227 protein-coding genes, 4 tRNA genes and 1 riboswitch (2 of these 232 cut by a window edge) are annotated in these 225288 nt (G+C 64.0%); of the genes, 99 read left to right on the forward strand and 132 right to left on the reverse strand.

All coding sequences use genetic code 11. From position 1 onward, the window contains the following. The 4 genes from ggt to V6B08_RS18495 all read right to left on the reverse strand — a co-directional run. Positions 1–310, reverse strand: the start of a protein-coding gene (gene ggt, locus V6B08_RS18480) for a gamma-glutamyltransferase (protein WP_341983649.1). The gene continues 1406 nt to the left of window position 1, outside the view; 310 of the gene's 1716 nt are visible here — the first part of the coding sequence; the start codon lies at positions 308–310; its stop codon lies beyond the left edge, outside the window. After that, positions 310–978, reverse strand: a complete 669-nt coding sequence (locus V6B08_RS18485; RefSeq protein WP_341983650.1) for a haloacid dehalogenase type II — start codon at positions 976–978, stop codon at positions 310–312. Before V6B08_RS18485 ends, ggt begins: the two co-directional genes overlap by 1 nt. A 4-nt stretch (positions 979–982) precedes the next feature. Next, the gene (locus tag V6B08_RS18490; RefSeq protein ID WP_341983651.1) at positions 983–3214 is read right to left on the reverse strand and encodes a lytic transglycosylase domain-containing protein; all 2232 of its coding nucleotides are present in this window, start codon (positions 3212–3214) and stop codon (positions 983–985) included. Positions 3215–3278: 64 nt separating this feature from the next. Further along, positions 3279–3929 (reverse strand): LysE family translocator, encoded by a 651-nt coding sequence (locus V6B08_RS18495; RefSeq protein ID WP_341983653.1) that lies wholly within the window; start codon positions 3927–3929, stop codon positions 3279–3281. A 145-nt stretch (positions 3930–4074) separates the two neighbouring features. On the opposite strand from V6B08_RS18495, the gene dapA reads away from it, so the two are divergent. From dapA to V6B08_RS18515, 4 genes are all read left to right on the forward strand, one after another. Beyond that, complete coding sequence (gene dapA, locus V6B08_RS18500; RefSeq protein WP_341983655.1) at positions 4075–4965, forward strand: 4-hydroxy-tetrahydrodipicolinate synthase; 891 nt, start codon at positions 4075–4077, stop codon at positions 4963–4965. A 6-nt stretch (positions 4966–4971) separates the two neighbouring features. Further along, positions 4972–5448 carry an SsrA-binding protein SmpB gene (gene smpB / locus V6B08_RS18505; protein ID WP_341983657.1) on the forward strand — a complete coding sequence of 159 codons (477 nt, stop codon included), beginning with the start codon at positions 4972–4974 and terminating at the stop codon, positions 5446–5448. A 22-nt stretch (positions 5449–5470) separates the two neighbouring features. Beyond that, a complete protein-coding gene (locus V6B08_RS18510) occupies positions 5471–6148 on the forward strand; it encodes a sulfite oxidase-like oxidoreductase (RefSeq protein WP_341983659.1) in 678 nt (225 codons plus the stop codon). 70 nt (positions 6149–6218) lie between these two features. Further along, on the forward strand, positions 6219–7514 hold the full coding sequence (locus V6B08_RS18515) for a peptidoglycan DD-metalloendopeptidase family protein (protein ID WP_341983661.1): 1296 nt from the start codon (positions 6219–6221) through the stop codon (positions 7512–7514). Between the two features lie 795 nt (positions 7515–8309). Here the strand turns inward: V6B08_RS18515 and V6B08_RS18520 are convergent. Next, positions 8310–9194 (reverse strand): ATP-binding protein, encoded by an 885-nt coding sequence (locus tag V6B08_RS18520; RefSeq protein ID WP_341983663.1) that lies wholly within the window; start codon positions 9192–9194, stop codon positions 8310–8312. A gap of 217 nt (positions 9195–9411) precedes the next feature. On the opposite strand from V6B08_RS18520, the gene V6B08_RS18525 reads away from it, so the two are divergent. The 6 genes from V6B08_RS18525 to V6B08_RS18550 all read left to right on the forward strand — a co-directional run bounded on the left by V6B08_RS18525 (position 9412) and on the right by V6B08_RS18550 (position 15997). Further along, positions 9412–10845 carry an NAD-dependent succinate-semialdehyde dehydrogenase gene (locus tag V6B08_RS18525; RefSeq protein ID WP_341983666.1) on the forward strand — a complete coding sequence of 478 codons (1434 nt, stop codon included), beginning with the start codon at positions 9412–9414 and terminating at the stop codon, positions 10843–10845. A 277-nt stretch (positions 10846–11122) separates the two neighbouring features. Continuing rightward, positions 11123–13342: a TonB-dependent receptor gene (locus V6B08_RS18530; RefSeq protein WP_341983668.1), complete on the forward strand. Its 2220-nt coding sequence runs from the start codon at positions 11123–11125 to the stop codon at positions 13340–13342. 26 nt (positions 13343–13368) lie between these two features. Continuing rightward, a complete protein-coding gene (locus V6B08_RS18535; RefSeq protein ID WP_341983671.1) occupies positions 13369–14052 on the forward strand; it encodes a Fe2+-dependent dioxygenase in 684 nt (227 codons plus the stop codon). Between the two features lie 24 nt (positions 14053–14076). Then, positions 14077–14781 (forward strand): MotA/TolQ/ExbB proton channel family protein, encoded by a 705-nt coding sequence (locus tag V6B08_RS18540; RefSeq protein WP_341983673.1) that lies wholly within the window; start codon positions 14077–14079, stop codon positions 14779–14781. 5 nt (positions 14782–14786) lie between these two features. Next, positions 14787–15251 (forward strand): ExbD/TolR family protein, encoded by a 465-nt coding sequence (locus tag V6B08_RS18545; protein ID WP_341983675.1) that lies wholly within the window; start codon positions 14787–14789, stop codon positions 15249–15251. Positions 15252–15253: 2 nt separating this feature from the next. Next, complete coding sequence (locus tag V6B08_RS18550) at positions 15254–15997, forward strand: energy transducer TonB (RefSeq protein ID WP_341983678.1); 744 nt, start codon at positions 15254–15256, stop codon at positions 15995–15997. Positions 15998–16024: 27 nt separating this feature from the next. On the opposite strand, the gene chrA is transcribed toward V6B08_RS18550, so the two are convergent. From chrA to V6B08_RS18580, 6 genes are all read right to left on the reverse strand, one after another. Next, positions 16025–17311: a chromate efflux transporter gene (chrA, locus tag V6B08_RS18555; RefSeq protein WP_341983680.1), complete on the reverse strand. Its 1287-nt coding sequence runs from the start codon at positions 17309–17311 to the stop codon at positions 16025–16027. 8 nt (positions 17312–17319) lie between these two features. Continuing rightward, a complete protein-coding gene (locus V6B08_RS18560) occupies positions 17320–18120 on the reverse strand; it encodes a chromate resistance protein ChrB domain-containing protein (RefSeq protein WP_341983682.1) in 801 nt (266 codons plus the stop codon). A gap of 142 nt (positions 18121–18262) precedes the next feature. After that, positions 18263–19378, reverse strand: coding sequence for a DNA-processing protein DprA (dprA, locus tag V6B08_RS18565; RefSeq protein ID WP_341983685.1), 1116 nt, complete (start codon positions 19376–19378; stop codon positions 18263–18265). After that, positions 19365–19994, reverse strand: a complete 630-nt coding sequence (gene plsY, locus V6B08_RS18570) for a glycerol-3-phosphate 1-O-acyltransferase PlsY (RefSeq protein ID WP_341983687.1) — start codon at positions 19992–19994, stop codon at positions 19365–19367. The genes dprA and plsY overlap by 14 nt, the downstream gene beginning before the upstream one ends. Continuing rightward, positions 19991–21298: a dihydroorotase gene (pyrC, locus tag V6B08_RS18575; protein ID WP_341983689.1), complete on the reverse strand. Its 1308-nt coding sequence runs from the start codon at positions 21296–21298 to the stop codon at positions 19991–19993. Before pyrC ends, plsY begins: the two co-directional genes overlap by 4 nt. A 6-nt stretch (positions 21299–21304) precedes the next feature. Beyond that, positions 21305–22303, reverse strand: coding sequence for an aspartate carbamoyltransferase catalytic subunit (locus tag V6B08_RS18580; RefSeq protein ID WP_341983691.1), 999 nt, complete (start codon positions 22301–22303; stop codon positions 21305–21307). 74 nt (positions 22304–22377) lie between these two features. Here V6B08_RS18580 and V6B08_RS18585 point away from each other — a divergent pair, with 74 nt between their 5' ends. The 6 genes from V6B08_RS18585 to V6B08_RS18610 are packed head-to-tail and all read left to right on the forward strand — an operon-like array spanning position 22378 to position 28399. Then, entirely contained in the window at positions 22378–22926 is a 549-nt protein-coding gene (locus V6B08_RS18585; protein WP_341983693.1) for a hypothetical protein, read from the forward strand. A gap of 45 nt (positions 22927–22971) precedes the next feature. Continuing rightward, the gene (gene metG / locus V6B08_RS18590) at positions 22972–24519 is read left to right on the forward strand and encodes a methionine--tRNA ligase (protein ID WP_341983695.1); all 1548 of its coding nucleotides are present in this window, start codon (positions 22972–22974) and stop codon (positions 24517–24519) included. Between the two features lie 23 nt (positions 24520–24542). Next, positions 24543–25346: a TatD family hydrolase gene (locus V6B08_RS18595; protein WP_341983698.1), complete on the forward strand. Its 804-nt coding sequence runs from the start codon at positions 24543–24545 to the stop codon at positions 25344–25346. Positions 25347–25359: 13 nt separating this feature from the next. Next, a complete protein-coding gene (locus V6B08_RS18600) occupies positions 25360–26115 on the forward strand; it encodes an MBL fold metallo-hydrolase (protein ID WP_341983701.1) in 756 nt (251 codons plus the stop codon). After that, entirely contained in the window at positions 26109–27110 is a 1002-nt protein-coding gene (locus V6B08_RS18605; RefSeq protein WP_341983703.1) for a mitochondrial fission ELM1 family protein, read from the forward strand. Before V6B08_RS18600 ends, V6B08_RS18605 begins: the two co-directional genes overlap by 7 nt. Next, positions 27110–28399 (forward strand): hypothetical protein, encoded by a 1290-nt coding sequence (locus V6B08_RS18610; protein ID WP_341983706.1) that lies wholly within the window; start codon positions 27110–27112, stop codon positions 28397–28399. Before V6B08_RS18605 ends, V6B08_RS18610 begins: the two co-directional genes overlap by 1 nt. 10 nt (positions 28400–28409) lie before the next feature. Here the strand turns inward: V6B08_RS18610 and V6B08_RS18615 are convergent, their stop codons facing one another. Next, complete coding sequence (locus tag V6B08_RS18615) at positions 28410–28682, reverse strand: hypothetical protein (RefSeq protein ID WP_341983709.1); 273 nt, start codon at positions 28680–28682, stop codon at positions 28410–28412. A gap of 341 nt (positions 28683–29023) precedes the next feature. Here V6B08_RS18615 and V6B08_RS18620 point away from each other — a divergent pair, with 341 nt between their 5' ends. The 6 genes from V6B08_RS18620 (at position 29024) to V6B08_RS18645 (ending at position 31902) form a co-directional block, all read left to right on the forward strand. Further along, a complete protein-coding gene (locus tag V6B08_RS18620) occupies positions 29024–29416 on the forward strand; it encodes a DUF6455 family protein (RefSeq protein ID WP_341983711.1) in 393 nt (130 codons plus the stop codon). A gap of 131 nt (positions 29417–29547) precedes the next feature. Further along, positions 29548–30366, forward strand: a complete 819-nt coding sequence (gene mazG / locus V6B08_RS18625; RefSeq protein WP_341983714.1) for a nucleoside triphosphate pyrophosphohydrolase — start codon at positions 29548–29550, stop codon at positions 30364–30366. A gap of 146 nt (positions 30367–30512) precedes the next feature. Then, positions 30513–30836 carry a CsbD family protein gene (locus V6B08_RS18630; RefSeq protein WP_440588827.1) on the forward strand — a complete coding sequence of 108 codons (324 nt, stop codon included), beginning with the start codon at positions 30513–30515 and terminating at the stop codon, positions 30834–30836. A gap of 54 nt (positions 30837–30890) precedes the next feature. Then, entirely contained in the window at positions 30891–31184 is a 294-nt protein-coding gene (locus tag V6B08_RS18635) for a CsbD family protein (RefSeq protein ID WP_341983716.1), read from the forward strand. Between the two features lie 11 nt (positions 31185–31195). Then, positions 31196–31498, forward strand: a complete 303-nt coding sequence (locus V6B08_RS18640; protein ID WP_341983718.1) for a hypothetical protein — start codon at positions 31196–31198, stop codon at positions 31496–31498. Further along, complete coding sequence (locus V6B08_RS18645) at positions 31495–31902, forward strand: hypothetical protein (protein ID WP_341983721.1); 408 nt, start codon at positions 31495–31497, stop codon at positions 31900–31902. The genes V6B08_RS18640 and V6B08_RS18645 overlap by 4 nt, the downstream gene beginning before the upstream one ends. On the opposite strand, the gene V6B08_RS18650 is transcribed toward V6B08_RS18645, so the two are convergent. Beyond that, complete coding sequence (locus V6B08_RS18650; RefSeq protein WP_341983722.1) at positions 31903–32811, reverse strand: LysR family transcriptional regulator; 909 nt, start codon at positions 32809–32811, stop codon at positions 31903–31905. Positions 32812–32946: 135 nt separating this feature from the next. Between V6B08_RS18650 and V6B08_RS18655 the strand changes: the two genes are divergently transcribed. Next, entirely contained in the window at positions 32947–33711 is a 765-nt protein-coding gene (locus tag V6B08_RS18655; RefSeq protein WP_341983724.1) for an SDR family oxidoreductase, read from the forward strand. A 72-nt stretch (positions 33712–33783) separates the two neighbouring features. On the opposite strand, the gene ssb is transcribed toward V6B08_RS18655, so the two are convergent. Continuing rightward, positions 33784–34314, reverse strand: coding sequence for a single-stranded DNA-binding protein (gene ssb / locus V6B08_RS18660; protein WP_341983726.1), 531 nt, complete (start codon positions 34312–34314; stop codon positions 33784–33786). Between the two features lie 131 nt (positions 34315–34445). Between ssb and uvrA the strand changes: the two genes are divergently transcribed. Genes uvrA through trmFO form a run of 4 tightly spaced genes read left to right on the forward strand, consistent with a single transcriptional unit; the run spans position 34446 to position 39736 of the window. Then, the gene (gene uvrA / locus V6B08_RS18665) at positions 34446–37379 is read left to right on the forward strand and encodes an excinuclease ABC subunit UvrA (RefSeq protein ID WP_341983730.1); all 2934 of its coding nucleotides are present in this window, start codon (positions 34446–34448) and stop codon (positions 37377–37379) included. Positions 37380–37398: 19 nt separating this feature from the next. Beyond that, positions 37399–37806, forward strand: coding sequence for a GlcG/HbpS family heme-binding protein (locus V6B08_RS18670; protein WP_341983732.1), 408 nt, complete (start codon positions 37399–37401; stop codon positions 37804–37806). 3 nt (positions 37807–37809) lie between these two features. Beyond that, complete coding sequence (locus V6B08_RS18675; RefSeq protein WP_341983734.1) at positions 37810–38394, forward strand: regulatory protein RecX; 585 nt, start codon at positions 37810–37812, stop codon at positions 38392–38394. Next, positions 38387–39736 (forward strand): methylenetetrahydrofolate--tRNA-(uracil(54)-C(5))-methyltransferase (FADH(2)-oxidizing) TrmFO, encoded by a 1350-nt coding sequence (gene trmFO / locus V6B08_RS18680; protein WP_341983736.1) that lies wholly within the window; start codon positions 38387–38389, stop codon positions 39734–39736. Before V6B08_RS18675 ends, trmFO begins: the two co-directional genes overlap by 8 nt. On the opposite strand, the gene V6B08_RS18685 is transcribed toward trmFO, so the two are convergent. Next, positions 39733–40569, reverse strand: a complete 837-nt coding sequence (locus V6B08_RS18685; RefSeq protein WP_341983739.1) for a phytoene/squalene synthase family protein — start codon at positions 40567–40569, stop codon at positions 39733–39735. The genes trmFO and V6B08_RS18685 overlap by 4 nt on opposite strands. Before the next feature lie 97 nt (positions 40570–40666). On the opposite strand from V6B08_RS18685, the gene V6B08_RS18690 reads away from it, so the two are divergent. Then, positions 40667–41239 carry a urate hydroxylase PuuD gene (locus V6B08_RS18690; protein ID WP_341983741.1) on the forward strand — a complete coding sequence of 191 codons (573 nt, stop codon included), beginning with the start codon at positions 40667–40669 and terminating at the stop codon, positions 41237–41239. A 67-nt stretch (positions 41240–41306) separates the two neighbouring features. On the opposite strand, the gene V6B08_RS18695 is transcribed toward V6B08_RS18690, so the two are convergent. The 6 genes from V6B08_RS18695 to V6B08_RS18720 form a co-directional block, all read right to left on the reverse strand. Beyond that, positions 41307–41687, reverse strand: a complete 381-nt coding sequence (locus V6B08_RS18695; RefSeq protein WP_341983743.1) for an Mth938-like domain-containing protein — start codon at positions 41685–41687, stop codon at positions 41307–41309. A gap of 6 nt (positions 41688–41693) precedes the next feature. Next, positions 41694–42656, reverse strand: a complete 963-nt coding sequence (gene secF, locus V6B08_RS18700; RefSeq protein WP_341983745.1) for a protein translocase subunit SecF — start codon at positions 42654–42656, stop codon at positions 41694–41696. Positions 42657–42668: 12 nt separating this feature from the next. Next, positions 42669–44291, reverse strand: coding sequence for a protein translocase subunit SecD (gene secD / locus V6B08_RS18705; RefSeq protein WP_341983747.1), 1623 nt, complete (start codon positions 44289–44291; stop codon positions 42669–42671). Positions 44292–44371: 80 nt separating this feature from the next. Further along, on the reverse strand, positions 44372–44710 hold the full coding sequence (gene yajC, locus V6B08_RS18710) for a preprotein translocase subunit YajC (RefSeq protein WP_341983750.1): 339 nt from the start codon (positions 44708–44710) through the stop codon (positions 44372–44374). 142 nt (positions 44711–44852) lie between these two features. Further along, entirely contained in the window at positions 44853–46163 is a 1311-nt protein-coding gene (locus V6B08_RS18715; RefSeq protein ID WP_341983752.1) for an MFS transporter, read from the reverse strand. A gap of 100 nt (positions 46164–46263) precedes the next feature. Further along, a complete protein-coding gene (locus tag V6B08_RS18720; RefSeq protein ID WP_341983754.1) occupies positions 46264–46677 on the reverse strand; it encodes a response regulator in 414 nt (137 codons plus the stop codon). A gap of 286 nt (positions 46678–46963) precedes the next feature. Here V6B08_RS18720 and V6B08_RS18725 point away from each other — a divergent pair, with 286 nt between their 5' ends. From V6B08_RS18725 to V6B08_RS18735, 3 genes are all read left to right on the forward strand, one after another. Then, positions 46964–48283, forward strand: a complete 1320-nt coding sequence (locus V6B08_RS18725) for an ABC transporter substrate-binding protein (RefSeq protein ID WP_341983755.1) — start codon at positions 46964–46966, stop codon at positions 48281–48283. 78 nt (positions 48284–48361) lie between these two features. Then, positions 48362–49282, forward strand: a complete 921-nt coding sequence (locus V6B08_RS18730; RefSeq protein ID WP_341983757.1) for a carbohydrate ABC transporter permease — start codon at positions 48362–48364, stop codon at positions 49280–49282. 4 nt (positions 49283–49286) lie between these two features. Further along, positions 49287–50183 carry a carbohydrate ABC transporter permease gene (locus V6B08_RS18735; protein ID WP_341983759.1) on the forward strand — a complete coding sequence of 299 codons (897 nt, stop codon included), beginning with the start codon at positions 49287–49289 and terminating at the stop codon, positions 50181–50183. A gap of 161 nt (positions 50184–50344) precedes the next feature. Here the strand turns inward: V6B08_RS18735 and V6B08_RS18740 are convergent, their stop codons facing one another. From V6B08_RS18740 to V6B08_RS18750, 3 genes are read right to left on the reverse strand one after another with little or no spacing between them, the layout of a single operon-like run. Further along, entirely contained in the window at positions 50345–51487 is a 1143-nt protein-coding gene (locus tag V6B08_RS18740; protein ID WP_341983761.1) for a cytochrome-c peroxidase, read from the reverse strand. Next, on the reverse strand, positions 51484–51867 hold the full coding sequence (locus tag V6B08_RS18745; protein WP_341983763.1) for a hypothetical protein: 384 nt from the start codon (positions 51865–51867) through the stop codon (positions 51484–51486). The genes V6B08_RS18740 and V6B08_RS18745 overlap by 4 nt, the downstream gene beginning before the upstream one ends. Then, entirely contained in the window at positions 51864–52697 is an 834-nt protein-coding gene (locus V6B08_RS18750) for an amidohydrolase family protein (protein WP_341983765.1), read from the reverse strand. The genes V6B08_RS18745 and V6B08_RS18750 overlap by 4 nt, the downstream gene beginning before the upstream one ends. 138 nt (positions 52698–52835) lie before the next feature. On the opposite strand from V6B08_RS18750, the gene V6B08_RS18755 reads away from it, so the two are divergent. Further along, positions 52836–53333 carry a PAS domain-containing protein gene (locus V6B08_RS18755; protein WP_341983766.1) on the forward strand — a complete coding sequence of 166 codons (498 nt, stop codon included), beginning with the start codon at positions 52836–52838 and terminating at the stop codon, positions 53331–53333. 20 nt (positions 53334–53353) lie between these two features. Here V6B08_RS18755 and V6B08_RS18760 read toward each other — a convergent pair. From V6B08_RS18760 to V6B08_RS18795, 8 genes are all read right to left on the reverse strand, one after another. Continuing rightward, positions 53354–53430 (reverse strand) — tRNA-Pro (locus V6B08_RS18760). Between the two features lie 126 nt (positions 53431–53556). After that, a complete protein-coding gene (locus V6B08_RS18765; RefSeq protein ID WP_341983767.1) occupies positions 53557–54084 on the reverse strand; it encodes a MerR family transcriptional regulator in 528 nt (175 codons plus the stop codon). 35 nt (positions 54085–54119) lie between these two features. Next, a complete protein-coding gene (locus V6B08_RS18770) occupies positions 54120–54452 on the reverse strand; it encodes an integration host factor subunit alpha (protein WP_341983770.1) in 333 nt (110 codons plus the stop codon). Positions 54453–54585: 133 nt separating this feature from the next. After that, complete coding sequence (locus V6B08_RS18775) at positions 54586–55557, reverse strand: beta-ketoacyl-ACP synthase III (protein WP_341983772.1); 972 nt, start codon at positions 55555–55557, stop codon at positions 54586–54588. Then, a complete protein-coding gene (gene plsX, locus V6B08_RS18780; RefSeq protein WP_341983774.1) occupies positions 55554–56660 on the reverse strand; it encodes a phosphate acyltransferase PlsX in 1107 nt (368 codons plus the stop codon). Before plsX ends, V6B08_RS18775 begins: the two co-directional genes overlap by 4 nt. A gap of 29 nt (positions 56661–56689) precedes the next feature. Continuing rightward, positions 56690–56875, reverse strand: coding sequence for a 50S ribosomal protein L32 (gene rpmF, locus V6B08_RS18785; RefSeq protein ID WP_341983776.1), 186 nt, complete (start codon positions 56873–56875; stop codon positions 56690–56692). Positions 56876–56980: 105 nt separating this feature from the next. Further along, on the reverse strand, positions 56981–57559 hold the full coding sequence (locus tag V6B08_RS18790; protein WP_341983777.1) for a YceD family protein: 579 nt from the start codon (positions 57557–57559) through the stop codon (positions 56981–56983). An 88-nt stretch (positions 57560–57647) separates the two neighbouring features. After that, positions 57648–58196, reverse strand: coding sequence for a ubiquinol-cytochrome C chaperone family protein (locus tag V6B08_RS18795; protein WP_341983780.1), 549 nt, complete (start codon positions 58194–58196; stop codon positions 57648–57650). A gap of 99 nt (positions 58197–58295) precedes the next feature. Between V6B08_RS18795 and V6B08_RS18800 the strand changes: the two genes are divergently transcribed. From V6B08_RS18800 to V6B08_RS18810, 3 genes are all read left to right on the forward strand, one after another. Further along, positions 58296–58760 (forward strand): outer membrane protein assembly factor BamE, encoded by a 465-nt coding sequence (locus V6B08_RS18800; RefSeq protein ID WP_341983782.1) that lies wholly within the window; start codon positions 58296–58298, stop codon positions 58758–58760. A gap of 92 nt (positions 58761–58852) precedes the next feature. Further along, positions 58853–59677 carry an adenosylcobinamide-GDP ribazoletransferase gene (locus V6B08_RS18805; RefSeq protein WP_341983784.1) on the forward strand — a complete coding sequence of 275 codons (825 nt, stop codon included), beginning with the start codon at positions 58853–58855 and terminating at the stop codon, positions 59675–59677. Continuing rightward, a complete protein-coding gene (locus V6B08_RS18810) occupies positions 59677–60018 on the forward strand; it encodes a hypothetical protein (protein WP_341983786.1) in 342 nt (113 codons plus the stop codon). Before V6B08_RS18805 ends, V6B08_RS18810 begins: the two co-directional genes overlap by 1 nt. 106 nt (positions 60019–60124) lie before the next feature. Here V6B08_RS18810 and V6B08_RS18815 read toward each other — a convergent pair whose 3' ends face one another. From V6B08_RS18815 to V6B08_RS18910, 20 genes are all read right to left on the reverse strand, one after another. Continuing rightward, positions 60125–61255: a sialate O-acetylesterase gene (locus tag V6B08_RS18815; protein WP_341983788.1), complete on the reverse strand. Its 1131-nt coding sequence runs from the start codon at positions 61253–61255 to the stop codon at positions 60125–60127. A 402-nt stretch (positions 61256–61657) separates the two neighbouring features. Further along, positions 61658–63742 (reverse strand): sodium-translocating pyrophosphatase, encoded by a 2085-nt coding sequence (locus tag V6B08_RS18820; RefSeq protein WP_341983790.1) that lies wholly within the window; start codon positions 63740–63742, stop codon positions 61658–61660. 200 nt (positions 63743–63942) lie between these two features. Further along, positions 63943–65145, reverse strand: a complete 1203-nt coding sequence (locus V6B08_RS18825; RefSeq protein WP_341983791.1) for an MFS transporter — start codon at positions 65143–65145, stop codon at positions 63943–63945. Positions 65146–65184: 39 nt separating this feature from the next. Beyond that, positions 65185–65643: a flagellar basal body-associated FliL family protein gene (locus V6B08_RS18830; RefSeq protein WP_341983793.1), complete on the reverse strand. Its 459-nt coding sequence runs from the start codon at positions 65641–65643 to the stop codon at positions 65185–65187. Positions 65644–65682: 39 nt separating this feature from the next. Continuing rightward, positions 65683–66669: a thiamine-phosphate kinase gene (gene thiL, locus V6B08_RS18835; RefSeq protein WP_341983795.1), complete on the reverse strand. Its 987-nt coding sequence runs from the start codon at positions 66667–66669 to the stop codon at positions 65683–65685. Positions 66670–66684: 15 nt separating this feature from the next. Continuing rightward, on the reverse strand, positions 66685–67206 hold the full coding sequence (gene nusB, locus V6B08_RS18840) for a transcription antitermination factor NusB (protein WP_341983797.1): 522 nt from the start codon (positions 67204–67206) through the stop codon (positions 66685–66687). Then, entirely contained in the window at positions 67203–67745 is a 543-nt protein-coding gene (locus tag V6B08_RS18845; RefSeq protein ID WP_341983799.1) for a 6,7-dimethyl-8-ribityllumazine synthase, read from the reverse strand. The genes nusB and V6B08_RS18845 overlap by 4 nt, the downstream gene beginning before the upstream one ends. Positions 67746–67748: 3 nt before the next feature. Beyond that, a complete protein-coding gene (ribB, locus tag V6B08_RS18850; RefSeq protein WP_341983801.1) occupies positions 67749–68885 on the reverse strand; it encodes a 3,4-dihydroxy-2-butanone-4-phosphate synthase in 1137 nt (378 codons plus the stop codon). Next, entirely contained in the window at positions 68882–69475 is a 594-nt protein-coding gene (locus V6B08_RS18855) for a riboflavin synthase (protein WP_341983803.1), read from the reverse strand. Before V6B08_RS18855 ends, ribB begins: the two co-directional genes overlap by 4 nt. Before the next feature lie 10 nt (positions 69476–69485). Then, entirely contained in the window at positions 69486–70604 is a 1119-nt protein-coding gene (ribD, locus tag V6B08_RS18860; protein ID WP_341983805.1) for a bifunctional diaminohydroxyphosphoribosylaminopyrimidine deaminase/5-amino-6-(5-phosphoribosylamino)uracil reductase RibD, read from the reverse strand. Further along, positions 70597–71070 (reverse strand): transcriptional regulator NrdR, encoded by a 474-nt coding sequence (gene nrdR, locus V6B08_RS18865; RefSeq protein WP_341983807.1) that lies wholly within the window; start codon positions 71068–71070, stop codon positions 70597–70599. The genes ribD and nrdR overlap by 8 nt, the downstream gene beginning before the upstream one ends. Positions 71071–71100: 30 nt before the next feature. After that, a complete protein-coding gene (glyA, locus tag V6B08_RS18870) occupies positions 71101–72393 on the reverse strand; it encodes a serine hydroxymethyltransferase (protein ID WP_341983810.1) in 1293 nt (430 codons plus the stop codon). Between the two features lie 13 nt (positions 72394–72406). Further along, a complete protein-coding gene (rpiB, locus tag V6B08_RS18875; protein WP_341983813.1) occupies positions 72407–72841 on the reverse strand; it encodes a ribose 5-phosphate isomerase B in 435 nt (144 codons plus the stop codon). Between the two features lie 358 nt (positions 72842–73199). Beyond that, the gene (locus tag V6B08_RS18880) at positions 73200–74300 is read right to left on the reverse strand and encodes a branched-chain amino acid ABC transporter substrate-binding protein (protein WP_341983815.1); all 1101 of its coding nucleotides are present in this window, start codon (positions 74298–74300) and stop codon (positions 73200–73202) included. Positions 74301–74377: 77 nt separating this feature from the next. After that, a complete protein-coding gene (locus V6B08_RS18885; RefSeq protein WP_341983817.1) occupies positions 74378–74722 on the reverse strand; it encodes a DUF6867 family protein in 345 nt (114 codons plus the stop codon). Then, a complete protein-coding gene (locus V6B08_RS18890) occupies positions 74719–75432 on the reverse strand; it encodes an ABC transporter ATP-binding protein (RefSeq protein WP_341983819.1) in 714 nt (237 codons plus the stop codon). The genes V6B08_RS18885 and V6B08_RS18890 overlap by 4 nt, the downstream gene beginning before the upstream one ends. Continuing rightward, on the reverse strand, positions 75432–76247 hold the full coding sequence (locus V6B08_RS18895) for an ABC transporter ATP-binding protein (RefSeq protein ID WP_341983822.1): 816 nt from the start codon (positions 76245–76247) through the stop codon (positions 75432–75434). Before V6B08_RS18895 ends, V6B08_RS18890 begins: the two co-directional genes overlap by 1 nt. Continuing rightward, entirely contained in the window at positions 76244–77527 is a 1284-nt protein-coding gene (gene livM / locus V6B08_RS18900) for a high-affinity branched-chain amino acid ABC transporter permease LivM (protein WP_341983823.1), read from the reverse strand. The genes V6B08_RS18895 and livM overlap by 4 nt, the downstream gene beginning before the upstream one ends. Continuing rightward, the gene (locus V6B08_RS18905) at positions 77527–78441 is read right to left on the reverse strand and encodes an ABC transporter permease subunit (RefSeq protein WP_341983825.1); all 915 of its coding nucleotides are present in this window, start codon (positions 78439–78441) and stop codon (positions 77527–77529) included. Before V6B08_RS18905 ends, livM begins: the two co-directional genes overlap by 1 nt. A 23-nt stretch (positions 78442–78464) precedes the next feature. Continuing rightward, entirely contained in the window at positions 78465–78674 is a 210-nt protein-coding gene (locus V6B08_RS18910) for a DUF6898 family protein (protein WP_341983827.1), read from the reverse strand. A gap of 212 nt (positions 78675–78886) precedes the next feature. Here V6B08_RS18910 and V6B08_RS18915 point away from each other — a divergent pair, with 212 nt between their 5' ends. Continuing rightward, on the forward strand, positions 78887–80068 hold the full coding sequence (locus V6B08_RS18915) for an acyl-CoA dehydrogenase (RefSeq protein ID WP_341983829.1): 1182 nt from the start codon (positions 78887–78889) through the stop codon (positions 80066–80068). A 200-nt stretch (positions 80069–80268) separates the two neighbouring features. Continuing rightward, positions 80269–80553, forward strand: a complete 285-nt coding sequence (locus V6B08_RS18920) for a GIY-YIG nuclease family protein (RefSeq protein ID WP_341983831.1) — start codon at positions 80269–80271, stop codon at positions 80551–80553. A gap of 99 nt (positions 80554–80652) precedes the next feature. On the opposite strand, the gene V6B08_RS18925 is transcribed toward V6B08_RS18920, so the two are convergent. The 13 genes from V6B08_RS18925 to argS form a co-directional block, all read right to left on the reverse strand. Beyond that, positions 80653–81270: a protein-L-isoaspartate(D-aspartate) O-methyltransferase gene (locus tag V6B08_RS18925; RefSeq protein ID WP_440588829.1), complete on the reverse strand. Its 618-nt coding sequence runs from the start codon at positions 81268–81270 to the stop codon at positions 80653–80655. 46 nt (positions 81271–81316) lie between these two features. Next, positions 81317–82075: a 5'/3'-nucleotidase SurE gene (gene surE, locus V6B08_RS18930; RefSeq protein WP_341983835.1), complete on the reverse strand. Its 759-nt coding sequence runs from the start codon at positions 82073–82075 to the stop codon at positions 81317–81319. Then, positions 82072–83472 carry a serine--tRNA ligase gene (serS, locus tag V6B08_RS18935; RefSeq protein WP_341983837.1) on the reverse strand — a complete coding sequence of 467 codons (1401 nt, stop codon included), beginning with the start codon at positions 83470–83472 and terminating at the stop codon, positions 82072–82074. Before serS ends, surE begins: the two co-directional genes overlap by 4 nt. Positions 83473–83487: 15 nt before the next feature. Continuing rightward, positions 83488–84357 carry a twin-arginine translocase subunit TatC gene (gene tatC, locus V6B08_RS18940; RefSeq protein WP_341983839.1) on the reverse strand — a complete coding sequence of 290 codons (870 nt, stop codon included), beginning with the start codon at positions 84355–84357 and terminating at the stop codon, positions 83488–83490. Continuing rightward, a complete protein-coding gene (gene tatB / locus V6B08_RS18945; RefSeq protein WP_341983841.1) occupies positions 84354–84851 on the reverse strand; it encodes a Sec-independent protein translocase protein TatB in 498 nt (165 codons plus the stop codon). Before tatB ends, tatC begins: the two co-directional genes overlap by 4 nt. 73 nt (positions 84852–84924) lie before the next feature. Further along, positions 84925–85179, reverse strand: a complete 255-nt coding sequence (locus tag V6B08_RS18950; RefSeq protein WP_341983843.1) for a twin-arginine translocase TatA/TatE family subunit — start codon at positions 85177–85179, stop codon at positions 84925–84927. 121 nt (positions 85180–85300) lie between these two features. Beyond that, positions 85301–86353, reverse strand: coding sequence for an ABC transporter ATP-binding protein (locus V6B08_RS18955; RefSeq protein WP_341983844.1), 1053 nt, complete (start codon positions 86351–86353; stop codon positions 85301–85303). 166 nt (positions 86354–86519) lie between these two features. Beyond that, the gene (gene scpB / locus V6B08_RS18960; protein WP_341983846.1) at positions 86520–87404 is read right to left on the reverse strand and encodes an SMC-Scp complex subunit ScpB; all 885 of its coding nucleotides are present in this window, start codon (positions 87402–87404) and stop codon (positions 86520–86522) included. A 3-nt stretch (positions 87405–87407) separates the two neighbouring features. Then, complete coding sequence (locus V6B08_RS18965; protein WP_341983848.1) at positions 87408–88277, reverse strand: segregation and condensation protein A; 870 nt, start codon at positions 88275–88277, stop codon at positions 87408–87410. A 53-nt stretch (positions 88278–88330) separates the two neighbouring features. Further along, the gene (locus V6B08_RS18970; protein ID WP_341983850.1) at positions 88331–89023 is read right to left on the reverse strand and encodes a site-2 protease family protein; all 693 of its coding nucleotides are present in this window, start codon (positions 89021–89023) and stop codon (positions 88331–88333) included. Positions 89024–89033: 10 nt separating this feature from the next. Beyond that, positions 89034–90017: a beta-N-acetylhexosaminidase gene (gene nagZ / locus V6B08_RS18975; protein WP_341983853.1), complete on the reverse strand. Its 984-nt coding sequence runs from the start codon at positions 90015–90017 to the stop codon at positions 89034–89036. A 4-nt stretch (positions 90018–90021) separates the two neighbouring features. Beyond that, on the reverse strand, positions 90022–90879 hold the full coding sequence (locus V6B08_RS18980; protein WP_341983855.1) for an SPOR domain-containing protein: 858 nt from the start codon (positions 90877–90879) through the stop codon (positions 90022–90024). Positions 90880–90882: 3 nt separating this feature from the next. Continuing rightward, entirely contained in the window at positions 90883–92634 is a 1752-nt protein-coding gene (argS, locus tag V6B08_RS18985; RefSeq protein WP_341983857.1) for an arginine--tRNA ligase, read from the reverse strand. A gap of 171 nt (positions 92635–92805) precedes the next feature. Here argS and erpA point away from each other — a divergent pair, with 171 nt between their 5' ends. From erpA to xth, 3 genes are read left to right on the forward strand one after another with little or no spacing between them, the layout of a single operon-like run. Beyond that, on the forward strand, positions 92806–93195 hold the full coding sequence (gene erpA, locus V6B08_RS18990; protein ID WP_341983859.1) for an iron-sulfur cluster insertion protein ErpA: 390 nt from the start codon (positions 92806–92808) through the stop codon (positions 93193–93195). A 7-nt stretch (positions 93196–93202) separates the two neighbouring features. Next, a complete protein-coding gene (locus V6B08_RS18995) occupies positions 93203–93763 on the forward strand; it encodes a cysteine hydrolase family protein (RefSeq protein WP_341983861.1) in 561 nt (186 codons plus the stop codon). 15 nt (positions 93764–93778) lie between these two features. Further along, the gene (gene xth, locus V6B08_RS19000; RefSeq protein ID WP_341983863.1) at positions 93779–94546 is read left to right on the forward strand and encodes an exodeoxyribonuclease III; all 768 of its coding nucleotides are present in this window, start codon (positions 93779–93781) and stop codon (positions 94544–94546) included. A 135-nt stretch (positions 94547–94681) separates the two neighbouring features. Here the strand turns inward: xth and V6B08_RS19005 are convergent, their stop codons facing one another. Beyond that, positions 94682–96523: a methyl-accepting chemotaxis protein gene (locus tag V6B08_RS19005; RefSeq protein WP_341983865.1), complete on the reverse strand. Its 1842-nt coding sequence runs from the start codon at positions 96521–96523 to the stop codon at positions 94682–94684. A 338-nt stretch (positions 96524–96861) separates the two neighbouring features. Here V6B08_RS19005 and V6B08_RS19010 point away from each other — a divergent pair, with 338 nt between their 5' ends. From V6B08_RS19010 to V6B08_RS19020, 3 genes are all read left to right on the forward strand, one after another. Continuing rightward, positions 96862–98913 carry a PhoX family protein gene (locus V6B08_RS19010; protein ID WP_341983867.1) on the forward strand — a complete coding sequence of 684 codons (2052 nt, stop codon included), beginning with the start codon at positions 96862–96864 and terminating at the stop codon, positions 98911–98913. 182 nt (positions 98914–99095) lie between these two features. Further along, positions 99096–99608: a hypothetical protein gene (locus V6B08_RS19015; protein ID WP_341983869.1), complete on the forward strand. Its 513-nt coding sequence runs from the start codon at positions 99096–99098 to the stop codon at positions 99606–99608. Between the two features lie 80 nt (positions 99609–99688). Then, a complete protein-coding gene (locus V6B08_RS19020; RefSeq protein ID WP_341983871.1) occupies positions 99689–99925 on the forward strand; it encodes a hypothetical protein in 237 nt (78 codons plus the stop codon). Positions 99926–99946: 21 nt separating this feature from the next. On the opposite strand, the gene V6B08_RS19025 is transcribed toward V6B08_RS19020, so the two are convergent. The 8 genes from V6B08_RS19025 to V6B08_RS19060 form a co-directional block, all read right to left on the reverse strand. Next, positions 99947–100909 (reverse strand): pentapeptide repeat-containing protein, encoded by a 963-nt coding sequence (locus V6B08_RS19025; RefSeq protein ID WP_341983873.1) that lies wholly within the window; start codon positions 100907–100909, stop codon positions 99947–99949. A 70-nt stretch (positions 100910–100979) separates the two neighbouring features. Next, positions 100980–101519 carry a gamma carbonic anhydrase family protein gene (locus V6B08_RS19030; protein ID WP_341983876.1) on the reverse strand — a complete coding sequence of 180 codons (540 nt, stop codon included), beginning with the start codon at positions 101517–101519 and terminating at the stop codon, positions 100980–100982. Between the two features lie 10 nt (positions 101520–101529). After that, positions 101530–102570 (reverse strand): N-acetyl-gamma-glutamyl-phosphate reductase, encoded by a 1041-nt coding sequence (argC, locus tag V6B08_RS19035; protein WP_341983878.1) that lies wholly within the window; start codon positions 102568–102570, stop codon positions 101530–101532. 99 nt (positions 102571–102669) lie between these two features. Beyond that, positions 102670–103731, reverse strand: coding sequence for an ABC transporter substrate-binding protein (locus tag V6B08_RS19040; protein WP_341983880.1), 1062 nt, complete (start codon positions 103729–103731; stop codon positions 102670–102672). Between the two features lie 157 nt (positions 103732–103888). Further along, the gene (locus tag V6B08_RS19045) at positions 103889–104296 is read right to left on the reverse strand and encodes a hypothetical protein (RefSeq protein WP_341983882.1); all 408 of its coding nucleotides are present in this window, start codon (positions 104294–104296) and stop codon (positions 103889–103891) included. 85 nt (positions 104297–104381) lie between these two features. After that, complete coding sequence (locus V6B08_RS19050) at positions 104382–105704, reverse strand: TRAP transporter large permease (RefSeq protein ID WP_341983884.1); 1323 nt, start codon at positions 105702–105704, stop codon at positions 104382–104384. Then, a complete protein-coding gene (locus V6B08_RS19055) occupies positions 105701–106204 on the reverse strand; it encodes a TRAP transporter small permease (protein ID WP_341983886.1) in 504 nt (167 codons plus the stop codon). The genes V6B08_RS19050 and V6B08_RS19055 overlap by 4 nt, the downstream gene beginning before the upstream one ends. A gap of 154 nt (positions 106205–106358) precedes the next feature. Beyond that, a complete protein-coding gene (locus V6B08_RS19060; RefSeq protein WP_341983888.1) occupies positions 106359–107423 on the reverse strand; it encodes a TRAP transporter substrate-binding protein in 1065 nt (354 codons plus the stop codon). A 221-nt stretch (positions 107424–107644) separates the two neighbouring features. On the opposite strand from V6B08_RS19060, the gene V6B08_RS19065 reads away from it, so the two are divergent. Genes V6B08_RS19065 through V6B08_RS19090 form a run of 6 tightly spaced genes read left to right on the forward strand, consistent with a single transcriptional unit; the run spans position 107645 to position 112710 of the window. Beyond that, positions 107645–108280 carry an anthranilate synthase component II gene (locus V6B08_RS19065; protein WP_341983890.1) on the forward strand — a complete coding sequence of 212 codons (636 nt, stop codon included), beginning with the start codon at positions 107645–107647 and terminating at the stop codon, positions 108278–108280. Continuing rightward, positions 108277–109326, forward strand: coding sequence for an anthranilate phosphoribosyltransferase (gene trpD, locus V6B08_RS19070; RefSeq protein ID WP_341983892.1), 1050 nt, complete (start codon positions 108277–108279; stop codon positions 109324–109326). The genes V6B08_RS19065 and trpD overlap by 4 nt, the downstream gene beginning before the upstream one ends. Continuing rightward, positions 109319–110119: an indole-3-glycerol phosphate synthase TrpC gene (trpC, locus tag V6B08_RS19075; RefSeq protein WP_341983894.1), complete on the forward strand. Its 801-nt coding sequence runs from the start codon at positions 109319–109321 to the stop codon at positions 110117–110119. Before trpD ends, trpC begins: the two co-directional genes overlap by 8 nt. A 2-nt stretch (positions 110120–110121) precedes the next feature. Continuing rightward, a complete protein-coding gene (gene moaC, locus V6B08_RS19080) occupies positions 110122–110610 on the forward strand; it encodes a cyclic pyranopterin monophosphate synthase MoaC (RefSeq protein WP_341984476.1) in 489 nt (162 codons plus the stop codon). 13 nt (positions 110611–110623) lie between these two features. Next, complete coding sequence (locus V6B08_RS19085) at positions 110624–111838, forward strand: molybdopterin molybdotransferase MoeA (protein WP_341983896.1); 1215 nt, start codon at positions 110624–110626, stop codon at positions 111836–111838. Positions 111839–111840: 2 nt separating this feature from the next. Beyond that, positions 111841–112710: an MBL fold metallo-hydrolase gene (locus tag V6B08_RS19090; RefSeq protein ID WP_341983898.1), complete on the forward strand. Its 870-nt coding sequence runs from the start codon at positions 111841–111843 to the stop codon at positions 112708–112710. A 215-nt stretch (positions 112711–112925) separates the two neighbouring features. Here V6B08_RS19090 and V6B08_RS19095 read toward each other — a convergent pair whose 3' ends face one another. Beyond that, on the reverse strand, positions 112926–113834 hold the full coding sequence (locus V6B08_RS19095) for a LysR family transcriptional regulator (RefSeq protein WP_341983899.1): 909 nt from the start codon (positions 113832–113834) through the stop codon (positions 112926–112928). Positions 113835–113994: 160 nt separating this feature from the next. Here V6B08_RS19095 and V6B08_RS19100 point away from each other — a divergent pair, with 160 nt between their 5' ends. After that, positions 113995–114972 carry a tripartite tricarboxylate transporter substrate-binding protein gene (locus tag V6B08_RS19100; RefSeq protein ID WP_341983901.1) on the forward strand — a complete coding sequence of 326 codons (978 nt, stop codon included), beginning with the start codon at positions 113995–113997 and terminating at the stop codon, positions 114970–114972. A gap of 53 nt (positions 114973–115025) precedes the next feature. Beyond that, positions 115026–116090: a tartrate dehydrogenase gene (locus V6B08_RS19105; RefSeq protein WP_341983904.1), complete on the forward strand. Its 1065-nt coding sequence runs from the start codon at positions 115026–115028 to the stop codon at positions 116088–116090. A gap of 279 nt (positions 116091–116369) precedes the next feature. Here the strand turns inward: V6B08_RS19105 and V6B08_RS19110 are convergent, their stop codons facing one another. Both V6B08_RS19110 and V6B08_RS19115 read right to left on the reverse strand, forming a co-directional pair. After that, a complete protein-coding gene (locus V6B08_RS19110) occupies positions 116370–117554 on the reverse strand; it encodes a rhomboid family intramembrane serine protease (RefSeq protein WP_341983906.1) in 1185 nt (394 codons plus the stop codon). Beyond that, positions 117545–117922 carry a Rap1a/Tai family immunity protein gene (locus tag V6B08_RS19115; RefSeq protein ID WP_341983908.1) on the reverse strand — a complete coding sequence of 126 codons (378 nt, stop codon included), beginning with the start codon at positions 117920–117922 and terminating at the stop codon, positions 117545–117547. Before V6B08_RS19115 ends, V6B08_RS19110 begins: the two co-directional genes overlap by 10 nt. Here V6B08_RS19115 and V6B08_RS19120 point away from each other — a divergent pair. Together V6B08_RS19120 and V6B08_RS19125 are read left to right on the forward strand one after the other, a co-directional pair. Then, complete coding sequence (locus tag V6B08_RS19120) at positions 117921–118436, forward strand: GNAT family N-acetyltransferase (RefSeq protein WP_341983910.1); 516 nt, start codon at positions 117921–117923, stop codon at positions 118434–118436. The two genes, V6B08_RS19115 and V6B08_RS19120, sit on opposite strands and share 2 nt — an antisense overlap. 8 nt (positions 118437–118444) lie before the next feature. Beyond that, entirely contained in the window at positions 118445–120181 is a 1737-nt protein-coding gene (locus V6B08_RS19125; protein ID WP_341983912.1) for a RimK family ATP-grasp domain-containing protein, read from the forward strand. A gap of 2 nt (positions 120182–120183) precedes the next feature. Here the strand turns inward: V6B08_RS19125 and V6B08_RS19130 are convergent, their stop codons facing one another. After that, complete coding sequence (locus V6B08_RS19130; protein WP_341983914.1) at positions 120184–120801, reverse strand: TetR/AcrR family transcriptional regulator; 618 nt, start codon at positions 120799–120801, stop codon at positions 120184–120186. 142 nt (positions 120802–120943) lie between these two features. Between V6B08_RS19130 and V6B08_RS19135 the strand changes: the two genes are divergently transcribed. Both V6B08_RS19135 and V6B08_RS19140 read left to right on the forward strand, forming a co-directional pair. Then, positions 120944–122065 (forward strand): efflux RND transporter periplasmic adaptor subunit, encoded by a 1122-nt coding sequence (locus V6B08_RS19135; protein WP_341983916.1) that lies wholly within the window; start codon positions 120944–120946, stop codon positions 122063–122065. Between the two features lie 2 nt (positions 122066–122067). Continuing rightward, positions 122068–125172 carry an efflux RND transporter permease subunit gene (locus V6B08_RS19140; protein ID WP_341983919.1) on the forward strand — a complete coding sequence of 1035 codons (3105 nt, stop codon included), beginning with the start codon at positions 122068–122070 and terminating at the stop codon, positions 125170–125172. A gap of 3 nt (positions 125173–125175) precedes the next feature. On the opposite strand, the gene V6B08_RS19145 is transcribed toward V6B08_RS19140, so the two are convergent. Beyond that, a complete protein-coding gene (locus V6B08_RS19145; RefSeq protein WP_341983921.1) occupies positions 125176–126369 on the reverse strand; it encodes an MFS transporter in 1194 nt (397 codons plus the stop codon). 91 nt (positions 126370–126460) lie between these two features. On the opposite strand from V6B08_RS19145, the gene V6B08_RS19150 reads away from it, so the two are divergent. The 4 genes from V6B08_RS19150 (at position 126461) to V6B08_RS19165 (ending at position 131135) form a co-directional block, all read left to right on the forward strand. Next, a complete protein-coding gene (locus V6B08_RS19150) occupies positions 126461–127249 on the forward strand; it encodes an AraC family transcriptional regulator (RefSeq protein WP_341983923.1) in 789 nt (262 codons plus the stop codon). 58 nt (positions 127250–127307) lie between these two features. Next, complete coding sequence (locus V6B08_RS19155; protein WP_341983924.1) at positions 127308–128306, forward strand: Bug family tripartite tricarboxylate transporter substrate binding protein; 999 nt, start codon at positions 127308–127310, stop codon at positions 128304–128306. An 82-nt stretch (positions 128307–128388) separates the two neighbouring features. After that, entirely contained in the window at positions 128389–129621 is a 1233-nt protein-coding gene (locus tag V6B08_RS19160) for an MFS transporter (RefSeq protein ID WP_341983926.1), read from the forward strand. Further along, positions 129618–131135: an acetate--CoA ligase gene (locus V6B08_RS19165; protein WP_341983928.1), complete on the forward strand. Its 1518-nt coding sequence runs from the start codon at positions 129618–129620 to the stop codon at positions 131133–131135. Before V6B08_RS19160 ends, V6B08_RS19165 begins: the two co-directional genes overlap by 4 nt. A 3-nt stretch (positions 131136–131138) precedes the next feature. On the opposite strand, the gene kefC is transcribed toward V6B08_RS19165, so the two are convergent. The 3 genes from kefC to V6B08_RS19180 are packed head-to-tail and all read right to left on the reverse strand — an operon-like array spanning position 131139 to position 134336. Then, positions 131139–132956 (reverse strand): glutathione-regulated potassium-efflux system protein KefC, encoded by a 1818-nt coding sequence (gene kefC, locus V6B08_RS19170; RefSeq protein WP_341983930.1) that lies wholly within the window; start codon positions 132954–132956, stop codon positions 131139–131141. A gap of 3 nt (positions 132957–132959) precedes the next feature. Then, a complete protein-coding gene (gene kefF / locus V6B08_RS19175; RefSeq protein ID WP_341983932.1) occupies positions 132960–133568 on the reverse strand; it encodes a glutathione-regulated potassium-efflux system oxidoreductase KefF in 609 nt (202 codons plus the stop codon). Positions 133569–133583: 15 nt separating this feature from the next. Further along, positions 133584–134336 (reverse strand): SDR family oxidoreductase, encoded by a 753-nt coding sequence (locus V6B08_RS19180; RefSeq protein ID WP_341983934.1) that lies wholly within the window; start codon positions 134334–134336, stop codon positions 133584–133586. A gap of 116 nt (positions 134337–134452) precedes the next feature. On the opposite strand from V6B08_RS19180, the gene V6B08_RS19185 reads away from it, so the two are divergent. Further along, positions 134453–135094: a DsbA family oxidoreductase gene (locus tag V6B08_RS19185; RefSeq protein WP_341983936.1), complete on the forward strand. Its 642-nt coding sequence runs from the start codon at positions 134453–134455 to the stop codon at positions 135092–135094. Next, positions 135081–135593, forward strand: coding sequence for a PAS domain-containing protein (locus V6B08_RS19190; protein ID WP_341983939.1), 513 nt, complete (start codon positions 135081–135083; stop codon positions 135591–135593). The genes V6B08_RS19185 and V6B08_RS19190 overlap by 14 nt, the downstream gene beginning before the upstream one ends. On the opposite strand, the gene mfd is transcribed toward V6B08_RS19190, so the two are convergent. Both mfd and V6B08_RS19200 read right to left on the reverse strand, forming a co-directional pair. After that, positions 135594–139136, reverse strand: coding sequence for a transcription-repair coupling factor (gene mfd / locus V6B08_RS19195; RefSeq protein WP_341983941.1), 3543 nt, complete (start codon positions 139134–139136; stop codon positions 135594–135596). 2 nt (positions 139137–139138) lie between these two features. Then, on the reverse strand, positions 139139–139405 hold the full coding sequence (locus tag V6B08_RS19200) for an FAD assembly factor SdhE (protein ID WP_341983943.1): 267 nt from the start codon (positions 139403–139405) through the stop codon (positions 139139–139141). 75 nt (positions 139406–139480) lie between these two features. Between V6B08_RS19200 and recG the strand changes: the two genes are divergently transcribed. Next, on the forward strand, positions 139481–141577 hold the full coding sequence (gene recG, locus V6B08_RS19205; RefSeq protein WP_341983944.1) for an ATP-dependent DNA helicase RecG: 2097 nt from the start codon (positions 139481–139483) through the stop codon (positions 141575–141577). 101 nt (positions 141578–141678) lie between these two features. On the opposite strand, the gene V6B08_RS19210 is transcribed toward recG, so the two are convergent. From V6B08_RS19210 to V6B08_RS19250, 9 genes are all read right to left on the reverse strand, one after another. After that, on the reverse strand, positions 141679–142263 hold the full coding sequence (locus V6B08_RS19210; RefSeq protein ID WP_341983945.1) for a biotin transporter BioY: 585 nt from the start codon (positions 142261–142263) through the stop codon (positions 141679–141681). 13 nt (positions 142264–142276) lie between these two features. After that, positions 142277–144265, reverse strand: a complete 1989-nt coding sequence (locus V6B08_RS19215) for an acetyl-CoA carboxylase biotin carboxylase subunit (RefSeq protein WP_341984478.1) — start codon at positions 144263–144265, stop codon at positions 142277–142279. 71 nt (positions 144266–144336) lie between these two features. Beyond that, entirely contained in the window at positions 144337–145869 is a 1533-nt protein-coding gene (locus tag V6B08_RS19220; RefSeq protein WP_341983950.1) for an acyl-CoA carboxylase subunit beta, read from the reverse strand. Positions 145870–146029: 160 nt separating this feature from the next. Next, positions 146030–147229 carry a pentapeptide repeat-containing protein gene (locus V6B08_RS19225; RefSeq protein WP_341983952.1) on the reverse strand — a complete coding sequence of 400 codons (1200 nt, stop codon included), beginning with the start codon at positions 147227–147229 and terminating at the stop codon, positions 146030–146032. A gap of 242 nt (positions 147230–147471) precedes the next feature. Further along, positions 147472–148257 carry an enoyl-CoA hydratase/isomerase family protein gene (locus tag V6B08_RS19230; RefSeq protein WP_341983954.1) on the reverse strand — a complete coding sequence of 262 codons (786 nt, stop codon included), beginning with the start codon at positions 148255–148257 and terminating at the stop codon, positions 147472–147474. Further along, positions 148257–149150: a 3-hydroxyisobutyrate dehydrogenase gene (gene mmsB, locus V6B08_RS19235; RefSeq protein ID WP_341983957.1), complete on the reverse strand. Its 894-nt coding sequence runs from the start codon at positions 149148–149150 to the stop codon at positions 148257–148259. The genes V6B08_RS19230 and mmsB overlap by 1 nt, the downstream gene beginning before the upstream one ends. 31 nt (positions 149151–149181) lie before the next feature. Next, positions 149182–150228: an enoyl-CoA hydratase/isomerase family protein gene (locus tag V6B08_RS19240; protein ID WP_341983959.1), complete on the reverse strand. Its 1047-nt coding sequence runs from the start codon at positions 150226–150228 to the stop codon at positions 149182–149184. Between the two features lie 10 nt (positions 150229–150238). Continuing rightward, entirely contained in the window at positions 150239–151390 is a 1152-nt protein-coding gene (locus tag V6B08_RS19245; protein WP_341983961.1) for an acyl-CoA dehydrogenase family protein, read from the reverse strand. A gap of 4 nt (positions 151391–151394) precedes the next feature. Continuing rightward, a complete protein-coding gene (locus V6B08_RS19250; RefSeq protein WP_341983963.1) occupies positions 151395–152894 on the reverse strand; it encodes a CoA-acylating methylmalonate-semialdehyde dehydrogenase in 1500 nt (499 codons plus the stop codon). A gap of 265 nt (positions 152895–153159) precedes the next feature. Here V6B08_RS19250 and V6B08_RS19255 point away from each other — a divergent pair, with 265 nt between their 5' ends. The 3 genes from V6B08_RS19255 (at position 153160) to hemB (ending at position 157275) form a co-directional block, all read left to right on the forward strand. Next, complete coding sequence (locus tag V6B08_RS19255) at positions 153160–155916, forward strand: PAS domain-containing hybrid sensor histidine kinase/response regulator (protein ID WP_341983965.1); 2757 nt, start codon at positions 153160–153162, stop codon at positions 155914–155916. A gap of 99 nt (positions 155917–156015) precedes the next feature. Further along, positions 156016–156258 (forward strand): helix-turn-helix transcriptional regulator, encoded by a 243-nt coding sequence (locus V6B08_RS19260; protein ID WP_341983967.1) that lies wholly within the window; start codon positions 156016–156018, stop codon positions 156256–156258. Further along, the gene (gene hemB / locus V6B08_RS19265) at positions 156259–157275 is read left to right on the forward strand and encodes a porphobilinogen synthase (protein WP_341983969.1); all 1017 of its coding nucleotides are present in this window, start codon (positions 156259–156261) and stop codon (positions 157273–157275) included. A 24-nt stretch (positions 157276–157299) separates the two neighbouring features. Here the strand turns inward: hemB and V6B08_RS19270 are convergent, their stop codons facing one another. Next, positions 157300–158628: a sulfatase family protein gene (locus tag V6B08_RS19270; RefSeq protein ID WP_341983971.1), complete on the reverse strand. Its 1329-nt coding sequence runs from the start codon at positions 158626–158628 to the stop codon at positions 157300–157302. Positions 158629–158644: 16 nt separating this feature from the next. Further along, positions 158645–159616, reverse strand: a complete 972-nt coding sequence (locus V6B08_RS19275) for a Bug family tripartite tricarboxylate transporter substrate binding protein (protein WP_341983973.1) — start codon at positions 159614–159616, stop codon at positions 158645–158647. A gap of 118 nt (positions 159617–159734) precedes the next feature. Between V6B08_RS19275 and V6B08_RS19280 the strand changes: the two genes are divergently transcribed. Beyond that, on the forward strand, positions 159735–160226 hold the full coding sequence (locus V6B08_RS19280; RefSeq protein ID WP_341983975.1) for a MarR family winged helix-turn-helix transcriptional regulator: 492 nt from the start codon (positions 159735–159737) through the stop codon (positions 160224–160226). A gap of 5 nt (positions 160227–160231) precedes the next feature. Here V6B08_RS19280 and V6B08_RS19285 read toward each other — a convergent pair whose 3' ends face one another. Further along, positions 160232–161113 (reverse strand): NAD(P)-dependent oxidoreductase, encoded by an 882-nt coding sequence (locus tag V6B08_RS19285; RefSeq protein WP_341983977.1) that lies wholly within the window; start codon positions 161111–161113, stop codon positions 160232–160234. A gap of 326 nt (positions 161114–161439) precedes the next feature. Between V6B08_RS19285 and V6B08_RS19290 the strand changes: the two genes are divergently transcribed. From V6B08_RS19290 to V6B08_RS19325, 8 genes are all read left to right on the forward strand, one after another. Beyond that, positions 161440–161892, forward strand: coding sequence for a hypothetical protein (locus V6B08_RS19290; RefSeq protein ID WP_341983979.1), 453 nt, complete (start codon positions 161440–161442; stop codon positions 161890–161892). A gap of 176 nt (positions 161893–162068) precedes the next feature. Further along, positions 162069–164513, forward strand: a complete 2445-nt coding sequence (locus V6B08_RS19295; RefSeq protein ID WP_341983981.1) for a penicillin acylase family protein — start codon at positions 162069–162071, stop codon at positions 164511–164513. 119 nt (positions 164514–164632) lie between these two features. Next, positions 164633–165493, forward strand: coding sequence for a flagellar motor stator protein MotA (motA, locus tag V6B08_RS19300; RefSeq protein WP_341983983.1), 861 nt, complete (start codon positions 164633–164635; stop codon positions 165491–165493). A gap of 18 nt (positions 165494–165511) precedes the next feature. Continuing rightward, a complete protein-coding gene (locus tag V6B08_RS19305; RefSeq protein ID WP_341983985.1) occupies positions 165512–166651 on the forward strand; it encodes a flagellar motor protein MotB in 1140 nt (379 codons plus the stop codon). Between the two features lie 13 nt (positions 166652–166664). Next, complete coding sequence (locus tag V6B08_RS19310) at positions 166665–167156, forward strand: RDD family protein (protein ID WP_341983987.1); 492 nt, start codon at positions 166665–166667, stop codon at positions 167154–167156. Between the two features lie 132 nt (positions 167157–167288). After that, positions 167289–168035: an arginyltransferase gene (locus tag V6B08_RS19315; RefSeq protein ID WP_341983989.1), complete on the forward strand. Its 747-nt coding sequence runs from the start codon at positions 167289–167291 to the stop codon at positions 168033–168035. Positions 168036–168206: 171 nt separating this feature from the next. Beyond that, entirely contained in the window at positions 168207–169328 is a 1122-nt protein-coding gene (locus V6B08_RS19320; RefSeq protein ID WP_341983991.1) for a TRAP transporter substrate-binding protein, read from the forward strand. A 260-nt stretch (positions 169329–169588) separates the two neighbouring features. Continuing rightward, positions 169589–170710 (forward strand): TRAP transporter substrate-binding protein, encoded by a 1122-nt coding sequence (locus V6B08_RS19325; protein ID WP_341983993.1) that lies wholly within the window; start codon positions 169589–169591, stop codon positions 170708–170710. An 88-nt stretch (positions 170711–170798) separates the two neighbouring features. Here the strand turns inward: V6B08_RS19325 and V6B08_RS19330 are convergent, their stop codons facing one another. Beyond that, a complete protein-coding gene (locus V6B08_RS19330) occupies positions 170799–172352 on the reverse strand; it encodes a TRAP transporter large permease (protein ID WP_341983995.1) in 1554 nt (517 codons plus the stop codon). A gap of 19 nt (positions 172353–172371) precedes the next feature. After that, positions 172372–172962 carry a TRAP transporter small permease subunit gene (locus tag V6B08_RS19335; RefSeq protein WP_341983997.1) on the reverse strand — a complete coding sequence of 197 codons (591 nt, stop codon included), beginning with the start codon at positions 172960–172962 and terminating at the stop codon, positions 172372–172374. Positions 172963–173279: 317 nt separating this feature from the next. Here V6B08_RS19335 and V6B08_RS19340 point away from each other — a divergent pair, with 317 nt between their 5' ends. The 5 genes from V6B08_RS19340 (at position 173280) to V6B08_RS19360 (ending at position 178469) form a co-directional block, all read left to right on the forward strand. Continuing rightward, positions 173280–175601 (forward strand): ATP-binding protein, encoded by a 2322-nt coding sequence (locus V6B08_RS19340; protein ID WP_341983999.1) that lies wholly within the window; start codon positions 173280–173282, stop codon positions 175599–175601. A gap of 21 nt (positions 175602–175622) precedes the next feature. Further along, positions 175623–176033, forward strand: a complete 411-nt coding sequence (locus V6B08_RS19345; protein WP_341984001.1) for a response regulator — start codon at positions 175623–175625, stop codon at positions 176031–176033. A gap of 41 nt (positions 176034–176074) precedes the next feature. Beyond that, positions 176075–176518, forward strand: coding sequence for a hypothetical protein (locus V6B08_RS19350; RefSeq protein WP_341984004.1), 444 nt, complete (start codon positions 176075–176077; stop codon positions 176516–176518). A 124-nt stretch (positions 176519–176642) separates the two neighbouring features. Further along, positions 176643–177824, forward strand: coding sequence for a hypothetical protein (locus V6B08_RS19355; RefSeq protein WP_341984006.1), 1182 nt, complete (start codon positions 176643–176645; stop codon positions 177822–177824). Between the two features lie 6 nt (positions 177825–177830). Next, entirely contained in the window at positions 177831–178469 is a 639-nt protein-coding gene (locus V6B08_RS19360; RefSeq protein ID WP_341984008.1) for a glutathione S-transferase family protein, read from the forward strand. A 116-nt stretch (positions 178470–178585) separates the two neighbouring features. Here V6B08_RS19360 and V6B08_RS19365 read toward each other — a convergent pair whose 3' ends face one another. Next, a complete protein-coding gene (locus V6B08_RS19365; RefSeq protein WP_341984010.1) occupies positions 178586–179851 on the reverse strand; it encodes a pentapeptide repeat-containing protein in 1266 nt (421 codons plus the stop codon). A 372-nt stretch (positions 179852–180223) separates the two neighbouring features. On the opposite strand from V6B08_RS19365, the gene V6B08_RS19370 reads away from it, so the two are divergent. After that, on the forward strand, positions 180224–181498 hold the full coding sequence (locus V6B08_RS19370) for a solute carrier family 23 protein (RefSeq protein ID WP_341984012.1): 1275 nt from the start codon (positions 180224–180226) through the stop codon (positions 181496–181498). A gap of 23 nt (positions 181499–181521) precedes the next feature. On the opposite strand, the gene V6B08_RS19375 is transcribed toward V6B08_RS19370, so the two are convergent. From V6B08_RS19375 to V6B08_RS19400, 6 genes are all read right to left on the reverse strand, one after another. Then, positions 181522–181953 carry an SRPBCC family protein gene (locus V6B08_RS19375; RefSeq protein WP_341984015.1) on the reverse strand — a complete coding sequence of 144 codons (432 nt, stop codon included), beginning with the start codon at positions 181951–181953 and terminating at the stop codon, positions 181522–181524. Between the two features lie 23 nt (positions 181954–181976). Next, positions 181977–182053: transfer RNA gene (locus V6B08_RS19380), tRNA-Arg, on the reverse strand. Between the two features lie 33 nt (positions 182054–182086). Then, entirely contained in the window at positions 182087–182380 is a 294-nt protein-coding gene (locus tag V6B08_RS19385; RefSeq protein WP_341984017.1) for an ETC complex I subunit, read from the reverse strand. A gap of 42 nt (positions 182381–182422) precedes the next feature. Further along, positions 182423–182499: transfer RNA gene (locus V6B08_RS19390), tRNA-Pro, on the reverse strand. Positions 182500–182565: 66 nt separating this feature from the next. After that, positions 182566–183048 (reverse strand): DUF192 domain-containing protein, encoded by a 483-nt coding sequence (locus V6B08_RS19395; RefSeq protein WP_341984018.1) that lies wholly within the window; start codon positions 183046–183048, stop codon positions 182566–182568. Between the two features lie 7 nt (positions 183049–183055). Next, positions 183056–184183: an acetoin utilization protein AcuC gene (locus V6B08_RS19400; RefSeq protein ID WP_341984020.1), complete on the reverse strand. Its 1128-nt coding sequence runs from the start codon at positions 184181–184183 to the stop codon at positions 183056–183058. Positions 184184–184244: 61 nt separating this feature from the next. Continuing rightward, a riboswitch (TPP riboswitch) is annotated at positions 184245–184353 on the forward strand. Between V6B08_RS19400 and V6B08_RS19405 the strand changes: the two genes are divergently transcribed. The 4 genes from V6B08_RS19405 to V6B08_RS19420 all read left to right on the forward strand — a co-directional run bounded on the left by V6B08_RS19405 (position 184345) and on the right by V6B08_RS19420 (position 187489). Next, complete coding sequence (locus V6B08_RS19405) at positions 184345–185064, forward strand: ABC transporter ATP-binding protein (RefSeq protein ID WP_341984021.1); 720 nt, start codon at positions 184345–184347, stop codon at positions 185062–185064. Its footprint overlaps the riboswitch before it by 9 nt. Beyond that, entirely contained in the window at positions 185061–185834 is a 774-nt protein-coding gene (locus tag V6B08_RS19410) for an ABC transporter permease (RefSeq protein ID WP_341984023.1), read from the forward strand. Before V6B08_RS19405 ends, V6B08_RS19410 begins: the two co-directional genes overlap by 4 nt. Before the next feature lie 2 nt (positions 185835–185836). Then, positions 185837–186778, forward strand: a complete 942-nt coding sequence (locus V6B08_RS19415) for an ABC transporter substrate-binding protein (RefSeq protein ID WP_341984025.1) — start codon at positions 185837–185839, stop codon at positions 186776–186778. Positions 186779–187021: 243 nt separating this feature from the next. Then, positions 187022–187489, forward strand: coding sequence for a PAS domain-containing protein (locus V6B08_RS19420; protein WP_341984027.1), 468 nt, complete (start codon positions 187022–187024; stop codon positions 187487–187489). 117 nt (positions 187490–187606) lie between these two features. On the opposite strand, the gene V6B08_RS19425 is transcribed toward V6B08_RS19420, so the two are convergent. Together V6B08_RS19425 and V6B08_RS19430 are read right to left on the reverse strand one after the other, a co-directional pair. After that, positions 187607–188302 carry a cold-shock protein gene (locus tag V6B08_RS19425; protein ID WP_341984030.1) on the reverse strand — a complete coding sequence of 232 codons (696 nt, stop codon included), beginning with the start codon at positions 188300–188302 and terminating at the stop codon, positions 187607–187609. Between the two features lie 229 nt (positions 188303–188531). Next, entirely contained in the window at positions 188532–189299 is a 768-nt protein-coding gene (locus V6B08_RS19430; RefSeq protein ID WP_341984032.1) for a hypothetical protein, read from the reverse strand. Between the two features lie 164 nt (positions 189300–189463). Here V6B08_RS19430 and V6B08_RS19435 point away from each other — a divergent pair, with 164 nt between their 5' ends. The 12 genes from V6B08_RS19435 to V6B08_RS19490 all read left to right on the forward strand — a co-directional run bounded on the left by V6B08_RS19435 (position 189464) and on the right by V6B08_RS19490 (position 200363). Further along, positions 189464–190111, forward strand: a complete 648-nt coding sequence (locus tag V6B08_RS19435; RefSeq protein WP_341984035.1) for an SRPBCC family protein — start codon at positions 189464–189466, stop codon at positions 190109–190111. 163 nt (positions 190112–190274) lie between these two features. Then, entirely contained in the window at positions 190275–190742 is a 468-nt protein-coding gene (locus V6B08_RS19440) for a (2Fe-2S)-binding protein (protein WP_341984037.1), read from the forward strand. A gap of 4 nt (positions 190743–190746) precedes the next feature. Beyond that, positions 190747–193122: a xanthine dehydrogenase family protein molybdopterin-binding subunit gene (locus tag V6B08_RS19445; protein WP_341984039.1), complete on the forward strand. Its 2376-nt coding sequence runs from the start codon at positions 190747–190749 to the stop codon at positions 193120–193122. Between the two features lie 14 nt (positions 193123–193136). Further along, on the forward strand, positions 193137–193934 hold the full coding sequence (locus tag V6B08_RS19450; protein ID WP_341984043.1) for an FAD binding domain-containing protein: 798 nt from the start codon (positions 193137–193139) through the stop codon (positions 193932–193934). A 133-nt stretch (positions 193935–194067) separates the two neighbouring features. Next, positions 194068–194859 (forward strand): glucose-1-phosphate cytidylyltransferase, encoded by a 792-nt coding sequence (gene rfbF / locus V6B08_RS19455; protein ID WP_341984046.1) that lies wholly within the window; start codon positions 194068–194070, stop codon positions 194857–194859. Between the two features lie 15 nt (positions 194860–194874). Beyond that, positions 194875–195948, forward strand: coding sequence for a CDP-glucose 4,6-dehydratase (gene rfbG / locus V6B08_RS19460; RefSeq protein ID WP_341984048.1), 1074 nt, complete (start codon positions 194875–194877; stop codon positions 195946–195948). Then, positions 195945–196502, forward strand: coding sequence for a dTDP-4-dehydrorhamnose 3,5-epimerase (gene rfbC / locus V6B08_RS19465; RefSeq protein WP_341984050.1), 558 nt, complete (start codon positions 195945–195947; stop codon positions 196500–196502). Before rfbG ends, rfbC begins: the two co-directional genes overlap by 4 nt. Beyond that, positions 196499–196999: an acyltransferase gene (locus tag V6B08_RS19470; protein WP_341984059.1), complete on the forward strand. Its 501-nt coding sequence runs from the start codon at positions 196499–196501 to the stop codon at positions 196997–196999. Before rfbC ends, V6B08_RS19470 begins: the two co-directional genes overlap by 4 nt. Before the next feature lie 5 nt (positions 197000–197004). Next, entirely contained in the window at positions 197005–197874 is an 870-nt protein-coding gene (locus tag V6B08_RS19475; RefSeq protein WP_341984062.1) for an NAD-dependent epimerase/dehydratase family protein, read from the forward strand. Positions 197875–197893: 19 nt separating this feature from the next. Beyond that, positions 197894–198754, forward strand: a complete 861-nt coding sequence (locus V6B08_RS19480) for a CmcI family methyltransferase (RefSeq protein ID WP_341984064.1) — start codon at positions 197894–197896, stop codon at positions 198752–198754. Further along, positions 198751–199242: a hypothetical protein gene (locus V6B08_RS19485; protein ID WP_341984066.1), complete on the forward strand. Its 492-nt coding sequence runs from the start codon at positions 198751–198753 to the stop codon at positions 199240–199242. The genes V6B08_RS19480 and V6B08_RS19485 overlap by 4 nt, the downstream gene beginning before the upstream one ends. Further along, complete coding sequence (locus tag V6B08_RS19490) at positions 199239–200363, forward strand: Ldh family oxidoreductase (protein ID WP_341984068.1); 1125 nt, start codon at positions 199239–199241, stop codon at positions 200361–200363. Before V6B08_RS19485 ends, V6B08_RS19490 begins: the two co-directional genes overlap by 4 nt. Here the strand turns inward: V6B08_RS19490 and V6B08_RS19495 are convergent. After that, complete coding sequence (locus V6B08_RS19495) at positions 200360–201313, reverse strand: VOC family protein (protein WP_341984070.1); 954 nt, start codon at positions 201311–201313, stop codon at positions 200360–200362. The genes V6B08_RS19490 and V6B08_RS19495 overlap by 4 nt on opposite strands. Before the next feature lie 35 nt (positions 201314–201348). Between V6B08_RS19495 and V6B08_RS19500 the strand changes: the two genes are divergently transcribed. Further along, positions 201349–201987, forward strand: a complete 639-nt coding sequence (locus tag V6B08_RS19500; RefSeq protein WP_341984072.1) for a TetR/AcrR family transcriptional regulator — start codon at positions 201349–201351, stop codon at positions 201985–201987. 25 nt (positions 201988–202012) lie between these two features. On the opposite strand, the gene V6B08_RS19505 is transcribed toward V6B08_RS19500, so the two are convergent. The 15 genes from V6B08_RS19505 to V6B08_RS19575 all read right to left on the reverse strand — a co-directional run bounded on the left by V6B08_RS19505 (position 202013) and on the right by V6B08_RS19575 (position 214997). After that, entirely contained in the window at positions 202013–202864 is an 852-nt protein-coding gene (locus V6B08_RS19505; RefSeq protein WP_341984074.1) for a hypothetical protein, read from the reverse strand. A gap of 14 nt (positions 202865–202878) precedes the next feature. Further along, positions 202879–203706 (reverse strand): citryl-CoA lyase, encoded by an 828-nt coding sequence (locus tag V6B08_RS19510; protein ID WP_341984076.1) that lies wholly within the window; start codon positions 203704–203706, stop codon positions 202879–202881. 71 nt (positions 203707–203777) lie between these two features. Beyond that, positions 203778–205889 (reverse strand): M10 family metallopeptidase C-terminal domain-containing protein, encoded by a 2112-nt coding sequence (locus V6B08_RS19515; RefSeq protein WP_341984078.1) that lies wholly within the window; start codon positions 205887–205889, stop codon positions 203778–203780. 99 nt (positions 205890–205988) lie between these two features. Next, on the reverse strand, positions 205989–206603 hold the full coding sequence (locus V6B08_RS19520) for a DNA-3-methyladenine glycosylase I (protein ID WP_341984080.1): 615 nt from the start codon (positions 206601–206603) through the stop codon (positions 205989–205991). A 3-nt stretch (positions 206604–206606) separates the two neighbouring features. Continuing rightward, positions 206607–206894, reverse strand: a complete 288-nt coding sequence (locus V6B08_RS19525; RefSeq protein ID WP_341984082.1) for a YciI family protein — start codon at positions 206892–206894, stop codon at positions 206607–206609. A 22-nt stretch (positions 206895–206916) separates the two neighbouring features. Then, positions 206917–207498: a TetR/AcrR family transcriptional regulator gene (locus V6B08_RS19530; RefSeq protein ID WP_341984084.1), complete on the reverse strand. Its 582-nt coding sequence runs from the start codon at positions 207496–207498 to the stop codon at positions 206917–206919. A gap of 80 nt (positions 207499–207578) precedes the next feature. Further along, on the reverse strand, positions 207579–208256 hold the full coding sequence (locus tag V6B08_RS19535; protein ID WP_341984087.1) for a DUF4136 domain-containing protein: 678 nt from the start codon (positions 208254–208256) through the stop codon (positions 207579–207581). 309 nt (positions 208257–208565) lie between these two features. Next, on the reverse strand, positions 208566–209282 hold the full coding sequence (locus tag V6B08_RS19540) for a hypothetical protein (protein WP_341984089.1): 717 nt from the start codon (positions 209280–209282) through the stop codon (positions 208566–208568). Positions 209283–209463: 181 nt separating this feature from the next. Next, positions 209464–209556: transfer RNA gene (locus V6B08_RS19545), tRNA-Ser, on the reverse strand. A gap of 96 nt (positions 209557–209652) precedes the next feature. Then, positions 209653–210162, reverse strand: coding sequence for a YbaK/EbsC family protein (locus V6B08_RS19550; RefSeq protein ID WP_341984090.1), 510 nt, complete (start codon positions 210160–210162; stop codon positions 209653–209655). Further along, on the reverse strand, positions 210153–210800 hold the full coding sequence (locus V6B08_RS19555; RefSeq protein WP_341984092.1) for a 2-hydroxychromene-2-carboxylate isomerase: 648 nt from the start codon (positions 210798–210800) through the stop codon (positions 210153–210155). Before V6B08_RS19555 ends, V6B08_RS19550 begins: the two co-directional genes overlap by 10 nt. Before the next feature lie 18 nt (positions 210801–210818). Further along, positions 210819–211460, reverse strand: coding sequence for a glutathione binding-like protein (locus V6B08_RS19560; protein ID WP_341984093.1), 642 nt, complete (start codon positions 211458–211460; stop codon positions 210819–210821). 10 nt (positions 211461–211470) lie between these two features. After that, positions 211471–211899, reverse strand: coding sequence for a GNAT family N-acetyltransferase (locus tag V6B08_RS19565; protein WP_341984094.1), 429 nt, complete (start codon positions 211897–211899; stop codon positions 211471–211473). Between the two features lie 12 nt (positions 211900–211911). Next, positions 211912–212616, reverse strand: coding sequence for a glutathione binding-like protein (locus V6B08_RS19570; RefSeq protein ID WP_341984095.1), 705 nt, complete (start codon positions 212614–212616; stop codon positions 211912–211914). 119 nt (positions 212617–212735) lie between these two features. Further along, on the reverse strand, positions 212736–214997 hold the full coding sequence (locus tag V6B08_RS19575; protein ID WP_341984098.1) for a PAS-domain containing protein: 2262 nt from the start codon (positions 214995–214997) through the stop codon (positions 212736–212738). A gap of 208 nt (positions 214998–215205) precedes the next feature. Between V6B08_RS19575 and V6B08_RS19580 the strand changes: the two genes are divergently transcribed. Further along, positions 215206–216582, forward strand: coding sequence for a flagellar hook-basal body complex protein (locus V6B08_RS19580; RefSeq protein WP_341984100.1), 1377 nt, complete (start codon positions 215206–215208; stop codon positions 216580–216582). 7 nt (positions 216583–216589) lie between these two features. On the opposite strand, the gene V6B08_RS19585 is transcribed toward V6B08_RS19580, so the two are convergent. The 8 genes from V6B08_RS19585 to gatC form a co-directional block, all read right to left on the reverse strand. After that, entirely contained in the window at positions 216590–216958 is a 369-nt protein-coding gene (locus tag V6B08_RS19585) for a hypothetical protein (RefSeq protein ID WP_341984102.1), read from the reverse strand. Between the two features lie 85 nt (positions 216959–217043). Beyond that, on the reverse strand, positions 217044–217241 hold the full coding sequence (locus tag V6B08_RS19590) for a heavy-metal-associated domain-containing protein (protein WP_341984104.1): 198 nt from the start codon (positions 217239–217241) through the stop codon (positions 217044–217046). Positions 217242–217303: 62 nt separating this feature from the next. Beyond that, the gene (locus V6B08_RS19595) at positions 217304–217906 is read right to left on the reverse strand and encodes a DUF6655 family protein (RefSeq protein WP_341984106.1); all 603 of its coding nucleotides are present in this window, start codon (positions 217904–217906) and stop codon (positions 217304–217306) included. Positions 217907–217988: 82 nt separating this feature from the next. Next, a complete protein-coding gene (locus V6B08_RS19600; RefSeq protein WP_341984108.1) occupies positions 217989–218630 on the reverse strand; it encodes a redoxin domain-containing protein in 642 nt (213 codons plus the stop codon). Between the two features lie 33 nt (positions 218631–218663). Then, the gene (locus V6B08_RS19605) at positions 218664–220766 is read right to left on the reverse strand and encodes a protein-disulfide reductase DsbD family protein (protein ID WP_341984110.1); all 2103 of its coding nucleotides are present in this window, start codon (positions 220764–220766) and stop codon (positions 218664–218666) included. Positions 220767–220852: 86 nt separating this feature from the next. Continuing rightward, entirely contained in the window at positions 220853–222322 is a 1470-nt protein-coding gene (gatB, locus tag V6B08_RS19610; protein ID WP_341984112.1) for an Asp-tRNA(Asn)/Glu-tRNA(Gln) amidotransferase subunit GatB, read from the reverse strand. A 1-nt stretch (position 222323) separates the two neighbouring features. Further along, on the reverse strand, positions 222324–223802 hold the full coding sequence (gatA, locus tag V6B08_RS19615; RefSeq protein ID WP_341984114.1) for an Asp-tRNA(Asn)/Glu-tRNA(Gln) amidotransferase subunit GatA: 1479 nt from the start codon (positions 223800–223802) through the stop codon (positions 222324–222326). Continuing rightward, a complete protein-coding gene (gene gatC, locus V6B08_RS19620; protein ID WP_341984116.1) occupies positions 223802–224089 on the reverse strand; it encodes an Asp-tRNA(Asn)/Glu-tRNA(Gln) amidotransferase subunit GatC in 288 nt (95 codons plus the stop codon). Before gatC ends, gatA begins: the two co-directional genes overlap by 1 nt. A 168-nt stretch (positions 224090–224257) precedes the next feature. On the opposite strand from gatC, the gene ruvX reads away from it, so the two are divergent. Then, positions 224258–224698: a Holliday junction resolvase RuvX gene (ruvX, locus tag V6B08_RS19625; RefSeq protein WP_341984480.1), complete on the forward strand. Its 441-nt coding sequence runs from the start codon at positions 224258–224260 to the stop codon at positions 224696–224698. Here the strand turns inward: ruvX and V6B08_RS19630 are convergent. Further along, positions 224680–225288: the 3' portion of a substrate-binding periplasmic protein gene (locus tag V6B08_RS19630; RefSeq protein WP_341984118.1), read on the reverse strand. The gene runs 126 nt beyond the window's last position; 609 of the gene's 735 nt are visible here — the last part of the coding sequence; the start codon falls outside the window, past its right edge; its stop codon occupies positions 224680–224682. The genes ruvX and V6B08_RS19630 overlap by 19 nt on opposite strands.

A 225288-nucleotide genomic window follows, 5' to 3' on the forward strand; every position in this document is an offset into this window, starting at 1 on the left:
CAAAGGCATGCAGTTGCTTGTTGGTGTTATCCCAGTAGAGGATCAGCGCGCCGCCGCCGATGCCTGAGGATTGCGGCTCGACGAGGTTGAGCATCATCTGCACGGCGACTGCCGCGTCGATGGCGCTGCCGCCCTGGCGCAGCATGGCAAGGCCGGCCTCGGCGGCCAGCGGATGCGCCGCCGCCACCATCTGGCGCTGCGCGGTGGCTTCGGCTTTTTCAGCACGGCCCGTGGCGGCTTCCGGCGCCGGCTGCGCCAGGGCAGGGGCAGCGAATAGCAGCAGCAGCAGCAGGGCCACCAGCCAGCGCATCAGGCGATCCCCAGAATGGCTGGCACATCGTCCAGGCTTTTCAGTTCATGGTCGGGGGCATGCGGCAGGCCCTCTTTCGGCTGGCCGGCGCGGTTGATCCACAGCACGCGAAAGCCGAAGCATTTCGCGCCATGGGCATCCCAGCCATTCGAGGAATGGAACGCGACTTCATCGGGGCTCAGCCCAAGCCGGTCGGTGACGAGCTTGTACACCCGCATATCCGGCTTGTAGATGCCGGCTTCCTCGATCGAGATGACATGATCCAACAAGTTATCGATGCCGGCGCTGGTGCAGGCGGCTTCCAGCATGGACGGCGAGCCGTTCGAGAGAATGCCGGTGGTCAGCCCGGCGGTTTTCAGCCGGTGCAACAGGCCGGGCGCTTCGGGGAATGCTTCCAGCTTCACATAAAGCTGCATCAGGCGCTGGCGCAGGCCGGGATTGCGGATGCCTTGCGCGGCCAGGGCGAAATCCAGGGCTTCGCCGGTCACCTGCTCGAAATCGGCATGCTGGCCCATCAGGCTGCGCAGCCAGGTGTAGTTGAGCTGCTTGGCGCGCCAGGTCTCGGCAAGCTGCGCCCAGCCGGGGCCGATCTCGGCGCTCAATTGCCGCGCGGCAGCGTTGACATCGAACAGCGTGCCATAGGCGTCGAAGATGCACGCCTTTATCATGGCGTCAGCAGGTCGCGGCGGCGCAGGCCTTGCGCGGCAGGCCGCGCAGATCGGCTTGCAGGCGGTCGGCAGTGGGTGCCGCGCCGCGCAGCAGGGCGCGATAGACCTGCACGCCTTCCAGCACGCGCTGCACATAGTTGCGCGTCTCGGAGAACGGGATCAGTTCGATCCAGTCGACCGCATCGATGCTTTCATAGCGCGGGTCGCCCCAATCCTTGATCCATTTCCGTGCCCGCGCCTCGCCGGCATTGTAGCTCACCAGCGCCAGGATGTAGTTGTGGTCCCAGTTGCGCAGCAGGCCATCGAGATAATGGCTGCCGAGCCGCACGTTGTAATGCGCGTCGTCGGTCAGCTTGGCCGGGGAATAGGGTTGCTTCACTTCCTTGGCCACGCCCTTGGCGGTGGCGGGCATGAGCTGCATCAGACCGCGGGCGCCGACCGGCGACACGGCATGCTGGTTGAACTCGCTTTCCTGCCGCGCCACGGCCAGCACCAGGGCGGTTTCCGGCGTCGCGGTCTGCGCCATCGGCTCGACCAGCGGGAAGGCTTCGCGCACCAGGCTCAGGCCGGCATAGCGCGCGGAGCGCTTGGTGGCGGCAACGGCAAGGTCGACGCGGTTGAGCATGCGGGCCAGGCGGGCGGCAAGCTGGTGTTCTTCCAGCGTGTCGGCGGTATGGGCGAGGCGGAGAATGAAGGGCCGCAGCCGGTCCTCCTGGCCGAGTTCGACCAGTATCTTGGCGGCGCGCACCACTTCGCGCTTGTCGAATTGCGCAATCGCCGCCGCACTCGGTTCGGGATCATCGGGCAATTGCAGCCGTGCCTTGGGGTCCAGCGCGAAGGTGGCAAGCTGGCCGTAGAATGTGGTGGCGTGCTTGGAGGCTTGTGCATACCAGTGCCGCGCCTGGGCCTGGTCGCCGGTGATGGTGTAGGTGCGGCCAAGCCAGTAGCCGGCGCGCGACTGGCTTACCGGCGTGCGCACATTGCTCTGCAAGGCGGCGAAATGCTTCACCGCGATCTGCGGTTCCTGCAGCAGGCGCAGCGCGATCCAGCCGGCCAGCCATTCCGCTTCGGCATAGCTCGCGCCGCCGGAAAGGCCATGGTTGGAGGCAAGGCGGTAGGCTTCCGAGATGCGGCCGTCGATCAGCGCCTTGCGGGCGCGGAAATGCCGCTCCACCCACCATTTCTCGGCGCGGCCGAGTTCATCGGGCGCGTTGTAGAGCAGGCTCTCGACGATATCGTCCTTGCCCTCGCGGCGGTTCCAGCGCATCTGCTCATAGGCCAGGCCGCCATCCTCGCGCAGCTTCTGTGGCAGCATGGCGGCGATCTTGTCGGCAGCGGGTGTGCGCAAAGCCAGGGCCAGGCGAGCTTCGCCGAGAATCTTTGCCTCGCCATCAACACGCGGCAGCATGCGGCGGGCGGCATCGTATTGCGCATCCCACAGCAGGCGGTCGAGGCGGGCGGCATTTTCCGCCGGGGTCAGCCGGTTACCGAATTCGCGCCACACGTCGTTCTCGTCGCGCAGCGACAGGTTGCCGTCTGTCCAGGCCTTGCGCACCGCCACCAGGGCTTCGGCGCTGCGGCTCTGGCGATCCAGGGCCTCGGCATAGCGCAGCCAGCCGAGCCCGCTTTCCGGCGGCCGCTGGGTGTACCATTGGATGATCCGCGTATCGCCCACGGCTTCGTTGATGCTTTCGTCGGCCCGGCGCAGCAGGGCTTCGCGCGCCGGCCAGTCGGGCGACTTCTCGATGAATTCGGCGATGGCCTCGAAGGGGGCGCCGGAATTCGGCGTCTGCAGCCACAGCCAATGCACCAGGCGACCGACCAGCGGGTCTTTCGCCTTAGCCGCCGCCTCGCGCGCCTTGTCGAACTTGCCGGCCTTGGCTTCCCGCATCGCCTCGCGGCCCCAGGACTGGTCGGCCTGGCTGAGCAGGATGGCAGGCGCCAGGGCGGCGCCGGCCACAGCCGCACCGGCGGCGGCTTTGGCGGCTGGCTTGGCGGCGCTGTCCTTTTTGGGTTCGGTTTTCTTCGCGGCTTCCTTGTTGGTCTTGCCCGGTGCCGCCGGCTTGGCGGTAGCGGGCTTGGGGGCTGGCTTTACCGCTGCGGTGGGCTTGGCTGCCGGTTTAGGCGCCGTGGTGCTGACCGGCACCGGCTCGGCGGCGCGCGCCGGTGTTGCCGCAATACCGGCCAAGGCCAGCAGGGCAATCAGGGCGGGTGCGTGGTTGAATCGGCTAAGCATCTTGCGCAGCCTAGCATTTCAGGCGCCGGGGGCCAAACCCGTTCTGCCCCTAAATCACCCCAGACTAGGGCAGGCGCAAGGCCAGTTCGCGCCGCACTTCATCGCCCAGCTTGAGGCCCAGCCCCAGCATGGCGAGGCCGGCCAGGCCATCCAGCCAGCGTGCGATGCGGGCATAGCCCTGGCGCGCGATGCCGGTGGAGAGCAGCAGCGCCACAAGTCCGTACCAGAAGGCCGACTGCACCGCGATCACCGCGATCACGGCGGCATAGAACCAGGCCGGCGGCGTGGCGGGCAGGGCGATGGCGAAAACGCTGGTCCAGAACACCGCCGATTTCGGGTTGCTGAGCGTGGTGACGAGGCCAGCGGCAAAGGGCCGCTGGCCGAGCCAGCCGAGTGCCGGCGGCGCGGTCGCCGCGTCCTGCCGCCGTAAGGCGCTGCGCAGCAGGCGGAAGGCGACATAGAGCAGGTAGGCGGCGCCGAGCAGCCGCAGCAGGCGGTAGAGCGCCCCGGCCTCCAGCAGCAGCAGGCCGATGCCGGCGAGGCTTAAGGCCACCCAGAGCAGCGAGGCCAGCACCACGCCGGCCATCGCCGCCAGTCCATCGCGCCGCGACCGGGCGGCGGAAAAGTGGCTTACCACAACGGTGTTCGGACCCGGCACCATGGCCATCAGCAGATGCATGCCGGCGAGCGCGACGAGGTGAGGCAGCAAATCCATGTATGTTCCTGATGTAAGGGTGCAATTTCGCAGCAGTATCGGCCCGCCGACGGTGCGCTGCAACAGCGGCAGGGCGCTTGCCGTTGCCCGGTTCGGCGTTTATGTTCGCCGCTCCGTGACTGTTTTATTTTCGAGGAACTCGCTCATGTTCAAGGGCTCTTTTGTCGCGCTGATCACCCCGTTCAAGAACGGCAAGGTGGACGAGCGCGCCTTCGGTGATCTGGTCGAATGGCAGATCACGGAGGGGACCCATGGCCTGGTGCCCTGCGGCACCACCGGTGAATCGCCGACGCTCAGCCATGACGAACACAAGCGTGTGATCGAACTCTGCATCGAAGTGGCGCGTGGCCGCGTGCCGGTGATGGCCGGCGCGGGCTCGAATTCCACCGCCGAGGCGATCGAACTGACCAAGCATGCCAAGAAGGCCGGCGCTGATGCCGTGCTGGTGGTGACGCCGTATTACAACAAGCCGAACCAGGCTGGCCTCTATGCGCATTACAAGGCGCTGCATGATGCCACCCGCATTCCGATCTTCATCTACAACATCCCGCCGCGCTGCGTGATCGACATGAGCGTCGAAACCATGGCGGCTCTGGCCAAGCTGCCGCGCATTGCCGGCGTGAAGGATGCCACTGGCGACATCCTGCGCCCGCTGCGCATGCGTGCGGCTGCTGGCGAGAAGTTCTGCCAGCTCGATGGCGACGATGCCACGGCGCTGGCCTTCAACGCCCATGGCGGCGTCGGCTGCATCTCGGTGACGGCGAATATCGCGCCGGGACCGGTGGCGCGGATGCAGGAAGCCAGCCTGGCCGGCGATCACGCCAAGGCGCAGGCGATCATGGAAAAGCTGCTGCCGCTGCACACCGCCCTGTTCGTCGAGCCGAACCCGGCGCCGGTGAAGTATGCCGCCCAGCTTCTCGGCATCTGCCAGGCCGATGTGCGCCTGCCGCTGGCGCCGATCACCAAGGACACCCAGGCCAAGGTGAAGGCGGCCCTGGCGGCAGCCGGCATCAAGAAGCCGCGCAAGAAGAAGTAAGCAGCCATGGCAGCCGCTCCGCGCGCCGGCCAATCCAAGACGGTGGCCGACAACCGGCGCGCGCGCTACGACTATCACCTCGACGAGACGTTTGATGCCGGTATCGTGCTGGTTGGTTCGGAGGTAAAAAGCCTGCGCACCGGCCGCGCCAATATCCAGGATTCCTACGCCGAGGAAGTCGATGGCGAGATCATCCTGGTGAACGCCTATATCCCGGAATATGCCGGCGCCAACCGCTTCAACCATGAGCCGCGCCGGGGGCGCAAGCTGCTGTTGAAGCGCAAGGAGATCAGTAAACTTATCGGGAGCCTGAAGCGGGGCGGCGTGACCTTGGTGCCGCTGTCCCTATATTTCAACGAGCGCGGTCTGGCCAAGGTGAAACTGGCCCTGGCGCGCGGCAAGAAGCTCCACGACAAGCGCGATTCCGAGAAGGAGCGCGACTGGAACCGCGAGAAGCAGAGGCTGCTGCGCGCGCGGGACTGAGGCGAAGCGAGGCGAGGCAGGCATGAGCGGCAACGACTACAAGCCCACCCTGGTCGGCAAGATCAAGGACAAGCTGATTGCCAGCAAGCAGCAATGGGCCAAGGATGGCCGTTTGTTGACGGGTGAGAAGGACGCGCCGCAACTGACCCGCCGGCTGCCGCCGGGCCAGCGCCAGGTGCGCGACTGGCCGGTGCTCGATCTCGGCGTGCAGCCGAATATCCTGCTAGACAAGTGGCAGCTCAGCGTAGGCGGCCTGGTGGCCAATCCGGTGAAGCTGGACTGGAATGCCTTTCTCGACCTGCCGCAGACCGAGACGCTCTCGGATATCCACTGCGTCACCGCCTGGTCACGCTATGACAACCACTGGGCCGGCGTGCGCACTGTCGATCTGCTGAAACTGGTGAAGCCGCGCCCGGAAGCGAAGTTTGTCGTTTTCCAGAGCTATGACGGTTATGCGACGAATGTGACGCTGGAGCATTTCAGCGCGCCGGACGTGCTGCTAGCCCATAGCTGGGAAGGGGCGCCGATCACCCGCGAGCATGGCGGCCCGGTGCGGGTGGTGATGCCGCGCTGGTATTTCTGGAAATCCGCGAAATGGGTGAAGCATATCGCCTTCCTCGACCGCGACGCGCCGGGCTATTGGGAAGTGCGCGGCTATCACAATGAAGGCGATCCCTGGAAGGAAGACCGCTACGGTTAACGCGGGTTAACGGTTCCGCAACCAACCCCGGGCTATAAGCACGAGTCGATTCCTGCAAGAGGGTGCTCCGGTGGTCATTGGTTCGAACCTCAAGAGCCTGCGTTTCGTTGTCCCGGCCGTCGCCCTATTGCTTGGCGCCTGCGGCCAGCAGCCGCCGGCCCCCGTCACCTTCAATCACCGCCTCGGCCCGGCCCAGGAGCAGCAGCCGGCCTATGCCAGCCGCCGTACCGCACCGGCACCCGTGGCCATGGCTGCGGCCGATAGTGCCGGCGGCGATATCACCGTGCAGCGCGGCGATACGCTTTATGGCCTGGCGCGCCAGCACAATATTTCGGCCCGCGCCCTGATCGACGCCAACGGCCTGCAGGAACCCTACAATCTGCAAATCGGCCAGCGCCTGCATCTGCCGGGCGGTGCCGTAAGCAATGACCGCGTGCATGTCGTGCAGCGCGAGGCGCCGGCTGTCGTCGCGGCTGCGCCTGCACCGGCGGCCCGGAGTTCCAGCGGCTTGGCCCAGTCTTCCTACGCCTTGTCACCGGCCCCGGTGGCGCCGGCCCTCAGCGGCACCGGCGTGATGGTGGAGGAATTGCCGTCGCCGACGGCCCAGCCGGCCGCGCGCCAGACTGCTGCCGCCAAGTCCGCCCCGGTAGCTACTGCCGTCGCTGCGCCGGTGGTTGCCGCCGCGCCGAAGGCCGCGCCGGCCAGCGAACCGGTGCGCGAGGAGGCTGTTGCCCAGGCCCAAGCCCAGGCCGAGCCGGAACCGCAGCCGGTTGCACAGGCGCCCGTTGCTCAAGCCCCGGCTCCTGCCGTTGCCCAGGCCTCAGTTACGGCTCCGGTTGCTGCTCCGTCGATGCCCGCCGCGCCGGTGATGGCCCCGACCCCGGCTGCTGTCGCCATGCCGCCGCAGACTTTCCCCGGCGCGCCCCGTGCCGATGACGAGCCGCCGCCGCGCGCCGGCCGCACCTTTGCCTGGCCAGTGCGTGGCCGCATCCTCTCGACCTTTGGCCAGAAGCCGGACGGCATGCACAATGACGGCATCAACATCGCCGCCCGTGCCGGTTCCGCCGTAATATCGGCGGAGAATGGCGTGGTGGTCTATTCCGGCAGCGAAGTGCGCGGCTTCGGCAATCTGGTGCTGGTGCGCCATGCCGATGGCTGGATCACCGCCTATGCCCATCTCGACCGCGTGCTGGTGCAGAAGGGTCAGAAGGTAACGCGTGGCCAGGCCATTGCCACCGTCGGTTCGTCCGGCGGTGTCGACCAGCCGCAGCTTCACTTTGAAATCCGCCGTGGCACCCAGGCCGTCGATCCGGCCAAGTTCCTCACCGTCGCGATGCTTGATCGCCGCGAGACGGCATTGGGCTGATTAGCCCGGCTGTCATCCCCGCGAAGGCGGGGATCCCATTTGGATTCATAAAAATGGGACCCTGTAAGCGCGCGAACGCCGAACGGCGTTCGCGGACGCACAGGCCCGAAGGGCTGGCGCGAGGGTGACGGACAAGGCTTACTTCGCCTTCGGGCTGTCGAGCTTGGCGCCGAGGTTCTGGGTGAATTGCCTTGGTACTTTTTCAAGGCGCAATTTCCTTCAGGATGCAAACCTACGTATATTGCACAGCAGAGCTGCAAATATTTGCAATGCAAAAGACGAGTCGGACTCAAGAACTAAAAAAGCACAAGATTGTTTCATACGAAATGTTGACTTAAAAAGTTAGGTTCGGAACCACATATTGTGTGGGCTTGCGAGTCGTTCCAGGATGTGTATAATGGAACGCAGAAGGGGTGAGGTCTACGAAACCTCACCCCCTCCAGGTTACCATCGCCATGCGGCAAAGGTGGAACCTTGGTACGCCACAGGGACGTCCCGCAAGACAATCCTACTCTGTGTCGGCCCAAAACTCAACCGCCGCACCACTTGAGCCCCCCAGATTGGGCTTGATTAGGAGTATGGATCATGACCCGAGTTCCGCTTGGCACTAAAGCTCGCACAGGTGAAATTTGCCCTGAGAGTGGCGTATGGAAAGTGGACGGTAATCCGTCTACGACCGCGCCAATCGCAAAGGGCGACCGCATGCCGCCGTATAATGGTAGCGCAGTTGTTTGGATTCTCACGCAGTACGCGTAAGTATCAGGACGATTTGCATGAATAGGGGGGGAGACCCCCCTATTTTTTTTCTAATTTAGCGCCCAGCCGGCCGGCGAGGTCCTGGATGAACTGCCAGGCGACGCGGCCGGAGCGCGAACCACGCGTCATCGACCATTCCACGGCTTCGGCGCGCAGGCGCTTCTGATCGATCTTCAGGCCATAGGCGGCGACATAGGCGTCGAGCATGGCGAAATAGTCTTCCTGGCTGCAGCTATGGAAGCCGAGCCAGAGGCCGAAGCGGTCGGACAGCGACACCTTCTCTTCCACCGCTTCGCCGGGATTGATCGCCGTCGAACGCTCGTTATCCACCATGTCGCGCGGCAGCAGGTGGCGGCGGTTCGAGGTGGCGTAGAAGATCACATTGTCGGGCCGGCCCTCGATGCCGCCTTCCAGCACCGCCTTCAGCGACTTGTAATGCTGGTCCTCGGCATCAAAAGAGAGATCGTCGCAGAACAGGATGAAGCGGCGCTTCGAGTTGCGGAGCTGCTTCAGCAATTCGGGCAGGGTGGGGATGTCCTCGCGGTGGATTTCCACCAGCGCCACCGTGCCCGGCTTCTCGGCATTCACGGCACCGAGCGCGGCCTTCACCAGCGAACTCTTGCCCATGCCGCGCGCACCCCAGAGCAGGGCATTGTTGGCCGGCAGGCCGCGCGCGAAGCGGCGGGTGTTGTCGAGCAGGATGTCGCTCACGCGCTCGATGCCGCGCAGCAGCTTGAACGGCACGGCGTTGATCTTGTTGACCGGCTCCAGCCAGCCCGGAAGCGGTTCGGCATGCCAGACATAGGCATCGGCGGCGCGGTCGTCGAAAGCCGGCGCCTGCGGCGGCACCAGGCGCTCCAGCGCAGCGGCGATGCGCGCGAGATTCGTGGCGACGTCAGCAGCATCGGGGGCAGGCGGGGTCATGGGGGTTTTGACGGGCTTTTTCATGGTTTTTATAACGGCTTTATTTCTTTCTCGGGGGCGACATATTGCGGAGACGGCAGGGGTGGCGCAAGCCGTAGCGGTCGCTGAGGCCCAAGCGGTAGCGGTGGTTTTATGATTGCGCCATACTCCGCACCGATACGATGCCCCCCGCGCCCCAAGCATGGTCCGGTGCGGGTTTTCTTCAGGAGGAAAATAAATGTATCCCAACACCCAGCTTCATATTGGCGGTTCCTGGGTCGGCGGTGCCGCCGGCGCAACCATCCCGGTGCTGAACCCGGCCACCGGCGAAACCATCGGCACTGTTGCCAAGGCCGAGAAGGCCGATCTCGACCGGGCGCTGGCCGCCGCCGAGAAGGGCTTCCAGGTATGGAAGAAGGTCGGTGCCTTCGACCGCTACAAGACGCTGCGCAAGGCCGCCGACATCATCCGCAGCCGCGCCGACGACATCGGCAAGATCATGACCGCCGAGCAGGGCAAGCCGTTCATCGAGGCCAAGGGTGAAACCCTGCTGGCCGGTGACATCATGGACTGGTTCGCCGAAGAAGCCCGCCGCACCTATGGCCGCGTGGTGCCGCCGCGTGCCGAAGGCGTGTACCAGCTTGTGGTGAAGGAGCCGGTCGGTCCGGTCGCCGCCTTCACGCCGTGGAACTTCCCGATCAACCAGGCCGTCCGCAAGGTCTCGGCCGCCGTTGCCGCCGGCTGCTCGATCATCCTCAAGGGCCCGGAAGAGACCCCGGCTTCCTGCGCCGCCCTGGTCCAGGCCTACCTGGATGCCGGCGTGCCGGAAGGCGTGGTGCAGCTCGTCTACGGCGTGCCGTCGGAAATCTCGGAATACCTCATTCCGCATCCGGTGATCCGCAAGGTCACCTTCACCGGCTCGACCCCGGTGGGCAAGCATCTCTCGATGCTGGCGGGTGCGCATATGAAGCGCATCACCATGGAACTGGGCGGCCACGCCCCGGCTATCGTGTTTGAAGACGCAGATGTAGATACTGCCGTTAAGGTATTGTCTGCCAACAAGTTCCGCAATGCTGGCCAGGTCTGCGTCTCGCCGACCCGCTTCCTCGTGCATGAGAAGGTCTACGACCAGTTCGTGGATGGCTTCGTCAAGGTCGCCAAGGGCCTCAAGGTCGGCGACGGCATGGACAAGGATACCCGCATGGGTCCTCTGGCCAATGACCGCCGCGTGCAGGCGATGGAGATGTTCGTCAGCGATGCCGTGTCGAAGGGCGCCAAGATCCAGGCCGGCGGCAAGCGCATCGGAAACAAGGGCAACTTCTTCGAGCCGACGGTGATGACCGATGTGCCGCTGGACGCCCGCATCATGAACGAGGAGCCGTTCGGCCCGCTGGCGCCGATCAGCCCGTTCTCGGATTTCGATGCGGTGGTGAAGGAAGCCAACCGGCTGCCCTATGGCCTGGCGGCTTATGCCTATACCAAGTCGGCCAAGACGGCGGCGGCGATCGGCTCGGCCTTCGAGAGTGGGATGGTGTCGATCAACCACCACGGCCTGGCTCTGCCCGAAGTGCCGTTCGGCGGCATCAAGGATTCGGGCTTCGGCTCGGAAGGCGGCTCGGAAGCCATCGAGGCTTACCTGAACACCAAGTTCATTTCGCAGATCGGCCTCTAAGCCGGGTATCCGCGTCTATCGGAAAAGGGGGCCATCAGGCCCCCTTTTTTATTACTCATGGTACGGAATAAAATTTTCATAATCATTCCATCGGTTTATTATATTTTTATAGTGATAATGAATTGCAACAAGATTTCCGCCAAGGTACAAGCTCCGCATCCGGAGCAGGGCCCCGCGCTTTCCGGTCGATATTAACCACCCAGCCAGCCAGTTTCCGGCTTTTCCCACCGGACAGCCAGCCAGGTCAGAACCTCACCGCCATGCCGGAGGCCTGTCCATGACTGAGCAGAATCCAATCCGTAAAAACTTCACCCATTCCGTGGCGCCGCGCATCGAACGCTCGGCGCTTGGATTGATGTCGCTGTCTCGTGCCGCCGTGCTTGGCGCCGCTGCTGCCAGTATCGGCCTGCCGGCCCTGGCCCAGGAAGCGCCGACCCGGGCGCCGACCGTGTCGGTGGAAGGCGAGGCGGAGAAGCGCCCGCCGAAACAGGAAGACACGCCCGGAGACTATAAGGTGGACCGGGCCAGCTCGCCGAAATTCACCGAGCCGCTGACCGACACGCCGAAGACCGTGACGGTGATTCCGCGCGAGGTGATCGAGGAGCAGGGCATCACCAGCTTCAAGGATGCGATGCGCACCCAGCCGGGCATCACGCTCGGCACCGGCGAGGGCGGCAATTCCTATGGCGACCGCATCATCATCCGTGGCTTCGAGGCACGTGGCGACGTGTTCCTGGATGGCCAGCGCGATCCGGGTGCGGGCGTGCGTGAAATCTTCAACACCGAGCGTGTTGAGATCAGCAAGGGGCCGGGTTCGTCCTATACCGGCCGCGGGTCCACCGGCGGCACGGTGAACATCGTATCGAAGGAGCCGAAGGCACAGGATTTCATTGCCGGCGATGTCAGCTATGGCAACGGCAATACCAAGCGCCTGACCGCCGATGTGAATCAGAATATAGACGACATGGCCTTGCGCGTGAATGCCATGTGGCATGAGGGCGAAATAGCGGGCCGTGGTCCGGTGTATAGCGACCGCTGGGGTTTCGCGCCGTCGCTGACACTCGGCATGAACCGCGAAACCTCGATGACCTTCAGCTATTACCACATCACCATCGACCAGTTGCCGGATTACGGCGTGCCGTGGGATGCGCGTAATCGCCAGCCCTTTGGTGGTGGCTTCTACGGTCTGGTGAATCGCGATTTCCAGCATGTGGAAGCCGATATTTTCACCGCGCGCATCGATCATGAGATCAACTATGCGATGAAGCTGCGGCACCAGATGCGGATTGGCCTCACCACCAACGATTACATTGTGTCGGCGCCCGAAAGTCCGAATTTCACTGCCGGTACGGTGAATGCCTCGGCCAAGACGCGCAACCAGGACAACACGTCCTATGCCAGCCAGACCGACCTGACCTGGGATTTCGCTACCGGCGAGTACGACCACACGCTGGTTACCGGCATCGAAGTGAGCCGCGACCGTGCCAAGAATCGCGGTTACGCAGTGACGCCAACCAACGTGTCGCAGAATATCTATAATCCAAACCCTTATCAGCCCTGGACCGGCTTGGTCATGCCAAGCCCGAACTATACCGATATCGTGGCGGTGAATGCTGCTGCCTATGTGTTCGATACGGTCAAGTTGAACAAGCAATGGCAGGTGATGGGCGGTCTGCGCTTCGACGACTACGATGCCAAGATCGACACCAACAACAACGCCACGAATAATCTTGGCGTTCATAACCGCTTCTTCTCCTGGCAGGGCGGCGTCGTGTACAAGCCGGCGCCGAATGGCAGCGTCTACCTGTCCTATGGTACCTCGGCCAATCCATCGGGCGAGAACCTTGATGCCGCGACGGATGCCGCCTATGGCGGCTTCTCGGCCGCCACCACCGGCCTGGATCCGGAGCGCAGCGTCAGCTACGAACTCGGCACCAAATGGGATCTGTTCGATGGCGGCCTGGCGGTGACCTCGGCATTGTTCCGCACCGACAAGACCAACATGCGTGTTGCCAATCCTGGCGGCGGCCAGAATGTGCTCGATGGCGAGGCCCGGGTGCAGGGCCTGGAAGTCGAACTGGCCGGCAAGATTACCGACAAGTGGAAGGTGTTTGGCGGCTATGCCCTGCTGGACCATGAGATCCTCAAGTCGACCGTCCGCACTGATATCGGCAAGCGGCTCGCCAATGTCGCCGATCATCAGCTAAGTCTTTGGACAACTTATGATCTGACCCCGGACTGGACCTTTGGCCTGGGCGCCTTCTATGTCAGCTCGCGCAAGGGCGGCACGCTGGCCTCCAACGACACCGAAGCGCCGGAATACTGGCGTTTTGATGCCATGGCGAGCTACAAGGTGAACCAGAACGTGTCCCTGCGACTGAATGTCCAGAACCTGTTCGATGAACTCTATTATGATGCGACCTATCGTAGTGCCACGCCGTTCACCCATGTGGCGCCTGGTCGTACCATCTTGCTGACATCGGCTTTCAAGTTCTGAGCTGAAGCATAAGGATCTCGCCCGCGATGATGCTGCATATCCCCGCCGTGCTGACAAAGCAGCAGGTCGCCTATTGCCGGCAGGCAATGGCGCAGGCGGAATGGATTGATGGCGCCGTCACCGCGGGCGAGCAATCCAGCCAGGTGAAGCGGAACCGGCAATTGCCCGAGGAAAGCCCGCTGGCGGTGGAACTCGGCAACCTGATCCTGGATGCGCTGGCCGATGCGCCGCTGTTCATTTCAGCGGCCTTGCCGCTGAAAACCTTCCCGCCGCTGTTCAACCGGTATGAAGGCGGCGAGACCTTCGGTTTCCATATCGACAATGCGATCCGTGGCGTGCGCGGTACGCCGCATCGGGTGCGCACCGATCTGTCGGCAACGCTGTTCCTGGCCGAGCCTGAAGAATATGACGGCGGTGAACTGGTGGTCGAGGATACCTATGGCAGCCATGAGGCCAAGTTGCCGGCAGGCGACATGGTGCTTTATCCGGCTTCCAGCCTGCACAAGGTGCGGCCGGTCACGCGCGGGGCCCGCATCGCTTCTTTTTTCTGGATGCAAAGCATGATCCGGGATGACGGCCAGCGCCAGATGCTGTTCGAACTCGACAGCACCATCCAGGAGCTTGGTGCGCGCCACGGCCTGAACGACCCGGCGGTGGTGCGGCTTACCGGCATCTATCATAACCTGTTGCGCCGCTGGGCTGATGCCTGAGGCTGTGAGAATGAGGAAAGTGTAATGACCGAGTTGACGCCGGCTCTGACCGACCATTCCATGTTCGGCCTGTTCTTGCAGGCGGATATCATCGTCAAGGCGGTGATGTGCCTGCTGCTGCTGGCGTCCATCGCCTGCTGGGCAATCATGATCGACAAGGCGGTGTCGTTGCGCCGCCTGAAGCGCGAGGCGGAGGTTTTCGAGGCCGCGGTGCAGCAGGGCAATGGTGTGCCGGCGGAAGCGGCCCTCGGCCCGGTGGCACGTGCTGCCTACCAGGCGGCGGTGGCGGAATGGCATGACCGCGAAGGCGAGGAAAGCCGCAAGGAGCGCCGCGAGCGGATTGAGCGCGCGATGCGTGCAAGCTTCGCCGCCGAACTGCGCCGCATCGAGCCGGGCCTGCCGTTTCTCGCCACGCTTGGTTCGGCAGCGCCGTTCATTGGCCTGTTCGGCACAGTGTGGGGCATCATGAACAGCTTCACGGCGATTGCGCGCTCGAACGACACCTCGCTGGCGGTGGTGGCGCCCGGCATCGCGGAAGCCCTGCTCGCCACCGCGCTCGGCCTTGTCGCGGCGATCCCTGCCGTGGTTGCCTACAACAAGTTCGCTACCGATTTGGGCCGCGTCGGCCAGCGCTTCAACGCCGGCATTGGCAAGGTCGGCAATGCCCTGGCCCGTGACACCCTGCTGGCACGGGATGGCAAGCCCCGCGCCACCCGGGCAGCCGAGTAAGCGCCATGGCGATGGGCTCCATGGGCGCCGGCCCGGCCGGCGACAGCGAAGACGAACTCGGCGATGGCGGCTACCGCCCGCTCGCCGAGATCAATGTGACGCCGCTGGTAGATGTCATGCTGGTGCTGCTGATCGTGTTCATGGTCGCGGCGCCGCTGATGATGGTCGGCGTACCGCTGAAACTGCCCAAGACCAGTGCCGAGCGGGTGACGCCGGCGCCGGATCCGCTGGTGCTCTCCGTTGACCGCGATGGCAAGCTGTTCATCCGCAAGGAGCCGGTGGAAGAGGCGGCGCTGGTGCAGACGCTCAGCGCGCTCCGCGGCGGCGATCCCAACAAGGTGATCTATGTGCGCGGCGACAAGCAGATCGACTATGGCCGTATCATGCAGGTGATGGGTTTGGTCGGCGAGGCGGGGTATTCGCGTATTTCACTGGTCGCTGAAGGCCAGGAGAAGAGTGAGGCGCGCTAAGCATGTCGTGGCGTAGCTGGGGCATTTCCGTGGTGTTGCACGGCGCTGCGCTCGGCGGCTTGCTGGTGGTGCTGGATGGCCCCAGGCCGCTGGATGCCCGTGGCGAGGAATTGCCCAGCATCGCCATCCAGCTTGCCAGCCTGCCGCCACCGCCGCCTGCACCCGCGCCACCACCACCACCGCCGCCAGTGGTGGAGCAGCCTATGCCGGTGATCGAGTCCAAGGCGCCGGAGCCGCTGCCCGAGCCGGAACCGCCGCCACCGCCGCCGAAACCGAAGCTGAGGCCACCGCCGCCGCAAAAGGTGGAAACCCTGCCGCCGCCCAAGCCGGTGGAAGCACCGCCGCAGCCGGTGCAGCAGGCCATGGTGGCGCCGGCTCCCGTGCCGGCATCGCCGAGCACACAGACGGCAGCCGTTGCCGCTCCGCCTGCTGCCGTGGCCACCGGCAATCCCAATGCCGAGCAGGATTATCTGGCGCGGCTATCCATCGCGCTGGAGAAGTACAAGGATTATCCGCGCCGCGCCGTGCTGCGCAATCTCGAAGGCGTGCCGCAATTGCGCTTCACGCTCGACCGTGAGGGTCGTGTCATTGCCTTCGCGCTGCATCGCAGCTCGGGCAGCGAAATCCTGGATGAAGCCGCGCTGGATATGATCAAGCGCGCCAAGACGCTGCCGGCTTTTCCAGAGGAGATCACCCGCGACCGCTGGGAGATCGTCGTTCCCGTGCGCTTCAGTTTGAAGCGCTAAAGAAAAGCGTCGCTTCAGTATGAAGCGCTAGAGCAAATGCTTCACCGCCACGCCGATAATCGCCGCCAGGCTTAAGAGCCAGCCAAGGCCGAGATTGAAGCGCAAAGCCGCCACCAGGGCGATGACGCTCATGATCGCGGCGGTGATGTCGAGATGCCCCCAGTCCAGAATGCCATCCTTGAACACCACATGCAGGCCGAACCAGACCGCCAGATTCAGGATCACGCCGACTACGGCGGCTGTGATCGCGGTAAGGGCGTGGTTCAGTGCCGCGACATGGCGCAGGCGCTCGACATAAGGCGCGCCGAGAAAGATCCAGAGAAAGCAGGGCACGAAAGTGACCCAGGTGGCGAGCGTGCCGCCGATCAGCCCGCCGAGCCATTGCGGCTCGATGCCGCTGAGGCGGAAGCTGGCGAGATAACCGACGAAGGTAAGCACCAGGATCAGCGGACCCGGCGTGGTTTCAGCCAGCCCCAGCCCGTCCACCATTTCCGCCGGGCTGAGCCAGCCGAAGGCCTGCACCGCCTGTTGCCCGACATAGGCCAGCACGGCATAGGCGCCGCCGAACGTGACCACCGCCATCTCGCTGAAGAACACCGCGATGCGGCTCAGCACATGGCTTTCGCCATAGAGCAGATGCAGGCCCAGTACCGGCAGGCCCCAGAGCAAGGCGAATACCATCAGGATGATCAAGTTGCGCTGGAGTGTTGGCGGTACGCTCGGCAGCACATCGGCATCCGCCTTGATGCCGCCCGGCAGGATGCTTTCCGGCTTGCTGCGCCCGATCAGCCAGCCGGCCAGCGCCGCTGCCAGGATGATCAGCGGGAAGGGCAGCTTGATCGCGAAAATGGCGATGAAGCTCAAGGCAGCGATGCCGAGCAGCAGCCGCGTCTTGATTGCACGCTTCGCCACCCGCACCACGGCTTGCGCGACGATGGCCAGCACCGCGGCCTGCAGGCCATAGAAGATGCCGCCGATCAGCGGCACTTCGCGCCATAATGCATAGACCGTTGCCAGGCCGAGGATCAGCAGGAAACCCGGCAGGATGAACAGCAGGCCGGCAACAACGCCGCCCCAGGCGCGATGCAGCAGCCAGCCGATATAGGTGGCTAGCTGCTGGGCTTCCGGTCCCGGCAGGAGCATGCAGAAATTCAGCGCATGCAGGAATTGCGGCTCACTAACCCATTTCTTTTCGTCGACCACCACGCGGTGCATCAGGGCAATCTGACCGGCGGGGCCGCCGAAGCTCAGGAACCCGATTTTCGCCCAGACGCGAAATGCTTCCCAGAAACTCGGCTTGATATCGCGCATCATACTGTTCCTCACGCGCCCGGCTGCCAGGCATGGCGTTCACTGCTCGCGCTGGCGCACCAAGCATAGAGAGCATCGTATATCGGCATGGCTGCTGCCAACATCTGGTCATCATCCTGCAACATCGCGGAAAGCCCGAGTGATAGCGCCAGCAGCCCGGCCGATTGCGGCGCCAGGTCCAGGCGGTCGGTATCGGCCCCGCGCACGATCAGCGCCAAGTGGGCGAGGGCGGGATCGCCGCCCAGGCCATGGCGGGCGATGAAGGCATCGAAGCTGCACAAGTCGCCGGCATGGCTGTAGGCGGTATCCGGTATGTCGAAAGGTTCGGCGCCAAGCCGCTGGCCCTCTGCGCGCACGCTTTCCGCCGGCACATAGTGGATCACGGCATCGGGGTCAATAAAACGGCGCACCAGCCAGGGACAGGCAATCCGGTCGATCTTTGGCCGTGTCCGCGTGATCCATTGGCTTGGCCTGGCCGGTGGCTTCTTGCCCAGCGGCAGCCCGGCTTCGCGCCAGGCTTCGATGCCGCCGGCGAGATAGACCGCGTCGTGGCCGTGATTGCGCAACGCCTGGGCCGCATTCTGGCTCACTTCATGGCCATGCACGCAATAGACCACGATGCGGCTGCCGGCTGGAATGGCGCCATGCCATTCCGCGAGCTTCTCGGGATCTCGCCGGCAGGCACCGCGGATGACCTCGCCGGCTTCGGCGTAGCGCACCTCGCGGCGCACATCGATCAGAACAGGAAAACGCCCCAGGGTAATATCCTGGGCCAGTTCGGCGGGGGTTATAGCGGGAAGTGTTGTTTCCATGGCACACCTTCTTTCCGCCCTGGTCGCAGGGCGGGAGTTGAAGGCGGTGCTTGGAAACCCTGAGCCGGGTTGGGTTGAGGCCGGCTGCGAGCATCTGACGGGGAGACCGCGTTGCCCCCGTGGCTGACAGCATAGCAGTTTTTCAGACCAAGGAAACCTTGTTGCCGCGATGCCGCTGCAGGCGGCCAGCCAACTCGCGCTCCAGCAGCACCATCTGCACGATGGCCGGGCTGTAGCCGCTCAGGCGGATCAGTTCGTCGATATCCACCGGGCTCGGCGACAGCAATTCCTCGATGCGGGCATGGGCGGCGGCGACTTCGTGATCGGCGGGCGGCTCTGGCGGCGCGGCGCGGAAGGGGCGGGACGGCGCGAACAGGTCCGCCTGCAGCAGCGGCTGGATCACCGCCAGCACGTCGTCGATGCGCTCGACCAGGGCGGCGCCCTGGCGGATCAGGTCGTTGCTGCCATGGCAGCGCGGATCGAGCGGCGACCCCGGCACCGCCATTACCTCGCGGCCCTGCTGGGCGGCGAAGCGGGCGGTGATCAGCGAGCCGGATTTCATCGCCGCTTCCACCACCAGCACCCCCAGGCTGGCGCCCGAGATCAGCCGGTTGCGGCGCGGGAAATGCTGTGGCTTCACGCCGGTACCGAACGGCATTTCGGCATAGATCGCGCCGGTGGTGCTGAGCCGTCCGTGCAGGTCGGCATTCTCTGGCGGGAACACCACGTCGATACCGGCACCGATGAAGGCATAGGTGGCACCATTCACGGCGAGCGCGCCCTCATGGGCGGCGCGGTCGATGCCGCGTGCCAGGCCGGAAATCACCGCCAGATCCTGGCGTGCGATCTCGGCGGCGAGGTCGCGGGTGAAACGCTGCCCGATGGCGGAAGCATTGCGTGCGCCGACAATGGCGACGCCGGGCTTTTGCGCCAGGGTCGCCTGGCCGTGCAGGGTGAGGATCGGCGGCGCGTCGTCGATGCTGGCCAGTCTGGCGGGATAGGCCGGTTCGCCCCAGGCGACCAGCCGCGCACCATGGCGGCGCACGGCTTCCGCTTCGGCCTCGGCTTCTGCCTGGCTGGCAATCGTGAGGCTGCGTTTGCCGCCGCGCCGCGCCAGATCGGGCAGGGCCTTCAGTGCCGCCGCAGCAGAGCCGAAGCGGTCGAGCAACTGGTGGAAGGTGATGGGGCCGACATTCTCGCTGCGGATCAGACGCAGCCAGTCGAGCCTTTCGGCATCCGGCAGCTCACGCGCCGCCATCTGCTTTCTTCTTGCCGATCTTCGGTTCCTCGCCCTTGAGCAGGCGGGCGATATTCTGGTGATGCCGGATGAAGACCAGCACCGCCATCACGGCGCAGAGCAAGGCGACGCCCAAGGCTTGTGAGGGGGGCGATACCAGAAACCAGGCAAACAGCGGACTAAGCGCGGCGGCGAGCAGGGCCGAGAGCGAGGAGAGGCGGCTGACGGCGGCGACCAGCAGCCAGGTGCCGCAGCAGAGCAGGCCGAGCGGCCAGTAGAGGCCGAGGGTGACACCCAGGAAGGTGGCGACGCCCTTGCCGCCGTTGAATTTCAGCCAAACCGGAAACAGATGCCCGACGAAGGCTGCGAAGGCAGCGACAATCATCAGGTCCGGACCGCCGAAATACTGGCCCAGGACCGCCGCCAGCGTGCCTTTGCCGCCATCGAGGATCAGGGTGGCCAGCGCCAGGTCCTTGCGGCCGGTGCGCAGCACATTGGTGGCGCCGATATTGCCCGAGCCAATGGCGCGGATATCGCCGAGGCCCGCCAGCTTGGTCAGCACCAGGCCGAACGGGATCGAGCCGAGCGCATAGCCGCAGGATAGAGCCAGCAGGATGTAAGCTGTATCGAGGCTCATTGGCCGTCCCGCTTGCGCTGGAACACGGTGTTGCCACCAACCACGGTACGCAGCACATGGCCTTGCACGCGGCGGCCGTCATAGGGCGAATTCTTGGCCTTCGAGCGCAGCTTCTTGGCGTCGATCTTCCACGGCGCGTCGAGATCGAACAGCAACAGGTCGGCGGGTGCGCCCGGTGCCAGGCGGCCGCTCTCAAGCTTCAGCAGCTTGGCCGGCTTGTAGGTGAGGCAGGCGAGCAGGGGCAGCAACGGCATGTCGCCCGAGTGATAGAGGCCGAGGGTGAGCGGCAGCAGCGTTTCCAGGCCGATGGCACCGAAAGCTGCCTGGGCGAAGGGCAGGCGCTTGCTTTCCGGATCCTGCGGCGCGTGGGCCGAGGAAATCACGTCGATGGTGCCGTCCTGCAGGGCTTCCACCACGGCGCGGCGGTCATCCTCGTGGCGCAGCGGCGGCTTCACCTTGGCGAAGGTGCGGTAATCGCCGATATCGAATTCGTTGAGCGCGAAATTATGCACGGCGGCGCCGGCGGTGAGGCGCAGGCCGCGCGCCTTGGCCTGGCGGGCCGTTTCCAGCGCATCCCGGGTCGAGAGATGCGCCGCATGCAGGCGGCCACGGGTGATTTCCAGCAGCCGGATATCGCGTTCCAGCATGATCACCTCGGCAGCGGCCGGTATGCCGGGCAGGCCGAGGCGGGCGGAAACCTCGCCCTCGTTCATGGCACCATCGGTACTGAGCTTCGGCTCCTCGCAGGGCTGGATCAGCAGCAGGTCGAACACCGTGGCATAGGACAGCGCACGGCGCATCACGCGGGCATCCGAAATGGCATGCTCGCCATCGGTGAAGGCAACGGCGCCGGCCTCGGCGAGCAGGCCGAACTCGGTCATTTCCTTGCCATGCGTGCCCTTGGTGGCGGCGGCGGCGGGCAGCACGCGCACCACGGCGCTGGCTTCGGCGCGGCGGGAAATGAATTCCACCAGCGCCACCTCGTCGATCACCGGATCGGTATTCGGCATCGCCACTACCGTGGTAATGCCGCCGGCGGCAGCCGCACGCGCGCCCGTCGCCAGCGTTTCCTGGTGTTCGGCGCCCGGCTCGCGCAGCCAGACATGCATGTCGATCAGGCCGGGACTGAGGCAATGCCCCTGGCAGTCGATGGTCTCGGTTTCGCTGCCCAGGCTGGTGACGGCCAGGCGCGGCCCGAGATCGAGGATGCGATCGCCCTCGGTGAGCAGCGCCCCCTTCACATCGAGCCCGGTAGCGGGGTCGAGCAGGCGCGCGTTGGTATACAGCGTCCGGCGGCGCGGCATGGTGCGTTATTCCCCGTGCCAGTTGGGCAGGTGGCGGGAGAGCATCTCAAGGCAGGCCATACGCACCGCCACGCCCATTTCCACCTGTTCGTGGATGACGCTGCGGTGGATGTCGTCGGCCACCTCGGTGTCGATCTCGATGCCGCGGTTCATCGGTCCCGGATGCATGATCAGCGCGTCCGGCTTGGCGAAGCTGAGCTTTTCGGCATCCAGGCCGTAGAGATGGAAATATTCGCGCGTGGAGGGCACGAACGACCCCTGCATGCGTTCCATCTGCAGCCGCAGCATCATCACGATATCCACGTCCGCCAGGCCCTTGCGCATGTCGTGAAACACCTCGACGCCGAAGCGGTCGGCATGGGCGGGCAGCAGGGTGGGGGGCGCGATCAGGCGCACATGGGCGCCCATGGTGTTCAGCAGATGGATGTTCGAGCGCGCCACGCGGCTATGCAGGATGTCGCCGCAGATGGCGACCCGCAGGCCCTGCAGCCGGCCCTTGCGGCGGCGGATGGTCAGGGCGTCGAGCAAGGCCTGGGTCGGGTGTTCATGGGTGCCGTCGCCGCCATTGATCACCGAGCAGCCGACCTTCTGCGCCAGCAGGGCCACGGCGCCCGAATCCGGGTGGCGCACCACCAGCAGGTCCGGATGCATGGCATTGAGCGTGATCGCCGTGTCGATCAGCGTCTCGCCCTTCTTGATCGAGGAGGTGGCGACCGACATGTTGATCACATCGGCGCCCAGCCGCTTGCCCGCCAGCTCGAAGGAAGTGCGGGTGCGGGTCGAATTCTCGAAGAACAGGTTGATGACGGTGCGGCCGCGCAGGCTGCCCTGCTTCTTGTCGATGGCCCGATTCTGCAGCACGTAGCGGTCCGACTGGTCCAGGATACTCTCGATATCCTGGGCGGAAAGCCCTTCGATTCCAAGGAGATGGCGGTGAGGAAAGGCTGGCCCGGGGCTGGCTCCTGCGGAGCCGGGCGGCGGGGCGGAGGGAGGGCTTGCGGACATTGGGCCGGGATCATACACATCCACTTGGGCGGCGGCAACGAACCCGTAAGATTTGTCCCGCTAAAGTGGATTTCATGGCGCAGCAACCGACGCACCAGTATTTCGACCCGCGCAAGTCGGCCGATCCGGTCGGCGAAGCCCTGCGTTTGCTCCAGGTGCTGGAAATGCGTGGCCGTCAGGCCGCCGAGGCCTCCCAGGAGACGTTCGAGCGGGCGCAGCTACTTTCCTTTGCCGAATACACCGACAGTTTCCGCCAGATGCAGGAGTTCCTCTCCTTTTGCGAGGTGCTGGAAGGCCGGCTGGAGCATATCGATGCCGCGACACGCCAGATGGTGCTGTCGGAAGTGAATGGCGTGAAGATGCGCTGCTATGCCGCCATGCTGCGCGCCATGGGTGCCTATCTCACCTGGATGGACCGGCGCGGCATGGTCAATTTCTTTGCCCAGGCGGTGTTGCTGAACCAGATCGATTCCCTGGAATTCTTCCGCACCAACTCCCTGCCGGAAATCCCCGCCCAGTTGGTGCCCGATTACCTGCCCGGGTTGCAGGCGGAGGTGGAGGCCAAGCTGCGCAAAATGCTCGACCGCTGCGTCGACATCCCGGATTTCCGCTTCGAAAATTAAGCCCAAGCGGTTTCTAAGCTGCTGGCAATGCACTATTTTGTGCCCATGACGCGCAACAGCTACTATATCACCACGCCGATCTACTACGTGAACGACAAGCCCCATATCGGGCATGCCTACACGACCCTGGCCTGCGACCTGATCGCCCGCTTCAAGCGGCTGGACGGGTTCGATGTGCTGTTCCTTACCGGCACCGATGAGCATGGCCAGAAGGTCGAGAAGGCGGCGCAGGCGGCCGGCATGGACCCCAAGGCATTCTGCGACCAGGTGAGCACCAATTTCCGCGAGCTGGCCAAGCGGCTGAATATTTCCAACGACGACTTTATCCGCACCACCGAGGAGCGCCACATCAAGTCGGTGCAGGCGTTGTGGAACAAGCTGGTTGAAGCCGGTGATATCTACCTCGGCTATTACGAGGGCTGGTACGCGGTGCGCGACGAGGCCTTCTACCAGGAGGAAGAACTCCAGGACGGCCCGCAGGGCAAGACCGTGATCGCGTCCGGTGCGCCGGTGGAGTGGGTGAAGGAGCCGTCCTATTTCTTCCGCCTCTCGGCCTGGGAGGAGCGGCTGCTCAAGTTCTACGACGAGCATCCCGATTTCATCCTGCCGAACAGCCGCCGCAACGAGGTGGTGAGCTTCGTGAAGGGCGGGCTGAAAGACCTTTCGGTCTCGCGTACCACCTTCAAGTGGGGCGTTCCGGTGCCGAACGATCCGGCGCATATCATGTATGTGTGGCTGGACGCGCTGACCAACTACATCACCGCCGCCGGCTATCCCGATACCAATGCGGAGAAGTACAAGCGCTACTGGCCCGCCGACATCCATATGGTCGGCAAGGACATCCTGCGCTTCCACGCGGTCTACTGGCCTGCCTTCCTGCTCGCCGCCGGGCTGGAGACGCATAAGCGCGTCTTTGCCCATGGTTGGTGGACCAACGAGGGCCAGAAAATTTCCAAGTCGCTCGGCAACGTGATCGACCCGCTGGCGCTGATCGACACTTTCGGCCTCGACCAGACGCGCTATTTCCTGATGCGCGAAGTGCCGTTCGGCAATGATGGCGATTTCCGCCGCGAGTCGATGATCAACCGTATTAACAACGAACTGGCCAACGGCATGGGCAACCTGGCGCAGCGCACGCTGAGCTTCGTTGCCAAGAATGCCAATGCCGCCGTGCCCGAGCCGGGTCCGTTGAGCGAATTGGACGAGGGGTTGCTGGCCCAGGCCGGCAGCCTGCTGGTGCAGATGCGCGCCGCCTTCGACCGCCAGGAACTGCATGTCGCGTTGCAGAACTGGTACGACTTGGTGGATGCCGCCAACAAGTATATCGACGTGGCGGCACCCTGGACTCTGCGCAAGACCGATCCGGCGCGGATGAACACGGTGCTGTGGGTATTGCTGGAAACCATCCGTCACCTCGCCATCCTGGCGCAGCCGGTAACGCCGGATGCAGCGGCGAAGCTGCTCGATCAGCTTGGCGTCTCGGAAGCGGCGCGCAGCTTCGCGCATCTCGGCGAACTCGGTCGCCTGCGTGCCGGCACGCCGCTGCCCGCACCCCAGGGCGTGTTCCCGCGCTTTGTCGAGGCGAAGGACTAAGGCGATGCTCATTGATAGCCCCCATGCTTATTGACAGTCACTGCCATCTCGACTTTCCGGATTTCAGCACCGAGCTGGATGCCGTGGTGGCACGTGCGCGCGAGGCCCGTGTCGGCCTGATGCTGACGATTTCGACGCGGCTCGACAAGTTCGCCCAGGTACTGGCGGTGGCCGAGCGTTTTCCTGATGTGTATTGCACCGTCGGCATTCATCCGCATGAAGCCGACGACCATGTGGATGTGGCGGCGGCGAAGCTGATCGAGCTGTCGAAGCACCCGAAGGTGGTCGGCATCGGCGAGACCGGGCTGGATTACTTCTACGAACACGGCAGCCGCGCGGCGCAGAAAAGCTGCTTCCTGGCGCATATCCAGGCGGCGCGCGAAACCGGCCTGCCGATCATCATTCACACCCGCGATGCCGATGACGACACGGCGGAGATTCTCGATCAGGAAATGGCCAAGGGCGCCTTCAAGGGCCTGCTGCATTGCTTCTCGTCCGGCCATGCACTGGCCGAACGCGCCGTCGCCCATGGCATGATGGTGTCCTTCTCCGGCATCCTTACGTTCAAGAACGCGAAAGCCGTGCAGGCCAGCGCGACATCCCTGCCGCTGGAAAGCCTGCTGGTGGAGACGGATGCGCCATATCTGGCGCCGATCCCGATGCGCGGCAAGCGCAACGAGCCCGCCTATGTGGCCCATACCGCTGCCTATCTGGCGCAACTGCGCGGCATCGGCGTGGCTGATCTGCAGCGCCTGACCACGGCGAATTTCCTGCGCCTGTTCGACAAGGTGCCGCCGCAGGCGGTCGGCGCCGCACTCGCTGCCTGACGATAATTAAGCAATGAAAAGCATCATCCTTGGCTGTGGCGCATCAACCGGCACGCCGCGCATCGACGGCGCCTGGGGCGCCTGCGATCCGAACGAACCGCGCAACCGCCGCAGCCGCTGCTCCATTGTAGTGGAAGAGGGCGATACCCGCGTTCTGGTGGACACCAGCCCAGACCTGCGCCAGCAATTCCTGAGCAACGGCCTCACCTGGGTTTCTGCGGTGGTCTGGACTCATGACCATGCCGACCAGACCCATGGCATCGACGATATCCGCATCCTGGCCTATGCGGCGCAGAAGCGGGTACCTGCCTGGGGCGACCAGTTCACGCTCGACCGTCTGACCAAGAAATTCAGCTACTGCTTCCACACTGTCGGCGGCTATCCGGCGATCCTTGAGCAGAAGTTGATCAACGGTCCGTTCCAGGTCGGTGCGCTTAACATCACGCCGATCCACCAGGATCATGGCTCGATGCATTCGCTCGGCTTCCGCTTCAACGATACGCTGGCCTATTCCAACGATGTGGTGAATCTGGACGACGAAGCCTTCGAGAAGCTGCGTGGCGTCAAGGTCTGGATCGTCGATGCGCTGCGTCACAAGCCGCATCCGACCCATGCCCATGTTGCCCGCACGCTGGAATGGATCGAACGCGTGAAGCCGGAACGCGCCATTCTCACCAACATGAATTTCGAGGTTGATTATGCCTCGCTCAAGGCCGAACTGCCGCCGCATGTCGAGCCAGCCTATGACGGCATGGTGATCGAATGCTGAAGACCATCTGGGCTGTTTCCGAACGTGGTGCCGTCGGCATGCAGAGCCAGGCGCTGGGCCTCGGCGAAGCCCTGTTCGCCGGCGGCGGCTTCGAGGCGCCCAAGGTGTATGAAGTGGCTTTCCGCTGGCCCTATACCTGGGCGCCGATGACGCCGGCCTTTGCCAGCATCAAGGCCCTGACCGCGGATACCGCTGCGCCGTTCGAGGAAGCCGCGAAGAACGCCCAATGGCCCGACCTGCTGATCACCTGCGGCCGCAAGTCGGCCTTGCTGGCGCTGGCGGTGAAGCGGATGAGCGGTGGCCGCACGGTCTGCATTCATGTGCAGGATCCGAAATCCGATCCGCGCCATTGGGACCTGCTGATCGTGCCCGAGCATGACCGTGCCCGGGCGCCGAATGTGCTGGTGTCGAAAGGCGCGCTGCACCGTGTCACCCGTGCCAAGCTGACCGCCTCGGCCGAAGCGCTGGCGCCACAGCTTGAACAGATTCCGTCGCCGCGCCTGGCGGTACTGGTCGGCGGCAACAACCGCTACTACACGCTGGATACGGAATGGATGGCCGGCTTCGTGGCGCAGCTTCGCCAGGCGACACAGCAAGGGCAGGGTGCCTCCTGGGGCATCCTCGCCACCATCTCGCGCCGCACCGGCGAGGCCGAGACCAATATCCTGCGCGGGGGCCTGGCCAGCATGCCCGGCACGTATCTATGGGATGGCACGGGACCGAACCCGTATTTTGGCTTTCTCGGCCTGGCCGATGCCATTCTTGTTACCTGCGATTCCGTGTCGATGATTTCCGAGGCCTGCGCCACCGGCAAGCCGGTCTACGTCGTCCGGCTGCCTGGGAATTCCAAGCGTTTCGACGCTTTTTTCGAGAATCTGCGCCGCCGCGGCCTGATCCAGTGGTTTGATGGCCATATCGCGCAATGGGAAAATACCCGGCTCGACGATATGGACCATATTGCGGACGAAGTGCGGGAGCGTCTAGGTTGGCGCTGATGCGCGCCCTATTGCTGCTCCCGCTGCTGCTTGCAGCCCTGTTCATTGGGGCCGGGCCGGTATTGGCCCAGGCACCGCAGCCATCGCTGACCCGGGTATCCGACCCGCCGCTGCTGCAATACCGCTATGTGCCGAGCTTCGTGCCGGAACTGCCGCGCAAGCGCGAGATGAACGGTCTCTACCGCAACGACCTGACGGCGTTGCGCGATCAGATCCTGGCCGAGAATCAGCGCGGCCATGAGTTGCCGTGTTCTTCGCAGATCCTCGAGGAAGCGCGCTGGCTGATGAACTACACCGGCGACAAGGCCGGCCTCGAGCGCCGTCTGGCCGATTTGCGCGAGAGCCTGAAACAGGCCGACCAGCGCTTTGCCTTCGAGCAGCAATCGGGCGAGGGCGGCTGGGGCGCCTGTTTCAAGGCCTGGTATCTGCGGCTGCATGCCAGCGTCGATCCGCTGAAAGAACTGATCCATGCCGGCAAGACGCCGCAATACCCCTTCCGGCTGCTGACGCCGGTGAACACGCCGGAAAAGCTGCGCGCCAAGATGCAGGAGCTGCTGATTTCCGATCTGGGCGCCGGCACCAACGACAACCGCAAGGAACTGAACCTGGTGGTGACGGCTTTGGCGCAATTGCTGTTCCTGCCGGGTATGGAAAAAGTGCTGCCGGCGGACCTGCCGCGCAATGAGCTGGCTGCCGCCTTGCGCGATTTCATCGACAATCACTGGCAGGACCCGGAAACCGGCTTCTGGGGCGCCTGGTACCGGGTGAATGGCGAGATCAAGCGTACCAACGACCTGTCCATTACCTTCCATGTCATCAGCTACCGCGATGACCGGCCGCCGCGCATGCGGCTGCTGGCGGATACGCTGTTTGGCATCCGCACCCAGCGCTATCCCTATGGCTGGCGCGACCAGGGTACCCAGAACAACCACCATGCCTATGACGTGGTGCGGCTGCTGCGCCGGGCCTGGCCAGATATGACCGAGGAACAGCGTCGGCGCTCCGAGGCCGAACTGGCGATCATGCTGTCGCGCTCGCTGGGCGTCTCGATCGACGACAATGGCCGTTTTTCCGACGATCCCTATAACAGCGTCGCGGAAGCCTATTATTTTGGGGTGTCGTTCCTCGACGAGATCGGCTTTTTCCGCAAGAGCCGGCGCTTCTGGACGCCGCTGGCGGTCACCGACGCGGAATCGCTGCGAGTGGCCCTGATGGCGAGCCTGAACAAGCTTGACCCGACCAATCCCATGGCGGCGGCGGCCAAGCGCAAGCTGGAAGCCAGGGATTAACCTATGCGGCTCAACGCCGCTGGCGCATGACCTCGACGCGGTCCATGCGGTTGCGCAACTCGGCGACATCGGCCGCCGTAATTTCGCTGTCGACCGCCAGGGAGGTCAGGCCGCTGATTAGGGTCATGCTGCGCCGGGCCAGCTCGTTCATATGGGTTTCGTGCTGCATGAAGCGGGCTTCCTGTTCGCGCTCGATCTCATGCTTGGCGAATTGCGCGCCGGCATAGCCGCCGCCAAGGCCGAAGATCAGAGCAAGCAAGGCAGGAGCAAACAGGCGGAGCATGGCGGGGTCTCACGGATTGACGCTGGCTGGCTGACAGGCCCGAGTCTTGTAGCGCAAGCCAGGGCGGCATGGTATCGCGTGCTTTGGCCGCGCCGGAGAGTGTGATCTTGCTTCATGGCGGTCGTGAGCCGTATTTGGCTGTATTTACCTGAAAACCAACATATTATATTTTCCATAATATACATTATCCGATAAATGGATATGGGGTCATGGTGCTCTGGAATGGCTGTTGGTGGCTGCGCCGGCCCGCCCCTTGATCCCGCCACTTGGCGGGTTTGCGATATTGGGCGGCTTTGACTTGGCGCAAGGCGCTGTTGCCAGACACCGCCTAGTCTGGCTGCATGAGCATCATCTCCCGCCTGTTCAAATCCGCGCCCGCACATCCTGCCGCCACCGCCGCCAAGCCTGAGGCTTCGGCCCGGACACCAGCCGCCGCACCACATGCTGCCGGCGATACCGCCAGCACCACCGCAAAGCTGCCATTCTGGCGCATGGCGCGCTGGCTCGGCACCTCTGTCGGCGAGCCAGACGACCACCGCAAGGACGCTCAGCGCGACGCCATGCTGCATGTCTGTCAGGGTTGCGCCAATCAACAGCCCTGTCAGCGCTGGCTGGACCAGAAGCATCCGGTCGGTTTTCCGATTTTCTGCCCCAATGCCCCGGACCTGCTCGACCGCCGTGACCATGAACGCCGGGCCGAGGCCGCGCGCCAGCCAGGCCGGCCCAAATCTTAAGCTGACAGCCGGGCCAGCCCGGTTTTCCAACCAGCCCCGTTCTCGAACCAGCCGGTCCCGGCCAGCCTCGTTCAGGGGGGCGAAATCTGCCAGGATGGCGGCAGCTTGATTCCCCGGACCAGGAAGCCGCCATGACCGCCACGCCCGCGCTGACCCGCCTGCTCGAGATCATGGCCCGGCTGCGCAACCCCGATGGCGGCTGTCCCTGGGACCTGGAGCAGACCTTCGCCACCATCGCGCCCTACACTATTGAGGAAGCCTACGAGGTGGAGGATGCCATCGCCCGGGGCGACATGGTGGGCCTCAAGGACGAACTCGGCGACCTGCTGCTGCAGGTGGTGTTTCACAGCCGCATGGCCGAAGAAGCCGGCCATTTCGCCTTCGAGGACGTGGCCGCCGGCATCGCCGACAAGATGATCCGCCGCCACCCCCATGTCTTCGGCAGCATCGAGGCCGACCGGCCGGACCAGGTGACGGCCAACTGGGAGGCAATCAAGGCCGCCGAACGGGCCGCCAAACACGCCAAGGACGCTGAGGGAGACGATGGCATTTCGGCTGTGCTGGCCGGCGTCACCAGCGGCCTGCCCGGGCTGACCCGGGCGGTGAAGCTGCAGAACCGGGCTGCCCGGGTCGGGTTCGACTGGCCGGACAAGGCGCCAGTGATCGACAAGATCAAGGAGGAACTCGCGGAACTGGAAGTCGAGATTGCCAGTGGTAATGTTGAGAAAATACACGAGGAATTCGGCGATTTCCTTTTTGTTATAGCGAACTTGGCCCGCCATCTTAAACTTGATCCGGAAGATGCAATGCGTGCCGCAAACCGGAAATTTGAACGTCGATTCAGCAATATGGAGCGTATACTTGAGAAATCAGGCAAGAGACTGGTGGACTGCGACCTGAACACCATGGACGCAGCCTGGAATGAGGCCAAGGCGCTGGACAAAAAATAAAGAGATTGGAATGGGTTAATGTTCAACTCGCCTTACATTCGCCGCGATATTACCTTCTAATGACCTCTTGTTCTCCCCGTAATGGCCATGCCGGCCGGCCAGTTTAGGGACCTCGGCGCAACCCGCGCCCACAATAGGAGGTCCCTATGCATACTTTCTCTATCCGTAAGACGACGACCATCGCCCTCACCGCCCTGGCAATCGCTGCCGCCGCGCCGCTGGCGCTGCCCAGCACTGCCCATGCCGCCGACCTGCCGAACTGGCATCAGGTCGAGGGCAACTGGAATCAGTTCGCCGGCAAGGTTAAGCAGCGCTGGGGCAAGCTGACCGAAGACGACATCACTGTCATCAACGGCAAGCGCCAGGAACTGGTTGGCAAGGTGCAGGAACGCTACGGCATCGCCAAGGCGGAAGCCGAGCGCCAGGTGAAGGACTGGGAAAACACCGAGCTGATCAAGCCGAAGTCCTAAACGTCGCCGGCTTGCCCAATCCGATTAATTTCACACAAAATCAGGAGAATAATCATGTCCAACACTACTGCGCGCGTTGACGCGAAGATTTCCGCGATCCTCCCGTCTTGGGACCGCATCGAGGGCAACTGGAAGCAGTTGACCGGCAAGGCCAAGGAACGCTGGGGCAAGCTCACCGACGACGAGCTGACCGCGATCAATGGCCGCCGCGAGCAGCTCTCGGGCAAGATCCAGGAGCATTACGGCATCATCAAGGATCAGGCCGAGCGCCAAATTTCCGACTGGATGGAAGCCGTGGACAAGGCCGAGAAAACGGCCAAGTCATCGAACCCGTCAGACCGGCATTAAGGAGCAGGACCATGGCACGCGCAACAACCCGCAACCCCGAAGCTGACTTGCGGGCGCTGCACAAGGATGTGGCTGAGCTGGGAAGTCAGCTCAGCTCCCTCCTCGCCAAGGTGAAGCAGAGTGGTGGCACGTTGGCAGAGGCCGAGCTTGGACTGATGCAGGAGCATCTCCAGGGCCTGCTGACCGAGGCCAAGGACAAGGGTCAGGAGGCAATCTCCATGGTAGAAGACACTGTGCGCGAGCGCCCTGCCGTAAGCCTGCTGGCGGCCTTTGCCGCCGGTGCCGTCCTCACCGGCCTGCTGCTGCGGCGATGAGCCTGCCGCAGCTCACCCTGGCCTTTGAGGTCATGCGGGCAGCCGCTTCGGCGCGGCAACGGCGGCAGCTTGCCGTCGTTGCCGTCGCCGGCGCGGTTGGCGCCTGCGCCCTGCTCTCCGGCCTGCTGCTGCTCGGCTGGTCGCTGTTCCTCGGGTTCGGCGCCCTGATGCCACTGCCGCTGGCGGCGGCCTCGGCAGCTTTCAGCCTGCTCGCCCTGTCGGCCCTGGCCGGCTACCTCGCCTACCGCCTGCGCCCGACGCCGGCCAACGACATCGCCGACCTGCTGGCGCAAGCCAAGCCGCTGCTGGCCCAGGCCGGACCGCTGGTGCAGCAGCATCCCGGCACCGCCGTACTTGCGGCGGCCGCTGCCGGTAGCCTGCTGGCGTTGCTCTTGCGCCGTTGATCAGGTGGCGTCCCAGCTCGGCGTCCCCTTGAAGGCGTCGGCGAGGAAATCAACCATCACCCGCACCTTGGCGCTGAGATGCCGGCGGCTGGGATAGAGCGCCAGGATGTCGATATCGGGCAGGCTGTAACTGGGCAACACCCGCACCAGACGGCCTTCGCGCAGATCGTCGCCGATCAGGAAGGTTGGCTGCCAGGCGATGCCATGGCCGGCCAAAGCCGCCGCCCGCGCCGTATCGCCGTTATTGGCCCGCAATCTGCCGCGCACGGTGGCTTTGTGGCTATTCCCGGCTGCGTCACTGAACAACCATTCATCGGCCATCGCGGCATTGGCGTTGATGATGCAGACATGCTGGCCGAGATCCGCTGGATGCTGCGGCATGCCGTGGCGTGCCAGGTAATCGGGCGCGGCGCAGGCGACGTTGTGCGACACCGCCAGCCGCCGCGCCACAAGGTTGGCCGAGCCGCTGCGTGAGATGCGCACGGCGAGGTCGAAGCCCTCCTCCACGATATCGACCACGCGGTCAACCAGCGATACGTCCAGTTCGACATCGGGATATTGCGCCATGAAGCGCGGCCAGAGCGGCGCCAGATGCAGCACGCCAAAACTCACCGGCGCGTTGAGGCGCAGCCGGCCGCGCGGCTTCATGTTCGAGGCGGCGGCCAGGGCTTCGGCTTCGCTCACGTCATCGAGGATAGCCTTGCTGCGTTCATACAGCGCTTCGCCACTTTCGGTCAGCGAGAGATGCCGCGACGAACGGTTCAGCAGCCGGGTGCCGAGATGGCCCTCCAGTTCGTTCAGGTAGCGGGTGACATTGGCCGGCGAGGTATTCAGCGCGGCAGCGCCCTGCACCAGGCTGCCCTTGCTCACCACACTGACAAAGACCTCGAAAGCGCGCAGGCGGTCCATGGCTCAACCCTCCAATATTCATATAAACTGAATTATATCCGCATTTAATTCGCCTATTAAATACAAAAAGCAAATCATACCTTGCTCCCATCAGCGAGCGCATCGGGCGCCGCAACCAAAACAGGAGTGAAGATCATGAACCGCTTGAATGGAAAGATTGCCCTGGTTACCGGCGCCAGCGCCGGCATCGGCCGCGCCACCGCGCTGCTGTTTGCCCAGGAAGGTGCCAAGCTGGTGGTCGGTGCCCGCCGCGAGGCGGAACTGTCCAGCCTGGTGGCCGAGATCCAGGCTGCCGGTGGCGAGGCCGTGGCGCTGGCCGGCGACGTGAAGTCGGAAGCCTATGCCAAGGCCCTGGTCGACCTGGCGGTGAGCCGCTTCGGCGGCCTCGACATCGCCTTCAACAATGCCGGTATCATCGGCGAAGCCGGCCCGAGCATCTCGGTGTCGGAACAGGGCTGGTCGGATACGCTCGCCACCAACCTGACCAGCGGCTTCCTTGGCGCCAAGCACCAGATCCCGGCGATGATCGCGCGCGGTGGCGGCTCGGTCATCTTCACCTCCACCTTCGTCGGCCACACCATTGGCTTCCCCGGCGTCGCCGCCTATGCCGCCAGCAAGGCCGGCCTGATCGGCCTGACCCAGGTGCTGGCCGCCGAATACGGGCCGGAGGGCGTGCGGGTGAATTCGATCCTGCCGGGCGCCGTGGATACGCCGATGTATCGCGGCATGCACACCACCCCCGAAGCCACTGCGGCCATGGACAACATGCATGCCCTGAAGCGGGTTGGCCGCCCGGAAGAACTGGCGCGCTCGGTGCTCTATCTCGCCTCCGAGGATTCCGCCTTCGTCACCGGCACCGCCAGCTTCGTCGATGGCGGCATTTCGATCACCCGCAGCTAACCGCTTCGCCAAACTAAAAAGGGCACCCGCGATGAACGGGTGCCCTTTTCGTTTGTCGCTGCTGAGCTTGGCTCAGAACGGAATATCGTCGTCCAGGTCGTCGCGGCGCGGCGCCGGCTTGCCGCCACCGCTGCGGCCCCCACCACCGGAGCCGCCACCAGCCGAGCCGCCGCCAAAGCCGCCGCCACCGTAATCGTCATCGCCGCCGCCGAAGCCGCCGCCCGAGGAGCCGCCACTGCCGCCTTCGCCGCGACCACCATCCAGCATGGTCAGTTCGCCGCGATAGCGCTGCAGCACGATCTCGGTGGTGTATTTTTCCTGGCCGGACTGGTCGGTCCATTTGCGGGTCTGGAGCGAGCCCTCGATGTAGAGCTTGGCGCCCTTCTTCACGTATTGCTTGACCACTTTCACCAGGTTTTCATTGAAAATCACCACCCGGTGCCACTCGGTACGTTCCTTGCGCTCGCCGCTATTCTTGTCGCGCCAGGTCTCGGAGGTGGCAATGGAGAGCTGGGCCACTTCATCGCCGTTCTGCATCGAACGGATTTCCGGGTCCCGGCCCAGATTGCCGACCAGGATCACCTTGTTGACGCTGCCAGCCATGGGCCGTTCTCCACTATTTGTTCTTGTATCTGTTCTCTAACTGGTCTTGTACCACCTTCTCAGCGTATAATGAAGACTTAGCGCAAAAAAAGCCGTTTCAGCCCCCTAAGCCCCCGTCAGTGAGCCGTCCCATGCAGAAGACCATCTCCGTCCGCGGCGCCCGTGAGCATAACCTCAAGAACGTGGACGTGGACATCCCGCGCGACAAGCTGGTGGTGCTCACCGGGCTTTCCGGCTCGGGCAAATCCTCGCTCGCCTTCGACACGATTTATGCCGAGGGCCAAAGGCGTTATGTCGAATCCCTGTCGGCCTATGCGCGGCAGTTCCTGGAATTGATGCAGAAGCCGGATGTCGACCATATCGACGGCTTGAGCCCGGCCATTTCCATCGAGCAGAAGACCACCTCGAAGAATCCGCGCTCCACGGTTGGTACCGTCACCGAAATCTACGATTACCTGCGCCTGCTCTACGCCCGAATCGGCATCCCCTACTCGCCCGCTACCGGCCTCCCGATCGAGAGCCAGACGGTGAGCCAGATGGTCGACCGCGTGATGGCGATGCCGGAAGGCACGCGCCTCTACTTGCTGGCGCCGATGATCCGTGGCCGCAAGGGCGAATACAAAAAGGAATTGCAGGACCTGCAGAAGCGCGGCTTCCAGCGCGTGAAGGTGGACGGCAAACTTTATGAGATCGCCGAAGTGCCGGCGCTGAACAAGAAGCTGAAGCACGACATCGAGGTGGTAATCGACCGCGTGGTGGTGCGCGACGGCGTGCAGGCCCGGCTGGCCGACAGTTTCGAGACCGCGCTCGGCCTCGCCGACGGCATCGCGATTGCCGAAGGTGCCGACGCCAAGCCAGGGGCAACCGGGGGCGAGCGCACCATTTTCTCGGCCAAGTTCGCCTGCCCGGTTTCCGGTTTCACCATTGATGAAATCGAGCCGCGCCTGTTCTCGTTCAACAATCCGTTCGGCGCCTGCCCGGTCTGCGACGGCCTGGGCAGCAAGATGTATTTCGACGCTGCCATGGTGGTGCCGGATGAGAATGTGACGCTTCGCGAAGGCGCCATCGCGCCCTGGGCCAAGTCCACCTCGCCCTATTACCAGCAGACGCTGGATGGCTTGGCCAAGCATTACAAATTCTCGCTCACCGCCAAGTGGAAGGATGTGCCGGCCAAAGTGCGCCAGGTGATCCTGCAGGGCTCGGGCGAGGATATTGTGCCGATTGCCTATGACGACGGCATGCGCAGCTACACCATCAAGAAGCCGTTCGAGGGCGTGATCCCGAATTTGGAGCGGCGCTGGCGCGAGACCGAGAGCGACTGGGTGCGCGAGGAACTGGAGCGGTTCCAGTCCGCCACCGCCTGCGAATCCTGCGGCGGGCACCGCCTCAAGCCGGAAGCCCTTGCGGTGAAGGTCGGCGGCAACCATATCGGCCAGGTCTGCGAACGCTCGATCCTGGAAGCACGGCAATGGTTCCTTGATCTCACCAAGGCGCTGTCACCGAAGCAGCAGGATATCGCCGCGCGCATCCTGAAGGAGATCAACGAACGCCTCGGCTTCCTGGTCAATGTCGGCCTGGATTACCTCACCCTGGCGCGGGCTTCCGGCACGCTGTCGGGCGGCGAAAGCCAGCGCATCCGCCTCGCCTCGCAGATCGGCTCCGGCCTTACCGGCGTGCTCTATGTGCTGGACGAACCCAGCATCGGCCTGCATCAGCGCGACAATGCCAAGCTGCTCGAAACCCTGACCTACCTGCGCGACATCGGCAACACCGTGCTGGTGGTGGAGCATGACGAGGAAGCCATCCGCACGGCGGATTATGTCATCGACATGGGCCCGGCCGCCGGCGTACATGGCGGCGAGATCATTGCCGAAGGCACGCCTGCCGATATTATGAAATCGGCCAAGTCGGTGACGGGACAGTATCTCTCCGGCAAGCGTTTCGTCGCGGTGCCGACCAAGCGGCGCCAGCGCGTGCCGAACAAGATCGTCCGCGTCATCGGCGCCAAGGCAAACAATCTCAAGAATGTCACCGCCGAATTCCCGCTCGGGCTGCTCACTTGCGTCACCGGTGTGTCGGGCGGCGGCAAATCGACCCTGACCATCGAGACGCTGTTCAAGGCGGTATCGCGCAAGCTGAATGGCAGCCGCGACATTCCTGGTGCCCATGACCGTATCGAGGGCCTGGAATGGCTGGACAAGATCATCGACATCGACCAGTCGCCTATCGGTCGCACACCGCGCTCCAACCCGGCCACCTATACCGGCGCTTTCGGTCCGATCCGTGACTGGTTCGCCGGCCTGCCGGAAGCCAAGGCGCGCGGCTATGCCGCCGGCCGCTTCTCGTTCAACGTCAAGGGTGGCCGCTGCGAGGCCTGCCAGGGCGACGGCCTGATCAAGATCGAGATGCACTTCCTGCCGGATGTCTATGTGCAATGCGATGTCTGCAAGGGCAAACGCTATAACCGCGAAACCCTGGATATCCATTACCGCGACAAGTCGATTGCCGATGTGCTCGACATGACGGTGGATGACGGCGTCGATTTCTTCAAGGCGGTGCCGTCAATCCGGGAGAAGCTGCTCACGCTGCAGCAGGTCGGCCTGGGCTATATCAAGATCGGGCAATCGGCCACCACGCTCTCGGGCGGCGAAGCGCAGCGCGTCAAGCTCTCAAAGGAACTCTCCAAGCGCGCCACCGGCCGCACGCTCTACATTCTCGACGAGCCGACCACCGGCCTGCATTTCGAGGATGTGCGCAAGCTGCTGGAAGTGATCCACGCCCTGGTGGATAACGGCAACACGGTGATCGTGATCGAACATAACCTTGAAGTGGTGAAGACCGCCGACTGGGTGATCGACCTCGGGCCGGAGGGCGGCGATGGCGGCGGCATGATCGTGGCCGCCGGCACGCCCGAGGACGTGGCCAAGGTGGCGGACAGCTACACCGGCCGTTATCTCAAGGAATATCTCAAACCCGCCGACAAGCGCAGCCTGGCCGATCTGCAATCGGCCAAGGCAACCCCAGATAAGACAACGCCGGCCAAGAAGCGCGCTGCCAGCCGCTAAGTTCATAGGAGATCAAGTGATGCTTACCCGTAAGATGCTGAGCCTTGCCGATGTGCAGGCGGTTGCCGCCGCTGCCGAGGCTGAAGCCGTGAAGAACAATTGGAAGGTCAGCATTGCCATCGTCGACGATGGCGGCCACCTGCTGCATTTCCAGCGCCTTGATGGCGCCGGCCTCACCACGGTGGCCATCAGCCAGGGCAAGGCCAAGGCTTCCGCCTATGCCCGCCGCCCGACCAAGGCACTGGAAGACATCATCGCCAATGGCCGCACGGCTTTCCTTTCGGTGCCGGATCTGGTGCTGCTGGAAGGCGCCGAGCCGATCATCGCCGATGGCATCTGCATCGGCGCGGTCGGTGTTTCCGGTGTCGCTTCATCGCAGGATGCGGAAGTGGCGCGTGCCGGCATTGCGGCGCTGAAGCTCACGTAAATCATGCCGGGACCGCGCTCGAAGCCAGGATCACGGCCGAAAAAGGTCGATCCCGGCTATCTCGAGCGCGCGGCGTTGTTCTACCTGGAGCGCTATGCCTCCTCCACCGCCAATCTGCGCCGCGTGCTGCAACGCAAGGTGCGGCGGCGGATGGAAGGCAGCGAGGATGGCCCGCCGCCCGAGGTAGCAGCCTGGATCGACGCGGTGATCGAGAAGCTGACCCGGCTCGGCTTCCTCAACGATCAGCGCTATGCCGAACAGCGCACGCGGCGCCTCTATGATGAGGGCAAGAGTTTGACCCGCATCCGCCAGACCCTGGCGGCCAAGGGCGTGAAGGCCGACATGACGACGGCGGCGCTGGAAAACCTGAGCGACGAAAGGCCGGAACCGGTAAGCGATCTGCCCGCCGCCATCGCCTATGCCCGGCGGCGCAAGCTCGGCCCTTTCCGCGCCGATCCTGAACAGCGCCGGGAAATGCGCCAGAAGGACATGGCGGCAATGGCCCGGCGCGGTTTTTCAAGTGACCTGATCCGGCGTATACTGGCCGCCGAGAGTGTAGAAGCGTTGGAGATGTTGCGTCATGACTAAACTGGTTCACGTCATCGGTGGCGGCCTTGCCGGCTCGGAAGCGGCCTGGCAACTGGCGCGCGCTGGTGTGCCCGTCGTGCTGCATGAGATGCGGCCCGAGCGCAAGACCGACGCGCACCAGACCGATGGCCTGGCCGAACTGGTCTGCTCCAATTCCTTCCGCTCGGACGATGCCGAGAACAATGCCGTCGGCCTGCTGCATGAGGAACTGCGCCGCTGCAACTCCGTGATCATGGCGGCCGCCGATGCCAACAAGGTGCCGGCTGGCGGCGCGCTGGCCGTGGACCGCGAGGCCTTTTCCGCCCAGGTGCAGCGCGCCATCGAAGGCGAAAAGCTGATCACCATCGCGCGCGGCGAGATCGTCGGCCTGCCGCCCGAGGATTGGGATAGCGTGGTGGTTGCCACCGGGCCGCTTACCTCGCCGGCGCTGGCCGAAGCCGTGCTCGGCCTCACTGGCGAAAGCAGCCTCGCCTTCTTCGATGCCATTGCGCCTATCGTGCACAAGGACAGCATCGACATGTCGAAGGCTTGGTTCCAGTCGCGCTACGACAAGGTTGGCCCCGAGGGCGACGGCGCCGATTACATCAACTGCCCGATGAGCCGCGAGGAATACGATGCCTTCATCGTCGCGCTGCTGGAAGCGGGCAAGACCGAGTTCAAGGAATGGGAAAAGAACACGCCCTATTTCGAGGGCTGCCTGCCCATCGAGGTGATGGCGGAGCGCGGCCCGATGACCCTGCGTTTCGGCCCGATGAAGCCGGTTGGCCTCACAGATCCGAACACGGGCAAGCGCCCCAATGCCGTGGTGCAGCTCCGCCAGGATAACGCGCTCGGCACGCTCTACAACATGGTTGGTTTCCAGACCAAGATGAAGCATGCCGAACAGGTGCGCATTTTCCGCATGATCCCGGGCCTGGAGAACGCGCAATTCGCCCGCCTTGGCGGCATCCATCGCAACACCTTCCTGAATTCGCCGAAGCTGCTGGATAAGCAACTGCGCTTGAAGGCACAGCCGCGGCTCCGCTTCGCCGGCCAGGTGACGGGCGTGGAAGGCTATGTGGAGAGCACCGCCATCGGCCTGCTGGCAGGTCGCATGGCCGCCGCCGAGCGCCTCGGTGCCAGCCTTGCTGCGCCGCCGCCAACCACCGCGCTCGGCGCGCTGCACAGCCACATCACCGGCGGCGCCGATGCCAAGACCTTCCAGCCGATGAATGTGAATTTCGGTCTGTTCCCGCCGCTGCCCGAGGATGTGCGGCGCGATGCCCGCAAGAAGGCAATGGCCCAGCGCGCACGCGCCGATCTCAGCACCTGGCTCGGCAGCCCGGCGGTGCAGGCCGCCTAGAACTTTCCGCGTAACGCCGCCCAGAGCAGCGCGAAGTGCTTGCGCGGCTGCGATGGTTCGGAGAGGGCTGCCGGATTGAAGCCGGCGCGCTCCAGTTGCTTCAGATGCAAAGTCGCGATGGTCAGCGGCAGCAAGGCCGGCAGCACGGCGCGGGCTACCGGGCGGCGGCGTGCCATCACCAGCAGGCGGCGGGCTTCCAGGCCGATCTCGCGCATCACCGCGAAAGTGCGCTGGTCCAACTCCTGCCGCAGGATGGCTTCCCAGGCCAACCCCTGCCCGCCCAGCATCTGCGCGGGCAGCAGCACGCGGCCTTGGGCAGCGTGGAACGGCACGGCGCGCAGGATGCCGGTGAGCGCATAGGCCTGGCCGGCATAATCCAGCGTCTCGCGCAGGCTCGCGTCGGGCACCACGCCTAGTGCCTGGCTGGCCAGCCGTTGCAACGGCGCCGTGGTTGCCCTGGCATAGTCCAGCAGTTCGGCCAAGCTAGCCGGCGGCGCCGGCTCCAGGTCGCGTTCGCGGGCATTGATCAAGGCCGCGACATCCTCGGCATTCCAGGCGGCGGCACCGGCGGCATGCAGGGCCTCGGCCACCGGATGCTTGCGCGGCGTGCCGGCGCGTATGCCATCCCAGGTTTCGCGCCACCATTGCAGCCGTATATGGCCCAGCATTGCCTCGCTCACTTGCTCGGCGCTGCGTGCGATCTCCAGGTTGAAGGCATAAAGCGCCCATAAAGCCGGGCGGGCGGCATCAGGCGCGAACAGCGCCGTCAGCCAGCGGTCGGGGTCGTGGCGGCGCAGTTCGCTGCCGCAATGGGTGGCCGAGTCGAGCTCCATGGCGGGTCAGCTATAAGCTGTAACCCGTCTTGCTGCCACCCCATTCTGTGATAGCCTGCCCAAGTCGAATCAAGCCCATAACAACAAGGAACCAGCAATGGCAAAGATTCTGGAAAATCTCTACAAGGCCCTTGGCGCCGGAATCGTGCTGACGGTTCTGGCCTTCCTGCTGCTGCATCGCAGTGTCGACCATGCCTATGTCGCTTTCTTCGTGCGCTGGCTGCATGTGCTGTCCGGCGTGCTGTGGATCGGCCTGCTGTGGTACTTCAACTTCGTGCAGATCCCGACGATGCCGAAGATCCCGGCCGAACTGAAGCCCGCCGTGGGCAAGTTCATCGCGCCCGAGGCTTTGTTCTGGTTCCGCTGGGCGGCGCTCGCCACCGTGGTCACCGGCCTGCTGCTCTCGGTGCTGAACGGCTATGGCCATGACGCGATGATGCTGAAGGAAGGCACCCGCACCATCGGCATCGGCATGTGGCTCGGCCTGATCATGGCCTTCAATGTCTGGTTCATCATCTGGCCGAATCAGAAGAAGGCGCTCGGCATGGTGCCGGTGGACGATGCCGCCAAGGCCGCCGCCGCGCGCCTCGCCATGCTCACCTCGCGCACCAACTTCATGCTCTCGCTGCCGATGCTCTATTGCATGGTGGCGCAGCAGAATATCGGCTGACGCAAGCCGTTGCATTAAGGGCCGCCGGAGTGATCCGGCGGCCCTTTTTTGTTGTTCCGGATGATGTTCAGGGAATCGGGATCAGGGCCGCAGCTGCCGCGCGGCCTTCCATGATCAGCAGGTTGTAGGTGCGGCAGGCGGCGCCGGTATTCATCGGCTCGATCACGATGCCCTGCTCGCGCAACGCGGCGCGGATCTCGCGCGGCACTGGCGAAATCGAAGCGCCGCAACCCAGCACCAGCAATTCCGGCCTTGTCTCGGCCGCCAGCAGCGGTGCGAAACTTTCGATGGTCATGGCGGCAAGGCTGCCAATGCCCCAGGCCAAGGTGAGGCGCGGCTGCACCAGCACCGGCTCCAGCCAATGTCTGCCAGCGATGCGGAAGCCGCCATCGCCATAGGCGGCGATGGTCTGGCGGTCAGGTGCGACCTGTTGCTTCAGGTCGGCCATGCGGCATCAGCCCTTGGCGGGCTTGCCACCAGCCTGGGGTGGCGCGGTGGGCGCCTCGGTGCCGCGGCGCAGCTTGTTCTCGCCAAGGAACAGCAGGATCGGCGCCGCGATGAAGATCGACGAAGACGTCGCCAGCACGATGCCGAACAGCAGCACGATGGCGAAGCCCTGCACCGCCTCGCCGCCGAACAAAGCCAGCGGGATGGTGGACAGGAAGATCGTCACCGAAGTGTTGATGGTGCGGTTCAGGGTTTCGTTGATGCTCTTGTCGATCAACTCGCGCAGCGGCATCACCTTGTACTTGCGCAAATTCTCGCGCACGCGGTCATATACCACCACCTTGTCGTTGATCGAGAAGCCCATGATGGTGAGCACGGCGGCCACGGCAACGAGATTGAACTGCAGGTCGGTGACGACGTAGAAGCCGACCGTCTTGGTCACGTCGAGCACCAGGGTGACGACGGCACCGACGCCGAACTGCCATTCGAAGCGGAACCAGATATAGGCCAGCATGGCGACCAGCGCCAAGCCCATGGCGATCATGCCGTCCTTGAACAATTCATCCGACACGGACGCGCCGACCGCTTCAACGCGGCGGATTTCGGTGCCGGGATAGCTCTGGTTCAGCGCGGCGCGCACCTTGTCGGCGGCGCGCTGGGCGGCGGCATCGTCGCCTTCCTGGCGGCCGAGACGGATCAGCACATCCTGCGGCGAGCCGAATTCCTGCAATGCAGCCTGGCCCAGATCCAGCTTGTGGATGGCTTCGCGCAAGGCCGGGAAATCGGCCGGCTGCGACAAGCGGGCCTCGATCACGATGCCGCCCTTGAAGTCGATGCCGTAATTCAAGCCGGGATGGAAGAACAGGATTACAGACACCAAGCTCAGGAAGGCGGATACCGCAAGGCCGATGATGCGGCCCTTCATGAACGGGTAGTTGGTGTTGTCCGGGATGAGGCGGAGCTTGTACATGCTATTGCGTCCTTACACCGGCAAAACCGCGACGCGGCGGCGGCGCAGCCAGGTCACCATCATCAGGCGCACCACCACGGTGGCGGTGAACATCGAGGTGATGATGCCGAGCGAGATGGTGACGGCGAAACCCTTCACGGTGCCGGAGCCGAGGGCGTAGAGGATCAGCATCTTGAACAGCGTCGTCAGGTTGGCGTCGACGATGGTGCTGAAGGCGCGCTTGAAGCCCGCCTCCATCGAGGCCATCGGCGATTTGCCGAGCTTGGTTTCCTCGCGGATACGCTCGTTGATCAGCACGTTGGCATCCACCGACATGCCCAGCGTCAACAGCAGACCGGCAATGCCCGGCAGCGTCAGCGTGGCGCCGAGCAGCGACATGGCGGCGAGCGTGAGCAGCAGGTTGGCGATCAGCGCGATATCGGCGAAGAAGCCGAACAGGCCATAGGCCAGCACCATATAGACCATGACCAGTACGGCGGCGACGGCAATCGAGATCAAGCCGGCGCGGATCGAGTCAGCGCCGAGATCGGGACCGACGGTGCGTTCCTCCACCACCTTCAGCGGTGCTGGCAGCGCACCGGCGCGCAGCAGCACAGCCAGGTCGGAGGCCGAAGCGAATGTGAAGTTGCCGCTGATCTGGCCCGAGCCGCCAAGGATGGGCTCGTTGATGCGCGGCGCGGTCAGTACCTTGTTGTCGAGCACGATGGCGAACGGCATGCCGACATTCGCCTGGGTGATTTCGGCGAAGCGCTTGGCGCCGGCGGTGCTGAAACGGAAATTGACGATCGGCTGGCCGGAACGCTGATCGGTGCCGGCCTGGGCATCCACCAGCTGGTCGCCCGCCACTTCGATCTTGCGCTTGACCACGAAACGCACCGGGCGGCCGGTGCCGTCACGGTCCTTGTCGGATTCCAGGATCATCGAGCCGGCCGGCGCCACGGTAGCGTTGCTGTCGGCGCTCATGTCCAGCAGGTGGAAGGTCAACTTGGCGGTCTGGCCCACCAGGGTCTTGATGCGCTGCGGATCGTCGATGCCGGGCAACTGCACCAGGATACGGTCGCGGCCCTGGATCTGGATGGTGGGTTCGTTGACGCCGAACTGGTCGATACGGCGGCGCACGATTTCCATCGACTGGGTGACGGCGGCGCGGGCGCGTTCCTGGATCGCGGCTTCCGACAGCACCATGCGCACGGCATTGCCTTCAGGCGCGACTTCCACGGTCATGTCGAGCTGGCCGCCGCCGAAGCCGATCAGGCTCGACTGCACCGGCTGCGCCAGCTTCTGCAGCAATTCGCGCACGCGCGGCGCGGTGCTGGGATCAGGCAGGCGCACGGTCACGGTGTTGGTGCCGGTAGCGGCGATGCCGGTATAGCGCATGTTGGCGCTGCGCAATTCGGAACGGGCGCCGTCCACCAGCGCCTCGAGCCGCTCGCGCAGCACGGTATTGGTATCGACTTCCAGCAGCAGATGGGCGCCACCGCGCAGGTCGAGGCCGAGATTGACCTGATGCGTCGGGATCCAGGACGGCAGTTTGTTCAACTGTTCGCGGGTGAACAGGTTGGGCAGGCTCAGCAGCAACCCGGCCAGGCAGACCAGGATGATGGACCAAACTTTCCACGGTGCGAAATAAAGCATGTCGGTCTGCCCCTGCCCTCACGCATTAAGAGGGACTGGATCGGGCCGGCGACAAGGCCGGCCCGAGAGTATTTTTACGGTTACTTGGAATCGGCCTCGTCATCGCCGGCGCCCTTCGAGCGCACTTCGGCGATGGTGGACTTGACCACCTTGATCTTGACGCCTTCGGCGATCTCAAGCTGGACCAGGCCGTCTTCCTGCACCTTGGCAACCTTGCCAACGATGCCGCCGGAGGTGGTAACGACGTCGCCGCGGCGCACCGCCTCGATCATTGCCTTGTGTTCCTTGGCGCGCTTCTGCTGCGGCCGGATCAGCAGGAAATAGAACACCACGAAAATCAGCACTATCGGCAGGAACTGCGTAGCCATGTCGGCGATACCACCACCAGCGGCCTGCGCGTAGGCTTCAGAAATCAGCATTTGTCGCTCCCCAAGGTTCAGCAAAACCGCCCGTCAGAATCCCTGTCCGGGACCCTGGCGGCGGCGCGAGAGCGGGACTATAGCCGCGCCTGCCCTGATTGCAAGGAGCGGGGCGATGGAACTGTAGACATAGGAAGAACAATCAGGAACGTCCCGGCACCTTTCGCACTTTGCGCGGTGCCGCAAGCCATACCGCCCCGGCAGCCACCACGCAGCCGAGAATCGCCACCAGGAACGCCAGCCGATAGCTGCCTGTGGCATCGTGAATGACGCCGGTAAGCCAGGGGCCGGCAGCACCACCGGCGATCAGCGCCACGGTGATGCTGCCGAAGATGGCGCCGTAATGCGGGCCCTCGAAAATCTCCGCCACGATAGGGCCCATCACCGAGGTGGCGGCATAGCCGAGCAACCCCTGGGCGGCGACCATGATATAAAGCAGCGGCAGGTTCGGCCCCTGCTCCAGCGCGATCAGGGCGGCATAGCTGATGGCGAAGCCGAGACAGGCCAGGGCCCAGACCAGCTCGCGGCCATGGCGGTCCGACAGCCAGCCGAGCAGCACCTGCCCCGGAATGGCGACAATGGCGACCACGCCGAGCGCCCAGGCCGCCGTGAGCGGCGCGAAGCCGATTTCGATGAGATACTTGGTCTGGTGTACCTGCACGGCATACCAAGCGAAGGTCATCCAGAAAAACGCCAGGGCGAGCCACCAGAAGCGCGCCGTGCGCAAGGCCCGCGCCAGGGTCCAGTCCTGCGCCGCCCAGTCGGGATCGACGATATTGCCGCGTTTCGGCGCCGCCTGCCCTGTATTCCCCTGGGTGTCGCCATCCGGCTGCAGGCCGATATCCTGCGGGCGGCGGCGCAGAAACGGCACCAGCGGGCCAATCAGTACCAGCACCAGCAGGCCGGTGACGGTGCAGGAGGCACGCCAGCCCTGGCTCTGGATGATGCTTTGCAGCCAGGGCAGCAGCAACACGGCACCGATGCCGGCGCCGGCGAAGGCAATGCTGATTGCCAGCGCCCGACGGCGCAGGAACCAGTTCGGCAGGAACAGCGAATGGGCCGTATAGGTGGCAAGGTTGGCGCCACCGCCGACCAGTACGCCGAGGGTGGCATAGAACTGCCATGGTGCGCTGATATAAGGTGCCAGCAATTGCCCGGCCGCCATCAGCACCACGCCGGCACCGATCACCAGCCGGGGGCCATGCCGGTCCATCAGCTTGCCCGCCAGCGGGCTGATCAGGGCGGAAACCAGGAAGCCGAAGGAAAAGGCGCCGGCGGCCAGGCCACGATCCCAGCCGAATTCATCGATCAGCGGCGGCAACAGCAATGAGAAGGCTGTGCGGGCGGTGACCGCCACGGCCATGGTGACGAAGGCGACCGCGATCACCACCCAGCCATAATAGAAGGGCAGCCGCGCCGGCCAGGGTAGCTGGGGCCTTGTTTCTGATGGCATGGCCGATTCCCTTCCCGCCCAGACATATATTGCCCTGCGCCCCTGCATTCTTTCGGGGACTGGGAGCCGGATCAATTACCAGCCAGGTAATAGCGCAGGATCAGAGGCGGAAGCGCAGCACGTATTTGATGCGGTCGAGGATGGCCTCCGGCGTCATCGGCTTCACCAGATAGCCGTTCACGCCCAGGCTCTTGAGCCGGATCACGGCATCGGCGTTGGCCGAACCCGTGAGCATGATGATCGGTGTATCGCGGTAATATTGCCGGGATTTGCGTACCTTCTCGACGAAGGCAAAGCCATCCATTTTCGGCATCGCCAGGTCGCAGATCACCAGATCAATCGGGCTGCGGGTGGTTTCCAGGATGTCGAGCGCCTCGGTGCCGTCCATCGCCTGGCGGATATTGCTGAAGCCCAGTTCTTCCAGGATGTCGACATTGACGCGGCGGGCATGCGCTTCGTCCTCGACAATCAGGATGCGGCGGCTGGACAACTCGGCAGGCAGTGGGGTCGGCATGGCTTCCGCTTACAACGACACAGCTATCACTGGCAAGGGGAGTCCGATGCTGCAATCGGCAGGCATTAGCCCGCTGACAGTGTTATCAACCATTTTACTAAAAATGCTGCCCGAGCGTGGTGCATAATTTACTGAATTGGCAACCGGAAACGGTTTGCATGAGGCTGCGCGGCTGCTATCTTATATTTCAGTTGCGCGCGGCACGCACCGCGTCCCAGCCGGTAAAAGGCCAGCATAAGGCCCGAGTTCGAGGAAACGTAAACCGCAACACCCGAGGAGGATACCTATGACTAATTTCACCAGGCGCGACGTCATCAAGACCACGCTGGGCGCCGGCGCCGCCGTCGCCGCATCGGGCGCCGGCCTGCTTACCCCGGTTGAAGCCGCCGCCCAGGCCGCTGATGTCGAAAAGGGCGCCAAGCTGCGCATGCTGCGCTGGAGCCAGTTCGTTCAGGGCGATATCGACACCTGGATGGCCAACACCAAGAAGTTCACCGAACTGACCGGCGTCGAAGTCCGCGTCGACCGCGAAGCTTGGCCGGACGTGGCCCCGAAGGCCTCGGTGGCCGCCAATGTCGGCGCCGGCCCGGACATGGTGCTCGACTTCTTCGACGTGCCGCACCTGTTTGCCGACAAGCTGGTGCCGCTCACCGATATCGCCACCGACCTCGGCAAGAAGTATGGCGGCTGGTTCCCGGTGGCCGAGAAGTATGCCAAGCGCGGCAATACCTGGATCGGCCTGCCGCTCGGCGCTGCCGGCGCCTGCATGGTCTATCGCAAGAGCCATGTCGACGCTGCCGGCTTCTCCACCTTCCCGAAGGACACTGCCGGTTTCCTCGAACTCTGCAAGGCGCTGCATGCCAAGGGCACGCCGGCGGGCTTCGCGCTCGGCAATGCCGTGGGCGACGGTTCCTGGACCTACTGGCTGATGTGGGCCTTCGGCGGCAAGATGGTCGACGACAAGAACAATGTCGTCATCAACAGCCCCGAGACGATCAAGGCGCTGGAATATGCCCGGCAGCTTTATCCGACCTTCATCAGCGGCACGATGGGCTGGCTTGATCCGAACAACAACAAGGCCTTCCTCGACGGCCAGATCAGCCTGACCAACAACGGCATCTCGGTCTACTACGCGGCGAAGAACTCGCAGGACCCGAAGATCAAGGAACTGGCTGACGATATCCAGCATGCCAACTTCCCGATCGGTCCGGTCGGTCGCCCGACCGAGCTGCATCTGTTCAGCCAGGCTTATCTGTTCAAGTACTGCAAGTTCCCGAAGGCGGCGAAGGCCTACCTGAAGTTCATGTGGGAGAAGGAGCAGTACGAGCCGTGGCAGACCGCCTCGATCGGCTACATCACGCACGCGCTGAAGGATTACGAGAACAACGCGGTGTGGAAGTCGGATCCGAAGAACCTGCCCTACCGCGACACGGTGAAGAACATGCTGTGGCATGGCTATTCCGGCCAGCTCGGCTATTCCTCGGCCGCCGCGCTGAACGACTACATCGTCAACAACATGGTGGCGCAGGCCGCCTCCGGCGCCAAGACGCCGCAGGAAGCCGTCGCCGAGGCCGAGAAGCGCCTGCTGCGCGTCTACAAGGTCTAGTCAAGGATTGGGGCCGGGTGGTTCGCCGCCCGGCCCTGCCCTCTTCCATTCCCGTTCAGCTTTGTTGATGGCCGCCGCATGAGCATTGCAATCAGGCGCGCTTCCCTGTGGGAGCGTATTGCCGAAAACCGCACCTTCCTGTCGATCGTGTTCATGGCACCAGCGGCGGCTTTGCTGTTGCTGTTCCTTACCTACCCGCTGGGCTTGGGCATCTGGCTCGGTTTCACGGATACCAAGATCGGCCGTGGCGGCTATTTCATCGGCTTCGAGAATTATATTTCGCTGCTCGGCGACAGCATCTTCATGCTCTCGGTGTTCAACACCGTGCTCTATACCGTGGTTGCCACCGTGATCAAATTCGGCCTCGGCCTGTGGCTGGCCTTGCTGCTGAACAAGCATATGCCGTTCAAATCGATCATCCGCGCCGTGGTGCTGCTGCCCTATATCGTGCCCACCGTGCTGTCGGCGATTGCCTTCTGGTGGATTTACGATTCCCAGTTCTCGATCATCTCCTGGGGGTTGACCAAGCTGGGGCTAATCAACAGCTATATCGAATTCCTCGGCGAGCCGAACAACGCGCGTGCCTCGGTCATCGCCGCCAATATTTGGCGCGGCATTCCCTTCGTGGCGATCTGCTTGCTCGCAGGCCTGCAGACGATTTCGCCGAGCCTGTATGAGGCGGCTGCGCTTGATGGTGCGACGTCATGGCAGCGTTTCCGCTATGTCACGGTGCCGAACCTGCTGCCGGTGTTGAGTATCGTGCTCACCTTCTCGATCCTGTTCACCTTCACCGACTTCCAGCTCATCTACGCCATCACCCGCGGCGGTCCGGCCAATGCCACACATCTCATGGCAACGCTGGCCTTCCAGCGCGGCATCAATGGCGGCGCGCTTGGCGAGGGCGCAGCCATCGCGGTGGCGATGATCCCGTTCCTCGTCCTCTCGACAGCGCTGTGTTACTTCGGGCTGCAGCGGCAGAAATGGCAGCAGGGGAGCTGAACCGATGAGCGACGCAACCGCCAATTCCGCCGCCGGCGCCGATAACCGCGAAGGTATGAGCTATCTGGAAACACTGCCGCGCCAAGTGGTGGTGCTGTGGATTCCGCTGCTGATTTTCCTGTTCGTGCTGCTGTTCCCGTTCTACTGGATGGGCCTCACGACGTTCAAACCGAACAGCGAATTGCTGAACTACCGCGATCACAATCCGCTCTGGGTGCTGAAGCCGACCTTCGACAATATTCGCAAGTTGCTGTTCGACACGCCCTATCCCGAATGGTTGCTCACCACCATGGTGGTGGCGGTGGTCGCCACCGCATTGTCGTTGTTCGCCTCCGTGCTCGCCGCCTATGCCATCGAACGCCTGCGCTTCAAGGGGGCTCAGGGCGTCGGCATGGCGATCTTCCTCGCCTACTTGGTGCCGCCGAGCATCCTGTTCATCCCGCTCGCCACCATGATCTACAATCTCGGGCTCTACGACAGCATGTGGGCCCTGATCCTCACCTACCCCACCTTCCTGATTCCGTTCTGCACCTGGCTGCTGATCGGTTATTTCAAGTCGATCCCGTTCGAGCTTGAGGAATGCGCGCTGATCGATGGCGCCTCGCGGGTGCAGATTCTGATCAAGATCGTGCTGCCGCTGGCGGTGCCGGGCCTGATCTCGGCCGGCATCTTTGCCTTCACGCTGTCGTGGAATGAATTCATCTACGCGCTGGCCTTCATCTCGTCATCCGAGAACAAGACCGTGCCGGTCGGCGTGCTGACCGAACTGGTGGAAGGTGATGTCTACCACTGGGGCTCGCTGATGGCCGGTGCGCTGTTCGGCTCGCTGCCGGTGGCGATCCTCTATTCCTTCTTCGTCGACTACTACGTCGCGTCGATGACTGGTGCGGTGAAGGAATAAGACTCCGACTTGTCGCCCTCGCGAAAGCGAGGGGGGCCATTAAATCGGCCATCTTCCCCATAAAGCATGAGACCGCCGGGTCGAGCCCGGCGGTGACGAGTCCAAAGTATAGTCGTCATGCGCGGACTTCGTCCGCGCATCTCATATCGCAATATGATGCCTCAGGGTATACACGCCGCCAGGGGCGCCGGCTCGGCGGGTGAAGGTCCGCTTAAAGCCTCCAGGAAAGCCACTAACGCGTCGATCTCGTCGTTGCCGAGGAACAGTGGCTTGAGCAGTCGCTCGCCATCGGCATGCAGCCGTTCCTCGTTCAGCTCGGAGTAATGCCGCACTACGTCGCGTAACGTGGCGCGGCTGCCGTTATGCATGTAGGGCGCGGTGCCGACGAGGTTGCGCAAACTCGGCACGCGGAATTCGCCCCAGTTCCGGTGCAGCAGCGTGACATGCCGTGTGGTCACGGACTCGCGCGCCGGGTCGTCGCTGAACGGCCCCAGCCTGGTGAGCTTGCTCTCGCTTAAACGCCGCAGGCCGAGATGGCGGCCGGGATCGACCAGGCCAGGCCGCACCATGTATGGCACGCCGATATCGTGGAATTCGCGGTTGGTGAAGCCGGGCCCGATATGGCAGATGGCGCATTGCCCCTTGCCGACGAACAGTTTGGCGCCTTGCTGCGCGGCTTCGCTCAGGTTTGGCGTGCGATTGGCGGCAAGATCATCGCGGAAGGCATCGAACGGCGCCGGGCCGCTTATCAGCGTTTCCTGAAACGCAGCAAGCGCCTTCGATGCCATCACCGCCACCGCATCGTCATCGGCCTCGGGCACCGCGCCTGTAGCGGCCCGGTAGCGGCAGCGTAAATCCGCATCGCTGCGGATGTGATCAGCGATCAGCTTCGGCGTTGCCGCCATCTCGGCCGCCGAGAGCATCGGCCGCAAACTCTGGGACCACAGGTTATCCTGCGCGCCATCCCAGCCGAACCAGCGGTTCCAGCGGATATCGAGCAAGCTCGGCACATTGCGCAGGAATTCGCCGCGCCCTTTCTCATTGTCGCTATAGCGCCGCGCCGGCTGATGGCAGGTGGCGCAGCTCATGTCGCCCTTGGCCGAGAGGCGCGGATCGAAGAACAGTGCCTGACCGAATGCGATGGCGGCCTGATTGCCGGAAAGCCGGTTGCTGTCGTCGCGCTCAAGCGGCAACGGCCAGGGGCCATGGCGCAGCAAAGCGGCGCGTTCCTCCGGCGTGAACTCAGCGGCGATAGCGCCCGCCGGCAGCGCCAGCAGCAGCAAAACCGCCAGCAGCCGGATCATGGCGCCTGATAATTCGCGGTGAGCCGCGTCAGCTTGCCGGCAGGGTTCGTCACCTCGAAGACGAATTCCCAGACGCCCGGCATATGCAGCACCAGGCCCTCGGCGCGGAAGCGGCCTTCGCCGCTGGCGCGGATGCTGGGCTGGTAATTCATGCCATGACGATGTGCCGGCATATGGGCATCGACGCTGAGGCGCGGTGCTGCCGGGCAGACCGCCAGTTCAAGCGCGAAAGGCGCGCCGGTGACAATCTTCGCCGGCTCGCTTTTCCACGCCACCGTCACGCCGTCGCGCGTTGTCTTGCTGGCGGTTTCGAAACCCGGCAGGCAGGCCCAGGCACTGCCGGGCAACAGCAGCAGCAGACCAAGCAGCAGCGGTTTCATTGGCCGGCGTAGAGCTTGGCGAAAATCGCATCGCCATTGCGGTAGGCGATTTTCTCGGCCACATCCTGCGGCAGATCGGCGAGCCAGCCGCGCGAATACTTGGCGTGCTCGGTGACGTAGTACCAGCGTTCCGGCGTGAAGGTGTCGGTGCCGACCAGGAAGCGGTCGGCGTGTTTCAGGAATACCGGACGCCAGGCTTCGGACACCTTGTTATTGGAGGCCTGATCGTTGCGGAACGCCAGATCGGCCCACAGCGCCTTGTGCTTTTCCAGCATCAGAGCCACCGCTTCCGGGCGGTCGAAGCCGGAATGCGCCCACAGGATGCGCGCCTCCGGCCATTGTTTGAACACGCGGTCCACCGCTTCGGCATCGCCATGCAGATGCAGGAACAGGCCGTGCTGCTTGGCCAGTTGCACCATGCGGCGCACCACCGGCAGATCTGCATCGGCGCCATAGACATGGAATTCGCCGATGGCGACATAGCGGTATTGCTTCAGCCGGCTTTCCAGATACTCGATCACGGTGTCGTCGCGAACCCAGGTCGAGATGTCGCTGCGCTTGCGATAGGGCCGCAGCACCGGGATGACGATATCGGGTGCCAGACGATGCAGTTTCTGGGTGCCTTCGTCATTCGACGACGACACCATGGCGCGGCGCAGGCCGGCATCGCGCAGGATCTTCACCGCTTGCTCTGGCGGCACCACATCCCAGGCATCATGGCTGTAATGCAAATGGGCATCGAAGATCGGCAGGTCGGCGGCATGCGCGGCTTCGGGCCGCAGCAGCAGACTGGCAGCTACTATGCTGAAAAGCGCCAGGGCGCGCCGCATCGGAACCTCCTCAGATTGCAACAGGACAATAGGCCGCACAGCCTATGGGAAGGAACAGAATAATCCGGGGAGACATATCGGCAGGAACACAATTTTGTTAGAAAGCGCGGCTTTTGAAACTTGGCTAGACTGCCTTCCATGCATCCGAACCTGCAGCGCCTGAACGAGCTGCGCGGCACCGCCCGCCACACGCTGATGCAGCGTTTTCTCGATGTTGCGATCGCGCTGCATCCGCAGGAAAGGTTGCCGCCGCGCGCCGCGCTGAATCCCCTGGCGGTCGCCGATCTACTGCCGCATCTGGTGTTGACCCGGGTTGAATATGCAACCGGCAAGTCGCGCTTCAAGCTGACGGTGATCGGCGAACAGACCAACAGCGCGCTCGGGCTCAAGCTGGCGAACCGCTACATGGACGAAGCCCAGGCCACCGACATGCCGAGCCTGCAATACCCGATTGCCGACCGCGAGGACGTGGTGCGCGAGGGATTGGCGCTCTACCGCTACGGCCCGCCGCGCCTGGAATACCGAGCTAACTTCGCCACCATCGAACTCTGCCATACGCCGATGGCCGATGATGGTACCACGGTCAGCCATATCCTCTCCCTCACGGTGTTCGAGGGATTGACGGCAGCGCGCTGATTTTCATGGTGGGGAAGTATTGGTCGGAGCGGCGGGATTTGAACCCACGACCCCTTGCCCCCCAGGCAAGTGCGCTACCAGACTGCGCTACGCTCCGACCGTGTTCAGGGCGCCTGGCCAGATAAGCAGGCGGCACCCCGAAACGGCGCGCACTATAGCCACGCCCTCCCCCCGGCGCAACCACGCGGGGGCTGCGGAATTGCCTGGTTAGGGCTGCGGAATTTCAGCGATTCTGGCGCGCGGCGAGTTCGGCGCGCAGGCCTTCCAGATCGGCCAGGGTGGCCTTCACCACGGCCTTCAGGCCGCTCATGTCCTGCAGCAGGTCGAACGGCATCGAAACCTGGCGCAGATCGTCGGAATGCAGCTTCTTCGCGGCCTTCTCGGCGGCTTTCTCAGACGCCTTATCGGGCTTGGCGGCTTCGGCAGCAGGCTTCTTGCCAGTGGCACGGGCGCGCACGGCCTGCGCCAGCCCACCTTCGCGCAGCAGTTTCTGCACGCCGCGGATGGTGTAGCCCTGGTCATGCAGCAGGCTGCGGATCTCGCGCAGCAATTCGATGTCTTCCACGCGGTAATAGCGCCGGCCGCCATTCCGCTTCACCGGGCGGACCTGATGGAACTTCTTTTCCCAGAACCGCAGCACATGCTGCGCCACGCCGAGGCTATCGGCGACCTCGCCAATAGTACGGAAAGCGCTGGCGGCCTTGGCGGCCTCCGCGCGGCTCCGCTTGGATGTGGACTCGGCTTCCGCCACGCTGAACGGCCTCTACTGGTGGGCTACAGGGCTGCTTAGCCCGCTGCCGGCGGCGGCGCCTTCTTGGCGGAATGCATGCCGGCGTTGATCTTTTCCTTCAGCACATGGCTGGCACGGAACACCAGCACCTTGCGCGGATCGATCGGCACTTCCTGGCCGGTCTTGGGGTTGCGCCCCATGCGGCCGCCCTTCGAGCGCACCTGGAAGGTGCCGAAGGAGGAAATCTTCACCATGTTGTCAGCGATGAGGCTTTCGATGATTTCGTTGAGCACGGTCTCAACCAGGGTGGCGGATTCGCTGCGCGACAACCCGACCTCCTGATAGATCGCCTCTGCCAATTGCGCGCGCGTCAGCGTGTTGTCTGCCATCCGCCGCCCCCTCTTCTGCAATTTATCTTGGCGTGACGCTAACTTAACCAGGATATAGCGTCAATGGGGCGAACGCCGAATCGGGCCGGAAAAGTCGGGCCTGGAACTATTCTGGGGGGCTAAATCGGGGCGATTACCAGCGTACCAGGGCGCTGCCCCAGGTGAACCCGCCGCCCATGGCCTCCATCAGCACCACGTCGCCGCGCTTGATGCGGCCATCGGCCACCGCCTCGCACAGCGCCAGCGGCACCGAAGCGGCCGAGGTATTGCCGTGGTGATCCACGGTCAACACCACCTTCTCGGTGGTCATGCCGAGTTTCTTGGCGGTGCCGTCGATGATGCGCTTGTTGGCCTGATGCGGCACCAGCCAGTCGATCTGATCGGCCGTCATGTTCACGGCGGCCAGGGTTTCCTTCACCACGTCGGACAGGTTCACCACGGCGTGGCGGAACACTTCCTTGCCCAGCATCTTGAGATGGCCGGTGGTCTGGGTGGAGGACGGGCCGCCATCGACATAGAGCATGTCGTGGTAGCGGCCATCGGAATGCAGATGCGTGGTCAGCACGCCGCGATCCATGGTGTCGCCGGCGCCTTCTTCGGCGCGCAGCACCAGGGCGCCGGCGCCATCGGCGAACAGCACGCAGGTGGTGCGGTCGGTCCAGTCGATGATGCGCGAGAAGGTCTCGGCGCCGATCACCAGCGCGGTCTTGAACTGGCCCGCCTTGAGGAAATTATCCGCCGTGGCCATGGCGTAGATGAAGCCGGAGCACACCGCCTGCACGTCGAAGGCGGCGCCATGGGTCAGGCCAAGGGCGTGCTGTACACGGCACGCCGTGGCGGGAAAGGTCTCGTCCGGCGTCGCGGTGGCCAGTACGATCAGGTCGATCTCGCTGGCCTGGATACCGGCATGTTGAATGGCACGCTCCGCGGCCTTGATGGCGAGGTCGGAAGTCTTCTCACCCTCTGCGGCGATATGGCGCTGGCGGATACCGCTGCGTTCGACGATCCATTCGTCGGAAGTGTCCACCATCGTCGCCAGTTCGGCATTGGTCAGGATACGCTCGGGCAAATAGCTGCCGCAGCCGATAACGACGGAACGAATCATGGAGCCTCCGCGACGGCGGCGGGCGCGGTATCGGAAGCGGCGTCCTTGCCATTGCTACTGGTGCTGGGTGAATTAAGGGCTTCGGCGAAGGCGCCGGAGAAATCGGCACGGATACGCTCGATCAGGCGATCCTGCGCCATGTCGACGGCAACCTCAAGCGCGGCGGCGAAGCCGACTTCATCGGTACCACCGTGGCTTTTCACCACGATGCCGTTGAGGCCAAGCATCACCGCGCCATTGTAGAAGCGAGGATCCATGCGCGATTTCAGCATCTGCAGGCCGGAATAGGCCAGCAGGTAGCCGAGTTTGGTGAGCAGCGAGCGCTGGAAGGCCGAGCGCAGCAGCGTGCCCATCAGCTTGGCGGTGCCTTCGGCGGTCTTCAGTGCGACATTGCCGGTGAAGCCATCGGTGACCACCACATCGGTTTCGCCCTTGGTGATGTCGTCACCCTCGACGAAGCCGGTGAATTCAAACGGCGGATTGGGCACGGCGCGCAGCAGATCGGCGGCATCGCGCACCGCGCCGTTGCCCTTCAATTCCTCGGTGCCGATATTCAGCAGGCCGACGCGCGGGCGATGCCGGCCAAGTGCCGAATGCGCCAGGTTGGCGCCCATCACCGCGAACTGCACCAGGTTGCGGCTGTCGCAATCGACATTGGCGCCAAGGTCGAGCATCACGGTCTCGCCCTTCATCGTCGGGATGAAGGAGGCCAGCGCCGGCCGTTCGATGCCGGGCAGCGTGCGCAGCACCAGCTTGGCCATCGCCATCAGCGCGCCGGTATTGCCCGCCGACACCACGGCCTGGGCCTCGCCCTTTGCCACGGCATCGATGGCAAGACGCATCGAGGTGTTGCGGCCACGGCGCAGCGCCTGGCTCGGCTTATCCTCGCTGCCCACCTTCTCGGACGTGTGGCGCAGTTCAGAACGGTCGCGGAGCTGGGGAAATTTGCGCAGCAAAGGTTCCACCTGTTCGGCATCGCCGAACAGGATGAATCTCACCTGCGGAAAACGCGGAAGTATTGCCGCGGCGCCCTTGATGACCATATCGGGGGCGTAATCGCCGCCCATGGCATCCAGCGCCAGGGTCAGGGTTGGTAGCGTCACAAGCGCGACCTCACCCGGAAACGCGCTGGTTAGGCGGCTTCAGTCTTGGCCACCACTTCACGGCCATCGTAATGGCCGCAAGCGCCGCAGACATGATGCGGGCGCTTCAGCTCGCCGCAATTGGTGCATTCCATGTAGGCGCTGCCCTTCAGGGCATCATGCGAGCGGCCCATATCGCGCTTCGACTTGGACTTCTTCTTCTTCGGAACAGCCATGACACTCTCTCTATCTCTTATCGACCTGTATCGGCGCTTCTCGCGAAGCGGGCCAAGAATCCCCGTCTTATACTCTCAGGCGCCCCGGGGACCAAGGGCTTTGCCTTACTTTTCCGTCCCCTGTTTGAGCTTGGCGAGCGCCGCGAAGGGGCTCACCTTGGCTTCCGGCTCAGGATCCGGGGTATAGCCTGCCGGCCAGGAAGCCCCTTCCTTGCGCGGATAGGGATTGAGCGACAGCGCCAATTCTTCCGCCACCACCTCGCCCAGGTCGATCACGCCGCCCTCGATCGGGTCCGGCGGGTCCAGGGCGTCGGGATCGACCAGTTCGGCCTCGTCCTCGCTGGGTTCCGGTAGGGCGGCCAGGGCGGCGGCCACGGCCTCCGGCGGTGCGAAACCGCGCTCGAATGCTTCCGAAACCACCTCGCGCACCGGCTCCAGCGACACCACGCAGGCCTGCTCGACTTCGGCTTCCAGCCGGCCCGAGACGTGGTAATGCCCTGGTTCCGCCAGCGGCAGCACGCGCAATTCCGCTTCCAGCTTCAGAATTCCCAGAATACCGAAGCGTTTCGCCAGCGACTTGCGCTCGGATTCGCCTGCAGCCAGACGCAGCGCCACACCCTCGGGGCCGAGCTGGGCCACTTCAAGGGGATGGGAAAATTCGTTCCGGATTGGCGCTTGCGCCACCGATGCTGCTCCAGGCCTAAAGGTTCAGGGATGCCGATTTGGGCGGCGGACCATAGGGGCGCCGCGCTTCCAGGTCAATCCCTTTATCTTAAGGAACCGGCGGGAACGAAACCTGACCCTTGAGCAGGGTATCGGCACCCTGCCCGGCCAGCAGCGCGTCGGCGGCACGAACGTAATCGGCAACCAGGGCGGCCTGGGCTGGGTCGGCCTGGGGGAGCGTGCCATAGAGGTTGCGCAGCAGCGCCTGGGTCAGATCCTCGCCGCCTTCCATTCCCGCCAGCGCCTTGTCGTAGACCGTCAGGCGGCCGAAAAACGCCTTGGCCATGGCCTTGATCCGCTTGCCGACGCTCAAATCGCCGACGCCGATTTCGCGCAAATTGCCATCCATGTCGGTGAAGATCAGGTCGGCCAGCTCCTGCGCCATGGCCTGGCCCTCGGGGCCAAGGCCGTTCAGGCGGCGCAGCACCAGGAAGGCATGCAGCACCAGCAGGTCGAAGCGGCCATCCAGCGTATCGGGCACGCCGCGGTCGCGGTAGAAGCCGGGCTGGCGTGCCTGCTCCACGATGGCGCCATACAGCGTCACCGCCAAGCTTGGCGGCTGTTTTGCCTTGAAGAATGAACTAATCGCCTTAAGCATCTGGCTGCCTGGAACTCTTCAGTTAAAGTAGGGCCGCAATTTGCGTTTCCTGGGGGCAGAGGATAATATCTCGGCGTCTCAAGCGCGAGTCTCGGTCCCATGCTTATGTCGTCGCCCCGCACCCTGCTGCTGCTGGCGCTGTTCAGCGCCGTATTGGCGGCCTGCGCGCCGCGCCAGGATTACCGTGGCGCCCAGATCGATGAGGATCGCCTTAAGGAAGTGAAGATCGGCAGCACCGAGGGGCAGGTCAGTGCCGCCATCGGCTCGCCCTCCACCACCTCCACGTTCCAGCAATGGGGCACCACCTGGTACTACATCTCCTCGGAAACCGAGGCGGTGGCCTTCATGGCGCCGGAATTGATCGACCAGCAGGTGTTGGCCATCAGCTTCGACAAGGATGGCAAGGTGAAGGAGATCAAGCGCTATGGCATGAAGGATGGCCGCCAGGTCGCCTTCGTTGAGCGCGAGACGCCCACCAAGGGCAAGGATATGACCATCCTGGAGCAGCTGCTTGGCAATTTCGGCCGCTTCAACAACCAGAATACCGGCCGCAGCAACCGCTGATTCGGATAAGTCCGGTATCCCCGCCCGTGTCACTCCTGGGCAGCCATCACTATATTTGAATAATGTCCGTGCCTGATCCAGACGACTTTCACGTGAAACGCCCTGCCGGCTGGGCTGGCCGCAAGCGCGACATGCTGATTGCGCTGGGCCGCCTCACTGCCCTGCCCTTTGGCAAGGATCTGGAACAGGAAGCCGGCGATGACGGCCATGCCGCCTGGGCCTACCCGCTGATCGGCGCGCTGATTGGGCTCTTCGGCGGCCTGGTTTTTCTCGGTGCCATCTCGCTCGGCCTCGGCATCGGCAGCGCCGCTTTGCTAGCGATTCTCGCAGAAGTGCTGCTTACCGGTGGCCGGCATGAGCGCGGCCTGGCCCGTCTGGCGGATGGCTTCCACGGTTTCCGGCTGCTGAGCCCCGCCCCCGAGGGCCAGGGCCTTGGCCTCAACGCGGTGCTGGCGCTGATTCTCTGCCTGGCGTTGCGCGCCAGCGGCATCGAGGACCTGGCCAACAGCCTGCTGGCGGTAGCCGAGGATTTCGAGGCCACGGTGAGCTATGGCACCGCCGCCACCATCGCCCTGGTGCTGGCCGGCGCCGGTTCGCGTGCCGCCATGGTCTGGGTCTGGTTCCTGCTGCCGGTCGCGCCGGCCGACCATAATGAACCGGCTGCACCCCTTGATCACGATGTGCCGCTCACCGCCGCGATCCAGGCTGCGGCGCTGGCGGTGCTTTGCGGCCTGCTGCTGCTGAGCCTGAAACTGCTGCTGGCGGTCGGCCTCGCCATCGCCGTGGTGACCTTGCTGATGCGCGGCCTGGGGCAGCGCCGGCTCGGCGGCCAGAATGACAGCCTGCTCGGCTCGACGCAGCAGGTGGCCGAGGTTGCCATCCTGCTGGTGCTGAGCGCCACCGCCGTGGTGCATTGATGCTGCGTGGCCTGTTGTCCCTCGCCCTGCTCCTGCTGCTGGCCGCGCCACAGGCGGCCTCGGCGCAGCAGCGCAATATCCTGGCGCTCTCGCCGGGTGAAATGGGCCGGGTGATCGGCGCTGCCGCCGAATGCAAGATGAACTCGAATCGGGCCGTGATGCTGACCCGCCGGGTGCTGACAGCCGCCGACCGGCTGAATGTTAACCCGATGACGGTGCAGAACGGCATCAACGCCGGCAGCGAGCAGGTGCGGCGCGGCCGCATGCCCTGCAACAATGCCCGGATCGATTTCGAGGCTCTGGAAGAAGCCCTGGCCGACCTGCCGCCGAAGCCGCTTTAGCCTTGTTCGCGGACTGTTTCACGTGAAACAAGACGCGAACAAACGAGTGCGGAGCGCCAGATAAATCTGATCAAACGGATAATGTACTATCTATAAGGCGCTGAACTTATTCGGCGGCTGCCGCCAGCGCCTCGCGATGCTCGATATGCGCCATGATGGCGTGAAACCACAGCCAGGCGGCGCGGCGCTGGCCTTCGGCGCTGAAATGCGCGCTGTCGCCGATGCCGGCGCGGTTTTCTTCGCCCAGCAGGCGGTCGGTATCGGCGCCGGGGAAAATCGTCGGGTCGCGCCGCCACAGCCGGTCAATGGCGCTGCGGAGCGCCTCCTCCCGCTCCGGCTGATCGTAGGCGGAAGGATGGCGGGTCGACTTGGCCACCAGCCAGTCGGGCTGGAAATCCAGCTCGCCAGTCAGCGCCTTCTGTATCTGCTTCAGGCGTTTCGCCCAATCCTCGGCCGCCAGGCCGCTTTCCACATCGCTTTCGCCCTGGGCCCAGAGCACGGCGCGGAAACGGCCAAGCTGGCGCGCGGCCTCGGCCATGAGGCCGAACAGCCTGCCATGCTCCGGGTGCCAGCGTTTGATCGGGCTGCCGCCGAAGGAGATGTTGGCAAAGCCCACCGGCACCCCCAGTACCCCCACCAGCATATCGCCGACCATCGGCCAGACGCTGCCGCCATCGAAGCGCTGCTGCAGGTGCATCTTGGTCTGCAGCTTGTTCACATGCGCCCAGCGGCCCTCGCCCTCATCCGGAAAATCCGGGGTTGGCTGCGGGTCATGGGCGACACGCCATTGCCGCTTGCGCAGGTTGAAGGCGGCGACACGGCCGCGCGGCTCGCTCACCGCCAGGCGGCTGGAATGGTAATTGCCGACAAAGGACTGGCCGGCGATCAGGTAGACCTCGCCGACGCCGAACGGCCCGACGGTGATGCTTTCGTCCTCCAGCCGCAGATTGGCCAGGTACCAGCCGCCTGCCGGCAGCGCCAGGATGACATGGAAACGGCCCTGCGCATCGGTGCGCAGCAGCAATTCGGGCATGATCTGCTGGCGCGGAAACTCGGTGGTCATCACCCGCAAGCCATAAGTGGCATTGGGTGCCGCCTTGCCGGCGAAGGGCACAAGGGCGCGCCCCGGCAACGCGCCGGCATCGGCTACGAAATCCGCTTTATTGTCGTCCGCCCAAGCCAGGCGGCGCTGATACACCGCGTAGGGGACGGGAGAAGTAAAGGCCGTCACGCCCATAGTCACCTTCCTGGTTCCATCGGTGCAGCCTCTGGCGCCGCGCCGCGATGACAGGCCTTGCGGCCCGTAGGGACAGGGTCGCGCTATCCTCCCAGGGACAAAGTCCCGAGACAGCGCCCCTGTAAGGACCAATGGCCAAGCCGGCCATCCGCCCAGGGGTATAGGACCTACCTATTTGAAATCGCTGGGTGATGCAACCTTGAATCCGGCTGCATGGAACGGCATTTCCTCGGGGCGTTGCATAAATTGCGGAATATGAGCGAAATTCAGAGAAAATAACGTGTGGATGCGGCGGCCACGCCTCCAATTGTCCTCATGCCCCGGCTTGGGCGGCGGGGGGTATCAAAAAAAGAAGGGCCGGGATTGCTCCCGGCCCTTCGAACTGAAGCGGATGCTTTCTGCTTAGTGCGCCAGCACGGCCAGCAGCAGCAGCGCCACGATGTTGGTGATCTTGATCAGCGGGTTCACGGCCGGGCCGGCGGTGTCCTTGTACGGATCGCCGACAGTGTCGCCGGTCACGGCCGCCTTATGGGCGTCCGAACCCTTGCCGCCATGATGGCCCTCTTCGATGTACTTCTTGGCGTTGTCCCAGGCGCCGCCGCCGGCGGTCATGGAGATCGCCACGAAGACACCGGTGACGATGACGCCGAGCAGCATCGCACCCACCGCGGCGAAGGCAGCAGCCTGGCCGGCGATGACGTTGATCACGAAGTACAGCACGATCGGGCTGAGCACCGGCAGCAGGCTGGGGATGATCATTTCCTTGATCGCCGCCGCGGTCAGCAGGTCAACGGCCTTGGAATAGTCCGGCTTCGCCGTGCCTTCCATGATGCCCTTGATCTCCTTGAACTGGCGACGGACCTCAACCACCACCGAACCGGCGGCGCGGCCCACGGCGGTCATGCCCATGGCACCGAACAGGTACGGCAGCAGGCCACCGATCAGCAGGCCGACCACCACGTACGGATTGCTCAAGGAGAAGTCGATGGTGACCCCCTTGAAGAAGTACTTGAGGTCTTCCGTATAGGCGGCGAACAGCACCAGCGAGCCGAAGCCAGCGGAACCGATGGCATAGCCCTTGGTGACTGCCTTGGTGGTGTTGCCGACGGCGTCGAGCGCGTCGGTGGTCTTGCGCACGTCCTTCGGCAGGTCCGACATCTCGGCAATGCCACCGGCATTGTCGGTGACCGGGCCGTAGGCATCGAGCGCGACCACCATGCCGGCGAGCGCCAGCATCGTGGTAACAGCCACGGCGATGCCGAGCAGGCCCGCCAGGATGTTGGTGACGATGATGCCGCCGACGATGAACAGCGCCGGCAGAGCCGTCGCTTCCATCGAGACCGCGAGGCCCTGGATCACGTTGGTGCCGTGACCCGTGGTGGAGGCCTGAGCCACGCTGCGCACCGGGCGGAACTCGGTGGAGGTGTAATACTCGGTGGCCCACACGATCAGCGCCGTCACCACCAGACCGGTGATGCCGCACCAGAACAGGCTCATCGCCGTGAAGCTCTTGCCGCTCACGGTGAAGCCGGTGCTCATGGAACCGAAGATCCAGGTGGTGACCGGCCACAGCGCGATCGCCGACAGGATACCGGTGACGATCAGGCCCTTGTACAGCGCGCCCATGATGTTCTGGGACGCACCGAGCTTGACGAAGTAGGTGCCGATCACCGAGGTGATGATGCAGGCGCCCGAGATCACCAGCGGGTAGAGCATGAACTTCGAGGCAGTGGCGGCATCGGCGACGAAGTAGATCGACGCCAGCACCATGGTGGCCACGATGGTTACGGCATAGGTCTCGAACAAGTCGGCAGCCATGCCGGCGCAGTCGCCGACATTGTCACCCACGTTGTCCGCGATCACGGCCGGGTTGCGGGGATCATCTTCCGGAATGCCGGCTTCCACCTTGCCCACCAGGTCGGCGCCGACATCGGCGCCCTTGGTGAAGATGCCGCCGCCGAGACGGGCGAAGATCGAGATCAGCGACGAGCCGAAGCCGAGCGCCACCAGGGCGTCGATGACTTCGCGCGGCGTGGCACCCATGGCCTGCAGCGCCATGTAGTAGACGGCAACGCCGAGCAGCGCCAGGCCGACCACCAGCATGCCGGTGACGGCGCCGGACTTGAAGGCGAGGTCGAGGCCCTGGGCGAGACCCTGGCGCGACGCTTCAGCGGTGCGGACATTGGCGCGCACCGACACGTTCATGCCGATATAGCCGGCGGCGCCCGAGAGCACGGCGCCGATCAGGAAGCCGATCGCAACCTTGACGCCAAGCGCGAAGATCAGGATCACGAACACGACCGCGCCGACGATACCGATGGTGCGATACTGGCGGTTCAGGTAGGCGGAGGCGCCTTCCTGAATGGCGGCGGCGATTTCCTGCATGCGCTGATTGCCCGGCGAGGCCGACAGCACGGATTTCGATGTTACAAAACCATACGCCAGGGCGATAACGCCGCAGACGATGGTGAACCACAACTCGGTCATGGCGGGATTCCCCTCAAATATTGCCCTAGAAACGTTTCCTCCTGGTCCCGCCCGGCGCCTTTCGGCGCCGATCCGGCGGGCAGGATGCCCCCGCCCCGACTCACAGCCAGGGCTTTTGCGCGGGCGACGATGCCAGAAACCGCCTAGGCGCGCAATAACAAGCGTTTGGCTAGTTTCGCCGGAATTCTAGCAGCTTAGCCCTATAAAGCGGCAGCGCGCCGGCGCACCAGCATGAGCCAGGCGACGGCCAGGGCAGCCATCAGGATGAAGGGCAGCGAGGCCATGGAAACCGAATCCCAGCCATAGAAATACAACAGCTTACCCGAACCGAGCGAGGCCAGCGCGACGGTGCCGAAGACCAGGAAGTCGTTCAGCGCCTGGGTCTTGGCCCGTTCCGACGGCCGGTAGACCTCGGTCAGCAGCGAGGTTGCGCCGATATACATGAAATTCCACCCCACCCCGAGCAGGGCCAGGGCAAGCTGGAAATTCATCACTTCCTGGCCGGATAGCGCGATGGCCATGCAGATGATATTGAGGGCCGCGCCGGCCATGATGATACGCAGGGTGCCGAAGCGGGCGATCAGGTTGCCGGTGAAGAAGCTGGGAAAGAACATGCCGAAGACATGCCACTGGATCACCGTGGCAGCCGCCGCGAAGGGGTGGGCGCAGATCTGCATCGCCAGCGGCGTGGCGGTCATCATCAGGTTCATCACGCCATAGGCGAACATGCCGGCCATGGCGGCGACAATAAAGCTGGGCTGGCGCACGATCTCGACCAGCGGCCGGCCCTTCTCCGTCATTTCCGCCACCGTGGCCTTCGGCAAGTGCACGAACAGCAGCACCAGCAGCACCAGCGAAGCCAGTATGGCGGCCGCGATATAGGACGCCAGGAAGAGATGCGGCGACAACATCTCGCGGGTGTACTTGGCTACTTCGGGGCCCAGGAAGGCAGCGCAGAGACCGCCGACCATGACCCACGAAATCGCGCGGCTCTTGAAATGCGGCGGCGAGATATCGGCGGCGGCGAAACGGTAGAGCTGGGTGAAGGCATTCGAGGCACCAAAGATGAAGGCGCCGATGCAGAATAGCGGAAACAGCGCGAGATAGATGCCCAGCGCCGCCAGCAGCGAGCCACTGCCGGCCAGCAGGCAGCCGAGCATGAAGCCAGGCTTGCGCCCGATACGGTTCATCAGCATCGAAGCCGGTATGGTGGCGAGAGCCGTGCCGCCAACCACGAAGGTGACCGGCAATGTGGCATAAGCCTTGTCTGCCACCAGGATATGGCCGACCAGGCCGCCCAGTGTCACCTGCAGCATGTTGGCGGAATTGCCCAAGGCCATGCAGGCCGCCAGAAGAAAGACATTGCGTTTGGCGGCCGGTTCGGCCATCTGAGAAACACTCACGGAAACATCCTGACTGACGGCCTGATTGAAGGGCGCACGCTATTTCAGCGGCGCGACGATATTGAGCAGCAGCACCTGGGTCACCACGCCTTTGCCCATCACATCGTCGGTGGGCTGTCGCAGTATGGTCTTGAGCGGCAGCAGGTCCTTGGCTTCGAAGCGCGGCGGCACCTTGATCGGTTCAAGCTTCATCAGTTCGCGGATATAGCGGTCGCGCAGCAGATGCATCTTGGAATTGATCTCGGGCACATTGTCCGGCGGTGCTTCGAGGTGGAAGATCACGATCACCTCGCGCGGCTTCTGCCCTTCCGGCTCGACCCAGACCGAGAAGGGATCGAGCGGGATGAAAGCCGGGCGCTTCACCGGTGCGGGCGGCGGCGCTTCCTCTACGACCTCCGCAGGCTTCTTCGCGAAGACCAGGAAATACGCAGCCGCGCCGCCGCCGCCAAGCGCCAGCAGCACCACAACAGCGACAATGATCAGAACGATCTTGTTCACGGCGGCTCCGAGTCCTTGAAAACCGACTCTAACCCCAGTTCAAAAATGTTGATAGCCGCCCGAGCCTTGGCCCTGATTCAGCGGCAGCCGTTGCCCGGCGGCATCCCGCAGCCACAGGCCGGGTTCCGGCACGATTGCGCCGATCCGGCTGACCGGCGTGGCCGTCGCCTCGCCCAGCGCCTGGATGGCCGAGGCCATTTCCGGCGGCGCCGCGAACAGGATTTCATAATCGTCGCCGCCAGCCAGCAGCTTGGGCAGCAGCCTGGGCACCAGGTCCGGGAAGGCACGAACGGGCTCAGAGAGCGGCACGGCTGCCGTGTCGATCACGGCGCCCAGCTCGGCGGCGCGGCTGAGATGTCCGGCATCCTGCAGCAGACCATCGGAGACATCCATGGCGGCATGGGCCAGGCCGCGCAGGCCACGGCCGAAGCCCAAGCGCGGCTCGGGCAGATGCAGGCGCAGGTCGCAATGGCGGGCAGCCGCGCCAGTCAGGGCCAGGTGTCCGAGCTTGGCTTCCAGGCCAAGCCAGGCATCGCCGATGCTGCCGGTGACGAATAATGCATCCCCTGCCCGGGCGCCGTTGCGCCGGATCATGCCGCCGGCCGGCACCAGGCCGAGCGCCGTGATGCTCAAGACCAGGCCGCCCGGCGAGCGCACCGTGTCACCACCGGAAAGCTGGATGCCGAAGGCTGCCTGATCGGCGGCAAGGCCAGCGGTGAAAGCCGCGATCCAGGCTTCCTCGGGCGACCCTGGCAGGCCGAGGCTCAACTGATAGGCATAGGGTTTGGCGCCCTTGGCGGCGAGATCAGAAAGATTGACCCGCAGCAGCTTGCGCGCGATGCGCTCGGGCCCGTCACTGTCGAGAAAATGAATGCCGCTGACGAAGGCGTCGCTGGTCAGCACCAGCTCCTGCCCGGCCGGCACGGCGAGGCAGGCGGCATCATCCCGGAGACCGAAGGCACCGGGCAGGCCGGCGCTCAGCGGCGCCAGGTATTTCTCGATCAGTTCGAATTCCCCGAGCGGCATGGCAGCCGTGCCCGGTCAGCGCGGCGTGAATTCGTTCGGGCGCAGGCGACGCGCCAGGCCGTCCAGCACGCCATTCGCCAGCTTGATCTCGCGCGGGCTGAAGAAGGCGCGGACGACACCGAGATACTCGTCGATGATGGTGCCGGCCGGCACGTCGATACGCGCCAGCAATTCAAAACAGGCGGCGCGGATGGCGAGGCGCAGCACGGCTTCCAGCCGCTCCAGCGCATCGGCACGCGGCATCGCCGCCTTGATCTGCTCGTCGATCTCGGCCTGGCGCTTTACGGTGCCGCGCACCACTTCGCCGAACCAGTCCGGATCGGCCTGGCGGAATTGCTCGCCCTCGATTTCCTGACCCAGACGGGCTTCGCGGAAATCCTGGATCACGCCTTCGGCGGGCTTGCTGGAAAACTCGATCTCATACAGCGCCTGCACCGCGAAAAGACGGGCGACGGAACGGCGCCCGGCAGGCTTTGCTGCGGCGGAACGCGGGCCAGACTTCGGCGCCGCATTCTCGCCCTGCTCTGGCTTGGTCATGATGCGAAAAGCTGCTTCAGCCCGATCATGGCGACGCAGGCAAGCGCGGCACCGCCGCCCTTATTGAGCTTGTCCGGGCGCGCACGCTCCCAGGCCTGCTCTTCATTCTCGACCGTGATGATGCCGTTGCCAATCGCGGCCTGGTGGTTCACCGCCAGATCCTGCAGCGCGCGGGCGCTTTCATTGGAAACGATCTCGTAATGCGTGGTCTCGCCACGGATCACACAGCCAAGCGCGACGAAACCGTCATAGGCCATGTCGCCCTTGCGGTTCATGGCGAAGCGGATCGCCGCCGGGATTTCCAGCGCGCCCGGCACGTCGATGCGGTCATAGTGGAAATCGGAAGCCTCGATGGCGGCGCGGGCGCCCTCGAACAATGCGTCCGAAATATCCTCGTAGAAGCGCGCCTCAATGATCAGCACGCGCGGCTTGCGGATATCCAGCGACAGGCTGCCCATCACCTGCGACTTCGAGGTGGCGAATTTCTTGATCTTGATGGCAGGCTTCTTCTTGCCCGCTTTCGGCTTACGCGAAACCATGGCTCAAATCTCCCCCTTGCGCACCACGACAGGCCGCGTTTCCGCTACCGTCAGGCCATAGCCTTCCAGGCCGACGATGGTTCTCTGGACATTGGAGAGCAGGATCATCTCCTTGACCCCGAGATCAAGCAGGATCTGCGCACCGATGCCATAATCCCGAAGTTGGCCTGGGTTTTCAACCGGCTCGCCCATTTTGCGCCGCAGCGTGTCCGACAAGGCGGTGGGGCGCGGCTCGCGCAGTAACACCACCACGCCACGGCCCTCCTGGCTGATCATCCGCATCGATTCATGCAGCACGCCGGCACGGGCGCCATGGTCGCCCAGCAGGTCGCCCAGCACATTCATCGCGTGCATACGCACCATCACCGGCCCGCCGGAGGACACGTCGCCCTTTACCAGCGCGATATGCTCGGCATATTCCACCGTATTGCGGTAAACCAGCATCTTGAACTCGCCACCCCAGACGCTGTCGATGGCGCCCTCGGCCACCCGCTGCACCAGGTTGTCATGGCGGCGGCGATAGGCGATCAGATCGGCGATGGTGCCGATCTTGAGGTTATGGAATTGCGCGAACTTCACCAGGTCCGGCAGGCGGGCCATGGTGCCGTCGTCGTTCATGATCTCGCAGATCACGCCGGACGGGTCGAGGCCGGCCAGCCGGGCGATATCGACCGCCGCCTCGGTATGGCCGGCGCGCACCAGGGTGCCGCCATCGCGCGCCATCAGCGGGAAGATATGACCGGGGGTTGCAAGGCTGGCGGCGTGGCTGGCCGGGTCGATGGCGACTTCGATGGTGCGGGCGCGGTCAGCCGCCGAAATGCCGGTGGTGACGCCTTCGCGGGCTTCGATCGAGACGGTGAAGGCAGTGCCATGGCGCGAGGCATTGTTCTGCGCCATCAGCGGCAATTTCAGATGCTCGCAACGCTGGCGGGTCAGCGACAGGCAGATCAGGCCACGGCCATACTTGGCCATGAAGTTGATCGCCTCGGCATCGCACTTGGCCGCCGGGATGTAGAGGTCGCCCTCGTTCTCGCGGTCTTCCTCGTCCACCAGGATCACCATGCGGCCACGCTTGGCCTCGGCAATGATCTCCTCGGACGAGGCAAGGTAACGCTTCAAATCGGCAAGATCATCGCTCACGGCTTCACCCAATCACGCAGCCGCGCCACATAGCGGGCCAAGGTATCGACTTCGAAATTCACACGGTCACCCTGCTTCAGGCCGCCCAGTGTGGTCACGGCCCGGGTATGCGGGATCAGGTTGATGCCGAAGCGGTCGGCATCCACGGCATTGACCGTGAGCGACACGCCATCCAGCGCCACCGAACCCTTCTCTGCTACATAGCCAGCCAGCGACGCCGGCACGCGGAAGGTCAGCCGCAGGCTGTCGCCCTCCGGCCTGGCTTCCACCACTTCGGCCAAGGCATCGACATGGCCCGAAACGATATGGCCGCCCAGTTCGTCGCCGACCCGGAGCGAGCGTTCCAGGTTCACCCGGCTGCCCTCGGCCCAGTTGCCGAGATTGCTGCGCGAAAGCGTCTCCGCCGAAACATCGACGGCGAACCAGTCGGCCCCGGTCTGCACCACGGTGAGGCAGACGCCGGAACAGGCAATGGACGCGCCAATGGCAATCGTCGCGGTGTCATATGCCGTGCGAATGCGGAAACGGGTGTCGCCGCGCTGCTCGCGGGCGGTGATGGTGCCGATGTCTGTAACAATTCCTGTGAACATGGGCCTAGTTCTAGAGCGGGCGGGCGAAGGTTTCCAGCAGGTCGTCGGCCAAAATATCGGCCCGGAGCCGGCGCCAGCGGGGGGCTTCCGCTACGGTATCGACGCCAAATGCCGCGATGGCCGGCAGGCCGTCGCCGCCAATCACTGCCGGGGCCCGGAAGAACAGCAGCCGGTCGGCCAGGTCGGTGCGGATCAGGCTGGCGGCAAGCTGGCCGCCGCCTTCCACCAGCAGCCGGGTGATGCCGCGCTCAGCCAGGGCCTCGAGGGCGCGGCGAATATCGGGCAGGCCATCCTCGGCCGGCGGCACGGTGATGACCTCGACGCCGCAGGCGGCAAAAGCCTCGCGCCTTGTGGCATCGGCATCCTCGCGACAGATGATCCAGGTCGGGTGGCTGCGGGCGGTGGCCACCAGCTTGGCGGTGAGCGGCAGGCGCAGGCGGCCATCCAGCACCACGCGGGGGGCGGGCCGTTTCGGCAGGCCGGGCAGCCGGCAGGTCAGGTCCGGGTCATCCTGCAACGCGGTGTTGGAACCGACCATGATGGCATCATGCTGGGCGCGCAGCAGATGCGCGCGCTGGCGCGATACCGGATCGGTGATCCATTTGCTGTCGCGGGTATGGGTGGCGATGCGACCATCCAGGCTGGTGGCGAGCTTCAGCGACACCAGCGGGCGGCTCTGCGTCACGCGCAGCAGGAAGCCGGCATTGATCTCGGCGGCTTCCTCACCCAGCAGGCCCAGTTCCACGGCAATGCCGGCCTCGCGCAGCTTCTCGAGCCCCTGGCCCGAGACGCGCGGATCGGGATCCTCCAGCGCCACGACACAGCGCGCGATGCCGGCCTGGATCAGCGCATCGGCACAGGGCGGCGTGCGTCCATGATGGCTGCAGGGTTCCAGCGTCACATAGGCGGTGGCGCCTTTGGCCGCCGTACCGGCTTGCGACAGTGCCACGGTTTCGGCATGAGGCCTGCCGCCGACTTGCGTGAAGCCACGGCCAACCAGATGGCCGTGCTGCACCAGCACGCAGCCAACGGCTGGATTGGGCCAGGTATTCCCCAAGCCCCGCGCCGCCAGCCCGAGCGCGAGACGCATCCAGCGTTCGTCGCGGGCGGCGGCGGCCTTATCAGTCATCGTCGTGCTTGCCGCCGTTGCCGCTCAGCGAGCCGATGAAGTCCTCGAAATCCTTGGCTTCGCGGAAATTGCGGTAGACCGAGGCGAAGCGCACATAGGCAACCTTATCAAGCGCCGCCAGGCCATCCATCACCAGGCCGCCGATCTGGTCGGACGAGATTTCACTCTCACCCATGCTCTCCAGGCGCCGCACGATGCCATTGATCAGGCGCTCGATACGCTCCGGATCGACCGGGCGCTTGCGCGTGGCGATCTGAATCGAGCGCGCCAGCTTGTCGCGGTCGAACGGCACCTTGAGGCCGTTCTTCTTCACCACGGTCAGTTCGCGCAACTGGATGCGCTCGAACGTGGTGAAGCGCGCGGCGCAATTGGGGCAGAAGCGGCGCCGGCGGATCGCCGAGTTATCCTCGGTCGGCCGCGAGTCCTTCACCTGGGTATCGTCATTGCCGCAGAACGGACACCGCATGAAACGCTTCTCCCCTGCCCTTGTTGCGCTTTAGTAGATCGGGAAGCGATGGCACAGAGCCACCACCTTCTCGGCCACCGCGCGCTCGACGGCGCTGTTGTCGTTGGTCTTGGCCACCAGGCCATCCATCACATCGGCCATGAGCTGCCCGATCTGGCGGAACTCGGCGGCGCCGAAGCCGCGCGTGGTGCCGGCCGGGCTGCCGACGCGCACGCCAGACGTCACCATCGGCTTTTCCGGATCGAACGGCACACCGTTCTTGTTGGCGGTGATGCGGGCGCGCTCCAGCGCCTCCACCACCACATTGCCCTTGAGGCCCTTGGAGCGAAGGTCGACCAGCATCAGGTGGTTGTCGGTGCCGCCCGAGGTGAGATTGTAGCCGCGCTCCATCAGCGCGCCGGCCATCGCCTTGGCATTCTCCACCACCGCCGCGGCATAGGCACGGAATTCCGGCGTCAGGGCTTCACCGAAGGCAACCGCTTTGGCGGCGATCACATGCATCAGCGGGCCGCCCTGGAGGCCCGGGAACACCGCCGAGTTGATCTTCTTGGCAAGCGCCTCGTCATTGGTCAGCACCATGCCACCACGCGGGCCACGCAGGGTCTTGTGCGTGGTGGTGGTGGCGATATGGGCATGGGGGAACGGGCTGGCATGCACGCCACCCGCCACCAGGCCGGCGAAATGCGCCATGTCGACCATGAAGATCGCCCCGATAGAATCAGCAATCTGGCGGAAGCGCGCGAAGTCCCAGAAACGCGGATAGGCCGAGCCGCCGGCAATGATCAGCTTCGGCTTATGCTGCTCGGCGATCTTCGCCACCTCGTCCATGTCGATGCGGTGATCATCCGGGCGCACGGTGTAGCTCACCACGTTGAACCACTTGCCCGACTGGTTGGCGGGCGAGCCATGGGTGAGATGGCCACCAGCGGCGAGGTCGAGGCCCATGAAGGTATCGCCCGGCTTCAGGCAGGCCATGAACACCGCCTGGTTGGCCTGGGCGCCGGAATGCGGCTGCACATTGGCGAAGCCGCAATCGAACAGCTTCTTGGCGCGCTCGATGGCCAGTTCCTCGGCGATATCGACGAACTCGCAGCCATTGTAGTAGCGGCGGCCCGGATAGCCCTCGGCATACTTGTTGGTCATCACCGAGCCCTGAGCCTCCAGCACGGCGCGGCTGACGATGTTCTCGGACGCGATCAGTTCGATCTGCTCGCGCTGGCGGCCGAGTTCCTCAGAGATCGCCTTGAAGATCGCCGGATCGGATTGCTCCAGGCTGCGCTCGAAGAAACCGGCATGGGTGACGGCGGGCTTGGTGGCGGACATGGCGGTTACTCCTTCAGGCAAGCTTGGCGACGCGCCGGGCATGGCGGCCACCTTCAAAGGCGGTGTTGAGGAACACGGCAAGGCAATCCTTGGCCGTGTCGACGCCGATCAGGCGGGCGCCGAGCGCGATCACGTTGGCATCGTTATGCAGGCGGCTGAGCCGGGCCGAGAGCGCATCATGCACCAGGGCGGCACGGCAGCCGGGCACGCGGTTGGCGGCAATCGAGATGCCGATGCCGGAGCCGCAGACGGCGACGCCATATTGCGCCTTGCCGCCCGCCACCGCGTCGCCGATGGCTTTGCCGAAATCGGGATAATCGACGCTGTCCGGGCCATGCGTGCCGAGGTCGAGCACGCCATAGCCCTGGCTTTCCAGCTCGGCCTTCAGGATGCCCTTCAGCTCGAAGCCGGCATGGTCGGAGGCCACGGCGATGACAGGCTTCGACATGGGCAGGCGGCCTCCGGGGGCTGGGATGGTCTGAATGGCCCGGAAACTACAATATCCGGTGGCGCCAGCCAATACCCACCACAAGGCAAATGGGGCCTGAGTTAATCCGATTTCACACCTGCAAGTGCGTCATTCCCGGCCTTGAGCCGGGAATCTGCCGCCGCGCGGCGGCAACTGGCGGTGTAGGGCCGTTATGGCCCTTTCCGGCCAAAGATCCCCGGATCAAGTCCGGGGATGACGCGTTTTATTGAACTGATCGTCATGCCCGGGCTCGTCCCGGGCATCTCATGCCGCTTAGGCAAAGAAAAAGCCCGGCAGTTTCCCGCCGGGCTTTTCCGGAACCATCCGCGAACGGCGATTAGTTCACGTAGTCGTAGGCGCCGTCCTTCCAGACGTAGACCTTGTAGGCCGGGCTGGTGGTGTCGCCCTTGGCGTCGAACTTGATGTCGTTCAGCACGGTCTTGAAGGTGCCGGCGCGCATCGCCTTTTCCACGTCCGCGGTCTTGAACGATTTGGCGGTGGTGGCGGCCTGCGCCCAGACCTGGATGGCGGCGTAGGTGTAGAGGGTGTAGCCCTCCGGATCGTAGCCACCGGCCTTGAACTTATCCACGATCGGCTTCGCCACCGGGTTCTTGCGCGGATCGGCATCGAAGGTCATCAGCGTGCCCTGGCCGGCGGTGCCGGAAATCGCCCAGAGCTGCTTGTCGACCAGCGCGTCGCCACCCATCAGCGGGGCATTGAGGCCCTGCTCCTTGGCCTGGCGCACGATCAGGCCGGCTTCCGGATGGTAGCCGCCGAGATAGATCAGCTCGATGCCGGCCGCCTTCATCTTCGAGATCAGCGCCGAGTAATCCTTCTCGCCGGCGGAAATCGCCTCATACATCGCCTCGGTCACGCCCTTGCTGTTGAGGCGCTTCTTGGTCTCGTCGGCAAGGCCCTGACCATAGGCGGTCTTGTCATGCAGGATGGCGACCTTCTTGCCCTTGTACTTGTCGGCAATGTAATCGCCGGCAACCATGCCCTGCTGGTCATCGCGGCCGCAGACGCGGAAGGTATTGGTGTAGCCGCGATCGGTGAACTTCGGATTGGTCGAAGCCGGCGAAATCTGCAGGATGTTTTCTTCCTTGTAGACGTCGGAAGCCGGGATCGAGGAGCCCGAGCAGAAGTGGCCGATCACCGCGGCGACCTTTTCCTGCGCCGACTTGTTGGCCACCGCGACCGCCTGCTTCGGGTCGCACTGGTCATCGCCGAAGATCAGCGTGATCTTCTGGCCGTTGACGCCGCCAGCGGCGTTGAGATCGGCCACGGCCATCTCGGCGCCCTTCTTCATCTGCTCGCCGAATGAGGCAAGCTGACCGGTGAGCGGGCCGTTGAGCGAAATCTTGACCTGGGCCTGCGCGGCGCCGGCCATCAGGCCGAGAGCGGCGGCAAAACCAAGACCGAGTGAAAGCGTACGCATGTGTCGAACCTCCCCTGGGTTGCGGATAAAGAAACTGTAGACGTTCACTCCAAAAGCAGCAACTAACCGATAGCAAATCACGATGTTTTATCGCGCCACGCGAATAGCCCGGCCCGTTCATAGAGCCAGGGGTATTGCCGTACCATCATATCGACCCGGGTCAGCCGGAAACCAATACCGGCCAGGGCCAGCAGCACGGCACTTACCGTAAGGAAAGGCAGCAAGGCGCCGAGCTGGCCGCCGAACAGGCCGAAGACCAGGAACCGGTCAGCTAGCGCCAACAAAATGCTGTAAGGCAGGATTTGCCAGGCCGGGCGCCAAGTGGAAGCCACCGCCTGCCCCATCAGGAAGGAACAGCCGCCGACCAGAATCAGGGTGAAGCCGATGAACACCCCGAGCGAGGAACCGAGCAGCGCGGTCATGCGTGCCCTCCTTCGAGATAGGCGGCACGGATCTGTTCGTCCGCCAACAGATCAGCGCCGGAACCGCTCATGGTAATGCTGCCATTCACCAGCACATAGCCGCGATGCGCCAGCCTGAGCGCGTGATAGGCATTCTGTTCCACCAGCAGCACAGTAACGCCATCGCGCTTGTTGATCTCCTCGATGATCGAAAAGATCTGCCGCACCACCAGCGGCGCCAGGCCGAGCGAGGGTTCGTCCAGCAGCAGCAGGCGCGGCCGGCTCATCAGCGCGCGGGCAATCGCCAGCATCTGCTGTTCGCCACCGGAAAGCGTGCCGCCGCGCTGCTCGCTGCGCTCTTTCAGGCGCGGGAACAGGCCATATACGCGTTCCAGGTCGCTGTCGAAATGTGCCGGGTCCGCCGCCACCGCGCCCATGCGCAGATTCTCCAGCACCGTCATGCGCGGGAAGATGCGGCGGCCTTCCGGCGCATGCGCCAGGCCACGCCGCACCAGATCATGCATCGGCACACCGAGCAGGCTTTCGCCCTGCAGCCGGATATCGCCTTTGCGCGGCTTCGGGTTGCCGCAGATGCTCATGAGCAAGGTGGATTTGCCAGCACCATTGGCGCCGATCAGCGCCACGATCTCGCCCTGGCGCACTTCCATGTCGACGCCCTTCAAGGCATGCACGGCGCCATAATAGGTGTGAATGCCGGTGATCGAGAGCATCAGGCGGCCCCCGCTTCTTCAACACCGAAATCCTCGCCGAGATACGCCTTGATCACGATCGGGTCGGACCGCACCTGCTCCGGCGTGCCATCGGCGATCTTCTTGCCGTAATCCAGCACCACAACATGATCGGAAATCTGCATCACCACGCTCATGTCGTGTTCGATCAGCAGCACGCCGCAGCCATGCTGGTCGCGGATGAATTGCAGCAGATTGTTGAGATCGGCGCTTTCGCGCGGATTGAGGCCGGCGGCCGGCTCATCCAGGCAGAGCAGCACCGGCTCGGTGCACATGGCGCGCGCGATCTCAAGCCGGCGCTGGCCGCCATAAGGCAGGCTGCCGGCGGGCATATCGGCCATCTCGGTCAACTGCGTCTGGTGCAGCCAGTAGCGCGCCTGCTCCACCGCAGCCTTCTCGGCCCGGGCATAGCCGCGCCAGCCGAACAGCCCCAGCAGCGTGTAGCCCGAGGCGAGCATCAGCTTGTTGTGCTGGGCCACGATCAGGTTTTCCAGCACCGTCATCTGCGGAAATAAGCGGATATTCTGGAAAGTGCGCGCGACGCGGGCGAGCCTCGGGATGTCATGCCCCTGCATGCGCTCCAGCAGATACTCGGTGCCATCGTTGATCAGGCTGAGGCGGCCGATGGTCGGCTTGTAGAAACCGGCGATGCAGTTGAACACCGTGGTCTTGCCGGCACCATTGGGGCCAATCACGGCGGTGATCTGGCGCGGCTGCGCGGTGAAGGACACATTGTCCACCGCCACCAGTCCGCCGAAGCGCATGGTGAGATGCTCGACTTTCAGGAGGTGGCTCATGGCCCGCCTCCCCCGGCTTTCGCAAGCCGCATGGTCGGCTCGCGATGCGCCAGCAGCCCTTGCGGCCGCCAGACCATGATCAGCACCATGGCGAGGCCGAAAGCGAGCATGCGGAACAGTGAGAATTCGCGCGCCAACTCGGGCAGCAGTGTGAGGAAGGCGGCAGCCAGCACGATGCCGGCCTGACTGCCCATACCGCCCAGCACCACGATGGCCAGGATCACCGCGGATTCGATGAAGGTGAAGCTTTCCGGGCTGATGAAGCCCTGGCGCGTGGCGAAGAAGCTGCCGGCGAAACCGCCAAACATGGCGCCGATGGCAAAGGCGGTCAGCTTGGTGTTGGTCGGGTTGATGCCAAGTGCGCGGCAGGCGATTTCATCCTCGCGCAAGGCTTCCCAGGCGCGGCCCACCGGCAGCTTGCGTATACGCTGGGTGAACAGGTTGGTGAGCAAGGCCAGCGCCAGGATCAGGTAATACAGAAACACGATGCGGTGCGTGGAGGCGAATTCCAGGCCGAACAACTGGTGGAAGGATGTGGTGCCTTCCGGCGGGTTGGCGCTGAACGGGTAGCCGAAGAAGCTCGGGCGCTGGATGCCGGAGATGCCGTTCGGACCGCCGGTAAGCTTTTGCCAGTTCAGCAGCACGATACGGATGATTTCGCCAAAGCCGAGCGTGACGATGGCGAGATAGTCGCCGCGCAGCCGCAGCACGGGGAAGCCGAGTGCGACGCCAAACAGTGCCGCGAACAGGCCGGCGAGCGGCAGGCATTCCCAGAAATTCAGGCCGAAATTCTTTGAGAGCAGCGCATAGGAATAGGCGCCGACGGCATAGAAGGCGACATAGCCGAGATCGAGCAGGCCGGCGAGGCCGACGACGATATTGAGGCCCCAGCCGAGCATGACATAGATCAGCACCACGGTGCCGAGATCGACCACGGTGCGGTCGGCAAAAGGCATCATCGGCAGGATCACGGCAAAGGCGATCAGCGCCGGCATCAGCCAGGTATCAGCCTTGCGGCCCAGCTCCGCCATCCGGTCGCGCTTGCCGGTCTGTATCGTGGCCTGGGCCTGCACCTTGCCGCGCCGCCAGTCGAGCAACGCCATCAGCAGCAAGCGGCCGAGGAAGACGCCGACAGCGGCATAGCCGACCAGATGCCAGCGGGTCTTGATGCCGAGCGGGCCGCCGGTATCGACAGTTTCGAAGCCGAGCAGCGGCAGTGCCAGCACGCCGGCAACCAGGCCGGCGAGGATGGCGTCCTTGAAGCGGGCCTGCAGCGTCATCACACCTTCTCCACTTCCGGCCGGCCGAGCAGACCGGTGGGCCGGAAGATCAGCACGATGACCAGGATCGAGAAGGCCGCGACATCCTTGTACTCGATGCTGAAATAGGCCGACCAGAAGGCCTCGATCAGGCCGATCAGCAGGCCGCCCAGCATGGCGCCGGGCAGGCTGCCGATGCCGCCGAGCACGGCGGCGGTGAAGGCCTTCAGGCCGGCGAGGAAGCCGATATAGAAATCGACCACGCCGTAATACAGCGTCACCATCACGCCGGCGACGGCGGCCAGCACGGCGCCGAGCACGAAGGTGAGCGAAATGGTGCGGTCTGTGTTGACGCCCAGCAGCCCGGCCATCAGACGGTCCTGCTCGGTGGCGCGCTGCGCACGGCCCAGGGGCGTTGCCTGGATCAGCCAGGTGAAGCCGAGCATCAGCGCCACGGTGAGCGCGATGATGATCATCTGCAGGTAGCTCAGGTTGACCGAGAAACCATCGCCATGCAGCAGTTCGACGCCGCCCCGGATCATCGGCTGCAACGGCTTGATCTTGGCGCCTTGCGCGATCTGCACATAGTTCTGCAGGAAGATCGACATGCCGATGGCGGAAATCAGCGGCGCCAGGCGGAAGGAGCCGCGCAATGGCCGGTAGGCAACGCGCTCCACGGTCCAGCCGTAAAGCCCGGTGAGGATCATCGAGGCCGCCAGCACGATGAGCAAAGCCAGCGGCACCCAGGTGATGCCGACCAGGCCGAGGATCGAGAAGGTGATGACGGCGATGAAGGCACCGATCATGTAGATTTCGCCATGGGCGAAATTGATCATGCCGATGATGCCGTAAACCATCGTGTAGCCGATGGCGATGAGGGCGTAGACCGCGCCGAGCGTGACCCCGTTGATCAACTGCTGCAGGAAATATTCCATCGTCCCCCGCCGGTTCCGGCCCGTTATTGTCCCTGCTGTTTCTTGGCCAGGACGAAGCGCAGTTTCTGCGCGGCAAGGCGTTTCATTTCCTCGGTGGAGCGGCGCGGGTCGCCCACCATCGACACTTCCAGGCCGGTAACGGTATCCACCGCCACCACCTTAAGCATCGAACCGACCCGGATGAACTCGACGATTACCTCGTCGCCCGGTCTGCCGCCTTGTGTCCCTGTCATGGCTTCCGTGTTACCATTTTACGCATTGTATCGCTACATTTTCGCACTCTATCCACAGGGTTGGGTTGCGGAAATTTTTGGCGTAAAACCGGGCGTCAACTGTGTGCAGGCGGGCTTTCTTCCCAAGGCTTGAGGCTTGGTATAGGCTTCGCGCCCGCCGGAACCGGCCGAGTCAGAGACAACCTGAAAAGAGTCCCGAGAGGATAGACGCGATGGCCTACACCCTTCCCCCCTTCCAGTGGGATGACCCGCTGCTGCTGGATGCCGAGTTGACTGAGGAAGAGCGCATGGTGCGTGACACCGCGCGCGATTACGCGCAGGCCAAGCTGCTGCCCCGGGTGAAGGAAGCCTTCCGCGAGGAAAAGACCGATCCGGCGATTTTCCGCGAGATGGGCGAACTCGGCCTGCTCGGCTCCACCATCGACGGCTATGGCTGCGCCGGCACCAACTATGTTTCCTACGGCCTGATCGCCCGCGAGGTCGAGCGCGTCGATAGCGGCTACCGCTCGATGATGAGCGTGCAGTCCAGCCTGGTGATGCATCCGATCCATGCCTATGGCACCGAGGAAACGCGCCAGAAATATCTGCCCAAGCTCGCCACCGGCGAATGGATCGGCTGCTTCGGCCTCACCGAGCCGGATGCTGGCTCCGATCCCGGCAGCATGAAGACCCGCGCCGTGAAGGTGCCCGGCGGCTACAAGCTGACCGGCAGCAAGATGTGGATTTCCAACGCGCCGATCGCCGATGTGTTCGTGGTGTGGGCCAAGACCGAGGATGGCATCATCCGCGGCTTCGTGCTCGACAAGGGCATGAAGGGTCTCTCGGCACCGAAGATCCAGGGCAAGATTTCCTTGCGTGCCTCGATCACCGGCGAAATCGTCATGGACGACGTGTTCGTGCCGGACGAGAACTGGCTGCCCAATGTGCAGGGCCTCAAAGGTCCGTTCGGCTGCCTCAACAATGCGCGCTACGGCATTGCCTGGGGTGCCATGGGGTCGGCGGAAGCCTGCTGGCACCATGCGCGGCAGTATACGCTGGACCGCAAGCAGTTCGGCCGTCCGCTCGCCGCGACGCAGTTGGTGCAGTTGAAGCTCGCCAACATGCAGACCGAAATCGCGCTCGGGCTTTCCGCCTGCCTGCGTGTCGGCCGGCTGAAGGATGAAGGCAAGGCGGCACCGGAAATGATTTCGCTGATCAAGCGCAATTCCTGCGGCAAGGCGCTCGAGATCGCCCGTGTCGCCCGCGACATGCATGGCGGCAACGGCATCCACGAGGATTTCCATGTCATCCGCCACATGGTGAACCTGGAAACCGTGAACACCTACGAAGGCACCCACGACGTCCATGCGCTGATCCTTGGCCGCGCAATCACCGGCATCCAGGCGTTTCAGTAAAATCCTGTAAGGCTCGTCATGCCCGGGCTTGACCCGGGCATCTTTAACCAATTGGAGAGAGATCGCCGGGTCAAGCCCGGCGATGACGATTAAGTAAACAATCGTTACGCCCAGGCTTTTTCTTTCGTATGACGAATTCTTTATATTATCGTCATCGCCGGGCTTGACCCGGCGATCTCATGCCGGCCTAGACTCATGTCATGTCGGCCTGGGTCTATATCCTCACCAACAAGCCGGACGGTACGCTCTACATCGGCGTCACCAGCGACATCGCCAAGCGCGCCACCGAGCATCGCGATGGCATCGTGGATGGTTTTTCCAGACGCTATAATCTGAAGCATCTCGTTCATGTCGAGGAACACGCGACGATGCCTCTCGCCATTCAACGTGAGAAAACGCTGAAGCATTGGAGCCGAGCGTGGAAGATCGCCTTGATAGAACAGGCGAACCCGGATTGGCGGGATTTGTATGACGATCTGATCTAACGACGTTTATCGATCGTCATGCCCGGGCTAGACCCGGGCATCTTTACCCAATTGGAGGGAGATGCGCGGATCAAGTCCGCGCATGACGCGGTGGGATACTTAACCCGCCGCTTCCCTGGCGATGCCGGGCAGGAGCGGCACGAAGCGGACCGGCAGCAGGCGCTCCTCGCGCACGGCAAGGCCGTCGCGGGTGTAGCGGATAATGTCCTGCGCTGAATCGGTCTGGCCGACCGGCGCCACCAGGATGCCGCCTTGCGGTGAAAGCTGGTCAATCAGGCTGTCCGGGCGCTTGTCGGCCGCTGCCGTCACCAGGATGCGGTCAAACGGCATCTGTTCGGGCCAGCCCTTGTTGCCGTCGCCAAGCTTGGCGGTGACATTGGTGATACCGAGGTCAGCCAACCGGCGCTCGGCCTGCAGCAGCAGCGAGCGGTAGCGTTCAATCGTATAGACGCGGCGGCAGAGCCGGGTCAGCACGGCGGTCTGGTAGCCTGAGCCGGTGCCGATTTCCAGTACCTTCATGCGGTCGCCAAGCTGCAAGGCCTCGGTCATGAAGGCGACCACATAGGGCTGGCTGATGGTCTGCCCTTGCGTGATCGGCAGCGCGATATTCTCGTAGGCATGTTCCTGGAACTGCGACGGCACGAAGCGGTCGCGCGGCACCCGTTCGATGGCCGAGAGCACGCGGGTATCCTTGATACCCTGGTGCCGCAGCTCCATGATGAGCTGGATGACGCGCGGATCGACCGGCGTTTCCGACACGGCGTCAGCCAAGCGCGGCGCGGAGCGCCTTCAGGCTCGCGCCATGGGTCAGGTTGAGCTGCAGCGGCGTCACCGCGATATAGCCTTCATCGACGCTGCGCAGATCGGTGCCACGCTTCGGCTTGCCGTTCTGGCGGCGGAAGCCAATCCAGTAATACGGCACGTCGCGGGCATCGATGCGGTGATCCAGCACCAGATCGGTCAGATCGCGCTGGCCCTGCATCACCACCTGCACGCCGGCCACCGCATCGGCCACCACATCGGGGAAATTCACGTTGATCAGCACGCCGCGCGGCCAGCCGGTCTTGAGCAGCTTGCGGATCAGGCCCGGCGCATGCTGTTCGCCGGTAGCCCATTTCACCGGATGGCCTGGATTGATCTTCTGGGAAAGCGCGATGCTTGGAATGCCCAGCAACGTGCCTTCCATGGCGGCGGCGACGGTGCCGGAATAGGTCACGTCCTCGCCCAAGTTCGAGCCACGGTTGACGCCGGAGATGATCAGGTCCGGCTTCTTGCCCTTCATGATCTCGTGCACCGCCATCATCACGCAATCGGTCGGCGTGCCGCGCACGGCGAACTTGCGCGCGTTGAGCTTGCGCAGGCGCAGCGGCAGGGTCAGGGTCAGCGAATGCGAGGCGCCGGATTGCTCATAGTCAGGCGCGACAACGGTGATGTCCTTCGACAGCTTCTTCGCGATGGCCTCGGCCACCTTCAGGCCCGGGGCATGGATGCCGTCGTCGTTGGTGACCAGGATGCGCATCATGCGGCCTTTTCGATTTTCTTGAGGCCGCCCATATAGGGAAGCAGGGCGGCGGGAATGCTCACCGAGCCATCGGCCTCCTGGTAATTCTCCAGAACCGCGATCAGGGTGCGGCCCACGGCGAGGCCGGAGCCGTTCAGCGTATGCACGAAGCGAGTCTGCTTCTCACCCGGCGCGCGGCAGCGGGCATTCATGCGCCGCGCCTGCCAGTCGCCACAATTGGAACAGCTCGAAATCTCGCGGTAGCGATCCTGGCCCGGCAGCCAGACCTCGATATCGAAGGTCTTGCGCGCGCCGCTGCCCATATCGCCGGCACAGAGCAGCATGGTGCGGAACGGCAGTTCCAGGCGTTTCAGCACTTCTTCCGCTGCCTGAGTCATGCGCTCATGCTCGGCAACCGAATCCTCCGGCCGGGTAACGCTGACCAGCTCCACCTTCTCGAACTGGTGCTGGCGGATCATGCCACGCGTGTCGCGGCCCGCCGCGCCGGCTTCCGAGCGGAAGCAGGGCGTCAGGGCCGTCAGCCGCCAAGGCAACTGGCTCTCGTCGATGATGGTGTCGCGCGCCAGATTGGTCAGCGGCACTTCGGCCGTCGGGATCAGCCAGTAACGGAAGCGGGGATCATTAAGAAGTGAATCAAAACGAGCTTTCGCGAAATTCATCGCATTAGCATTGCCCGGGATAGTCGCAGCTTCCAGGCTATTATATTCCTGCCTAACGCCCTCTCGGTCTATTGTGCTAAACAAATCATTGCCGAATTTTGGCAATTGCCCGGTGCCATAGGCAGTATCGTCATTCACCAGCAGCGGCACGATGGTTTCGGAATAACCGAATTCCGTCGTGTGCAGGTCCAGCATGAACTGGCCGAGCGCGCGGCTGAGGCGGGCAAGCTGGCCGCGCAGCACCGTGAAGCGGGCGCCGGCCAGCTTGGTGCCGGCATTGAAATCCATCAGGCCGAGGCCCTCGCCGAGATCGAAATGCTCCTTCGGCTTGAAGCTGAAATTCTTTTGCGCGCCAACGCGGCGCAGTTCCTGGTTGTCGTTCTCGTCCTTGCCTGGCGGCACATCCTCAGCCGGCAGGTTAGGCAGAATCTCCAGCTTTTTTTTCAACTCCTTTTCATACGCTTCTTGTTCGGTAAGGCACCAAGTGAGCTGATTTTTTAACTCCGCCACCTCGGCCATCAACTCGGCGGCGCGGGCTTCATCCTTCTTCGCTTTGGCGGCGCCGATTTCCTTCGACAGCGCATTGCGCTTCGCCTGCGTGGTATCGAATTCCGCCTGGGCGGCGCGGCGCTTGGCGTCCAGCGCCACCAGCCCCTCGGCCACTGGCGCCAGACCACGGCGCGCAAGGGCCGCGTCGAAGCCGGCCGGATTGTCGCGGATGGCTTTTATGTCATGCATGGTTTTTACCCGAACTTATGGCGCTGGCGGATTGGCTCCGCCCTCGCCCGTCTCCGCCGGCTTCGGCTTTTCCGCAGCTTCCTCGGCGGCCTTTTCCGCAGCCTCGCGCTTGGCACGGTCGTGCTCGATCCACTTCACCATCCAGATCGAGACTTCGTAAAGCAGGATCAGCGGCACGGCGAGGCCGATCTGGCTGATAATATCCGGCGGCGTGACGATGGCCGCGAAGATGAACATGATGACGATGGCATAGCGCCGCTTCGATGCCAGCCCCGCCGCCGTCAGCAGCCCGACGCGGCCCAGCAGCGTCAGCAGTACCGGCAACTGAAAGGCCAGGCCGAAAGCGAAGATCAGGGTCATCACCAGCGAGAGATATTCGCTGACCTTGGTTTCAAGCTGGATCGGGATCACGCCGTCGCCGCCATGGCCCTCGAAGCCGATGAAGAATTTCAGCGCCAGCGGCATGATGAACCAGTAGACGAAGGCGCCGCCAATGGCGAACAGCACCGGGGTGGCCACCAGGAAGGGCAGAAAGGCCTTCTTCTCGTGCTTGTAGAGGCCGGGCGCCACGAACATCCAGATCTGTGCCGCTATCACCGGGAAAGCGACCACGGCGGCGGCCCAGAAGCCGAGCTTGACATAAGTGAAGAAGGCTTCCTGCGGCGCGGTGAAGATCATGCGCCGGCCTTCGGTGCTACCCATCGCCTCGATCAGCGGGTGCATCAGCAGGGCGTAGATATGCGGCGCGAAATAATAGCAGCCGACAAAGGCGATGAAGATCGAACCAATGGCCCACATCAGCCGGTTGCGCAGCTCGATCAGGTGCTCGAGCAACGGCATGCGGGAGGCTTCTACTTCGTCCTCGGGCTGCTTGGTCTCGCTCACGGCTTGGGTTCTTCCTTGGCCGGCACGCCGGAAACAGCATTGGCCGGAGCAGCGGTATCGGTGGCGGGCGCGGCGGGCACCGGCTCGACGGCGGGCGCTTGCGCTGCTGCCTTGGCGGCATCGGCTTCGGCCAGGCTCACTGCATCGGTTGGCGCCGGCGCTGGCAGCGTGCCATCAGGGGAAACGAGATCGTTGTAGGAGGGCAGCGCGTCGGCGGTCAGGGTCTTTTCCAGGGAGCCGTCGGGATCGACGGTTTTCTTGATCTCGTTTTCGAGCGAGAAATCCGTCACCTGCTTGGCCGATTTGCGCAATTCGTCCAGTTCGGACTCACGCACCATGTCGTCGATGCCGGACTGGAATTCGCGCGCCATCGAGCGCGCCTTGGAGGTCCACTGACCCACCGTGCGCAACACCTTCGGCAGGTCCTTCGGGCCGATCACGACCAGCGCGACCACCGCGATAACCCCCAACTCGGACCAGGCAATGTCGAACATCGCCGACGCCTTTTTAATGACGAGGCCGGGCGCCCGTATTCCAGGCGCGCCGGCCGGTTAGAACATCAACGGCTCAGTGCTGCGCCGTCTTCTCGCTGGTGGCACCGGCAGTCGTGGTGGTGCCCGAGGCGGGGGCCTGCTGCTGGATCACACCGGCATCCTTCGCCGGCTCCTTGGCCTCTTCCGGCTCTTCCTTCATGCCCTTGCGGAAATTCTTGATCCCCGAGGCCAGGTCACCCGCCACCTTCGGCAGCTTGCCAGCGCCGAACAGGATCAGAATAACCACCAGAACCAGCAGCCAGTGCCAAATGCTGAACGAACCCATCATCTTTCTCCCTGAAGCGGCCTAACCGGCGGTTTCCGAGGCCGTTTCCATGTCGCCTCGCACTATGGCAGATAATACCCCGCCAAGGCAATTCACAGGGGCCCGTCTAACTGACGGGAAAGTACTAACTGCTTGGAAAGATATGGCAAGCCGCCTTATCCAGGGTCAGCCGCAGGCGGCTGCCGGCTTCGGGCAGCGGTCCCGGCGCCAGACGGGCAACCAGATGCGTCTCCCCTGCCCCGTTCAGTTGCACCTCCACCCGGCGATAGGGGCCCAGCGAACGGGCGCGCAGCACGCGGCAATCCAGGTCCGCGCCCCCCAGTTCGGCGCTATTCTGGACGGCCAACGCCTCGGGCCGGAATACCAGCAAAGCCTCGGTGCCATCGGCCAGATGCGGCGCGGGGAAAGTGCCAAACGGTGTATCGAGCCGGCCAGCCTGCACCCGGCCTTTGATTTCGTTGGTTTCCGAGAGGAACCGGGCGGCAAAAAGCGATTGCGGCTGGCCATAGACGCCTTCCGGGCTGTCCACCTGCACCAGCCTGCCGGCCTGCATGATGCCGATCCGGTCCGCCATGCGCATGGCTTCCTCGGGATCGTGGGTCACCAGCAGGGTCGGCGTGCCCGCCTGTTTCAGGATCGCCACGGTATCGTCGCGGATCTGGTCGCGCAGCCGGTTGTCCAGGCTGGAGAACGGCTCGTCCAGCAGCATCACCGCCGGTTCCGGGGCGAGCGCGCGGGCCAGGGCCACGCGCTGCTGTTCGCCGCCGGAGAGCCGGTGCGGAAAAACGTCGAGATGGGCGGTCAGGCCAACCCGGCCGGCCCAGAGTTCGGCGCGCTGGCGGCGTTCCGCCGCGCCAAGTTGAGACAGGCCGAAGGCGATATTGTCGGCGACACTGAGATGCGGGAACAGCGCGTGATCCTGGAACACCATGCCGACATGGCGGGCCTCGGTCGGCAGGTTCAGCCCCGGCCCGGCCACGCGCCTGCCGCTGATCGAAACCTCGCCCTGCTGCAAATCCTCCAGGCCCGCCGCGATGCGCAGCGTGGTGGATTTGCCGCAACCCGATGGCCCCAGCAGACAGAAAATCTCGCCCGCGCCGATGGCCAGCGCCACATGGTCGACCGCAAGCCGGTCGCCATAACGGTGGCTGACATCGCGGAGGATGAGATCAGGCATGGAAGTATCCCAACCCAGGAATCGTCATGCCCGCACTTGATGCGGGCATCTCGGGCCGATGCTGGAAACAGCCCCCCGGATCACTGTAAGCGCACGAACGCCAACGGCGTTCGTGGGCGCACAGGCCCGAAGGGCTCCGGCGGGGGTGACGAGATGTGTCTTGGCCTCAGGCATTCCGCTGCGGGTCTTCCGCAGGCGCGGCTTCTTCTTCGACAGCAGCCTCGGCCGCTTTTTCCGCGTCTGCCGGATCGGGCATCAGCGGCTCGAGAAATTCGCGGCCGTCATCATCCTCGCCCAGCGGGTCGACCGGGCTGTCATCGATGGCCTCGCCCGGCATCGGCAGGCCGCCGCTGGCCGGGATGGTTTCCAGCAGGCCGGAGGCGCGCAATTCTTCCAGACCCGGCAGGCTGTCGATGCTGTCGAGCGCGAAATGCACCAGGAATTCGTCGGTGGTGGCATAGGTGACCGGGCGGCCCGGCACGCGGCGGCGACCGCTGATCTTCACCCAGCCGGCCTCGATCAGCACGTCCAGCGTACCCTTGGAAAGGCCGACGCCACGGATATCCTCGATCTCGGCGCGGGTCACCGGCTGGTGATAGGCGACGATGGAGAGCGTCTCGGTGGCGGCACGCGACAGCTTGCGCGTCACTTCGCGGTGATGCTCCAGCATATGCTTGAGGTCCGGCGCCGTGGTGAAGGCCCAGCGGCCGGCAAGATGCTTCAGGATCACGCCGCGCTGACGGTACTGGTCTTCCAGCGCCGCCAGGATCGCCTTCACACGGGCATTCTTAGGCAACCGCTTGCGCAAGGACGCTTCGTCCAGCGGCTCGGCGGCGGCAAACAGCAGCGCCTCCACCATACGGACCTGCTGCGCGAACTCGGCTTCGGCATCACCCGGTTCAGGCGCGGCCTCGCCTTCGCCCTCAGCGTCTTCAGCCTCGGACTCGTCAGCACCCGCCGGCGCGGTGTCTTCCTCGAAAGCCTCAGCCATGTCGCGGCCTTCGTTCTCAGCCTGCTGGCCCTGGGTCTCTTCCTGCTGATCGGACTGCATCGCTTACTCTTCCTGCTGCGCCGGAGCAGGCTCCGGGCCATTGTCCTGAACCACGCCGGTCTGGCGGCGAATGTAGATCGGGCCGAAACTCTGCACCTGGCGCAATTCGATCAGGCCCTGCTTCGCCATTTCGAGGCTGGCATTGAAGGTGGAGGCCAGCGCCGAACGCACGGTGAAGGGATCGGTAAGATCGGGCGGCAGGAAAGCCTGCAGGGTCGCCCAGTCGGGAATGGCGCCGATCATATTGCGCAGGCGGGTCAGCGCCTCTTCCACCGAAATCACCTGGCGCCGCGCCATGCGCATGGTCAGCGCCTCGGTGCTGCCACGGCTGGAGCGGAATTCGCCATAGGCCTTGAGCAGGTCGAACAGCGAGGCGGTGAAGATCGACTTGCGGATGACCCGCACGCCTTCCGGCATGCCGCGCAGGAACATCGACAGGCCGACCTGATCGCGGCCCATGAGCTGTTCCGACACCTGCCGCATGGCTTCCAGCTTGCGGAGCTGCAATTGCAGCCGCTCGGCCAGTTCCTCGCCGCTCGGCTCGCCCGGCTTGTCCTTCTCCGGCAGCAGCAGGCGCGATTTGAGATAGGCCAGCCAGGCGGCCATCACCAGGTAATCGGCGGCCAGTTCCAGGCGGCTCTTGCGCGCCTCGGCCACAAAAACCAGGTACTGCTCTGCCAGTTGCAGAATGGAGATGCGGCGGAGATCGACCTTTTGCTCGCGCGCCAGGGTTAGCAGCACGTCCAGCGGCCCCTCGAAACCGTCCAGCTCGAGCACAAGCTGCTGCGCCAGGGATACCGGCTCGGCCAGGCCATCCCGGGTCGGCGCCTCGAAACTGTCGGCGGGGGTGGAAGCGGTCTCGGTCTCGGTCACTGAAGCTCGCGAATCTCTAGATTCCGGGCGCCGCCCGGACGGGATGGATTGCTCTAGCCGCTGTGGCCCGCCAAAACAAGCAGGATATCCTGCAAACCGCTCACCAGCGGCCAAAGTACCTCGCCCAGCGGATTGAACTCATAGCCTAAGGTCCGGGCCGCAAGCGGCACTGCCAGCAGGGAAATCAGTAGAATGACCATGCCATAGGGTTCCAGCCGGGCGAGTGGCCGGGCCAAGGGCAGCGGCAGCCAGCCGACCGCCACCCGGCCACCATCCAGCGGCGGCAGAGGCATCATGTTAAATACGAACAGTATCAGGTTGATCAGAATGGCATTTTCTAGATTCATGGCGAGCCATCCACCGGTCATGCCGCCGACATGCGGAAGCAGATGAAACAGCAGCATGGCGCCAAAGGCCTGCAGCAGATTCACCCCTGGCCCGGCAATGGCGACCAGGGCCATGTCGCGGCGCGGGTTGGGCAGCCGCCAGAAATCCACCGGCACCGGCTTGGCCCAGCCGAACAGGAACGGTGCCTTGAACAGCAGCAAGGCGCCCGGCACCAGCACGGTGCCGACCGGATCGATATGGCGCAGGGGATTGAAGCTGACCCGACCGAGCCGTTTCGCGGTGTCGTCGCCCAGCTTCCAGGCCGCCCAGCCATGGGCAGCTTCATGCAGGGTGATGGCGAACAGCGCCGGCAGGATCCAGGCCGAGGCCTCGATCAGAAAACTGGTAATGGACTCCATGCGCCCAAACTTAGGCCCTGGCGGCGCGGGGTAAAGCCTCCGGGCGGCGCTTTTGCGTGGCGGCGTGGTGGATGCGGCGAGCGGCTTCCGGGCTCATCGCCGGCAAGGCCGGCAACAGGCCAACCATCTCGTCATGCTTGCCCGAGCAATGCAGCACCAGATCACAGCCAGCATTGAGCGAAGCTTTGGCCAGATCCGCCAGGCTGCCGCTCAGCGCCTTCATGGTCAGGTCGTCAGAGATCAGCACGCCATCGAAGCCGATATGGCCCCGGATGACGTCGCGGATCACGGTCGGAGAGATGGTCGCCGGCAGCGCCTTGTCATAGGCCGTGTAGACGATATGCGCGGTCATCGCCCAGGGCGCATGTTTCAGCGCCAGGAAGGGCTGGAAGTCGCTCTGCTCCAGCGTCGCGCGGTCGGCTTCCACCACCGGCAATTCCAGATGGCTGTCGGAACGCGCGCGGCCATGGCCGGGAATATGCTTCACCACCGGCAGCACGCCGGCATCGATCAGGCCCTGCATCGTCGCCTCGGCCAGCGCCGCCACAACATCTGGCGTGAAGCCATAGGCGCGGTCGCCGATCACATCATGGGCACCAGTCACCGGCAGATCGGCGACGGGCGCGCAATCGACATCGATACCAAGCGCGAAGAGTTCGGCACCGATGGCGCGGGCATTCTCATAGGCCGCCTGCCTCGCGCCCTGCGGATCACTGGCGAATTGCTTGCCGAATTGCGCTGCCGGCGGGAATACCGGCCAATGCGGCGGCTTCAGCCGGGCAACGCGGCCGCCTTCCTGGTCGATCAGCACTGGCGCATCGGGATTGCCGACGGCGGCGCGGAAACTCTCAACCAGGGCGCGGAGCTGCGCCGGATTGTCGATGTTGCGCGCGAACACGATGAAGCCATAGGGCTTGTGCCTGGCGAACAGGGCCTGTTCCTCGGCAGTGAGCGTGGTGCCGGCACAGCCGACGACCACAGGCGCGAAGCGCATGAGGTCAGCGGGCGACAACGATGCACCCCTGCTTCTGCGCCGAAAGCTTTTCGCACAAGGCTTGCGCGGCGGCGCGGTCGCGCAGCGGGCCGGCCTGCACACGGAAGAACACGCCCTTGCCCGGAATGTCGACACGCTCGTAGCTGGCCGAGAGGCCGCCGAGTTCGCCGGGGAATTTCTTCTGCAGCGCGGCCCAGGTGGATTGCGCCTGGGCCTGTTCCGGCAGCGAGGCAAGCTGCACACGCGCCGACCCACCGCCGGCGGCGGGTGCGGCTGGCGTAGCCGAGGGCGCTGCCGGTGTCGCAGCCGGGCGTGCCGGCTGCTGCGGCTGGGCCGGCGCGGTGGGCGCGGCGGCGGTGCGCGGCGCCGTGGTGGCGGTTGGCGCGTTGGTCTGATTGGGCGGCGTCTGGTTCGGCACGGCGGTGCCAACCGGGCGGGTCGGCACGGTGACGCTGGCGCCGGCGGGCGCGCTGCCGGCGGGCGCCGGGGTAACGGTGGGCGCATTCGCCGTCGGGCGTTCCGGCGGCGGCAGCAGTTTCTCCGTCTGCTGCTGTGCATTGCCGGAATTGTTGCCGAGCCGCTCGTAGATCTGCTTGTCCTGGTTTGGCACCTGCATGCCGCCGGGATTTTCCGGCGCCACCTTGGACGGCGACTGATCGGCACGCACCAGCGGCGGCGCGCCCGAGGCCCCCCGCTTCACACCCTGGTCATAGGCGAACCAGATGCCGACGCCGAAAGCCGCAACCGCGCCAAGCGCGATGCCGGCAGTGATCATGCGCTTGGCGCTGCCGGGACCGCCCGCCGCAGCGGCAGGGGTGTTGGGAACCGGGCGCGAGCCCCGGTCAGTGCGCAGATCGCTCATGCTCTACCTCATCTCCTCAACCGGCGTGACGCCCATCACCGCAAGGCCAGAAGCAATAACGATTGCCACCGCACGGATCAGCGCCAGGCGGGCGCGGGTCAGTTCCAGGTCTTCCGCAATCAAGAAACGTGCCGTCACGTCATCGCGGCCGACATTCCACAACCCGTGGAACGCCGCCGCCACATCCTGCAGGAAAAACGCCACGCGGTGCGGCTCATGCGCTTCAGCAGCACTTTCCACCAGGCGCGGCCAGTTGGCCAGCAGCTTGAGCAGGGCGAGTTCCGCCTCATGGCTCAGCCGCTTCATGTCGCCGCCGCTCAGCGACGCATCGTCGGTGGCAATGGTGGGAACTTCCGTACGTGCATTGCGCAGCACCGAACAGATGCGGGCATGGGCGTATTGCACATAGAAGACCGGATTGTCCTTGGATTGCTCGGTCACTTTCTTGAAGTCGAAATCGAGCTGGGCGTCGTTCTTGCGCGTCAGCATGATGAAGCGGACCACGTCCTTGCCCACTTCATCCACCACGTCGCGCAGCGTGACGAAAGTGCCGGCCCGCTTGCTCATGCGCACCGGCTGGCCATCATCGAGCAGGTTGACCATCTGCACCAGCTTGATGTCCAACTCTCCCTCGCCCATGGACATCGCCTTCACGGCGGCCTTCATGCGCTTGACATAGCCGCCATGGTCGGCGCCCCAGACATCGATCATCTGCTTGAAGCCACGGCGATACTTGTCGTCGTGATAGGCGATGTCGGCGCCGAAATAGGTCCAGGAACCGTCCGACTTCTTCAGCGGCCGGTCGATGTCGTCGCCGAATTCGGTGGCCTTGAACAAGGCCTGCGGCCGCGCTTCCCAATCCTCGGGCAGCTTGCCCTTGGGCGGTTCCAGCACGCCGGTATAAATCAGGTCGCGCTGCTGCAGGCGGTCGAAAGCCTGCTGCACCAGGCCATCCTCATGCAGCTTGCGCTCGGAGGTGAAAGTGGCATGCCGGATATTCAGCGCCGCGAGATCCTCGCGGATCATCGCCATCATGGCGTCGGTGGCGGCAAGGCGGAAAGCCTGCAGCCAGTCGGCTTCCGGCGCATCGCGGAATTTGTCGCCATACTGCTTGGCCAGCGCTGCGCCCACCGGCTTGAGATAGTCGCCGGGATAGAGCCCTTCCGGAATCTCGATGCTTTCGCCCAAGGCCTCGCGGTAGCGCAGATGGGCGGAGCGCGCCAGCACATCCACCTGGGCGCCGGCATCGTTGATGTAGTATTCGCGGCAGACCATGTAGCCGGCCTTTTCCAGCAAGGCGGCCAATGCGTCGCCGAACACGGCACCACGGCAATGGCCGACATGCATCGGGCCGGTCGGGTTGGCCGAGACATATTCCACATTCACCGGCTCGCCCCGGCCCAACTGGCTGTCGCCATAGCCGGTGCCGGCCTTGAGGATCACGGCGGCCTGGGCCTGCCAATGGGCAGGGTCGAGGCGCAGGTTGATGAAGCCGGGGCCGGCGATCTCGACGGCGGTGACGGATGGCAGGGCGGCCAACAGCGGCTGCAGCTTCTCGGCCAGGGCGCGCGGGTTCAGCTTGGCCGGCTTGGCCAGCACCATGGCGGCATTGGTGGCAAGGTCGCCATGGCTGGGGTCGCGCGGCGGCTCAACCGTGACGGCCTGCAACGGCAGCCCCTCAGGGAGCACCTGCTGGGCGGCAAGCTGCTGCACGGCATCCAGGACGGCGCGGCGGAAATCGGCAAAAACGTTCATTTATTCCAAGGCTCAAGGGTTACGAATCGCGGAGGCGGACACTATAGGCCGAGGCCGGGCGTGGCAACGCCGGCTCCGGCCCGGGATACCGCAAATTGACATCCGCGAGAAACTCCCTAAATACTGGACTTGCAAGGGTAAAGCCTTGGTAAACCGGAGATGAATAGGCCGATGGACGCGCAAGTGCAGGAACTCGCAGGCGGAACCGCCCCCCAGGTGGCAACGCCAGGGGCGCTCCCGGTGACGCTTTCGGCCAATGCGGCCAAGCGGATCCGCACTATTGTCGAGGCCGAGGCCAATCCGGCGCTGAAGCTGCGCGTGTCGGTTTCCGGCGGCGGCTGCTCCGGCTTCCAGTACGGCTTTACGCTGGACGACGCCGTGACCGGCGACGACCTGCTCATCGAGCGCGATGGCGCCACCCTGGTGCTGGACCAGATTTCCGCCGATTACATGCGCGGCTCGGAAATCGACTTCGTGGAAGACCTTTCCGGCGCCGGCTTCCAGATCCGCAACCCGCTGGCCACTTCGAGCTGCGGCTGCGGCAATTCCTTCGCCGTCTGATCCTGGCGTGACCGCGCCGGCCCTGCTGGTTATCGACCTGCAGCACGCTATCGACGCGCCCTATCACGCAGCCGACGGCCCGCGCAACAATCCCCAGGCCGAAGCCAATATCGCCGCCCTGCTCGCCGCCTGGCGTGGCCAGGGCTGGCCGGTGATCCATGTGAAGCATGACAGCGTGCATGCCCATTCCGCCTACCGGCCCGGCCAGAAGGGCAACGACTTCAAGCCGGAAGCCCTGCCGCTGCCCGGCGAGACCGTGATCGCCAAGCAAGTCAACTCCGCCTTCATCGGCACCGGCCTGGAAGCCCATTTGCGCCAGCACGGTATCGCTGCCCTGGTGGTGGCCGGCGTTGTCACCAACAATTCGGTGGAAGCCACCGTGCGCATGGCCGGCAATCTCGGCTTCGATACCGCCCTGGTGCAGGATGCCTGCTTCTGCTTCGCCAAGCGCGACCATGTCGGGCGGCTGCGCTCGGCGGACGAAGTCCATGCCATGTCGCTGGCGAACATGGACGGTGAATATTGTACCATCCGCGACACGGCGGCGATTCTGGCCGCCCTGCCCTAATAGTTTGAGCGCCGCATGAAAATCGCCACCTGGAATGTCAATTCGGTGAAGGCCCGCCTGCCCAATGTGCTGGAATGGCTGAAACGCGCTCAGCCGGATGTGGCCTTGTTGCAGGAAATCAAATGCGTCGATGCCGATTTCCCCACGCTGGAATTCGAGGCGCTGGGCTACAAGGCCATACCGCATGGCCAGAAAAGCTATAATGGCGTCGCGCTGCTCTCGAAGCTGCCCGTGGATGCCGTGCGCACCCGCCTGCCCGGCGACGATAGCGACGAACAGGCACGCTATATCGAGGCCGATATTGGCGGCGTGACCATGGGCGGTCTCTACCTGCCGAACGGCAACCCGCGCCCCGGCGACAAGTATGAGTACAAGCTGGCCTGGATGCGGCGGCTGGAAGCCCATGCCGCCAGCTTGCTGGCGCGCGATGTGCCGTTCCTGCTCGCTGGCGATTACAACGTCTGCCCCACCGATGCCGATGTCTACGATCCGGCAGGCTGGCAGGAAGACGCACTCTGCTATGTCGACACACGCCAGCGTTTCCGCGCGCTGCTTAATTTAGGCCTCACCGAAGCCTGGCGCGCACTGCACCCGCATGTGCAGGATTATTCCTTCTGGGATTACCAGGCCGGCGCCTGGTTCAAGAATCACGGCCTGCGTATCGACCATTTCCTGCTCAGCCCGCAACTCGCCGACCGGCTCAAGGCCTGCGAGATCGACCGCCAGCCGCGCGGCCTGGAAAAAGCTTCCGACCACGTGCCGGTCTGGGTGGAGATAGAATAAAAACAAACGCGTGGATGCCCTGCCTCCGCAGGGCATGACGAAAAAAAGCAACGTCATGCGCGGACTTGATCCGCGCATCTCATGCCGATTGATAAAGATGCCCGGGTCAAGCCCGGGCATGACGACCGTGTCGAACTAAACCTTGAACCCGATGCGGAAGCCGCCCCAGTGGCGGCCCTGGATGTTGATTGGGGCTGACACGTCCTTCATCAGCAGCAGCATGCCGCCGCCCATGTCGCGGCGATAGCATTGCAGCAGATAGGGCTTGGTGTTGCGGCCGCAGGCGAGGCCGACCGGATCGCCGAAGATGCGGCGGTTGCGGCTGTTGGCGGCATTCCATACCGGGTCGCTGCCCTGCGGCTGGCTGTATTTCAGATTGTGGGTCGGCAGGAATCCGTTGCGGTCGATGGCAGCGCAGAAGGCGATGCCGCTATTGGCAGAGAGGATCGGTTCCTGAATCTTCGGCAGGTAAGCGTCGGTGAATTTGACGAACCGCGTCATATGCTGCTGCGGGTTGCTGCCCTGGATCGGCACGTAATTCTCGTCGAACAGGTCTTCCAGGCGGATTTCGCCGCTGGCCAGGCCGCGCTCGAAGACTTCCATGATCTGGCCGGCACCCTGCTTGGCGGCACGCACAAAAGGCAGATCGGCAGCCGTGGTGACGAAGGCGGTCTGCTCCGCCAGCGCCGCCACCTGCTTGTCGATCACCTGGATCGACGACGAGGTGCGCTGCACCACCGCCAGGTATTCCTTGGTGCCCTGATCCATGCCCCGGATGGCGCCGGCAACACCACGCACGCGGTCAACCTGTTCGCTTGACGCGGTTTCGATATCGACAAGCTGCTGCCCCATGCTGTCGATGGCGCCGACAATCTGCTGCAGCACAGTGCCGGTTTCCGATACCAGCTCGACGCCTGAACGGACCTTGTCATTCGATTGCTTGATGATGGCGCCAATATCCTTCGACGCATTGGCGGAGCGCCCGGCCAGCGCGCGCACTTCCTGCGCCACCACGGCAAAGCCTTTTCCCGCTTCGCCGGCGCGGGCCGCTTCCACGCTGGCATTCAGCGCCAGCAGGTTGGTCTGGAAGGCAATCTCGTTGATCAGCGAGGTGATCTCGGAAATGCGCTGCGACATTTCCGCCATCTCGTTCATCGCCTCGATCGAACGGTTCACCACCTTGACGCCGTTTTCCGCCGCGCCGCGCGCCTGCCCGGCCTGCTGGTTGGCGCGCTTGGCGGCGGCCTCGTTGGCATGCGCGGCCTCGTTCAGGCTCTGGGTATCGGCAGCCACCTGGCTCAAGGATTCCGACTGCGCCTCGGCCTTCTGCGCCAGGCCGGTGGCTTCGCGGTTCAATTGCACCGTGGAGGCGGAAATCTCGTTCGCTGCCTGCAGGATAGTGCCAACCACTTCGCTCAGGCGGTGGATCGCCTGTTCCGCGCCATCGCGCATGGCGCCGAAATCGCCGCCCTGGGTGTAGTCCATGCCATGCGACAGATCGCCTTCTGCCATGCGGGCGAAAAGCTGCTTCAACTCGCCGACCACCTCGTCCAGCGTTTCCGCCATGTGGTTGAAGCTCTGGGCCAAAGCCTGATCGTCCGAGCCGGTGACACGGCGATGCAGCACGCCCTCGGCAATGGCGCCGCAAAGCTCGGCCACCGCCATGACCGAAGCCTTGCCGGCCCGCGCCTGTTCGGCTGCCGCCTGTTCCAGTTCGCTGACTCTTTGCCGCAGGCCGTCGCGCTCGGCCTGGAGATCACCCCATAGTGTGTCGAGCCGCTCGAAACTGCCGAAATGCGCCGTCGGCCGCGCGCTCGCAGGCAGGCCGGGCCAGCGCCGCAATGCCTCGCCAAAACCGCCATCGCCAGCGCCGCCGATCACGAATACCAGTCCCAGCAGTGTCAGCAGCCCGATACCGAGCAGGGCGCCGAGCAGGGCATTGCCGCCCAGGCTCTGCCCGAACGTGTAGGCCGCCATGGCCGCCAGTACCAACATCACCAGAACCGGCACCCCGGCCCGCAACCCTGACGGTAAACCTGCAATCACCCGCATAACCCCTCCCGGCTAGATCGCCTCGGCTGACGGATAAAGGCCCGGCGCCATGGCGTTATTTTTTGCTAATTCTAGTCCTGGTGAAGCCGTCAGGGAACGTCCTTTAAAGGATAGCCCGGATGCGCCTCTGCGACCTTAGTCGAAGTCCGTCGCGTCATGCGTCACAGATCGGACATCGAATCTTCATCGGGTTGTATTGCGCCCAGGCTATCCAGCCACGTGCCCCGCAGCATCCGCGCAAGCCCCTATGAAAAGTTACCGGCATGACCCTTGATTCGCCTCGCAAACCCCACCGCCTCCAGGCCGGCCAGACCCGCGCCCAGGCCTACGAAGCCTCGCAGGATATCGGCATCAACACCGCGCCGACCGATGTGTTCGCCAAGATCGCCGCTCGCCGCTATGGCCGCCGCGACCTGCTGAAGGGCCTCGCCGCCAGCACCGCCCTCGCCGCCCTGCCCGCCACGACCCTGCTGCCCGACAGCGCCGTGGCCCAGGCCCAGCTCCCGGGCAAGACCCCGGCCCGCCACAGCTTCGCCTTCGCCGAGGTGACGCATGGCGTCGACCGCACCCATCACGTCGCCGCCGGCTACAACGTCGATGTGCTGATCCGCTGGGGCGATCCGGTAACCGCCGACGCGCCGGCTTTCGATCCGCGCAACCAGACTGCCAAGGCGCAGCAGAAGCAGTTCGGCTACAACAACGACTATGTCGCCTACATGCCGTTGCCGCTGGGCAGCAGCAATCCGAACCGCGGCCTGCTGGTGGTGAACCACGAATACACCAACGAAGAACTGATGTTCCCGGGCCTTGGCCGCCAGGAAATGAAGGAAGTGAACTTCAAGGACATGACGCCCGAGCTGGTCGCCATCGAGATGGCGGCGCATGGCATGAGCGTGGTGGAAATCCAGAAAACGCCTGAAGGCAAATGGTCGGTGGTGACTGGCAGCCGCCATAACCGCCGCCTGGATGCGCTGGAAACGCCGTTCGAGATCACTGGCCCGGCCGCAGGCCATGCCCGGATGAAGACCAAGGCGGATGCCACGGGCCGCCGCGTCATCGGCACCATCAACAACTGCGCCGGCGGCGTTACGCCCTGGGGCACGGTGCTGTCGGGCGAGGAAAACTTCCACGGCTATTTCTGGGGCAAGCTGGACGAGGCCAACCCGGAAGCCCGCAACCACAAGCGTTTCGGCGTGCCGGACAATTGGTATGCCTGGGGCAAGTTCCATGACCGCTTCGATGTCAACAAGGAGCCGAACGAGCCGAACCGCTATGGCTGGATCATCGAAGTCGATCCCTATGATCCGCGCTCGGTGCCGAAGAAGCGCACCGCGCTTGGCCGCGTGAAGCATGAAGGCGCCACTCCGGTGGTGAACCGCGATGGCCGCGTGGCGGTGTATTGCGGCGACGACGAGCGTTTCGAGTATGTCTACAAGTTCGTCACGGCGGGCCGTTTCAACGCCGCTGATCGCGCCGCCAACATGAACCTGCTGGATAGCGGCACGCTGTATGTGGCGCGCTACAATGCCGATGGCAGCGGCGAATGGCTGCCGCTGGTTTTCGGCCAGGGGCCGCTTAACCAGGCCAACGGCTTCCAGTCCCAGGCCGATGTGCTGATCGAGACCCGCCGCGCCGCCGACCTGCTCGGCGCCACCAAGATGGATCGGCCCGAGGAAGTGGAAGTCAATCCGGTGAGCGGCAAGGTCTACGCCATCATGACCAACAACAGCCGCCGCAAGGCCGATCAGGTGGATGCCAGCAATCCGCGCGCTGCCAATGAATGGGGCCAGATCGTCGAGATGGTGGAAGCCAATGGAGACCATGCCGCGCTGCGCTTCACCTGGGATTTGTTCATCAAGGGTGGCGATCCGCTGAACCCGGCGGTGGCCGGCTCCTATGGCCCGGAAACCAGCGTCAATGGCTGGTTCGCCTGCCCCGACAATGCCGCCTTCGACAGCCAGGGCCGCTTCTGGGTTGGCACCGACCAGGGCGAAGCCTGGAAGAAGGCCAGCGGCACCGCCGACGGCATCTGGGCGGTGGAGACCGAAGGCCCGAACCGCGGCAAGTCGAAGATGTTCTACCGCAACCCGGTCGGCGCCGAGATCTGCGGCCCCTATTTCACCCCCGACGACAAGAGCCTGTTCGTCTCGGTGCAGCACCCGGCCGCCGATGGCGCCGAGAGCTTCACCAAGAACGGCAAGGTTTCCAGTTTCGAGGATCCGGCCACCCGCTGGCCGGATTTCCGCGACGACATGCCGCCCCGGCCGTCGGTCATCGTGATCACCAAACTCGATGGCGGCGTTCTGGGTAGTTGATCCCCACCCCTTCACCCGTCTCCGCCACCAGAGGCCCCCGGATACCCTGCCGGGGGCCTTTTTTTGAGCCGAACAGTCCGTAAACGGCCGATTTCCGCCCTCAAGCGGGGTCTATTCTTTCCCCAGCCAGCCCGATATAACCTCGGGTGGCATTTAACACTGACGTTATCGATTCGACGGACATGGCGACCAGAAAGGAACGCGCCCGCTTCATCAAGGCCCCTCAGGGCCTGAAACAGCGTGCGGTCAATTACAAGACCGGCCTTGAGCTGAACCTCACGGACGAGGTGCGCTCCAAGATCGAAGCCACCATCATGGAGAGCAAGGATGAGTTCTCCAATGAGGTGCTGGGCAAACTGCGCGAGATGCGCCGTCTGGCCGCCGAAGCCGAAACCGATGAATTCCAGCGCATCTTCATTCTGAACAACATCACCGACCTGGCTTTCGACGTGAAGGGCATGGGCGGCACTTTCGGCTTCCCGCTGTTGACCCATCTGGCCAAGTCGCTGCACGACTTCATGAGCAAGATGGCGCTGCCCAACGATCGCCAGTTCGAGGTCATCTCGATCCATATCGACGCGCTCTATGTGGTGCTGGCGCGCGGCATCACGGGGGTCGGCGGCCGGCTGGAGAAGGAACTTCTCGACAGCCTGCGCATCGCCGTGGACATGACCAAGGATCCGGTCGAAGAATAAGCCCGGACAAGAAACAGGCTTAATGCCTGTTCACCATATGCGTTTACGCTTCGCTTAACCTTTGCCGGCAGGATGCCGCCATGACCAGCGATGCCGATATCTGGCGAGCCGCCCGCGACCTGATCGCGGACCATGGCGCGCGCCATGCCGAAGTCCATGCCGCCTCCCGGGTGGATGAGATGTTTTCCAGCGGCAATTTCGTCGGCCATTTGCTGTGGCGCCGCATCCTCAAGGCAGTGCGTGGCCTCAACGCGCAATCCGGCAGCCGACCGGCCGCCAGCGCGGGCACAGGTCCAGGCGGCAGGTTCCGGCGTTAGACTCGCCTCTTTCAGAAATCTTCAGGTCTTGAGCGTGGTCGGGATGCCGCGCGCGCCGTCTATCGCCGAGCCGCGCAGATCGGCATCGGTGAAATTGGCATACATCAGGTTGGCGTCGCGCAGGTCGGAGCAGATCAGCTTGGCGCCATGCAGGTTGGCATTGGCGAGATTGCATTGCCGCAGATCGGCGCCACTCAGGTTCACCTGCGCCAGATAGGCACCGGCCATGTACCAGCCGACCATCACGGCACGGCGGCCCGCGGTGCCCTCGGTTTCCACCCAGCGCATATGCTGGCGCACCGTTTCATCCAGAATATGCTGTGCCACCGGATCCGGCACGCGGGCATCCGAGCCTTTGAGCTGCTTGAACATATCCTGCGTCATATCCGCCAGGCGGAAATTGGCATCGCGCAGCTTGGCGCCCTTCAATTGCACGCCGCTCAGCGTGGCATAGGAGAAGTCCGCGCCTTCGAGATCGGCATTCTCCAGAATCGCGCCATCAAGAATGGCACCGACGAAGGAAGCACCCAGCAACTTGGCCTGACTCAGATTGGTGTTGTGCAGGTTGCTCTCGTTCAGCATCACCGTGCCGCCCTTGCCATGCGGCAATGTCGGCGGCTCGGTCAGCGGCCGCATATCGGCATTCTCGAACCGGGTACCCTTGAGGATGGCACGCGACAGGTCAGCGCCGCGCAGGTTGGTCCAGATCATGCGTGCGTTGGTCAGGTCGGCGCCTGAGAAATCGCAGCCGGACAGCACCGCCTGGCTGAAATCGACATCGCGCAGATCGGCGCAATAGAAGCGGCAGCCCTGGAAGATCGTGCGCTGCAGATTGGTGCCGGCCAGCTTGATGCCGGTTAGGTCGGCGCCGCTTAAGGTAAGCTGCTTGCCGCGCGGAATCTTGGCATTCTTGTTGGCCAGAAATACGCCATGCTGGCGTATCTGGTCGAAGAAATCGGCATGAGCAGCATTGCTCTCGGTCATCAGGCCCCTCCTGGGTCCATCATCCCGCAAAATGCCGTTGGATTCGTCAACAAATCCTTAAAATTTTGACTTAAATACCAGCTAGAGTGGCGCGGTACTTGGCGCCAAGCGCGGCATAATGGCGCGGCGTGTTCTGCATCATCGCCACTTCCTTGTCCTGGATCGGACGCAGGAAGGCAGCCGGACGCCCGGCCCAGAGTTCGCCAGCCTTGACGCGCTTGCCCGGCGTGAGCAGCGCCCCGGCTGCAAGCATGCCGCCGCCTTCAATGACGCAGCCATCCATCACCGTCGCGGTCATGCCGACGAAGGCGCCATCCTCCAGCACGCAGCCATGCAGCAAGGCCATGTGGCCCACCGACACGTTGTCGCCAATGGTGGTGGAGAAACGGTCGGTGGTGACATGCACCACCGTGCCATCCTGGATATTGGTGCCGGCACCAATGCGGATCGAATGCACGTCGCCGCGAACGGTGACGTTGAACCACAGCGAACTACCGGCACCAATTTCCACATCGCCGACCACCACCGCATTCGGCGCGATGAAGGCATCCGCGGCGATGCGCGGATACTGGTCGCCGAATGGCAGGATCAGCGGCTGCTGCACGGCCATGCTTACGGCCTTACGGGAACATCGCGAGCTGCTCGAGCCCGACGGTTTCCGGAATGCCGAACATGACGTTGAAGTTCTGCACCGCCTGCCCGCTCGCGCCCTTCATCAGGTTGTCGATGGTGCAGAACAGCATGGCGCGGCCCTTGAGCCGGTCGGCAAACACGCCGATATGCGCCAGGTTGGTGCCACGCACATGCCGTGTCTGCGGCGCCACGCCCTGCGGCACCACCTTCACAAACTGTTCGTCGGCATAGCGCTTGACCAGCGTGGCCCGCAGGTCTTCCGCCGTGGCGCCATCCTTCAGCTTCACATAGATGCTGGACAGCATGCCGCGGCTCATCGGCATCAGATGCGGCGTGAAGTTCACCATGATCGGCTGGCCGGTGGCTTCCGAAAGAATTTGCTCGATCTCCGGGCCATGCCGGTGCGAGGCCACGCCATAGGCATGCACGCCTTCGGTGACTTCGCAGAACAGCGAACCTTCCTTCGCCGCCCGGCCGGCACCCGAAACGCCCGACTTGGCATCGATCACGATATCATCCGGGTCGATCTGGCCGGCCTGCAGCAGCGGGATCAGCGGCAGTTGCGCCGAGGTCGGATAGCAGCCCGGATTGGCCACCAGCCGCGCCTGCCGTACCTTGTCGCGATAAACTTCGGTGAGGCCGTAGACCGCTTCCTTCTGCAGGTCCGGCGCCCGGTGCTCATGGCCGTACCACTTGGCGTAATCCTCCAGGCTGGTGAGCCGGAAGTCGGCCGAGAGGTCGATCACCTTGAGATGCGTGGGCAGGCCCGCGATCACTTCCTGCGTGGTGCCGTGCGGCAGGGCGCAGAACACGGCATCGACGCCGCTGAAATCGACTTCCTTGATCGACACCAGCTTGGGCAGGTCATAGCCGAGGAATTGCGGGAACACGGTCTCGATGCCCTCGCCCGCCTTGCGGTCGGCGGTGAGCGCCACGATGCGGACGCGCGGATGCCGCACCAGCAGGCGGAGCAGCTCCGCGCCGGTATAACCGCTGGCACCCAAAATCGCGACCCGGATCGTATCCATGGTCCTGCACTCCTCTCGATTGGCGATGAAAACGCCGCATCGATATAGCGCCCGCCGGGCGGCAGGGGAATAGCTAAATTGTGCTGGTGCAATCCAGGGTTAGGCGATGGCCCGCATACTTGCCGGCGGCAGGTACTTGTCCGACCAGATGGCGTCCACGGTGGCGGTCTTGGAGAGGTTATAGGCGCTGGCGATGGTGTTGATGCCACGCTGCAGCTTGGCCGGATCAATGGCGCCCAGCCCCAGCTTCCTGCCCTCTTCCGTGCGCACCTGGTGCGTCAGCACCCATTCCAGGCGGTCCTGTTCGATATCCGGCTTCACCAGGGCATCGGCCTTCACCAGCGCATCGGTCACGGCCTTGGAATTCTTCATCGCATCCTGCCAGCCGCGGCAGACGGCGCGGCAGATGCCCGGAATGGCGGCTTCGTTGTCTTTCAGGAACTTGCGCGAGACCACCACCGAGTTGCCGTAGAAGTCGAGGCCGTGATCGGCATAGAGCATGATCGAGACATCCTCGATCTTGTGGCCCAGGCCCTTCAGGTTCAGCCACACGGTGGAATCAAAGCCGGTGACGGCATCGACTTCGCGGCGGATCAACTGGCTTTCACGCAGCCGGATATCGACATTGTTGAACTTCACCTGCGCCGGATCGAGGCCGTTCACCTTGTAGAAGACCGGGAACAGCTTGAAGGCGTTGTCGGTGAGCGGCCCGCCCACGGTCTTGCCGATCAGGTCCGCCGGCTTGGTGATCTTGGAGGATTTCCAGCTCACGATGGCGGCGGGCGTGACCTTGTAGATATTGAACACCGCCAGCGGCACCTGCTCCGGGAAGCCGGCATAGAATTCACCCAGCGAGGTGAGATCGGCGAAACTGGCGTCATATGTCATGGATGCCACGCGTTGCAGCGCATCGGCACCCGATGCCGGGTCCATGGCGGTGATCTCGATGCCCTCGGCGGCGAAGTAGCCCTTCTCCAGCGCGTAGATGAACGGCGAGTTGGTGCCGTTGCGCGGCAGGTTGAGGGAGAATTTCACCGCCGTCCTGGCGGTCTGGGCATAGATCCGCTTCGGCATGAAGGGCGCGGCCAGAGCGGCGGCCGAGGTGGCCAGCAGGGTACGGCGCGAGGGCTTCAGGATAGTGCGGGAGGCTTTGGCGGGCATGACGAGCTCCAGGGTTATGGTTCCCGTCATTCTAGGCTCTGCCTAGTTTTTGTCGCGCCTATAGATTCGGCAGAAAGTCCATAAGTTATTCAAAAACATTGACTATTTAAACACCAGCGCAGGCGCCGCTCCAGCTAACCGCTTGATTGCATTCAATTCAAACGCGGGCCTCGAGCCAAAACCGGGCAGCACAGATATCGTTGAAATAGCGCAGGCGCTCCTGCCCGATCTCCGCCTGTGTCTTTGCACCTCGGGTAGCAGCGTAAACTTCCGGATTGTCGCGCCGCACGATAGCGATGCGGCGCTTATCGGTGCCAGCACCAGCCTGTTCCCGCACTTGGCGCATGCGCAGCGCAAGCTGGCGAATAGTGGCCACATCCGGAATCCACGCTGTCTGGCGCAGATCGAAGAGAAAGCTATAGCCGCTGATTGCCGCGTCATCGAAGCCGCCGGCGGAATAAAGCTCGATCAACTGCTGATCGGTGACGCAGCCGAGGAAGACAATGGTGGCGAGCCGAGCGCCGTCATCAATCTCGAAAGCGATCTGCCCAGACGGCACCGCCACGGCTTCCTCGCAATCCTTGCTTGATCTGGCGCCAAACTTACGCCGATTTTTGCGCGACCCGAAAGCACGTTTCCGTCATTGGCACCTAATCCAGCAGCCGCATCAGCCAGAGCGAAATCGCCGGAAAAGCTGTGAGCAGCGCCAGGCGGGTGATATCGGCGGCAATGAACGGCAGCACGCCGCGATAGGTAGTGACGATAGGTACGTCCTTGGCTATGGCGCTGACCACGAACACGTTCATGCCGATTGGCGGCGCCGTGAGGCCGATGCCTACAACCACCAGCACCAGGATGCCGAACCAGATCGCCACCTCATCCGGTGGTAGGCCGAAATCCAGCGCCATCACCACTGGGAAGAAGATCGGCAGGGTGAGCAGGATCATCGCCAACTCGTCCATTACCGCGCCGAGCACCAGATAGGCCACCAGAAGCAGCACCATCACGCCATAGGGCGGCAGGCCGGAGCCGGCAATGGCATCGGCAAGCTGCATCGGCAGTTGGGTGAGTGCCAGGAAGGCGTTGAACACCTCGGCGCCGAGCAGGATGGCGAAGATCATCGCCGCCGTCTCGCCGGTCTGCAGCAGGCAGGTCTTGATCGAGTCCCAGTTCAGTTCGCGCTGGCTCAGCGCCAGCACGAAAGTCGCCACAGTACCCACAGCGGCGCCCTCCGTGGGCGTGAAAATGCCGGCATAGATGCCGCCCAGCACCAGCAGCACAACGCCAAGGAAGCCCCAGACCCGAAGCAGTACGCGGCGGCGTTCAGGCCCCTGCAAGGCGATTTCCTGCACCGGGCCGGCGGCGGGATCGCGGCGCACCGTCCAGGCGATGGCGATGGTGTAGAACACGGATGCCAGCAGGCCCGGAATCAGCGCCGCCGAGAACAGCTTGACAATATTCTGCTCGGTGGAAATGGCATAGACCACCAGGATGATCGAGGGCGGAATCAGAATGCCGATCACGCCGCTGATCGCGATGGTGCCGGTAGCCAGCGCCATGCCGTAATTGTAACGCTTCAGTTCCGGCAGCACGGCGCGGCCGAAGGTGGCCGTGGTAGCCACCGAGGAGCCGCAGATGGCGGCGAAGATCGTTGCCGCCCAGATCACCGCCATCGCCATGCCGCCGCGCACCTTGCCGACCAAAGCGGCGGCGGCGAGGAACAGGTTGCGCGACTGGCCGCCACGTTCGGCGAAGGCGCCCATCAGGATGAACAGCGCGATCACCGAGAGCGTATAATTGGAAAACAGGTGATACGGCGTCGATTTCAGGTAGTTCAGGAAAATCGCGCCGCTGGTCAGATGGGTATAGCCGATGCTGCCGACCACCAGCATGGCAAGCCCCACCGGCATGCGCAGCGCGATCAGCCCGAGCATCGCGACGAAGGCCGTCAGGCCCAGCATCAGGCCGCTCATGACTTCCTCCGGATCAGCGTCCAAGCCGTTGCCAGGGTGACCAGGCAGAGTATGGCGGCGAGCACGGAAGCCACGCCAATGGCCCAGCCGGTCGGCAGGCCCAGCACCATGGAAACCGTGTTGCTTTTGATCGTGTCCATGGCGCCGCGCAGCAACTGCACCGAGATGATGCCGGCCATCACGGCATAGACGATATCCCACAACGCATCGAGCAGATCGCGCGCGCGCTGCGGCAGCCAGTTGGTGAAGGTATCCACCACGATATTGCCGCGCCGCGCCTGGCAATAGGGCAGGAAGCAGAAGACCGAAAGTGCCGTCGCCATCTGCACGATCTCGAAATCGCCGCCGATGGCGCCAAGCCCGCTGCCACGGATGACAACACTGACCATGACCACGAAAGCCGCCGCCATCACCATCAGGCCGCCAAGGATAGCCAGCGGCCGGGTGATGCCGGCCAGCACGGCGCGCTGATCGCCGGCAGGAGTGTCGTTATCGTTCATACTGCTTCACCCATCGCGGTTTGCCGCTTGCCCCCGCACCCTCTTGCCACGCTTCCGCAGCCGCATCCATGTCTTTTTTCGTATACGTTTACTGTGTTATCGCAAAAGAAATGCCCGGGCCGAAACCCGGGCATTCGTTGTGCTGCAAGCGCTATCAGGCCTTGTCGTACTTGGCCACCAGGGCGCGGGCATGCTCCAGCATCTTGCCGCCATCCACGCCCTTGTCCTTCATCGCCTTGATCCAGTCGTCGATCACCGGCTGGGTGGCCTTGCGCCAGCGCGCGGCTTCGTCGGCGCTGATCGCGGTGATCGAGTTGGAGCGCTTGCGCACCATGTCGGCAACCGCAACGCCTTCGTTGTCCCACATCTCGCCGGCCAGCTTGGCCAGTGCCTGGCCGGAATTGGCATCCAGGATCTGCTTCAGGTCGGCAGGCAGCGAGGCATACTTGGCCTTGTTCATCGCCAGGATGAAGGTGGCGGTGTAGAGCGTCGGCGAACCCGGAATCTCGATATGGTTCTTTACCAGCTCATGCACCTTCACCGCCGGCACCACTTCCCACGGGATGACGCAGCCATCCAGCACCTTCTGCGCCAGCGCCTCGGGCAATTGCGGAATTGGCATCGGAATGCCGGTGGCGCCGAGCGCCTTCAGCGCCTCGCCGGCAAAGCGCGTCGGCGAACGCAGCTTCATGCCCTTCAAATCCTCCATGGTCTTCACCGGCTTGGAGGCGTGGATCAGGCCGCCGTCATGCGACCAGACCACGATGGGATGCACTTCCTTGAATTCCTCGCGCAGATAGGTCTCGTAGAATTCCTGCGTCGCCTGGGCATTGGCAATTCCGCGCTTGGCGGCGACGAAGGGCAGTTCGAACACCTCGACGCCTGGGAAACGGCCCGGCGTGTTGCCCGGCAGGGTCCAGACCAGATCGGCCACGCCGTCGCGCGCCTGGTCGAAAAGCTGCGGCGGCGCGCCGCCAAGCTGCATCGCCGGGAAGATATCCACCTTGAGGCGGCCGCCGGACTCGGCTTCAAGCTTCTTCGCCCACGGCGTCCACAGCTTGGTATGGACATTCGACACCGCCGGCAGGAAATGGTGCAGCTTCAGCGTCACCTGCGCCTGCGCGCGGGCGTTGCGGATCACCATCGGGCTGCCGACAAGGGGAGAAGCGACGGCGGCAGCGCCGGCAAGGGTCAGAAAACGACGACGACCTATACCCATAGTTTCACTCCCTGGTTGGTTTTTCGTTATATGGCAGGCAGTTTAGGCGCAGATTCGATCATAATAAAGGTATGACGAGATTATAGTTTGGCGCATTTCCATATCATTACCGGTATGGAAAAGCCTTTCCCGCGCATTCCCGGGGCATAAAATCCCCCTGTCACGGCGGTTCACCCTTGGGCTGAAATGCTTTACGGTGCCTCCGCTTAGCCGAGGCGAACATGCTGGTACTGATCGACAATTACGACAGCTTCACCTGGAACCTGGTCCATTATTTCGGGATGCTGGGCCAGAAAGTGGAGGTATTCCGCAACGACGAGAAGTCGGTGCGCGAGGTGATGGCGCTGAAGCCGAACGGCATCGTGCTGTCGCCCGGCCCCTGCGACCCGGATCGTGCCGGCATCTGCCTCGACCTGATCCACGCCGCTGCCGACACCACGCCGATCTTCGGCGTATGCCTTGGGCATCAGGCCATCGGCCAGGCCTTCGGCGGCCAGGTGGTGCGGGCGCCGCAGCCACTGCATGGCAAGCTGAGCCGGATCAAACATGACAATACCGGCGTGTTCGCCGGGCTGCCGCAGGATTTCCTTGCCACCCGCTACCATTCGCTGACCGTGGCGCCTGAAACCCTGCCGAATTCGCTGCGCGGCAATGCCTATGCCGAGGATGGCGTGATGATGGGCCTGGCCCATGCCGCCCTGCCGGTGCATGGCGTGCAGTTCCATCCCGAAAGCATCGCCTCCGAGCATGGCCTGCGCATGTTGGCGAATTTCCTGCGCGGCTGCGGCCTGGGCGTCGAGGACGAGGTGCTGGAGAAAGCCGTCAAAGCTCAAGCTAGCCAGGGCCAGGCGGCATGAGCGCAGACGTCGACAGCTTCAAGCGCCTGCTCAATCAGGTGGCCGGCGGCGCTTCCCTCAGCGTCGAGGATTCCCGCCTCGCCTTTGACGTAATGATGTCGGGCAACGCCACGCCATCGCAGATGGGCGGCTTCCTGATGGCTTTGCGCGTGCGCGGCGAGACGGTGGACGAGATTACCGGCGGCGCACTGACCCTGCGCGCGAAAGTCACCAGCGTGAAGGCGCCGGATAACGCCATCGACATCGTTGGCACCGGCGGCGATGCCAAGGGCACCTGGAACGTCTCCACCTGCTCGGCGCTGGTGGTGGCCGGAGCCGGTGTGCCGGTGGCCAAGCATGGCAACCGCGCGCTGTCATCCAAGACCGGTGCCGCGGATGTGCTGACCGCACTGGGCGTCAATATCGATTGCGACCTGCGGCTGATCGAGAAGGCCGTCCATGAGGCCGGCGTCGGCTTCCTGATGGCGCCACGGCATCACGGCGCCATGCGCCATGTCGGCCCGACCCGCGTCGAGCTCGGCACCCGCACCATTTTCAACCTGCTCGGCCCCCTTTCCAACCCGGCTTTCGTGAAGCGGCAGTTGCTTGGCGTGTTCGCCAAGCAATGGGTGCGGCCGCTGGCGGAAGTGATGGGCAAGCTCGGTTCCGAGCGCGTCTGGGTCATGCATGGTTCCGATGGCCTGGATGAGATGACCCTCACCGGCCCGACCTATGTGTCCGAACTCAATAACGGCGTGGTCAGCGATTTCGAGGTGGTGCCGGAAGATGCCGGCCTCTCGCGCGTGCCGTTCGACCTGCTCAAGGGCGACGATCCGGTGACCAATGCCGTGGCGTTGCGCGGCGTGCTGAACGGCGACAAGAATGCCTTCCGCGATATCGTGCTGCTGAATGCCGGCGCCGCCCTGTTGATCGCTGGCCGCGCGGCCAATCTCAAGGACGGTGCGAAACTGGCGGCCGAGGCGATCGACAGCGGCAAGGCCCGCGCCGCGCTGGCGAAGCTCGTCGAGATCACCCACGAAACCTTGCCGGAGGCCGCCCGTGAGTGACGTGCTGGCCAAGATCTGCGCCGACAAGCTGGTGCATATCGCCAAAGCCAAGGCGGCCAAGAGCTATGCTGACGTGGAAGCCGAGGCACGCCTGACCGTGGCACCGCGCGGCTTCCATGCCGCGCTCAAGGCCAAGGTTGCCGCCGGCGGCTATGGCCTGATCGCCGAGATCAAGAAGGCCTCGCCGTCCAAGGGCCTGATCCGCGCCGACTTCGATCCGCCGAGCCTCGCCCGCGCCTATCAGGATGGCGGCGCCGCCTGCCTCAGCGTGCTCACCGACGTACCGTATTTTCAAGGCAGCGATCTCTACCTCCAGCAAGCACGCGCCGCTGCGCCCTTGCCGATCATCCGCAAGGATTTCATGCTCGACACCTACCAGGTGGCGGAAGCCCGCGCGCTCGGCGCCGATTGCATCCTGCTGATCATGGCAGCCCTGAGCGATGCCCAGGCCGCCGAACTGGAAGACGCGGCGATTGCCTTCGGCCTGGATGTGCTGGTGGAAGTGCATGATGCCGCCGAGACCGAGCGGGCGCTGAAGCTGAAATCCAAGCTGCTTGGTGTCAACAACCGCAATCTCAAGACGCTGGAAGTGAGCCTCGCCACGTCCGAGGCGCTGTCCGCGCTGGTTCCGGCAGGCTACACGCTGGTATCGGAGTCCGGCCTCCACACCAAGGCCGATCTCGACCGCATGGCGCGGATCGGCGCGCATTGCTTCCTGGTCGGCGAAAGCCTGATGCGCCAGCCGGACGTGCGCGCGGCAACGCAGTTGCTGCTGACCGGCAAAGCCGAGTGACCATGGCGAAAAACAAGCCGAAGCTCTCGCATCTCGACGACCAGGGCCATGCCCATATGGTCGATGTGTCAGACAAGGCCGAGACCGAGCGCGTGGCGGTGGCCGGTGCCCGCGTGCATATGCAGGCGGCGACGTTGAAGCTGATCCTTTCCGGCAACGCGCCGAAAGGCGACGTGCTGGCCACCGCGCGCATTGCCGGCATCATGGCGGCCAAGCGCACCCATGAGCTGATCCCGCTCTGCCATCCGCTGGCGTTGACCAAGGTGACGGTGGAACTGAAGCCGTTGCGCCGGCAGAACTGCATCGACATCACCGCCACCTGCAAGCTCAAGGGCAAGACCGGCGTGGAGATGGAGGCGCTGACCGCCGCCAGCGTGACGGCGCTGACGCTCTACGACATGGTGAAAGCGGTGGATCGCGGCATGACCATCACCGACCTGCGCCTGCTGCATAAATCCGGCGGCAAGTCCGGCACCTTCGAGGCCAAATGATACCGGCCAGCCCATGATACCGGTGAGTGACGCCCGCGCCCGCATCCTGGCCGCGCTGCCGCGCATGCCGGCTGAGACGGTGGCGCTGGCGGATGGCCTGGGCCGCGTGCTGGCCGAAGCGCTGACCGCGCGCCGCACCCAGCCGCCCTTCGCCGTCAGCGCCATGGATGGCTGGGCGGCACGGCAGGCCGATCTCGGCACTATCCCCACCACGCTGACGCCGATTGGCGCGGTCGCCGCCGGTGCTCGCTTCGAAGGCGCAGTCGGCTTGGGCGAAACCGTGCGCATCTTCACCGGCGCGCCGCTGCCTGATGGCGCCGATGCCATCGTGATCCAGGAAGACGCGGATTTGGGCGCCGATGGCCTGCTCACCGTGCGCGAGGCGCCGAAGCCGGGGCAGTGGATCCGCCGTGCCGGCCTGGATTTCTCCGAAGGCGACCTGCTGATCCCGGAAGGCCGCCAGCTTGGCCCCACCGACATCGCATTGGCCGCCGCCATGAACCGGCCCTGGCTGGCGGTACGGCGCAAGCCGCGCATCGCCGTGCTGGCCACCGGCGATGAACTGGCCCGTCCTGGCGATCCGATCGGCCCAAACCAGATCGTGTCGTCGAACAATTTCGGCATCTGCGCGCTGGTGAGAGAGTCCGGCGGCGAGGCCGTCGATCTCGGCATCGCACGCGACACCGAAGCCGACCTGCGCGCCAAGGCGGAAGCGGCTGCCGGCTGCGATCTGCTGATCACGCTCGGCGGCGCCAGCGTCGGCGAGCATGATCTGATCCACAAGGTGCTTGGCACCGGCGGCGGCGGCATCGACTTCTGGAAAATCGCCATGCGCCCGGGCAAGCCGCTGATGTTCGGTCGCGCTGATCTACGCGACAAGGGCAGCATCCCTTTGCTCGGTCTGCCCGGCAATCCGGTCTCGGCCTTGGTCTGTGGGCAGCTTTTTCTGCGCCCGGCGATCCTTGCCATGCTCGGGCAGGACTGGACCGTGCAGACCGAACTGGTGCCCAGCGCCACCGAACTGGCGGCGAATGACAAGCGCGAGGATTACCTGCGCGCCCGGCTGCGCCAGGAGGCCGATGGCCGCCTGGTAGTGGATGCCTCGTCGAAACAGGACAGTTCGATGCTCCGGCTGCTCACCGATGCCGATGGCCTGGTGATCCGCCCTGCCCTGGCGCCGCCGGTAAAGGCCGGCGAGCTGGTGCCGTTCCTCAGGCTGCGGCGCTGATCATGCAAGTCACGCTGCTCGGCACCGGCTGCCCGCAAGTCTCCACCGACCGCTACGGCCCCGCCAGCCTGCTGGACTGGCAGGATAAGCATTACCTGGTCGATTGCGGCTCCGGCGTAACGCAGCGGCTGCTCGGCGCCGGTTCGGCCGGCAAGCGCATCGAGGCGTTATTCCTCACCCATCTGCATTCCGATCATCTGGTCGATCTCTACCAACTGATCGTTTCCTCCTGGCACCAGGGCCGCGACAAGCCGCAGCGCATCTATGGCCCGCGCGGCACCAAGGCCTATGCCGCCGGCCTGATGGCCCTGTGGAAACCCGAACTCGATGCCCGCATTGCCCATGAGAAGCGGCCCTCCACCACGGCCCTGCAACTCGACGTTACCGAGTTGCAGGATGGCGACGTGATCCGCGACGGCGCGCTCAGCATCACCGCGATTGCCGTGCGGCACCAGCCGGTGACGGCGGCCTTCGGTTACGTGTTCGACGACGGCACGCACCGCGTGGCGTTCAGCGGTGATACCGCCTATTGCCCTGAACTCATTGCGGCAGCCAAAGGCGCCGACGCCCTGGTGCATGAATGCTTCATCCACCGCGAGATGCTGGCCCTGCCCGGTGTGCGTGGGCCGGAAACCATCCAGAATGTCGCCGCCTATCACACGCTCTCCACCGAGGTCGGCAAAGTGGCGCGCGAGGCCCAGGCGAAATGCCTGATCCTCAACCATTTCGTCCCGGTGGTGTTCGACCGCATGAAGCTGCTGGATGAAGTGCGCGCCGATTTCGCCGGCCCGGTGCTGATCGGCGAAGACCTGATGCGCTTCGACAGCACCAGCCGCAGCGTCACGCACCGCGACGCGCTGATCGCGCTTTAGGCCTCCGCGCTTATACCGGTGGCAGTCCGGTTTAGCTTTTGGGTTGTCTATTCCGGCCAGATTAAAAAAATAGTCGTCATGGTCGGCGCAGGCCGACCATCCACGAGTGCTTTTACTTCCTAACAAAGCAACAAAAAACGCGTGGATGGTACGCCTACGCGTACCATGACGGCTTTAGGTATGAGGGGGCCGCATCCAGCACCTAGCCGTAGTGGCTATGAGGCCTCCGCCTCTTTGAGCATTTTCCAGAAGGCTTCGGCATTGCCGTTCTGCCGCGCGCGCGGGCGGTAGAGGCGGATTTCCATGGCGATGTCCCAGGCCCCAGGCCCTGCGCGGACCAGATTCTGGCCTGCGGCGAGATCCTCGGCCACCAGGCTCAAAGGCGCCCAGGCAACGCCGCGGCCATCGGCGGCGAGCGATTTCAGCACCACCGCCACATGTGAGGTAAACACCGGTTTGAGATGTGCCGCGCAGCCATCCTGGGCCCAGCTTGCCGCCAGGATGCGGCCCATGCCGGATTGCTCGCTGAACGCCAGATAAGACACCGGCTGCTCAGGACTGCCTGGCAAGGCATGCCGGGGCATCCCTGCCCCATCCGGCGCCGTCACCGGCACCAGCATGTCCATGCCCAGCCGCACGGAAGCGAAGTCGTTCGGGTTCAACCTTGTCGCCGCCGCCGGGTGGTAATGGCAGAGCAGGAACTGCGCCTGGCCATCCAGCATGATCTGCTCACAGCCCTGCATGTTGTCGGCCACCAGGTTGATGGCGCTGGTGGATACTGAAGCGCCGAGTTGCCGTAGCCAAGCGGGAAAGAAGGTCAGCGCCAGGGCATTGGTGGCGGCAAAGCGCAGGGAGGCGGCGATATTGGCGGCGTCCAATGCTTCACGCCGCCCCTGGCGCAGGCGGCGGATAGTTTCCTCGGCCACCGGCAGGAACTGTGCCCCGGCGGCGGTGAGGCTGAGGCGATGCGTCTCGCGGTCGACCAGCGGCGCCCCGACCCAGCGTTCCAGCGCCGAGATGCGGCGGCCGAAAGCCGGCTGCGTCACCTGCCGTGCGGCGGCGGCGCGAGAGAAGTTCATATGCTCCGCCAGGGCGACGAAATCCTCCAGCCAGGTGATTTCCACGGCTCTCCCCTCCTGCCCCATTATGCCAATCCGGCATTGAATGAAGCTGGATCGGCATTTGCGGGCTGCTTTGGCGAAACCCTAGTCTCAACCCCGGAAAGACAAAAGCCCCGGCCAAAGCAGCCGAGGGAAAACCGGGATAATCAGGAGGAAAATCGAGATGCGCGCAGCATGGATCGCCACGGCCGCCTTATTGCTGGCTGCCCCATTCGAGGCTTCGGCCCAGGCTAACTACCCGAGCCGGACCATCACCATCATCGTGCCGTTTGCTGCCGGCGGCGCCACGGATACGGTCGGCCGTCTCACCGCGCAGGGCCTCTCGAAGCAGCTCGGCGGCGCCCAGATCGTGGTGGAGAATGCCACCGGTGCGGGCGGCACCATCGGCGCCAACCGGGTCGCCACCGCCGAGCCGGACGGTCATACCCTGCTGGTGCACCATGTCGGCATCTCCACCGCCGCGACGCTGTACCGCAAGCTGCCTTACGACACCAAGACCGCCTTCGCCCCCATCGGCCTGCTCACCGATGCGCCCATGACCATTATCGGCCGCGACGACCTGCCGCCGAACAACCTGGCCGAACTGATCGCCTATGTGCAGAAAGAAGGCGGCAAGGTGAGCTATGGCAATGCCGGCATCGGCGCCGCCTCGCATCTCTGCGGCATGCTGTTCATGAGCGCCACCAAGGCGCAGCTCAACACCGTGAGCTATCGCGGCAACGCTCCAGTGATGCAGGATTTACTGGGCAAGACACTGGACCTGACCTGCGACCAGACCACCAACACCACCAGCCAGATCCGCACCAACAAGGTGAAGGCCTACGCCGCCACCACGCTCACCCGCATCCCGCAACTGCCCGACCTGCCGACCGCCGACGAGGCCGGGCTAAAGGGCTTCGAGGTCAATGTCTGGCACGGCCTCTATGCGCCGAAGGGTACGCCGGCAGCCATCGTCGAGCGGCTCTCGGCCGCCTTGAAGGTGGCGCTGCATGAGCCCGATCTGGTAAAGCGTTTCAACGATATCGGCACCACGCCGGTGGCGGCCGAGCGCGCCACCCCGGCGGCCTTGCGCAGCCACCTCGACAGCGAGATCGCCAAGTGGGCGCCGATCATCAACGCGGCGGGGCAATACGCCGACTGACCGGTTTTCAGTGCAACCCCAGTTGTCAGTGCAATAGAGGCAAAGCAGAGATCATGGCTCACAGAATAGCGGTTATCCCAGGCGACGGCATCGGCAAGGAAGTGGTGCCGGAAGGCCTGCGCGTGCTCGATGCGGCGGCACGCCGGTTCGGCATCGACTTCAGCTTCGACAGTTTCGACTGGAGCTGCGACTACTACCTGAAGCACGGCATGATGATGCCGGAGGACTGGAAGCAGCAGATCGGCGGCCATGACGCCATCTTCTTCGGTGCCGTCGGCTGGCCCGAGAAGGTGCCGGACCATATCTCGCTCTGGGGCTCGCTGATCAAGTGGCGCCGCGAGTTCGACCAGTATGTGAATCTCCGCCCGGTGCGGCTGATGCCGGGCATCCCCTCGCCGCTGGCCAACCGCAAGCCGGGCGACATTGATTTCTATGTCGTACGCGAGAATACCGAGGGCGAATATTCCTCGGTCGGCGGCCGCATGTTTGGCGGCACCGACCGCGAATTCGTCGTCCAGGAGACGTTCCTGACCCGCACGGGCACGGACCGCATCCTGAAATTCGCCTTCGACCTGGCGCAGAAGCGGCCGAAGAAGCATCTCACCTCGGCCACCAAGTCGAACGGCATCTCGATCACCATGCCCTACTGGGACGAGCGCGTCGTCGAGATGGCGAAGAAGTATCCCGATGTGCGGGTCGACAAATTCCATATCGACATCCTGACGGCGCATTTCGTGCTGCACCCGGACTGGTTCGACGTCGTGGTCGGCTCGAATCTGTTCGGCGACATCCTGTCGGATCTCGGCCCCGCCTGCACCGGCACCATCGGCATCGCGCCGTCCGCCAACCTGAACCCGGAAGGCGCGTTTCCGTCGCTGTTTGAGCCGGTGCATGGTTCGGCGCCGGATATCGCCGGCAAGGGCGTCGCCAACCCGATTGCCCAGGTCTGGTCCGGCGCCATGATGCTGGAGCATCTCGGCCACCAGAAGGCCGCCGACGCCATCCTGAAAGCCATCGAGGAAGTGCTGGTGGCCGGCCCGCGCACGCCCGACATGGGCGGTCAGGCCAACACCCAGGATGTCGGCAAGGCCATCGCCGAAGTGGTGGCGAAGGCCTGATGGATGCCTAGACCGTTTCCTTTTCATATTGAATCGCTGCGCCGTGGCGATTTTGCGTTTTGAGGAGGAGCCCGGCGCAGGGCGTAGTGGGGGCTACGGTCAAGCCGGGCGACGCGCTCAAAACGCAAAAGCGCCCGGCCCCGCAGGGGTTGCGCCTGGAGGCGGTATCCGCGTCGTCGAAACGCTTGCAGGTACCGCCAGGTACCTGCTGCGCGCTTCTCCTGGCGGGCTACCGCCTCCAGACGCAACGCAGCTGGTTCAATATGAAAAGGAAACGGTCTAGCGCGGCTCCAGGCTGCGCTTGATGGCGGCGATTGCCGGCTTCAACTGCTCGGCAATCGCCTCCGCTTCCCGCAACCGGGCGCGATCACCGCGCAGGCCGGCGGCATAGCTCTCATACAGCTTCACCCGCAGGCCGGCATAATTCTGCGCCGCCAGCAGCCGTTCGGCGAGCCGGCTTTCCGGGCGTGGATCGTAACCATTGAGGCTGCGGGCCACCTCACGCCAGGGCTCCAGCAGTTCGCTCTCGATGCGCTGGCGGTAGGCCTGCGGCGTCAGCTTGGTGCGTTCCTCGTTCAGCTTTTTCGATACATCCGCCAACCGCGCATCCTCGCGGAAGGCTGAGTCGATGGCATCGGCGATAGGCTGTTCCGCTGGATAGCGGTAGGCCGGTTCTGGCAGGATCGGCAGGATCACGGCGAGGGCCAGCAGAATAGCCGCGATCCCTAAACCAAGCTGGCGCGGCCCGGCGATGCCCGGACGCTGCAGCGGCGCGGTAAGCAGATAGCCCAGCAGGGCGCCACCGACGAAGCCGCCGCCATGGGCGGCATTGTCTATGCCGGTGGCGGTGATGCCCATATAGACCGAGAACCCGATGAACAGCGCCAGGTTCACCCATTGCCCGCGCAGCACGCTCAAGGGCACCGCCTTGCCGTTGCGCAGCCAGAAGCTGGCCAGCGCACCACCCAGGCCGAAGATGGCGCCCGAGGCCCCGGCGCTGACCGTGCGGTCGGGGCTGAAATAGACACTGGCGAGGCTGCCGATCACCGCCGCGCCGAGATAGATCACCAGAAACGGCCAGCGGCCATAGAGCCGTTCCGCCAGGCCGCCCAGGCTCCACAACGCCATCATGTTGAAGCCGAGATGGATCAGGCCGAAATGCAGGAAGGCAGCGGTTAGCAGCCGCCAGTATTGCCCGCCGGCGATGGCCGGGCCGAAATTGGCCCCCCAGGCCAGATGCACTGATGAATTGGCCTCGATCAGCCCGCCGCCGAGCGGCAGCAGGGCGACGAAGGCCACCACGTTGATACCGACCAGCCATTTGAAGATCACCGGTAGTTCGGGCCGGTTATGATACAGCAGCCAGGCGAAGGCCTGCATGTCGGCGGCCTCTGCTACCTCCTTCTCCGGCTCTTGCCCCCGGTTATCGCCCCGGTTCTCGCCTGGGCCACGGACTATTTGCATGGAAACGACTTTCGCAGGGCATTGGCGATCAGTTCGGCGCCAGCCTGGGATACCAGGGCAGGATTGAGCGCCAGCCAGTCGCGCACGATGAACTCCACTCTTGGGCCCGGCACCGCATCCGGCAGGCAGACATTGCCAGCGATCCGCAGCGAATCAAGGATGCCGGCAACATAGCCCTGGCAATAGGCATCGCGCGAGCGGCAAGGCCGCTCATCTACATTCTGGGCCGGTTGGTTCTGGGCCGGTTTCGCCGGTTCGGCTGCGCGGACAGGCAGCGCCGGCAGCGCGAGCAGAAAAAACGCCAGCGTCAGCTTGCCCTTGTTTCGCCACAGAGCGCGGCTAGGATCATCAACGATAGACAAGGGCATGACGGGTCCAGTGGCGGCAAAATCAGTATCAGGCTTAGGCAAGTCGGCGGCGGCGGGCAAGCCTCATCTGCGCCCCGCCACGGCCGCCGATCTCGATGCCCTGGTGGCGCTGGAAGAAACCTGCTTCGCAACCGACCGCTTTTCCCGCCGTTCCTACGCCCGCGCGCTCGCCTCGCCGCGCGCCCATCTGCGGGTGATGGAAACGGGCGGCCGGCTCGCCGCCGCCGGGCTGATCTTCACCAGGGCCGACACGGCAGCGGCGCGGCTTTATTCCATCGCCGTGCATCCGGACTGGCGCGGCCAAGGCCTGGCCCGGCGGCTGCTGACCGCTCTTGAGCAAACCGCCCGAAAAATAGGCGCCGACGAGATGCGCCTGGAAGTCGCAGACCGTAACAAAGCCGCCCTCGCGCTCTATCGCGAATCCGGCTATGAAGAAACCGGCCGCCTGAGGCGCTATTACCAGGACGGGGCCGATGCCCTGCGTCTTACCAAGCGCCTCGCAGCCCGCAGCTAGAGACCCAAATGCACGTCATCATCGTCGAGCGCAAAACCCAGTTCCATTACCGCAATCCGGGATGCCTGGTGCTCAACAACCGGGAATTCATCACCCGGCCGGATCTGGTGCAGGACAAGCGCGCCAAGATCATCAACCTGTCGAAGGATTATTCCTATCTCGGCTACGGCTATTACTGCTCGCTGCTGGCCGAGGCGCGGAACCAGAAGGTAATCCCCAGCGTCAAGACCATCCTGGAACTGCGCGAGCGCAGCATCTACACGCATGCGCTGCCGGAACTCGATGAACTGCTGGTGCAGCAGCTCAAGAAGCTGGTGATGGTGCCCACCGCGCCATTCTCGATCAACATTTTCTTCGGCCGCAGCGATGACCTGCGCTTCCCCGATCTGGCGCGGCGCGTGTTCGATGAATTCCGCTGCCCGCTGCTGAAGCTTAATATCTCGCCGGAAGATGGCTGGCATATCGCCTCGATCCGCCCGATGGCGCTGGCCGACCTGAAGCCGGAACAGCAGGAATTCTTCGAGCATGCGCTGGATGCCTACACGCGGGCTGGCTGGCGCGCGCCAAAGGCCAAGAGCGTGGCGAAATATTCGCTGGCCGTGCTGCACAATCCGGCCGAAGTGCTGCCGCCTTCCGACCGCCGCACGTTGCAGAAATTCATGCGCATCGGCGAGCAGATGGGCGTGGAAGTCGAACTGATCGAGAAGAAGGATTACGCCGAACTGGCGGAGTACGACGCGCTGTTCATCCGCGAAACCACGGCGCTCGACCATCATACCTACCGCTTCGCCAAGCGCGCGGAGAAGGAAGGCATGGCGGTGATCGACGACCCGACCTCGATCCTGCGCTGTACCAACAAGGTCTATCTCGCCGAACTGCTGAAAGCGAACAAGATCCCGACGCCCAAGACCGTGGTGCTGGACAAGAGCGGCATCGAGGCGGTGGAGCAGGAAATCCCCTATCCCGTCATCCTCAAGATTCCGGATGGCAGCTTCTCGCGCGGCATCATCAAGGCCGATAACCGAACGCAATTGCTGGAAGGCGCCGGGCGCCTGCTGCGTGAGTCGGATGTGATCCTGGCGCAGGAATATCTCTACACCGATTTCGACTGGCGCATCGGCATCCTGCGCGGCCAGCCGATCTATGCCTGCCAATATTTCATGTCGCGCGGCCATTGGCAGGTGGTGAAGCATGGCGAAGGTGGCCGCTTCACCGAAGGCGGTTTCCGCACCCTGCCGGTGGAGCAGGCGCCGGACGAGATCGTGCAGATGGCGCTGAAAGCCGCCAACCTGATCGGCGACGGCCTCTATGGTGTCGACCTGAAGCAGACGCCCAAGGGCGTGGTGGTGATCGAAGTGAATGACAACCCGTCGATCAACCAGGGCGAAGAAGACGCGGTGCTGAAGGACGAATTGTACCGCCGCATCATCCAGGAATTCATCCGGCGCCTGGAAGAGCGCCCGGGCAACAACGACGCCGCGCCGGTTGCGCCGATCCTCCCGGTACTGGCGACAACCGCCACGCCTCCCGCCGGCAATGGCGCCCCCTCGCCGGCCCAGATTGCCGCCCAGGTGGCGGCCAAGGTGGCCGCGCAGGTCTCGGGCGAAATCGCCTCGCGCATCGCGGCGGAAGTGTCGTCGCAGGTGCTCAGTCAGGCCATGGGCGCTGCCCGCCCGCAGGTGGTGGCGCGCGGCGGCGAGGATGACCCTGACCTGCCCTTCCCGATCGGCAAGAACCGCAGCTAGCTTTAGACGCGACAGCCGCTGAGGAACACGCCGACGGCGTGATCGACCATGCGGTCTATATTCGCCCGTGTCGCCGCCGCCGGCCTTGCGCCGAGCAGAAGCCCAAGCTGGGTATGCCCCAGCACCATGCCGAGGAACTGTTCCGCCGCCAGGGCGGGTTCGCTGATACGCAGCTCCGGCCGGCCTTTCAGGTATTTCGCCAGGGTCGCGACAATAGGATGCGGGCCGCTGCGGTGGATGATCTTGCCCAGCCCCGGCACGCGCGCCGATTCCGCCACCACCAGCCGGTGCAAGGCCAGGGAACCCGGCGCTAGTGCCAGCTTGAGATAGGCGCGGCCAACCTGCTGAAGCGCCTGCTCCGGCGGCAAGCCGTCACAAACCAGCCGCTGGATACCCTGAGTCAGCTTGCCAGCCAACGCATCGATGATCGACGCGAACAAAGTCTCCTTGCTCGAGAAATGCGCGTATATGGTTATTTTAGACACGCGGGCGCGGCGCGCGATGAGATCCATGCTGGTGGCGTTATAGCCGCGCTCAAGGAAAACCTGCGTCGCGACATCAAGGATTTCGGCATGCTTGCCGGCATCTGCGGGCCTGCCGCGCCGCCGCTGTCCGTTCACGGAGTCTTGCACTCGTTTCCCGGCCATTCCACGCCTTTTGAACTACCAATTTCTGAACCATACAGTATAGTAATCAAGGTTGCATAGAATTTCGCGCTGCCGTTGTCTCCCCACCGGCTGGCGCTAGGGGAACAGGTCGTCGATGAAAAAGGTTTTTGGCTTGGGCGTACTGGCGCTTTTGGTAGCCGGTGGCGCCGGATGGATGTTCTATGGCCCGCAGCTGCGCGAGATGGTCGCCCAGGCGACGCCGGGCGCTTCCGCTGCCGCGCCACAGGCCCCGCAAGGCGGTGCCGGGCAGCAGGGTACAGCGCGCAATCCGATCCCCGTGGATGTGCGGATCCCGCGCATCGGCAATGCCCGCCAGCAGATCGAAGCCGTGGGCAGCCTGCGCTCCAATGAATCAGTGATCCTGCGGCCCGAGATCGCCGGCCGCATCACCGAAATCCTGTTCGAGGAAGGCCAGCCGGTGAAGCGCGGCATGCCGCTGGTGCGGCTGGATGCCAGCATCGCGCGGGCGCAAGTCGCCCAGGCCCGCGCCAATATCGCCTTGAGCCGCGCCAATTACGGCCGCGCCGAAGAACTCTACGGCAAGGGCGCCGGCACCCAGCGCGCCCGCGATGAAGCAACCGCCAAGCTGCAGACCGACGAAGCCGCCCTGGCACTCGCTCAAGCAACGCTGGACAAGAGCACATTGCTGGCGCCGTTCGATGGCGTGGTCGGCCTGCGCCAGGTCAGCGTCGGCGATTACGTCAATCCCGGCCAGGCGATGGTCAATATCGAAAGCATCGAGCAGTTGAAGGTCGATTTCCGCATCCCGGAAATCAACGCGCATCTCATTGCCGTGAACCAGAATGTGCGCGTGCGACTGGATGCCATGCCCGGCCCGACCTTCGATGGCACCGTGTTCGCTATCGATCCGGCAATTGACCCGAATGGCCGCGCCGCGATCCTGCGCGCCCGCCTGCCCAACCCGGAAAAGAAGCTGCGCCCCGGCATGTTCGCCCGGGTCACCCTTGTAGTGGAAGACCGCGCCAACGCCGTGCTGGTACCGGAAACCGCGCTGGTGCCGGCGGGCCGCGATATCTACGTGCTGCGCGTGGTGGATGGCAGGGCGGTGCAGACCAAGGTGAAGCCGGGCCTGCGCCGCGATGGCGAAGTCGAAATCATGGAAGGCCTCAAGGCCGGTGAACCTATCGTGGTCGAGGGCGCGGTGAAGCTGCGCGACGGCCAGTATGTCCGCGCCACCGAGATCAAGGGTAGCTGAGCATGGGTATCTCCGACCTTTGCATCCGCCGCCCGGTTTTCGCCACCGTGCTGAGCCTGGTGGTGGTGCTGATCGGCCTGGTGTCGTTCACCCGCCTCACTGTGCGCGAATATCCCAATATCGATCCGCCGGTGGTGCTGGTGGAAACCGTCTATCGCGGCGCCAGCGCCGAGGTGATCGAGAGCCAGGTGACGCGCGTGCTGGAGGAATCCATCGCCGGCATCGAAGGCATCGACTTCCTGCGCTCAATCACGCGCCAGGAACGCAGCCTGGTAGTGGTGCGCTTCAAGCTGTCCCGCGACGCGGAATCCACCGCCAATGACGTCCGCGACCGCGTCAGCCGCGTGCGCGGCAAGCTGCCGCCGGAAATCGACGAGCCCATCGTTTCCAAGGTGGAAGCCGATGCCCAGCCGGTGCTGTTCATCGCCTTCTCGTCCGAGCGCCATACCTCGCTGGAACTAACCGATTACGCCGACCGCTATGTGAAGGACCGGCTGCAATCCATCGCCGGCGTGGCGGAAGCCCGCATCTTCGGCGAGCGCCGCTATGCCATGCGGCTATGGCTCGATGCCGCCCGCCTCGCCGCCTACAACATGACGCCGCAGGATGTGGAAGGCGCGCTGCGCCGGCAGAATGTGGAAGTGCCAGCCGGCCGCATCGAGAGCCAGAATATGGAATTCACCGTGCTGTCGGAAACCGACCTGCGCACGGCGGAACAGTTCGGCGCCATCATTGTCCGCGAGGTCAACGGCTATCCGGTGCGTGTGCGCGATGTCGGCCGCGCCGAGGTCGGGCCGCTGGACGAGCGCGTCAGTGTCCGCTTCAACGGCAAGCCCGCCGTGTCGCTCGGTATCGTTAAGCAGGCGGTGGCCAACCCGCTGGATATCTCGCGTGGCGTGCGCGAGGCCCTGCCCGATATCCTGGAGAACCTGCCCGACGGCATGCGTGCCGAGGTCGCCTACGATACCTCGGTATTCATCGAAGCCTCGATCAAGTCGGTCTACCGCACCATCGGCGAAGCTGTGTTGCTGGTGGTGGCGGTGGTGTTCCTGTTCCTGCGCAACATCCGCGCCACGCTGATTCCGGTGGTCACCATCCCCGCCTCGCTGATGGGCGCCTTCGCCATCATGCTGGCGCTCGGCTTCACCATCAACACCCTCACCTTGCTTGCTATGGTGCTGGCCATCGGCCTGGTGGTGGACGATGCCATCGTGGTGCTGGAAAACATCTATCGCCATATCGAGGAAGGCATGGCGCCGCTGGATGCCGCTTTCAAGGGCGCCAAGGAAATCGGTTTCGCCGTGGTGGCAATGACGCTGACCCTGGCTGCCGTGTATGCCCCCATCGGCTTCATGAGCGGCACCACGGGCCGTCTGTTCACCGAATTCGCCTGGGCCCTGGCCGGCGCCGTGCTGGTCTCCGGCTTCGTCGCATTGACGCTCAGCCCGATGATGTGCGGCCGTCTGCTGAAGCACGAAACCAACCACAGCTTTTTCTACAATGTCGTCGAGAATGTGCTGAATGGCATCACCAACGGCTATCGCCGCCTGCTCGGCAGCACGCTCAAGGTCCGCTGGCTGGTGATCCTGATCGGCATCGGCTTCGCCGGCAGCAGCTATTTCGTGTTCAAGCAGTTGAAGCCGGAACTCTCGCCGGTGGAGGATCGCGGCACCATTGTGGGTTCGTTCAACGGCCCTGAAGGCGCCACGATCAATTACATGGAAAAGTATGCCCGCCAGGTCGAGAAGATCATGGAAGGCGTGCCGGAAGCCGAGGCGCGCTTCGTCGTCTCGGGCAATCCCATCGTGTCGCAGGGCGTTTCCTTCACCCGCCTTGCTCATTGGGACCAGCGCAAGCGCAAGCAGCAGGAAATCGTCACGCAGTTGAACCCGAAGATGCGTGAATTGGCCGGCGTGCAGGGCTTCGCCGACAACCCGCGTTCGCTGGGCCAGAATCTCCGTTCGCCGGCAGTGTGGATCGTGCTGCAGGCCAATGTCGATTACGACGAACTGAATCGCATGGTCGCGATGGTGCTGGTGGAGGCCGAAAAATATCCGGCTTTGGCCAATGTCGATACCCGCCTGAAGCTGAACAAGCCGGAGGTCAAGGTTTCGGTGAACCGCGACAAGGCGGCGGATATGGGCGTCGAGGTCGATACCATCGGTCGCACGCTGGAAACCATGCTGGGTGGCCGCCAGGTGACGCGGTTCAAGCAGAACGGCAAGCAGTATGACGTGATCGTGCAGGTGGCGGATGTCGACCGCGCCAACCCGGACGACCTCTCCAAGATCTATGTACGCGGCTCGTCTGGCCAGATGATCCAGCTTTCCAATCTGGTCACCGTGCGGGAATCCTTGAGTGCCCGCGAGCTCACCCGCATGAGCCAGCTTCGTGCCGCCGATATTACCGCCAACGTGGCGCCGGGCTATTCCGAAGGCGAAGCCCTGGCGCAGCTCGAGGAGGCCGTGCGTGCCGTGCTGCCGCGCGGCGTGCAGATCGACTACAACGGCCAATCGCGCGAATTCAAGCAAGCCTCGGGCGATATCTACTTCACCTTCATCCTGGCGCTGGCCTTCATCTACCTGGTGCTGGCGGCGCAGTTCGAAAGCTTCATCGACCCGTTCATCATCATGCTTACCGTGCCGCTTTCCATGACCGGCGCGCTGCTGGCGCTGAAATATGGCGGCGGCACCATGAACATCTACAGCCAGGTGGGATTGGTGACTCTTGTCGGCCTGATCACCAAGAACGGCATCCTGATCGTGGAATTTGCCAACCAGCTCCAGGAACAGGGCCGCTCGCGGTTAGACGCCGTGATCGAGGCGGCGGCGTTGCGCCTGCGCCCGATCCTGATGACCACGGCGGCGATGGTGCTGGGCGCTCTGCCGCTGGCCATGGCCATGGGTGCCGGCGCGGAAAGCCGCAACCAGATCGGCCTGGTGATCGTCGGCGGCCTGTCGCTCGGCACCCTGCTGACGCTGTTCGTGGTACCCACCGCCTACACCATCCTGGCCCGCGACCGCAGCAAGATGGCTGTGAAGCCTTCGGACGAACATGGCCCTGGTCACGACGCCGGACACCATCCGGCGCCGCACCCGGCGGAGTAAGCCCTACTCCGCCGCTTGCGTGGCAGCGGGCGCGATCTCCTCGGGCCGGTGCGGGAAAGCCAGCGAGCCGAGGAAGATGAACACGCCCAGCACCGCCAGCACGGTATACACCGCTTCGAAATTGCCGGTGCGGGTATGCAGGAATGAGATCAGCGGCACGGCGAGCGCGCTGGCGGTGAACGACATCACGTAGCGGATCGAGAAAGCCCGGGCGCGCCAGGAATCCGTGGTGTAGCGCGCGATCATGGCGTCGTTGATCGTCACTTGGCCGAATAGCGCAAACATGATGCCAGCGGCGAAGCCGAGCAACGGCCAGCCCACCGCCCAGCCGGCAAGGAAGAAGCACGGCGCCTGCAAAGCCGCCACCGGCACGAACACTTTGCGCAGCGGCAGCTTGTCGATGATATTGCCAATGATGAGCTGCGCCATGGCGCCGAAGGTGTAGACCAGGGCGGCGGTGATGCCGATGCCGAAGGTGCTGAGCGCACCGAACTGAAGCTGTTCCTCGAACAGCTTGGGCAGCGACACCGTGCCGGCATTGAAGGTGATGCCGCCGGCAATCGTCACCAAGGACAGCACCACGAAGGCGCGGATCACCACGTCGCGCGGCACATCCACGGCCTTCTTGGCCGCTGCCTTGCCAGCACTCGGGCGGTTCGGCACCATGATCAGCCAGAACACGCCGGCGATCAGCGCCGCCGCGCCGGGCACGAAGAAAGCCGCGCGCCAGCCGAGCCATTGCGCCAGGCCGCCGGTGATCAACGCCGCCAGCGCCACGCCCATATTGCCCCACACGCCGTTGATGCCGAGATCGCGGCCCATCTTCTCGACATTGGCCACCAGCAGCGCGCCGCCGACCGGGTGATAGATGGCCGCGAAAAGGCCCATGGCGGTGAGGCCGACGGCGATCTGCCACGGCGCCTGGGCCAGGCCGGTGAGCATGGTGGCGCTGCCAATGCCGAAGAAGAAGATCGTCATCATCTTGTGCCGGCTCCAGCGGTCGCCGAGCCAGCCGGCGGGGATGGAGAACAGGCCGAACGAGATGAAACCGCCGATCGAGAGTGCCAGCAATTCGCCGTAAGGCAGGCCGAAAGCCTGATCCATGGTCAGCACGGCGGTGGGAAAAATCAGCATCAGCATGTGGTCGAAGGCGTGGCCGATATTGACGAAATTCACCACGCGGCGGGACAGGTTCATGTTTGGCACTCCAGGGAGACGCGATTCCGACCTGGACAGGCTAGCCTGTCCGGTTCAATCTGTTCTGCCAAATATCATCGAGTTTCTGCCAATGGCGGCCAAAAGCACCAATCCGCAGGATTACCAGCATGTGCCCCGCCCGGTGGCGGCGATGGCCAAGCCCTTCCCGGCCGGCTACCACATCGCGCCGCATGACCATCCGCGCGCCCAGTTGCTCTATGCGGTGAGCGGCGTGATGCGGGTGATGACCCCGGAAGGCGCCTTCGTGGTGCCGCCACTGCGCGCCGTGTGGGTGCCGGCCGGCATGCCCCATGAGGTGCGGATGGCCTCTGCCGTGGCGATGCGCACGCTTTACGTCGCCCCCGATGCCGACCCTGCCCTGCCCACCGAATGCCGGGTGGTCGATGTGTCGCCGCTGCTACGCGAACTGATTCTGGAAGCGGTGGCCGAACCGCTGGAATACGACACGGAGGGCCGCGCCGGCCTGATCATGCAGTTGATCCTGGATGAACTGCGCCGCCTGCCCGCCGTGCCGCTGGGCCTGCCGATGCCCCGGGATGCGCGGCTGCAACGGCTCTGCGAGGCCTTGCTGGAGCAGCCTGGCAGCCGGCTGTCGCTGGAGGATTGGGCGGCGAAAAGTGGCGCCAGCCCGCGCACGCTCGCCCGCCTGTTCCAGCAGGAAACAGGTTTGAGCTTCCGCCGCTGGCGCGAGCGCGCCCGGCTGGCCGATGCAGTGGCGCGGCTGGCCGGTGGTGAGCCGGTAGCGCGGGTGGCAGCCCGGCTCGGCTATGACAGCGCTTCGGCCTTCACGGCGATGTTCCGGCGCTCGCTGGGCGTGCCGCCGCAGCGCTATCTGGCCGCTACCGCAAGCTTGTCTTGACCGGCCCGGGGCATTCTCTAAAGTAGTTGCACATAAAACATAAATCTGGAGGAACGTTATGATTCGGGCCATCTCGCGGCGCAGCCTTGCCGCAGCTATTGCCTTCACCCTGCCCGCTCTTGCGGTCCTCGGCGCTTCCGGCGCTGCCCAGGCACAAGCCTGGCCGAACCGGCCGATCACCTGGGTCGTGCCCTTCCCGGCCGGCGGCGGCACCGATGCCTTTGCCCGTCCGCTGGCTGCCGTCATCGGCAAGGCGCTGAACCAGCAGATTGTAATCGATAACCGTGGCGGTGCCGGCGGCACCATCGGTGCCAGCGTGGCGGCCCGCGCCCCGGCTGACGGCTACAACTTCTTCATCGGCGCGGCGCATCACACCATCGCGCCGTCGCTGTATCCGAAGCTCGATTACGATCTTGAGAAGGATTTCGTGCCGATCACCGTGATCGCGCAGCCGCCGCAGGTGATCGTGGTCAACCCGCAGAAGGTTGAGGCCCGCACGCTGGCCGATCTGATCAAGTATCTCAAGGCCAATCCGGGCAAGATGGATTACGGCTCGGCCGGCAACGGCACCACGCACCACCTGGCCGGCGAACTGTTCAAGATCGTCACCAAGACCGAAATCACCCATGTGCCGTATCGCGGCGCCGGCCCGGCCATGCAGGGCCTGCTGGCGGGCGAAGTGCACATGATTTTCGACGGCCTCGGCACTTCGGCGGGCCAGATCACTGGCGGCCGCATCATTCCGCTGGGCATGGCCTCGCCGACGCGCAACGGCGCCTTCCCGAATGTGCCGACCACCAAGGAAGCCGGGCTGGATGGCTATGTCGTCTCCACCTGGTATGCCATGTGGGCGCCGAAGGGTACGCCGGCGGATATCGTGTCGAAGATGTATGCCGAGACCCGCAAGGCGCTCGACTCAGCCGAACTCAAGGACATCTGGTCGAAGAACGGTTCGGATACCCCGACCATGACCCCGGCGGAATTCGCGCCGTTCGTCAGTTCGGAAATCAAGCGCTGGGCGGAAGTGGTGAAAACCTCCGGTGCGAAGCTCGACTGACCCGGCGTTTCCTGTAACCCTGTCTGCGTTTTAAATAACCTGGCGGTGCGGCTCCCGGCGGGGCCGCACCGAAGAGGCTGATGTGTCGATTGCGTACCGCATTCTGGTCTGCTGCTGCCTGAGCTATATCATCAGCCAGTTCTACCGCTCGGCCAATGCCGTGATCGGCCCGGATCTGATGCGGGAACTGCATCTCACGCCGGATGACCTCGGCATCCTCACCGGCGCCTTCTTCATCACTTTCGCGGTCAGCCAGTTCGCGGTCGGTATCGCGCTCGACCGCTGGGGCCCGCGCCTCACCATCCTGGTTACGCTTGCCATCGCCTTCATCGGCGCGCTGTGGTTCGCCACCGGCGATGGCCTGCTGGAATTGACGCTGGCCCGCATCGTGCTCGGCTTCGGCTGCAGCGCCTTGCTTACGGGACCGCTGGTGCTGTTCGGCCGCTGGTTCGCGCCGGAGAAATTCGCCACCATTTCCGGCATCCTGATCGCGGTCGGCAATCTCGGGGTCATCGCCTCCACCGCGCCGCTGGCCTGGTTTTCGCAAACCTATGGCTGGCGTGCCGCCTTCTATGTTTCGGGCGGTTTCACTGTGCTGCTGATCGTGCTCTCCTGGTTCGCGCTGCGCGATGATCCCGATCCGGCGAAGGCAAAGGCCGTGCAGGGCGAAAGCCTGACCGAGACCATACGCGGCATCGGCGACGTGGTGCGCAATCCCAGTTTCCCCTATCTCTTCGTCTTCATTTTCACCGTCTATGCCACCTTCATCACCCTGCTCGGCCTGTGGAGCGGGCCTTATCTGCATGACGTGCATGGACTCGACACCACGGCGCGCGGCAAGGTGCTGATCTTCATGGCCGTGGGTGCGGCCATCGGCTATTTCCTCTGGGGACCACTCGACCGCGTGTTCAACACACGCAAATGGCTGCTGGCAGTCGGCGTCGGCACACAGGTGCTCTGCCTCGCCGCCATCATCCTGATTCCGGGCCTGAGCGTATTCACCGTCGGCGCCATCCTGACACTGATCGCGGTGATGAACGGCTCCACGGTGATGATCTTCGCCCATGCCCGCAGCGTGTTTCCGCCGGAACTGGCCGGACGCGGCATCACCACACTGAATATCGGCACCATGGGCGGCGCCGCCTTCCAGCAGATTCTCACCGGCTACCTGATGGCATGGTTGACGCCTGCCGGCACGCAGCCGACCGAGATGGCTTACCGCATCGTGTTCGGCCTGCAAGTGGTGCTGCTCGCCGCGGCGCTGGCCTTTTATCTGCGGGTGCCCGATGCCAAGCCGGGTATGATGAAGCAATGACCGAGCCTGTCGCCGCCCGTTTCAACATCGCGCGCTACTGCCTGGAAGCGAATGCCCGGCTGCGGCCGCACAAGACCGCCATGATCCTGGTCGGTGAGGCCAGCGAAACCCGCATGAGTTTCGCCGAGGTGGATCTCGCCGTGCGCCGCCTGGCGGCAGGGCTGCTCAGCCTGAACCTGCCGCCACGCTCGCGCATCATGATCCGCATGGCGAACGATGCCGATTACGCGCTGACCTATTTCGCCACCATCGCCGCCGGCCATGTCGCCCTGCCCTCCAGCGCGCAGCTCACTGCCCATGAGGCCGAATTCCTGCTCGGCAATTCCGGCGCCGCCGCTGTCGCCGCCTCCGCCGAACTGGCGCGCGACCTGAAGCTGCCCGATGGCGTGCTGCTGCTTGATCCGGCAACCCTGGCACGGCTGAAGCAAACGCCGCCGCTGGAAGGCTATGCCGATACCTCGGCCGACGATCCCGCCTATCTGATCTATACTTCCGGGACCACAGGCAAGCCCAAGGGTGTGCTGCATGCCCAGCGCGCCGCCTGGGGCCGCCGGCCGATGCATCAGGGCTGGCTCGGCCTGCAGGAAAGCGATGTGCTGCTGCATGCCGGCGCCTTCAACTGGACCTACACGCTCGGCGTCGGCCTGGTCGATCCCTGGGCGGCGGGCGCCACCACGGTGCTCTATAACGGCCCGCGCGATGTCAGCATCTGGCCAAAACTGATAGAGCGTCACCGGGCCACCATCTTCGCCGCCGTGCCGACGCTCTATCGCCAGATCCTGAAATACGGCGATGTGAAGCAGTTCGACCTTTCCAGCCTGCGCCATGGCTGCACGGCCGGCGAGGCCTTGCAGCCCGCCCTGCTCGCCGAATGGCAGGAAGTGATGCAGAAGCCGCTCTATGAAGCCCTCGGCATGAGCGAGATTTCCACCTACATCTCCACCGGCCCCGGCATGGCGATAAAGCCCGGCAGCCCGGGCAAGCCGCAGCCGGGCCGCCGTGTTGCCATTCTTCCCGTCGATAGCGACAGCACCGAGGCTTTGCCCACTGGCGAGATCGGCCTGCTGGCGGTGCATCGTTCCGAGCCGTCGCTGATGCTCGGCTACTGGCACCGGCCCGAGGAGGAAGCCTTGGTCTATCGTGGCGACTGGTTTCTCGGCGGCGACCTCGCCGCGCTCGATGATGATGGCTATCTCTGGCACCATGGCCGCAACGACGACGTGATGAATGCCATGGGCTACCGCGTCTCGCCGGCCGAAGTGGAAGCCGCTTTGGCCGATCATCCCGCCGTGCAGGAAATCGCCGTCACCGAATTGCGCGTGCGCGCCGATGTATCAGTGATTGCCGCCTTCATCGTGCCGCGCGAGGGTGCCCGGCCGGATGTTCAGGACCTCGACGCCTTCGCTCATGACCGCCTGGCGGGCTATAAATGCCCGCGCGAATGGCGCTTCATCGACACCCTGCCGCGCACCGCCAATGGCAAAGTGCAGCGCAAACGGTTGGCGCAGACTTAAGCCCTAATCCCAGCCCAGCTCGCGGTTCTCGCGCACAGCCACCTCGTCGGCTTCCAGATTCTGCCGCAGGCGGGCGCGGGCCTGCTGCTGCAAGGTGATGCGCTTCTCCAGGCCTTCATCCCAATGGGCATGCATATTGGCCAGCAAGGCTTCGTTATGCGCCTTGAACATCAGAGCGCGCTTGCGGGCGGAATAAGCGCCATGGCCCAAAGCTTTCAGGGTTTCCTCACCGAGCCGCAGCGCCGAATGGAAAGTCTCGCGTTCGATCACCGCCACCTTGCGGTTCATCAACTCCACTGCATGCACGACATCGCGGGCGCGGGCGATGATGGTGAGGTTCGGGAAATGCCGCTGTGCCAGATCGACAAGCTTCAACGAGTCTTCCTGACCGTCAATGGCAACAATCAGCACGCGGGCCTTGGCCGCACCGGCGGCTTCCAGCAGATCGAGCCGCGTCGCATCACCATAAAACACCTTGAAGCCGAACAGCCGCAGGGCGTCGATGGTTTCCGGATCGTGGTCCAGCACCGTGGCATTGATATGGTTGGCGAACAGCAGGCGCGCGGCAATCTGGCCGACGCGGCCGAAGCCGGCGACGATCACCGGGTTGCCTTCGTCCTCCACCACATCCTCGGGCCGGTTCGACACCACCACCAGCCGGGGTTCGATCACCTTGTCATGCAGCACCAGCAGCAGCGGGCCGAACAGCATCGACAGCGCCACCGATACGGTGAGCAAGGCGGCGATATCGGCGTTCATGACACCGAGAGTACCGGCCGCGCCGAACAGCACGAAGGCGAATTCGCCGCCCGGCGCCAGCAGGAAGGTGAACAGGCTGATCTGCCCGCGCGGGATTTTCGCCAGCAAGGCCAGCACAAAGATGACGGCGGATTTCGCCAGCAGCAGGCCGGCCACCACCGCCAGCACTTCCCAAGGGTGCGACAGCAGCAGGCCGAAATCCACGGTCATGCCCACCGAGGTGAAGAACAGGCCCATCAGCAGGCCCTTGAACGGCTCGATATCGCTTTCCAGTTCATGGCGGTATTCGCTTTCCGCCAGCAGCACACCGCCGATGAAGGCGCCGAGCGCCATGGAAAGCCCGGCGAACTGCATCAAGGCCGAGATGCCGATCACGATCAGCAGCGCAGCAGCGGTAAATATCTCGCGCAGGCCGGTGCTGGCGATGATGCGGAACAAGGGCCGCGTCAGATAGCGGCCGCCAAGGATCACGGCGATGATCACTGCGATAGCCAGGCCCGCCGCCTGCAAGCCCTGGGGGCCAGTGGTATTAGCCGCCACGGGAGCGATGGCCAGCAGCGGCAGCACCGCCAGCGCCGGGATCACCGCGATATCCTGGAACAGCAGGATCGAGAAAGTTGCGCGCCCGCCCGGTGTGCCGAGCAGGTTGCGCTCGGTCAATGGCTGCAGGCCTATTGCCGTGGAGGACAGGCCGAGGCCAAGGCCGGCAACCACCAGAGTCTGCCACGGCCAATGGAAGGCCAGGCCGAGCAATCCCAGCGCCAGGGCGCAGCCGGCAAGCTGCGCCGTGCCAAGGCCGAAGATCGGCCCACGCATCTGCCACAGTCGGCGCGGCTCCAATTCCAGGCCGATCAGGAACAGCAGCAGCACCACGCCGAATTCGGAGAAATGCAGAATCTCGACCACATCGGTGATCAGCTTGAGGCCCCAGGGGCCGATCACCACGCCGGCGACGAGATAACCGATCACCGAGCCCATGCCGAGGCGCTTGGCCAGCGGCACGGCAATCACCGAAGCGGCGAGGTAGACCAGGGCGGAGAATAGCAGGCTATGCTCGTCCATGTTTCAGCGGTCCGTTTCAGGCACGTCCGGCTGGTCACAGCCGACACAATCGCGCGGGTGCGGAAAAGTGTCGAGCCAGCGTGCGTAGGCCGCGGCATGCTCGGCGACTTCCTGATCGCTCTTGGAGCGCACGCCCTGCAGCAGGAAGGGTTCGCGGTAATTCATGCCGCAAAGCACGGCGCTGCGCTCGAAGGGCAGCAGCAGCTCATGCATGGTGACGCGGTTATAGCCGTCGCTGCGATAGGCGAAATCCGGGCCGCCGGTGGAAATCGCCTGCACCAGGTCCTTGCCGTGCAGGGCGTTACCGCCATTGCCATAGGCCCAGCCATATTCGAGCACGGAGTCCATCCATTCCTTGAGGAGTGCCGGACAGCTATACCAGTAGAATGGATGCTGCATGACGATCACGTCATGCGCCTCGAGCAAAGCCTGCTCGCGCTTCACGTCGATATGGAAATCTGGATAGGTCTCGTAGAGGTCATGCAGTGTCACCTGCGGCAATTGCCGGGCCGCCGCAGCCATGGCGCGGTTGACGCGCGAGGCACGGTGATAGGGGTGCGCGAACAGCACCAGGATACGGGGCTTCTCCGCTATCGCTGCTGTGCTGCCCAATGCACCCCTCTCCGGTCAGAAAGCCGACATGCCGTCGTCGGCGGTGATGATGGCGCCATTGATGAAGCGCGAGGCCGGCGAGGCCAGCATCTTGATCAGGCCATCCAGGTCGCTGACATCGCCGACGCGGCGGCGCGGCAGCATCTGCATCAGCTTCTTGCCGCCCTCGGTCTGCCAATGGTCGCGGTTGATCTCGGTTTCGATATAGCCGGGGCAGATGGCATTGGTGTTGATGCCATAGCGCGCCCATTCCATCGCCATGGCGCGGGTCATGTGCACCACCGCCGCTTTCGACATGCAGTAGACGCTGAGCTGACTCAGCACGCGCAGGCCGGCCAGGGACGCGATATTGATGATGCGGCCCTCGATCTTGCGCGCAACCATGCCGCGCGCCACCGCCTGAGCGACGAAGAAGGCGCCCTTGGTGTTGGTATTCATGGTGAAGTCATAATCCTCCGGTGTCACATCGAGCAGTTTGCCCTGGGCCGAAACGCCGGAATTGTTCAGCAGGATGTCGATCTTGCCGAGCTTCTGCTCTACCTCCGCGACAGCGGCCTGGATGCCCGGGATATCGGTCACGTCCATCTTCACGGTCACGGCGGTACCGCCGGCCTTGGTCACCCGCTCGGCGAGGGCGGCCAGGCGGTCCGTGCGCCGGGCGGCCAGCGCCACGGCGGCGCCCTCGGCGCTCAGAATTTCCGCGAATCGCTCGCCAAGCCCGCTTGACGCACCGGTGATCAGCGCCACCTTACCCTGCAACTCACCCATAACGCTCTCTCCCAACACTGTTTCCTGATAATGGTCCGCCGGGATGGTCCCGGTTCCGCCTCGTCCGGTCAAGCCTCGTCTGGCCGAAAACGCCGCCCTCTGCTAAGCTGGTTGTCATGCGCATCGAAATCGTCTCCGACGTCATCTGCCCCTGGTGTTTCATCGGCAAGCGCCGCCTGGAAAAGGCTATGGCGCTGCGCCCGGATATTGAGTTCGAGATCGGCTGGCGGCCGTTCCAGCTCAATCCGGACATGCCGCGCGAAGGCGCCGACCGCAAATCCTACCTGGAAGCCAAATTCGGCGGCCCGGCGCGGGCCAAGGAAATCTATGCCCGCGTTGCCGGCGAAGGTGCCAAGGAAGGCATCGCCTTCGATTTCGACGGTATCAAGCGCACGCCCAACACACTGGCCGCCCATAGCCTGCTGCGCTGGGCGCTGGAAGACGGCGTGCAGTACGACGTGAAGGAAAAGCTGTTCCAGGCTTATTTTCTGCAAGGCCGCGATATCGGCGATGCCGCCGTGCTGGCGGAAATCGCCGCCGAGGCCGGCATGGACCATGCCGCCGTGCTAGGCAAGCTGGAACAGGGCATCGATGCCGAGGTGATCGAGGCCGAGGACCGCATGGCGCGCGAACTCGGCATCACCGGAGTCCCCTTCTTCATCATCGAGCGCCGCTACGGCCTTTCCGGCGCGCAGCCGCCGGAAGTGCTGCTGGACGTGATCGACAAGGCCCTCGCCGTAGCGAATGACGCAACCTGAACCGGACACAACGCCGCAACTGATCACGCCGATCTGCGACAGTGGCGTGATCGACCACGAGCGTCTGCGCCAGTTGTGGCAACTTTGGAAAGACGCCTGTGACGGCGACCGCCTGCCCGGCCGCGAGTTGGTCGATCCGCTGAAGCTGCGCTTCCTGATCGGCATGGTGACGATCTTCGACATCCTGCCCGGACCGCCGTATTTCTCCTACCGCCTGCTGGGCCAGGAAATTGTCGACCGCATCGGCTTCGAGCTGACCGGCAAGCCGCTGGACGCGCATCCCGATCCGATGCGCCGGGCCGTTATCTTCCAGGCGCTGAGCCGCGTGCGCGACGAACGCAAGCCGATGCGGCTGTATTACCCAATCGCCTTCCGCGATATCCGGCTGGCGCATGAGGCGATCCTGATGCCGATTGTCGATGGCGAGGGCAAGGTGATCCAGGCTTTATGCGGCCAGATCATCCCGGAAAATGCGCCGCGCTGGCGCGCCAATAGCTGATCAGTTTTTCTTTGCCGCCCGGCGGGTGGCCTCGGCGGCAATATCAGCCAGCCCCTTGGAGATCGACAGCACGCCGGCCAGGCGCTGCTCAGGTTCCGGCCAGTTCTGCAACAGCACCAGCTTGTGGTCCGGCCTGAGCTTCGCATTGCCGCGCTGCGCCTGGATGAACAGCACCAAGCCCGGCGGATCGGCGAACACGTTGTCGCGGAAAGACAATGTCATGCCCTTCGGCCCGGCCTCGATCTTGGCAATGCCGGCATCGCGGCAATGCTTCTTGATCGCGACGATATCGAGAAGGTGCTGTACTTCCACGGGCAATGGGCCGAAACGGTCGATCAGTTCCGCGGCGAAAGCATCGATCTCCTCGCGGCCCTCCAGGTCGGCGACGCGGCGATAGAGCTGCAAGCGCAGATTCAAATCAGGCACATAGGCTTCCGGGATCAGCACGGCGGTACCGATCTGGATCTGCGGCGCCCATTTCTCGTCCGCCGCCTTCTGGCCCCGGGCCTCGGCGCGGGCATCCTGGATCGCCTGCTGCAGCATTTCCTGATACAGCTCGAACCCTACCTCTCGGATATGACCGGACTGCTCCTCGCCCAGCAGATTGCCGGCGCCGCGCAGATCGAGATCATGGCTTGCCAGCGTGAAGCCGGCGCCCAGGCCATCCAGGCTTTGCAGCACACGCAGACGCTGGTCGGCATTGGCATTCAGCATGCGGCCGGGCTGGTAGGTGAAATAGGCATAGGCGCGCAGCTTTGAACGGCCGACGCGGCCACGAAGCTGATACATCTGCGCCAAGCCGAACAGGTCGGCGCGGTGCACCACCAGGGTATTGGCGGTCGGGATATCCAAGCCGCTCTCCACGATATTGGTGGCGACCAGCACATTGTAGCGGCCATCGTAGAAGGCGTTCATCACGTCTTCCAGTTCGGTCGGCGGCATCTGGCCATGGGCCATCACCGGCTTCAGTTCCGGCACATGCTGGCGGATGAAGTTCATGCCGAATTCCAGGTCGTCGATGCGCGGGCAGACGAAGAAGCTCTGGCCGCCACGGAAATGCTCGCGCAGCAGGGCTTCGCGGATCACCACTGGATCGAACGGCGCCACATAGGTGCGTACCGCCAGGCGGTCCACCGGCGGCGTGGCGATCAGGCTGAGTTCACGCACGCCCGAGAGGGCAAGCTGCAGCGTGCGCGGAATCGGTGTCGCGCTCATGGTCAGCACATGCACTTCGGAACGGATCTGCTTCAGCCGTTCCTTGTGCTTGACGCCGAAATGCTGCTCCTCGTCGATGATCAGCAGGCCGAGCCGCTTGAACTCGATGCTCTTGGACAGCAGCGCATGGGTGCCGACCACGATATCGACAGTGCCGTCTTCCAGGCCCTTCTTGGCTTCCTTGGCGGCCTTGGGGTTGACCAGCCGTGAGAGCTGCTCGATGCGCACCGGCATGCCACGGAACCGCTGAACGAAGGTGCGGTAATGCTGGCGGCAGAGCAAGGTTGTCGGGCAGACCAGGGCCACCTGCTGCCCGGCCATGGCGGCGGCGAATGCGGCGCGGATCGCCACTTCTGTTTTGCCGAAGCCGACATCGCCGCAGACCAGGCGGTCCATCGGCCGGCCGGCGCCGAGATCATCCAGCGTGTCGTTGATGGCACGGGCCTGGTCCTCGGTTTCCTCGAACGGGAAACGGGCGCAGAATTCCTCGTACAGACCCTCCGGTGGCGCGATACGCTCGGCGGTACGGAGCGCCCGCTGGGCGGCCACTTTCATCAGCGCCTCGGCCATGTCCTTGAGGCGCTTCTTCATCCGCGCCTTGCGGTTCTGCCAGGCGACGCCACCAAGCTTGTCGAGGGCTACGCCGGCATCGCCGGAGCCGTAGCGCGACAGCATCTCGATATTTTCCACCGGCAGGTAGAGCCGGTCGCCGCCTTCGTAATGCAGCAGCAGGCAGTCATGCGGCGCGCCGCCGATATCAAGCGTTACCAGACCCTGATAGCTGCCGATGCCATGATCGACATGCACCACCAGATCGCCGGGGCTCAGGCCCGCCGCTTCGGTGAGGAAATTCTCGGCGCGGCGCTGGCGCCGCTTGGCCCGCACCAGGCGGTCGCCAAGAATATCCTGCTCGGCGATAACGCAGAGATCGGCGGCTTCGAAACCATGCTCCAGCGGCAGCACGGCAATGCCCGCCGTGCTGCGCGGCAGGTTTTCGAGATCGGCGGCGAGTTCCACCGACTCAATCGGCTCGATGCCGTGATCCTTCAGCACCAGTGCCAGGCGGTCGCGTGCGCCGGTGCTGTAGGCGGCGAACAGCAAGCGCTTGCCGGCGGTGATCTGCTTTGCCAGATGGCCACCCAGGGCTTCGTAGACACTGACGCCGACCTGCTTCTTTTCGGCGGCCTGCTGCGCTTGGCCGCGCTCGGGCGCGAAATCGCGGCCCGGCCGGGCGCCGAGATCGAGCGTGACCACGCCCTGCCCCGCCACAGTCTCGAATGGATTGAACGCACCCACCGGATGCTTCGCCAATACCTGGCTCCATTCACCGGCAGTGAAATAGAGCCGGTCCGGCGGCAACGGCTTGTAGGGCGAGCCGGCTTCCGCCAGGCCGGATTTCATCGCCGCGCGGCGGGCATCATAGTGATCGGCGATGGTGCGGAAGCGTTCGTCGGCGGCTTCGTCGAGCAGCGCATCCAGCAGCACCGGCGCATCCGGCATATAGTCGAACAGCGTCGAAAGCTGCTCGAAGAACAGCGGCAGCCAATGCTCCATGCCGATATGGCGGCGGCCTTCCGACACCGCCAGGTAAAGCGGGTCATCGTCGGTCACGGTGCCGAACAATTCCCGATAGCGGCCACGGAATCGGGCTATTGAGTCTGCATCCAGCGGCACTTCACTCATCGGCGCCAATGTCATGCCATCGGCATCACCGATGGTGCGCTGGCTGGCGGGATCGAAGCGACGAATGCTCTCCACCACGTCGCCGAAGAAATCCAGCCGCAGCGGCGCCTCGGCGCCGGGCGGGAACAGGTCCACCAGACCACCGCGCACAGCATATTCGCCGGGTTCCATCACCGTGGAGGTGCGGGTATAGCCATTGCGGTTGAGATAGGCGACCAGGCTTTCCGGCGGCAGCTTGCCGCCTTTGGCCGCACTCAGCGCGCTGGCATCGAGATAGGCCGCCTGCGGCAGCCGCTGCAATGCCGCGTTCAGCGTGGTGAGCAGCAGCCAGCCGCCTTCAGGCCGGGAACCCGCCAGTTTGCTCAGGGCATCCATGCGCCGCGCCGCGATCTCGGCATTCGGCGACACGCGGTCATAAGGCTGGCAATCCCAGGCCGGCAGGCCGATCAGTGGCAGGTCTGGGGCAAAGAAGCGCAAAGCCTGTTCCAGCGCCGCCATGCGCGCATCGTCGCGGCAGATCATGATCAAGCCACGGCGCTGCTTGGCCGCCAGTGCCGCCAGCAGGCGAGCATCCTGGCCTTCCGGTACGCCGCCCAGCGCCCAGCGCCCTGGCCGGCCCAGCATATCGGGCAACGGCTGTGCCATGATCAGCGCGGCGGGATGTAGCTTTTGAGCAGCCGCATCACCGGCGTATCGAACTCAGCCGGCACCGGCTCGCGGCCAATCGCCCAGGCATAGATCTGCGGATCCTCGTTGGTATCCAGCAGCGCCTCATACTGATCCAGCATGGTGGCGTCGAAATCCGGTAGATGTGCGCGCGCGAAGCCGCCGAGCAGCAGGTCGGTTTCCTTCATGCCGGTATACAGGCTGCGGTGGATCAGCCGTTTCCGACGGATTTCAATAGGTTCCGACATGACGCCTAGCTCTGGGAATGTGGCCAAGGATATAGTACGCCCCCTAGGGTATCGACAAGCATTTCCAGGAACAAAATGCGGCCGGAGTTGCTCAACCCCGCCTTCACGCCGATCAACCGCCTGAAGGGCTGCGGCCCGAAACTGGCGGCATTGATCGAAAAGCTGGCCGGCGGGCGGCTGCTGGACCTGTGGTGGCACCGCCCTTCGGGGCTGGTGGACCGCCGCTATCGCCCAACCATAGCCGAGGCACAGCCGGGCCGCATCTGCACGCTGGAAATCACCGTCGAGAAGCATTTCCCGCCGCGCACGCCACGCCTGCCCTACCGCATCGCGGTGAGCGACGCCACCGGCTCCCTCACCCTGGTCTTCTTCAATGGCCGCGAGGATTACCTGCTGCGCGCGCTGCCACCGGGCGAGACACGGGTGATCAGCGGCCAGATTGAGTTGTTCGATGGCCGGGCGCAGATGACTCATCCGGACCGCATCGGCACGCCCGAGGAAATCGCCGCCATGGCCGCCGTTGAGCCGGTCTACCCTCTCACCGCCGGCCTCTCGGGCCGGGTGATGAACAAGCTGGTGGACGAGGCCGTGAGCCGCGCGCCGGTGCTGCCGGAATGGCTCGATCCGGCCTATCAGAAACGCCAGGGTTGGAGCGACTGGCAGAGCGCCTTGCGGCGCCTGCACAAGCCGGAGGAAGCCGAGGATCTGGAAGCCTTCACACCCTGGCGCTCGCGGCTGGCCTATGACGAACTACTCGCCAACCAGCTTGCCCTGCTGCTGGTGCGCCGCCGGCTGAAACGCCTCACTGGCCGGCCATTGGTGGGCAATGGGCGGCTGCGCGATACGCTGGACAAGGCCCTGCCCTGGCCGCTGACCAACGCGCAGCGCCAAGCGATTGCCGAGATTGCCGGCGACATGGCATCCGAGCGCCGCATGCTTCGGCTGCTGCAAGGCGATGTCGGCAGCGGCAAGACCATGGTGGCGCTCTATTCCATGCTGGTGGCGGTAGAGGCTGGCGCCCAGGCCGCGCTGATGGCGCCAACCGAAATCCTCGCCCGCCAGCATGCCGAGACGCTGGCGCCTTATGCCGAGAAACTCGGCGTCAAGCTCGCGCTGCTCACCGGCCGCGACAAAGGCAAGGCGCGCGCCGCCCTGCTGGATCAACTCGCCAGCGGCGGCATCGATATCGTGATCGGTACGCATGCGCTGTTCCAAGGGGATGTGGCGTTCCACAACCTTGGCTTGGCGGTGATCGACGAACAGCACCGCTTCGGTGTCGGCCAGCGGCTTAGCCTCACCAACAAGGGCGAAGGCGTCGACATGCTGGTGATGACCGCAACGCCAATCCCGCGCACGCTCTCGCTCACCGCCTATGGCGACATGGATGTGTCGAAACTCACCGAGAAGCCGCCTGGCCGCAAACCGGTGGACACCCGCACGGTTGCCGCCGAACGCCTGCCGGAAGTGATGGAAGCCGTGGCACGCAAGATCGAAAGCGGCGAACGCGTCTACTGGGTCTGCCCGCTGGTGGAAGAAAGCGAAGCCAGCGACCTCGCCGCCGCGGCCGAACGCCATGCCGCGCTGCGCGAAAAGCTGGAAGGGCGCTTAGGCCATGGCAGTATCGGCTTGGTGCATGGCCAGATGCCGGCGGCCGAGAAGGACGCGGCGATGGAGGATTTCGTCGCCGGGCGTTCCAGGCTGCTGGTAGCTACCACGGTGATCGAAGTCGGCGTCGATGTGCCGGAAGCCACGCTCATTGTCATCGAACACGCCGAACGCTTCGGCCTGGCGCAGTTGCACCAGTTGCGCGGTCGTGTCGGGCGCGGCGGCAAGCCCGGCTCCTGCCTGCTGCTCTATTATGGCAAGCTCGGCGAAACCTCGCGTGCGCGCTTGAAGATCATCCGCGAGAGCGACGACGGTTTCCGCATTGCCGAGGAAGACCTGCGCTTGCGCGGTGCCGGCGAAGTGTTGGGTACGCGCCAGAGCGGCCTGCCCGAATTCCGCATCGCCGAACTGGGCGCCCATGGCGACCTGCTGGCAACGGCGCGCGACGATGCCAAGCTCATCCTCGAGCGCGACCCGACGCTGAAAACAGAGCGCGGCGAAGCCCTGCGCCACCTGCTCTATCTGTTCGAGCGCGACGCAGCGATCCAGTATCTGCAATCGGGCTGACAACAACAAACTCGTCATACCCGCGCTTGACGCGGGTATCTCATTTCCTGAAATCGAGAAGAGATGCGCGGATCAAGTCCGCGCATGACGATGATGGATGTTTAACCCAGGCTGCGACGCTTCAGCGCCAGATGCCAGGCGGCCTGCATCACGGCAACGCCGAGCAGGGTCTTGACCAAAGTGGCGGCCCAGAAGGGGTAGAGGCCGGCGGCCAGCGCCTTCTGCACGCCGACCAGGGTGGCGAGCCAACTCACGCCGAACACGAACACCACGGCATGGCCGACCGCCATGGCGATCAAGCAGCGCAGCAACGAGCGATCCCAGCCGCGCTCAGCCAGCCAGCCGATCAGCCAAGCGGACGCCACGAAGCCGATCAGGTAGCCCGCCGTGGGGCCGGCGAAATAGGCCGGACCGGCAGCAGCACCGGCAAAGACCGGCAGACCGACGAAGCCTTCCGCGAGATAGAGCAGCACGGTGGCAGCACCCAAGCGACTGCCGAACGCCATGCCGATCGCCAGGATGGCCAGTGTCTGCAAGGTCATCGGCACCGGCCAGAAAGGCACCTGCACCTTGGCCGAAATCGCCAGCAGCGCGGAACCGGCCAGCATCGCCAGGGCAACGCGCCAAGCTTTCATGCCGGGCGCCACATGCTGCAGCAGGGTCGGGTTGAGCGTCGTCGTGGTCATGTCTGTTTCTCCCTTACGCGAATTCGAGGATCACCTGGTCAACGGCCAGGCTGTCGCCCTTCTTGGCATTGACCTTCTTCACCGTGCCGTCGCGTTCGGCGCGCAGCACGTTTTCCATCTTCATAGCTTCCACCACGGCGAGCGCCTGGCCGGCCTTCACCGGCTCGCCCTCGGCGACATTGATCGACACTACCAGGCCCGGCATCGGGCACAGCAGATACTTCGACATGTCGGGCGCCACCTTTTCCGGCATCAGGCGGGCCAATTCGGCGGCACGCGGGCTGCGCACGATCAGGTCGAGTTCGGCACCGCCATGGGTGATGCGGAAACCTTCCTGGCGCATCGCCACGCGAGCAACGATAGGCGTGCCATCGACAGTGCCGCGGAAGAAGGCTTCGCCGGGATGCCAGTCGGAGCGCACCTTCACGGCCTTCTTCGCCCCAAGCTTCACATCATAACCACCCTCGGCATCGCTGGCGCTGGCAACGGTTTCGGCCTTGCCTTCGAACACCACCCAGTCGCCGCCGGCTGCCTTTTCCGGCAGGCCGAGCTTGCCGGTGATATGGCTGGCGCGGCGTTCGGCGCGCAGATGCAGCAGCACCGCCACCGCCGTAAGCGCCTGATGCCTGGCGGCAGGCAGCGCTGCGCCGGCAAAGCCTTGCGGCCATTCCTCGGCGATGAAGTTGGTCGAGAGCTTGCCGGACTGGAAGCGCGGATGCGCCAACACGGCGTTAAGGAAATTGACATTGTGGCCGATGCCGGAAATCCAGGTCTCGTCCAGCGCATCGGCCAGCGCCTTGGTCGCTTCCTCGCGGGTTTTGCCGTAGCCGCAGAGTTTCGAAATCATCGGATCGTAGAACATGCTGATCTCGCTGCCCTCGACCACGCCGGTATCGTTGCGGATCACCGGCGATTCTTCCGCCGTGCGCCAGCGCACCAGGCGGCCGGTGGAAGGCAGGAAGCCGCGATACGGGTCTTCGGCATAGATGCGGGCTTCGATGGCCCAGCCGTTCAGCTTCACATCCTTCTGCGCGATGGTCAGCTTCTCGCCGGCCGCGACGCGGATCATCTGCTCGACCAGATCAACGCCAGTGATCAGTTCGGTGACCGGATGCTCCACCTGCAGGCGGGTGTTCATCTCGAGGAAGTAGAACTTGCGGTCCGGGCCGACAATAAATTCCACCGTGCCGGCGCTGTCATACGCCACGGTCTTGGCCAGCGCGACGGCCTGCTCGCCCATCGCCTTGCGGGTCTTGGCATCGAGGAACGGCGACGGTGCTTCTTCAACGACTTTCTGGTGCCGGCGCTGAATCGAGCATTCGCGTTCGCCAAGGTAGATCACGTTGCCGTGCTTGTCGCCCAGCACCTGGATTTCGATATGGCGCGGCTCCTCGATATACTTCTCGATGAACACACGGTCGTCGCCGAAGGAATTCTTCGCCTCATTGGTGGCGGAAGAGAAGCCCTGCTCCACTTCCGAGTCAGAGCGCGCGATGCGCATGCCCTTGCCGCCGCCGCCGGCAGAGGCCTTGATCATCACCGGATAGCCGATCTCGCGGGCAATCTTGGTGGCTTCCTTGCCGTCCTTGATGGCGCCGAGATAGCCCGGCACGGTGGAGACGCCGGCCTTCTTGGCCAGCTTCTTCGACTCGATCTTGTCGCCCATGGCGAAGATCGCGTTCGGGTTCGGGCCGATGAAGGCAATACCGGCCTGCTTCAGCGCCTCGGCGAATTTGCGGTTCTCGGAGAGGAAGCCGTAGCCCGGGTGCACCGCCTGAGCGCCGGTCTGCTTGCAGGCGGCGACGATCTTGTCGATCACCAGATAGCTTTCAGCGGCCGGCGGTGCGCCGATATGGATCGCCTCGTCGGCCATGCGCATATGCAGCGCGCCATCATCGGCATCGGAATAGACCGCCACGGTCTTGATGCCGAGCTTGCGGCAGGTCTTGATCACGCGGCAGGCGATTTCACCGCGGTTGGCGATCAGGATTTTGTCGAACAGCTTGCCGGCCTTAGCAACAGGAGCGGCAGCTTTCTTGGTCTGGGTCTTCTTGGCCATTGTTTTGCGCTCGCTCACAGCGGGATGTTGTCGTGCTTCTTCCACGGATTCTGCAACTCCTTGTCCCGCAGCATGGCGAGGGAGCGCGCAATCCGGTAGCGCGTGTTATGCGGCATGATCACATCGTCGATGAAGCCGCGATGGCCGGCAACGAAGGGATTGGCGAACTTCTGGCGGTATTCCTCGGTGCGCGCCGCGATCTTGGCGGCATCGCCGATCTCAGAGCGGAAGATGATTTCCACCGCGCCCTTCGGCCCCATCACGGCGATTTCCGCCGAGGGCCAGGCGTAGTTGACGTCACCGCGCAGATGCTTGGAACTCATCACGTCATAGGCGCCGCCATAGGCCTTGCGGGTGATCACCGTCACCTTCGGCACCGTCGCCTCGGCATAGGCGAACAGCAGCTTGGCGCCATGCTTGATGATGCCGCCATATTCCTGCGCCGTGCCGGGCAGGAAGCCGGGCACGTCGACGAAGGTGACAATCGGAATCTCGAAGCAGTCGCAGAAGCGCACGAAGCGCGCCGCCTTGCGGCTGGAGTCGATATCGAGGCAGCCGGCCAGCACCATCGGCTGGTTGGCGACGATGCCGACGGGCTGACCGCCGATGCGGGCAAAGCCGGTGAGGATATTCTTGGCGAAGCTCGGCTGAATCTCGAAGAAGTCGCCGTCATCGACCACCTTCTCGATCAGCTCCTTCATGTCGTAGGGCTTGTTCGGATTCGGCGGCACCAGGGTATCGAGCGAGGTTTCCTGGCGTTCGATCGGATCGAAGCTTTCGCGTGCCGGCGGCTTCTCGCGGTTGGAGAGCGGCAGGAAGCCCATCAGGCGGCGCACCTGCACCAGCGCCTCGACATCGTTCTCGTAGGCATTGTCGGCCACCGAGGACTTGGTGGTGTGGGTCACGGCGCCGCCAAGCTGCTCCTGCGTCACCACTTCCTGCGTCACCGTCTTCACCACATCGGGGCCGGTGACGAACATGTAGGACGAGTCCTTCACCATGAAGATGAAGTCTGTCATCGCCGGGCTGTAAACCGCGCCGCCGGCGCAGGGGCCCATGATCACCGAAATCTGCGGCACCACGCCCGACGCCAGCACGTTGCGCTGGAACACCTCGGCGTAGCCGGCAAGGCTGTCGACGCCTTCCTGGATGCGGGCGCCGCCGGAATCGTTGAGGCCGATCACCGGGGCGCCGACTTTCAGCGCCTGGTCCATGATCTTGCAGATTTTCTTGGCGTGGCTGGCCGAGAGCGATCCGCCGAACACGGTGAAATCCTGGCTGAAGACGAAGACCAGGCGACCGTTGATGGTGCCCGAGCCGGTAACAACGCCGTCGCCTGCCACCTTCTGCTCGGCCATGCCGAAATCGGTGCAGTCATGCTCCATGAACATGTCCCACTCCTCGAAGGAGCCGGGATCGAGCAGCAACTCGATGCGTTCCCGCGCGGTCAGCTTGCCCTTGGCATGCTGCGCAGCGATGCGTTTATCGCCGCCACCGGCGCGCGCCTCAGCGCGCTTCTCCTCGAGTTGCCGGATAATGTCCTGCATTACACGTCCCCCTATTGCCCCGTCAGGGCTACCTTACACGCGTTAGATTTCTCTCGAATAGCACAATGTATCGCACTGCAAAATAGCCAGAAGCGCAACAAATTACTCGCCGATCAGGTGAAGATCGTCGGTAGGCGAACAGTACAGCCTATGGCGGAAATCAGGCCTTGCGGCGGCTAGAAACCGGCGTTTCGGGCAGCCGGCAGTCCGTCAGGTCAGCACCATCGAGCATGGCGCGGGCCAGATCGACCTCGTCCATCACCGCGCTGCGCAACTGCGCGCCGCGCATGTCGGCGCCGCGCAGCACCGCCCCGGTCATATTAGCCGGAAACAGCCGGTTGCCCGGCATGATCAGCGGCCCGAGATTGGCATCGCGCAAATCCGCGCGCACCATCTGCGCGCCGGCCAGGTTGGCGCCGCGCAGATCGGCACCCATAAGATTGCAGTCGCGCAGGTCGGCATCCATCAGTTTGGCCCCCTGCAGCATGGCGCGCTGCAGGTTCAAACCCTGGAGAATGGAGCCCTTGAGGTTGGCGCCGGTGAGGATCACGCCCGGCTTCGGGCCGATGGCGCGCAGGTCGAGTTCGCTGAAATCGAACAGCTTGCCTTGCTCGCCGCCGGTGCCCAGCCATTGGGCATAGAGTTTCAAGGCTTCGTCAATCGGCACGCCGAGATCGGCCAGCGGCCGGCCTTTCGGCTTGTCATCGAGCACGCCTTCGACATCGGTGCCGGCCAGCAGCGCATTCTCCATCTTGGCACCGACCATCACGGCGCCGCGCAGCGTGGCATCCTTCAGGTTGGCGCCGGAGAGATCGGCACCGGAAAGGTTGGCGCCTTCAAGCCGCGCGGCGGCAAGATTGGCGCGTGTCAGGATGCAGTTCACCATGATCGCATCGGTGAAATCAGTGCGCCCGGCGGCGACGCCGGAAAGATCGGCGCCGGTGAGATCCACCGCCACCATCTTGGCACCGCCGAGATCGACAGGATCATGGTCCGGCTTCTTGATATGGACATTGCCGTATTTGTCGCGCTCGGCCACCACGCCATCGCGCATGTCGGCATCCAGCAGCCGCGCGCCGGTCAAGTCAGCGCCGCGCAAGGACGCGCCGCGCAGGTCGGCGCGCTCCAGCCGCGCGCCTTGCAGATTGGCGCCGCGCAGGTCGCAAGCATAGAGCACGGCCTGGCTCAGATTGGTCTCCGCCAGATTGACGCCCTGCATCTTGCAGCCGGTGAAATCGGCGCCGGCCAAATCGGCACCAGCCATTGTCAAATTGGAAAGATCGCGGAATTGGAAAATCGAGCGCCGCCCGCCAGCGAGGCGCTGGCGATACTTCTCATGGTCGGCAATTGCAGCGAGCAACTCGCCGTAGCCTACTTTTGGACGCTGCCTGTTTTCCATACGCGACGCTGTCACGCGCCATCCCCCGGAAACGCTAAAAGGATCACTGTGCGACGCAGCATCCCCCGCTTCGCCACCCAGCCGATTCATTTGAATGCAAAGGATGATACGCCCGCCGCCGGGGGGCGGGCAACCGGATATTTATGATTAATAACAGACAGTTACAATCAATCTGACAGATTTCGACTGATTTCTTGCCGATCTTAGCGGCCGCGAAAGTCTGGCGGACGCTTGGCTTTGAAGGCCGCCAGGCTTTCCGCGAAATCCTCGGTCATGGTCATGAGCGCGAATTGCTCTGCATCCAGAGCAGACGCCATCTGAATCAAACCTTCGGTGTATGCATTCGCGCCGCGCTTGATCATGCGTACCGCGAGTGGCGGCTTTGCTGCTGCGATTTCAGCCAACGCTAGCGCATGTTCCAATGTGGAACCGTTCGGCACCACTTCATCAACAGCGCCGAGCCGGCGCAATGTTTCACTATCTGAAACTTCACCGAGGATCGCGAGCCGCTTCGCTGCTGCCGGACCGCAACGCGCGATAAGGCGCGGCAAGGCCGTCCAGCTCAAATTCATGCCGCGATCCACTTCCGGCAGACCAAGCCTGGCGCCCTCGCCCGCCACCACCAGATCGGCCGCACTCGCCAGCGCCAGGCCGCCACCTAGGCACCAGCCTTCAACCGCGGCAATGGTGTAGCATTCAAGACCGCTCAGCGCCTTGCACATCGCGGCACCGGCCAGCGGCCCCTGCATGCGCTCCGGCACGCTGGCGGTGGCAATGGTCGCCAGCATCGGGTCCTTCAGATCGAAGCCGACCGAGAACACATCGGCGGCACCAGCCAGCACCAGCGCATTCGGCGGCTCGGGCGCATTGGCCAGATCGTCGAAGGCCTGGCGCAAGGCCCGCATGGCCAGCACCGAGAGCGCATTGCGGCCATCGCCGCGATCAAAACGCAGCAATGCGACGCGGCCGCGACGCTCCAGGCTCAACATTATTTGGCTCCGGTTTGCACCGACTTGATGATCGCCGAGTAATCCAGCGCGCCATTGCCGGCATTGACGAATTCGGAATAGAGCGCGGTGGCCTCGGCACCCAGCGGCGTGACCACGCCAGCGGCACGCGCCGCTTCCTGGGAAAGCTTGAGGTCCTTCAGCATCAGATCGGCGGCGAAGCCCGGCTTGTAGTCGCGGTTGGCGGCAGAGGTCGGCACCGGACCCGGCACCGGGCAATGGTTGATCAGCGCCCAGCAGGAACCCGACGACGCCGAGACGATATCGAACATCGCCTGCGGCGCCAGGCCGAGCTTCTCGCCCATCACGAAGGCTTCGGAGATGGCATTCATGGTGATGCCGAGTACCATGTTGTTGCACACCTTGGCGACCTGGCCGTTACCCGCGCCGCCGGCATGCACGATCTTCTTGCCCATCTTTTCCAGCAAAGGCCTAGCCGCCGCGAAGGCATCATCACGGCCGCCGACCATGAAGGTGAGCGCAGCATTCTCCGCCCCCGCCACGCCGCCCGAGACCGGCGCATCCAGCATGCGCATGCCCTTGGCTTCGGCGGCGGCAATCACTTCGCGTGCCGTCTTCACATCAATGGTGGAGGAGTCGATGAACAGCGTGTTCGGCTTGGCGACGGAAAGAATGCCCTTGGCGCCGGTATAAACATCGCGCACATGCTTGCCGGCTGGCAGCATGGTAACAACGGCATCGACATCGCTGGCGGCTTCCTGCGCCGTAGCGGCTTTGGTGCCGCCGGCCTCGACCACGCGGGCAACCGCCTCGGCGCTGAGGTCGAACGCCTTCACGGCATAGCCGGCCTTCAGCAGGTTGCGCGCCATCGGCCCGCCCATATTCCCGACGCCGATGAAACCGATGCTCTTCATGTCTCTCTCCCTGGGTTTCTTTATGTCTGTATCAGTCGAAAAGCAGATCACCATCCGGCAGGGCAGCGAAATAGCTTTCGATATAGGCGTCTGACACTTCTTCCAGTGTTGCCGGCTGCCAGCGCGGTGCGTGGTCCTTATCAACGATCACGGCACGCACGCCTTCATAAAAGTCATGGCCACCGAGCACATGATTGCACATGCGCCATTCCAGCTTCATGCAATCACGGAAATTCAGGCTGCGGCCACGACGGAGCTGCGCGAAGGTCAACTTCACCGAGGTCGGTGACTTGGTGCGGATCAGCTTCGCCTGCTCAACGCCGAAACCATCCGAGGCACCGAGCTGCCGCATCACCTGTGCCACGCTGTCGCCGGCAAACAGCAGGTCGATCAGGCCAAGATGCGGCGCCAGGGGCGCCGGGCCAGGATCGTGCTGGAACGGCATGATTACGGCATCCACCGAAGCCTTGTCGGTGAGCGGCGCGGCGATCAGCGCCGCTTCCAGCGCAGCGTGATCGGCACGCTTGACGCAATGGGTGGCGATGCCGGCATGCAGCACATCGGCCGATTTCAGCCGCGCGCCGGTGAGGCCGAGATACGTGCCGAGCTCGCCCTTGAGGCGTGGCAAGAAATAAGTGCCACCGACATCGGGGAACAGGCCGATACCGGTTTCCGGCATGGCGAACAGCGCCTGTTCGCTGATCACGCGATGGCTGCCATGCACCGAAAGGCCGACGCCGCCGCCCATGAAGATACCGTCGATCAAGGCGATGAACGGCTTTCGCATTTCGGCGATCAGGGTATTGGCGCGATATTCCGTGCTCCAGAAAGCGCGCGCCCCCGCGCGCCCCTCCTCGCCCGGCGCCGTCAGATGCCGGATATCGCCGCCGGCGCAGAATGCCTTCTCGCCGGTGCCCTTGATCAGCACCGCCTTGATCGCGGTGTCGGTGCTCCATTGCCGCAGAGTCTTCTCCAGCGGCACACACATGGCGTGATTCAGCGCGTTCAGCGCCGCCGGGCGGTTCAACTGGATGATGCCAAGCCCGTTCTGGACGGAAAACAGAATCTCATCAGTCATATTTCTTATCTCAATCCAGGAACGAGCCGGACAGCAGCGACCGCGACACGATCACGCGCATGATCTCGTTGGTGCCTTCAAGGATCTGGTGCACGCGGGTATCGCGCAGATAACGCTCCACCGGATAATCCTTCAGATAGCCATAGCCGCCATGCAACTGCAAAGCCTCGTTGCAGATGGCAAAGCCGGCATCGGTGGCGAAACGCTTGGCCATGGCGCAATACATCGTCGCCTCCGGATGCTTGGCATCCAGCATGGCGGCAGCATTGCGGATCATCAGCCGCGCGGCAGCCAGGTCGGTCGCCATGTCGGCGAGCTTGAACTGCGTCGCCTGGAAACTGGCGATGGCATTGCCAAACTGCTTGCGGGTGGCGACATGCTCGCGCGCGATGGTGAGGCAGGCCTTGGCGGCACCGATCGAGCAGGCACCGATATTCAGCCGGCCGCCATCCAGGCCGGCCATGGCGATGCGGAAGCCCTCGCCTTCGGCGCCGATGCGGTTGGCCTTCGGCACGCGGCAATCCTCGAAGATCACCATTGCCGTGGGTTGGGAATTCCAGCCGAGTTTCTTTTCCTGCGCGCCGAAGCTCAGGCCCTTTGTGCCATTTTCCACCACAATGCAGGAAACGCCACGCGCGCCGGGTTCGCCGGTGCGCACCATGCAGACATAGATATCTGAACGCCCACCGCCGGAGATGAAGGCCTTGGTGCCGTTCAAAACATAATGGTCGCCAGCATCCACAGCGCGGGTCTGCAAGGCGGCAGCATCCGAGCCGGCATTCGGCTCGGTGAGACAGTAGGAGGCGAAATGCTCCATGCTGGTCAGCTTCGGCAGGAAGCGCTGGCGCTGTTCCTCGTTGCCGAAGCGGTCGATCATCCACGACGCCATGTTGTGGATCGAGATATAGGCCGCCGTCGAGGTGCAGCCGGCCGCCAGTTCCTCGAATACCAGCGCGGCATCGAACCGCGTCAGGTCAGAGCCGCCGACATCGTCGCGGACATAGATGCCGGCGAAACCCAGGGCTGCCGCTTCGCGCAGTTCGGCCTCGGGGAAAATCTTCTCGGCATCCCATTTCGCCGCGCCCGGCTGCAGTTTTTCCGCAGCGAAGCGGCGCGCCATCTCCTGGATGGCGCGCTGGTCCTCGGTCAGACCGAAGGACATGGCGTCACTTCATGGTCGGGATGTTGAACTCCGCACCCGAACGGATGCCGGTGGGCCAACGGGCGGTGACGGTCTTGATCTTGGTGAAGAACTTCACGCCTTCCGGACCATGCTGGTTGGTGTCGCCGAAAGCCGAGCGCTTCCAGCCGCCAAAGGTGTGGAAGGCCAGCGGCACTGGGATCGGCACATTGATGCCGACCATGCCGACCTGCACCTTGGCGGCGAAGTCGCGTGCCGCATCGCCATCGCGGGTGAAGATCGCAACGCCATTGCCAAATTCATGCTCGGTCGGCAGCTTGGCTGCTTCCTCGAAGCTCTCGGTACGCACCACGCTCAGCACGGGACCGAAAATCTCTTCCTTGTAGATGCGCATGTCCGGCGTCACGTTGTCGAACAGGCAGCCGCCCATGAAGAAGCCCTGCTCATAGCCTTGCAGCTTCATGCCACGGCCATCCACCACCAGCTTGGCGCCTTCCTGCACCCCGGTATCGACATAGCCCTTCACCTTGGCCAGATGCTCCGCCGTCACCAGCGGGCCCATCTCGGAATCCTTGTCCACGCTGGGGCCTACCTTCAGGGCGCGCACGCGCGGCGCCAGGGCCTCCACCAGACGGTCGGCGGTCGACTTACCCACCGGCACGGCGACAGAGACAGCCATGCAGCGCTCGCCGGCCGAGCCGTAACCAGCGCCGATCAGCGCGTCCACGGCCTGATCCATATCGGCATCCGGCATCACGATCATGTGGTTCTTGGCACCGCCCATGGCCTGCACGCGCTTACCATGCGCTGCCGCCGTGGCGTAGACATACTGCGCGATGGGCGTCGAGCCGACGAAGCTGATCGCCTGGATGCGCGGATCGGTCAGCAGCGTATCCACCGACACCTTGTCGCCGATGACGCAGTTCAGCACGCCCGGAGGCGCGCCGGCTTCCAGCATCAGTTCGGCCAGGCGCAGCGGGCAGCTCGGGTCCTTCTCTGACGGCTTCAGCACGAAGGTGTTGCCGCAGGCGATTGCCACCGCGAACATCCACATCGGCACCATGGCCGGGAAGTTGAACGGCGTGATGCCGGCCACCACGCCCAGCGCCTGGCGCATGGAATAGACGTCGATGCCGGTCGCCACGCTATCGGAATACTCGCCCTTCAGCAGATGCGGGATGCCACAGGCGAATTCCACAACTTCCAGGCCGCGCTGCAGCGAACCGCGCGCATCCGACACCACCTTGCCATGCTCGTTGGCGATCAGCAGCGCGATCTCGTCGGCATGCTTCTCGCAAAGCTCCTTGAACTTGAACATCACCCGCGCGCGAACCAGCGGCGAGGTCCGCGACCAGGTCTCGAAGGCCTTCTGGCTGTCGGCGATCGCCGCCTCAACTTCAGCCTTGGTCGCCAGCGGCGCCCGTGCGCCAACTTCGCCCGTGCTCGGGTTGTAGACGTCGAGGAACCGGCCGGACGTACCCGCCACCTTCTTGCCGCCGATAAAATGATGCAGGTCCTTGGTCATCTGTTCCTCCGTCGCTCCGCTTCTACTGCGGGTGCCGTAGCTTATGGCAGGTCGGCCGTCCGCTGGGTATTCGATTTTTTGCACAATAGCTGGGGTATAATCCCAACCCTTAACCAGTACAGGAATAGCCCTAGCGGCTGTTGGCGGCAACCCGTCGGCGGCCGCAAAGAATTCAAATACCCCCCTCTTTTACTCCACTTGGACGCCACACCATGCGGTAGCATGCCGGCTGGTGTGCGAGCGTCATACGAGATAGAACCCAGGCATGCCCGAGACCCAGGACATGACCACAGCCTTGCCATGGGGCGATGGAGCCGCCCGCCTCGCCGGCGGCTGCCTGCTGGCCCTGTCTGGCGCCCTGTTGTTTGGTGCAACCACTGGCCAGGTCGACGCCATCGATTGGCTGCCCGGCCCGCCGCCGGTCCATTTCGAACTGATCGCCGGGGCGGCTATTGCCGCCATCGGCCTGCTCGCCGGCGCGCGCCGCGTGCTGCTCGGGCGGGTGGCTGCCGCATTGCTGCTGTTGCTAGCGGTCTCAAGCCTGGGCGATGCCATCCTGCGCGGCAACATGGACCGCAGCGCCGAAATCGCGGCAGCCGGCAATGGACTGCTGCAGCATATCGGCCATTTGGGACCGGTGGCGGCCTTCGGCTTCCTGTTCGCAGCCCTCGGCCTGGCCATTCCGGCGCGGCCCGCCCGCCACGCCTCCCGCCTGCTGCCGCCTTCTCTGCTGATCTGGACCGCCGCAACCATGCTGATCGCCTGGGGGCTGATGCTGTTGATCGGCGCTTTCGACCTGCTGCCGCAAACCCGCGCCTGGGCCCGTCATACCCAGGCACTGATCGCCGCCGTGCCGGTGCTGCTGCTGATCGGCCTGGGGCTGGCTGGACGTTTCAGCGCACTCGGCCGCCTGCCCGCCCCGCCGCCTCTGCTGGCCGCCGTTGCCGCCATCCTGATTTTCGGCACTGCCGTGTCTTTCACGCTCTGGCAAGCCACGGCGGAAGCCGAGGAACGCCTGCTGGAACGCGATATGGCGCAGCATGCCCGCTGGTTCGCGCAGGAATCCGGCCGCCGCCTGGATATCCGGCTCGGCACGCTGGAACGCATGATGGAGCGCGAGGGCGCCCAGGCGGTCAGCAACGACCGCCCGCTGAACGCCACGACCGGCCTGCTGCTGCAGGCCGATGCCACAATGAGCGACCTGCAGCTCTGGCGGCTCGGCCCGCAAGGTGGCGACGCTTCTCTGGTCCGGCTCTGGGCCGAACCGACGCGCAATGCCGGCGCCCTCAGTATTGACGAAGCCGTGCTGGCGAACTGGACGGCGGCATTGCGCGCCGGCAGCCTGGCCGCTGGCAAGGCCACCTATCTTGTCGGCGGTCGCTATCGTGGCGTTGACCCAGCGCTGCTGATCATGGTGCCGCAGCTCCACGCCGATGGCAGCGCCTTGCTGCTGGTCGGCGGCATCAATCTGGTGCGCTATTTCGACAATATCGCCAGCATCGCCGCCAGCTTCGGCTACGCGCTGCGCATCGATCACAAAGGTGTGCAGCAATTCCGCCGCGGCGACCTGCCGGATGGCGCCATCCATGCCTATGACCTGCCCTTTCTTGGCGACGACTGGCGGCTGCTGCTGGCGCAGACGGGCGGCACCGAACCGGCTCAGGCGTTGCCGGTGGCCGGGCTCACGCTGCTCTTCTGCCTGCTTGCCACCGCAATGATCGCGGGCCTGGTGGCGCTGGCTTATGGCGCCGTGCTGCGCCGCCGCGACATGGCCGATGCCCGCGCCCGGCTGCAGGAAATCAACGACCGGTTCGAAGCGGCGATGCGCGCCTCGCGCATCGGCATCTGGGACTGGGATATCCAGCGCAACGAAACCCTGGTGATCGCCGGCTTCTTGGGCGAGGCCGGCAGCGGTAGCCAGATGCCGAGCTGGCGGCGCTTCTCCAGCCCGGATTTCTTCGACCGCGTGCATCCGGAGGATCAGGACATGATCCGCCGCCGGATGGAGAAGCAGCTCAGATACGGCACGCCTTTCGAGGCCGATTTCCGGCTGCGCCGCGATGACGGCCTCTATGTCTGGACGCAGACCCGCGGCATTGCGCTACGCGATGAGCAAGGCAGGCCGGTGCGCATGGTCGGCTCGATGGAAGATATCGAGGATGTGCGCCGCCAGATGATGGAGATGGAGCAGCAGCAGCGCATTCTGGAGGCCCAGGCCGAGCGGCTGGCGCAAGTTGCCCGCGACCTGGAAGTGGCCCGCGACGCGGCGGAAGCCGCCAACCGCGCCAAATCAAGCTTCCTCGCCATGATGAGTCACGAAATCCGCACGCCGATGAACGGCGTGCTGGGCATGCTCACCCTGCTGCGCGACGCCGGACTGCAGAATCACCTGCAGCGCTATGCCGAGGTGGCCGAGCAGTCAGCGCGCGAATTGCTGTCGCTGATCGACGATATCCTCGATGTTTCCAAGCTGGAAGCCGGCAAGCTGAAGATTGAGGATACCGATTTCGACCTGCGCCCGGCGCTGGAAAACCTGATTGCCCTGCACCGCCCACGCGCCGAGGCCGCCGGCAACCGGCTTGATCTGGCCATCGCCGCCGATGCGCCGGAACATCTGATCGGCGATCCGCTGCGGCTGCGCCAGATCGTCACCAACCTGGTCGGCAATGCCATCAAGTTCACCGAGCAGGGCCACATCACGGTGAATGTCACCGCCACCCGGCCGAAGCCAGCCGACCCGGAAGCCGTGCTGCTGCGCTGCGAGGTGCTGGATACCGGTATCGGCATCGAACCGGCAGTGCAGGAACAACTGTTCCAGCCCTTCACCCAGGCCGATGCCTCGATCACCCGCCGCTATGGCGGCACCGGCCTCGGCCTCACCATCTGCCGCAATCTGGTGCAGATCATGGGTGGCGAGATCGGCGTGGTCAGCACGCCGGGCCGGGGCTCCAACTTCTGGTTCACCCTGCCACTGCGCGAGGACCGCGAATTGCTCGAACGCCTCAATGCCGCCAGCCAATAAATCTTTTGCTTGCGGGGAATCTTTTGCCTGCGGGGCTTTTATCGCCTGTTAACCAGGATGGCGCGAAGATTCCGGCATTGACCAGCCGGAGCGTCCCGCATGTTGCCGCTGTATCCGATCACCCCGCCGCCGAATAAGCTGCTGCTGCAGGCCATCGCCAGCCGCGGCTACAGCCCTGAACGCTTCCGCGTCGAAACGCGCATCAAGCCGCGCCTGTTCCGCGCCGTGATCAGCGGCAAGCGCCCGATCAAGCTGGGCACCGCGATGCGGCTGGGCCGTTTCTTCGGCACCTCGCCCTGGGTATGGATTGCTTTTCAGGAACGGTATGATAAAGCCGTCTGAATGAGCACCGACCGCCTGCCGCCCAGCTTTCCCGCCTTCCCCGTCAGCCGTCCGCGCCGCCTCCGCCGCAGCGACTGGACCCGCCGCCTGGTGGCCGAAAACCGCCTCGGCATCGACGACCTGATCTGGCCGATTTTCGTCCATGAAGGTCCGGGCAATGCGCCAATCCCCTCGATGCCGGGCGTCGAACGCCTCACCGTCGCGGCTGTCGCCGAGGCCGCCCGCGAAGCCGAAGCGCTTGGCATTCCCTGCATCGCCCTGTTCCCGGCCACCGATCCGAAGCTCAAGACCGAGGATGGCCGCGAAGCGCTCAATCCGAACAATCTGGTATGCAGCGCCGTGCGCGCCATCAAGGCGGCAACCAAGAATCTCGGCGTGCTCTGCGACGTGGCGCTGGACCCCTATACCAGCCACGGCCATGACGGCCTGATCGTGGACGATGAGATCGTCAACGACCCGACGCTGGAGATGCTGGTGCAGCAGGCCCTGGTGCAGGCCCGCGCCGGCTGCGACATCATCGCCCCTTCGGACATGATGGATGGCCGCGTCGGCGCCATCCGTGCCGCGCTGGACAAGGAAGGCTTCCAGTCCGTGCAGATCATGGCCTATGCCGCCAAGTATGCCTCCGCCTTCTACGGCCCATTCCGCGATGCGGTCGGCTCGGCGGCCAATCTCGGCCGTGGCGACAAGCGCACCTACCAGATGAATCCCGGCAACGGCGACGAGGCCTTGCGCGAAGTGGCGCTGGATATCGCCGAGGGCGCCGACATGGTGATGGTGAAGCCCGGCATGCCCTATCTCGATATCTGCTGGCGCGTGAAGCAGGCTTTCGGCCTGCCCACCTTCGCCTATCAGGTGTCGGGCGAATACGCCATGCTGGCCGGCGCTGCCGAACGCGGCTGGCTCGACCGCGCCCGCGTCGCCCATGAAAGCCTGCTCGGCTTCAAGCGCGCCGGCTGCGACGGCGTGCTGACCTACTTCGCCCGCGACATCGCCAGGGCGCTCAAGCAGGCCTAAACCAGTACACCATCGTTGAACGCCTCAACGCTGCGGCATATCCAGATGGGAATAGCCGAGGCTGACGGTAGCGTCCTGCGGGATCGACGGCATTGTTGCGTCCCACGCCTCCCAGGCCTGGCGCATGGCAGCCAGGCGCTCGGGTTCGCGTTTTGAGAGATTGGCGCGTTCACGCGCATCGCGCTCGATATTAAAAAGATAGTCAACACCATCGACCCGCAGGTATTTCCACGCCCCGCGGCGCATCGCCCGTTGCTCGCGGTGCTTCATGCGCCAGAACATCGGCCGCTCGAAATGGGATATCGGGTCGCGCAGCAATCGGCTCAGCGATATGCCATCGAAAGGAAATCCCGATGCAGCCTCGGCGCCGCCGAGTTCCACCAGGGTGGCTGACCAGTCCATCGTCATGCAATGCTGCTGGCTGACGCTGCCGGCTGGTATCACAGCGGGCCAGCAGGCGATCCACGGCACGCGGATACCGCCCTCGGTCAGATCCATCTTGCCGCCGACCAGCGGCCAATTGTCGCTGAACCGCTCGCCGCCATTGTCACTGGTGAAAACGATCAGCGTGTTGTCGAGCTGTCCGGTTTCCCGCAGCGCCTGCACAACCCAGCCGATACCCTCATCCATATGGTTGATCATGCGGTGATAGGTGTGGATATTGCCGCCATCGAGATGAAACAGGTTGGCTTTCACCGCATCGGCAAGCTCAGCGTCGTCCCGCGTTTCCCAAGGCCAATGCGGTGCGGTGTAATGCAGGCTGAGAAAAAACGGCTGACCATGCGCCGCCGCCACGGCTGAGCGCCGAACATATTCCACGGCACGGTGGGACAAGAGATCGGTGAGATATCCTGTCTCAGCCTTTTCCGCCTCGCCACTGAATAGGTCGTGACTGCCATTGACGCCGCAATGGGTGAAATAGTCCACGCCCCCGGACATCGGGCCGAAGAACTCATCATAACCGGAACGGATCGGGCTGAAATGCGGCGGGTAGCCAAGATGCCACTTGCCGATCAGCGCGGTGCGATAGCCGGCAGCCTTGAGCAACGACGGCAAGGTCGGATGCTCGGGCGGCAGCCCCAGCGTGGTGCTGCCCTTGCTCCGGCTGTTGATTGGCTCCTCTGCCGCACCACGCAATCGGTATTGATACCGGGCGGTCATTAGGGCAAAGCGCGTCGGTGAGCAGACCGGCGAATTGGCATAGCCATCGGTGAGGCGCAGGCCATTGGCGGCCAGTTGATCGATTACCGGCGAAACGGCACCGAATGCGGCATCTCGGCCGCCATAGCAGCCGAGATCGGCAAAGCCGAGATCATCCGCCACGATAAAGATCATGTTGGGGCGTTGCGACATGATGGGCTGGTTGCCGTTATTCGGGTTTGAACCCAGACTCGCGGATTGGCGGCCCCCAGCGGTCGTAATCCTCTTTCATGATGGCGGCGAGCTTTTCCGGCCCGTAACCGGTCGGCTCGACCCCCATGGCCAGCAAGCGTTTTTGCATGTCGGCATCCTGAATCACCTCGATGATGGCTTTGGACAGCCGCTGGATGGTGGATGGCGGTGCGCCCGCCGTGGTGAACAGCCCATACCAGGGCGTCGCCACCAGGTCATAACCCTGTTCGCGGAAGGTTGGCACATTGGGAAATTTCGGGCTGCGGCTTTCCCCCGCCACCGCCAGCAGCCTGGCCTTGTTAGCGTCGACCAGCGACTGGATGTCGGCGGCCACAGTGGAAAGAGCGGCGATTTCACCGGCTGCCAAAGCCTGCATGGAGGGAGCCGTGCCGCGATACGGCACATGCTGCAGGGTGATGCCGGCGCTCTTGGCGAACATGACACCGAAGAAATGCGGCAGGCTGCCAGCCGCCGCCGAGCCGTAGAAACCGTTCTTCTCCGGGTCGGCTTTGACCCAGGCGACATATTCCTTGAGTGTCCTGGCCGGCACCTGATTGCCGACGCCAAGGCCGACCTGGAAATTACTCAGATGCGCCACCGGCGCGAAATCCTTGAACGGGTCATAGCCGATGCGGTCGGCATAGCTATGCGGAAAGATCGACATTGTCGCCACCGGGGTCATCAGCAGCGTGGTTCCATCCGGGATCGCGGCCTTTACCGCCTGATTGCCGATCATGCCGCCGGCGCCGGCCTTGTTTTCGACAATCACAGCCTGGTCCAGCCGCTTCGCCATCGCATCGGCGAGCACGCGCGCTAGCGCATCGGAGGTCGCCCCCGGCGGATAGCCGACAATGATCTTGATGACGCCGCTTTGCGCCAGAACAGGCTGGCCGGTCAGCAGGCCAAGCATGGTGATCAGAAAAGCTTGCAGCAGAATATGCCGGCGCATGAGATCATCCCCCCTGTTTTAGAATTATGCTCCAGCGTAAACTCAACTGCCTGAATTGATCTAATCAACTATGGCCATGCCTGCTCCATCACGCTCATCCCTTCGCGCGCCGCAGCGCATGGCGCAGTTGCTGAACTTCAGGCTGCAAGCCCTGTTTGCCCTGAGTGGCGCTCCTGTTGTGCGGATGCTGGAAGGGCTGCACGGCATTACCCGGCGGGAATGGCGCCTGTTGGCCTGGCTTGCGGAAACTGGCCCGCTTTCGCCATCGGCACTCGCCGAGGCATCGCAACTTGATCGCGCCCGAACATCGAGAGCGATCGGCAATCTGGCCGGCAAGAACCTGGTCAGCCGCACCGCCGATGCCAAGGATCCGCGGCGGGCTGTCGTATCAATCACGCCGGCTGGACAAGCTCTGTATGCCCGCCTCTTTCCCGATGTGGCGGCATTGAATGCCCAGCTTGTCGCGGTATTGGATGATGATGAATTGCAGGTGCTGGATACCGCACTGCAAAAAATCACATTGCAGGCTCGTGCGTTGAACCAGCAGGTGGCTGCCGAAATCAAGGTTCAGCGCCACGCAGGCGGCTCACGCCGCCTGCGTGGGCAATAAAAAAACTACTTTTTGGTCTTGGTGGCTTCGAGGCGCGCAATCAGGCTCGAGGTATCCCAGCGATTGCCGCCCATCTGCTGCACTTCGGCATAGAACTGATCGACCAGGGCGGCGACTGGCAGGCTTGAGCCGTTGCGGCGTGCTTCCGCCAGGCAGATGCCGAGGTCCTTGCGCATCCAGTCGACCGCAAAGCCATAATCGAACTTGCCTTCGATCATGGTCTTGTGGCGGTTGTCCATCTGCCAGGAACCGGCAGCGCCCTTCGAGATCACTTCCACCGCCTTCATCAGATCGAGGCCGGAAGCGCGGCCGAAGGCCAGGGCTTCCGAGAGGCCCTGCACCAGGCCGGCGATGCAGATCTGGTTCATCATCTTGGTGAGCTGGCCCGAACCGGCCGCCCCCATCAGGTTCTGCATCTTGGCATAAGCCTGGATCACCGGCTTGACCCGCTCATACACCGGCGCGTCGCCGCCGCACATGATGGTGAGCTGGCCATTCTCGGCGCCGGCCTGGCCGCCGGAGACCGGGGCATCGATGAAGCCGAGGCCGGCGGCACTGGCCTTTGCATAGATCTCGCGGGCGACATCGGCGGAAGCGGTGGTGTGGTCGACAAACACAGCACCCTTGCCAAGGCCGGCCAGGATGCCGTCATCGCCATAGACGACCGAGCGGAGATCGTCGTCGTTGCCGACGCAGGCCATGACGAACTCGGCGCCCTGGGCCGCCTCGCGCGGACTGGCGGCGCGCTTGCCGCCATGCTGGGCAGCCCACTTTTCAGCCTTGGCGGCAGAGCGGTTCCATACCGTCACATCATGCCCGGCCTTCACCAGATGGCCCGCCATCGGGTAGCCCATGACGCCTAAGCCGATAAATGCCGTCTTTGCCATTGTTCCCCCTAAATACGTGTTTATATTAGGTATTATCGCTGGAGGCGGACTTTGGCACAGCTCCGCCTGGGCCGCAATCGTCTCGTCGCGGCCCCCCCTGCACCCACCCAACTACAAGGCGCTTAATTCCCGCTTGCATTCTCCTATTATGTTTTTTATATTTAACGCTAGGAAACCGTATCCAATGGGAGAAACCCATTATGCCGCTCAATAGCATCGGCCAAGTTGCCGGCGCGGGCAGTAGCGGCGCGGTAGCACGCGAGGCCCGCGTAGAATCTGCGAGTTTTGCCAGCGTCAACTCATCCGAGTTCTCGCAACGGAGTACTGTGATCAGCGCTCCAGAGGAAAGTGGCACCCGCCAGGGCGCCTACTATATCAGTCCGTTCATTCGGCTTGATACCTCGACACGCCTCGCAATCCTTGAATTCCGTGACTCCGAAACCGGCGAAGTCCAGCAGCAGTATCCCTCGCCCCGCGTGGTGAAGGAATACGCCCAGAACCTGCCGGATAATTTCGATCTGCCGCGTGCTGGCAAGGGCGACCGCTCGAATGACGCGCCGCTGCCCAGCTTCGGCAAACCGGCGAACGAGCCGACCGGCGAAGCCCGCATCATCGGGTCGAACCAGGACAAGCGCGCCGAACAGCCGCTGCCGGGCGAAAAGCCGGTTGGCACCGGCGCCGGTTCACCTGCCCCGGCCAATCCGGCGATTGCCGCCTTCGGTGCTGCCCTTAGCGGCCTGACGAGCGGCTTCAGTTCACGTCAGGTCGCGGTCGCTTAAAAAGCCCGGCTTTCAGCAAGTTCATGGCATTTTACACCTTTTGAGGCCCACGGCTCGCGCCGGCGGGTTTTTTGTGCTTCCTTAAAGGGCGTAGGTGCGGATTCCCATGCAATCCTGGGGAACCTTACCCGTGCCTACATTGGTAATCATTACCTGAGGAAGCGTCCGGTTCGGTCATGCGCTGGGTTTTCCGCCTGCTCGTCCTGCTCCTGTTGCTTGCTGGCACCGCCGGCATAGCGGCGTATTTCATCGCCCGCGCCTCGCTGCCGCAGACCGCCGGCAGCATCGCCCTGTCCAGCCCGGCGCTGACACAGGAGGCGCGCATCCTGCGCGACCGCAATGCCATCCCGCATATCCAGGCCGCCAGCCGCAACGAAGCGCTGTTCGCGCTTGGCTTCGCCCATGCCCAGGATCGCCTGTGGCAGATGGAAGTGAATCGCCGCGTTGCCGCCGGCCGCTTGGCGGAAGCCTTTGGCCCACGCGCGCTCGATACCGATAAATTCCTCCGCACCCTCGGCGTGCGCCGCTCTGCAACACGCGCCTATGATTTCCTCAAGCCGGCAACGCGCAGTGCGCTCGATGCCTATGCTGCCGGCGTGAATGCCTTCCTCGAACAGCATGAGGGCATGCTGCCGCCGGAATTCCTGCTGCTCGGCATCAAGCCGGAGCCGTGGACACCAGCGGACTCGCTCGGCTGGTTGAAGATGATGGCCTGGGATCTGAGCGGCAACTGGGGCACCGAGATGGCACGGCTGGCCTTGAGCCGGCGGCTCGATAAGAGGCAGATCGAGGAATTCTTCCCGCCGTATCCCGGCGACGCGCCGGTTTCGCTGGCCGACTACACGCAGCTTTACCGCCAGGTAGCGAAGGCGCTGAATGTGGAAGAACTGATGGCACGGCTGCCGGAGGCGCGGCCCGATGGCATTGGATCGAACAACTGGGTGCTCAGCGGCAAGCATACGGTAACCGGTGCGCCGCTGCTCGCCAACGACCCGCATCTCGGCCTCACCACGCCGGCAATCTGGTATTTCGCGCATCTTTCCAGCCCCAGCGGCGACGTGATCGGCGCCACGCTGCCGGGCATTCCCGGCGTCATCCTTGGCCATAACGGCAAGATTTCCTGGGGCTTCACCAATACCGGCCCCGATACCCAGGATCTCTTTATCGAGCAGGTCGATCCTGCCGATCCGTCGCGCTACATCGCGCCGGACGGGCCGAAACCATTCATCACGCGCAGCGAAACCATCAAGGTGAAGGGCGAGGCCGATGTGGTGCTCAGCGTGCGCGAAACCCGCCATGGGCCGGTGATCTCGGATGTGAACCCGCAAGCGCAGAAGCTGCTGGATAGCGGCTATGTTCTGAGCTTCGCCTGGACCACGTTGCGCGACGACGACCGCTCCGCCGACAGCCTCACCGGCCTCGACAACGTGTCGGACTGGAACAGCTTCATCGAGAATTTCCGCGACTTCACCGGGCCGCAGCAGAACATCGTTTACGCCGACACCGCTGGCAATATCGGCTTCTTCGCCCCCGGCAAGGTGCCGGTGCGCAAGCCGGACAACGACCTCAAGGGCATGGCGCCGGCGCCGGGCTGGGATGCGCGCTATGACTGGGATGGCTTCATCCCGTTCGAGCAATTGCCGCGCAGCTACAATCCGGCTTCGGGCCAGGTGGTGACCGCGAACCACAAGATCGTGCCCGACAGCTACCCCTATTTCATCACCAGCGAATGGGCCGATCCCTACCGCGCGCGGCGCATCGAGCAATTGCTGCGCGAGCGCAAGGTACATTCGGTGGAAAGCTTCAAGCAGATCCAGGGCGATACCGTGTCGCTGATGGCGGCGGAAATCCTGCCCTACATGCTGAGCGCGCCGCTCAAGTCACAGCCACAGAACAGCGACCTTGCCGCCATGCATGCCCTGCTCAGTGGCTGGAATGGTGGCATGGGCGCCAATCATATCGAGCCCCTGGTATTCCAGGCCTGGTATCGCGAGTTGACACGCCTGGTGCTGGCCGACGAACTCGGCGACGACTTTCAGCGCCTGTGGCGGCACCGCCCGGCGCTGATGCGCAACATTCTGTCCAATACCGATGGCCAGGCCTATTGGTGCGCCAATCGCGAGGCCGGCCTGCCGACTGATTGCCCGCGCCTGGTGGCCGAGGCGCTGGACGTGGCCTTGACCAACCTGAAGCAGCGCTATGGCCAGGACCCGGCGCGCTGGCGCTGGGGCGAGGCACATTTCGCCAAATCCAGCCACCGGCCGCTGTCGAACACGCCCCTGCGCCGCCTCGCCGAAGTCAGCGTGCCGACGCCAGGCGATGCCTTTACGGTGAATGTCGGCCGCAATGCGCTGAACGACGAGGCCGAACCCTTCGCCAATGTCCACGCCGCCTCGCTGCGGGCGATATACGACCTGGCCGATCTAAACCGCTCGCTGTTCATCCACTCGACCGGGCAATCCGGCCACCCATTGTCGCCATTTTACCGGTCTTTCGCGCAAAGCTGGGCGACCGTGATGTATGTGCCGATGACGCTGCGGCCGGCCGATATTGAGGCCGGCGCCATCGGCACCCTGCTGCTGCGCCCCGCCGCCACCCCCGATGCGGCAAAAAGCCAGTGATTCACCAAGAATTCAATATTCTATTTACCATCCCTCTACGATAAAAAGGGGTGAACGAATCCCGGCTCCGGGTTGACCCTGATTCTTGTCCGGGTCCCGGCGGGACAAGGAGTTGAACCATGCTGATCGTTATCGGCACCGTCGTCGGCATGGCTTGCGTGCTCGGCGGCTACGTGGCCATGGGCGGCAAGCTGGCGGTGCTGTATCAGCCGTTCGAGCTGGTGATCATCGGCGGCGCCGCCGTTGGCGCCTTCATCGTCGGCAATCCGAAGCCGGTGCTGAAAGCGGCGCTCGGCGGCTTCAAGCAGGCCTTCAAGGGACCGCGCTTCACCAAGGATGATTACCTCGAACTGCTCTCCCTGCTCTACTCGGTGTTCAAGCTGGCCAAGAGCAAGGGCATGCTGGCGCTGGAAGCGCATATCGAGAAGCCGGAAGAGAGCAAGCTGTTCAGCCAGTTCCCCAAGTTCACCGCTGATCATCATGCGATGGACTTCCTCTGCGACTATCTGCGCCTGATGACCCTGGGCAGCGAGAACCCGCATGAGATGGAATCGCTGATGGACATGGAACTGGAAATCCATCATCAGGAAGACCACCTCGCCCAAGGCGGCGTGTCGGCCTTCGGCGAAAGCTTCCCGGCGCTCGGCATCGTCGCCGCCGTGCTTGGCGTTATCAAGACCATGGGCTCGATTTCCGAGCCGCCGGAAGTGCTGGGCAAGCTGATCGGCGGCGCGCTCGTCGGTACCTTCCTCGGCATTCTGCTCTCCTACGGCATCGTGTCGCCGATCGCGGCGGCGCTGAAGGCGACGCAGGAGCATGACAGCAAATACCTGCTCTGCCTCAAGGCCGGCCTGCTGGCGCATCTGCAGGGCTACGCCCCGGCAGTCTCTGTGGAATTCGCGCGCAAGTCGCTGATGTCGAATGTGCGGCCAAGCTTCTACGAAGTGGAAGAAGCCACCAGCAAGGTGCAAGCGGTCTAACCGCCGGAGGGTGCTGTCATGGCTGCCGCCGAAGGCGAACGCCCGATTATCGTCAAGAAGATCAAGAAAGGCGGCCATGCAGCCCATGGCGGCGCCTGGAAGGTCGCCTATGCCGATTTCGTGACCGCGATGATGGCGTTCTTCCTGCTGCTGTGGCTGCTCAACGTCACCACCGACGAGCAGAAGAAGGGCGTTGCCGACTATTTCTCGCCCGCTTCCGTCAGCCGCAGCTTCTCCGGTGCCGGCGGCGTCATGGGTGGACGCACCATCATCGAGGATGGCGGCAAGATCAGTTCCTTCGGCCTGCCCACCGTGATCGTCGGCCCGTCCTCGGAAAAGACCGACCAGCCCGATCAGCCGCAATACGATCAGAAATACCAGGATGTGCGCCAGCCGCCGCCCTCGCCCGGCCAGCGCGGCGACCTCAGCCCAGACCGCACCGATGGCAGCCAGGGCCCTGGCCTTTACGAGCGTCAGGGCCAGATCGACGCCCAGGCCGCCGCCGAGCGCATGGCGGAAGTGGAACGCGAGAATTTCCAGCAGGCCGAGGATGCCATCCGTCAGGCTATCGCCGACAACCCGCAACTGGCGGACCTGGCCAAGCAGATCGTGTTCGACACCACACCGGAAGGTTTCCGCATCCAGCTTGTCGACCAGGAACAATCCTCCATGTTCCCGTCTGGCAGCGCCGCGATGAACGACAAGACCCGCCGCCTGATGCAACAGGTGGCGCAGGCGGTGTCGAAACTGCCGAACAAGCTGGCGATCAGCGGCAACACCGATGCCCAGCCCTTCCGTGGCCAGGGCAATTATTCCAACTGGGAACTTTCCACCGACCGCGCCAATGCCAGCCGCCGCGCGCTGATCGATGCCGGTGTACCGGCCGAGCGCATCCGTCAGGTGACCGGCAATGCCGACCAGGACCCGCTGATCAAGGACAACCCGCTTGATCCGCGCAACCGCCGTATTGCCATCCTGGTCTTAAGCGACGTCAAGAAGACCAACGCCGCCGATGCCCAGCCGGGCAATACGAACGGCCCGCGTCCGGCCACCTCGGTGCCGCTGTCGCGCAGCGTTGCTCCGCCGCCGCCGCCACCGCCACCACCAGGCCTCGGCGGTGCCTCCAACGGCGGCATCCGCATCCAGCCGGCGCGCTGATGAGCCAGCCCCGATGAGTGATCCGCAAGGCGCCCCGCCTGCCCCGCGCTTCATTCCCGTGGTGGCATTTGAATTCGGGCCGGAGGCTTTCGAAGGCGTGCTGCTCCGCCGTGCCTTCGCCTATCTGATCGACCTGACGTTGATCCTGCTGGTCGGCTGGCTGTTCATCTTCGTCGCCGTCCTGCTCGGCATCGCCACCTTCGGCCTGTTCCTCTACCTGCTGCCGATGAGCCTGCTGCTGGCGGTTTGGCCAACCGTCTACCATACGCTCAGCATCGGCGGGCCGCGCTCGGCCACGCCCGGCATGCGGCTTTGCGGCATCGAAGTGCGCGTCTGGCATGGTGGCCGTCCGGGCTACCTGCAGGCACTGCTGCACACGGTCGTGTTCTATGCCTCTGTCGCTTTCACTGCCGGCCTGATCCTGGTGGTGCCGCTGTTCCATAACCGCAGCCGCTGCCTGCACGACATCCTTTGCGGCACGGTGGTGGTGCGCGCCGGAAGCTGACCGGACGGGAATTTACCAGATTCCCCAGTCACCAGATTCCCCTGTGTCATACCGGCTTATTTCCGCTAACATATTGGCGACTCAAAGCCGGGAACCTGTAAACTGAGCGCATGAAACCCTAAAACCCATCGCATGAAGCACCGTCTGCAAATCCCCCTGCGGCATTTCTTCGCCACACCGCCCACGCCCTGCCCCTATCTGACAGGCAAGCTGGAGCGCAAGGTGGTGACGCTGCTGGCCGGCGATGATCCGGATGGCCTGCATAATGCGTTGAGCCAGGCCGGCTTCCGCCGCAGCCAGGACCTCGCCTACCGCCCGGCCTGCGAACAGTGCAATGCCTGTGTGCCGGTGCGGGTACCGGTGGAGACCTTCAGCCGCACCGATGGCCAGAACCGCCTGTGGCGCCGTGCTTTCGGCAATGGTTCGACCGCCGGGATCACCACCCGTCGCCTGCCGGCCTATGCCACTAGAGAGCATTTCATGGTGTTCCGCCGCTATGTCACGGCACGGCATGAAGGCGGCGGCATGGCCGACATGGAATTCGCCGACTACCGCGCCATGGTCGAGGATAGCCCGGTGCGCACGGCGCTGACCGAATTCCGCTTCGCCGATGGCCGCCTGCTCGGCGTCTGCCTCACCGATGCGATGCAGGACGGCATCTCTCTGGTCTACAGCTTCTTCGATCCGGATTTCGACCGCCTCAGCCCTGGCAGCCTGATCATCCTGTGGCATATCGAGCAGGCGCGCGAACAGGGCCTGCCTTATGTGTATCTCGGCTACTGGATCGCCGAGAGCCCGAAAATGGCTTACAAGAGCCGTTTCCGCCCGTTGGAAGCCCTGACTCCAGACGGCTGGCAAATCCTGCAAAACCCCGCTTAAGCCTTGTTTTTGTGCAGGTTTTCGCAAGCGCGCGGCATTGCGCGGGGAACCGTGCTTCTTTAAAATATCTGCCTAAGGAGGATCACACAGATCCCCCTGCACGCACGCTTGCCGGTCCTCCCCCTAAAAGGCCGGCTGCGGAGCGACTTGTCATCCTAGGGAGAACCTTCAATGGAACGTCGTAAATTCCTCAAGGGCGCGGCTTTCGCCGGCGCCGGCAGCCTCGGGGTTGCCGCGAGCTTCCCGGCTCCGGCCATCGCGCAGGCCCTGCCCGAAATCAAGTGGCGTATCGCGTCGAGCTTCCCGAAGAGCCTCGACACCATCTATGGCGGCGCCGAAGTCGTTGCCAAGCGCGTGGCTGAACTGACCGACAACAAGTTCCAGATGCGCGTGTTCGCCGCGGGCGAAATCGTGCCCGGCCTGCAGGTGCTCGATGCCGTGCAGAACGGCACTGTCGAAGCTGGCCACACCGTCAGCTACTACTATGTCGGCAAGGACCCGACCTTTGCCTTCGACGCCTGCATGCCGTTCGGCCTGAACGTGCGCCAGCAGAATTCGTGGATGCGCCTCGGCGGCGGCCTCGAGCTGATGCGCGAGTTCTATGCCGGCTACAACATCGTGCAGTTCCCGGCCGGCAATACCGGCACCCAGATGGGCGGCTGGTTCCGCAAGGAAATCAAGACCGTCGAGGACCTCAAGGGCCTGAAGTTCCGCATCGCGGGCATCGCCGGCCAGATCCTCACCAAGCTGGGCGTGGTGCCGCAGCAGATTGCCGGCGGCGACATCTACCCCGCCCTTGAAAAGGGCACCATCGACGCGGCCGAGTGGGTCGGCCCCTACGACGATGAGAAGCTCGGCTTCAACAAGGTGGCCAAGTACTACTACTACCCGGGTTGGTGGGAAGGTGGCCCGCAGGTCTCGCTGCAGATCAACAAGCCGCAGTGGGATGGCCTGCCGAAGCCGTATCAGGCCGCGATCGAAACCGCCTGCTCGGAAGCCACCCTGTGGATGCTGGCCAAGTATGATGCGCAGAACCCGGTGGCGCTGCGCCGCCTGGTCGGTTCGGGCACCCTGCTGCGTCCGTTCCCGAACGCTGTAATGGAAGCCTGCTTCGACGCTGCCAACGAAGTCTACGCGGAAATCGCGGCCAAGAACGACAAGTTCAAGAAGGTCTACGAGCCGTGGAAGAAGTATCGCGATGAGCAGCTGCAGTGGTTCCGTGTTGCCGAAGGCACCTTCGACAACATCATGACCCGCGTTTCGACCCGCAAGCCGGCGGCGAAGAAGCAGTAACGGCGTTACTTTCCGCCGTGTGCAGATAATTGCAAACGGCAGATTTTACGGGCCCTGATCGCAAGATCAGGGCCCGTTTCGTTTCGGTTTGTTTATGCGAATTATGATTGCCGCACACGCGCACCCATGCATAAGCTGCGTGCATCGTTTTCATCCGGCCAAAGAAAAATTGGGGGTGCCGGGTGGACGCGTAGAGTGGGCCGGAGAGCCCGGCTCACAAAACGGACTGCACAACGGTCTTAACTAGGGAGAAACAATCAATGCAACGTCGCAAGTTCCTCAAGGGAGCTGCGTTGGCAGGTGCCGGCGTGGTGGGTACTGCCGCTTCATTCCCGGCACCAGCGCTGGCGCAGAGCCAGCCGGAAGTGCGGTGGCGTCTCGCCTCCAGCTTCCCGAAGAGCCTCGATACCATCTATGGCGGCGCGGAAGTGGTGTCGAAGCGCGTGGCGGAAGCCACCGGCGGCAAATTCCAGATCCGCGCTTTCGCTGCCGGCGAAATCGTGCCCGGCCTGCAGGTACTCGATGCCGTGCAGAACGGCACCGTCGAATGCGGCCATACCGCCAACTACTACTATGTCGGCAAGGATCCGACTTTCGCCTTCGACACCGCCATTCCGTTCGGCCTAAATGGCCGCCAGCAGAATGCCTGGATGTACTATGGCGGCGGTCGCCAGCTGATGAACGAGTTCTTCAAGGATTATAACTGCCACGCCATTCCGGCCGGCAATACCGGCACCCAGATGGGCGGCTGGTTCCGCAAGGAAATCAAGACCGTCGAAGACCTCAAGGGCCTCAAGTTCCGCATCGGTGGCTTTGCCGGCCAGGTGCTGACCAAGCTCGGCGTGGTGCCGCAGCAGATCGCAGGCGGCGACATCTACCCGGCGCTCGAGAAAGGCACCATCGACGCGGCGGAGTGGGTCGGCCCGTACGACGATGAAAAGCTCGGCTTCAACAAGGTGGCGAAGTACTATTACTATCCGGGCTGGTGGGAAGGCGGGCCGCAGCTTTCGCTGATGGTCAATATCAACTCCTGGAATGCCTTGCCGGCCGAGTACAAGGCGGTGCTGGAAGCTGCTGGCGCCGAGGCCAATGTCGGCATGGTGGCGAAGTATGACTCGCTCAATCCTGGCGCACTGAAGAAGCTGGTTGGCGGCGGCACGCTGCTGCGGCCCTTCCCGCGCCCGGTGATGGAAGCCTGCTATGAGGCGGCCAACGAGCTCTACGCCGAAACCAGCGCCAAGAATCCGAAGTTCAAGAAGGTCTTCGATAGCTGGGTGAAGTTCCGTGACGAGCAGGTGCAGTGGTGGCGCGTCGCCGAGAACACCTTCGACAACCTGATGATCTCGGCCAGCAACAAGAAGGCGGCGAAGAAGAAGACCTGATCGGTCGCGCTTCATAGCCCAAAAACAGGAACGGCCGGTCCACAAGGACCGGCCGTTTTCTTGTTCGCGATGATCTGGAAAAACCGGATCAGTCCGCCTTTTCTTCTTCCTCGGACTCCTCGTCCTCGGTCTCGCTAGGCTGCTGCTCTTGCGGCTGGCCGCCAAACGCCTGGTTCGGATCGGTGGCTTCTTCCGCTGCCTCGCCCTCTTCGTCGGCCGGATCCGAACTTGGGATCACAATCTCGACCTTGGACGGATCGACCTTCACACCGCGGTCGAGGCCGACATAGACCATCTGCGGGAAGATGATGACCAGCGCCACCATGATGATCTGGATGCACACAAACGGCACGGCGCCCCAGTAGATCTGGCCGGTGGTGACCTTCGGGATCAGCTTGCCGGTGATCTTGTCGATATAGTCGGCAGCCGGTGCCACGCTGCGCAAGTAGAACAGCGCAAAGCCGAACGGCGGGTGCATGAACGAGGTCTGCATGTTGACGCCGAGCAGCACGCCAAACCAGATCAGGTCGATGCCCAGCTTTTCGGCGACAGGCCCGAGCAGCGGCACCACGATGAAGGCCAGCTCGAAGAAATCGAGGAAGAAGGCGAGCAGGAACACCATGATGTTGACGACGATCAGGAAGCCGATCTCGCCTCCCGGCAGGCCGGTGAGCAGATGCTCGACCCAGAGGTCGCCATCCACCGCGCGGAAAGTGAGGCCGAACACCGTCGAGCCGATCAGGATGAAGATCACGAAGGCCGACAGCTTCGTCGTCGAATCCATCGCCTGGCGGGTCAGCGACCAGGTCATCTTGCGCTTGATCAGCGCCAGGATGATGGCGCCGGCCGCACCCATGGCGCCGCCTTCGGTCGGTGTTGCCACGCCGATGAAGATGGTGCCGAGCACCAGGAAGATCAGCACCAGCGGCGGCACCAGCGACACCAGCACGCGATAGGCCAGCTTGGCGCCGCGCAGCGGGCGGGCTTCCGGCGGCAAAGCCGGCGCGGCTGCAGGCTTGATCATGGTGACCAGGAAGACATAGCCGGCATACATCGACGCCAGCACCAGGCCGGGAACCATCGCGCCGGCATACATGTCGCCAACCGAACGGCCGAGCTGGTCGGCCATCACAATCAGCACCAGGCTGGGCGGAATGATCTGCGCCAGCGTGCCGGATGCCGCGATAACGCCAGAGGCGAGCCGTCGGTCATAGCCGTAGCGCAGCATGATCGGCAGCGAGATCAGGCCCATGGAGATAACCGACGCCGCCACGACGCCGGTGGTGGCCGCCAGCAATGCGCCGACGAAGATCACCGCATAGGCCAGGCCGCCGCGCAGTGGGCCGAAAAGCTGCCCAATGGTATCGAGCAAGTCCTCCGCCATGCCAGAGCGTTCCAGGATCAAGCCCATGAAGGTGAAGAATGGGATCGCCAGCAGCGTGTCGTTGCGCATGATGCCGAACACACGTTCCGGCAGCGCCTGGAACAAGGCCGGCGTCAGCAGGCCGAGTTCGATGCCGATGAAGCCGAACAGGAAACCATTGGCGGCCAGAGCGAAGGCGACCGGGTAGCCCATCAGCAGGAAGAACACCAGCGCCACGAACATCACCGGCGCCAGGTTATGGGTCAGAAATTCAACCATGATAAGAAATCCTTCGCGCTCAGGACTGCTTGGCGGCTTGATGCTCTTGCTGGATCTCCTGGATCAGCTCGAGCTCGGAATCCACCTTCTTCGGCGCGGGATTGGGGATCAGCCCCATCAGGAAGGCGACACGCTTGATCAATTCGGAAATGCCTTGCAGCGACAGCAGCGCGAAGCCGACCGGCACCAGCAGCTTCACCGGCCAGCGGATCAGGCCGCCGGCATCGGATGACATCTCGTTGCGAACCCAGGATTCAATGAACATCGGCCAGGCCAGATACATGATCACCAGCGACATCGGCAGCAGGAACAGCACCGTGCCGAAAATGTCGATCCAGGTCAGGGTGCGCTCGGAGAAGCGGCTGACGACGACATCGATGCGGATATGCTCGTTGCGCAGCAGGGTGTAGCCGGAGGCCAGCAGGAACACGCCGGAGAACAGGTACCACTGCACTTCCAGCCAGCCATTCGAGCTGGTGTGAAACAGGTAACGCACGCTGGCATTACCGGCGCTTATGACCACGGCGGCCAGCACCAGCCAGTAGACCAGGCGGCCAACGCGCTCGTTCAGCGCATCGATCAGCCGGCTCAAAGCAAGCAATATCGTCACGGGAGTCCCCTTCCCTAAAGCCTGCCGGTGCGGGCCACAATTCCCCGTCGGCGGGCGCGCAATAACATTACCCGGAGCCGCGCTCAAGGGTCGCGGCCTCGATTTGCCGGCCTTTGCGGCCTGGCAGGATGTTGCCTCCCTGTCGAGGCGCTACCGATATAGCAGCGTCACGGGAAATTGCGAAGCCATTTCCCCTTTTTGAGTAGCGTGCAAACCCATCAGAAGCCTAGTAAATTCCTTGCAAATTCCGCTGGCTCGGGTACCACTTTGCCGAATCTGCCCAATTTTACAGCAGTATCCCAGGGGCCCGGATTGGCATGACCATCCGGGGCAAACTGGCCGCCGCCTTCGCGGTGGCGGTGCTGGCCGCCGCCGGCCTTGGCGTCGCTGCCCTGCTGGCCCTGTGGGGTGTCGGCGACCTGGTGGTGCGGATGTATGACCAGCCGCTGCAGAGCATCAATTTCGCCCGTTCGGCCCAGACCAGCTTCGCGGTGCTGGAACTGGCCAATCGGGAATTCGACTCCAAAGACGCCCAACGCATCCGGGAGCAGATTGAAATCGTTGAGGCCCGTAACGGTGATTTTCTCGGCGACCTGCAGGTGGCCGAAGAGCGCGGCATCTCGCCCAGCATCCGCGATATCGCAGCCGATATCCGGACACTGAATGGCGAATGGCTGGCGGCGGCCAAGGTCGCACTGCAGATGCGTGCCAACCATGGTGAACTGGAAGCGGCCGTGCTGCGCCGCGAGGCCAGCGCCAACGCCATTCTGGAAAAGCTGGAAATCCTCACCCAGATCGCTGCCGCCGATGGCTTCGTGTTCCGCATGGATGCGGAAGCCGCCGTCGAGCGCGCCAAACAGCGCACGCTGCTGGTGATCGCCGGCCTGGTGCTGGTGATCTTCGGCGTCGCCTTTCTGCTGATCCGCGACATCGTGGTGCCGCTGAATACCATGACCCAGATGATGTTCCGCCTCGCTGGCGGCGAGCGCGACATCCAGCCGCCGCATCTGCAGCGGCGCGACGAGGTCGGCCGCATGGCGCGCTCGCTCGGCGTGTTCCGCACGGCGATGATCGAAGTGGAGGAAGCTCGCGAGAAGGCAGAGGCCGCCACCCGCGCCAAATCTGAATTCCTCGCCATGATGAGCCACGAAATCCGCACGCCGATGAACGGCGTGCTGGGCCTGACCCGGCTGCTGCTGCGCACCGATCTCGACCGCGAGCAGACCGATCTCGCCAGCACGGTGCTGCAATCGGGCGAGGCCTTGCTGGCGATTCTCAACGACATCCTGGATTTCTCCAAGCTGGAGGCGGGCCGCGTCGATCTTGAGCATATCGACTTCGACCTGGCAGCCGTGCTGCGCGGCGCGGTGAAGCTGATGCGCAGCCGGGCCGAGGAAAAGGACCTGGAGATCGGTTTCGATTTCCCGATGGATGTGGCGCGCTATCACAAGGGCGATCCGGGGCGGCTGCGCCAGGTGCTGCTGAATCTGATCGGCAATGCCATCAAGTTCACCGAGCAAGGTCGCGTCTGGGTCACCGCCACGCGGCTCGGCGATGCGGCAAACGGCGGCGACCGCCTGCGTTTCGGAGTGCGTGACACCGGCATCGGCATCGCGCCGGAAAATATTGGCAAGCTGTTTGGCAGCTTCGCCCAGGCCGACTCATCCATTACCCGCCGCTTTGGCGGCACTGGCCTGGGCCTCGCCATCAGCCGCAAGCTGGTGGAGGCCATGGGCGGCCAGATTGGCGTCGAGAGCCAGCTTGGCAAGGGCAGCACCTTTTGGTTCGAAATCGATCTGGATGCCGGTGTTGCACCCAAGACCAGCGAGGAACTCGCCGCCAGCCGTCCGGCGATGCCGGCCTTGCGGATTCTGGTGGCTGAGGACAATCCCGTGAATCGCAAGGTGATCGGCGGCATGCTGGCCGAGGGCGGGCATCAAGTGGATTTTGCCGTGAACGGCCGCGAAGCCGTGACGATGGCGCTGGCGGCGGATTACCGGCTGATCCTGATGGACGTGCATATGCCCGAGCAAGATGGCCGTGCCGCCACCCGCGCGATCCGCGCCGCCGGCGGTCCTCGCGCCGAGGTACCGATCATCGCGGCCACGGCCTCCCTGTCGCCTGACGGCATCCGCTCCTGCCTCGATGCCGGCATGAACGATTATGTCGCCAAGCCAATCAATCCGGCTGCGCTGGATGACGCCATGCGCCGGGTGCTGGGGCTGGGCGGCGACGCGCCCCCCCTGCCGCCAGCCGAGCCGCTTTCGCTGGTCGAACGTCTTGATGCCGATGCCGCCCCCTTCGACGATGCCGTGCTGGAGCAGCTCAAGACCGATCTCGGACCAGAAATCGTGGTGGAACTGATAGATGCCTTCTTCGAAGCGGCTGAGCAGCTTGAACGGGATTTCGCCGCCCAGGCCCCCGCCGGCGACTGGAACGCCATCGGACTTGGCGCCCATAGCCTGAAAAGCTCCGCCGGCAGCTTGGGGCTGGCCCGGCTCTATCGCAGCGCCGGGCTGCTGGAGGAACTGGGCCGTGGCGGCGAGGATGCGGAAGCGGCAAAAGCTCTAGTTGTATTGCAAAATGACCTAAAAGACGGCATGGAATGGCTGGCCAACAGGCGCCAGGAACTGGCGTGATGGCGCGGGAATGGATGCTGAATGCTTGAGGATACCAAGGTAGCGGGTTTCGAACGGCTGCAGGTGCTGCTGGTGGAGGATGATGCCTTCGCCCAGCGTCTGGCCGCCAGCGTGCTCAAGCAGCTTGGTATTACCAAGCTGGTGGTGGTGAAGGATGGCCAGGCGGCCATCGACCAGCTCAATCACGAAGACACAAGGTACGACCTGATCATCTCCGACTGGAACATGCCCAATGTCACCGGGCTGGACCTGCTGAAGCACGTGCGCAAGACCTGGGAGAACATGCCGTTCCTGATGTTGACCGGCAATGCCAACGAGGAATTCGTCCGCATCGCCCAGGCCAACAAGGTGGATGCCTATATCATCAAGCCGTTTTCACCGGCACAATTGAAGCAGAAGATCATGGCGCTCTTCCGGATGAAGCCGCTGTAAAATTAAACCCATGTAAACCAGACCAAGGCCAGGATCGCGGCATGTGGCGAAATGTTGCCAAGCGCCTGACCGGCAAGCAGCCGGCTCCCGACCCGGGTCCCTCGCCCCGGGACCTGGAGCGTGTTGACCGCATCCTGAGCAAGATTTCCGAGGAGACCTTCCTGGTTTTCGATCTGCTGAAAGACGGCATGGTCAAGGAAGCCTCGTTCAAGACCGTCGAGGAAAGCATCACCAAGAATTCCATCCTCGCCACCTTCGAGCAGGTGCGCGCGGATGCCTATGGCGATGTGGCGCAGATCGCCCGCGAGCATGCCCGCCGTTTCGCCCAGGCTGCACTGGACATGCCTGAGCCACAGCAGCGCCAATTCGCCCTCTCCGTGGCGCAGGCTTTCGAACGCTTCTCCAAGCAGCTCCAGGTCGCCCAGCGCAAGCTCAACGATGCCGAACCCGGCGGTGCGGCGGCGCTCAAAGAGCCCAAATCCTGAGCCACCAGGACCGGGCCGTTTCCTCGTTTTCCTGCCGTAATTTATAGAGACCCTTGCCAAAGCGCGCAGAGGGCGCGATACAGATTTCAACGCTTTGTAACGGGGCTTTGTGACGGGGGTAGAGATGTTCGGCTTTGGCGCGCGGGTCTACGACTACGAAATCTACGTCATGATCGATGGCCGCTGGCGCCTCGACAAACGCCTGGAAGGCGAACCCGGCACCGGCAAGGCCGCGGCCGAGATCCTGGAAAAGAATGCCATCGCCCAGGCCAACGCCCTGCTCAATGTCGGCGACTTCTCGGCGGTGAAGGTGATCCGCACCTCCGACAAATCCAATACCCAGACCGAGATCTACAGCAAGACCGCCACCGTGCGGCCGAAGGTGATGCAGACGCGGCCCTACAAGGGCGTTTTTCCGATCTGCGACACGGTCTATGCCTTCACCACGCGCGAGGCCTGCCGCGGCTTCGGCGCGGTGTTTCGCGAGTTCCTGGACAAGCAGAACTGCACCGCCGTGGAGCTGCTGCATTCGCCGCAGCAGCAGCGCAAGCTGGCCGACCAGAGCAACTTCCTGCGTGCCGGCATCTATATCCTGGCCGGTTCCCAGACCCAGCCGGGCCTGCCCAGCCAGGCCGAGCGCAGCAAGAAGCTGGAAGCCCTGTTCGACAAGCTGATCAGCCATACCCGCAATGCGCTGGCCGAGAAGAATATGCCGAGCCTGGAGACCGGCAACTTCGACACCCTGATCGAACGCATGAATGGCCGCTACCAGCAGCCCGGCGATGCCCGCTTCTACATCTTCTTCCAGGTCTCGAAGGTGCTGATCCAGTTGCCGAGCTATGCCGCCAAGCTGGACTGGGTGCTGAAGCTGATGGCGCAGCGCACGCATGCCGAAAACGATGTGCTGCTGGACGAGATCGCCGCTTCCTGCCTCGACTCTTCCACCCTGGTGCAGGACCTGCTGGGCCACCGCGCCAATCTCTCCGATGCGCTCACAGCCCTGGCCGAGCTTTCTGCCGGCAAGCTGGAAATCCCGGCCACGCCGCAGGCCGATCCGTTGCTGGCGGCGGTGAATGCCATGCTGGCGCAGAACCGCCTGCCGCTCTGCGTCGAGACCTTGTGGGACCGCATCCATTCCAACCTGACGTCCAAGGCGCTGCTGGCCAAGAACGATCCGAAGAAGGAATGGCAGCTCACCCGCAACCTGAATCACAAGCTGCTCTCCATGGCACCGCCGGCCTTCAAGGACCAGATCGACCATGCCGGCCGCATGCGCATGGAGCGCGTGCGCGACATGCAGAGTTGATCGCACATGCTCAGGATCTGGGGCCGCCCGAGTTCGGTGAATGTGCAGAAAGTGCTGTGGGCCGCCGATGAACTGGGCCTGGCCTACGAGCATATCGTGGTCGGCGGCAAGTTCGGCGGCACCGATGGCGCCGCTTATGGCGCGCTCAACCCCAACCGCCTGGTGCCTTCGATCCAGGATGATCCGGAAACGCCCGGTGGTGCGCCGGTGACGATCTGGGAAAGCAACAGCATCACGCGCTACCTCGCCGCCCGCTACGGCGCCGGCACGTTATGGCCCGCCCTGCCCGGCCAGCGCAGCGAGGCCGACCGCTGGATGGACTGGGCCCTCACCATCATCGGCGAGCCGCTGCGGGTGCTGTTCTGGGGTTTCATTCGCGATCCCGCCCATGCGGTGCCGGAAGCGATGCAGCAGGCCGAAGCGCAGGCAGCACAATACTGGGCACGGCTGGATGCCCACCTCGCCGACCGCGCTTATGTTGCCGGCGATGCCTTCAGCATGGGCGACATCCCGGTCGGCTGCTTCGTGCAACGCTGGTTGAACTTCCCGATCACACGGCCTTCGCTGCCGCATCTGGAAGCCTGGCACGAACGGCTGAGCCAGCGCCCGGCCTATGCCAAGCATGTCATGGTGCGGATGGAGTGAGCGGCGCTCGCCCATAATGCCTGAGACCCGCGGGTCAAGCCCGCGGGTGACGAGATGAGATACTGATTGAATGCGTCATCCCCAGCCTTGAGCCGGGGATCTCACGCCGGATGAACTCAATCCATCGGCGGCAGCAGCGCGCCGGTGGTGTCGGCGTCGGTGAGATCGGCATTCACCATCTTGGCATCGGTGAGATTGGCATTGCGCAGACGCGCCCGCACCAATCGCGCGTCGATCAGGTTGGCCCCCTTCAACACCGCTTCGGAGAAATCCGCTTCCGTGGCATCGACGGCAGCAAGGCTGGCCGACCAGAAGCGACCGATCGGCTTGCCATCGGGACCACGCAGCGGCACCTGGCCGAGCGTGGCACGATGCAGCACGGTCTTGTGCAGGATGGCGCGCGAGAGATTGACGCCGTTCATCAGCGCGCCGATCAGGTTGGCGCCGGTAAGATCGGCTTCCGAAAGATCGGTCATCACCAGCGTGGCATTCTGCAGCTTGGCACCGGCCAGCTTCGCACCCTTCATGTTGGCGCCGGAGAGATCCTTGCCGGACAGGTCGATGCGCTCCATCGCCAGGCCGGCAAGATCGGCGCGCGTGCCTTCGGCACCATCGCTTTTGATCCAGCGTTCATGGTCCTGCAGCATGGTGGCGACGGAATTGCCGAAGCTCGCCACATCGACGAACATCTCGGCATCCTTGAAATTCGCCGTATCCATGTCGACGTCTTCAAGCACCGCGCCCTTGAGGTCGGCGCCTTCGAAATTCGCGCCCTCGATCAGCGCCAGCGACAAATCGGCACCGCGCAGGGAAGCGCCGTTCAGGTTCGCGCCGGCCAGATTGGCCTTGCGCAGATTCACCTTAGAGAGATTGGCCTTGGTCAGGTTGGCGCCGGAAAGATTGACGCCGACCATATTCGAGCCCGTCAAATTCGAACCACGCAGGTTGGCTTCCGACAGATCGGCGCCCTGGGTGTTGGCCTTCGGCTTCTTGCCTTCCGCCGTGGGCGCACCGAAGCCGACACCGGACTCAGAGGCCTGCATCAGGGCACCACCGCGGAAATCGACGCCAAGCAGCCGCGCGCCGGCAAGCTGCGCGCCACGCATCGAGGCGCCGCGCAAATCGGCTTTCGAGAGATCGGCGCGCGAAAGATCGGCGCGCTCGAGATTGGCGGCAAACAGATCGGCTTCGGACAGGTTCACGTCGCTGAGGATGGCACGCGAGAGATTGGAGCCGGAGAGCTTGGCGGCGCGCAGGTCGGCACCGGAAAAGTCATAGCCTTGCAGGTCGGCGAGCGAGAGATTGAGCCGAACGCCGCGCGGACGCTTGCCAAGCCACTCTCGGTGGCGGGCCAGCATCCTTTCCACTTCCATCGGATTCATTTCGAGTTCTTCTACCCCCAGGGCCGCCAGCGCCCAGCCCCGGCTTCTCCGGGACCTCCGCAACGCTGCATCCTTTACGCGATTTTAGTGCATTTCCGCGCCCGCGCAATCTTCGCTGTTAACCAAGACACCCCGATCTGGGGCCGGAAAACCGCCCGGACGCCGAATGTCCCAATCCTTTCGCAACAAGCTTAAGAAACGGCAAATACCACCGCTGCTGATCCCCGCCAATATATCCCCTGACGCGCAGCCGGATGTTACAGCCCGGTTGCATGGCGGCCCGGGGCATGGGCTAATCGGTGCAATTGCCGCGAATCGCCGTTCCGAGTCGGGGCGGCCGGCGGCTTCGCACCGATGGGGGATGCCATGGTCATGACCAACTGGACGGAAAAGAATGGCGGCGTTATTGCGCCGGATGAGCGCCTGCCCTGGGGGCAGACAGTGGTGGCCGGCCTGCAGCATGTGGTGGCGATGTTCGGCGCCACGGCGCTGGCACCGATCATCATGGGCTTCGATCCCAATGTCTCGATCCTGTTTTCCGGCGTCTCGACGCTGATCTTCTTCGTCGTTACCGGCGGCAAGCTGCCGAGCTATCTCGGCTCCAGTTTCTCCTTCATCGCCGTGGTGATCGCCGCCACCGGCTATGCGGGCAGCGGCCCCAACGCCAATATCGCCGTGGCGCTTGGCGGCATCATCGCCTGCGGCGCGCTCTATGCCATCATCGGCGCCATCGTCATGGCGGTGGGCCATGCCTGGATCGAGAAGCTGATGCCGCCGGTGGTCACTGGCGCCATCGTCGCCATCATCGGCCTCAACCTGGCGCCGATTGCCGTGAAAGGCGTCTCGGCCTCGCAATTCGACATGTGGATCGGCCTGCTCACCGTGGTCGCGGTCGGCCTTGTCGCCGTGGCAGCACCGGCCAGCCTGCGCCGCCTGCCGATCCTGCTCGGCGGCCTGATCGCCTACCTGTTCTATGTGCTCTGCGCCAATGGCCTCGGCATGGCCAAGCCGGTGGATTTCTCGGCCATCGCCAACGCCGCCTGGCTCGGCCTGCCGAATTTCACAGCACCCGTGTTCCAGGGCAGCGCCATCGCCCTGATCGCACCGGTGGCGGTGATCCTGGTGGCGGAAAATCTCGGCCATGTGAAGGCCATCGGCGTGATGACCGGCCGCAACCTCGATCCCCTGCTCGGTCGCGCCTTCCTCGGCGACGGCATCGCCACGATGCTTTCCGGCGCGGGCGGCGGCACCGGCATGACCACCTATGCGGAAAACATGGGCGTGATGGCGGTGACCAAGAATTTCTCTACCGCCTTGTTCGTGGTAGCGGCGGGCTTCGCGCTGCTGCTCGGCTTCTCGCCCAAATTCGGCGCCGTGATCGGCACCATTCCCGGCCCGGTGCTGGGTGGCCTGGCTTTGGTGGTGTTCGGCCTGATAGCCGCCACGGCTGGGCGCATCTGGGTGGAGAACAAGGTGGACTTCTCGTCCAGCCGCAACCTGATCACCGTCGGCGTCGCGCTGGTGGCGGGTGCCGGCGACCTGGCGCTGAAAATCGGCGGCTTCTCGCTCGGCGGCATTGGTACAGCCACCTTCGGCTGCATCATCCTCTACCACCTGCTGGCCGGCCTGGAGAAAACGGAAGGCTGAGCTAACGGTCCCGCTCGGGCGCTTCAGGCGTAGATCGCCACCAGGCGCTCGAGCGATTCCGTCCAGCCGCGGGTGTGGCGTGTGGCCGCCTCGGCATCAGCGAACTGGTCATGCTTGAGTGTGATTTCCGTGCCGACCTCAGTGGCGCGGAAACTGACCGAAACCCGCGAGATGCGGTCCGGTGTGCTGGCCCAGGCCCAGGAAAACACCAGCTTCTTTTCCGGTACGATCTCGCTGTAGCGGCCTGAAACCTCGTGCCGCCCGACGCCCGGTTCCTCGATCACGGTGCGGAAGCGTCCGCCAACGCGCAGGTCGGCCTCGGCCTCGACGCAGCTTGTGTGATGCGGCCCCCACCATTGCACCAGCATTTCCGGCCGTGTCCAGGCGGCATAGACCAGCGGCGGCGGGGCTTTCACCTCGCGCACCAGGGTCAGGCTCGGGGGAATGGCGTTCATGGCGGCAGGGGGAAGCTCGAGGTTGGCGTGCCCTGGTGGATTCGAACCACCGACCTGCCGCTTAGAAGGCGGCTGCTCTATCCAACTGAGCTAAGGGCACCCGGAATCAGTCTAGCCCGCGCGCCCTTAAAAATCAGCGCACGCGGTTGTAGGCGTAGTTATCGGCATAGGCGCGGCGCGCCAGGATTCTTTCGTGCGGCTCTTCCACTTCAAAGGCGATGCCGCGCTTCTCGGCATAGGCAATCGCCAATTCCTTGCTGTCGAATTTCAGCACCAACTGGCCGAGCGTGGTGGTGGAGCCGGTCCAGCCCATCAGCGGCTCGACGAAGCGGTTGCCGGCAGCATCATATTCCAGCACCCACTGCTTGGTCTTGGCACGACCGGACTGCATGGCCGTCTTGGCCGGCTGATAGATGCGCGCAAGCATGGCGAACCTCTTGTCGATTCAGGCAAATATGCCCGGTATGGCTGGTCGGGGCGAGAGGATTTGAACCTCCGGCTTCCTGCTCCCAAAGCAGGCGCTCTACCAGGCTGAGCTACACCCCGCAATCGCGCCGGTTATTAGCATGCCGCCCGGGCCTCGGACTAGCCTTTCCGGCCAGGGCTTTAAGCTCAGGGCTTCCGGCCGAAAATGGCATGGTCGACCTTGTCGCCCGGCTTGATGCCGAGGCGCGAGGCGGTGCCGCCATTCACTTCCAGCACCGCCCGCACCGGGCCGGCGGAGTTGATGCTGGTCTCGTCATGGGGGATGGCGCGCTGGTGGATATTGAGGATCGTGCCATCGGCCTTGATGAAGATCATGTCGAGCGGAATCAGGGTGTTGCGCATCCAGAAGGAGGCCGGCTGCTCGGTGAAGAAGTCGAACAGCATGCCAGCATCGGGCGCCATCTGGGTGCGGAACATCATGCCCCGGCTGCGGCTGGCATCGGTGTTCGCCAGCTCAACACGGAATTTCTTCGGCCCGGCCGCCGTGTTGATCACCAAATCAGAGACCGGCAGGCCGGTTTGCGGCTGCGCCCAGGCGTCACCCTGGCCTGCCTGGCCACTCAGCAGGGCCAACACAAGAGTTAAAGCAAGAAAACAACGACGCAGCATAATCCCCTCATATACCGATGCTTTTAGCCCCGACACTTTTAGCCTGGGCGGCGAGCGCCCTCACCTCGTCCCGTAGCCCGCCCGGGCGTGGTGCATCCGCCAGCGTGGTGAACCAGCTATCCGGCGGATTACGTCCGGTCGAATGGTTCCAACTCAAACTGCGCAGCAGGCTTTCCGCCGCCGCCGGCAGCCGGTCAGGTATTTCCTGGCCGCTCAAGCCGGCCCAGATGCCGCTCCAGCAACGCGCCACCGACCAGGGATTATAGCCGCCGCCCCCCGTGACCAACAGCCGGGGCGCCAGGCCCTTGAGCGCCGCCACTGCCTGCCACAAAGCCCGGTTGGAAAGCTGCTGCTTGCCCAGGGGATCCTCGGCCAGGGCATCGGCGCCGCACTGGATCAGCAGGGCATCGGGCCGGAACCCGGCGACCAGCGGCACAATCGCCTCGGCCACCAGATGCGCCATCTCGGTGTCGTTCATGCCTGGCGGCACCGGGAAATTGAACAGGTTGCCAAGGCCATGGTCCTCGGCGGCGCCGGAACGCGGCCAGCGCCCGGCCTCGTGCACCGAGATGAACAGCACGCGCGGATCGTCGCGGAAGGCTTCTTCCACGCCATCGCCGTGATGCACGTCGAGATCGACATAGGCCACCCGTTCAAGGCCACCATCGAGCAAGGCCAGGATCGCCACCACGGCATCGTTGAAATAGCAGAAGCCGGAAGCCTGCGCGCGGCGGCCATGATGGGTGCCGCCGCCAGGGCTGTAGATGATGCCGGGTTGCTGCAACAGGCGCCGTGCCGCCATCAGGCTGGCGCCGACGCCGGTGGCCGGACGGCGGAACATGGTGCCGTAGATCGGATTGCCGCCGCGCCCGAGATTATAACGGACCGACTCATCCTCCGGGATCGCCAGCACCCGCTCGGCGCGCTGCACGGCGGCGACGTAATCCGGCGCGTGGTAGCGCGTCAGTTCCTCCGGCGTCGCCGGGCGGCTTTCGGCATAATTCGCCGCCTCCACCCAGCCGAGCGTGCGGCACAGATCCATCACCGTCGAGACGCGCGGGATCGACAGCGGGTGTTTTCCACCCAGGCTGGAATGGCGGTAGATCTCGTTGCCGATGAACAGGGGCTGGCTCACCCCCTTAATGTAGCGAGCCGGCATCGGTTGCCTAGAGGGGCGCGTCGGCTATACTTAGGCCCAAGCCCTGAGGGGGAGCCGATGGTCGGCTGAGAGGTTCGCGCAAGCGGACGACCCCTCGAACCTGATCCGGGTAATGCCGGCGCAAGGGATTCAGCGGCGTGCGGCACGATACCTTACCCACTTCCGTCCATTCCGATTCCGCCCTGGCCTTTGGCTCCCAGGCGGTGCTGGCGCCTTTTGCGCTTGATCTGGCACCGGGGCGCTGGATCGCCGTGCTGGGCCAGAGCGGCATTGGCAAGAGCACCATGCTGCGCGCCCTGGCCGGCCTGTTGCCTCAGGCGCGCGTAACGCCGGACCTGCGCGGCTGCATCGCCTGGATGGCGCAGACCGACCTGCTGCTGCCCTGGCTGCCACTGGTGGACAATCTCTGCCTCGGCGCCCGCCTGCGCGGCGAGACACCCGATACTGAACGCGCCTGTGCGCTGCTCGGTCAGGTCGGCTTGAGTGGCCGGGAAAACTCCCTGCCCGCCACGCTTTCCGGCGGCATGCGCCAGCGCGCGGCTTTGGCCCGCACGCTGATGGAAGACCGCCCGCTGGTGCTGATGGACGAACCCTTCGCCGCGCTCGACCTCGTCAACAAGCGCAAGCTGCATCAGCTCAGCGCCGAATTGCTGGCCGAGCGCTGCGTCATCTTCGTCACCCATGATCCGGCCGAAGCGCTTAGCCTTGCCGACCATGTCTACATCATGGCCGGCACGCCGGCGACCTTGACGCTGGCCGCCGAGCCGAGCGGCGCCCGCCCGCGCGACGTGCTGGCGCCCGAGCATGTAGCAGCGCTCCGCGCCATCCAGGCCACTTTGCTGGCGGAGGCCGCATGAGGCCGCTGCTTACGCTCGCCGGGCTGCTGGCTGTATGGGAAGCCGTCGTGCGCGGTTTCGCCATTCCGAGCTACCTGCTGCCGCCGCCCAGCGCCGTGGCGCAGGCCTTCGTGCTGCATATCGAGATGCTGGCGCGCAATGCCGCCGTCACGGTGGCGGAAATGCTGATCGGGCTGCTGCTCGGCGCGCTGCTTGGTGCCTCGGCGGCATTGGCCTTGCTGCTTTCAACCCGCGCGCGGCGCTGGCTGCTGCCGCTGCTGGTAGCCAGTCAGGCCGTGCCGGTCTTCGCGCTGGCGCCTTTGCTGGTGCTGTGGTTCGGCTATGGCCTGGCTTCGAAGGTCGCCATGGCCCTGCTGATCATCTTCTTCCCCGTCGCCGTGACGCTCTACGATGGCTTGCGCCGCACCGATCCCGGCCTGCTCGACCTGGCCCGGGTGATGACCGCCGATGCGCGCCAGCACCGCCTGCGCGTGTTGAGCGAGATCCGCCTGATGGCGGCGTTGCCCAGCCTGTTCAGCGGCCTCAAGGTTGCGGCCGCCGTGGCACCGATCGGCGCCGTGATCGGCGAATGGGTCGGCGCCTCCGCTGGCTTGGGCTATGTCATGCTGCAGGCCAATGCGCGGGTGCAGATCGACGTGATGTTCGCCGCCTTGTTCGCGCTCGCGCTCTGCGCCGTATTGCTCTACGCCATCGTCGATTATCTCAGCCGCCGCCTGCTGCCCTGGCAGGCCGACAGCCATCTTTCCCTTCGCAGCACCGAGGAATCCTGATCATGCGCAAAACTCTGATTACCACTCTGTTCGGCCTCGGCCTTCTCGCCACGGCGCCGGCACACGCCCATGACAAATTCACCCTGCTGCTGGACTGGTTCGTCAATCCCGACCACGCGCCCTTCGTGGTCGCCAAGGAAGCCGGCTTCTTCGACCGCCATGAATTGCAGGTCGATCTGATTGCGCCGGCCGATCCCAACGATCCGCCCAAGCTGGTTGCTGCCGGCAAGGCTGATGCCGCGATCTCGTATCAGCCGCAACTGCATGTGCAGGTCGGCCAGGGCCTGCCGCTGCGCCGCATCGGAACCGTGGTGGCAACACCGCTGAACAGCCTTGTTGTACTCGGCAGCGGCCCGGTGAAATCGCTCGCCGATCTCAAGGGCAAGAAGATCGGCTATTCCGTCGGCGGCTTCGAGGATGCGCTGCTCAAGACCATGCTGGAGGGCTATGGCGTCAAGCTCAGCGACGTGACGCTGGTGAATGTGAATTTCTCGCTCTCGCCGGCGATCTTCGCCGGCCAGGTCGATGGCGTGATCGGCGCCTTCCGCAATTTCGAACTCAACCAGATGGACATTGCCGGCAAGCCCGGCCGCGCCTTCTATCCCGAAGATCACGGCGTGCCGCTCTATGACGAACTGATCCTGGTGGCCCATGCCGACAAGTTGAAGGACGCGCGCCTGTCGCGCCTGCTCGACGCGCTGGAGGAAGCCACCGCCTATATCCACAACAACCCGGAAAAGAGCTGGCAGCATTTCATCAAGAACAACAAAACCCTGAATGACGAACTCAACCGCCGTGCCTGGCGCGACACGATCCCGCGTTTCGCCCAAAGCCCGCGCGCACTGGATACGCGCCGCTACGCCCGCTTCGCCGACTACCTGGTGAAACAGGGCATGATCAAGCAGGCTTTGCCGGTTGCATCCTACGCGGTGGAACTGCCCTGATTGCTGCGTTTAAAGTATTTTTCAGATAGGGCAATGGCACTTACTCAACCAAAAGCATGGGGAAATAATCGTAAAAGACGATAAATCGCTTTCCAATGCAATAGAAAGCGAGATTCCAGGTGACGCAGCGGGAGGTTGAGTCCTAATCTCTGCACGGAGCAACACCTGGGGGAATACCACTTGGTACCCAAGGAGAAAGAGCAACTCGTCCCGTTTGAATCGCTGCATCCGCGGTTTGCCTGGATGCGCGATTACTTGGAGAGTTTGGCGCCGGCGGGGAAACTTCCCTCGCGGCGCCAGCTTGATCCGCTGGACCTGCGCGCGCTGCTGCCGTTCATCGTGCTGGTCGATGTACACCGCTCAGGCAGCGGATCTGGCAGCGAGCGCGAATTCCGCTACCGCCTGATGGGCAGCCGCCATGTCGAGGCCATCGGACATAACTTCACCGGCGTCACCGTGCAGGATGCCTCGGCGCCGGCTTATCTCGAACGCGTGCTGAGCAACATGAATTTCGTGGTCGATACCGCCAAGGCCTTTTACGACCGCTTCCCGATGCCGTTCCGCGACCGCGAGTTCATGGATTCCGAACGCGTCTACTTTCCACTTGCCGATGATGGCGAGACGGTGGATGTGATCCTGGTATTAAACGGCTATCCCAACAATCCCGACCTGGACCGCGTGCAGTTGCCGCCACCGAAGCGGCGCGGCTGACGCCAAACCGCTTACCCGGATCAGGTTGCGGGCATCCCCTGCACAAAGAAAAAGCGCCGGGCGGAACCCGGCGCTTTTCACATTAGCGTGTTCAGAGCATACCGCCCTTACAGGCGCTCAGCTCATGCGGATCTCGGCCACCTGCGGCCCCTTCGGGCCCTGGCCGACGCGCACCCGCACCGACTGGCCGGGCTGCAATTCGTTGATGCCCTCGCGGCGCAGCACTTCCATGTGCACGAAGATGTCCTGGCCGCCATCCCCGCGAGACACGAAGCCATAACCCTTCACGGCATTGAACCACTTCACCTTGGCCTCGAAGAATTCACCGGTGGCAACCACGCTGGGAAAGCGCGGCGCGCCGCGATCACCGCCGCCGAAACCACCGCCACCGCCGAAGCCGCCACGGTCGCCGCGATCACCACGGCCGCCGAAACCGCCACGGTCGCCACGGTCGAAACCGCCGCCAAAGCCACCACGATCGCCACGATCAAAACCGCCACCAAAACCGCGGTCTTCGCGCGGTCCACGGCGCGGGCCGCGATCACCGCCGCCACCGCCACCGGCACCCGAGGGCGCCGCCGTGCTGGTATCGACGGAAAGGATGCGTACGGCCTGCATGCCCTTGGGGCGGCGTACGACTTCGAGCACCAGCGTCACACCCTCATCGAGCGTCTCGTATCCTGCCTGCCGCAGGCAGGAGAGATGCAGAAAGATGTCGCCGGAATCATCTATCGGGCTCACGAAACCGAAGCCCTTAACGGCATTGAACCACTTTACCTTGCCGGAAATCTCAATCAGTTCACCGCCGTCCACGCCAAAGCCCCCATGCTCCACTGTCTTATTCCTTTAAAAGCCACAGTAACCCGAAAAGCCTAACACCATTTCTAGCCGCTGCAAATCCAGAATCGCGCTTAAGGCGAAGCGGGCAAAGCCAATTTCCGTGCCGCAAATATACGCAGACGGAGCGACGCCCAGATAGATATCCAGGGAGATGCCGGGGGTAATGCAGGGATATGCGGAAGCCGGGAACGGTTAACGCCGTTCACATCGTCGGGCCATCGACGCGGCGCTTCGGGCGCCAGCGGGTGACCGAGCGGCCATCGGCGGTGAAGCGGATTTCCTGACTGTCGGGCGGGGCGGCGCGCAGATGCGCCACGCTCTCGCCCACCGAGGCGGTGCGCGGAGCCCCGGCCTTGCCGGTAGTGGCGGGCGCAGCACCGGGCGTTGCCGCCGGGCCATTGCCGCCACGCACCAGCTTGCCCGCCGCAGGAGCGCGGGAATACTGCTCAATCTTGGCTTTAACCTCGTCCTCGAAGGGCGGCAGGTCGGCAGAGCGCTGCGCCGCGGTGCGACCGGTGATCTGCTTCACCGCGCCGGCACCAGCAGAGGTGCCGCGTCCGCTGCCGCGATGCTGCTCGACGTAGATTTCAGTGCCGGGACCATTCTCATGCGCCCGCTTCCAGGACGGATCGCCCAGCACCAGCTTATGCAGCGCCACACCCGGCAATGCGCCGAAGCGCTTCCAGAAGCCTTCGAGGAAAGCCTCGGCGCCCTCGCTGAAACTTGGCGACCACGGATTTTCCAAACCGGCAACGAAGACCAGGTCCAGCGTCGGTTCCAGCGGACCATCCTCGGCTACGACGAAAGTCGCAGGCATCAGCTTGGCACCCTCGCGGGCAATGGCGTAATGCGCCTGCGCCAGATAGAGCAGCCAGCGCAGCTTGGGCAGCGACATGGCAATGCGCTCCGAGGCTGCCCGCTCAAGCAGCCAGAAGCTGACATCAATGCCGGATCGTGTCGCCGGAACCATGGCGGCCCTCCTCTGCAGGTTCAGGTAGTGGCCTGACGCCCGCTCCTAAAGCAGGTGGGACGCCAGAGTGGCTAAAATTGTCCTGAACCTAGTTGTGCGCATAGTATAGAGCTAATCTTAACGGCAGGTGAATCAGAACTGTCGCAGTTTTCGGAGGAAACGCCATGGAAATGACCGGCGAACAGCTCATCCCGGCACCGCGCGCGGCGGTCTGGGAGGCGCTCAACGATCCCGCCATCCTGAAACAGTGCATTCCCGGCTGCGACACCCTGGAAAAAACCTCCGATACCAGCTTCGAGGCTGCCGTCACGGTGAAGCTCGGCCCGGTGAAAGCGAAGTTCAAGGGCAAGGTTGCGCTCTCCGATATTGATCCGCCGAACGGCTACACGATTTCCGGCGAAGCCCAGGGCGGCGTTGCCGCCGGTTTCGGCAAGGGCAGCGCCAAAGTATCGCTTTCCGATGCCGATGGCGGCACCCGCCTCGCCTATGCAGTGAATGCCCAGGTCGGCGGCAAGCTGGCGCAGATCGGTGCCCGCCTGATCGATGCCACCGCCGCCAAGATGGCGGATGACTTCTTCTCCAGCTTCAACACCCTGGTCGCCGCCGGCAATCCCGCCGCCGCAAGCATGCCTGGGCCTGCCGCAGCGGCAGCGCCGGCTGCCGAGGCCGCAGCAGCCACCAAGCCGCTGGTCGCGCCGGAAATCGCCGACCAGCAGCCGGAGCCGGAAGGCAGCGGTCTGCCGGCCTGGGCGTGGATCGGCGGCCTGATCGTGCTCGTCGGCTTCATCACCGCGCTGGTGCTGAAATTCTGACGCGCTGCAACATCACATTTTTCTGTGCAGCATCGCCGCATGACGATTGCAGCATTAACGGCATTGCAACTTGACGCCCGCGCGGCGTTGCGCCCACACTTGCGACACGACAGCAGCATCTAAGAGTCCAGTACCCTTTTAGGCCCCACCGGGAGGAAATCGAATGACCAATGTGTCCATGACCGTCAACGGCAAAGCCGTGACGCGCGAGGTGGAGCCGCGCACGCTCCTGGTTCAGTTCCTGCGCGAAACCCTGGAACTCACCGGTACCCATGTCGGCTGCGACACCAGCCAGTGCGGCGCTTGCGTGGTGCATGTGGATGGCCGCAGCGTGAAGTCCTGCACCATCCTGGCGGCGCAGGCCAATGGCGCCAAGGTCACCACCATCGAAGGCCTTGCCAATGGCGAGACGCTGCATCCGATGCAGGAAGCCTTCCGCGACAATCACGCACTGCAATGCGGCTTCTGCACCCCCGGCATGATCATGTCTGCCGTCGATCTGGTGCAGCGCAATCCCTCCCCCACCGAAGAACAGATTCGCCATGAGCTGGAAGGCAACATCTGCCGTTGCACCGGCTATCACAACATCGTCAAGGCCGTTCAGGCCGGCGCTGCTGCAATGAAGGGGTGAAGTCATGACCAACCAGGCTGTTATCGGCACCTCCGTCCGCCGCAAGGAGGATTACCGCTTCATCACCGGCCAGGGTAACTACACCGACGACATCAACCGCCCCGGTCAGGCCCACGCGCATTTCCTGCGCTCGCCGCATGCTTTCGCCAAGATCAAATCCATCAACACCAAAACCGCCAGCGCCATGCCCGGCGTGGTGGCGATCTATACTGGCCAGGACATGGCTGCCGACAAGGTTGGCGGCCTGATCTGCGGCTGGACCGTGAAGGGCAAGGATGGCCAGCCGCACAAGGCGCCGCGCCATGATTCCATCGCGGTGGAATATGTGCGCCATGTCGGTGATCAGGTAGCGGTGGTGATCGCCGAGACGCGCGCCCAGGCGCGCGATGCGGCGGAAGCCATCGAGGTCGAGTATGATGTCCTCGCCCCCGCCATCGACCTGCGCGCCGCGCTGAAGCCCGGCGCACCGCAGGTGCATGCCGATGCGCCCGGCAATCTCTGCTACGACTGGGATTTCGGCGACAAGGCTGCCACCGCTGCGGCCTTCGCCAAGGCGGCCCATATCACCAAGGTCGAGCTGGTGAATAACCGCCTCTCGCCGAACCCGATGGAGCCGCGCTCGGCGGTTGCCGAATATGATCGCGGCACCGATACCACCACGGTCTATGTCACCAGCCAGAACCCGCATGTGCTGCGGCTGATCCTCTGCGCCTTCGTGTTCGGCCTGCCCGAGCACAAGGTGCGTGTGGTGGCCCCCGATGTCGGTGGCGGCTTCGGCTCGAAGATCTTCAACTATCCGGAAGAGACCGTGGCCTTCTGGGCGGCGCGCAAGCTGCGCCGGCCGGTGAAATGGACCTCCGACCGCAGTGAGGCTTTCCTCACCGACGCCCATGGCCGCGACCATTTCACCATCGCCGAACTGGCGATGGACAAGGATGGCAAGTTCCTCGGCCTCAAGGTGGATACGCTCGCCAATATGGGCGCCTATCTCTCCACCTTCGCTTCCGCCGTGCCGACCTATCTCTACGCCCTGCTGCTGGCCGGCCAGTACACCACGCCGGCGATCTATGCCGAGGTGAAGGCGGTGTTCACCAACACCGCGCCGGTGGACGCCTATCGCGGCGCCGGCCGCCCGGAAGCCACCTATGTGGTGGAGCGCATCGTGGAAGCAGCGGCGCGCGAGATGAAGCTGGACCCGGCGGAAATCCGCCGCCGCAACTTCATCAAGCCGGATGCCTTCCCGTATCAGACGCCGGTGGCCTGCGTTTACGACAGCGGCCAGTATGAACTGACGCTGAACGAGGCGATGAAGGCCATCGACTATGCCGGCTTCAAGGCGCGCAAGGCGGCGTCGGCGAAGCAGGGCAAGCTGCGCGGCATCGGTATCTCCTGCTACATCGAGGCCTGCGGCATCGCGCCCTCGGCGGTGGTGGGTTCGCTCGGCGCCGGCGTCGGCCTCTGGGAGTCGGCCAAGATCCGCTTCAACCCCACCGGCTCGGTCTGCGTCTATACCGGCAGCCACAGCCATGGCCAGGGCCATGAAACCACCTTCGCCCAGTTGGTCTCCGACAAGCTCGGCGTGCCAATGGATCAGATCGAGGTGGTGCATGGCGACACCGCGCAGATCCCGATGGGCATGGGCACCTATGGCTCGCGCTCGCTCGCGGTCGGCGGCTCCGCCATCTCCAAGGCGGCGGACAAGCTGATCGAGAAAGGCAAGAAGATCGCCGCGCATCTGATGGAGGCCAGCGTCAACGACGTGGTCTACGAACGCGGCACCTTCTCGGTCGCCGGCACCGACAAGACGGTGCCGATGGCAGCGGTGGCCTTCACCGCCTATGTGCCGCACAACTACCCGGCCGATCTCGAACCGGGCTTCGAGGAAACCGCCTTCTACGATCCGGCGAACTTCACCTTCCCGTCTGGCTGCCATATCGCTGAGGTGGAGATCGACGCCGATACCGGCGTTACCAAGATCGCCAACTGGGTGGCGGTGGACGACTTCGGCAATGTCATCAACCCGATGATCGTCGAAGGCCAGGTGCATGGCGGCATCGCGCAAGGCGTCGGCCAGGCGCTGCTGGAAGGGGTGGTCTACGATACCGAAACCGGCCAGTTGCTGACCGGCTCGTTCCTCGACTACACCATGCCGCGTGCCGACGACCTGCCGAGCTTCAACGTGAGCATGACCCATACCCCCTGCCCGCATAATCCGCTGGGCGTGAAGGGTTGCGGCGAAGCCGGCGCCATCGCCGCGCCCGCCGCGCTGATGAATGCCATCACCGATGCGCTTGGCACCGAAGCCATCACCATGCCGGCAACGCCGCTGAAGGTCTGGCAGACCATCCAGGCGACGAAGCCCGCCATGGCAGCCGAGTAAGGGAGAACCAGCCTATGTATTCGTTCAACTATCATCGCCCCGCCTCGCTCGCCGATGCCTCTGCCCTGCTGGCCAAGGCCAGCGACGGCAAGCTGCTGGCCGGCGGCCAGACCCTGCTGCCGACCCTGAAGCAGCGCCTCGCCCAACCCTCCGATCTGGTCGACCTCGGCGGTATCGCCGAATTGTCGGGCATCAAGGTGGAAGGCGGCGCTGTGGTGATCGGCGCCGGCACCAAGCATGCCGCCGTCGCTGCCTCCGCCGAGGTCAAGAAGGCCATCCCGGCCCTCAGCCACCTCGCCGGCGGCATCGGCGACCCGCAGGTGCGCAACATGGGCACGCTTGGCGGCTCGGTCGCCAATAACGACCCGGCGGCGGATTATCCGGCCGCCGTGCTCGGCCTCGGCGCCACCGTGCACACCAACAAGCGCACGATTGCCGCCGACGACTTCTTCACCGGCCTGTTCGAGACGGCGCTGGCGGAAGGCGAGATCATCACCAAGATCGCCTTCCCCGTGCCGAAGCGGGCCGGCTATGTGAAGTTCCCCAACCCGGCCTCGCGCTATGTGATGGTCGGTGCCTTCGTGGCCGAAACCGCGTCCGGCATCCGCGTTGCCATCAACGGCGCCGGCCCCGGTGTGTTCCGCCACAAGGAGATGGAGGCAGCGCTCGCCAAGTCCTTCTCAGGTGACGCGCTCAAGGGCATCAAGACCGATCCGAAGCGGATGAACAACGACATCCATGCCTCGGCAGAATACCGCGCCCATCTGGTCGGCGTGATCGCCAAGCGGGCGGTGGAGGCGGCGCTGGGCTGATACCCTCCCGCCGGGCTTGTTCAGGGGCCGCCGGGCAACCGGCGGCCCTTAACATTTGAGCAACCATTCCCAGGCAATCTCTGGTTACTATTTGCCAGAAAGGGGCGAGTCTGCGGACTCGGCGGGAGAAGCCATGGCCAGTTTGAACAATATGGAATGCGTCATCCTCTGCGGTGGTCTTGGCACCCGCCTGCGCGAGGAGACCGAGTTCAAGCCGAAGCCGATGGTGGAAATCGGCGGCCGCCCTATCGTCTGGCACATCATGCGGCATTACGCCTCCTACGGCGTGCGCAACTTCGTGCTCTGCCTCGGCTACAAGGGCGACGCGATCCGCGACTATTTCCTCAATTACCGCATGCGCAACGCCGATGTGGCGGTGTCGCTGGCCGACAACAACATCGAATTGCTGAGCCAGCCCAACGTGGATGACTGGCGCGTGGTGCTGGCCGAGACCGGCGCCGAGACCCAGACCGGCGGCCGCATCAAGCGCGCCATCCGTCATGTGCGCGGCCAGCGCTTCTTCGCCACCTATGGCGATGGCGTCGCCAATGTGGATATCGCGGCGCTGCATGCGCTGCATGAGCAGCGCGGCCTGGAGGCCACTGTCACCGCCGTGCATCCCTCCTCGCGCTATGGCGAGATCGACATCCAGGACGGCACCGTGCACAGCTTCCAGGAGAAGCCCCAGGTTGGCGCCGGCTGGATCAATGGCGGCTTCTTCGTGTTCGAGCGCCAGGTCTTCGAGCGCGCTTCCGATAATCCGAAGATGGTGCTGGAAACCGATATCCTGCCGCCGCTGACCCAGGCCAAGCAGCTCGCAGCCTATCACCATGACGGCTTCTGGCAGTGCATGGACACCTACCGCGAAATGCAGATGCTGAACGAGATGTGGCAGAGCGGCCGCGCGCCCTGGCTGCGTTCGTAAGAAGGACGCGTCGCCGTGGCACCGCTGCCCGATCCGAGTTTCTGGCGCGGCAAACGCGTTTTCCTCACCGGCCATAGTGGCTTTGTCGGCGGCTGGACTGGCTATTGGCTCAGCCTGCTCGGCGCCGAGGTCACTGGCTTCGCCCTGCCGCCGCCAAGCAACCCGCATTTCTCCGGCCATGTGGCGCTGCATACCCGCCTGAAATCCATCGAGGGCGATGTACGCGATGCGGCGCATCTGGAGCGCGCCATGCGCGCCGCTGATCCGGAAATCCTGCTGCATCTCGCCGCCCAGCCGATCGTGCGCGAAGCCTACAAGAACCCGGTCGACAGTTTCGCCACCAATGTGATGGGCACGGTGCATGCGCTGGAAGCGGCGCGCGGCTGCTCACGCCTGCGCACCACCATCGTCTTCACCACCGACAAGGTGTATCGCAACCGCGAGACCGGCCAGGCCTACCTGGAAAGCGACGAATTGGGCGGCGACGAGCCCTACTCGGCATCCAAGAGCGCCAGCGAGCTGGTCGCGGAAGCCTATGCCAACCGCTACATGAAGGACGATGCCGGGCTCGCCACGATCCGCGCCGGCAACATCATCGGCGGTGGCGACTGGGCTGCCGACCGCCTGGTGCCCGATGCCGTGCGCGCTTTCGGCCAGGGCCGCGTGCTGGAAATCCGTCGCCCCGATGCCGTGCGCCCCTGGCAGCATGTGCTGGAAGCGGCGCGCGGCCTGCTGCTGCTCACTGAAGCCTTGAGCAAGCAGCCGAAGGAATTCCACGGCGCCTGGAACCTTGGCCCGGCCCAGGCCAGCGCCGCGCCGGTACGCCGCGTCGTCGAAATCCTGGTGAAAGCCTGGGGCAACAATGCAGCCTGGGCCAATACCGGCGGCGACGGCATTCCCGAAGCCGGCCTGCTGATGCTCAATTCCGCCAAGGCCGCCGAGCGGCTCAACTGGGCCAATGCCTGGAGCCTGGAAGAAGCCCTGGAACAGAGCATCGCCTGGTACCGCGCCGCCAATGACGGGCAGGACATGGCCGCCTTCACCACCGCCCAGATCGCGGCCTATGCCGACAAGGTGCGTGGCCTATGAAGATCGAGAAGCGCAAGCTGCCCGGCGTGCATGAAATCACGCTCAGCCCCCGCGGCGACCATCGCGGCTATTTCATGCGCATGTACGACAAGCAGATTTTCGCCGAGGCCGGCATCGACCGCGCCTGGCTGCAGGAAAACGAGGCCCGCACCGAGAAGCGCCACACCGTGCGCGGCCTGCATTTCCAGCGCCCGCCGGCAGCCGAGACCAAGCTGATCCGCGCCACCCAGGGCGTAGTGCTGGATGTGTTCGTGGACCTGCGCGCTGGCTCGCCGACCTATGGGCAATGGGATTGCGTGGAACTCGATGCGGCGAAGCACAACATGGTGCTGATCCCGCGCGGCTTCGCCCATGGCTATTGCACGCTCACCGATGATTCCGTGGTCACCTACAAGGTCGACAGCGTCTACACGCCTACCCTGGAAGGCGGCCTGCGCTGGAACGACCCCCAGGTCGGCATTGCCTGGCCGGTCAGCGAGCCGATCATGTCGGACCGTGATAAGCTGCAGCCGTTGCTCGCGGAACTGGAACCGATCCAGGAGGCCTGGGCATGAGCGAAGCATTGCAGATCGACCCGACGGCGCAGATCAGCCCGGATGCGCGCATCATCCCCTCTTCGCGCGGCAGCCGCATCGTCATTGGTGCCCATACCCATATCTATGATTTCGTCGTTATCCGCCCGGTCGGCGGCAGTGGTGATGTAATCATCGGCGAGCATTGCTACATCAACCCGCATAGCTGCCTGTATTCCGGCAACGGGATTACCTTCGGCAATTACGTGCTGGTGGCGCCGGGCTGCATGATCGTGCCGACCAACCATGCCTATGGCCGCCGCGACATCCCGATCCGGCACCAGGGTTTCCTGCCGTCCAAGGGCGGCGTGGTGATCGAGGACGATGTCTGGCTCGGCGCCAACTGCACCATTCTCGATGGCGCCCATATCGGCAAGGGCGCGGTGATCGCCGCCGGCTCCGTGGTGCAGGGCAAGGTGGAGCCCTATGCCGTGATGGCCGGTGCGCCGGCACGCTTCATCCGCTGGCGCGACGAGTAACCGCCATGACAGTGCAGATCCTCGGCGCTTACGGCCTGATCGGCAGCGCCATGCTGAAAAAGCTGCCCTGGGCCACCTGCCCGACCCGCGCCGATCTCGACCTGAATGATGCCGCCAGCATCGCCGCCGCTGACCTCAAGGGCGACATCCTGGTGCATGCCGCCGGCGTGACGGATGAGGAATTCGCCGCCGATCCGGCCTCCGCCTGGATCCGTGCCACCCGCCTCACTCAAGGCTTGCTGGAGGCCGCCGCCAAAGCCGGCATCAAGCGGCTGGTCTATGTCTCCACCGCCCACGTCTATGGCCCGCTGGAAGGCGACATTACCGAGGTACGGCCGGTGAACCCGCTCGGCGATTACGCCCTGGCGCATTTCGCTTCCGAGCAGCTCTGCCGCCGCGCCGCCCTGCAGCGCGGCTTGGACGTGCTGATCCTGCGGCCCTGCGCCGTCTATGGCCTGCTGCCGGACCTCGCCCGCTTCAAGCGCTGGTCGCTGATCCCCTTCTCCTTCCCGCGCGAGTTGCTGCAAACCGGCAAGATCGTGCTGAAAAGCGATGGCGAGCAACGGCGCAATTTCGTTTCCGCCGACGCCATCGCCGCCGAGGCCGCGGCCTTCCTGGCCAGCCCCCTGGAGCCCGGCCGCTGCCGGGTGCAGAATGCCATCGGGCCAGATGACATGACGGTTTTCGCTTTCGCCGCGCGCTGCATCGCCCTGCTCCGTCCAGGCCAAGGCCGGGTGGAGCGCCCCAGTCCTGTACTGGGCCCTACCAAAGGCCCGAAACCAGCCCCTCTGGCCTATCGGTCCCGCTATACAAGCGCGGAACCGCACTCTACGCTGGACGCGACGATTCGCGCTCTGGCTGCGCAGATTCAATAGTCAACGACGAGGACGACACATGCCATTGCCCGCGCCGGGCCCCGCCCTCGACAAGGACATCGCGCAGAAATACATGCGCCACCTTGTCACCAACAACGCAGTCGACGATGCCGAGCAGCGCAAGGCGTTCTGCGAGGCCAACAACGTCCATCCCAAGCTGCTCTATTCCAACCCGCATATCCACGCCATCAACAAGCTGTATGGCGACCACTCGAATTTCGAGCGGCTGCTGGATATGACGCTGAAGGATTACCTCTACTACCACTACTACTATATCCATCAGGGCTATCGCTACGGCGCCTCCGATCTGCAGCAGCGCTGGCTCGGCCATGACCTGATCAAGACGCCGATGGATTGCTGGATCTATCAAGAGCTGATCTGGGAGACCAAGCCGGACATCGTGCTGGAATTCGGCGTCATGTTCGGCGGCGCCAGCCATTTCTACGCCTCGATCCTCGATCTCGTCGGCCATGGCGAAGTGATCGGCGTCGATATCACGCTCTCGAAGGTGAAGGAGATCCGCAACAAGCGCATCTCCTATATCGAAGGCTCCTCCACCGCCGAAAAGACGCGCGAGGAAATCTTCCGCCGCTGCCACGGCAAGAAGGTGCTGATCATCGCCGATTCCGACCACGAGAAGACCCACGTGCTGAACGAGGCGCTGCTCTATCACCCGCTGGTGCCGGTGGGCGGCTACTATGTGTTCGAGGACTCGCTCAACGACGTGATGGGCTACCACCCGGTGCCGAATGAAGGCCCCAAGGCGGCGGCGCATGCCTTCCTGGCGCAGAACAAGTCCTTCGAGGCCGACATGCGCTTTGCCGAGCGCTACATCATGACCCTCAATCCCTACGGCTTCCTGCGGAGGGTCAAGCCATGAGCATCGCGATTTCCGCTGCGCCGCATATCGACACCTCGGCGCTGGTCAAGAAGCTGGCCGCCGAGAGCAAGCTCAGCCCGGTTGCCGACCCGACGCCGCTGCTGGTGCGTTCCTACGGCTTCCAGACGCTGTACGACATGCCGCTGCCGCTGCAGACCACGATCCGCAAGCGCCTGATCGCCGAGCATAAGAACGCCCTCACCGGCACGCCGAAGCTGTTCGAGCATGGCGTGTTCCCGTGGCTGGCCGACTGGATGCGCTGGCATTGGGGCACTACCCCGGCCGAGGCCTGGGAAGACGTCATCGCGCTGGGCGCCGCCTGCGCGCAAGGCTATGGCCGCATCATCCATGTCTCGGATGGCCCTACCAAGGGCTATGACGGCTATGCCTGGCTGGACAAGCGCAACAGCCGCCAGATCGACATCCTGCTGCATCAGCTCTACGCGCAGCTTGGTGTCACCGCCAAGGTCGAGACCATCACCCTGTGAGTGGTACGCCTTTAGATCGCGAGCATGACCGGCGCGGCCACGCGCCGGATTCCGCGCCGCGTTTCGCCGATGCCACCCTGCTCGGTTTCGCTCAAACCCTGCTGCTGAAAGCCGGGATGGAAGCCGACAAGGCTACCTGCGTCGCCGAATTGCTGCTCGATGGCGACCGCATGGGCCATTCCACCCATGGCCTGCAACTGCTCGGCGGCTATCTCGGCGAAATCGAGAAAGGCAATATGAAGACCAGCGGCCAGCCGATTGTGCTGGCCGACCGCCCGGCGGCGCTGACCTGGAATGGCGACTATCTGCCCGGCCTGTGGCTGCTGCGCGAGGCGATCCGCGAAGGCGTCAAGCGTGCCCGGGTGCATGGCACCTGTACCATCGTGATCCGCCGCTCGCATCATATCGGCTGCCTCGCGGTCTATCCGCCGCTTGCCGCCGCCGAAGGCATGATGCTGCTGCTGGCCTCCTCCGACCCGTTCGGCAATTCGGTGGCGCCGCATGGCGCGCTGGCCGGCCGCTTCACGCCCAATCCGATTGCCGCCGGCTGGCCCACCGACGGGCTGCCGGTGGTGATGGATATCAGCGCCTCCACGACGTCGAACGGCATGACCTCGCGGCTGCATCGCCTGAACCAGGCGGATGGCGGCGAGCGCCGCCTCGGTGGGCAATGGCTGGTCGACAACCAGGGCAATGCCACCGACGATCCGGCCGCTTTCTTCACAAAGCCGCCCGGCGCCATCCTGCCGCTCGGCGGCATGGATCTGGGCCACAAGGGCTATGCGCTCGGCCTGATGGTCGAGGCGCTGACCAGCGGTCTCGGCGGCTATGGCCATGCCGACAAACCGGCGCATTGGGGCGCCAACGTGTTCCTGCAGATCATCGACCCGGAAGCCTTCGGTGGCCGAGAAGCTTTCCTGCGCGAAACCAGCTTCATCGCCGAGGCCTGCCGCACCGCGCCGGTGAAGCCGGGCAATCCGCCGGTGCGCCTGCCCGGCGAGCGCGGCCTGAAGCTGAAGGCCGAGCAGATGCAGGCTGGCATCCGCCTGCATCCGGAAATCCTGCCGAGCCTGGTGCCGTGGGCCGAAAAATTCGGCGTCGCCCTGCCGGCTGCGCTCTAGGCCGCCTGCTTCAGCGGATCATTGAACGGTCGCAGCAGCATGGCGCTCAATGCCCGCAGCTTCGCCCGTAAAGTCGGGTGATGCCCCCAGCGGCTGGCAATGGTCTGGCGATGCGTCTCCCAGCCCTCCGGCACGATCACCTGTGTACCGGCGCCGATCTCGAAATCAAAGCCGGACGGTGTCTCGCCGTAGAAGGAGCAGGTGCTATCCGGCTCAGGATGCTGGCCGATTTCCAACATGATCGGCACACCGGCCTGGCGCGCGCGATCATAGGCAACACCGACATCCGCCAGCCGCCGCGCCTCCAGCATGAAATGATTGAGCCGCTTGCGGCTGGGTACCGACATCACCGCCAGGGAATGATGCCGGCTGTTGGCATGCAGGAAGCTGCCCTGCACCGGAATCGGCCCGACCTTGGTGCGCAAGCGTTCGGTAACGCCCATGCCGAGCGCCGCCGCGTAGAATACCTCAAGCCGGGCCGGATCATGGCTGGCCAGCACCGCATGGCCGATACCAAGCATGCCGGCATTGAAGCCCCCGGGCATGGCCGCAGAGGCAAAGGGCGTGCTTGCCTCTGGCAACCCTTCCACCACTTCGTTCAGTGTGCCATCGGGATCACGGAACGTGATCATCCGCACAACGTTCCGTTTCGCAGCCAGCACGGGCTGTTCCTCTATCGCCACCTGCATCCCCTGCAGCCGCTCCAGCACGGCCTCGAATGCGGCCGGCGTCGCGGCGGACCAGCCAAGCGCGGCAAGATCATCGCGCCCTCCCTGGCGTAGCAGCAGCCGGTAGGCGGCATCGTCGCAGCGGAAAGCCAGCATCTCGCCACCACAGCCCGCTTCTGCCGGCATCAATCCCAAAATCGTGGTGGAGAAACGCGACCAGCGGTCAGGATTGCTGACCTCGAACACCAGATAGCCTAAGCTCAGACCCGTCATCATCGTCATGCCTTCGTTGCATATAATTGAGGTTAATCTCATTTATGAGACTTGTCTCAACTAATAGCGAAAAACCTGGCAAGCGGCAACGGACTCGTGCACAGCTTGTCCAGGCCGCGAGAATCGTCTTTTCGGTCAAGGGCTTACAGGGTGCCTCGATTCAGGAAATCGCCGCAGAAGCCGGTCTCGCCAATGGCACTTTCTACAATTATTTCCAGACCAAAGAGGAAATCGCCCAGGCCGTCGCGGTCGAATCAGCGGTGGCGCTGAGCCAGCGCATCGCCCAGGCCCATGCTGGTGTCGAAGATGGCGCCGAGCGCGTTGCCATTGGCGCCAGGCATTATATGCGGCTCGCCGTGCATGAACCTGTGCTGGCCGGCCTGATCGTACATCTGGCCGCCGAAACGTCCGACTTCGCCGCCAACGTGCGCGGTTATGTGCAGGCAGATTTCCAGCTTGGCCAGCGCCAGGGGCGCTTTGCGCAAATCCCGGCACCGCTGGCGCTGGACTTCATCTTTACCACCGTGCTGATGGGCATGCGCCGGCTGTTGCAACAGCAGACCCGCAACAGCCTGGCTTATGCCTCCAGCGTCGTCACCCTGGTACTCAGTGGCCTTGGCATGCCGCAGGCGGAAGCGGCAAAGATCGCCCGGCGCCCCCTGCCGCCCCTGCCCGAGAACTGAGGCAACCGGACGCTGAGGACGCGCCCTAATAGGCGTTGATCGTCAGGTATTCCTTCACCCGCGCATCGCGCCAGGCATCGTCGCGGCCCCAGCCGGTGTTGCGCACCACGTCACAGGCGGCCAGCGCGGCCTCCAGGCCGCCCTGGCGTGGCCGCAGGGGTTCCGGGGTTGCCGCCAGCAACGCCGCCGCCACGTCGGCCGGCGGCTGTGGCCCGCCCTGCAGCCAGGCATCGTTGAGCTTGAAATCGCTGCGGCGGCATTTCTCGATCATGTAGTCGCAGGCCGATTGCAGGCGCGGCAACTGCCCCGGCAGCACGGTGATCGCCGGCAGGATCGGCGCCAGGCCGGGCAACACGGTGTTGGCGTAAACACTGGCGCCCCAGTAGCTGCCGGCAATCGCCGCGAAATGCTGGAAATCCTCGACCTCGGTCATGCCGGACTCAACCCAGGGCAACACCTCGATTGGCGGCTTGGCCGGATCGACCGTATCGTTGGCGACATCGATATAAAGACTGCCGACCTGGAAGGCATTCTGGAAATAGCGGCCGCGCAGCACACCCCAGACGCTGCGCACTTCGCCGCCGCCGCCGAGAAAGCCGCGCAACGCCTGCAGGCTGGGCGGCAATGGCGTCTGCTGCTGCATCAGAGCAGCAAGCTGCCCCAGCACATGGCGCGAAATCAGGTCGCAACGGCCCAACGGATACGGCTTGCCATTGGCATGGGGAAAGCGCGGCTGCAATTCAACATCGGCATTGCGGCGCAGTTCCAGCAGCACCGTCATCAATTCCGGAATCACTGGCGCGATGGCCTGCGCGGTAAGCTGTTCCATTGCCGGCGTCACCGGCGCCGGCTGCTGCGGCAAAAGACTATTGCTCATGGCCACACTGTCATTCATGGTAGGTCACGCTTCGCGGGTCCTGTATACTGGTAGAGAAAATCCGGCGGGGTTGGCCCCTTGATGCGGGTGCCTTCGTTCATCTGCTCCCAGGCATGGGAGAGGATGCCGACGCCGCGCGAAAGCAGGAACAGGCCGCGCCCCAGCGGCGGCGGAAAGCCGAGTTCGCAGAAGATCACGGCGGTGGCGCCGTCTATGTTCATCGGCACCGGCTTCTTGGCACCCGCCTTAGCCTGGGCCAGCGCCTGTTCAACGGCGCGGCCGATGGCGGCATAGCGACCCGAGACCGTGCCGGCCGCGACAGCGGCATCCACCAGCGCCAGCAGCTTCGGGCTGCGCGGATCGACGGGATGGAAGCGGTGGCCGAAACCCGGCACATGCTTGCCGTAGCGCTCCTGCCATAATGCCACGCCTTCCAGCACCGAGGCTTCAAGCGGCGCGCCACCGGCAATGCGGGCGGCAATCTCCTCGTAGAGCTGCATGCATTGCTGGCCGGCGCCGCCATGGGTATCGCCGAGCGCCGCGATACCCGCCCCCACCGCACCGTTGAGGTCGTTGCCAGACGATACCGTCATGCGCGCAATGGCGATGGACGGCGCCTGCGGCCCGTGATCCACCGCCGCCACCAGGGCGGCTTCCAGCAGGGCGGCCTCTGCCTTGCCCGGCAACTCGCCGCGCAGCATCAGCCACAGCATTTCGGCATAGCCAACCTTGCCGATAAGCTGCTCGATAGGATAGCCGCGCGGGCGGATCACGCCGGGCTCGATATCAATGATCGCGGTGCGCCACCATTCGCGGGCGCGCTCTCGGCTGTCGTCGCTCATGCCTGATTCCTTAGCCAGAGCCCAGTCTAGAGCCTGCCGTGGCGCAAGCAAACCGTTAGCTCGCCCCTGGCTCAGCCGATCAAGAAGCTGCCATCGGCGAGGGTGACGACCCCGACAAGATTGATGGCGAAATCCGCCACCCCATCGCCATTCACTTCGGCGGTAAGCAGCCCCTTGGTCACCATCACCTGCCCGGCCACGGTGAACGCCTTGCCCGTGATAAAGACGAAATCCTGATCTCCCGCCTGGGTCGTGTCGGCGTCAATGGCAGACAGGTTGATCCGGTCGCCGTGGCGCAGATTCAGGTCGCTGATGGTGTCGCGGGCGGTACCGGCGAAGGGTGAGTCATTCAGGCTGGTGAACATGAACACATCGGCGCCGCCGCCGCCGGTCAGCGTATCCTGCCCTGCCCCGCCGGAGATCGTATCGTTACCGCCGCCGCCAAGAATACGATCCTTGCCGGCACCGCCGCTCAGGACATTGGCGCCCTCATTACCGATCAGGTGATTGTCGGCGCTATTGCCAGTGCCGTCGATGGCGGCGCGGCCCGTCAGCGTCAGATGCTCGATATTGGCCGTCAGGACGTAGCTGATGCTGGCTTGCACCGAGTCATTGCCCTGGTTCGCCAGTTCAACCACCACATCGCCTGCATCGTCGATCACATAGACATCGTTGCCAAGGCCACCGATCAGCGTATCTGCGCCGGCACCGCCATTCAGCGTATTGTTGCCGCGATTGCCGGTGATGACATTGGCAGCAGCATTGCCGGTGCCGTTGATCGGGTTGGCGCCGGTGAGAGTCAGATTCTCGATATTGTCGCGCAAGGTATAGGAAACAATCGACGATACAGTGTCGTCGCCCTCGCCCGCCGCTTCCACCGCGCGGTCCTGGGCATTGTCGACGACGTAGGTATCATTGCCGAGGCCGCCGATCAGCGTATCCGAGCCGGCGCCGCCATTCAGCACATTATCCAGCGCATTGCCGGTAATTGTATTGATGCCGGAATTGCCGGTGCCGTTGGTCGCCCCTACCAGCACCAGGTTTTCCACATTGGCGCCGAGGGTGTAGCTGGCGGAAGCGATGACGGTATCCGCGCCCTGGCTGGCATTCTCGAGCACCTTGTCGGCTGCGTTATCGACATAATAGGTATCGTTGCCGGCACCGCCGCTCATCGTGTCCTTGCCGGCGCCGCCAGTCAGGACATTGGCGGCAGCATTGCCGACCAGGGTGTCATTGCCGCTGCCCCCAGTGGCATTTTCGATCACCACCTTGTTGGCGATGGTAAGGCCGCCCTGCACGCTGCTGGCCTGCGAGATCGAACCGCCGGCCGTGGCGCCGGATAGGGTTGCGGCATTGAGGTTGATGGTGACATTGCCAGTAGCGGCGCTGGCATCCACGGTATCGTTGCCGCCGGTATCCCATACGCTCTGCCAGGCGGTGCCGATGGTGTTGCTGGTGGGCAAGGCGTAGGTGTCGTCACCCGAGGCCGTGGTGGTGTTGGCGCCATAGATGCGTTGCAGCGCGGCGATGTCGAGCGCCATCAGGGTGCCCTGGGCACCAAACGAGCTGGTGGTGGGCGGCGTGGTGTTGAGCCCGTTATTGTAGCTCATCGTGGTGTAGACGCCCTGGTTCAGCGCATAGGTGCCAAGCGATGCCGAGGATGTCACCCCCGGGAACAGCGTGGCGCCGGGATTGCCGCCGCCATCATGCGGATGCGCCAGGCCCATGCCGTGGCCCAGTTCATGGATGATCACCAGATTGCCGACCGAACCGGGCGTCAGTGTCTGGAAGGCAGGGGCGTCGATGTTGAAATAGCCATGGGTCTGGCTTTGCGACCCATCCGGCACATCATGCTGGCCCAGCACATTTGGCTGGAAATTGCTGCCCGGCGCCAAGTGCCACACCATATCGGCACTGGCGGCATCGGTCACTTCGACGAATTTTACATTCGCCACCGCTTCGAATTGCCCGATCGCTGACTCAAACGCCGCGATCAGACCGGTCGTCCACGGCTGCCCGGTAAAGCCGCCAATGGGACTGTCTGCCGCACTCACCGCGTCGGCGGAAAAATAATAGCCGATGGGATTGCTGGCAGCATTCTGCCAACCGGCACCCCAGACCAGGGAGTCGATCTGCGGACTGCCATACCCCTTCTCGGCGAAACTGTTGCTTTGCGTGGCCATTCTGTCCCAACGCGCGATGCAATGGCCCACGCTAGACAATCTGACTGATTATGCCACCAAAATTATTCAACCGGGTCCGATGTAAGCAGACGCTTATGGTTAACTCCCGCGTGGCGGCTTGAACTTGGCCCGTGCTTTGGCTGCTTTGGCGCGGATCACGCAATCCTCGGCATGGTCGTTCACCAGGCCCATGGCCTGCATGAAGGCATAGACCGTGGTGGGGCCGACAAAGGCCCAACCACGCTTCTTCAAATCCTTGGACAAGGCCACCGAGGCCGCCGTGCTGGAGGCGCTTTGCGGCGGCGCTGTTTCGCCGGACACCGGTTCGAAGCGCCAGATATAGGCGGCGAGCGACCCTTCCGCCTTGACCATTTCCCTGGCGCGCTTGGCATTGTTGATAGTCGCCTCGATCTTGCCGCGATGGCGCACGATGCCCTCATCTTTCAGCAAGCGCGCAACATCCTTCTCGGTGAAGCGCGCCACGCGTTCGAAATCGAAGCCATGAAAGGCGGCACGGAAATTCTCGCGCTTGGCCAGGATGGTGCGCCAGCTCAGGCCCGACTGGAAACTTTCCAGGCAGAGTTTCTCGAACAGGCGACGGTCATCCTCCACCGGGTAGCCCCATTCATGGTCGTGATAGGCGAAGAATTCCGGTGCTGCCGCACACCAGCGGCAGCGTGGCTTGCCATCGGGGCCAGGTATCGTCTTGCTCATGTCTCAGCCTTTCAGGAATGCCAGCCGTTCATCCAGCCGGCCCGGCGCGATTTCAAGAATCTCGGCACTCACAACCTGCTCGACAACGAACGGGTCTGCAGCCACCCGGGCCTCGATCTCCGTACGCGAGACGCCATGAGCGAGCACTGCGCCGCCCAGCGCAGGTTGCATACTGCCGGTGAGCAGGAACACACCTTCCTCGAAGCCTTGTCTGATCCAGGCATTGTGGCCTTCCATCAGGCGCGGCGCCGCCGCCTTGTTGGCGGCGAATTTCAGCGTCACGACAAACATTCCATCCCCCTTCCCCATTGCCTCAGGCTCGCGCGCGTGCCGGCTTCTGCGTCTCGAGCCAGGCGCACATATCCTCCACCTCGCGGCGGATGAAGGCTTCGTGGCGGAACGCCGTCGCCAGCGTGGCAACGCCCTGGCTGCGCGCCAGCAGATGCAGCGCCAGCACATCGGCCTCGCGGCCATGTCCCCGCGCCTTGAACTGCTTCGCCAGCCAGTCGCGGAACAGGGTGAACAGCTTCGCCGCCTCGCCCTTGGCGCCGTGATCTAGCTTGGCCAGTTCGCTGCACAATGTACCGACCGGGCAGCCATAGAGCATGATCTTGGCGCGGTTCATGATCAGGATATTGATGAAGCTGCGGATGCGCTCTGCCGGCGCGGCGCCTGCTGCCTCCCAGGCATCGAGCATGCGCTGCGTATTCTCCAGCCGCAGTGCGATTACGGCATCAAGGATCTCGTCCTTGGTCTTGAAGTGATAATAGAAATTGCCGCGCGACAACTTCACGGCTGCGGCGATATCGGCGAACGACGTCGCCTCGAAGCCCTGCTCGTAGAACAGCCGGTCCGCCGCCTCGACAATCTGCTGCCGCGTTTCCGCCGCGCTCATCCGCCGCCCCTAGGTCATTTGCCCTAGAAGCATTTTAGGACGATTGTCCAAATCCGGTCAAGCCGTCGCGAAGTGCTAGCCTAGCCGCAATCAGCGACCGGAATGACCACTGACTCGCTGCCGGTTTTGCGAAACTCGGTGAACACCGCCTTGATCATGCATTTCGAAACGGCGGCGAACGAGCTTGCCGAACCGGCGCTGGTCGAGCGCGCTTCCCACACGCCGGCGAGTTTGTTCTCCGCGATGGAGCGTTTCCAGTCGTAGATGTTCACATCCAGGAAGCGCGTGTAATGCGTGCTGGTCTGGGTGCTGCTGCCGACCACGCCATAGGTCGGTGGCGTGTAGGTGGTGCTGTTGTAGTTCGCGGTGCCGAAACCGCCGCCACCGCCATAGGCATTCACCGTGCCGCTGGTATAGCTGGTGCCGCCGCCGGTCTGGCCCCAGATCGGCACCTGCGTGGTGATGGTGCGGGCATTGCCCTGGCCATAGTTGAACGCGACGCTGTAATCGGCGTTGCGCATGTCGTTGGTGCGGCGCCAGCCGAGACGCTCAAGCTGGGCGGCAATCGCCGTGGCATAGGTCTCGTATTCCACCGAGCCGGTCTGGCTGTCCATCGGCACGAATACGAAGGTCTTGCCGGTGAGATCGGCCGGCAGGCTTGGCGCCTGGAAGCGCGACACATCGGTCTGTACCCGGGTGACGCAGGCGGCAAGCAGAAGCGGCAGCAGCAGAAGGGACAAGGGGCGCAGGCGACGCATAGGGCCTCTGGGGCGTGGTGGCGGCTCCCCAGATAGTAGCAAATTTCTATCTCAAGTGAACGCTGATCAAACCGCAGGCTCGCCAAGGTTTGGGGTTCAGTCAGCCAGATACAGCCGCCAGAAGCAGCTCAACAGACTGAGAATAAAAGGGAAATGGCGGAGGGGATGGGATTCGAACCCACGGTACAGGTTTACCCCGTACAACGGTTTAGCAAAACCAAACGACGCCAGGAGAATCAACGTAATGCCAAACTTCCATGCGTCGCAAAGGCGCATATTACAGTTAGAAGTTGGGGCATCATTATGTGGTCATGAGCTTGCCGCTCGGCGCGCAATCTCTCTGAGGTGCCGACCGGTGACGTCGACGAATAGTAGAGCTGCGAATGACCGGCGGAACATCACATTGAACATGTAGAGTTCGTTTTCTGGTTCGGCTCGGTAGATGTAGCCGAACGTTCCAGATAGGTCTTTTCCATTGCGGAGCAATGGCCGAGTTTCGCCTTCAAACCATTCCTCCGAAACGAGGCCCTTTTGAATTGTGTCAAGTGTGATGGTGCGCGTCAGAATCTGAGATTCCACAGGAAGAATGCGTCTGGTTTCTAAGTAGTAGAATGCTCGGGCCCACTTGTGGAAAACGACTTCAAATGCATTCCCAATTTCCGGCCCTTGTTCAAAGGCCATCAGTTCGTCTGACACGGGTCTGATTGTGGACTCAAATTCGGACATCGCCGCTGGAAGGTTGTTACGGCTGCCTAGACCGAGTTTCACAATTTCCTCATTGCGAGGCGGGAAAGCGGGGTTTGCCAATGAGCGAGAGAAGAACGCGACGATTTGCTCCTCTTGAGATGTATTTCGATTGCACACCGAGCAAGCAGGAAACTCGAAACCTTCAGGCCAATTATTCCCGTCGAAACACGCACGAGAAGGCAGGTGATCGATTTCAACTGCCTGGCGCGCCCCTGCGCAAAAACAACAGATCGGGTGCTCCGCTAGAAATCGGGCCTTTTTCCCGTTTGCTCTCCCCATTCGATTATCTCATCGGTGTTCGTTCAGACGCGCGAGAGCTTACATCTGATCTCGGAATTGATTCTTCCTCAAAGTTGGACATAGCCAGTGGTTACGGTGGGAAAAGCCGGACGTGAGCAAGCCAAAGCTTGGAAAGCAATTGCGTCACGCTGAGGCTATAGTGCTGAAAATAAAAGGGAAATGGCGGAGGGGATGGGATTCGAACCCACGGTACAGGTTTACCCTGTACAACGGTTTAGCAAACCGCCGCCTTCAGCCACTCGGCCACCCCTCCGCACGCGAGTGGGTTTTACATTACACGGCGTATGCGGGGCCTCTTCTAAGGGCCGGGGGCAGGCCTGTCAATAAGTTGGGGGCCGCCTAGGCGGCTTCAGCTTGCGGGCGCCAGATCCGCGACGGCCTGGCCGCCGGTCCAGGCCAGCAATTCGGCATAGGTGAGCGGGAAAACCGCGTGCGGATGCCCGGCAGCGGCATGCAGCAGGGCGAATCGCTGCAGCGAGGCATCGATTGCCATGGGCAGTTTGCCAGGGTGGCCGAAGGGCGAAACGCCGCCGATGGCGAAGCCGGTGGCTTCCCGCACCAGGTCGGCGGAAGCCCGCTTCGGCGGCTTCTCCAGCCCCAGCGCGCGACCGAGCGCCGCCGTGTCGCACATACGGTCGCCGGCCACCAGGGCCATGACCGCCCGCCCGTTCCCTGGGCCTCCGGAATCGAATACCAGCGACTTCACGATGGCGCCGACTTCGCAGCCCAATCCTGCCGCCGCCTCGGCAGCTGTCCGTGCGCTGTCGGAGAGCGCGATGATGCGGCTGCCCGCCCCCGGCGCATGGGCCTCCAGCGCCAGCCGCACGCGCTGAACGGAAGCGTTGTCGTCTAAAGCCATGGCTTCTCTGCCCAGGTCAGCGCCTGTTCCAGGCGGTCGTTGCCCCAGAAGACCTCGCCGCCAGTGCCTTCGGCGCTGGCACCGACCACGAAGCTCGGGGCGCCGAACAGGCCGCCATTGATCGCGGTCTCGACCTGCTGGGTGAGTTGGATCTTCACCCGCTCGCTCTGCGCCTTGCGCAACGCCGCCTCGCCATCGCGGCCCAGGCTGCTGGCGAGCTGGCGCAGCACTTCCGGATCGGCGATGTCGCGATCCTCGGCGAAGGCGGCCGAGTAAGCGGCGCGGATCAGGTCCCGCCCCCAGCCCTCTTCCAGTGCCACCAGGGTCAGCCGGGCGGCATTCAGGCCCATTGGCGGATAGCGCGTCGGCAGGGTCCAGGGGATGTCATAGAGCGCGGCATGGCGGGCGACGTCGCGCCAGCGATAGCCGCGCTCGGACGGCGACACATCCTGGAACGGGCTGGGATTGGCCGAGCGGCGCTGGAAGATCGGCCCCAGCAGGAAAGGCCGCCAGTCGATCTCGATGGCCTGGCCATTGGCCGCGCGCGTGGCCACCAGCCCCTCCACCCGCGACACCGCGAGATAGGAATAGGGACTGGCATAGTCGAACCAGACGCTGAGCCGCAACGGCGCTGTCATGCCCTGCCCGCCTTAGCCTTACGGCACGTCGTAGCCGCGCTGCACGGCAGGCCGGGCGGCGATGGCGTCGAACCAGCGCTTCACCGCCGGATAGTCAGCCAGGTTGATGCCATGCCATTCATGGCGCCCGGCCCAGGGATGGGTCGCCATGTCGGCAATCGAATACTCCTTGCCGGCAAGGAACTCGTTCTTCGCCAGATGGCCGTTCAGCACGCCATAGAGCCGCTTGGTCTCGGTGCTGAAGCGGTCGATGGCATAGGGCACCTTCTCCTTGGCGAAGCGCACGAAATGGTGCGTCTGGCCCAGCATCGGGCCGAAGCCGCCCATCTGCCACATCAGCCATTGCAGCGCCTGGCCGCGCGCCCGGGCATCCTGGGGCAGGAACTGGCCGCTCTTTTCCGCCAGGTAGATCAGGATGGCGCCGGACTCGAACACGGCGTAAGGCCCAGGCTTACCATCCGCTGGGCCATAGGCTGCCGGCGGTGCATGATCGACAATCGCGGGGATCTTGTTGTTCGGATTGACGCTCAGGAAGTCCGGCGCGAATTGCTCATCTTTGGTTATGTTTATGGGGAATACCTGATATTTGAGGCCAGCCTCCTCCAGCATGATGGAGACTTTGCGGCCATTGGGCGTGCCCCAGGTATAGAAGTCGATCACGGTCTGAATCCTATTTGAGATACTTCAGGAAGTGGAAGGCGGTAACGGCATAGCGCTGGCGGAAGTAGAAGCGGTGGGCGTCGGTGCGCTGGGTGCCGGAATCGAGATCCACCACCTTGCGGCCCTCAGTCCTCGCCAGCGCCTCGACCCAATCCAGCATCACCGCGCCATAGCCTTTGGAGCGCACGGCAGCCAGGGTGGCGAGGTCATCGACATAGATAAGCGGGCCATGCACCAGGCGTTCCTGGCGGCGGAAACCGATACAGGCGACCGGCTTGCCGGCTTCCTCGACATAGCCGAGCTGGAAGCCCTCGCGCTCCTGGCGGCGAACCCGTTCAATGAGTTCGGCGACATCCTTGAGGTGCGGCCGAAGCTCCTGGATCACCGGAAAGCAGGCGGCGATCTGGGCATCGGTCTCGGCAATCGTGACAGTCGGCATCAGTTCTTCATCCTAATTCTTCACTACCGCAGCGGTCTGGCCGAACAGCACCTTCTTGGCATCCTCGGTCATCGCCGGCACACCCTGGTTGATCGGCTTGCCCTTCTCATAGGCCAGCTTGGTGGTCGGCCGCGCCCAGATGCTGTCGAACCAGCGCTTCAGGTTGGGGAAATCGGTCAGTGTCTGGCCTTGGCGCTCATGCGGGACGATCCAGGGATAGGAGGCCATGTCGGCAATCGTGTAGGCATCGCCGCAGATGAACGCCTTGCCCTCAAGCCGCTTGTTCAGAACGCCGTACAAGCGGTTGGTTTCATTCACATAGCGATTCATCGCGTAAGGAATTTTCTCCGGCGCATACTGGTTGAAATGGTGGTTCTGGCCACACATCGGACCCAGCCCGCCCATCTGCCACATCAGCCATTCGGTGCAGGCCACCCGGCCGCGCAGGTCGGTGGGGATGAACTTGCCGTATTTGTCCGCCAGGTAGAGCAGGATGGCGCCGGACTCGAAAACCGAAATCGCCTCGCCGCCATCGGCGGGCTGGTGATCGACAATGGCCGGCATGCGGTTGTTCGGCGCGATCTTCAGGAAGTCAGGCGCGAACTGCTCGCCCTTGCCGATATTGATCGGCTTGATCGTGTAGGGGATACCGGCTTCTTCCAGGAACAGGGTGATCTTGTGCCCGTTCGGGGTCGGCCAGTAATACAGATCGATCATCGTTTGCTCCCCAGCATTCAGCTCGGGCCGGAGTGTGGGCGAAGCCGCCCATGCTTGCAACCCGCGGCCACGCAACCCACAGCCAAGTTAAGGCGCCAAGTGCTTGAAGCAACCGGGTTTCAGGCTGCCTTGGCGGGCGCCTGCAGCGGCAGGATGATGGTGAAGCGGCTGCCGCCATTGGGGCGGCTCTGCACGGTGATATGCCCGCCGAGTACCTGGGTCACCAGATTATAGACGATATGCATGCCTAGCCCGGTGCCGCCGCTGCCACGCCGCGTGGTGAAGAACGGGTCGAAGATGCGCGGCAGGATCGCCGGCGGGATGCCCTTGCCGTCGTCGCTGATCTCAATGGCGAGGCGGTCGGCACGCACCGGCGCCACCCGCACCCGGATCACGCCGGGCTGGTTGCGACCCTCGTAAGCGTGTTGCAGGGCGTTCATCACCAGGTTGGTGACGATCTGGCTCAGCGCGCCGGGGCGGTGTTCCACCACCAGGCCCTCGGGGCAATCCAGCGCCACCCGGTGCGGCGTGCGGCGCAGTGCCGGCGCCAGGCTGAGCAGCACCTCCTGCAGATAGGCGCCAATATCGAAGGCGCGCTGGGTATCGTTGGTCTGGTCGGCGGAAACCTGCTTGAAGGCCTGCATCAGCCGTGCCGCGCGGCTCAGGTTGCCCTGCATGATGCGGGTGGCTTCCACGGCATTGTCGATGAAATCCTGCAGGGCGGCCGGGTTCATGCTGCCGGCCTTGGCCTGAGCGGCCAGCTTCTCCAGTTCGCCGGCCATATGCGAGGCCGCCGACACGCCGATGCCCAGCGGCGTCGAAATCTCATGGCTCATGCCGGCCACCATGGAGCCGAGCGAGGCCATCTTCTCGGCCAGGATCAGGCTGGCCTGGGCTTCCTTCAGTTCGGCCAGCGCGCGCTCGGCATCGTCCTTGGCGCGGCGCAGCTCGTCCTCCATGCGCCGGCGCGCGGTGATGTTCGAGCGTACCACCACAAGATCGCCGGATGGCGTGACGCGTTCCTGCACCAGATACCATTCGCCGTTGCGGGTGCGGATATCGGCGGTGCGCTCGGCCTGGACATTGCGGTCCAGCCGTTCATTGCTCACCGCCCCCTCTTCCGCCCGGCTTTCCGCCGGATCGAACACGCCGCGCTCGTAACCGATGGCGATCAGTTCGTCGAAGCCCTTGCCCAGGGTCTCCTCCACCGTCAGGCCATAGAGCGCGGCGAAGCGGCTGGAACAGATCGACACCTTGTCCTCGGCATCGAAGATGGCGAAGCCGTCGCCGGCCACTTCCACGGCATGACGCAGGCGGCGGTCGGTGGCATCGCGCTCGGTAGCATCGGTGATGGCGAAGGCAACGCTGCCATCCGGCAGATTGCCAGCAGTGAAATCCAGCACCTTGCCGCTGCGGCGATGGCGGGCGGTCTGGTTGCCGATTTCGCCGCTGATCAGGCGGTTGAGATGGAAACGGAAATCCTCCGGCCCGAGATCGCCGAAATCGCGCCGCCGCGCCAACAGGCGGATCATGTCCTCCAGCGTGGTGCCGGGCTGCACCGCCTCGGACGGCATTTGCAGCAATTCCAGCGCCCGCTGGTTCACCGTATGCAGCCGCTGCGCGGCATCGAACAGGGCGACGCCGATCGGCAGCGCATCCAGCGCCCAGGCCTGATAGGCCTCGCGCTGGCGTGATTCCGCCAGTGCCGCGTCGCGCTCGGCGAAACTGCGCTCAGCGGCCTTGGCGGTGAGATAAGCCCGGCGCCGCGCCAGCTTGATCTTGCGCATGCCGACAAAGCCGGTGACGTTGACGCCGAGCAGCAGCAGCGCCATCAGCCACACCTCGCCCAGCGCATGACCGAACAAGGTGGCGGAAAGGCCGAGGAAACCCAGCGACAACAGAGCCGCGTTCAGCATCGCCACGATCAGGCCGTTCGGCATCACCAGGTAATAGCCGAACACCGCCGCCATAGTGATGGCAGGCGGCGTGATCACCGGCATCTCGGCGCCATTGCCGCGCGTCAGGTACCAGGAAGCCAGGATATGCAGGTTAAGCAGCAATTCGCCGAGGCCAATCCAAACGAACAGCGCATCGGTGCTGGCCGCCTGCCGGATCGCCAGCAGCACCATGGTGCCCACCGCCAGGCCAAGCAGGCGCAATGCTGCCAGATCGTAGAACGGTTCCGTGAGGCCGAAGAACCAATAGTCGCGCAGGCCCGCCAGCACGAACACGCCGGTGGCAATGATCGCCACCAGACGGCCCAGGTCGCGCGCCTCTTCCAGGATCGAGGCGCGGAAAGCCTGCTCCTCGCGCGCGTCGCGGAATTCACCGGTGAAGGTGAAGCGGCTTTCGGGCAATGGTGGCAGGCGGCTGTCGGCCATAGTGGCCGCATTATCACCAGCCGCCCGGCCCAAGCCAAGGAACCCCAGCAACAATTGCCGCGGCCTCTGCCCCTACCCGGCAAATTTTGCCGAGCCGGGCTGCCTTGGCCGCTGCCATGTTAACGAATTCCGCCACTTAACCGCTGGCACGCGGCTTGCTCCATCTCAGGCCAACAGGACTCATCTTGCCCGTTCGGAGGCGATCACCATGACCTTTTTCGGCGCACTCGGTACTGCGGTTTCCGGCGTCAATGCTGCGGCCACCTGGGTCGGCAGCATCTCGGACAACATCGCCAACAGCACCACCAACGGCTACAAGGTGGTGAACACAGCGTTTTCCGACCTGGTGCATAACAAGGTGCTGGGCGAAAGCCCGGTGATCGACAGCACCAAGCAGGGCGGCGTGCTGGCCTCGGCGAAATTCGAGAACCGTGCCCAGGGCGGCTTCCTGCAAACCTTCCAGACCACCAATATCGCAGTCTCCGGCCAGGGCTTCATCCCGGTCGGACGCCCCACCAACATCGTCGACACGACAGTCAACGGCGAAAGCGACCGCACAGTGACGGTGGACAGCACCACCTATTTCACCCGGCTCGGCGACTTCCACATGGATGCCGGCAATTACCTGGTCAATTCCAACGGCTATTACCTGCTGGCCAGCCCGCTCGGCACCACGCGCACGCAATTGCTGAAGGTGGATGACTCGCCGATCGAAGCCATTCCTACCAGCAATATCTCCTTCACCGCCAACCTGCCGGCCAATGCCACCACCGGTGCGCAATCGCGCTATTCCATTCCTGTCTATGACGCCAATGCCACCGCCACCACCGGCCAGCATGATCTCCAGGTGACCTGGACCAAGACGGCGACGGCCAACGAATGGCAGTTGCAGATCGATGCCGGCGAAACCGGCCAGACCAGCTTCGGCCCGGTCACCGTCACCTTTGCCGATGGCTCCACCCCGCCCTTCGTTGCTGGCCGGCTGCAGAGCATGACCACCGCCGATGCCGGCCTGACGTTGACGCCCTCCACCGATGGCGGCCCGGCCACCATTACGCTCAGCCCAGAATTCGGTGGCGCCGCTCAGGATTTGACGCTCGATCTCGGCTTCTTCAATGCCAACTTCGATGCCACCGCCACCGCCGGCCTGACCCAGTACACCACGCCCACCGGGCAGCCGAGCAATGTCGATTTCAACCAGGATGGCCTGCCCGGTGCCGAATTCAAGAACGTGTCGTTCAACGATCTCGGCCATATCATCTACAATTACGGCAATGGCCGCAGCCAGACGCTGTTTCAGGTGACGCTGGCCAATTTCCGCGAACCTGACCGCCTCGACCGCCTGGACGACACCACCTTCCTGCCGACCTCGTCATCCGGTACCGCCGTTTTCGGCAATTCCGATGACCCGGATAATCCGGCCGCTGTCGGCCGCTTCGTGCCGGCCACCGTGGAGCAATCCACCGTGGACATCGCCGAGCAGATGACCTTTCTGGTGCAGGCACAGCAGGCCTATGGCATGAACAGCCAGGTGATCACCGCCGCCGACCAGATGCTGTCGCGGCTGATCGATCTCAAGCGGTAAGCCATACTCAGGCTGGCGTACACCTAACGATGAATTTCGGCTGCGTGTAGCGGCAGAGCATGTCATTCGCCTTGTTTGGCGGCGCGACGCGGAACACCTCGCCTTCCATGCGGCGCAAGGCATAGCCATTGGAAAAACGCAGCCAGCCGAAGCTGTCGAAATAGCTGGTCAGGCCATTGGAAAAGACCAGCTCGCGCTTGCGGTTCTTCTCCACCGTCACGTTGTTGGAATAGGTCAGCTTGCCGTTCTCGCCCTCGGCAATGGTAAGGTCGGTACTGCAAATGGCGCTCTTCTCATCGGGCGTCATGCGGCACTGAAACGGCGGCTGCGGGCTGCTCAGCAGGATGGCAAAGACGGTGGCTTCCATCAGATTCATGGCAGGGCCCCCTCAAGCGATTTCCGGGTGTCGATTCCCAGGGTGCGATTCCTGGCTGCCATCCTAGCAGAGCCAGGCACCGGGGCTAAGCCGCGATCTCGAAGCCGGCCTGCTCGATGGCGCTGCGCACAGCCGTTTCCTGGGCCGTGCCGGGTTCCACCCGCACGATCTTGGCCGGCAGGTCGATCTCCACTTTGCCGATGCCGGGCAGGTCGCCAAGTGCCTGGCGCACGGCGCCGGCACAGCCGCCACAGGTCATATTCGGAACGGTATAGGTAAGCATGGTCTTTCTCCTTGCCTCCAAGGTGGGGCTTGCCACGGGGCAAGGTCAAGGCCGGGCAAGCGTTATTTGCCGACCCAAACATTGTCCTGGTCCGGCATCAGGTCGTTCCGGGTCCAGGAGAAGAAAAACAGCAGGCCCCAGTCGGTCTTCTGGGCAAAGCCGTAAACCGGGTCGCCAGCCTGCACCAGTTCGCCGGTCTTGGCATCCATCGTGGTGGCGGCAAGCTTGATCACGCCCTGGCGCCGGCGCTTCTTGAACAGCGCGATCTCCGGCACGTTGACATTGCCCGCGAGCGGAATCGGCACACCGAAATCGGGGATGCCGACCAGCGTGTTTTTGTCGTCGATCGACAGCGCGCCGATGCGCAGTTCCACCGCCATGGCGGCATCCTTGCGCTCGGCTACCAGACTGGCACCCCGGCGCAGCACATGATCGCGGATCGCCGCGATGGCGTATTTGGCATCCGCGCCTTCGACAAAGCGTTCGTCGATGAACACCGTGGTACCAGTGGGAATCTTCGTTGCCACCTGCTCGGCAGCACGGTCGGCGGCGGTGGACAGCAGCATCTGTTCGGTGGCGGTGCGGCCGGTATCGGTTTCCTTCATCGAGGAACAGCCGGCCAGCACCACCAGCAGGGCCAAAACGGCCAATGCACGGTAGGACATGAAAAAACCTCGGAACTGTATGTTTCAGTTCCGAGGTCTATTGCCGAAAAAGGGCAAGAACGTGGCCCTTTTGCGCCGATAATTAGCTCACATACTTAATCGTGCAGCCATAGGCGCGCGTCACCGGCGGATCCATGGTCTTGCCCGCCTTCGCCGCCGCCACTGCCTCGCGCACATAGTTGCGCGCGCCGTCCACATCGGCGAGCCGGGTGGAAGGCTTGTCGTCGATGGCGCCGGCATAGGCCAGCACGCCCTTGGCGTCGATCACATACATATGCGGCGTCACCTGGGCGCCATACAGTTTGCCGATACGGCCATCGGTATCAAACAGCACATTGCCCGGCGCGGCATTGCGCTCGGCCGTGAGCTGCTTGGCCTGTTCCACCGACACATAGCCCTGCTCGCCCGGTGCCGAGGACAGCAGCGTCAGCCACACGACGCCCTCGGCGGCGGCGGCCTTCTGCAGGTTCTGCATGTTGCCCGACTTGTAGTGCTTCTGCACGAACGGGCATTCATGGTTGGTCCATTCCAGCACCACGGTCTTGCCACGGAAATCCGCCAGGCTGACCGGCTTGCCGTTCACATCCACCGCCTTGAAGGCCGGCGCAGGCTTGCCCGGCGTTGCCGTGGTGGTATCCGCCAGGGCCGGGCCTTGAGCCTGGGTGATGACGATGCCGCCGGCCAGCAGGGCCGCACCGGCAAGCAGAAGATGACGACGAAACATGATGTCCTCCTTTTCTGGTTCAATCCGTCTGGTTCAAAGCCGGTTCAACGCGTCCAAGACAATGCCTTCGGTAAGCAACTGCGGCAGCACTTCCGGCGCAGCCGCCGGGTCCGCAGGGTAAAGCACGTAAAGCGGCACACCGGAGCGGCCATACTGCCCGAGATACCGGGTGATGGCGGGATCGCGCCGCGTCCAGTCGCCTTTCAGCGCCAGCACGCGGCGCTCCGAGAGCTTGGCGGCGATGGTGGATGACGACAAAGCCGCGCCCTCGTTGACGATGCAGGTGACGCACCAGGCCGCCGTCAGGTTCACCAGCACCGGCCGACCCTCGCGCCGTGCACTCTCGATTGTCGCCGTGTCGAAACGGCTCCAGGCGATGGCCGAGCCCGGTACCGAAACTTTCGCCTCGGCTGTCATCGTGGCTGGTTGTTCCTGCGGCAGGATCAGCAATGCCAGCGCAGCGGCAACAGCCGCCGCCGCCGGCAGCCGGGCCAGGGCGGGCCGCTTCGCCCCCTCGCCCTTGCCCCAGGCCCAGGCGGCGAAGCCAAGCAGCAGCATGCCGAGTAGACCGGCCAGCATGGCATCGGCACCGGCCTGCTGCGTCAGCACCCAGAGCAGCCAGGCGGCAGTGGCGAACATCGGGAAAGCCAGCGCCTGGCGGAACACCGTCATCCAGGTGCCGGGACGCGGCAGCAGGCGCGCAAGGCCCGGCGCTAGGCTGAACAGCAGGAAGGGCAAGGCCATGCCGAGGCCAAGCCCGAGAAATACCAGCATCGCCTGGGCCGGCGGCGCCGCCACGGCATAGCCGAGCGCCGCGCCCATGAACGGCGCCGTGCAGGGCGTCGCCACCACCACCGCCAGCGCGCCGGTGAAAAAGGCGCCCATGCTGCCGCCACGCTCGGCGAGGCCGCCGCCCAGATTACTGGCGAAGCGGATCTCGAACAGACCGGCAAGGTTGAAGCCGATCAGCGCCATCAGGTAAGCCAGCCCCAGCACCACCAGCGGGCTCTGCAACTGGAAGCCCCAGCCGATGGCGGCGCCGCCGGCGCGCAAGGCCAGCAGGCTGCCGGCCAACAGCGCGAAAGTGGCGAGCACGCCCGCGGTATAGGCCAGGCCCTCGCGCCGCACCGCGCCGCGCTCGGCCTGCCCCAGTCGTGCAAAAGCCAGCGCCTTCATGAACAGGATCGGGAACACGCAAGGCATGATGTTGAGCAGCAGGCCACCCAGCATCGCCATCAGCAACGCCTCGATCGCCGTGACGCCAGGCGCCTGCGCTGCCTGCAATGGCGCAGCAGCCGCAGGCTTCGCCGATATCGTGAATGCCTGGCGTGCCGTGGTGCCATCGAGCTTCTCGGTCAGCACCAGCACGCCATCCAGCGGCGCCAGCGGCTTGCCCTTGTCGATGCCGCGCTCGATCTCCAGCGTCAGCCCCCTGGCATCAACGCGCAACGTCTGTGCCGCTGCATGCTGCACGGCATTGCCGTCGGAGGCGAAGAAATGCACCGCCTGCAGCCGTTCGGCATCGAGGCCCGGCGCCTCGATGCGCAGGCTCAGCCGCTCACCGCCGTCGGAAACACTGGCGCTCCATGGACTGATGCTGGGCTGCGCCTGGCGTGCCGCCGTGAACAGCCCGGCCCAGCGCATATCCGGCGCGGCAGGCCCGGCGCTGATCGGCAGCGCCAAGCTCAGCTCCGCTTCCTCCGGAACACAGATTTTCTCGCAGGTCAGCCAGGTGGCACTGGCCTTCAATGCCACCGTCTCGCCAGGCCGGGCATCCTTCGGCGCCATCACCGCCACGGGCAGCAGGAACTCGCCCTCATAGCCGTAATTCACCAAAGGCGGGATCGGGATGCGCTGCGGCGCCGGCCACAGGATCTCGCCAGCCTGCCAGCCGGCGGGAAGTTCCCAGGCGATCTCGGTGGCGAGCCCGGAGTCGCCGGGATTACGCCAATAAGAATGCCAGTGTTCGCGATGCTTGAGCCGCAACGCCAGCCACAACGTCTCGCCGGGCGCAATGCCTGTGCGCTCGGCCACGAGTTCCGCTTCGGAATACTCGGTCTTAACCGCCTGGGCCGTGGCAAGCGACGGCACGAACAGCAGCAAGAGCAGCAGCGGCAGGAGGCGTATTTTCTGCATTAACGCCAGCCTACCGGAAGCCATGCCGGGGTCAATCCACCTCACGCCAGAGTGATGAGAGGATTGCGGCCCCCCGGAACCTGCTGTCAGCCCGCCAGCTTCTTCTTTAGCAGTTCATTCACGGCGGCCGGGTTGGCTTTGCCGCCCGATGCCTTCATGGTCTGGCCGACGAAGAAGCCGAACAGCTTGTCTTTGCCTGAGCGATACTCGGCCACCTTGTCGGCATTGGCCGCCATCACCTCGTCGATCACCTTTTCGATGGCGCCGGTATCCGTGACCTGGCGCATGCCCTTCTCATCGACGATGGTAAGCGCATCCTTGCCGGTCTCCACCATCAGCGCGAACACATCCTTGGCCAGACGGCCGGAGATGGTGTTGTCGGCGATCAGGTCGATCAGGCCGCCGAGCTTCGCGGCGGTGATGGTGAAGTCGGCCATGCTCTGGCCGGACTTGTTCAGCACGCCGAAATACTCGGTGATCACCCAGTTGGCGCAGAGCTTCGGGTCACGACCCTTGGCGACGGCTTCGTAGAAGTCAGCCGCCTCCTTCTCCGCCACCAGTACGCTGGCATCATAGGGGCTCAAGCCCAGCTTCTCGATGAAGCGCGCCTTCTTCTCGTCGGGCAGTTCCGGCAAAGTCGCCTTGATGCCATCGACCCAGGCCTGCTCGAATTCCAGCGGCAGCAGGTCGGGATCCGGGAAGTAGCGGTAGTCATGCGCTTCTTCCTTGGAGCGCATGCTGCGGGTGATGCCCTTGGCGGTATCGAACAGGCGGGTCTCCTGGTCGATCTTGCCGCCATCCTCCAGAATCTCGATCTGGCGGCGGGCTTCATACTCGATGGCCTGCTGCACGAAGCGCACGGAATTGACGTTCTTGATCTCGCAGCGGGTGCCCAGCGGGCCGCCTGGCTTGCGCACGGAGACGTTGACGTCGGCGCGCATCGAACCTTCGTCCATGTTGCCGTCGCAGGTGCCGAGATAGCGCAGGATGGTGCGCAGCTTCTTGAGATAGAGGCCGGCTTCTTCCGAATTGCGCATGTCCGGCTCGGAGACGATCTCCATCAGCGCCACGCCGGAGCGGTTGAGGTCGATGAAGCTCTCGCGCGGGCTCTGGTCATGCAGGCTCTTGCCAGCATCCTGTTCCAGATGCAGCCGCGTGATGCCGATGGTGCGGGTGCTGCCATCGGGCATGTCGAGCAGCAATTCGCCCTTGCCCACCACCGGCTGCAGATACTGGCTGATCTGGTAGCCCTGCGGCAGATCGGCGTAGAAGTAGTTCTTGCGGTCGAATACCGAATGCAGGTTGATCTGCGCCTTGAGGCCGAGGCCGGTGCGCACCGCCTGCTCGACGCAGAAGCCGTTGATCACCGGCAGCATGCCGGGCATGGCGGCATCGACAAGGCTGACCTGATGGTTCGGCGCCGCACCGAATTCGGTAGCGGCACCGGAGAACAGCTTGGCCTTGGAAGCGACCTGGGCATGCACTTCCATGCCGATGACGATTTCCCACGGACCAGTAGCGCCCTGGATATAGTTCTTTTCCGGATTCTCGCTCATGTCACTTGCTCCACCAGGCTTCCGGCATCGCCTTGTAATCCGCCGCCTGCTCGATGCTGCGCGCCACGCGTAGCAGGGTCGCTTCATCGAACGGCTTGCCGATGAGCTGCAGGCCGAGCGGCAGGCCATCGCTGTTCAGATTGGTCGGCACCGAAATCGCCGGCACGCCGGCCAGGTTGATCGGCACGGTGAACACGTCGTTGAGATACATCGCCACCGGATCGTCGCTGTTGGCGCCAATCGGGAAAGCGGCATTCGGCGAGGTCGGCGTCAGGATTGCATCGACACGCTGGAAGGCGGTGTCGAAATCCTTCTTGATCAGCGTCCGCACCTTCTGCGCCTTGGTGTAATAGGCATCGTAATAGCCCGCCGAGAGCACATAGGTGCCGATCATGATGCGGCGCTGCACCTCGCGGCCGAAACCGGCACCGCGGGTATTCTCATACATCTCGGTGAGGTCCTTGCCCGGCACGCGCAGGCCGTAGCGCACGCCATCGTAGCGTGCGAGATTCGACGAGGCTTCGGCCGGTGCGACGATGTAGTATGCGGCAAGTGCGTGGTATGTGTGCGGTAGGCTGATATCCACCACTTCGGCCCCGGCGGCACGCAGCCATTCCTTGCCGCGCTCCCAGAGCGCGGCGATTTCCGGGTTCATGCCGTCCATGCGGTATTCGCGCGGAATACCGATGCGCAGCCCCTTCACGCCGGCGTCCAGATTGGCGGTGTAATCCGCCACCGGCAGATCCACCGAGGTGCTGTCCTTGGTATCGAAGCCGGCCATGCCCTGCAGCAGCAGCGCGCAATCGCGCACGGTCTTGCCCATCGGGCCGGCCTGATCCAGCGACGAGGCATAGGCGATGATGCCCCAGCGCGAAACGCGGCCATAGGTCGGCTTGATGCCGGTGACGCCGCACAAGGCCGCCGGCTGGCGGATCGAACCGCCGGTATCGGTGGCGGTGGCGCCGAGCGCGAAGCCGGCGGCGACGGCGGCGGCGGAACCGCCTGACGAGCCGCCCGGCACCAGCTTCTCGCCATTCTTGCCGCGCCAGGGATTCACCGTCGGGCCGTAATAGCTGCTCTCGGTGGAGGAGCCCATGGCGAACTCATCCAGGTTCACCTTGCCCAGCATCACCGCGCCCTCGGCCCACAGCTTGGCGGTGGCGGTGGATTCATAGGCCGGCTTGAAGCCATCCAGGATGTGGCTGGCCGCCGTGGTCAGCACGCCCTCGGTGCAGAACAGGTCCTTCACCGCGATGGGGATGCCGTCCAGCAGACCAGCCGAACCAGCGGCGCGGCGCGCATCGGAGGCGCGCGCCATGGCAATCGCCTGCTCTGGCGTTTCGGTGATCACGGCATTCAGCGGCTTGGCCGCCTGCATCGCCTTGATGCAGGCCTCGGTCAGCTCGACGCTGGTGAATTCCTTCTTGGCCAGGCCGGCAAGCGCGTCGGCGATGGTCAGGCGGGCGGGATCGAGGCTCATTATTCAACCACCTTGGGAACCGTGTAGAAGCTGCCCTGGCGGCCGGGCGCGTTCTTCAGCACCGCCTCTTCGTTGCCGCCATCGTTGACCACGTCCTCGCGCTGGCGCAGCTTCATCGGCGCCACCGAGGTCATCGGCGCCACATTGTCGGTATTCACCGCCTGCAATTCCTCGACGAAGGAGAGAATCTTGTTCAACTCGGCCGTCATCGCCTCCTGGCGTTCCGGCTCCAGTTTCAGCCGCGCCAGCTTGGCGATCTTCGCCACCGTCGCTTTATCCAATGACATGCGCTGTCCGTTCGTGCTAGCAGGTCGGAATCATTACGAAAATCGCGGCGGAAAGTAGCATTCGTGACCCTTCCCGGCAACCCATCCTCACCCCCCTCAAGCCCTGGCCCAAAACGCCCGCCGAAGCCTGGCGCGGCGCCGCTCTGGCTCGGCGAAAACCAGCGTTTCCTGGGGCTGGACCTCGGCACCAAGACCATCGGCCTGGCGCTTTCCGATGTGGGGCACAAGATCGCCACGCCCTATGCCACGATAGCGCGCAAGAAGCTGAAAGACGACGTCGCCGAACTCACCCGCATCACTACCAAGGAAGGCGTCGGCGGCCTGGTGCTGGGCCTGCCGGTGAACATGGATGGCACCGAGGGGCCACGCTGCCAGGCGGCCCGCGCCTTCGCCCGCAACCTTGGCCCGCTGCTGCCGCTGCCGCTGACCTACTGGGATGAACGGCTCTCCACCGTCGCCGTGCAGCGCATGATGGTGGAAGCCGATTTAAGCCGCGCGCGCCGCGCAGAACTGGTGGACAAGCTGGCCGCCGGCTACATCCTGCAGGCCTATCTCGACTGGCTGCGCGGCCAGGAACCGGCAGCGGCGGATCAGTCCGGCAGCCCGTAGCGCTGCTTCAGCGCGCTGAGCATCGCAGTCTCGCGCTGCATCCATTGATCCAGCCGCTGCAGCAGGTCCTTGTTGTCGCGGGTGGAAACGTAATAGCTACCGCGCTGATGCGGCAGCCGTTGATCGAAAACCAGCGTCTCGTCCGGCAGCATCATGATGTAGCGCATCTGGTGCTTCAGCACTTCCACATTGCCGAACAAACCCTCTGCCTGCCCCAGCAATGTCTCGCGGATCGAGGCGCCGAGTGACGTCAGTTCAATCAGGGCCGGCGGCTGTAATTGCCAGGGCGTAGCCGCCGGCAGGCTGAAACCGCGCACCATGGCCAGGGTATGCAGCGGCTCGGCCGGCTGTTTCAGCCGTTCCGGCTTCACCATGATGCCGTCGATATAGCCCACCACCGGCTGGCTGTAGGTCACACCCGCAGCCTGCTTCGGCTCCGGCTGCCAGCTCGGGTGATCGGGGTATTTGAAGGTGATGCGGCCTTCCAGCAGCGCCTGGTGCAGGCGCACCACCGGCAGCGGACGGTATTCCACCGTCAGCCCCTCGGCGGCGGCGAAGGCATCGAAGAATTCACGCCCGAAGCCGCGATA

It is taken from the genome of Ferrovibrio sp. MS7 (assembly GCF_038404985.1).
GTDB lineage: Bacteria > Pseudomonadota > Alphaproteobacteria > Ferrovibrionales > Ferrovibrionaceae > Ferrovibrio > Ferrovibrio plantarum.

Coding starts and splice junctions, on each gene's coding strand:
- V6B08_RS18485 (WP_341983650.1), bottom strand. CDS start 978: ATGATAAAGGCGTGCATCTTCGACGCCTATGGCACGCTGTTCGATGTC.
- V6B08_RS18490 (WP_341983651.1), bottom strand. CDS start 3,214: ATGCTTAGCCGATTCAACCACGCACCCGCCCTGATTGCCCTGCTGGCC.
- V6B08_RS18495 (WP_341983653.1), bottom strand. CDS start 3,929: ATGGATTTGCTGCCTCACCTCGTCGCGCTCGCCGGCATGCATCTGCTG.
- dapA (WP_341983655.1), top strand. CDS start 4,075: ATGTTCAAGGGCTCTTTTGTCGCGCTGATCACCCCGTTCAAGAACGGC.
- smpB (WP_341983657.1), top strand. CDS start 4,972: ATGGCAGCCGCTCCGCGCGCCGGCCAATCCAAGACGGTGGCCGACAAC.
- V6B08_RS18510 (WP_341983659.1), top strand. CDS start 5,471: ATGAGCGGCAACGACTACAAGCCCACCCTGGTCGGCAAGATCAAGGAC.
- V6B08_RS18520 (WP_341983663.1), bottom strand. CDS start 9,194: ATGACCCCGCCTGCCCCCGATGCTGCTGACGTCGCCACGAATCTCGCG.
- V6B08_RS18525 (WP_341983666.1), top strand. CDS start 9,412: ATGTATCCCAACACCCAGCTTCATATTGGCGGTTCCTGGGTCGGCGGT.
- V6B08_RS18530 (WP_341983668.1), top strand. CDS start 11,123: ATGACTGAGCAGAATCCAATCCGTAAAAACTTCACCCATTCCGTGGCG.
- V6B08_RS18535 (WP_341983671.1), top strand. CDS start 13,369: ATGATGCTGCATATCCCCGCCGTGCTGACAAAGCAGCAGGTCGCCTAT.
- V6B08_RS18540 (WP_341983673.1), top strand. CDS start 14,077: ATGACCGAGTTGACGCCGGCTCTGACCGACCATTCCATGTTCGGCCTG.
- V6B08_RS18545 (WP_341983675.1), top strand. CDS start 14,787: ATGGCGATGGGCTCCATGGGCGCCGGCCCGGCCGGCGACAGCGAAGAC.
- V6B08_RS18550 (WP_341983678.1), top strand. CDS start 15,254: ATGTCGTGGCGTAGCTGGGGCATTTCCGTGGTGTTGCACGGCGCTGCG.
- chrA (WP_341983680.1), bottom strand. CDS start 17,311: ATGATGCGCGATATCAAGCCGAGTTTCTGGGAAGCATTTCGCGTCTGG.
- V6B08_RS18560 (WP_341983682.1), bottom strand. CDS start 18,120: ATGGAAACAACACTTCCCGCTATAACCCCCGCCGAACTGGCCCAGGAT.
- dprA (WP_341983685.1), bottom strand. CDS start 19,378: ATGGCGGCGCGTGAGCTGCCGGATGCCGAAAGGCTCGACTGGCTGCGT.
- plsY (WP_341983687.1), bottom strand. CDS start 19,994: ATGAGCCTCGATACAGCTTACATCCTGCTGGCTCTATCCTGCGGCTAT.
- pyrC (WP_341983689.1), bottom strand. CDS start 21,298: ATGCCGCGCCGCCGGACGCTGTATACCAACGCGCGCCTGCTCGACCCC.
- V6B08_RS18580 (WP_341983691.1), bottom strand. CDS start 22,303: ATGTCCGCAAGCCCTCCCTCCGCCCCGCCGCCCGGCTCCGCAGGAGCC.
- V6B08_RS18585 (WP_341983693.1), top strand. CDS start 22,378: ATGGCGCAGCAACCGACGCACCAGTATTTCGACCCGCGCAAGTCGGCC.
- metG (WP_341983695.1), top strand. CDS start 22,972: ATGACGCGCAACAGCTACTATATCACCACGCCGATCTACTACGTGAAC.
- V6B08_RS18595 (WP_341983698.1), top strand. CDS start 24,543: ATGCTTATTGACAGTCACTGCCATCTCGACTTTCCGGATTTCAGCACC.
- V6B08_RS18600 (WP_341983701.1), top strand. CDS start 25,360: ATGAAAAGCATCATCCTTGGCTGTGGCGCATCAACCGGCACGCCGCGC.
- V6B08_RS18605 (WP_341983703.1), top strand. CDS start 26,109: ATGCTGAAGACCATCTGGGCTGTTTCCGAACGTGGTGCCGTCGGCATG.
- V6B08_RS18610 (WP_341983706.1), top strand. CDS start 27,110: ATGCGCGCCCTATTGCTGCTCCCGCTGCTGCTTGCAGCCCTGTTCATT.
- V6B08_RS18615 (WP_341983709.1), bottom strand. CDS start 28,682: ATGCTCCGCCTGTTTGCTCCTGCCTTGCTTGCTCTGATCTTCGGCCTT.
- V6B08_RS18620 (WP_341983711.1), top strand. CDS start 29,024: ATGAGCATCATCTCCCGCCTGTTCAAATCCGCGCCCGCACATCCTGCC.
- mazG (WP_341983714.1), top strand. CDS start 29,548: ATGACCGCCACGCCCGCGCTGACCCGCCTGCTCGAGATCATGGCCCGG.
- V6B08_RS18630 (WP_440588827.1), top strand. CDS start 30,513: ATGCATACTTTCTCTATCCGTAAGACGACGACCATCGCCCTCACCGCC.
- V6B08_RS18635 (WP_341983716.1), top strand. CDS start 30,891: ATGTCCAACACTACTGCGCGCGTTGACGCGAAGATTTCCGCGATCCTC.
- V6B08_RS18640 (WP_341983718.1), top strand. CDS start 31,196: ATGGCACGCGCAACAACCCGCAACCCCGAAGCTGACTTGCGGGCGCTG.
- V6B08_RS18645 (WP_341983721.1), top strand. CDS start 31,495: ATGAGCCTGCCGCAGCTCACCCTGGCCTTTGAGGTCATGCGGGCAGCC.
- V6B08_RS18650 (WP_341983722.1), bottom strand. CDS start 32,811: ATGGACCGCCTGCGCGCTTTCGAGGTCTTTGTCAGTGTGGTGAGCAAG.
- V6B08_RS18655 (WP_341983724.1), top strand. CDS start 32,947: ATGAACCGCTTGAATGGAAAGATTGCCCTGGTTACCGGCGCCAGCGCC.
- ssb (WP_341983726.1), bottom strand. CDS start 34,314: ATGGCTGGCAGCGTCAACAAGGTGATCCTGGTCGGCAATCTGGGCCGG.
- uvrA (WP_341983730.1), top strand. CDS start 34,446: ATGCAGAAGACCATCTCCGTCCGCGGCGCCCGTGAGCATAACCTCAAG.
- V6B08_RS18670 (WP_341983732.1), top strand. CDS start 37,399: ATGCTTACCCGTAAGATGCTGAGCCTTGCCGATGTGCAGGCGGTTGCC.
- V6B08_RS18675 (WP_341983734.1), top strand. CDS start 37,810: ATGCCGGGACCGCGCTCGAAGCCAGGATCACGGCCGAAAAAGGTCGAT.
- trmFO (WP_341983736.1), top strand. CDS start 38,387: ATGACTAAACTGGTTCACGTCATCGGTGGCGGCCTTGCCGGCTCGGAA.
- V6B08_RS18685 (WP_341983739.1), bottom strand. CDS start 40,569: ATGGAGCTCGACTCGGCCACCCATTGCGGCAGCGAACTGCGCCGCCAC.
- V6B08_RS18690 (WP_341983741.1), top strand. CDS start 40,667: ATGGCAAAGATTCTGGAAAATCTCTACAAGGCCCTTGGCGCCGGAATC.
- V6B08_RS18695 (WP_341983743.1), bottom strand. CDS start 41,687: ATGGCCGACCTGAAGCAACAGGTCGCACCTGACCGCCAGACCATCGCC.
- secF (WP_341983745.1), bottom strand. CDS start 42,656: ATGTACAAGCTCCGCCTCATCCCGGACAACACCAACTACCCGTTCATG.
- secD (WP_341983747.1), bottom strand. CDS start 44,291: ATGCTTTATTTCGCACCGTGGAAAGTTTGGTCCATCATCCTGGTCTGC.
- yajC (WP_341983750.1), bottom strand. CDS start 44,710: ATGCTGATTTCTGAAGCCTACGCGCAGGCCGCTGGTGGTGGTATCGCC.
- V6B08_RS18715 (WP_341983752.1), bottom strand. CDS start 46,163: ATGCCATCAGAAACAAGGCCCCAGCTACCCTGGCCGGCGCGGCTGCCC.
- V6B08_RS18720 (WP_341983754.1), bottom strand. CDS start 46,677: ATGCCGACCCCACTGCCTGCCGAGTTGTCCAGCCGCCGCATCCTGATT.
- V6B08_RS18725 (WP_341983755.1), top strand. CDS start 46,964: ATGACTAATTTCACCAGGCGCGACGTCATCAAGACCACGCTGGGCGCC.
- V6B08_RS18730 (WP_341983757.1), top strand. CDS start 48,362: ATGAGCATTGCAATCAGGCGCGCTTCCCTGTGGGAGCGTATTGCCGAA.
- V6B08_RS18735 (WP_341983759.1), top strand. CDS start 49,287: ATGAGCGACGCAACCGCCAATTCCGCCGCCGGCGCCGATAACCGCGAA.
- V6B08_RS18740 (WP_341983761.1), bottom strand. CDS start 51,487: ATGATCCGGCTGCTGGCGGTTTTGCTGCTGCTGGCGCTGCCGGCGGGC.
- V6B08_RS18745 (WP_341983763.1), bottom strand. CDS start 51,867: ATGAAACCGCTGCTGCTTGGTCTGCTGCTGCTGTTGCCCGGCAGTGCC.
- V6B08_RS18750 (WP_341983765.1), bottom strand. CDS start 52,697: ATGCGGCGCGCCCTGGCGCTTTTCAGCATAGTAGCTGCCAGTCTGCTG.
- V6B08_RS18755 (WP_341983766.1), top strand. CDS start 52,836: ATGCATCCGAACCTGCAGCGCCTGAACGAGCTGCGCGGCACCGCCCGC.
- V6B08_RS18770 (WP_341983770.1), bottom strand. CDS start 54,452: ATGGCAGACAACACGCTGACGCGCGCGCAATTGGCAGAGGCGATCTAT.
- V6B08_RS18775 (WP_341983772.1), bottom strand. CDS start 55,557: ATGATTCGTTCCGTCGTTATCGGCTGCGGCAGCTATTTGCCCGAGCGT.
- rpmF (WP_341983776.1), bottom strand. CDS start 56,875: ATGGCTGTTCCGAAGAAGAAGAAGTCCAAGTCGAAGCGCGATATGGGC.
- V6B08_RS18795 (WP_341983780.1), bottom strand. CDS start 58,196: ATGCTTAAGGCGATTAGTTCATTCTTCAAGGCAAAACAGCCGCCAAGC.
- V6B08_RS18800 (WP_341983782.1), top strand. CDS start 58,296: ATGCTTATGTCGTCGCCCCGCACCCTGCTGCTGCTGGCGCTGTTCAGC.
- V6B08_RS18810 (WP_341983786.1), top strand. CDS start 59,677: ATGCTGCGTGGCCTGTTGTCCCTCGCCCTGCTCCTGCTGCTGGCCGCG.
- V6B08_RS18815 (WP_341983788.1), bottom strand. CDS start 61,255: ATGGGCGTGACGGCCTTTACTTCTCCCGTCCCCTACGCGGTGTATCAG.
- V6B08_RS18820 (WP_341983790.1), bottom strand. CDS start 63,742: ATGACCGAGTTGTGGTTCACCATCGTCTGCGGCGTTATCGCCCTGGCG.
- thiL (WP_341983795.1), bottom strand. CDS start 66,669: ATGCCGCTCGGGGAATTCGAACTGATCGAGAAATACCTGGCGCCGCTG.
- nusB (WP_341983797.1), bottom strand. CDS start 67,206: ATGACCAAGCCAGAGCAGGGCGAGAATGCGGCGCCGAAGTCTGGCCCG.
- V6B08_RS18845 (WP_341983799.1), bottom strand. CDS start 67,745: ATGGTTTCGCGTAAGCCGAAAGCGGGCAAGAAGAAGCCTGCCATCAAG.
- V6B08_RS18855 (WP_341983803.1), bottom strand. CDS start 69,475: ATGTTCACAGGAATTGTTACAGACATCGGCACCATCACCGCCCGCGAG.
- ribD (WP_341983805.1), bottom strand. CDS start 70,604: ATGACTGATAAGGCCGCCGCCGCCCGCGACGAACGCTGGATGCGTCTC.
- nrdR (WP_341983807.1), bottom strand. CDS start 71,070: ATGCGGTGTCCGTTCTGCGGCAATGACGATACCCAGGTGAAGGACTCG.
- glyA (WP_341983810.1), bottom strand. CDS start 72,393: ATGTCCGCCACCAAGCCCGCCGTCACCCATGCCGGTTTCTTCGAGCGC.
- rpiB (WP_341983813.1), bottom strand. CDS start 72,841: ATGTCGAAGCCTGTCATCGCCGTGGCCTCCGACCATGCCGGCTTCGAG.
- V6B08_RS18880 (WP_341983815.1), bottom strand. CDS start 74,300: ATGCGTACGCTTTCACTCGGTCTTGGTTTTGCCGCCGCTCTCGGCCTG.
- V6B08_RS18885 (WP_341983817.1), bottom strand. CDS start 74,722: ATGACCGCGCTGCTCGGTTCCTCGCTCGGGGTGTTCATCGGCTTCACC.
- V6B08_RS18890 (WP_341983819.1), bottom strand. CDS start 75,432: ATGCTCTCGATCACCGGCATTCACACCTATTATGGCGCCGTGCATGCC.
- V6B08_RS18895 (WP_341983822.1), bottom strand. CDS start 76,247: ATGAGCCACCTCCTGAAAGTCGAGCATCTCACCATGCGCTTCGGCGGA.
- livM (WP_341983823.1), bottom strand. CDS start 77,527: ATGACGCTGCAGGCCCGCTTCAAGGACGCCATCCTCGCCGGCCTGGTT.
- V6B08_RS18905 (WP_341983825.1), bottom strand. CDS start 78,441: ATGGAATATTTCCTGCAGCAGTTGATCAACGGGGTCACGCTCGGCGCG.
- V6B08_RS18910 (WP_341983827.1), bottom strand. CDS start 78,674: ATGACAGGGACACAAGGCGGCAGACCGGGCGACGAGGTAATCGTCGAG.
- V6B08_RS18915 (WP_341983829.1), top strand. CDS start 78,887: ATGGCCTACACCCTTCCCCCCTTCCAGTGGGATGACCCGCTGCTGCTG.
- V6B08_RS18920 (WP_341983831.1), top strand. CDS start 80,269: ATGTCGGCCTGGGTCTATATCCTCACCAACAAGCCGGACGGTACGCTC.
- V6B08_RS18925 (WP_440588829.1), bottom strand. CDS start 81,270: ATGGAGCTGCGGCACCAGGGTATCAAGGATACCCGCGTGCTCTCGGCC.
- surE (WP_341983835.1), bottom strand. CDS start 82,075: ATGATGCGCATCCTGGTCACCAACGACGACGGCATCCATGCCCCGGGC.
- serS (WP_341983837.1), bottom strand. CDS start 83,472: ATGCATGACATAAAAGCCATCCGCGACAATCCGGCCGGCTTCGACGCG.
- tatB (WP_341983841.1), bottom strand. CDS start 84,851: ATGTTCGACATTGCCTGGTCCGAGTTGGGGGTTATCGCGGTGGTCGCG.
- V6B08_RS18950 (WP_341983843.1), bottom strand. CDS start 85,179: ATGATGGGTTCGTTCAGCATTTGGCACTGGCTGCTGGTTCTGGTGGTT.
- V6B08_RS18955 (WP_341983844.1), bottom strand. CDS start 86,353: ATGCCTGATCTCATCCTCCGCGATGTCAGCCACCGTTATGGCGACCGG.
- scpB (WP_341983846.1), bottom strand. CDS start 87,404: ATGCAGTCCGATCAGCAGGAAGAGACCCAGGGCCAGCAGGCTGAGAAC.
- V6B08_RS18970 (WP_341983850.1), bottom strand. CDS start 89,023: ATGGAGTCCATTACCAGTTTTCTGATCGAGGCCTCGGCCTGGATCCTG.
- nagZ (WP_341983853.1), bottom strand. CDS start 90,017: ATGCGCTTCGCGCCTGTGGTCGTCGGCTGTGCCGGCACCACGCTCACT.
- V6B08_RS18980 (WP_341983855.1), bottom strand. CDS start 90,879: ATGAGCGATCTGCGCACTGACCGGGGCTCGCGCCCGGTTCCCAACACC.
- argS (WP_341983857.1), bottom strand. CDS start 92,634: ATGAACGTTTTTGCCGATTTCCGCCGCGCCGTCCTGGATGCCGTGCAG.
- erpA (WP_341983859.1), top strand. CDS start 92,806: ATGGACGCGCAAGTGCAGGAACTCGCAGGCGGAACCGCCCCCCAGGTG.
- xth (WP_341983863.1), top strand. CDS start 93,779: ATGAAAATCGCCACCTGGAATGTCAATTCGGTGAAGGCCCGCCTGCCC.
- V6B08_RS19005 (WP_341983865.1), bottom strand. CDS start 96,523: ATGGCGGCCTACACGTTCGGGCAGAGCCTGGGCGGCAATGCCCTGCTC.
- V6B08_RS19010 (WP_341983867.1), top strand. CDS start 96,862: ATGACCCTTGATTCGCCTCGCAAACCCCACCGCCTCCAGGCCGGCCAG.
- V6B08_RS19015 (WP_341983869.1), top strand. CDS start 99,096: ATGGCGACCAGAAAGGAACGCGCCCGCTTCATCAAGGCCCCTCAGGGC.
- V6B08_RS19020 (WP_341983871.1), top strand. CDS start 99,689: ATGACCAGCGATGCCGATATCTGGCGAGCCGCCCGCGACCTGATCGCG.
- V6B08_RS19025 (WP_341983873.1), bottom strand. CDS start 100,909: ATGACCGAGAGCAATGCTGCTCATGCCGATTTCTTCGACCAGATACGC.
- V6B08_RS19030 (WP_341983876.1), bottom strand. CDS start 101,519: ATGGCCGTGCAGCAGCCGCTGATCCTGCCATTCGGCGACCAGTATCCG.
- argC (WP_341983878.1), bottom strand. CDS start 102,570: ATGGATACGATCCGGGTCGCGATTTTGGGTGCCAGCGGTTATACCGGC.
- V6B08_RS19040 (WP_341983880.1), bottom strand. CDS start 103,731: ATGCCCGCCAAAGCCTCCCGCACTATCCTGAAGCCCTCGCGCCGTACC.
- V6B08_RS19050 (WP_341983884.1), bottom strand. CDS start 105,704: ATGAGCGGCCTGATGCTGGGCCTGACGGCCTTCGTCGCGATGCTCGGG.
- V6B08_RS19055 (WP_341983886.1), bottom strand. CDS start 106,204: ATGAACGATAACGACACTCCTGCCGGCGATCAGCGCGCCGTGCTGGCC.
- V6B08_RS19060 (WP_341983888.1), bottom strand. CDS start 107,423: ATGGGTATAGGTCGTCGTCGTTTTCTGACCCTTGCCGGCGCTGCCGCC.
- V6B08_RS19065 (WP_341983890.1), top strand. CDS start 107,645: ATGCTGGTACTGATCGACAATTACGACAGCTTCACCTGGAACCTGGTC.
- trpD (WP_341983892.1), top strand. CDS start 108,277: ATGAGCGCAGACGTCGACAGCTTCAAGCGCCTGCTCAATCAGGTGGCC.
- moaC (WP_341984476.1), top strand. CDS start 110,122: ATGGCGAAAAACAAGCCGAAGCTCTCGCATCTCGACGACCAGGGCCAT.
- V6B08_RS19085 (WP_341983896.1), top strand. CDS start 110,624: ATGATACCGGTGAGTGACGCCCGCGCCCGCATCCTGGCCGCGCTGCCG.
- V6B08_RS19090 (WP_341983898.1), top strand. CDS start 111,841: ATGCAAGTCACGCTGCTCGGCACCGGCTGCCCGCAAGTCTCCACCGAC.
- V6B08_RS19100 (WP_341983901.1), top strand. CDS start 113,995: ATGCGCGCAGCATGGATCGCCACGGCCGCCTTATTGCTGGCTGCCCCA.
- V6B08_RS19105 (WP_341983904.1), top strand. CDS start 115,026: ATGGCTCACAGAATAGCGGTTATCCCAGGCGACGGCATCGGCAAGGAA.
- V6B08_RS19110 (WP_341983906.1), bottom strand. CDS start 117,554: ATGCAAATAGTCCGTGGCCCAGGCGAGAACCGGGGCGATAACCGGGGG.
- V6B08_RS19120 (WP_341983910.1), top strand. CDS start 117,921: ATGACGGGTCCAGTGGCGGCAAAATCAGTATCAGGCTTAGGCAAGTCG.
- V6B08_RS19115 (WP_341983908.1), bottom strand. CDS start 117,922: ATGCCCTTGTCTATCGTTGATGATCCTAGCCGCGCTCTGTGGCGAAAC.
- V6B08_RS19125 (WP_341983912.1), top strand. CDS start 118,445: ATGCACGTCATCATCGTCGAGCGCAAAACCCAGTTCCATTACCGCAAT.
- V6B08_RS19135 (WP_341983916.1), top strand. CDS start 120,944: ATGAAAAAGGTTTTTGGCTTGGGCGTACTGGCGCTTTTGGTAGCCGGT.
- V6B08_RS19140 (WP_341983919.1), top strand. CDS start 122,068: ATGGGTATCTCCGACCTTTGCATCCGCCGCCCGGTTTTCGCCACCGTG.
- V6B08_RS19145 (WP_341983921.1), bottom strand. CDS start 126,369: ATGAACCTGTCCCGCCGCGTGGTGAATTTCGTCAATATCGGCCACGCC.
- V6B08_RS19150 (WP_341983923.1), top strand. CDS start 126,461: ATGGCGGCCAAAAGCACCAATCCGCAGGATTACCAGCATGTGCCCCGC.
- V6B08_RS19155 (WP_341983924.1), top strand. CDS start 127,308: ATGATTCGGGCCATCTCGCGGCGCAGCCTTGCCGCAGCTATTGCCTTC.
- V6B08_RS19165 (WP_341983928.1), top strand. CDS start 129,618: ATGACCGAGCCTGTCGCCGCCCGTTTCAACATCGCGCGCTACTGCCTG.
- kefC (WP_341983930.1), bottom strand. CDS start 132,956: ATGGACGAGCATAGCCTGCTATTCTCCGCCCTGGTCTACCTCGCCGCT.
- V6B08_RS19180 (WP_341983934.1), bottom strand. CDS start 134,336: ATGGGTGAGTTGCAGGGTAAGGTGGCGCTGATCACCGGTGCGTCAAGC.
- V6B08_RS19185 (WP_341983936.1), top strand. CDS start 134,453: ATGCGCATCGAAATCGTCTCCGACGTCATCTGCCCCTGGTGTTTCATC.
- V6B08_RS19190 (WP_341983939.1), top strand. CDS start 135,081: ATGACGCAACCTGAACCGGACACAACGCCGCAACTGATCACGCCGATC.
- mfd (WP_341983941.1), bottom strand. CDS start 139,136: ATGGCACAGCCGTTGCCCGATATGCTGGGCCGGCCAGGGCGCTGGGCG.
- V6B08_RS19200 (WP_341983943.1), bottom strand. CDS start 139,405: ATGTCGGAACCTATTGAAATCCGTCGGAAACGGCTGATCCACCGCAGC.
- recG (WP_341983944.1), top strand. CDS start 139,481: ATGCGGCCGGAGTTGCTCAACCCCGCCTTCACGCCGATCAACCGCCTG.
- V6B08_RS19210 (WP_341983945.1), bottom strand. CDS start 142,263: ATGACCACGACGACGCTCAACCCGACCCTGCTGCAGCATGTGGCGCCC.
- V6B08_RS19220 (WP_341983950.1), bottom strand. CDS start 145,869: ATGCAGGACATTATCCGGCAACTCGAGGAGAAGCGCGCTGAGGCGCGC.
- V6B08_RS19230 (WP_341983954.1), bottom strand. CDS start 148,257: ATGTTGAGCCTGGAGCGTCGCGGCCGCGTCGCATTGCTGCGTTTTGAT.
- mmsB (WP_341983957.1), bottom strand. CDS start 149,150: ATGAAGAGCATCGGTTTCATCGGCGTCGGGAATATGGGCGGGCCGATG.
- V6B08_RS19240 (WP_341983959.1), bottom strand. CDS start 150,228: ATGACTGATGAGATTCTGTTTTCCGTCCAGAACGGGCTTGGCATCATC.
- V6B08_RS19245 (WP_341983961.1), bottom strand. CDS start 151,390: ATGTCCTTCGGTCTGACCGAGGACCAGCGCGCCATCCAGGAGATGGCG.
- V6B08_RS19250 (WP_341983963.1), bottom strand. CDS start 152,894: ATGACCAAGGACCTGCATCATTTTATCGGCGGCAAGAAGGTGGCGGGT.
- V6B08_RS19255 (WP_341983965.1), top strand. CDS start 153,160: ATGCCCGAGACCCAGGACATGACCACAGCCTTGCCATGGGGCGATGGA.
- V6B08_RS19260 (WP_341983967.1), top strand. CDS start 156,016: ATGTTGCCGCTGTATCCGATCACCCCGCCGCCGAATAAGCTGCTGCTG.
- hemB (WP_341983969.1), top strand. CDS start 156,259: ATGAGCACCGACCGCCTGCCGCCCAGCTTTCCCGCCTTCCCCGTCAGC.
- V6B08_RS19270 (WP_341983971.1), bottom strand. CDS start 158,628: ATGTCGCAACGCCCCAACATGATCTTTATCGTGGCGGATGATCTCGGC.
- V6B08_RS19275 (WP_341983973.1), bottom strand. CDS start 159,616: ATGCGCCGGCATATTCTGCTGCAAGCTTTTCTGATCACCATGCTTGGC.
- V6B08_RS19280 (WP_341983975.1), top strand. CDS start 159,735: ATGGCGCAGTTGCTGAACTTCAGGCTGCAAGCCCTGTTTGCCCTGAGT.
- V6B08_RS19285 (WP_341983977.1), bottom strand. CDS start 161,113: ATGGCAAAGACGGCATTTATCGGCTTAGGCGTCATGGGCTACCCGATG.
- V6B08_RS19295 (WP_341983981.1), top strand. CDS start 162,069: ATGCGCTGGGTTTTCCGCCTGCTCGTCCTGCTCCTGTTGCTTGCTGGC.
- motA (WP_341983983.1), top strand. CDS start 164,633: ATGCTGATCGTTATCGGCACCGTCGTCGGCATGGCTTGCGTGCTCGGC.
- V6B08_RS19305 (WP_341983985.1), top strand. CDS start 165,512: ATGGCTGCCGCCGAAGGCGAACGCCCGATTATCGTCAAGAAGATCAAG.
- V6B08_RS19310 (WP_341983987.1), top strand. CDS start 166,665: ATGAGTGATCCGCAAGGCGCCCCGCCTGCCCCGCGCTTCATTCCCGTG.
- V6B08_RS19315 (WP_341983989.1), top strand. CDS start 167,289: ATGAAGCACCGTCTGCAAATCCCCCTGCGGCATTTCTTCGCCACACCG.
- V6B08_RS19320 (WP_341983991.1), top strand. CDS start 168,207: ATGGAACGTCGTAAATTCCTCAAGGGCGCGGCTTTCGCCGGCGCCGGC.
- V6B08_RS19325 (WP_341983993.1), top strand. CDS start 169,589: ATGCAACGTCGCAAGTTCCTCAAGGGAGCTGCGTTGGCAGGTGCCGGC.
- V6B08_RS19330 (WP_341983995.1), bottom strand. CDS start 172,352: ATGGTTGAATTTCTGACCCATAACCTGGCGCCGGTGATGTTCGTGGCG.
- V6B08_RS19340 (WP_341983999.1), top strand. CDS start 173,280: ATGACCATCCGGGGCAAACTGGCCGCCGCCTTCGCGGTGGCGGTGCTG.
- V6B08_RS19345 (WP_341984001.1), top strand. CDS start 175,623: ATGCTTGAGGATACCAAGGTAGCGGGTTTCGAACGGCTGCAGGTGCTG.
- V6B08_RS19350 (WP_341984004.1), top strand. CDS start 176,075: ATGTGGCGAAATGTTGCCAAGCGCCTGACCGGCAAGCAGCCGGCTCCC.
- V6B08_RS19355 (WP_341984006.1), top strand. CDS start 176,643: ATGTTCGGCTTTGGCGCGCGGGTCTACGACTACGAAATCTACGTCATG.
- V6B08_RS19360 (WP_341984008.1), top strand. CDS start 177,831: ATGCTCAGGATCTGGGGCCGCCCGAGTTCGGTGAATGTGCAGAAAGTG.
- V6B08_RS19365 (WP_341984010.1), bottom strand. CDS start 179,851: ATGAATCCGATGGAAGTGGAAAGGATGCTGGCCCGCCACCGAGAGTGG.
- V6B08_RS19370 (WP_341984012.1), top strand. CDS start 180,224: ATGACCAACTGGACGGAAAAGAATGGCGGCGTTATTGCGCCGGATGAG.
- V6B08_RS19375 (WP_341984015.1), bottom strand. CDS start 181,953: ATGAACGCCATTCCCCCGAGCCTGACCCTGGTGCGCGAGGTGAAAGCC.
- V6B08_RS19385 (WP_341984017.1), bottom strand. CDS start 182,380: ATGCTTGCGCGCATCTATCAGCCGGCCAAGACGGCCATGCAGTCCGGT.
- V6B08_RS19395 (WP_341984018.1), bottom strand. CDS start 183,048: ATGCTGCGTCGTTGTTTTCTTGCTTTAACTCTTGTGTTGGCCCTGCTG.
- V6B08_RS19410 (WP_341984023.1), top strand. CDS start 185,061: ATGAGGCCGCTGCTTACGCTCGCCGGGCTGCTGGCTGTATGGGAAGCC.
- V6B08_RS19415 (WP_341984025.1), top strand. CDS start 185,837: ATGCGCAAAACTCTGATTACCACTCTGTTCGGCCTCGGCCTTCTCGCC.
- V6B08_RS19420 (WP_341984027.1), top strand. CDS start 187,022: ATGCGCGATTACTTGGAGAGTTTGGCGCCGGCGGGGAAACTTCCCTCG.
- V6B08_RS19430 (WP_341984032.1), bottom strand. CDS start 189,299: ATGGTTCCGGCGACACGATCCGGCATTGATGTCAGCTTCTGGCTGCTT.
- V6B08_RS19435 (WP_341984035.1), top strand. CDS start 189,464: ATGGAAATGACCGGCGAACAGCTCATCCCGGCACCGCGCGCGGCGGTC.
- V6B08_RS19440 (WP_341984037.1), top strand. CDS start 190,275: ATGACCAATGTGTCCATGACCGTCAACGGCAAAGCCGTGACGCGCGAG.
- V6B08_RS19445 (WP_341984039.1), top strand. CDS start 190,747: ATGACCAACCAGGCTGTTATCGGCACCTCCGTCCGCCGCAAGGAGGAT.
- V6B08_RS19450 (WP_341984043.1), top strand. CDS start 193,137: ATGTATTCGTTCAACTATCATCGCCCCGCCTCGCTCGCCGATGCCTCT.
- rfbF (WP_341984046.1), top strand. CDS start 194,068: ATGGCCAGTTTGAACAATATGGAATGCGTCATCCTCTGCGGTGGTCTT.
- rfbC (WP_341984050.1), top strand. CDS start 195,945: ATGAAGATCGAGAAGCGCAAGCTGCCCGGCGTGCATGAAATCACGCTC.
- V6B08_RS19470 (WP_341984059.1), top strand. CDS start 196,499: ATGAGCGAAGCATTGCAGATCGACCCGACGGCGCAGATCAGCCCGGAT.
- V6B08_RS19475 (WP_341984062.1), top strand. CDS start 197,005: ATGACAGTGCAGATCCTCGGCGCTTACGGCCTGATCGGCAGCGCCATG.
- V6B08_RS19480 (WP_341984064.1), top strand. CDS start 197,894: ATGCCATTGCCCGCGCCGGGCCCCGCCCTCGACAAGGACATCGCGCAG.
- V6B08_RS19485 (WP_341984066.1), top strand. CDS start 198,751: ATGAGCATCGCGATTTCCGCTGCGCCGCATATCGACACCTCGGCGCTG.
- V6B08_RS19495 (WP_341984070.1), bottom strand. CDS start 201,313: ATGACGATGATGACGGGTCTGAGCTTAGGCTATCTGGTGTTCGAGGTC.
- V6B08_RS19500 (WP_341984072.1), top strand. CDS start 201,349: ATGAGACTTGTCTCAACTAATAGCGAAAAACCTGGCAAGCGGCAACGG.
- V6B08_RS19505 (WP_341984074.1), bottom strand. CDS start 202,864: ATGAGCAATAGTCTTTTGCCGCAGCAGCCGGCGCCGGTGACGCCGGCA.
- V6B08_RS19510 (WP_341984076.1), bottom strand. CDS start 203,706: ATGAGCGACGACAGCCGAGAGCGCGCCCGCGAATGGTGGCGCACCGCG.
- V6B08_RS19515 (WP_341984078.1), bottom strand. CDS start 205,889: ATGGCCACGCAAAGCAACAGTTTCGCCGAGAAGGGGTATGGCAGTCCG.
- V6B08_RS19520 (WP_341984080.1), bottom strand. CDS start 206,603: ATGAGCAAGACGATACCTGGCCCCGATGGCAAGCCACGCTGCCGCTGG.
- V6B08_RS19525 (WP_341984082.1), bottom strand. CDS start 206,894: ATGTTTGTCGTGACGCTGAAATTCGCCGCCAACAAGGCGGCGGCGCCG.
- V6B08_RS19530 (WP_341984084.1), bottom strand. CDS start 207,498: ATGAGCGCGGCGGAAACGCGGCAGCAGATTGTCGAGGCGGCGGACCGG.
- V6B08_RS19535 (WP_341984087.1), bottom strand. CDS start 208,256: ATGCGTCGCCTGCGCCCCTTGTCCCTTCTGCTGCTGCCGCTTCTGCTT.
- V6B08_RS19540 (WP_341984089.1), bottom strand. CDS start 209,282: ATGGGGAGAGCAAACGGGAAAAAGGCCCGATTTCTAGCGGAGCACCCG.
- V6B08_RS19550 (WP_341984090.1), bottom strand. CDS start 210,162: ATGGCTTTAGACGACAACGCTTCCGTTCAGCGCGTGCGGCTGGCGCTG.
- V6B08_RS19555 (WP_341984092.1), bottom strand. CDS start 210,800: ATGACAGCGCCGTTGCGGCTCAGCGTCTGGTTCGACTATGCCAGTCCC.
- V6B08_RS19565 (WP_341984094.1), bottom strand. CDS start 211,899: ATGCCGACTGTCACGATTGCCGAGACCGATGCCCAGATCGCCGCCTGC.
- V6B08_RS19570 (WP_341984095.1), bottom strand. CDS start 212,616: ATGATCGATCTGTATTACTGGCCGACCCCGAACGGGCACAAGATCACC.
- V6B08_RS19575 (WP_341984098.1), bottom strand. CDS start 214,997: ATGGCCGACAGCCGCCTGCCACCATTGCCCGAAAGCCGCTTCACCTTC.
- V6B08_RS19580 (WP_341984100.1), top strand. CDS start 215,206: ATGACCTTTTTCGGCGCACTCGGTACTGCGGTTTCCGGCGTCAATGCT.
- V6B08_RS19585 (WP_341984102.1), bottom strand. CDS start 216,958: ATGAATCTGATGGAAGCCACCGTCTTTGCCATCCTGCTGAGCAGCCCG.
- V6B08_RS19590 (WP_341984104.1), bottom strand. CDS start 217,241: ATGCTTACCTATACCGTTCCGAATATGACCTGTGGCGGCTGTGCCGGC.
- V6B08_RS19595 (WP_341984106.1), bottom strand. CDS start 217,906: ATGTCCTACCGTGCATTGGCCGTTTTGGCCCTGCTGGTGGTGCTGGCC.
- V6B08_RS19600 (WP_341984108.1), bottom strand. CDS start 218,630: ATGTTTCGTCGTCATCTTCTGCTTGCCGGTGCGGCCCTGCTGGCCGGC.
- V6B08_RS19605 (WP_341984110.1), bottom strand. CDS start 220,766: ATGCAGAAAATACGCCTCCTGCCGCTGCTGCTCTTGCTGCTGTTCGTG.
- gatB (WP_341984112.1), bottom strand. CDS start 222,322: ATGAGCGAGAATCCGGAAAAGAACTATATCCAGGGCGCTACTGGTCCG.
- gatA (WP_341984114.1), bottom strand. CDS start 223,802: ATGAGCCTCGATCCCGCCCGCCTGACCATCGCCGACGCGCTTGCCGGC.
- gatC (WP_341984116.1), bottom strand. CDS start 224,089: ATGTCATTGGATAAAGCGACGGTGGCGAAGATCGCCAAGCTGGCGCGG.